The organism is Paractinoplanes maris (assembly GCF_023544465.1).
Taxonomy (GTDB): domain Bacteria; phylum Actinomycetota; class Actinomycetes; order Mycobacteriales; family Micromonosporaceae; genus Actinoplanes; species Actinoplanes maris.
This window is the reverse complement of the sequence record NZ_JALPVL010000003.1, coordinates 55943-277787: the sequence shown is the minus strand read 5'-3', so window position 1 is coordinate 277787 and position 221845 is coordinate 55943. Positions and strand designations below refer to the sequence as shown.

Genomic DNA, 221845 nt, shown 5'->3' with positions numbered 1-221845 from the left:
CCGGCGCCGGAAGACCGGATCGCCGGATGGCACGCATGAGCGCCCAGATGTCGGGCACGGAACCTCCTCGGGCAGATAGGGAAGGGGGAGTGTCAGAGGCGCGCAACGCTCGAGGCGGCGCCTGGAGGCTCAGGACCCCAGCGGGTACTTGTCGTTGCCGTAGATCGCGTCCAGCAGGTGCACAGGGCAGTGGAACCGGTACGACACGAAGGGCTCCATGTCGCCGCCGCCGTCGATCACCTCCCACCAGCGCTTGTCTGTGCGCGGGTCGAACCCGTACCTGGCGGCGATCTCAGCAGCGAAATCGTCCGGGCTGTCGCCCTCGTAGAAGATGTCCCGGCCGTTCGGGAACAGCTCGGCCCAGGTGACGGTGCCAGTGGATGACATGCGGTTCTCCTGCTCGATGTCGATAATGCGGGGGAGTGGTTCAGTCGGCGCACGTGTACTGCTTGACGGCGGCCAGCCGGGCGTCGAGGCGGTCACGGGTGAGGATGTGGCCGGAGGTGGTCACGGGGCACCCTCGTGCGACCAGTCCTCGCGCTCCTCGGTACTCCAGTTCCGAGCGAGCATCGTGCTCAGATATTCGGCGAAGCACTCGACGCAAGCGCCGCCGTCCGTCATCGCCTCGAGCTCGGCGGCGACAGTCATGACCTGGACCAGCCATGCCGGATCGCCCTCGCTGGCCACGTACTCCCGCCAGACCGGGACGTCGACGTCCGTCTCGCCGCCACGTCGGACGTACTCCAGGAAGGTCGCGGTCAGCATCGGGTTGCCGCCGATACCACCCGGCACCCATCCGCCGAACGCGTCCAGTCTCATGAACTGGTCGAGCCCGTACTCCGGGTCTGCGGGCTGGAACGTCACGACGCCACCTTCCGCACGGTGACCGGCGCCGACCGTGCCGCCACCTCAGCGAGCACCTGCCCGCCCACCTCTGTCAGCCGGTACGTGCCGCCCGCATCCGGCTGTTCGCCCACCCAGCCCTCCGCCACGGCTTTGGTGTGGAGGCCGTCGCGTCGTCCCGCGGACCACTGGCCACGCAGTACGGGCCTGCCGCTGTGGGATTGGGTGACCTGGCCGGCGTCGACCGCCCGTAGGTAGCGGCGGTCCTCAAGGGTCACGTAGGCGGTCATGCCGTTCCTCCCGGAAGCTGTCGCAGGTCTTGGCGGACAGCGCTGATGACCGCCCCGACGCCGGCGGCGTGCCCCAGCCCGTGGCGGCGCATCCAGTCCAGGTACTGGTCGTTGGCGGTCGGCAGCGTGTCGATGCCCTGCGCGAGGGTCAGCACCGCTCCCTCGTCGGCCGCAGGGTGGGCCTCGGCAAGGTGTGCTTCCGCAACCTGCGCGAGGATCCCGAGCGAGGGGTTGGAGGCGGCGATATCCCAGGACCAGTCGCACCGCGCGCAGTCGAGACCCCACTCCTGGGCTCCCCAGTGCAGATTGATGTTGACGCTAGCGATTGTGGGCGGCTTGCTCATCGCGTCATCTCCTCGAAAAGCGGCTCGCCGTCCCACTCGGCGGTGGAGAACTGGTCGAACGTCACGCCCTGATCCAGGGCTGCGTTGATCTCGGCGATCTGGTCGTCGGCGGGATGGGCGAGGGCTTGGCGGCCCGCTGTGGTCATCCGGAAACCGGCCTGCGCGGCGCGCTCGATCAGGTCCGATGCGGGGAACTCGCTCACCGTCACCACGACCCTTCGCCCGGCTCGAACCCCAGCACCCGCTCGGTGGCCACGCCGTCGCCGTTGTATTCGGTGATGACGATCCGGTCGGTGTTCTGCCACTTCCAGCTCGGCAGGCCGCCGATGAAGCCGATGTGGGTCATGTCCCGGCGGCGGGCCTGGCGGTCAGCGCCGCCGTCGGTGGATGTCTCGTAGCGCTTCCACGCGCCAGCTTCGGTCTCGTTGCCGCTGTACGGGTAGACGTCCACACCGAACCCGAACCAGCGGGTGCCGTCGTAGCCGCCACCGTTGGTCAGGGTCGCCTCGCAGCGGACCCGCTCACCGTGCCTGCCCGACCGGAACCCACCGCCGTGGGCGTCGGCGTCGAGGCGCATCCCGGCGTACAGGACGGGCGGCTCACCGAGGTAGGTGAACTCGCGGACGGCGAGGACCATCCCCCGCCCGGCGGTGACCATGCGCTGGATGCGTTCGACGATCGAGTCGAAGCTGTCCGCCGCGACCATCGCTTCGGCTTCATGCTCGCGGTCGACGGCGGTGATGCGGTAGCTCATCAGGCCACCTCTTCCTTGGTCAGCTTGCGGGTCCTGGCGAGCAGGGCGTTGGGTGCGCCATCCCTGCGGTGCTCCCGGTCGAGGTGGGCGCACATCCGGTCGATGCCGGCGCCCTGGTCGGCTTCGGGGAGTACGACGTGGTGGGGGCAGGACGGGCAGCCCAAGGCGAAGGGGAGGGTGATCATCGAGCACCACCGACATGCCGGCATTGCTCAAACTCGGCCATCGCGGCGGTCACCGCCGACATCCGGTTGCCGACTGCTGCTTTGGTCTCTTCCTGCCCGGTGAACTGCAGCGAAGCCCAATCGACGCCGGTGTTGGCCAGGTTGAGGGCTGTCATGCGAGCGCACGGCAGGCACGCATGACTTTGGGTGACCATGCGTCCGCTCGGGGCGTGGGTGACGCTGAACCCGCCCATCAGCACGGACGTGCCGGTCTCGTCCTCGCCGAACGCGGGCACGATGACCAGGCCGTCGGTGACGATCTCGCAGGGCATATCGCGAGACCCGTGAGTGGTGGCGATCTCGACGCTGGTGAAACCGTTCTCGGCGGCGGTCATCGGATGACCTGGACGTGGTAGTTCGCGAGGCCGGCGATCCGTGAGCCCCCCGAGAAGCGCGGCTCGTCACGCACAACCACCAGTTCCACGTCGTTCTCACGGCGCACGGTGATGCCGTAGATGTTGCCCGTGCCGTTCTCGTACGCCTCGTCGTACTGCTCGCCGACGTGACGGACGCGGGCGCCCACGGTCAGGTGTTTGCGCTGCCCTACCTGCTTGTAGCCCCGGTTGATCAGTTCGGCGAGCATGTTGTCGGCCTCGGCCTGGTCTTCGGCGGTCAGGGGGATGGTCATCAGCTCATTCCTCCGTGGGTGCACCGCTCGGTCATGTGCGGGTAGAAGTCACGCTCGTAGGTGGCGTGGTCGACGAACTCGACGCGGACTCCAACGGCACGCGCTTGACGCTCCTCGGCGCGGGTGTCGTAGATCGCATCCCAGGCGTCGTCTTCGCTCTTGTAGGACGTCGACTCTTCGACGAGGCCGAACGGGCAGCCGCACCGGTAGATGAAAATCCAGTGGCGTCGCTCGGATTGCGGACGGCGCGGGGGGAGGGTGCGGGGGCTCATGCGGCGATCTCCGCCCACTGGTCGACCTTCTCGGCCTTCTGCTGCTCAAGCTCGGCGGCGGCGCGGGGAAGGTCGTTCTTCAGTGCTTCGGCGACGACGCGGGACACGCTGGTGCCTGCCTTGTCGGCGACACGCTGTGCGGCGGCCCAGAGAGATTCGTCGCTCGGGGCGACGTAAAGGGTCTTGTGTGGCATGGGTGTCACATACCTCCTGTGCTGCGGAAAGTCGGACTCTGTGTCGGTACACAACCGTCATTGAGACTACCGATCGGTGTACGTACACACAATCCAAGAGTGTGCCAATCGTGTCCGTACACGCTTTACGGTGAAGGCATGAGCGAGTCGAACCCCAACCGGCGCCGGAAGACGACGCGACGGCAGATCGCGATCGACCAGCCCCAATGGGACCGGCTCGAAACCCTGGTGGGGGACCGGCGGCGGTCCGAGGTCATCCGGTCGCTCGTCGACTGGTATCTCCGCGAACCCGGCGCCAAGCTCCCCGAACGACCGGCCCGCCAAGACTGACCTCACCGCAGCTCCCCAGCCCGGAACCCCTGCGCCACAATGTGCGCCCGCCTGGTCGCGCCCAACTTCACACCCAGCAACTCCAAATGTGTCTTCACCGTCAACGGACTCACCCCCGTCCGCGCGGCGATCTCCGCGTTCGTGCAGCCCTCCGCCACCAGCCACAACACCTGCCGCTGGCGAGGCGACAACGGCTTCCACGCGGCCACGAACGTGATGTCACCCGACGGGCTCTGCTCCACCCGGGCCGGCTTCACGGCGCCTGTCCCAGCTCGCGGCGCAACCGCTCCAACTCGGTGCGTGCGCTCGCCAACTCAGCCCGGGTGATGGCCAAGTCCGCGTCCTCGGAATGGCGTAGGAGGTGCAGTTCGGCCCGCGCTTCGGCGAGCTCGCCCTCCACACGGGTCAGGTCAGCCTGCGACGCGGCAAGGTTGGCCAGGGCTTCACCCAGCTTCGCCGACGTGGCCATGTGGATCTGCCGGGTCACGACGGCTCCCGGAACGCGGGCACCACGGGACGCTCCGGGGCGGGCTGGCAGTCGTGCCGCTTCTCCGCCATCGCCTGCATCTGCCGGTACGTCATCGCAGGCTGAAGGTCGCCCTCATCGAGCTCCACGATGCAACGCCCTTGGCACACGAACGCGACGACGAACACGGCCTGCGACTTCACGGCTGCCCCGTCGCCGGGTCCAGCACCACGATCGCCCGGGACCGGCCCGGCGCCCGACTGATCCACCCCTTGGACTGCAACTGGCCCAACTGGTGATGCACCGACGACACCGACAGGCCAACCAGTTGCCCCAGGTCGCGGACCGACGGGGCGTAGCCGTGGGCGGTGTGGAAGTCGCGGATCTCTGACAGGATGCGCCGCTGCTGCCTGGTGAGCATCGAGACGACATCGGCCGGTTCCTGCTCGACCGGTGCGGGCTCTTCTGTGGCCGGCGCCTTCAACACCAGCTCGATCACGTCGAACATCAGGGCTCCTTCGTGTAGCTGGCCACACCGGCGTCGGCCAGCCCTGTCAGCAGAAAGTGGGCGAAGTTCTCGTGGACGCGGCGGTGCGGTGCCGAATACGCGGCGTACGGCTTCGTTGCGGTCTTGCAGTCGTAGGCGTGGTGCAGCATCGCCACGATGCCCACCACGTCGTCTTTCGGATCAGGCATCAGCCACCTCCGAGGGAAAGGAGCGCGGCCCCGGAGAGCCGCGCCCGGAACGTCAGGAGATGGGTCGCGTGGGTGTCGCCGGCGTCATGCACAGACCCGGCTCCTTGGCGAGCTTCTCGGCGATCTGCAGGCACCGGGCCACCTGATCCACCGAAGCGTCCGTGGCCGTGATCCGCGCCCGCGTCTTCGCGTTCGACTCGTCCACGGCCAGGTTGCGGGCCTCGAGAACCTTCTGCCCGTACGCGTTGATCGCCGCCGTGGTCGGCTCGTCATATCGGGGCGTTTGGAACGCGATCGACCGGATCTCGATGTCCTCACCCAGGTTCGCCTTCAAAGCGGCCAGCAACGGATCCTTGTGGGTCTTGTTCAGGTCCGGGGCGGGCGCGTCACCGGTCTTCGCATTCACCTGGCCCAGCGGGTCGAACGTCGAGAACACCGTCGTGATCGCCGCCCCGATCTGCGGTTCCACCCGGCGGGCCACGAACGTCCCGAACCGGCCGCCGTCGATCCCGTCGACCTCCTTGTACGCCGCCCAGTTCTCCGGGGCCCGCTCGGCCCGCGAGTTCCACTCGATCTGCACCGGGATGCACGCCCGCCGCTGGGCTGCGATAGCCACCCACAGGCACGCGTCGCCGAGGTGCGCGTACGTCTGACCGGAGGCGTCCCAGTCGTCGATGCCCTGCCATGGGGCGTGCCACTTTAGGCCGGCGCCGGTGGTGCGCCCGGTGGGCTTGTTGAACTCGGTGACGATGCCGACGTTGCGGGTCGGCACGGTGGACAGCGAGGCGATGACGAGGCTGACTACGGCGAGGGCGCCACCGCCGAGCATGACGAGGATGCCGGCGCCGCGGGCCTCGCTGGTCTTGGCCAGCACGACCAGTGCAAGGCCGAGCAGTGCGGCCGCGGCGAAGATGATACCGATGATGAACACAGTTATTTCTCCTGGTCGAGGTTGGCCGAGCGGTGGGCGGCGAGGAGCTTGGATGCCCGGTCACGCAGGTCGAGGGCGTCGGGCGTTTTCACGAGGTCGTCGGCCAGGGCGATGGCATCGGAGTAACGGGCCAGTTTGAGGGCGGCTTGGGTGCGGGTGGTGCCGATGCTGAAGCCGGTCAGCAGACCGACGACAGCACCGACAACCAAGACCGCAAAGGCGGCGATGGTGACCATGATCAGAAAGGGGGTTCCTGGTCGTTGGACTGTTGCTGACGCCCACCGAACCCGCGGTCCGGTTGAGCCGCCTGAGTCGCCCATGGGTCGCCGCCGCCGGACTGGCTTTGCGCCGGCTGGCTGCCGCCGTTGGAGCGGGTCATCTTCTGGATCTTCGCCGTGGCGTAGCGCAGCGACGGGCCGATCTCGTCGACCTCGAGAGCAAGCTTCGACCGCTTCTGCCCGGTCTGCTTGTCCTCCCAGTTCTCCTGCTTCAACCGGCCGGTGACGATCACCCGTGCCCCGCGCTGCAACGACTCAGCGACATGCTCAGCGGCGTCGCGCCAGACCTTGCAATCCAGGAACGTCGGAGTGCCGTCCTTCCACTCACCTGACTGTTTGTCGAGCTGGCGCGGGGTCGAGGCGATCGTGAACTGTGCGACGCCCGCACCGGATGGCGTAAACCGGAGTTCCGGATCCGCTACCAGATTGCCGACGACTGTGATGTTGATGTCTCCCTGGGCCATGTCAGGCCGCCTTTCGTTGAGGGGTCGATGGCTCGGTGTCTTCGCGGGGGATGAGCGCGAGGTCGAAGCCGAGCGCCCGCAGTGCTGGGATCAGGTAGGGCAGCGTGGGGATGGCCTTGCCGGTCTCCCACTCGGACAGCCGCGCCTGCTCCATGCCGCCGATCTCCTCGCACAGCTGGCGCTGACTGAGCAGGCACATCGAGCGCAGGTCAGCGACGAGAGCACCTACGGCGGCGGCGTCGGTGATGCGGATCGGGCGCAACGTCGGAGCGGTCACGCCGCTGCCCTCCGGATTGCCGGCGCCTCACAGACGAGCTGACCGCGGCTGGTGGTGAACACGGGAGGGCCGACGATGGTGGCCTGACACTCGTCGGCGATGTGCGGCAACTCGGCGCGGGCCACGGTGACCGACAACTCGCCGAACATGCCGGGCTGCTCGATCGGCCACACCACCCGCAGCTTCAGCGGGGTCACGCCGACACCCCGCTCAGGTCGGTGATGACCACCGTCAGGCCGCCGTACGGGGACGCCAGGGGGCGTTGCTCCCGCTCGGGGAGACCGGCCAGCACCTCACGCCACAGCGGGCCGATCGCCAGCGACGTCGACTCCAGGAACTGCGGGGTGTCGTCCGGGATCAAACCCCAGCCCGGCGCCGACGAGCCCTGCGGCTTCTTCGGGGTGGGTTTCTGCACGAACGGCGGACCCCACGAGTCGATCACCGGCTTCGCGGTTTCGGAGTAGTTCAGCGCGTCACGGTGCAGCCGGTCTTTGAAGTGGAACGTGATCGCGTACCGCACCCGCGACAAACCCTTGGGCAAGCCTGCCTTCTGCGCGGCGGTGAACCCAGCGGACCGCCACCGGACACGGCTCGCCGACGTGGCCCGCGGACCCTTCTTGTGCGAGTCGTTCGTCGACCACAGCGGGGCTGGCGCCGGGATCAGCAACGTCCACTGGCGGGTCACGGTCATCGTGCTCACGCCGCAACCTCGTACTCGTCCCAACCGCCGGCGTCGTCCCAGCCGGGCAGCTGGTCTGGGTAGCTGGGGGAGTCGTGGCCTTGCTCGAGGACCGCCTCGTGCAGGTCGCGGTCGGCGTCGTCCAGGGTGGGCAGCGGGTCAGTCATGGTCAGTCCTCCTTGGTCGTGGGGGTGTGGGTGCCGTCGTTCTCCAGCAGGACGAGGCCGTGGCGGGACAGCACCGGAACTGAAAGGGCGTCCTCGTGCTCGTGCAGCAGCCAGCCCGACTCGCGGGCCAGCGCCCGGTCGGCACCGACAGGCGATGTCACAAGTGAGTGGTGTCGGCGGCAGGCGTGCAGCAGCCATGCCGGCTGGTTGATGCGGACCGCGGCCTCACCGTGGCGCCCGCCGTTCTTGCGGTTCAGACGGTGGTGAACCTCAGCGGCGACCAGCCAGCAGTCATGCCACTCGCACCAGCCCTCCGACCGCACGGCGACCAGAGCTCGGACCGCCTTCGACGGGCCGGTGTCACGTGCGCGCTTCGGCTGGTTGGCGCGCTTGGCCTCACGGGCGTGAACGGCGCTGCGGGCCAGCGGGGAAGCGTTGAGAGCGGTCGCGCGCTTCAGCGGCGACTTCTGCTCGAGCGGCTTCGTCCTGGCCGGCATGGCGGAGCGCTTCATCAGCGACCCCCGTAGGTGTTCATCGCGTTGTTCGCCGACTTGCTTCGGGTCTGCAGGCCCGAGATGCGCCGGTCGACCGCGTTGGCCTTCCGCTCGGCGTACTTGAAGATCAGGAAAGCCTGGTCCCTCGCCGTGCGCTCCTTCTCCGTAGCCAGCTCCGCCGCATACCGCTTCTCCTGCTGCGGGCCCTGATGGTTTAGGTACGCCCGGGCGAACGCGCGATCCAGCTCCGCATCGGCGAACAGGAAAGTCCCCTGCAACTCGTCGATGATGTCCACCGAGTCCTCGAGCAGATCACCGGAGGCGGCGATCGCTTCCTCGATCTCCGCAGGGGACATCTTGTGAGTCATCGAGCGCCGCCGAATGTGCGCATCGGCCAGTCAAGGGTCACGCCATCGGCGCTGGCCCGGATCTGCTGCACGTCGGCGAGAAGCGTGTCCCGGTCCCCAGCGTCGGCGGTTCGCCGGGCCTCGAACTCGACCTGGTTGGCCTTCTTGCGGAAGAACTGCGCCAGCGACGCCGCCTGCTCCGCGTACCAACCCACCTGAGCGTCGTGCAGCTCGGCCAGCGACATGCCGGCCAGTAGCGGGTAGCGGCGCATCAGCGCCCACGCCACTCGGCCCGCCTGCAACGCGTCGTACTCGGCGGTGTGCGCCAGTTCGTCATCCCAGCCGATGCCGTGCACCTGGGCCAAGGTCTTCAGGCAGCGGGCACCCTGGGTCTCGGACACCCGTCGCCGGTACTTCTCGACTTTCTTGTCCAGCACGCCCGGGTCCACGATCGGACCCAGCGGGGCGCCTTCGAGTCGGTCACCGATCGTCGGGACACTGTTGCGGCGGCAGTCCCGGTCCAGCACAGTCAGGTCGTACGGGGCGTTCATGATGACCAGCGGGACACCGAGGGCCAGGGACGCGGCGAGCTCACCGCAGTACTCGTCCAGCACATCAGCGGACGGCTTACCCTCGGCCATCAGGTGCTCCGTGGTCAGCCCGTTCACCGCTGACGCACCCGCGGGCATGTCGATCGCCGCCAGGGCGTTGCTGACCTTCTTCGACTTCGCGGCCGGGTCGATCACCGCCGTGCAGATCGAGCCCACACGGGCCTCCTCGGGGTCAGCCGAAGAGGTTTCCGTGTCGAGCACCAGGAAGGGGCTCTCCCACCAGGCGGTCACTGGCCACCGTCCGCGGCTTGGCCGTCAGTGGCCGGCGTGTCAATGACCTCGCCCTCCACTACCTCCGGGTGATCGGTCACCTCGGCCACGTCCGCCTGCGGACGCAGGTCCACCCGCACGCCCTCGTCGGCAGCAATCGCCTGCGCCAACTCAGTCGACTTCGGCATCCATTTCGCCAACTGCCGGACGCAGGTCTTGTGGGCCATGCCCTCGAAGTTGTCCACCCACGGGCCGAACACCTTGCCCTCGCGAGTTTTCGCGGTCGCGTTGTCCTGCCGGTACCGGAGCATGTCGGCGTGCGACATAACAAAGAACGCGTAGCCGCCGCCGTCGTACTTCACGATGGCGTAGTAGGCGATCGGATCGCCGCGTTCCCCGAACAAGTTCGGCTTGTGGATGATCGTGTCGGCGATGCCGTAGTCCACGTCGAAGGCATCCCCGGCGTACGCGGTCCGGGCGATGATCGAGGCGACCTTCGGGGCGCGGTGGGCCAAGTCGATGTAACCCTGGTAGCCAATGACGAGTTGGGCTTTATGACCACCGACCCACCGGTCGTTCTCATCCTTGTGGTGCTTTGAGGTCCAGAACGGCAGCACCCAGGCGTGGCCGAGGACACCAGGGCGCAGTCCGAGCTGGGCGCAGGTCATCAGTGAACCGAGCACCGAATCGGCGTCGCACTTCTCCAGGTTCTTCGTCGTCCGCAACGCGGTCAGAGCATCCCGGATGAGTTGCGTCGCCTCCGCGCCCTTGGGCATGGCGAGCTGGAACTGCTTCTCCATCGACCGGATCTTGTCGGCGAGCGAGTTCTGGGACACCCCGCCGTTCTCGCGGCGAGTGGCCAGGGCGGTGGCAGCGTTGGTCGGGGCGGCAGTCATGGTCAAACCTCTTTCACGTAGAGGGTTCGGGACGAGGGCTTGCGGTAGGACTCGGGGTTCGGCGCCGGGAGGGAGTGCTTCTCGACCAGCTCAGCGACCAGGGCAGGCCAGTCGACCGAGCCCTTCTTCGCCGACCACTTCGCGATGGTCTTGTCCTCGACCTCGGCGGCCTCAGCAACACCGATCAGGTTCTTCAAGGCGGCGCCGGCGGCTTCCTTGTCAGCCTTCGCGCGGGACTCGCGGGCACGGGCGGACAGGTACGCCTGGTGCAGCTCGGCCGCATGGGTGCCGGACAGGTCCACGGTGGCACCGGTGGTGACCGGGTAACGCCGGAGCATGTCGTCGTTGTCGACCGCGCCCAGCGGCGGCTCAACGCCGCCGACGATGTGGCGGCGGTGCCACTCCGACACTTGGTCGACCAGGTCGGCTTCGATGGCCAGGTCGCGGTGGAAGGTGCGGTGCACGACTCCCATGCCGGCGACCAGCCCGATCAGGTCGATGCGGGCGGCGTCCATGACGTGCAGCGACCAGCGGCACTGGAATTCGTAGCCCAAGGGAGTGCCGCCGTCGGCCCAGCCGGGCGGGGAACCGAAACCTGAGGCGAGGCCGGCCGTCTTGAGCTCGATCAGGCCGAGTGGGCTGATGCCGTCGGGGGAGCAGGTGCGCCAGCGGTGAACAGGGTGGGCGTACGTGCGGAACTCCGGCTGGGTGACGTCCACACCGAGCAGGCGGGCCGCTTTGCCCAGCAGCCACGGCTCCAACTCGACACCCAGGTCCGCGGCGGCCGAGGAGATGTCGTCCTGCCACGAGCGGACACCGGTCTTCTCCGCCCACACCGCCCACGGCGACGTGTACCCGGAGAAGCCCAGGACGGCGGAGATGTCCGAGCCGCCCAGGCCGTGCTTGCGCTGCTCACGCCACGCGTCGTCGTCCAACTCCCAGCCGATGACGCCGACCGGGCCAGTCAGGGTCGCGCTAGACATCGGAAGCCCTCCGCATCGCGTCGTCGTGTTCGAGGTAGCAGGAGAGGCACGTCGGCTCGGCCGGGTCTTTAGGCTGACTGCACGGGCACACGTCAGCGGGCAGGACGTCGAGGCGCTGGGCCAGGTGGTAGGCAGAGGCCTCGCTGTGCCGGTCGAACACCTCGGCGATCAGACGGTCGGCTTGGGTGGCCTGGCCGTCGTCGAGGCGGGAGATCGCATCGGTGGCGCGGAGGATGACCTGGGTCGTGTTCATCGGGCACCAGCTCCTTCGGAAGTCGCCGTCTCGTCGCGGCGCCAGTAGTTCGGGGATGCCGGGCAGATCAGGCAGCGCGGCGTTGTTCCCGGCACGCGACACGGGTTCGGCTCGATGCCTGCACCGGTCGGGCCGGCGCACTTGGATGGGATGGGCTCGGGGGAAGTCACCCCGCCATTCCCTCGAACGGATCCGGCAGCTCAGCGCGACGGATCTCTGCGGCGGCGAGCGAAGCGCCTGCGGCCTTGAGCGCCTGCAATGCGAGCTCGTATCGGTAAGCGAGAAGCATGACGTCGGCGACGATGCCTGCGCCCGCCCCGTCCTCTTCCTGGGTGCCGAGCGCTTTGTCGAGGACTGCGTCGATCTCGAAGTACGCCTTGCGGTACATGTCGTCGGCGCTCATGCGGCACTCGCAGCGTTCAGCCCGGCCGCCATCGCCTGCGCCTGCGCCCAACGGGCAGGGCCGTCAGTGCTCGGGTCGCCGTCCTCGACGTACAGGCCTTCCCAAAGTTCGATGATGTCGCCGGACCGGTAGGACACCGGGAGGTTGCCGTCCACGTCCGGCAGTGCAGTGCCACGGCGGATCGAGATATCGACCTCGTCCGAGCCGGTCATGTAGTCGAAGTTCTCGACCTCGAAGCGGCCGTTTCCGTCTTCGTCTGCGACCAGCACAGCCCGCCAGGGGCCGCTCAGGTGATTGGTAGTCATGGTCGTGCTCCCTCGTTGAGGTCGGTTGAGGCGGTGAGCCATTCGGCGTACTGCCGGGCGACCGAGTAATCGCCGCGGAACTGCTCAAGCCCCCATGTCGGGGCACCGAAGGTCTCCAAGCAGAAGTCGATGAGGCGGGTCTCGTTCTCAAGCCAGTCCGCATGATCGGGGGAGTACCAGCCGCCGTTAATGCGTCGGCGGAACTGCCCCGCCGCGATGCGTAGTGAACGCAGCCGGGTGTGCATGTTCTGGCTTCTACCGACCTTGAACTCGTCGTTGTCGAACCGGACGACGTAGATGCAGCCATCGGTTCGGGACTCAAGTTCGGACAAGAAAGGCACGAGATCTCCTAGCGGTAAGTGCTACCCGCACACTTGCTCTGTAGCCACAACTGTAGCCACAATGGCGGCATGACTCAAGCCATCACACGAACCCGACACGGAAGTGACCCGTCGCCACAGTCGTTGCCCTCGATCAAGGTCGCCCCCTACGCTGGCGTCGTGCCTGACAGTGACCTCCGCCGGTTCCGACTCGACCAAGACACCTGGGACGAGTACGGCGAGCTCGTCGGTAACGGCGGCCGGTCCGCCGACCTGAAGGCGTACATCGAATGGCGGCTCGACAACCCCGATACGCCGCTGCCCGGAAAGCGCCGGGGACCACTGAAGAAGAGCCGAACCCCGCGCGCTAACGCGAGACTCGCAGCGAAGAAGGCCCAAGCCGCCGAGTCGGCCGACGACGAAGGCTGACCCGCTCACGGCTCGCTCCGCCGCTGCCCTGGCACCAGCTGCCCGACCTGCTCGCCCACAGCCCGCACCATCGCGGCCTCAACCCGGTCGACAGCCCGCTCGTGCCGGCCAGCCCGGAACCCCGCCCCGTAGCAGGCCGCACCGAACACTGCCGCCGTGAACACCGCACAGCCGAACAGGGCGGGCCCGTTCGTCAGAACCGCGCCCGCGTCCTCAAGCCACCTCACTGCGGCCCGCGGTTGCGGCGCATCGGCACAGCGTTCCCGCCCTTGAACCAGGCCCGCGTGTCCTCACCCATGAGGCGATGCGCCCCTCCCGGCACTTCGGCAGGTTCCTGCTCGGGCTCAGGTCGCCGCATCGGGACGGGTGCCTGAGCTGACGGGGCAGCCTCCACCTCCACCGCACCCTGCTCGAGCCCGTCGGTGAACCGGTCCAGATCCCCGACCGCGGCGAGGAGCCGCCCCCGCCACGGCTGGTTGTCGTCGCCCTTCAACTGCTGCACCAGCTGACCGAGGTGAGCACGCGCCAGCTGCGCGTTGTCCAACGCCTGCTGCTCGGGGGTCCGAGCCGGCGGCCACGCATGGTTGTCACTCACCCGGATCACCGCGCTCCCAGCCCTCAACTACCGCGTCGAACCGTGCCCGTGCCGCCCGCGCCTCACGGTCCTGCTGCGCTTTCAGCCACGCGTCCACCTCGCCGATCAGCTCCAGCGCCCGCAACTCCAGCGGGTCCGGCCGGTAACGGTCCGGGTGCGGCATGTTCACGACCTTCTTGCGGCGGTGACCGCGACCGTTGAACGCGGGGAAGTGAGTCGAGTCGTTCACCGGCTGCCGCCCTCCCCGCCGTCGAGGTCGAGGTCGATCGGGCGAGTGTCCGGCACCCGGACACCAGCGAGATCCGTGGCAGGGTGCGGCTCGAGCACGTGGCGTTCCATCCGGGCCTGACCCGGACCGTCCGCCGGCACCTTGAACCGCTCGCCCGGCCCACGCCCTGCGAGCTCGCACAGATAGCAGATGAGGAAGCCGCTCACCGCTCGTCCTCCTCACGCATCGCCCAGTCCTCGACAACCAGCTGGAACGCCCAGTCGTCCACGTCGACCTCGGCCATGACCCGGCGCGCATGCCACATCGCCCCGAGGCTGGAGCGGCGCCACCGCCGCAGCACCCGCAGGCGCAACCACGCCCGGGCGGCTCGAGCACGACGGAGCCAGTCCGCGCCGAACGCCTGCACCAGCAAGGCCAGCAACAACATGGCGGCAGCCATGTACAGCGCCCAGAAACCAACCTCGAACGCCCGGCTCACTGCGCGGCCCGCCGGATGGTCTGCAGCGCCTGCAGGAAGCCCTGCACCATGCGGTCCTTGCGCGACGGATGCTGCTCAGCGGCCAGCGCGGCGGCGGGGGCACGCGTCGGCAGCAGCAGCGACGGCAGAGGAGCGGGCAGCACCGGCGGGGAAGCGGGCAGCACGATGTGCTCCGTCGGCCCCTCACCGACCAGCGGCGGGAAGTCGAGCGCCCTGGCCGGCTCCACCACCTTCGCCAGCTCACCGGTGTCCGCCGCATACCGGCGCGGCTGATAGGCGGTCTTGTTCTGGTTGGCGCCGGGCGACCGGTGACGGCCCCGCTTCGGGCGGTCCAGCAGGTCAACGGTCAGCTCACCGGTTTCGGCGAGACGAGAATCAAAAGACACAGCGATACCTCACGGAAGAAGTCAGAACGGGAAAGAGGGGCTCAGTGGTGCGGCATGTCGTGCAGCACCCGCGGCACAGGCACGCGGTCGGTGTCCTGCCGGTCCGACGACCAGCGGCGGCGAGGCGCCGGGTTGACCAACCCCAGGCGGGCAGCCCGATCCACGGAAAGCTCGGCGCCCCGCTCACACGCCACCTGACGCACCAACGCGTGGGCGTGACGCAGACGGGCCACCTGCCGGGCGGAGGCCAGCGCAAACCAGGCGAGGACCACGAGGGCGGCGGCGGTCACGACTCGGCCGCCCGGCGCTCAGAGCGGACGACCATCCGCCAGCCCTTACGGCGCAGCAACGCCAACTCGTCCGCCGAATACGGGGGCTCATGCTTGCGGTTACGCCACTCCGACAGGCGCTCGCGGAGGGTGCGCTTCCGGGCGGTCATGCGGCCACCTGCTCGGAGTTGAGCGCCGCCCGCAGCCGAGCTCCGATCCACGCACCGACAGCCGGCGTGACAGCGTTCCCGAAGCCGTCGACCTGGTCCCGAGCGGAACCCCAAACAAGGAAGCTGCCCTGGTAGCCGGGGAAGTCCACATCAAAGCCGCAACCGCGGCCGACCTCGTGGGGGCCGAGCATGCGGAAGTAGCAGTCCTCGAGGTCCAGGTCGGCAAGTGCGGCATGCCATTCGGCCGTCAACAGCGCGGTGGTGTCCCGGGCGGTCAGTGTGCCCAGGGGGTCGCTCACCGGATGAGGGGCGGTCGCGTCCGACCCGCTGCCGTTCTGCTTGTACCAGCCGGAGAAGAGCAGACCCTGGTTGGCGCTCGACGCGACGATCGTGCCGAGCGGGTCACTGACCGGGTGGGCACGGTACTGCGCCTCGTCGATCGAGCCGTTGTTCTTGATGGTTCCCGCCGCGGTCAGCAGGCCGGGGATCTGCTCGGAGGTCACCGTCGGCATCGGCTCGCTGTGCACAGTCGGCGTTGTGTTCTTGCGGAACGGCACCACGCCGGCGGACACCAGGCTGAGTGTCTCGGTGGCGGTCTGAGTGGGCAGAGGCTCATCCACCCCGCGCGGAGCGCCCTGGTAGTTGTTGACCGCCAGCGCCACCGGCGGGGTCATCAGCCCGGTCGTGTTGGTCGCCGGCTGCGTCCAGAGCGGCTGATCCAGCCCACGGGACCGGCAGTCCGACCCAGGACGTTCGAAGGTGTCCCCCGCGGCGACCATGAGCGCGCCCGTGGACAGCAGTGCTGTCTCCTGCTGGCTGGTCTGGGTGGACATCGGCTGCCACGGGTGCTTCTCCGAGCCGTGCGCCGCCTTGGCCGGCATGAGGACGGCCGGGAACTCGGCGAACCGCTGGCGGCACCGGTCGGCACGAGCCATCGTCGCGGGCGCCAGCGGCTTGGTGCGGTCCCCGATGCGGGTACCGAGGTTGCTCAGGTCGAGCGCGTTCACCGACGGGCTCATCGGCGGGATGACTTCGTTGCGGCAGCGGGGGCAGCGGTAGTTGTACTGCTTGCCGTAGTTCACCGACCCGGTCGGCGGGATGCCGGTCTTCCACGTCCACACCGCCGGCACGATCTCCGAGCACCGGCCGCACCAGGACGCAGGCCTGTGGTCCAGGTCGGGCGCCGGGATGCTGCGGTCCCAGAACGCGATGAACAACCTGTTCCGTGACTGGGAAACGTCGAAGAACTGCGAGTTCAGGTAGAGCTCTTTGTACTGGTAGTTGAGGTTCTTGAACTGGCGCAGCCACCACTTGTACGTCGTGCCGTCGCCCACCTTGGGACGCCCGGGGATGGCCGGCCCCCACGAGTAGAGCTCGGTGGTGCACTCGACGAGGATCATCTTCGGGTGGTGACGCTCGGCGTAATGGAGCACGCAATTCGCTGTCGCCCGGTCGCGCTCGCTTTTGGTGACCCGGGCGTCGAAGTCCGGGTCGTCCAGGTCGAACAGGCTCATCCGCTGCTCGTAGGCCTTCTGCGTGTTGGCCTGCGAGTGGTTCACGCAGGACACGCCGGCAACGAGGAGGTCAGCCGCGGGTAGGTCCCGAGCGGAGTGGTAGTCGGCCGACTCCGGGTTGATGAGGTCGGCGATCCAGTGCTCGGCCTCCGGGTGGTTGGCCTCGTGGACCTCGACCTTGTAGCTGTTGTGGTTCGCCGCCATGATCGTGGTGAAGCCGGCCCGCTTGATGCCTTCGGTCAGCCCGCCGAAGCCGGAGAACAGGTCGACGGCGACCAAGTCGTCGTGACGGAAACGTCGCGTTCGCTTGGCCGGCCGGTGAGTTGCTGTACGGGTCGCCTGGCGCTTGGTCCGGGTGTTCGACATCAGGCGCTCACCGACTGCAGGTCCCACGCGACGCGGGCAGCGGTAACGGCGTCGCTTGGACCGCACGCACACTCGTCGCCCAGCAGGACCTCACCGCAGCACATCTTGAGCGGGATCTCGCACGTCGGGGTGATGGGTGTGCCATCAACGCGACAGAGGTTGCGCGGGGTCGCAGGTGTAGCCGTATCGTTCGTGGTAATCAAGGTCGTCACTCCCTTTGCGAGTGCGGCGTTGGGTAGGAAGTAGGAACGCCTGGCCGGTGGAAGCGGCTAGGCGTTTCTTGTGTCAGGAAGTCAGCGCTGGCGAAACAGCCAGCACGTCCGGCGACAGTGCCGGGAACGGCAGCAGGTCGAAGCGGATATCCCGCCTGCGCGCCTCAGCCATCGCGAGCTCGGTTGACGGGAACGTGTGATCGATACCGCGCCACGAGAACTCGGCACGGCCGCCGGGCAGCGGGGTGATCGTCGCGGGGCTCATGCGACGGCCTCTTGAAGCTGCCGGATCGCGAGGCGGCGGGATTTGGCAAAGAGCGGCAGCTCGGTGTCAATGATTCGATCCTCGGCAGCGAATGCCTCCGGCATTGACCCAAAGGTCTCGATCACATGGCGTCGCTGTACCGGCCACCACGCCAACGACGGGCTGAGCGGGCTGGAGTGCTGCATGAAGCGCCGGATGATATTGCTTGTGCAGCCGACATAGAGAAGGCGATCGGCGGCGTCGAAGAACCGGTACACCGAAGGCTGCTCCATCCCAGACAGAACGCAGTCGTCGCAGAGTTCGAGGTGTTCCGGCGGCTCCAGCACGGCAATTGCGGTTGTGATAAAGCCCCGGCAGGCCAACCAGACAACGCCTGTCCGTGCGCCGCCATCCACTGCGGGCAGGTGGAACTTCTTAGCCCGGCCGCCGGTCGGATAGACCCAGAGGGTTGCGGGCTGACGGTTGACGCTCATGCGGCGTCCTGCTGCTTGCGAGGCGTCGCTCGCTTGGCGCCGGACTGGCGAGTCATCTCGAGCGCCTGCGCCAGACCGCTCTCGGCGGCGGTGCGCTTCACCCGGTGGGCGAGGTCGCCACCTTCGGCGTGCCGGCCGACCAGGATGGCGATCTGGCGCGACGTCATGCCGCGGAAGCTGCCGCGCCGGGTGTGCTCGATGAGACCGGCTCGGCAGTCGAGGGTGAGTTGACGTTCGGCGAAGCCGGTGCGGGCGGCGACCTCGGTCAGGCTGTACACGCGGTCGTCGCCGTTGTCGCCGGTGCGGATCCCGTTGACGACGACCTGCAGCATCTGGGCGAGTTCGTCGATGGTGTAGGTCTCGGGCATCACGCTGCCGCCTTGGCGCGCTTCTGGGCGTCGGCGGTGAGCATGGTGTGCCGCTGGTTGCTCGGGATGTTGAGCGCGTCGCAGATCAGGGCGAACTTCTCCGGGCTGACCCGGCGAGGTTCCGGCTGTCGTTCGAGGTGGCTGATGTAGGAGACGTGGACGCCGCAGCGGGCCGCGAAGGCAGCCATGGACTGGCCGCTGAGTTTGCGCCGGATGCGCAGCTTCGGGCCGTCGATTTCCACGCCAGTCGGGTTGACTGCAGTGTTCTTCGGCATGCGACTGACGCTACCGAACTAGACCGAGTTAGACAACACACGTCACGAAAGTGGTCTAGTGTTGACGTAGATCTATGCCGATATAGATCAAACTAGACTGGTAATGACGGGGTGAGACTGCCATCATGAGTGCCGTGAGCGCCGCCGACACAACCGCCCAAGACGTCGAAAACCGCCGCCGCCTAGCCGAAGCCGTCCGGGCCAGACGGCTCGAACTACGCCTCAGCGTCCGAGCCGCCGCAACCCAAACCGGCGTCGCCCGCGACACCTGGATCGGCCTCGAAGAAGCCACGCGGCGCACCGCCGAGACCAACTACGCCGGCATCGAACGCACACTCCAATGGGAGCCAGGCAGCGTCCTGGCGATCCTCGAAAGCAGAGACCCCACCACGAAGGACGCCGGCGGGGAACGCCTGCTTCTCACGGGTAGCTACTCGCAGTCGACCCCGATCAGGGAAGTCCACCCCGCCGACGCCGCCATCATCCGGATCATGCACAACCCCGACATCACCGACGAGCAGAAAGCCAGAATCGTCCGCGCCGTCATCGCCGAGCAGCAACGCGTCGGCGAACGGTACGCCGATGAACTGATCGCGCAGGCTCGCTCCGAGAAGCCCTGACCGGCTTCTCCGGCAACAGCAACGTGTCCACCGCGTGCAGCTCACCCTCGTCGCCGGTGTTGAACAAATGCCCGTACGTGTTCATGGTCAACAGGTAGTTGCTGTGCCCCAGCCGCACCTGCACTTTCTTCGCCGACCAACCCGCCCCGATCAGATCCGAGGCATGACTGTGCCGCAGGTCGTGGAACCGCGGCGAACGATGCAACCGCGTGTCACACGCGCACGTTGACACCTCATCGACCCGCAAATGCCGGCGCACCCCCTTCGCCGGTTTCGGCGGCTCCGGCGGGGGATGCCCGGCGCACCGCTGCGCCGCCGCGATCGCCTGCAACCAGTAGTTGTTCCGCAACGTCGACGGGTCACAGATCCCACCCCGCGGTGCCGTGAACACGTGCTCAGCCGGATGTTTCCCGACCATCTGCTCCCGCAGCACCCGGGCCCCGGTGACCCCCACCGTGACGTCGCGGCGCCCGGCTGCGGACTTCGGCGGCCCGAACCGGCGCCCATCCTTACGCGGCCCCGACTTCAACGTCCGCCGGACCTTCACCACCCCACCACTGCCGTGCAGGTGAACGTCCTCGACACGTAAGGCAATGAGCTCACCGATACGCAGACCGGTCGCCAGGGCAACAACCATCATGCTGCGCATCGCCGGACGGCAGTTGTGCAGTATCAGCTCCCGCTCCTGATGGGTCAGGTAGACCGCGTCGTGTTTCTCCACCTTCGGCAGGCCCGCCGGGTTCCGCCTGGCCCCCGCCGGCCGGGCCGCCGGGTTCAGCGCGATCCAGCGGGGCACCGCCGCGCCCAGGCAATGGTGCAGGGTGTCGAAAATGTTGCGCACCGTCTGCGCCGAGATCGTCCGGTCGGTGAGGACTTTGTTCCGGCTGCCTTTGGTGGCCCGCTGCGACGACACCCACCCCACCCACTGCTTGATGGTGTCCGGGGTGACATCGGACAACCGCAGGTGCCCCATCCACGGGATCACCCGCAATGTCAGGTCCCGGCGGTAGCGGCGCACCGTCTCCGGGTCCAAGTCGGGGCGTTTGGCCAGTTCGGTCAGCCAGGTGCCGATCCACTGTTTCACCGTCGGGGTCGCCGGGCTTGCGTCTCCCGTGTCGCCGACCATGGCGGCGTACAGCTCGGGCCGGGTCATGTCGTGCCCGCGCGCCTTCAACAGTTCGTGGGCAAGCTCAGCCACCTCGAGCGCCAGTTCCGGGGTGGGGCCTTTGAACGTGCACGACTGGGCGGCGCCGGCCGATGTGCCACCGAGCCGCCACCACACACGGTAAGAATCGCCGCGCCGCTGGATCGTCGCCATGGGCGGACGCTACCGGAAACGCCTGCATCCCTGGATGCATCCACACGGTCATTCCTGGCATCCGTTCGGTCGTACACGGTCGAGTCGATGGCAGCTGACCTGCGAAGACGCAGGTCACAATGTTCGCCATGAAGATGTACGACATCTCCGGTTGGAGCCACCGCCTGCTCTGGGGCGCCCCGGTCGACATCAGCCGCTTCGCCGCACCGCGGGTGGCGACCGTGCCGGTGACCGCGGCCACGGCCACCGGCGCGGTCACCGCCGGCCGGGGCCAGGATCTCGCCCTCACTCTGCGCGACGGCTCCGACGTCCGGGCGGTCAACGCGCTGCTCGACCGCGAGGTCAAGGTGTCCCGGCTCGACGCGGCCACCGTCGTGGTCCCGGCCGCCGCGCGGCGTCAGGCCGAGGAGGTGGCCGGCCTCTTCGGCGTACGCTTCGAGGCCGCGCGCCGAGCTCCGACCGGCGCCCTTATGGCCAAGCCGGTGCTGGCCGGCGCGGTGGCCGCCGACGAGCTCTTCGTGCTGCGGGAGATGGGCTTCGAGGTGCGGCCCGTCTCGACCGCCCTGCTGAACGCGGGTGCGTCGCTGACCGGCGTGGACACGCTGGTCGTCTCGTCGGGTCTGAGCTACGCCCAGTTGAATGCCACCGGCCGGGCCACGGTCGACGCGTTCCTCGCCGGGGGCGGCGGAGTCGTCACCCGCGGCGCCACCGGCGCCGGCTTCAACGCCGCCACCGCCCTGCTCCCGGCCAGCGCGGTCACCGGCCGCGGCGACGCCAACGGGGTGGTGGCCGTCGACAACACCGGCCCGGTCGTCGGGGCCGGCTCCCAGCCGAACTCCTTCGTCTACTCCCCGCTCTGGTTCACCGGCACCGGTTTCACCGTCGAACAGCGCTACGCCGCCACCGACCCGCTGGTCGCCGGTCACTGGCTGCCGAGCGCACCCGGCGTCGGCGGCCCGGATCAGGCCGCCGGTCAGGCGGCCGTCATCTCCGGCACCACGACGGCCGGCGGCCGGGCCGTTCTGTTCGGCACCGAGCCCCTCTTCCGGGCCCACCCCAAGGGGCTTTACGCCCAGGTCGCCCGCGCCCTCTATTGGACGGCCGATTGAGGCGGGTCTCAGCCGGCCCGGCGATAGCGGATGTGGGTGCTCAGCGGTGAGTGCAGGACCTCGACGGGCTCGAAGCCGAAGGACTCCACGCCGTCGAAGATGCGCTCGCCCGAACCGAGCAGGACCGGGGCGATGTCGAGGGTGAGCTCGTCGATCACCCCGGCGATCAGCGCCTGCCGGACGGTCGACGCCCCGCCGGCGATGTCCACGCCCTGGTCACCGGCGGCCTCGCGCGCCGCGGCATAGGCGGCGTCGAAGCCCCCGGTGACGAAGTGGAAGGTCGTCCCGCCCTCCATCGGGATCGGGTCGTGGGCGTGATGGGTCAGCACGAACACCGGTGCGTGATACGGCGGCTCGGCGCCCCACCAGCCGCTCCACTCCTCGGCCCAGTCGCCGCGGATGGGGCCGAACATGTTGCGACCCATCACATAGGCACCCCGGGGGCGCATGAGCCACCCGGCCGCGACCCGGTCGGCGTCGGTGGTCCGCGGGTCGCCGATGTGCCAGCCGTGCAGCTCCCGCCCCCGCCGGCCCAGCGGGTTGTCGCGGCTCTGGTCCGGCCCGGCGACGAAGCCGTCCAGCGAGATCGACATGTGGCAAGTGGTGTCCGGCACGCGGACCTCCTGGTGATCGTGTCGGCTAGCGGTCCAGCGGACGCTAACAGCAGGGTCCGACAAGGTGCGGCCTCACGGCGCGTCGACCGTCACCGGCTGCACCGTGGCGAACGGGGCGCTCAGCAAACCGGCCGGGGTCTGCACCTGGTAGCGGCTGCGGCCCCGCTTCATGACGGTGCCGACCAGGCCGTGGTATTTGCCGGCGCCGGTCAGCCGCACCTGCTCGCCGACCCGCACCGGTCGCGTCGCGGGGGCCGACGGGGCCGGGCGCTCGAGCAGGCGGGCCAGTTCACTGCGGTAACGCGGGTGCATCACCGCCTCGCGACCCTGGTGGGTCCAGGTGTAACGGGCCGACACGTCGAAGCCGGTCGAGCAGCTCGGGCAGGAGCGGACCCGGATGGGGCGCCGGTGAGCCGTGACCCGGTGACCGGCCGGGCAGATGCCCTCCCAGGCGCCCTCGGCCCGGGGCGCGTCGGCCGGCACGCAGCGGGCCGCCGAGCAGCCGATCCGCCGCGCGGTGGCCCGCCACACCCGGTCGTGGGCGTGCCCCGGGCCGGCCAGGGCGTGCGCGATCTCGTGCAGGATCGTGTCGGTGACCTGCTCGACCGGGTGCAACGCGGTCAGGACGCGGGACAGGCCGATCGTCCGGCGGTCGAAGTGGCACACCCCGGCCCGGGTGCGGGCGTTGTCGAACACCAGGCGCCAGCCGGTCAGCCCGTGCTGGTTCATCAGGTCGGCGGCGAGCTCTCTCGCGTCGGCCACGTCCACGTTCGGTACTCCGGTTCGTCAGTGCAGCATTCCGGCCGCGTACAGCAGCTCACCCAGATCGGCCACGCACTCGCCGGTCCAGACCACCGAGCCCGCCGCGACCACGACCGGGACGGCGACCAGCGTGAGCAGGCGGGCGGCGTAGCGCGGGGCCAGCAGCGAAGCTACCCGCCGCGGGACCACACCGGCACCTCGCAGATCCTGCCGGCCGGGCGCCATCGACAGACCCAGGCGGGCGTGCGAGGCGCGCAACGCGGCCGCGCCGATGGCCCGGGCGACGACGCGCCGGTCGCCGAGCTGCTCGGCCGCGCGCTCGTCGGCGGCCCGCTCGACCAGGAAGTCGATCCGGCGGGTCAGCCACCAGAAGATCGGGTGCACGGCGGCGGCCATCCGGGCCAGCAGCACGAGCGCGTGGTGCCGGGAGTCGAGGTGCGCGCGCTCGTGGGCCAGCAGCGCGCTGTACTGCTGGTCGTCGAGCACCTCGCGCATGCCGGTGGTGACCACGACCCGGCCCGGCGGCCCGGGCACGGCGAACGCCTCGGCCCGGGTGTCGTCGATCATCGTGACCCGATCGTCGTCGACCGGGAGGCCGCGGAAGGCGTGGGCCACCGACAGCTCCCGGCGGTGCAACCACCAGATGCGGACCATGCCGCCCACCGACGCCAGCAGGAGCACCGCCGACAACGCGGACACCCAGGGCTCCCGCTCGGTGTCGGCCCGCACCACCGCGTCGGAGTAGCCCAGCGACACCCCCACGGCGGGGATCTCGGCCACGGCCTTGAGCGCGAACGCGGACAGGCTGATCAGACAGGCGGCCGACGCCGTGACGATCGACAGCACGAGCACGGTCACCGCGGCCTCGGGGCGCAGGCGGTCGGCCAGCCACCGCACGGCCAGGGCGACCAGCACGGGACAAACCACGACGGAGACCACGAAGTGGTCGAACATGTCGCCTCCTTCCGCCGGCACCACAATCTCACACCGGCGGCGGTGGACCTGAAGCGTGCTTCAGGTCATACGGTGTGGCCATGGGGGTCATCCACGGTCACGTACGGGTCTTCTACCAGCTCCTGGTCAACACGTTGCTCGTGTCGGTCACCAATTACACAGTCTGGTTCGCGATCACGTTCTACACCTACCTGGAGACCCGCTCGGTCTTCGCCACCGGGGTCATCTCCGGCATCTTCCTGGTGATGACCGCCCTGACCGGCATCTGGTTCGGCAGCCTTGTCGACAACCACCCCAAAAAGCTGATGATGCAGATCTCGTCCGGGGTGTCGCTGGCGCTCTACGCAGCGGCGCTGGTCCTCTATCAGGCCATGCCGCGGTCGTCGTTCCGCGACCCGGCCGGTGTGCCGTTGTGGGTCCTGGTCGTGCTGCTCATGGTCGGGGTGATCGCGGGCAACATCCGGACGATCGTCCTGCCGACCATGGTGACGGCGCTCATTTCGGCAGGGACGCGCGACCGGGCCAACGGTCTGTTGGGCACTGCCTCGGGCGTGTCGTTCCTGGTCACCTCGGTGATCAGCGGGCTGCTGGTGGCGCTGGGCGGGATGTTCTGGGTTCTGGTGGTCGCTTTGGTGGTGCTCGGCCTGTCGGTTGCGCATCTGAGTTTCGTACGGGTCCCGGCCGGACCGATCGAGGCGTCCACGTCGCCGGAACTCCCGGCCGGCATCACCGCGGCCGCCTCGCCGGCTGCTTCCCCCGCCGGTGCCTCCGCGGCCGGGGCGGGCAAGATCGATCTGCGGGGCACGATCCGGGTGATCAGCTCGGTGCCCGGATTGCCGGCGCTGATCGTCTTCTCGGCGTTCAACAACCTGCTCGGCGGCGTCTTCATGGCGCTGCTCGACGCGTACGGCCTCTCGATGATGTCGGTGCAGGGCTGGGGTCTGCTGTGGGGCGTGCTGAGCACCGGCTTCATCGTCGGTGGCCTGCTGGTCTCGCGCACGGGTCTGGGTCGCAACCCGGTCCGGGTCCTGCTCCTGGTCAACATCGTCTGCTGGGGCGTGACCCTGCTGTTCCCGCTGCGCGAGTCGGTCGTCTGGCTGGCCGCCGGTCTGTATCTCTACATGCTCGTCGTGCCCTACGCCGAGGCCGCCGAGCAGACGATCCTGCAGAAGGTCGTCCCCTACGAGCGCCAGGGCCGGGTCTTCGGCTTCGCCCAGAGCGTCGAACAGGCCGCCTCCCCGCTGACCGCCTTCCTCATCTCCCCGATAGCCCAGTTCGTCTTCGTCCCGTTCATGACCGACGGCGCCGGCGCGCGGCTGATCGGCTCCTGGTTCGGCACCGGCGCCGCCCGCGGCCTGGCCCTGGTCTTCGTCCTGACCGGGGTCGTCGGCCTGATCGCCACCGCGATCGCCCTGCGCAGCCGCCCCTACCGCCGCCTGAGCAACCGCTACACCACCGCCGAGCCGGCCGTTGCCGGGTAGCGCCACCGGATCCCTTGCGCAGCCGCCCTTACCGCCGTCTGAGCAGGCGCTGCATCACCCCGGGCGGCCGCCGGTGTGGCGGCTCGAGCCGGACTCGCCCCGTCGGAAGCTGGTCGCGGTGGCGAACTGGTCGTCACGCCGGTAGCCGGTCGCCGTCGCGTCACTGGCAGGCGGTTCAGGCGTCCGGGCGGATGCCGCGGAGCACGTTGCGGAGCAGGGCGTCGACGAAGTCGGTGGTCAGGGGCTCGGCGGGCATCAGCAGGCGGTGGTAGCAGGCCCCCCACAGTTGGTCGACGACCACCTGGGGGTCCACGTCGCGGGCTATCTGGCCGGCCTCCTGGGCGGTGCGGAGGCGCTCGACGGCCAGGGTCCGGCGGGGGCGGGTGTACTGCTCCTCCAGGACGGCGGCCAGATCCGGGTCGGACCGGGCGGCGCCGACCAGCGCGGCGATCACCGGGCCGCCACGGTCGGCGGTCAGGAGGCGTACGAAGGAACGCAGTTGACTCCGCAGGTCGCGCTCGATGTCGCCGGTGTCGTCGAAGGCCAGCCGGGTCTCGACGGCCGCGAAGTAGGCCTCGAAGGCGAGTGCGCCGGGGGAGGGCCACCACTTGTAGAGCGTCATCTTGCTGACGCCGGCCCGCTGCGCCACCTTGTCGAAGGTCACCCCGGCCAGGTTGCCGCTTTCGAAGAGCATCTCGCCGGCCGCGGCCAGGGCGGCACCACGCACCACCTCGGCGGGACGACGGCCGCGGCCACGACGGAGCCCGTTCTGCGTGTCACTCACGCTTGCAGTATATGGACAAGGCGTCTACATTCAAATGGACAGGTTGTCTACAAGACTGAAGGATGGTCACCATGAGCAGGGTTGCGATCGTCACCGGCGGCTCGGGCGGCATCGGCCGGGCGGTGGCCGAGCGTCTCGCCGCCGACGGCATGGCCGTGGTCGTGCACTACGCCGGCAACCGGGAGCGGGCCGAGGAGGTCGTCGCCAAGATCACGGCGGACGGTGGTCAGGCCGTCGCCTTGGGCGGGGACGTCGCCGACGAGGAGGCGATGACCGCGCTCTTCGACGAGACGGAGCGGCGCTTCGGCGGGGTGGACGTCGTGGCCAACCCGGCCGGCATCATGCTGCTGGCCCCGCTGGCCGAGATGAAGCTGGACGACTTCGATCGCATGCTTCGCATCAATGTCCGCGGCACCTTCATCATCTCGCAGCTGGCGGCCCGCCGGCTGCGCGCGGGTGGCGCGCTCATCAACTTCTCGACCTCGGTGATGCGGCTCCAGCAGCCGACGTATGCGGGCTACACCGCCACCAAGGGCGCGGTCGAGGCGATGACGCTGATCCTGGCCCGCGAGCTGGGCGGCCGCGACATCACGGTCAACACGGTGGGGCCCGGCCCGACCGCGACGCCGCTCTTCCTCGACGGCAAGCCGCAGGAGATCGTCGACCGGATCGCTTCGGCCAACCCGTTCGGGCGCATCGCGACCCCCGAGGACATCGCGGGCACCGTCGCCTTCCTGGCCGGCCCCGACGGCCGCTGGACCAACGGCCAGATCCTGTACGCCAACGGTGGCACCGCCTGAGCCGCCGGTTGCTCCTTGCGCGTCGTTCCTCGGCTGTTCCCTGCGCGGTCGTCCGCCGGCTGCTCTGGGCGTCGTCCCTCGGCTGGCCCTGCGCGTCGTCTCGGCTGCTCCTCAGACGCGGAACAGGCCGAGGTCCACGGCCGCGGCGAGCGCCTCCATCCCGGCGTCGTTGGGGTGGAGGTGGTCGCCGGTGTCGTAGCGGCTGTCGTACCGCGTCGGGTCGCTCTGGTCGTGGGTGGCGGTGTCGAAGTCGATGACCCCGTCGCAGCCGCTCCCGTCGCCCTTGATGAAGTCGTTCAGCGCGTCGCGCCCGGCCTCGCCCTCGTCGTTCCAGTAACCCGCACCCTTGTACGGCGTCAGGGTCGCGCAATAGATCTTGATGCCCGCGTCGTGGCTGCGCTGGATCAGCTGCTGCAGGGCGGCGATCAGCTCCTCGCCCCCGGGCGGGCGGTCGCCGCCGAGGTCGTTGATCGCGGCATCCGAGAAGATCACCCATTTGACGCCGGTCTGCTGCACGACATCCCGGTCGAAGCGGTTGAGGGCGCTCTGCCCCGCACCGTCCTGGGTCAGCATGTTGCCGCTGATGCCGGCGTTGAGCACGCCGACCGTACGGTTGGCGCCGACCAGCCGCCGGGCGAGCTGGTCGGGCCAGCGACGGTTCTCGTTGAAGGTCGAGTCGAAGCCGTCGGTGATCGAGGCGCCGAGCGTGACGACCGCACCCTCGGACTCGGCGTTGCGCACGTCGATGCCGGCCAGGAAGGCGTAGTTGTCGAAGGTGCGCACCCCCGACAGCGAGGCCTTCGTGCTCTGGTTGCCGGCGGCGACGTAGTTGTTGCGGTTGGCGAACGCGTGCTGCGTCACCGATCCGATCCGCCGGGGGACGTAGGCGCTGACCGCGATGTCGCCGCCCGCGGGCAGCACGAACTCGACCGGGTCGCTCACCGCGGTCTGGCCGGCCTCGATGGTCACCGAGTCGCCGCCGTCGAACGTCACGTGCGCGTTCGTGCTCGCGTCGACCGTGCTGGTGCGCTGGTGAGCGGCGAGGTAGACGGCGCTGACAGTGAGCGGATCACTGCCGAACTCGTTGGAGAGCTTTATCCGTACGGTGTCGCCGCCGATGCTGGTGCGCATCACCTGCCGGACGGTCTGGCGCTCGAAAGCGGGCCCGCCGTTCTGCAAGGCCACCGCCCAGGTGCCCGTCCACGGCGTCTCGGCCGAGCCGGCTGACGGGGTGGGCTGAGCGGCCGCCGGGCCCGGGTCCGCCGCCGTCTCGTTGCTGCGGGACGAGTCGCGCCGGACGAACACCACCGCCGCCACGACGAGGACCACGAGGGCTGCCGAAAGCGCGAGCGTCGTCTTCCTGGTCCATTTCACCGCGCCCACGGTACTGGAGGCGTTCATCCTCTCCCGGTGCGCGTGACCTGGGAGATTCCTGACAGTACGACCTCGGCGTGACGCGGATCTCAGGCGTTCACGACGGCGTCCCTCCCGGTGCGGCATGCTGACGGGGTGACCGATCTGCGCGTGCTGACCGGCGGCGAGTCGTCGCCCACCTACCTGTTGCTGCACGGCCTCGGGGCGACGGCCGAGGTGTGGGCCGGACTCGCCGCGCTGCTGGGGGAGTCGACCTGGGTGGCACCGGATCTGCCCGGCCACGGCGGCTCGTCCCCACTCCCGTCCTACTCCTTCGCCGGCGTGGCCGCGGCGGTCGCCGAGCTCGTCGACCCGGGCGGGACGGTGATCGTCGGGCACTCGTTCGGCGGCGTTGTCGGGCTGCACCTGGCCGGCCGCCCCGGTGTGCTGGCCGTCGTGGGCGTCGGGATCAAATCCGACTGGTCGGCCGGCGAGCTGGCCAAGGCGGCCGAGATGGCGGCCCGGCCGGCGCCCAGCTACCCGACCCGTGAGGAGGCGGCGCAGCGCCACCTGCGGGTGGCCGGGCTGGACGGGTTGCTGTTCGAGGTGCCGCCGTCGGCTCTGGTCGAGACCGGTGACGGCTGGCGGCCCACCTTCGACCAGCGCGCGTTCGCCGTCGGTGACCCGCAGGTCGAGGCGCTGGTGGCGGCGTCACCGGTGCCGGTCGTGCTGGCCCGCGGTGAACACGACCAGATGGTGGCACCCGGGAGTGCCCCGATCGCGCTGCCCGGCCTCGGCCACAACGCCCACGTCGAGGACCCCGGCGCCCTGCTGACACTGCTGAGCCCGCCCCCGCTGAGCCCACCGGTCTGAGGCCGGCTGTCGGACTCGCCTCCGGCTTTCCGGCGTTTCCCCGGCTTTCGGGCGCGCCTGCGGCTTTCGGGCGTGCCTGCGGTTTTCGGGCGTGCCTTCAGCTTTTCGGGCGTGCCTTCAGCTTTTCGGGCGTGCCTCAGCGCTTGATGCCGATGACCGCGCCGTTGGCGCCGGGGGCATCGAAGTGGACGGTTTCGATGTCGGTGAAGCCGGCGGTACGCAGCCACGCGGCGTATTCGGCGTCGGAGTAATTGCGCCCGGCGACCGTCTCGACGAGCATGTTCATGCCCATCAGGGCGGCCGCGGGCGGGCCGGTGCGGTCGGCGTTCAGCAGCAGCTCCGAGATCACGACGCGGCCGTCGCGCGGCAGGGCCTCGTACGCCTGGGTCAGAAGCCTTTGATTGGTCGCCTCGTCCCAGTCGTGCAGAATCATGCTGAAGAGCACGACGTCGTGGCCCGCCGGCAGGCCCTCGCCGGTGAGGAAGTCGCCGGGCGCGGTGGCGATGCGGTCGCCGAGGCCGGCCCGGGCGACGTTGCCGGCCGCGATCTCGCAGACGTGCGGCAGGTCGAAGACGGTGGCACTCAGGTCGGGCAGCAAACGGCAGAGCTCGATCGGGTACGCCCCCGAGCCGCCACCGACGTCGAGCAGCCGCCTGCCGCCGCCGAGGTCGACGTGCTGCGCGAGGGCCTTGGCGGTGAAGATGGAGGTCGAATACATGGCGCCCCAGAAGCTTTCGAGCATCCGCGGGTCGGCCGTGTCGAACATGGACTCCTGCGACGCCGGATCCCAGGTGAGCGGGCGATCGGTGCGCAACGCCTCGCCGATCCGGTGCCAAGGCAGATAAGTGCGCTGATCGCAGTAGGCGACCTGGCCACCGAAGTAGTACGGCTTGCCCTTGACCAGGAACTCCTCGGCCAGCGCGGAGTTGCGGTAGCCGTCCCCGTCGCGGGTCAGCAGCCCCAGTGAGGCGCAGGCGGCGAGCAGCAGATCGGCCGGCCGTTCCGGCAGGCCCAACTCGGCCTCCGCGTCGGCGACGGTGATCACCTGCCCGCCGGCGAGCCGGGTGAAGAGCTCCAGCTCCACCGCCGCCGCGAACGTCTTGAAACTCCAGAACCCCGTGACCAGCCCCATCAGAGGCGTCGGCGTCAGCATGTCCATGGATCGACGATCTTAGTTGGCCGATTAATCGCTGTCCCGGCGGGCGGGCGGCTGGCTAGTCTGGCCGACTTCCCAAAATCTGGAGGTAACGATGACTGAGTACCCGCCCGAGATCACGCAGCGGCTCCTCGGGACGCCGGAGCAGAACGCGTCGGGGCTCGTGGGGGAGTGGCCCCGGCGGTGGTCGTCGATCGTCATCGAGGACTACGACCCGGGGTGGGTGGAGCGTTATGCCGACGCCCGGGCCGCGATCGTGGCGGCGCTGGGCGAGCGGGTCGTCGGTCTCGAGCACGTGGGGTCCACGTCGGTGCCGGGTCTGGCGGCCAAGCCGGTCATCGACATCGACCTGTTGCTGGCCGACTCGGCGGAGGAGTCGGTCTATGTGCCCCCGCTGGCTCCCCTCGGCTACCGCCTGCTGCTCCGGGAGCCGTGGTGGTACGGCCATCGCATGCTGATCGGCGGCGACGACGACATCCATCTGCACGTGTGGCCCCGCGACGCCCCCGAGCCGATCCGCCACCGCCTCCTCCGCGACTGGCTCCGCACCCACCCGGAGGACCGCGACCTGTACGCCGACACCAAGCGCCGCCTGGCCCGCGAGCAGTCTTCCGACTACACGATGGCCAAGAGTGACGTGATCGACCAGATCTTCGCCCGCATCTTCGCCCAGCCGAACACGAGTCCGCTCAGCTAGAAAGCGCAACCGCCTGATCGAAGCGCGCGAACGCTCAGCGGGTTGAGCGTTCGTGGGGCGGGTTGCGCGCCCGCTCAGCGGGTTGTGCCTTCGCGCACGACAGGTCGCGCGTTCGCCTTGCGGGTTGAGCGTTCGTGCGGCCGGTTGAGCGTTCATGCGCCGGTGTGGCGCTGTTCCGCAGCGTCGGGGGCGGGCCGGTGGGACCCATCCGTCGCGGATTGGGAGGGCAAGCCCGGTGCTCTTGCTCAACGGGTTGAGCGTTCGTGGGGTGGGTGGGGTCGCGCATTTGCTCAGCGGGGTGAGCGTTCGTGGGGCGGGTTGCGCGTTCGCTCAGCGGGAGTGCGCGTCGGCTCGGTTGGATGCGTGTTCACTCAGCGGGCTGCGCACCTCTTCAGCGACTGCGTGTTCGAGGGGCGGGATGGATACTCGCTCAGCGGGGTGCGCGTTTGAGTAGCGGGTTGCGGAGGGATGGGTCAGGCCTCCGCGACTGCCAGGTAGAAGGTGAAGCTGGCGGTCACGGGGCCTGCCTTCAGGCGATGCAACCACGCTTCCGCGCGGGGCTGGGGGATGTCGCCGTTGGCTACGGCTCGGCTGGAGTTCCGGGTCAGGCCCAGGATGCGGTCGGCTGTCGGGAAGTCGTGGAAGACGATGGGGGTCGGCTCCACGGTGCGGATGTGGAAGCCGGCCCGGGTGCACAAGCCGGCCAGGTCGCGGCCCAGGGTGGGGTTGCGGACCTGGCCTGCGTTGAAGCGGGCGAAAGCCTGACTGGTGTCCTCGTCCGGGTCGGCGACGGTGAGGGTGTCCCAGTCGGGCTCGGCCAGACCGACGAGGCCACCAGGACGCAGCACTCGGCGTACTTCCGCGACCGCGGCCGGGGGCTCGGCGACATGTTGGAGTACCCGGTCGACTCGTGCGCGATCGACGCTGTCATCCGGGAGCGGCAACGCGAGCAGATCGGCCTGCCGGATGTCGGCCTGTGGATGGCGGCGCTTCGCCTCCTCGACCATCCGCGGATCGCGGTCGACTCCGATCACCCGTCCGTGGTTGTGCACAGCCTTGGCCAGCGACCGCAGATCGGTGCCCGGCCCGCAACCGATGTCCACAACGGTTTGGTCCGGGGTTATGCACAGCAGTTCCAGCAGCCGCCGCTTGTAGGCCGTTCCGGCGTCGGTGGCGGCAGCGGCATCCAGGTATGTGATCTGGTCGGTCATCCACATACCCCATCAAGGCTTTCGAGGGATTCGGTGTCGGACCTGTGGAGAACTCGCGAATTGTCAGCGCAGCCGGGATCGCGGTGTGGGGGTCAGCCGGAGGCGCTGGGTCCGCACGCCGGGGATCGGAACGAGCGGTCCGGCATGACGGGTGAAGGACACGAAGGCGTGCTCGCCGGTGCGCACCGGCAGCGCGGGGAAAGTGTTCTCGGCGTACTCGGTCCGGCTGTAACCGAAGCCGGCCGCGGTGACCAGGCGGCCGCGCTCGTCGTCGGCGAAAGTGGCGTGCTGGCCGAGGTGGATGGTCGCGGTGATCAGGCGCTCGAGTTCGTTGTCAGCGACAGTGGTGTGCTGGCCGAGATGGTTCGTCGCGTTCTGCAGGTGGTCGCGCTCGTTGCTGGTGAGAGTGGCGTGCTGGTCGGGATGGTTGGTGGCGTTCTGCAGGTGCTCATGCCCGTTGCTGGTGAGAGTGGCGTGCTGGTCGGGATGGTCGGTGGCGTTCTGCAGGCGGTCGCGCTCGTCGTCGGTGAGAGTGGTGGGTTCGCCCAGATGGTTGGTGGCGGTGATTGGGCGAGCGGGTTCTTCGTTGGCGGACGCGGCGTGGGGGAGGGCTGGGCCGGGGCGTTCGGGGGTCGTTTCTGTTGGGTCGGGGAAACCGGGGAGGCCGTCCACTGGGCGCAGCAGCAGGACGTCGTTGCTGTCGATCATGGTGGCGTTGGCGGCGTCGCGGTATTCTTTCCAGACTGGGCCGCCGTAGAAGGCGGCCAGCGACTCTCGGCGCGACTCCATGTCGGGGAAGCTGCGCAGCCAGACGAAGCGGTCGGGAGCATCGAGATCGCGGAACTGGCCGATCACCGTGATCCCCGTCGCCTCCTGGGTTTCGACGAACTCGCGGTCGAACAACTCGATCAGCTCGTCGCGGCGGCGGGGATGCAGGGTGTACTGGCGCAGTTCGATGATCCGGTGCGTCATCGCGCAACCTCCAAGGTCTGTCGCAGCACGTCGGCGATCGTGGTCTGTGCGAGCTGGAGCCGGACGGCCTGCTCGACACCGCCGTAGAGCTCGTCGAGGACCGGCCGGATCCCGTGGCCGACCGGGCATTGCAGGTTGGGCTCGGTGTGGTGCAGCGCGAACTGCCGTGGCTGCTCGACCGCGTCGTAGACGTCCAGCAGCGTGATGCCCGACGCCGGCCGGGCGAGATGCCAGCCGGCGCCGGCCCGGTGACGCACGCCGACCAGCCCGGCCCGTCGCAGCTCGCCCAGGCTGCGGCGGATGACCACCGGGTTGGTGTTCACGCTCGCCGCCACCTGGTCCGAGGTCATCGGATCATCCCCGCGTTGCTCGGCCAGAGCCATCCACGTCAGTGCGTGGACAGCGATGGTGAGCCGGCTGTTCGCTGCCATGCTGTAACAGCTTTGGTTACAGCACGTCCGGCGTCAAGCGTTGGTCAGGACGACTTTGCCCGCGACCCGGCCGGCGGCGAGCCGGTGCATGGCGGTGGCGGCGTCGGCCAGTGGATAGGAACGTTCCAGTGGGGACGGGATCGTCAGCAGGGCAGCCAGGTCGTCGCGTCCGGCGAGCACGATGGGGGCGCGCAGGGTGTGCCCGATGAACGGGGAGACGGCCAGCGCCTTAAGGTTGCGTTCCAGGCCACCGAAGAAGCGGCCGCCCTGTTCGCCGCCGGCTATGCACAGGGTGCCCCGGGGTTTGAGCAGGGAGCGCAGCACGGCGAGCGGACGGTTGCCGGCGATATCCACAACCAGGTCGTAGGAACCGGTGATCGGCTCGCGGGTGTAGTCGATGACGCGGTCGGCGCCGAAACCCCGGACCGCCGCGACCTTCGCTGTGCTGCAGACCGCGGTCACCGTGTCACCCCGGGATTTGGCCAGCAGGACAGTGAAGGAGCCGACCCCACCGCCGGCGCCGATCACCAGCACGTCGCGGCCCTTATCCGTGACGGGGCCGAGCATGCGCAGCGCGGTCGCGCCCGAGGTCGGGATGGCGGCGGCCTGCTCGAAACTCAGATGAGCGGGCTTGTGGATGAGCCGGGCCGGCTTGGCGCGGGCGTATTCGGCCCAGCTGGAACTGCCGGCGCCGAAGACCTCGTCGCCGGGCTTGAAGCCGGTGACCGCCGAGCCGGTGGCTTCGACCACGCCGGCCAGGTCCAGACCGGGAGTCTGCCGGCGCGGGCGCCGCGGCCCGAAGCCCAGGCGGGCGGCCAGCGGCAGGCCGGTCATCGCGTGCCAGGCGCCGCGGTCGACGCCGGCCGCCCGGACGCGTACGAGAAGCTCATCGGGTTTGATCGTGGGCGTGGGCACGTCGGCCAGACGCAGGACGTCGGCATCGCCGTAGGTGTTGTGGACAATGGCCTTCACGATGGCTCCTCCACAGGGTATTGAAATACGTCGTCGAGGCCGACTCCGAAGACCCGCGCGATGCGGAACGCCGTCTCCAGCGACGGTGAGTACCGGCCCTGCTCGATGGCGATCACGGTCTGCCGGGTGACGCCGATGCGCTCGCCCAGCTCGGCCTGCGTCATCTCGCCGGCGGCGAAGCGCAGCGCCCGGATCTCGTTGGTGATGCGGGTCGGCTTCACCACGGGTGGAAGCCGCGGCGGTAGGCGAAGATCTTGGCGGTGGAGCCGAGCACCGCGGAGAGCACGAACGCCAGATAGATGACGTTGGCGATCCAGAAGTAGCGAGCCTCGAGCAGGGCGAGCACCATCGCCGCGACGGCGCCCGCGACGACCAGCGACTGACCGATGTGGTCGCCGAAGCGGCCGATCTCGCGGTCGCGCTGGTCGGCCTTCTGCCCACCGCCGGAGACGATGTCCACCGCGATGTTCACGACGATCGCGCCGCCCACTGTCCACAGGAGCGCCGGCGCATAGGCCGCGCCGGCAACTATCGAGGCGAGATAGACCGCGTACGCAAGGAGTCCGACGACGGCCAGGCTCCAGGCCCGCCGTTCTTCCGTTGTCATGCGCTCAAGGTAAAGAATTACCGACAGCAGGTCAAAGTTTATTTACATGATTCTCAGCCGCCCCTCAGCTCTGGAAGCCGGCCGAGGCGGTCGCGCCGGACTTCTGGGCGGGATGTGCTGTGGACAGAGCGGCCGACCTGCAACGTTCCCGACGGTCCGGTGACGCAACGCACGAGGCCTTAATCCGGGCTTCACAAAGGGCCGGACTGTTATCGGGGCCGACACGTACCGTGATTGAAGGGGACATGTCGGGCGATGAGGATCGCTGAGCATGAAGCCCATCCGGGTGGCCCATTGGGCCGCCGACCTGATCGAAGTGGCCGCGGTGTTCTTCGCTGTGGGCGCGGCTCACCTGTTTGTCACGCTGCTCGGTGAGCGGGCGCACGGGCCGCTGATGCTGACCGCCAGCGGGGTCATCGTCATCGCCGGGGCCCTGTTGCGCCGCCGATGGAAGAAGCGCCGGACGCCGGTGCCGCTCCGGCACGCCGCGCTGCCCGACCTGCTCGGCATTCCGGCCGGGCGCAGCGAGCTGATGCGGGTGCGCACCACGCTTCCGGACCGGCCGGGTACGCTCGCCGCGCTCAGCACCCGGCTGGCCGGGCGGGGCATCAACATCCTGGCCATCCAGATACACCCGGACGAGCACGGCGCGGTCGACGAGCTGCTGGTGGCCGTGCCGCCGGACCTGACCGCGGACGAGGTCGTGGCCGCGGTGACGGCCGGCGGCGGCGAGTTCACCGAGGCGAACCGGGCCGACGCGCACGACCTGGTCGACCCGGCGACCCGGGCCCTGACCGTGGCCCGGCACGCCACCACCGGCGCCATCACGCTGGACGACGCTGTGCACAGCCTGTTCGGCGCCGACCTCACGTCGGCTCGCCCGGCCGCCCCGGCGCACGTCGCCGCCCTGCACGATGCCGGCGGTGACGAACGCTTCCTGGTGCGGCGGTCGCCGGCTTTCACACCGACGGAGATCTCGCGGGCGCAGGCCCTGCTCGACCTCTGCGCAGGCCGTCAGCGGCGCCGGTCGACCCAGCCAAAGCAGTGATCGGCCCGAGCCGGTCGGCCCGGCCAAAGGTAGTGATCGGCCCGAGCCGGTCGGCCCGGCCAAAGGTAGTGATCGGCCCGAGCCGGTTGACCCGCCCAAGGCAGTGACCGACCGGCGCCCGTCGACCCGGCCGAGGCAGTGGCCGACGACCATCCCGCTAGGGTCGACCCCCATGGAGATCGACCTCGAGTCCCTCGCCGAGCGCATCGGGAACGCCCGCGTTGTCGCCATCGGTGAGTCGGCCCACTTCGTGCGCGAGTACCACGTACTCCGGAAGGTTTTGATCGAGTTCCTGCATCAGCGGCTCGGTTTCACGACGGTGGCGTTCGAGTCGGGTTTCAGCGAAGGCCTGGCCGTGCGGGATTGGATGCGGGACGGCGCCGGCGAACCGCCCGAGGACGGCATGACCTATCGCTTCGCGCGCTGTGCCGAGATGCGCGATCTGCTATGGATGATGAAACAGCGGGGGCTCGGCTACTGGGGTCTCGATCTGCCCGGTGATCTGGGGTCGATGGGTCCCGCGCTCGACCACCTCGATCGGCTCCCCGGGGCGCCCCGGCAAACCCTTTCCGACGTACGGCGGCTGGTCGCGAAATTCGCGTCGGCCTATACGATTCCGGCCTTCTCCGCGTACCGGGAAATGGCCCTCGTCGACCGTGACGCGCTGACGCTGGCCCTCGCCGAGCTGAGCGCCCGTTTCGCGGCCACCCCGGGCAGCCTGACCGCCGTCGCCCGGCACGAGCTGCGCCTGATCACGCTGCTCGACCAGATGCTGCGGGCCCAGGCCGCCGCCGTCGACGGCTCACCCGAGCACGCGCGCCTCAACATCCGCGACGGCGCGATGGCCCGCACCGCCGAGTGGATTCTCGACCGCACCCCGGGCAAGGTGATCATCGCGGCCGCCAACTCGCACATCCAGCGCCGTCACCCCGCCTTCGACGTGCTCGGCACCCATCTGAGCGCGCTGCTCGGCGACGACTACGTGGCGATCGGCGTGACGTGCGAGGGCGGCCGCGTCGCGACCCGGCGGCTCGCGCCCGACGCTCCGGCGATGGCGAAAACCGTGGAGGTCGAGCTCGAGCCGCCGGTCGAGGGGAGCATCGAGGCGGCGATCGCGGGTGGTCGTCCCACGATCGCCGACCCCGGCCGCTTCGGCGCCGACCGGATCAGGCTGCTCGAGACGTACGCCGAGGGGCCGGTCGCCGAGGCGTTCGACCTGGTGGCGTGCGTGCCGGTGAGCACCCCGACCGAGCAGGCGGTCTGGTCGGGTTACTAGCTGAACCGGCCAGCGATCCAGTCGCCGACCAGCGTCGTGCTCTGGAAGACCGCGCCGTCGTGGGTGGCGCCGTCCAGCTCGACGAACTGCACCGGCTCGTTGTACGCGCTGAGCTGGGTCAGCAGCGGGCCGGCCGTGATCACGTACGGCACTGCCTCGTCCGCCGTGCCCTGAACGAGCAGGATCGGGGCGCTCGGGGCCTTCTGGGCCGGGTTGGCGGTGCGGGACAGCTTGGTGATCACCGAGGCCGGCAGGGCCCCGCCGACGAGCAGTTCCGAGGCGGTCAGATTCTCGTACGCGGTGAGGATCTGAGTGAGGCAGCCGGACTGCAGCACTCCGGTGCGCTGCCGGGCCGGCGCGGCCAGCAGGGTGTTCGGGTTGACCGTCGGGTCCACCGCCTGCAGCCCGAACAGCGCCATCACCAGGTAACCCTGGGCCGGTGTGCCCGGGATGAGCGGCGCGAACAGGTCGGCGTTGGAGACCGGGGCGATCGCCGAGACCCCGCGCAACGTCAGCGCGCCGTCGTAGGAGGGCGCCAGCTCATTGGCGAACAGTGCGCCCTGACCGCCCTGCGAGTGACCGTCGATGACGTACTGATTGCTGAGCGCGGCGTCAAGGTTCTTGGCCGCCTTGGCACTGTCGATCATCGAGCGGGCCGCGCTGGCCCCGACCAGATAGGGGTGGGCCAGCGGAGAGCCCAGCCCGGGGTAGTCGGGCGCGGCGACCGTCCAGCCCCGCCGCAGCAGCTCGGCGATGGCGGCCCGGGCCTCGGGCCAGAACACCGCCTGACTCGCCGACGGTGCGCACTGGTCGGCCAGGCCGGTGGTGCCGTGTCCCCACACGACGATGCGGTTCTTCTTGTTCGTCTTGGGAGTGAGGATCAGCCCGGTCGCGGTGATCGGCAGATTGCTGGTATTGGTCGACAGATACGACAGTCGCTTGCCGTTCGCGAGCGGTGCCAATTCCGCCGGAAGGGTCGCCGTGGCAGTGGTGAGAACGGTTCCCGACAGAACCGCGGCCCGGGCCGGGCGACCGGGGAGAAGCGCGGCGGAAAGGGCGAGAATCGTCACCAGGACCATGACGAAATGGCGCCTTATCAGGGCAGGGTTCATCGATGTTTCCTTTCGAAAGGAGCGCGAAAACGCGCAGCGTCGTGCGCGCCGCGGACAGGGGCCGTCCGCGGCGCGACGTGAGGTGTGGGGCGCGGCATCGGAACTCGGGCCTGGTCAGGGGGGCACCAGGCCCGAGTGTTCCGGGCGCGGGGTGTTACGGGCGGTGAAGGTGGAGCGGGGGAGCCGGCTAGCGCGTGGTGGCGAAGTGGTCGGCCACGCGACGGAGGGCGGCGACGGTCTCGGCGTCACGGCGCTCGTCGTCCTGGGTGGGCCACGCGCTGCACTTCACGATCACGACCTCGGCGGACGGATCGACGTAGAGATACTGGCCGTGCACACCGAGACCGGTGAAGGCGTTGAAGCTCTCGGGCCCGAGGGTCCACCACTGGTTGGCGTAACCGTAGTGGGCGTAGCCGCTGGGCCCGAGTGCGCCCACCGCCAGCTGGGGCCGATCGTTCCCGCGGCTGCGGCGCACCCACTCCTGGGGCACGATCTGCTCGCCGCCGGCCACCCCGTCGTTGGTCATGAGCAGGCCGATGCGGGCGACGTCACGGGCGGTCGCGTTGAACGAGCCGGCGCCGATCGCCGTGCGCGGCTTGCCGCGGGTGAGCCAGTAGTACGCGTCCCGGTCGCAGCCCAGCTTCTGCCAGAGGCGCTCCGACGCGTACGCCGCCAGGCTCTGTCCGGTGGCCGCCTCGAGCACCCAGCCGAGGATCTGGGTGTCGAAGGTCGAATAGTTGAAGCGCTCACCAGCCGGCGCGGTCCGCGTTGCCGCGCGGACCACGTCGGCGATGTCGCCACCTCCCATCACGGCCTGCTCGAAGCGTTTGATGCCGCTGTCGGAGACCTCCCAGGTCTCCAGGTCGCCGACGCCCGTGGTCATGTCGAGCAGCTCGGCGATCGTGTTCTCCTCGTACGCCGTGCCGAGGAAGTCCGGGCGGTAGTCGGTGATCCGGTCCTTCTCGCTCCCGATCACGCCGTCGTGGATCGCGACGCCGACCAGGATCGACATCACCGACTTGGACAGCGAGAACAGCTGCATGCGCGAGCGCGGGCCGGTGAAGGCGCCGGGGTAGGACTCGTGCACGATCGCGCCCCGGTGGAGCACCACGAACGCGGTGGTGTGGGTGCGCCGGTGCAGCTCGGCCAGGGTGTGGTCGTGCTCCTCGAAGCGGTAGGTCAGGGAAAGCGGCTGGTGGTCGACCGGCAGGGGAAGCTCGGTGGCACCGCGGGCGACCCGCTCGGTGGGCATCAGCCAATTCATGTGGGTGAAGGTCCACTCGTTGAACGGCCGGCGCATGATCAGATCGCCTTGCTTGTCCCACCAGGATGGTTCGCGGGAGGCGGCAGGCCTCTCCGTGGTGCTCGTCATCTTTGTCCCCCGTTATCGGCCGCTCGTTCGAATACTTCGCGCAAGGTCAGTCCGGATGGTGCGTCGATGGGCTCGAGGTACGCGGCCATCAGGCCGAGCACACCCTTGCCGACCAAGTTCTCCGTGGGGCCGTGATCGGCGATGTCCACGCTGGGATCGCCCAGGTGCCGCACGGCCAGCCCCTCGGTGACCGCGGCCAGCAGATTGCTGAACTCCTGGATGGTGATGCCGGGACGCAGCCGGTAGCCGCGGGCGGCGATCGTCTCCTCGTAGATCTTCATCCACGGCTCGAGCGCCCCCGCGTAGTTGTTGGCGATCGAGTTGCGGATGCCGTCGTTGCGGTGTGCCGTCGCGACCATGATCAGCTGCAACTTGAACAGCGGCATGCGGCACAGCGCCATCAGCTCGTGGTAACTCGACCGGTCGACCGCGTCGACGAAGCTCTCGTCGGTGGCCAGCCAGTCGCCGCGCGTCTCGACGTCGGCCCCGTACTGCGGGTCGTAGTTGATGGCGTGCAGCATGAACGCGAGCAGGTCGTTCAGGTAGTCGTCGTGACTCGCCCACGTCGACCGGTAGGGGCCGGCGCCCTTCTGCCGCAGGAAGGGCAGCTCGAGCTCCTCCACCTCGGCCGAGAGCGCGCGCTCGGTCAGGAAGCTCAGACCGGACCAGTACTGCTTGCGGCCGTCACCCGTGGCCGTCGCCGGCCTCTGGGCGCCGAGGTTACGCTCGATGAGGTTGGCGCCCGCCTTGAGGTACGACGCCACCTTGAGCGAATTGACCAGGGCCGCGCGGGTCGACTCGCGCACCCCTTTGACCCGGGTGACGATCCCCGAGAAATCCGCGCAGTACGGGTAGGGCAGATCCTTCTTGCCGTACGTCATGGGTTTGATTGTTGTTGGAATCCTCGGACCTTCAAGTGCGCACGTGCGTAGTACTCGTAGGCTAGAACTTCGGGCATTAAGCACGCACAGTGCGTGAGCGCTTGATTGCGCTCCGCGACTTTCTCCAGCTCATCAGGGGTGCAGGGCTCGGAGGTACGCGGTGGCGAGCGTACGCCGCGTAGGGGTACCTGACTGTCCAAGTTGCGTCATCCGCGTGTCGAGGCGCTCGCGTTCCTCTTCCGTGAGGGCCGTCTCCATCGCCTCGCCGTAGGTCGGCGCCAGCGGATTGGGCGAAGCGTTCCGGAGCGCCGTCCAGTCGCCGATCGGCTCCGCGGGCACGTCCAGCTGCGCCCGGTAGTCGACCTCGACGCCGTCGAAACCGGCCTCGGCGGCCCAGCGCAGGAGGTCGCGCTCGTCGAAGTCGGTCATCGGGTTCTCGCCGCGCTTCGCGCCGTCCCGGTAGACCGCGACCACCTTGGCCAGCAGATCGGCCACCTCGGGGTCCCGCAGGCCGAACAGGCTGTCGGGCCGGTGCTCGAGCAGGAAGCGGTTGATCGGCTCGAAGATGGACAGCCGGCCGCCGGGGCGCAGGACCCGGAAGAACTCGTGGAAGGCGTCGGCCTTGCGCTCGCAATAGATCAGGACGGACCGGGTCGTGACGACGTCGACCGAAGCGTCCGGGACGGCCGACAGGTCCTCGGCCGAGGCGTGCACAAAGGTGCAGCGCGGGTCATCGGCGGCGCGGCGGCGGCATTCCTCGAGTCCCGCGTCCGAGACGTCGCTGAAGATGACGTGCCCGTCCGGGCCGAGCCGCTCGAGGGCGCCGAACGCGATCAGTCCGGTCCCGGCGCCCACGTCGAGCACGGTGTCGGCGGGCGAGAGCGACGCCCGGTCGAGGACCTCTTCCCGGAAGACCTCCAGCGCGGTGGCGTGTTCCGCCCGCAGAGCGGCGTTGCCGCCGTCGCGGCGGGTCAGCAGCCACCGCGTCCACTCGTCCGATGCCATCGGATCACCGTAGGGCACGTCATCTCTCGATGGGTGAGACATCCATCGGAGGCAATGGAAACGTGATCAGTGATGGGGTTTCGATGATGTCCCGAGTGTGTTGCCGCCGTGATCGGTCAGGCATCGAGAACGGTGGGCCCGGCCCAGAACGGCGTGCCCACCCACCCGGCCGGGATGACGGTCGGCCCGGCCCAGTTGCCGGTGGCGGTGGGCTTGCCGCGCCCGACCTGGACGACGGTCGGGCCCGCCCACCCGGACATGTGCAACGTCAGCCCCGCCTCGGTGCGCAACCGGCGCAGCTCGGCCACGAGAAGGTGCATCTCACTCATATCCATCGCGATTCCTTCCCCCGGATGTCCGCGACGGCGTTCATTGTGGACGCCTCCTCCGAGAACCGGGCGCCGCCCGCCTCACGCTGTCAGATCCAGGACATGCCGGATGCAGGGCTGACCTCCGCGTTCGACATCGCCGACCGGGACGAAACCGGTGGCCTTCAGGACGGCCCGCGAGGCGCCGTTGCGCACGGCGGCGTCGGCGATCAGGCGGGTAAGGCCGTACTCGTCGCGGGCGAGCGCGGTCACCCGCCGTACGCCGTCCTTGGCCACCCCGCGGCCCGCCACCGCCGCACCCACCCGGAAGCCCAGTTCGGCCGCGCCGTCGACGACGTCGACCAGGTTGAACCGGCCCACCACCGTGCCCTGGTCGTCGACCAGCACGTGGAAGTGGCAGACACCGTCCCGCTGCTCGGCCAGCAGGGCCACGTGCCGCTCGGCGAACCGGGCGAAGTAGTCGTCGCCGCGATCGGGCGCGGTCAGCGCGAAATACGCCCTGTTCTCCCGCTCGAACCGCAGCACCTCCGCCGCATGCCGCTCCGCCAGCCGCTCCAGCTCCACCGCTACTTCTCCCAGCCCGCTCTGCGCATGCTCTTGAAGTGAACCCCGGTTGAGGTCTTAGCCTCGCTTCACCCGTTGCGATCGGAGGCAATCACGTGACGACGCTGCTGCTGCCGGACGTCGAACTCGCAGGCCAACCGGCTGCCTACTGGACCGGCGTGGCCTACGAGTCCCTCATCACCTTCACCCGCGCTCGACAAGCCGAACTCGGTATGACGCAACCCCAATTCTGGCTGCTCCGCAACCTTTCCAAGAATGATCTCTCGCCGGATGGTGGCGGGAGGACCGTTCCTGAGCTCCGGCACGCGATGGCCTCGTACCTGAGGGACGAGGACGATCTGGACGCCGAAGCGGATGTCCTGGTCGAGCGCGGCTGGCTGACCCGAGACGAGAACGAGAGGGTGCGGATCACCGAGGCGGGGGAAAGTGCGCGTGTCGACCTCAGCCGGCACGCGCCGGCGATCCGAGCCCTCATCCACCAGGGCATCGATGACGCCGACTATGTTACCGCTCTCAAGGTCCTCCGGCAGCTGATTCGCAATACCGGCGGCTCGGCGTAGTGACCCCTGTCAGCCTCCCTGGCGCAGGGCGACGGCGGCTCGGACCAGGTCGGCGTTGCTGAGGGCGATGCCGCCGTCGGGCAGGAAGATCGAATCCTCGAAACCGACCCGGGTGTCGTGGCCGCGGCGGAAGGCGTCGCGGACCAGCGGCCACGTCCAGTCGTTCATGCCGTGGGTCAGCCGGGGGCAGGTCGAGCCGGCCTCGTCCAGGGCATCGTTGACCCGCTGGGCCACGGCCTCGGGCGGCCCCTCGAGGAAATAGGGCTCGCCGTTGTCGAGCTCGATGCTGACCCGGCTCGCGTGCGGCAGGAGGCCCGACGCCAGCAGGGCGGACATCTCGGCCGGCGACCACAACCCCACGTCGACGCCGATGCCGACGTCCAGCATCGCCCGCATGACCTGCTCGAACCCGTCCTCCGACAGGTTCACCGTGGCCACGTCGACGCCCTCCCACTCGCGGATCAGGGCGACCCGGTCGGCCACCTCGGGCACGATCCACGCCCCGGTGGTGAGCCCCACCTCGACCGGCCCGTCCGCGGCCTCGCGCACCCGGCGGCACGTCTCGTTGACCACCGCCGGATCCAGCGTCTCGATGCCCGACTCGTCGCGGACGTGCAGGTGGACGCCCGTCGCCCCGGCCGCGAAGCACTCGCGCACCTCGTCGACGACCTCGTCCATCGTCACCGGCATCGCCGGGTGCACGTCCTTGCCCCATGGCCCGTTCGGCGTCACCTGCAGCATGGTCATGACCCCAGATTGCCCGACGACGACCGCTGCCCGCCCGCCCGGGCGGCAGAAGCGCCGGCGGCGGCCGTGGGGGAGGACCCGGCGCGGGTCGCGGGCGACGGGCCGGCGCCGGCCTGGTCCGACGGGACCTCGCCACCCGAAACCGCCGTGAACGCGGCCCACGGCATGCGATCCACCGCGTCGGCTGTGCCGTCGTCGGCGATCGCGCGATAGGCCTGCGAGGCGGCCCGGGCGGCGGCGAGCAGGGCGGCCATCGGGTGGAGGACCAGCCGTACGCCCAGGGCCGCCAGGTCTTCGTCGGACAGCGCGGGTGCCGCGCCGGCGGCTTCCGAGCGGGACAGGACCAGCGGTACGCCGGGGAGCGCGGCCCGCAGGCGGAAGAGCTCCTCCGGCGTACGGATGCCGCCCGGTAGCACCGCGTCTGCGCCCGCCGCCGCGTACGCCCGGCCGCGCTCGATCACGGCGTCGAGCCCGCTCACCGCGTACGCGTCGGTCCGGGCGATCACCGCGACCCCGGGCGCCTGGCGGGCCAGCGCGGTGAGCCGGGCGCCGTCCGGATCGGTCACGACCAGGGCCGAGATCCCCGCGCGCTCGTAGGACAACGCTGTCCAGCCCGCGTCCCGCGCACTGTCGAAGCCCGCACCGGCGTCGGCCATCAGCGGCACCCCGCCGAGTGCCGGGCCCAGGGTGGCCGCCCGATCCGAGATCTGGGTGGCCGGCACGTTGCCGACGTCGGGGCGTCCCATCATGACCGCGGCCACCGCCGCCTTCGCGAGGTAGACCGCCCGGTGGCCCGCGTGCACCGCGAGCGTGGCGCTCAGCGGATCGAAGACACCCGGCACATGGGTGACGCGGGCGGCGGACAGCAGCTCTCGGAAGGCGTTCATGAACGACTATTTAACGCGGCACCGCCAACGGGCTGTCGTCGCGTCCCACCAGCAGCGCGGGCAGGGCGCGGGGGTGACCGTGAGCGGCGGGGGTTCGACGACTGCCCGTCGGCAGGGACGCCCACCGTTTGCTTTGCACTTGCCAAAACCTGTCCCTGGCGCAAAACGGTTTGCTGTGGAAACCTATTGGCATGACTTCAGACGTGGTTCCGGCCGACGGTGATGCCCGGCGGCTGCTCGATGACGCGCGCGGGCTCGCCCGCCGGGTCCGGGTCGCCCAGCGGGTGACCTGGCTGCCGCTGCTGGCCCTGGGCGTGGTGATGTTCGGCGCGATCCTGGTCTACCGGTTCACCGACCCGATCGTCAGCGACTGCCGCCCCGATCCGCTGGGCGGCCAGGTCTGCCGGGCCTGGTTCCTGTCCGCGCAGATCTACTGGTGGGTGGGTCTGGTGCTGGCCTACGTGGTGATCGCCGCCGGGTACCTGCGGGTCGCCCGCGACAGGGGGCTGGGGACGAGGGTGCGGCCCTATGTGGTCACCGGCATCGCGCTCGTCGTGGCGTCGGCCCTCGTCGGCTTCGCCTGGCAGCTTCTCGACTACCCGTACTTCCCGGACACCCCGCCGCCCCTTGTGACCTTCCTGATCCGGCTGGTCGATGCCTCCGGCGCGACCGGGCTGGCCCTGCTCGTGCTGGCCTGGCTGGAACGGCACGTCGCGCTGGCCGTGTTCGCCCTCGGCTACCTGGTCGTGGCGCTGGTCCCGATCAACTTCGGGTGGGGCGAGAACTGGGGCAGCAACTGGGGGATGGGGCCGCAGCTCGTCATCAACGGCGGACTGCTCCTGCTCGGCAGTGCCGGCTTCGCCCTGGCCCAGCGATGGCGGCGGCCCCGATGACCGGCTCCGACCATCCGGCCAACGGCCTGGACGACCTCGTCCACCAGCGGATCCGGCTGGGCATCCTGACCATCGCGCACGAGGCCCGGCGGGTCGAGTTCGGCTTCCTGCGCACCCAGCTCGACCTGACCGGCGGCAACCTCTCCCAGCACCTGACGGTCCTGGAGACGGCCGGGCTGGTGGAGCTGGAGAAGGGGTACGCCGGCAAGCGCGCCCGCACGTGGATCACTCTCACCAAGCCCGGCCGGGCCGCCCTGGCCGACGAGATCGGGCGGCTCAAGCAGCTCGTCGCCCGGGTCGACACCACCACCACGGAGGAACGATGACCACTCGCCGCACCCTGCTCACCGCCGCGCTGGCCACCGGGGTGGCCGTGCCCCTCGGCGCCGGCCGGGCATCCGCCGCGGCCGGCCCGCCCCGGCTCACCCTGCCCCCGCCGACCGGGCCGCACCGGGTCGGCGTCGTGCCGCTGCACTTCGTCACCCGCACCCGCGAGCTCATGGCCAGCGTCTGGTATCCCGCCGCGCCCGACGGCCGGCGCCATCCGGTCGCGCCCTGGATGCCGGCCGCGTCGTGGCACGCTCTCATCGAGTCGGTGGGCTTCGAAGCCGACGCCGTCGGGGCACCGCTCACGGTCGGCCGCGAGGGAGCTCCGGCGAGGAAGGGCCGGCACCCGGTGGTCGTGTACTCGCACGGCAGTGGCAGCTGCCGCGCGGAGACCACCATCGTGGTGCAGGAGCTGGTCAGCCACGGATATGTGGTGGCCACGGTGGACCACACCGGTGACGGATACACCGAGTTCCCCGACGGCCGGCTCGGTCTCGACGACGTCGACAGCTTCAACCCGTGGGACTCCGCCGCCGACATGCGGATCCTCCTCGACAAGCTGGCGGACCTGGCCGCCGGCCGCAACCCGGACGCCGACCGCCGCCCGCTGCCGGCCGGGCTGGGCGCCGCGCTCGACCTCGGCGCCATCGGCATGTACGGATGGTCGAAGGGGGCCACCTCGACCGCCCTGGTCATGAACACGGACCGGCGGGTGAAGGCGGGCATCGGCTTCGACGGCGAGATGCAGTCACAGCCCGAGGTCGGCGCGGTCGACCGGCCGTTCATGATCATGAGCGCCGAGTTCCCGCGGCGCACCGAGGAGAGTGTCGAGCGGTTCTGGCGACTCCTGAGCGGGTGGCGGCTCAACATCCAGGCCAAGGGTGCGGCCCACGGGTCGTACAACGACCAGCAGTGGTTCATCCCCGAGATCGCGAGGATCACCGGGCTGGACGACGAGGAGCTGGAATCCTGGGTCGGCCGCCTCGACCCGGCCCGCGCGGTGCGCATCCAGCAGGCGTACCCGCTCGCGTTCTTCGACCAGCACCTGCGCCACCGGCGGCAACGCCTGCTCGAAGGCCCGAGCCGGGCCTTCACCGAGGTGAAGTTCATCCCCTGACGACCGACCCCTCAAGTCGGCTCCGCCGCATCCGATCTTCCGCAGGTCGGAGCGGCGGAGCAGTGAGGGATCATGAACATGCGGCAGTGGCGTTTCCGCCGGGCGACCCGCCGTGCGCTGGCCGGTGGCCACCACACCGCGCTGCTGACGATCGACGCCTTGTGCGAGGTGGCCCCGTTCGAGCGGGTGCTGCGAGCCGGCGTCCCCCCGTCCGGGCTGGTGAGCCGGACGGGCGAGTCCGAGTTCGTGGTCCTGCTCCCGCACCTCGCGTTCCCCGAGCAGGCGTACGACGTGGCGGGCGGCATCGCCTCCTCGTTGAGCCCGGTGATCGTCGAAGGACGCCTCGTCGCCCTGGCCGCGGCCATCGGCGTCGCCGTGTCCGCCCCCGGTGAGCTGAGCTACGACGAGCTCGCCGACCGCAGCCGCCAAGCCATGCACCGGGCCCGGCAGGTCGGGCCGGAGACCCGCTGGGCGGTGTGGCAGGACGTCAGTCGACGGAGCGCGGCATGACCCGGCCGACCTCGACCGGATCACCGGGAGTGCCACCGGGACGCGCCTTGTATTCGGGGACGCCGACGCACGTGAACAGCAGAGTGACCAGATCGCCGGACTCGTGCAGCAGGGCCGGGATCTCGGAGTCGAGGAACGTCATGCCGGTCGCGCTGGCGCCGACCGCGTAGGCGGCCAGATGCAGCCGGCCCTCGACCAGGCCGGCGGCCAGCTGCGCGGCCCGGTAGGCGCGATCGTCCAGGCCGTCGGCGGGGACGGCCGCGATGACCACGTACGCCGCCTCGGCCGACAAGGACTGGCCGAGCGACACCCGTTCCAGCTCGTCCCGCAGGTCGCCGGTGACGATCGGTGCGGCCAGATCGGGCCAGCGGTAGATACCGGGCTCGACACCGTCCACACCATGAACGGCCACCCAGTGCGGCACGTCGATCCCGCGCAGCGCCGCGGCCATCGGCCAGTCGAGAGCCTCCCGAGGCAGCGTCCTGGAACGATCCATCCGACGCTGCGAGCCGCGGCGGCGGACAACACCGTCGATCGTCTCGGCTGACGGGGGAGCGGTCACCTCGTCGCCGACGGGCCACGGGTCGCCGAGGACCGTGGTGTCGCCGGCCCGCTGGGCGGCGGTGACCAATGGGAACTCGACGGCCGGCAGCTCGCCGGGCACGGCGGGGCCGGTGGGCTCGACGGCGGGGGTGCCGGAGCCGAACGTGAGCAGAGCCAGTGGAAACTCGTGCACACCGTCGGCGCCGACCAGGTCGCGGACCGCTTCGTCGGGGAAATCGGTGCGCAGGCGCGGGTCGAGGCCGGCCGAGGCGGAGGCGGCCTCGAGCTGGGCCAGCAAAGTGCCGCAATCCCAGTAGAGATGGCGGAAGCCGCGCTCGAGGTAGCGCCAGCCGGTGCGCCACGGGACGCCGGTGATGACCAAGGTGGTGGCGTCGCCGTGAGCGGGCGGGCCGATCCGCACCAGGGCGTGATCGACCGGGTCGTACCAATGGACGCCGTCGTCGACCCCGGCCACGCCGCGAGTGACCGCGTAGACCTCCAGCGGGAAACGGGCGCCGGCGGAACCGGAGGCGCGGAAAAGGATCGTGCGGCCGTTGCGGTCGGACGTGCGGACGACGCCGGCGCCCAGGAAGAGGATGCGGCCGAGCTGGGCGGCGTCGAGCGGCTGCGGGGCGGTGGGGCTTCCGGAGAGTACGGCGGCGGCGGGTGCTCCGGGATCCGGGAGAACCCGGGGCAGGGGGACGGTCGGCAAGCCGTACGGGAAGGTCTTGACCTGGGGTGGGACGGTGTCCAAGTCATTGGACGTGAGGTCGTGCCGCAGACGCGGGTCGTCCTGGGGGACGTCCCACTCGCGGTCGGGTGAATACGAGGTCAGACGGTGCAGCAGGCCGGCGCCGGAGTCGAGGTCCACGTCCACACTCTGCCAGGGATCTCCAATTAAGGTGGGGTCCCACCTACTCGGACAAGGACGGACGATGGCCACCATCTTCTCGCAGATCATCAACGGCGATATCCCGGGACGTTTCATCTGGACCGATGATCGGGTGGCCGCGTTCCTGACCATCGCGCCGCTCACCGCCGGTCACACGCTGGTCGTTCCGCGCGAGGAGATCGATGACTGGACTCAGCTTCCCGCTGAGCTGCTCGGTCATGTGATGGCGGTCAGTCATCGGGTGGGGGCGGCACTCAAAGTGGCCTACTCGGCGCCTCGGGTGGGGCTGGTTGTTGCCGGGTTCGAGGTTCCACATGCTCATGTGCATGTCTTTCCGGCCTGGGAGATGGCTGATTTCGATTTCTCCCGGGTTGATTCCGACGTTCCCGGGGAGCGGCTTGACGAAGACCAGAAGCGGATTCTGGATGTGCTCGGGCGGTAGGTGTGCGGGGTGACTTGGTTGCGGTTGACATCGGTTTCAGCGGCGCCGCCGGCTCGTCGTTATACCCTCGCTTCCCCTCAAGCGGAAGAAAGGACGGAGCGCAGCTCTCTGCGAGAGGTGATGTCCAGCTTGGTGAACACTTTCTTCAGGTGGTACTGGACGGTTCGTGACGACAGGAACAGTTGCGCGGCAATCTCGAGATTGGTGTGACCATCGCGAGCCAGTCTAGCGATGAGTGCCTCTTGCGCGGTGAGCACTGTGGTGGTCTGAACGCTACGCTTGCCTACCCTCTCGCCCGCCGCCGCCAGCTCTTGGCGTGCGCGCTCGGCGTATCCCTCCGCCCCCATCTTGGACAGCATCTCGTGGGCAGTATGAAGATGTGCGCGCGCGTCGGATCGACGATTCTGCCGTCGCAGCCATTCCCCGAGGAGCAGGTGCGCGCGTGCATGCTGGGCGCCGAAGCCGGTGCGGCTGAAGAACTCGATCGACTCCCGGTAGAAGCCCTCCGAGGTATCACCTTCGCCGAGCAGTGCACGTGCGCGGGCCTCCATGCCCCGCGCCCAATCGGTGGGAGCGGCGTCGGCGCGCTCGAACAGCCACGCCGCTGCTGCGCCGGCCCGAACTGGTGTTTCCCGTCCGACACGCAGCCTCGAGCAACTCGGGCACCAACAGGGGTCCCACTACGAGGACGTCCAGCTCGAATCCTTGCCAGGCCTGTTCCTGGGCCACTTGGTAGCGGCCCAACCCGTTGTTCAGAACTGCGCCGGCTATGGACGCGTAGGCCACCAGGACCTCAGCGTCGATCTGCTCCGCCATCTCACTCATGCCGCGCATGAAATTGCCCGCCGTTGCCTCGTCCCCGCGCCAAGCGGCGATGAACATGTCCACGACTCCGCGGGTCATACGGCCGGTCATCGCTGCGAAGACATCGTTCTCCTCGAGCAGCCGCGCGGCTTTGTGCAGCTCACCTTGATTCAGGTGGAACAGCGCACGGCCATGCTGGTACAACTCGAGCGCAACCATGTCTCCCGCCTCCCGGGAGACCCGAACGGCTCGGGCGGAAAGCGCGTCCCAGACCGGGAAGTCGGACAGCTCGAGCGCGACCAGGATAGTGGCCCCGCCGCACGTGGATCTCAACAGACGAAGGACGTCCTCTGGGCTGTCATCCATGGCCACGAGGCCTTCGAGAGCTCGCGTCAGGTGGGGTGCCGCGGCCGCGAAGCAGTCGGTGAATCTCACCGCAAGCCCGTCGAGAAGGTCGTCGACCGCTCGAGCAGGATGGCCGGCATCGGGCGCGGACCGGGCGGCCAAGGCGGCGTCCCTTCTGAGCCCGTCACGTCCGCCGGGCCACTGGGAGATCTCCCAGAGTGCCTCCAAGTAGGTCTCGCGCGCCGTGTCAACACTGAGCGGCTCGAACATCCGCGCTGCCCCCAACAGAGTCTCCCCAGCACTCCGCTGTTGATTCATGTTCGCCATGATCTGGCCGCGCAAGCGCTCAAGGGCCGCTGCGTCCCATTCCCCGAGCGGCCCCCCGCCGGCCGCTTCCAGAAGGCGTGCGGCCACCTCGTAGGCGCCGGCTTCGTGCTTCGCTCGCGCGGCGTTCAGGAGTCGACTGGCCCGGCGAGTGGGATCCGGCGTCAGCAATGCGGCTCGCTCGTAGAAAGCGGCTGCCGCCGGTATCCCTCCGCGGCGCTGCGCCCGGCCGGCCGAGGACTCGAGGTCAACCGCAACCTCCTCATCGAGTCCGTCTGCCGCCAGCGCCCGGTGCCAAGCCCGACGGTCGGGATCGACGGTCGCATCGGTTGCCTCGCCCAGTGCCGCGTGGACGGCGCGTTGCTCGGACGGCGTAGCCGACCCGTAGACCGCTGAGCGGAGCAGTGGATGCCGGAACCGCACGCGCACACCTAACTCCGCCAGCCCTGCGTCAAGAGCTGGTCCCTGCGCATCCTTCGGTAGGCCCAGGAGGCGGGCCGCCCTCCACACCAACGAGGGGTCACCGGACGGGTCGGCCGAGGCAAGCACCATCAGGCGCCGCGTCGCCGCCGGCATGGCTTCGAGCTGCCGGACGAAGCTGTCCTGGATGCGGCTGCTGAGTGACCCGGCTCCGGGCAAGCCGAACCCGCCGGCAAGCTCATCGGCAGACAACCCCCGCGGGAGTTCCAGGAGCGCCAACGGGTTCCCCATTGACTCGGCCACGAGCAGCTCACGGACGCGTTCGTCCAGCGGAGCGCGTAAGGCCGACGCCAGCAGCGTCCGAGCCTCGTCGTCCAGCAGGCCGGCGACCTGCAGCTCAGGAAGCCCGAAGAGCTCGGCGCCAGGCTCCCGGGTCCCGAAGACGATGCCGACCGAATCGGCCAGCAATCGGCGTGCGACGAAGCCCAGAACCTGCGCGGAGCTCTCGTCCAACCACTGTTCATCATCGACAACACAGATGGCGGGGCGACGACCTCCAGCTGCTGACAGAAGGCTGAGTACGGCCAGGCCGACGTGCATCCTGTCCGGCGCCGGCCCCTCGGCCAGACCGAGCGCAGAGGCGAGCGCCGCATGCTGGAGCGGCGGTAGCTGATCGAATCGGTCCATCAGCGGCAGGCACAGGTGATGCAGGCCCGCGAACGCCAACTCCATCTCCGACTGCACTCCGGCAACCCGGAGCAGCTGGCATCCCATTCGGGTCGTACGCTCGGCGATGTGGTCGAGCAACTCCGTCTTGCCGACTCCGGGGTCGCCCCGAACGACGAGAGCACGACCCGTACCAGCGCGGACCTCGTCGACCAGCCGGTCCAGGGTGGCGCGTTCGACCCGGCGACCTACCAGCATGCTTGCCCCCAGGTCTGTGACTTGACCCTGATCGTTCCCCGCCGCTGCGTGCCGCCGTCGCGGCCCGGACTCGACCGAACCAGGGATTGCTGATCGCTGAGGGCGGCTGACCTCGTCGGCGCCCGTAATCTGATCTTAGTGCCCTGGAATGTTTCCCTCTGGAACACCCACTCAGGTGTCGCAGGCGGTGCCGTCGCCGTCTCGGTCGAGTTTGTAGATGTCGGAGCCGACTACGGTGACGGGGCCGTCCACGTAGGCGGGGCCGTTTCCGCTGCCGCCGGCGCAATCGACGTCGCTGGCTATGGGGACGCAGGGGGTGTAGTTCGGGTCGCACTTGTTGGTGGGGACGGATTTGGTGCCTACCGCGATCACCTTGGTGATGGGCTTCTTGGTGATTGTTGTGGTGAGTACGCGGCGGGCGGTCTGTTGGCCGTCGACGGTGGTTATCTCGTACGTGATGGTCTTGATGCCGTTGACGCCTCTGGTGCGCACCCGGGTTTTGCCCTCGGCCAGGCTGTCGTCGTCGACTCGCCTTGTCTTGTACGGGACCTTCGTCGTCGTGACCGTGGTCTTCTTGACGGCGGTGGGAGTGGACGGGGCGGTTGTCGGCGCTGTGGGCGCGGCTTCGGTGGGTTCTTGGCTGGGTGAGCCGGCCGGCGGCGTTGTTGTTATGGGCTGGATGTCGGCCAGGTTGTCGCTTGTTCCGGTGACCGTGTCGGGTTTGGTGTCTGTGAAGGTGGCTATCGCGGTGAGGCCGCCGCAGCAGGGCAGGATCAGGGCGGCGACGATGAGGCCGGCGCGTTGAAGTGGTGTTCTGCGGTGCCAAAAGCCCTGTTTACGGGGTGGCGGGCCGGGCCACATCGGACCCGGTTGGGGCGGTGTCTGATATGTCACCGCGCAAGTCTGGGCGTGTTCGGGTGCGGGGGGATCGGCGGTTCGGCCGACCGCCCATCGAACGAAAGAACCGAACGGGTTATGACTCTTGCATTGGTGGGAAACACATAGGACGGCGATCGGCGTCGGCAGCGGCTTTGGAGCGTTGTGGGGACGAGGGGCGGACTGAGCATGGCTGGGGAGCGGTTGCACGTGTCGGTCGCCGGGGATGGGGAGCCGGTGGTGTTTCTGCATGGGAATCCGACGTCGTCGTATCTCTGGCGGCAGGTGATCTCGTTGCTGTCGGCGCGGTTTCGGTGTGTGGCGGTCGACCTGGTCGGGATGGGGCGGTCGCCGAAGCCGGACGTTGCGTACGAGTGGGCGGATCATCGGCGGTATCTGACGGCGGTGCTTGATGGGCTGGACGCGCCGTTCTGGGTGGTGGGGCACGACTGGGGTGTCGGGCTGGGCGTCGAGTACGCGCGAGCGCGGGCGGAGCGGGTCAGGGGGGTGGCCCTGATGGAGGGGCATCTGCGGCCGCTCGGGTCCTGGGATGACTTCGACGAGGGTGGGCGGGAGCTGTTCCGGCGGCTGCGGGATCCGGTGGAGGGGCGGCGGAGGGTGGAGGAGGAGAACTTCTTTCTGTCCACGGTTCTGCCGGGGGGCATGCTGCGGTCGCTCAGCGGTGAGGAGCGGGACGCGTACGCATCGCCTTACCCGACAGCTCGGTCGCGGCACCCGATCTGGAAGTGGGTCACGCAGATCCCGATCGGCGGGGAGCCGGCCGAGACGGCCGCTGTGCTGGCGGCGAACTGGGAATGGCTGCGGACCACCGAGGTGCCGCGGCTGCTGCTGGTGGGACGGCCGGGGGCGGTCATCGGGGCGGAGCGGGTGGCCGAGGTGCGGCGGGTGGCGCCGGGGGTGCGGGTCCGGGACGTCGGGGAGGGGCTGCACTTCCTGCCCGAGGACCAGCCGGAGGCGATCGCCCGGGAGCTGGTGGAGTGGGTCGCTGTTTCCGCCCAATGACCGGTATTGACTCATCGCGGGGAAGGGGGCCCGTCGCCCGGGTGCGGGGATCACACTGACGGCACGTCGCGATCCACGGTGGACGAGGCGTACGGGGAAGGTGGTCCTCGATGTTGATGCGGAGTCTGCTGGCGGCTGTGCTGGCCGTGGGAGCGCTCGGGGTGCCGTCGGCGGCGCAGGCCGCGGAGGGTGCGGGGCGCGGGCCGGTGCTCGACCCGTCCTTCGGCGTGGGTGGCTGGGTCACCACCGATCACGGTGGCGGGGACTACGTGCGGGATCTCGCGCTGCAGCCGGACGGGAAGATCATCGCGGTCGGCAACGGCAATGAGGGGTACTTCCTGCTGGAGCGGCACCTGGCCAACGGCCTGCTGGACAACACGTTCGGCGCGGTGGTCACCGACGTCGACCCGGATTCGTTCTGGGACGACCCGAGCGCGGTGGTGTTGCAGCCCGGTGGCCGCATCCTGGTCGCGGGGACCGTGTCGCGGGCGGGCTTCTCGGAGCTGGTTCTCGTCCGGTATCTCATCGACGGAAGCATCGACACCTCGTTCGGCACCAACGGCCGGCTGTACCCGGAGTTGGGCGACGCCGCGTACGCGACCCGGCCGGCCGGGCTCATCCGGCAGCCGGACGGCAAGATCCTGGTGGGTATCTCGGGCGCGACCACCGACGGCAGCGTCCCGCCGGTGCTCCTGCGGCTGCTGCCGAGCGGGGCGCCGGATCCGGCGTTCGGCGTCGGCGGGGTGGTCCGGGCCGACCTGGGGCCGCGCGAGTTCGACTCGGTGAGCAATGTCGCGCTCGCGCCGGACGGGGACATCGTCGTGGCCGGCACCACCAGCTACTGGAGCACGCTGCCCGAGCCCACCTCGGACACCGTGCTGGCCCGTTTCACGCCGCGGGGAGCGCTGGACACGTCGTTCGGCTCGGGTGGGCGGGTGGTCCGGGACTACAGCGGGCCCCAGGGCATCGACCTCTCGTCCGGGCTCGCGGTCGGCCGCGACGGCCGCATCGTGCAGACCGTCGGGGTCATCCAGAACGACGTCACCCGCAGCGGGATCGCGCGTTACCGGCCGGACGGCCGGGCCGACCGGTCGTTCGGGCGCAACGGCTTCACGTACGTCTCGGGCCCGGTCGCCTCGCCGGTGATCCGCCCCGACGGGCGCATCACCACCACCGGTCAGATCGACGCCGACATCGCCCTGGCCCAGTATCGCGCCGACGGCCGCCCCGACCGCACGTTCGGCACCGGCGGCGTGGTCGTCACCGACCTGGGCGGATACGACCAGGGCAACGTCCTCAAGATCCAGCCCGACGGCCGCCTGCTCGTCGGCGGCACCGGTGGCGTCCAAGGTGGCGACGCCTTCGCGATCGTCCGCTACCGGCCCTGACGGCGCCGCCTTCGCGATCGTCCGCTACCGGCCCTGACGGCGCCGCCCGGAGCACTCCGGGCGGCGCCGTGCCACCATCGACGGGTGTCGACGAACCCGGACATCCGACTGTGGGACCAGGCCGCCGAACGCTACGCTCAGCAGTCGGGCGGTGCGGACGATTCGTTCTACCGGCGGCTGAGCCCGTTTCTGTGGAGCTCGCTGGGTGAGCTGAACGGGCGCCGGGTCCTCGACCTGGGCTGCGGTCACGGCTGGCTGGCCGAGCGGCTGCGTCTGGCCGGCGCGACGGTGGCGGGCGTCGACGGCAGCGAGGCGTTGCTGCGGCACGCCTCGACCGCATATCCCGACGTCCAGTTCACCGCCCATGACCTCACCGAGGGCCTTCCTCCGTCCGGGGTCCGCTTTCACGGCGTGGTCGCCCACATGGTCCTCATGGACCTGCCGGAGCTCGCGCCGCTGATCGCCGACGTGCGGGCGTGCCTGGAGCCCGGCGGGGTGTTCGTCTTCTCGATCCTGCATCCCAGTTTCTTCGCGCAGGCGCCGGTCGAGGACGCCGCCACCGGCGAGCGCTATCGCAAGGTCACCGGCTACCTGAACCATGAGCGACGGTGGATCACCACCTTCGGCGGGCATCACCACTACCACCGGCCGCTGTCGTGGTACGTCGACCTGCTGGCCCGCAACGGCTTGGCGGTGACGGGGTTGCACGAGCCGCCCACGCTGCCGCCGCACCTCGGCGCCGAGGCGGAGCGGACCGACTACGAGCGCTGGTTCGCCGGCATCCCGACGATGCTCGCCGTCGCCTGTCGTCCCGCCGCGACGTAGGGCTGCGGCCTGGGGCTGCGGCCTGGGGCTGCGGCCTGCGGCGTAGGGCTGCGCGCCGCGACGGGACGGGACGGCGGTCACGGCAGGGCGCGGGCCAGGGTCAGGGCGAAACGGGCCTCGGGGTCGGTCCACCAGTGGTCGAGGGTGAAGCCGGCCTCGGAGAGCTCTTTGGCCACGCCCTCGCGGCGGAACTTGGCGGAGATCTCGGTGCGGATCTCCTCGCCCGAGGCGAACTCGACGGCCAGGTCGACGGCGGGGATGGTGACCCGCATCGGCCTGCGGGCGCGCAGGCGCATCTCGATCCACTCGTGGTCGGCGTCCCACAGGGCCACGTGGGTGAAGCCGTCGACGTCGAAGTCAGCCTGCAGGTGGTGGTTGAGGACGCGTAGCACGTTCCGGTTGAACTCGGCGGTCACGCCGGCCGCGTCGTCGTAGGCCGGGACCAGCACGCGCGGGCTCTTGACCAGGTCGGTGCCGAGCAGCAGGTGCTCGCCGGGTCGCAGGACGCCGCGGACGCCGGCCAGGAAGCGGGCCCGCTCGTCCGGCGCCAGGTTGCCGATCGTGCCGCCGAGGAACGCGACCAGGCGGTCGTCGGCCACTGGCAGGAACCCGAGATGGCGGGTGAAGTCGCCGACGATGCTGCGCACCCGGAGCGACGGGTGGTCGACGGCGATCCGGGCGGCCGCGGCCTCGAGTGCGGTCGGCGACACGTCCATCGGGACGAACAGTTCCGGCCGCAGGGCGTCGAGCAGCAGACGGGTCTTGGTGGAGTAGCCCGAGCCGAGCTCGATGAGCGTGCGGGCCCCGGTGAGGCGGGCGATGTCGGTCGCGTGGGCGGTGAGGATGGCCCGCTCGGCGCGCGTGGGGTAATACTCGGGCAGCTCGGTGATCTGCTCGAACAGCTCGCTGCCGCGGGCGTCGTAGAACCATTTCGGCGGCAGCGATTTCGGCGTCGCCGTGAGACCGGCGACCACGTCGGCGCGCAGGGCGCGCTCCTGGTCGTCGGCGTCGAGATGGATTTCGAGCGGGACGGTCATGTTTCTCCCAGGGGGATCCGCCGCACGGCGCCCGGCGTGGCGACCAGGACCGTGCGGTCGGGAATCGGCTGCCAGGACGGGTTGTCGTCGAGGGGCTCGGAGCTGATCAGGACGGAATCCGGGGTGACGAGCGCCGACAGGGCGTGGCCGGCGGTGCTGGCCACGATCGTCGTGCCATCGGTGACCAGCAGGTTGAGGCGCGAGCCGGGAGCAGCCGCGGCCACCTCGGCGACCGTGCCGGCGGCCGCCTCGCCCAGGCCGGAGCCGCGGCGCAGCCGGTGGCGGACGAGCGCCCAGAGCAGCGCCGCGTCGGTGGGCGCGTCGAGCGTGAGCAGGTCGGTCGTGGGCAGATCGGCGGCGAGCTTCTCCACCGAGCCCGGCCAGCCGGCGACGACACCGTTGTGGCTGAACAACCACCGTCCCTCGGCGAACGGGGCGGCCGCCGGGGCGGTGACCGGCATGCCGGCCGTGGCGCTGCGGACGGCGGCCAGCACCCCGCCCGCGGTGACCGACGCGGCCAGGCCGGGCAGGTCGGGGTCGCTCCACAGCGGGGTGGCCCGGCGATAGCGCACGGGTCCGTCCGCCGCATACCAGCCCACGCCGAACCCGTCCGCGTTGATCGTGCCGCCGCCCCGCATGTCGCGCGGCGCCCAGGACTGGTGCGACAGCGAGTGCGCCGGCTCGAAGAGCAGCCGCGACAGCGGGACCGGCGGCCCGAGATAGGCCAGGTGACGGCACATCAGGCGTCCCGCGCGCAGCGGAAGCCGCTGAAGATCTGCCGCCGGATCGGATAGTCCCAGTTGCGGAATGTGCCTCTCACGGCTGTGCCGTCGGTGCCGAACGAGCCGCCGCGCAGCACCTTGTAGCCGGGGCCGAAGAAGACCTCCGAATACTCCCGGTAGGGGAACGCGGTGAACCCGGGATAACCGTGGAAGTCGGTCGACGTCCACTCCCACACGTCGCCCATCAGCTGGTGGACGCCGAGCGGCGAGGCGCCGTCGGGGAAGGCCCCGGCGGCCGCGGGTCGCAGGTGCCGCTGGTCGACGTTGGCGTGCCGCGGCGAGGGCGGCTCGTCGCCCCACGGGAAGCGGCGCGAGCGGCCGGTGGCGGGGTCGAACCGGGCCGCCTTTTCCCACTCGGCCTCGGTCGGCAGCCGCTTGCCGGCCCAGGACGCATACGCCGACGCCTCGTGGAAGCAGACGTGTACCACCGGCTCGTCGGGCACGACCGGAGCCGTCCGCCCGAAGGTCGTCGCCGCCCAGCCGTCGCCGTCCCGCTGCCAGTGCGCGGGCGCGACCAGCCCGGCCGCCTGCCGGTGATCCCACCCGGCCGCACTCCACCAGCGCGGGTCGTCGTAGCCGCCGGCGTCGATGAACGCGGCGTAGGACGCGTTCGTCACCGCCGCCCGGTCGATGTGGAAGGCCGGCACCTCGACCCGGTGCGCTGGGCGTTCGTTGTCGAGCGCCCACGCCTCGGTGTCGGTGCCCATGGTGAACGGCCCGCCGGGCACGAACACCTCACCCGTGACCGCAACCGGGGGAACGGGCGGCGGCGCCGCGGGCAGCACCGGTGGGCCGGCGCGGAGCTGGAGGGTGGCCAGCATGGTCTCGTCGTGCTGCTGCTCGTGCTGGACGATCATGCCGAACGCGAACCCGTCGGCGACCAGGCGGCGGCCCTGGTCGAGGCGGGCCCGGTCGAGCACGTCGAGCGCCTTGGCGCGCACCTGGGCCACGTAACGCCGGGCCTCGGCCGGGTTGAGCAGGGGCAGGGCCGTGCGGTCGCGGCGGGCGTGCTTGAAGGCGTCGTAGAGCTCGTCGATGTCCTGCCGCACCGGCTCGCGGCCGCCGACATCGCGCACCAGCCAGAGCTCCTCCTGGTTGCCGACGTGGGCCAGATCCCACACCAGGGGGGACATCAGCGGCGAGTGCTGGCGGGTGAGGTCGCCGTCGTCGACGGCCTCGGTGAGCAGGACGGTGCGGTCGCGGGCCCGGGTCAGCTCGGCGGCGACGCGATCCCGCAGCCGCTCGGTCTCGATGGTCATCGCAGTTTCCGTTCGATCGTCTCGGTGACCCCGGCCGGCAGGGCGGCGCGCCGCAGGGCCAGGTCGAGGACGGCTCCGGCGGTGCGGCGCAGGGCCGGGTCGCGCAGCCCGTCACGCCAGGCCGCCTCCCAGCGGTCGGCGGTGGGCAGCGCCAGATCGAGCGCGGCCGAGGTGGTGGCCGGGTCGGACAGCAGGGTGGCCAGCACGGCCACCGGTGCGAACCACTCGTCGCCGGCCTGCGCGTCGAGATAACGCACCTCGAGGTAGCCGCGCGGGCGGACCGGCGGGAACAGGGTGCTCAGGTGATAGTCGACGTCGGCCACCGTCAGCGGCAGGGGCAGCGCGCCCCGGATCCAGTCGTCCAGCGTGGCGCCGGTCGGAGCCACCCAGCAGTCGCCGTCACGGCGTACGCACGTGAGGGGCGCGGCGAGCGCGTAGCGGACCCAGTCACCGGCCGGGTCGGCCGAGACGCCGACCGGACGGGTGAGCCGCGGGTCCATCGCCCACCAGGCGGCCATGCGCGCGGAGGCCAGGCCGGTGTCGGCCCCCGCCCGCCGGCGGGAATTGGCGAACGCGGCCAGCAGCGGCGGGCCCAGCGCCGAGACGGCCGCCCATCGCGTCGGGAGATCGGTGCCGGCGTCGAGACAGACCTGGAGCCCGGCGGTGCTGCACATCATCACCCGGCCGTCGCCGCCGCGCTCGTCGAACGCCTGCTCCATGGCGTCGTATCGCGGGGTCTGCACCAGGCGCCTGGGTGCGCGGTGCGGATCGATGCCGTGCTCGCCGAGGGCCAGGCCGGCGGCCTCGAGCAGAACGGTGAGGCGGGCCAGGTCGGTGCCGACGGCCGCGTGCAGCTCGGCGAGCGAGGAGGCGGGCGCGGAGGAGATCTCGATCTGCCCGCCGGGCTCGACGCTGACCGTGCCGCCGGCCGGGAGGGGCTGCGGCGGGTGCGACGCGCCGAGCGTCGCGGGGGAGTGCCGGCCGAGCGCCTGCCGCAGCGTCTCGACGGCCAGCGGCGCCTCGGGCGCCGCGATGCTGTGCACGGTCCACTCCAGCTCCGCGCCGATCAGTGACGGGGGGCCGGTCTTGAAGCAGATGGCACGGATCCGTGCCTCCACCTCGGCCTGGGTGTGGAGGACGGCCACCGTGTCGGTGTCACCATCCGCCAGCAACCGGATGCTCTTGGTCATGGAGCCGAACCTACGGGCGGGGTCCGACAATTTCGCGGACCGGCGGCAGCCAGTCCTCGATGGACAGCCGTCACGCTGGAGCTTCCCGGCTGAGTGATCTGGGTCACTCGGAAAAGGGAAGCGTTTCACTCGGCGGTTAAGCGGCTCTTAAGGGCATCGAAACGCCTTCACCTGCGCAAACATCGAATTCGGCATTGTCACTGGGAAATACCTGAACCCTTTGGTGGCCGCTCTCGTACCTCTCGACGCGCGTCCCGGCGGAGCGGCGCGGCAGCCGGAGGAGTGAAGGAGTCTCGATGGCGGGGACCGGAATCGACACCTCGATCCTGCACAAGGGCGCGCACAGCGCTTCCTACTTCGACCTGGCTCGCAGCGCGGGTGAGGGCGTCGAGATCGTGGACTTCTGCATCCCCTGCAACCCGTACTTCCCCACCGCGGAGATGTTCGACGAGCTCAGCCGCGACCTCAAGAACATCCTGAAGTACTACCCGAGCGACTCCTCCAGCATCACCAAGAAGCTGTGCAGCGTCCTGGGCCTGCACCCGCAGACGGTGGCGATGGCCAACGGCTCGACGGAGCTCATCACGTGGATCGACCACCTGCTCATCAAGGAGAGCGTGGCCATCCCGATCCCGACGTTCGGCCGCTGGACCGACCAGCCGCTCGAGACCGGCAAGCGGGTCGACATGTTCCCGCTGCAGGAGCGCGACGGCTTCCGGTTGAACCTCGATGACTACGTACGCTTCATCCGCGACCGCGGCTCCCGGGTGGCCGTGGTCTGCAACGTGAACAACCCCGACGGCTGCTACCTGCCCCGGCGCGACGTCATCCGCTTCATGGACATGCTGGGCGACCTCGACCTGGTCGTCATCGACGAGTCGTTCATCGACTTCTCGGACCTCGAGCAGTACCCGTCGGTCGGCCCGGACGCGGTCATCCGCCCCAACACCGTGGTGCTCAAGAGCCTGGGCAAGAACTTCGGCCTGCACGGCATCCGCTTCGGCTACCTGATGGCCAACCCCGCCATCGCCGGCCAGATCGGCAAGGCGCTGCCCAAGTGGAACCTCAACTCGCTGGCCGAGAAGGTCGTGTTCATGATTCAGGACCACGAGGACGAGTACGAGGACAGCCTGCGCCTGCTGAGCCGGGACCGACGCTCGATGGCAGGCGAGCTGGCCCGCATCCCCGGGCTCACCGTCTTCCCGTCGCAGGGCAACTTCATTCTGGTCAAGCTGCCCACCGAGTGGTCCGGGGTGGCGCTGCGCGACTACCTGGTGGCCAACCACGGCGTCTACACCCGGGAGTGCGGCAACAAGCTGGGTATGACGAGCCAGTTCATGCGGCTGGTGGTGCGCCCGGCCCGCGACGTCGACCGGCTGATCGACGGCATGATGGATTACGGCCGTCAGTTCCGGGTGCGCTCCTACGAGGAGCCGGTCGACACCCGCCGGAACTGGGATGCCCCGCGCGAGGAGGCCCCGGACAACCTGATCCAGTACCCGTCGCGCCGCGGTGGCGAATACACGGCCCGCCGGGCCGCCAATGCTTAGACGCCGGGCGGCCTGCGTGGTGCGACGCTCACGCCGGTGGGCCGCGCCCACCGGAAAGGGTCCCCGCCGACGCCGCAAATGACCTCTGCCCGTCGACCGCCGTACATGTCCGCGTCCGGTTCGTAGCCGATCGTGAGCGCATGCCGCCCTACCTCGACGCGGTCGCCGCGAGCCCGTGGATCCTCGCTGTCGTCTTCGTCGTCGCCGGCCTCGACGCCCTGGTGCCGTTCATGCCGAGCGAGTCGACCGTGCTCGCCTGCGGGGTCGCCGCCGCCGGCACCGGCCGGCCCCACCTCGGGCTGCTCGTGCTGGTCGCCGCGGCCGGGGCCTGGGCCGGTGACGTGCTGTCGTACCGGGTCGGCCGGCGCAGCACCGCGGCCGTCACCGCCCGGCTGAGCCACCGCCGGGCCGTGGCCGTGCACGACTGGGTGCGGCGCCTGCTGCGCAGCCGCGGCGGCCTGGTCATCGTCTTCGCCCGTTACGTGCCCGGCGGCCGGTCGACGACCGCGCTCGCAGCCGGCCTGGTCGGCTATCCGCCGAAGCGTTTCGCCTGGTACACGGCGGCCGCCGTGGTGCTGTGGGCGAGCCAGGCCGCGCTGCTGGGTTATCTCGGCGGCACCCTCTTCGAGCATCATCCGCTGCTCGGCTTCCTCGTCGCCGGCAGTGCCGCGCTGGCCATCACCGGCCTGGCCGTGGGCATCCAGCGGATCGGCCGGCAGCCCCAGCGGGTGCGATAGACAGTCATCTTCACGTCACATGGGTGTCGCCACGCCGTCGTGCCCTTGCCACGGGCCGCGGCAAGGGTGACCGTCGACGAACGTCCACTCCGTCAGGAGGCACCGATGCCCGATCGCCGCCACGTCCTCGCCGGTGCCGCCCTGGCCGCCGGTGCCGCCGCGATCCCGGCCGGGACCGCGTACGCCGACGCGAGCGGCAGCCTCTTCCCCCTCGGCGTGGCCAGCGGCGACCCGCTGCCGCACGCGGTGATCCTGTGGACCCGGCTGGTGCGGGCCGGTCTGCGCCGCCCGGTCGAGGTCGAGTGGCAGGTCGCCCGGGACGAGCGGTTCCGCCGCGTGGTGCGGCACGGCCGGACGACCGCGCGGGCCGAGCTGGCCCACTCGGTGCACGTCGACGCGCGCGGGCTCGACGACGGCCACGACTACTTCTACCGGTTCCGCGCCCTCGGCCAGATCAGCCCGGTCGGCCGGACGAGGACCACGGGTCACGCGTCCCGGCTCCGGTTCGGCGTCGTGAACTGCCAGGACTTCCAGAACGGCTACTGGCCGGCCTACTGGGGGCTGGCCGCCGAGGACCTCGACGTGGTGGTGCACCTGGGCGACTACATCTACGAATACGACCCGAGCAGCCGCTTCGCCGACCGCCGCCACACCACGCCCGCCACTCCCGGGCTCGACCAGCTGGTCACCCTCGACGACTACCGGGCCCGGCACGCTCAGTACAAGACCGACCCGGCGCTGCAGGCCGCGCACGCCGCGTTCCCGTGGATCGTCACCTGGGACGACCACGAGACCGAGAACAACTACGCCGGCCTGATCGACGAGGTCGACGACACCGGTGCCAAGCTGCAGACCCGGGCCGAGTTCACCCGGCAGCGAGCGGCGGCCTATCAGGCCTACTACGAGCACATGCCGATCCGCGCCGACCTGCGCCCGGGCCGGGCCGACCTGCGCATCTTCCGCCGCTTCGACTTCGGCCGGCTGCTGCGCCTCAACGTGCTCGACACCCGGCAGTACCGCACCGACCAGCCGGGGGGTTTCCCCGGCGACTTCGGCCTGGCCGAGGCGGGCCTGGCCAACAACGGCACGCTCACCGGCGAGGACCAGGAGCGCTGGCTCAGGGCCGGGCTCGACCACTCGCCGGCCCGCTGGAACGTCGTCGCCCAGCAGGTGATGATGAGCCGGATCAAGTTCCCCAACCCCACCGGTGCCCCGGTCCCGCCCATCGTGGCCAACCTCGACCAGTGGGACGGCTACGCCCCGCAACGCACCCGTTTCCTCAACCACCTCGCCGAGAAGCGCGTCGAGAACCCGGTCATCCTGGCCGGCGACATCCATTCGACCTGGTTCTCGGAGCTGCGGCCCGACTTCGACCGGCCCGAGCAGAAGCCGGTCGCCGTCGAGTTCACCGCCACCTCGGTCAGCTCGGACTTCCCGATCGCCTTCGACGGGCCGCTCAAGCAGGTCAACCCGGTACTCAACCCGCACGTGCGCTATTTCGACGGTTCCCGGCGCGGCTATCTGCGGTGCCTGGTGACCCGCTCGGTCTGGCACACCGACGTCCGCACGGTCGAGACCATCGACGTACGGGACTCGCCGGTCACCACGAGCGCGGCCTGGGCCGTCGAGGCGGGGACCAGCGTGCTGACCCGATAGGGTCGGCAGGGTGCGCACGAAGGAGCAGTTGACCGAGGACATCCGCGACAACAGGCGCGCGGTGCTGGTGGTCAACACTCACTCGCGGCGCGGGCGGCTGCTCTATGAGACCGCCCGCGCACGGCTCGCCGGCGCCGGGTTCGCGCTGCTCGGCTCGTGTGCCGTCGACCGCCCCCGCGAGCTCCCGCGCATCCTGGCCGAGGGCCTGGCCAAGAAGCCCGATCTGCTCATCGCGGGCGGCGGCGACGGCACGATCAGCACGGCGGCCCGGTTGCTGGCCCACCAGGACGTCGCGCTCGGGCTGTTGCCGCTGGGCACCACCAACAACTTCGCCCGCACCGCGCACACCCCGCTCGACCTCGACCAGGCGGTCGAGGTGCTCGTCAAGGGCAAGGTGATCGACCTCGACCTGGGGCTGGCCGGCGACGAGCCGTTCACCAACCACGTGGGGGTGGGGTTGTCGGCCGAGGTCATGCTCCGGGCGCCGCGGCCGCTCAAGCGCCTGCTGGGCCGCTTCGCCTACCCGCTGACCGCGCTCGGCCTGCTGACCCGGCACGAGCCGCTGCGCATCACCGTGCGGGCGGCCGGGCGCAGCCACGACTATCACAGTCATCAGGTGTATGTGGCCAACGGCGGCCACCACGCCGGCCGGCCCATCGCCGGGGACGCCGACGCGGACGACCGGCTCCTGGTGGCGTACCCGGTCGGCGGACCCTCGCGGCGTCAGCTGCTTGTCGAAACGGCGCGCAACGCGGCCAAGGGTCCGTCCCGCACGCTGCGCGAGGAGCCGTTCCTGGCGGTGGACGAGCTGTGGCTGGAGACCGGCCGCCCGGCCCGGGTCGAGGTCGACGGCGAGCCCGCGGGCAGCACGCCGATGCGCATCGGCCTGGCGGCCAACGCCCTGCGCGTGATGGCGCCGGCCGACGCCCCGGACCGCTGACAAAAGTCCAGAAACATTCGGACGGGACTGCACAGACTCGGCACGAGGGGAGTCGTAGTGGTTGTGACCTTCGAGCAGTTCGCGATGGCCCGGCTTCCGAGTCTCCTGCGCTACGCGGTCGTCCTCACCGGCGACCGTGATCTGGCCCAGGACGTCGTTCAGGAGGTCCTGGCCCGGGCGCAAGTCCGATGGCGGCGGATCAGCGAGGCGGAATCGCCTGAGGCGTACGTGCGACGGATGGTGCTCAACGAGTACCTGTCGTGGCGGCGCAGCTGGGCGGTCCGCCACGTCCACGTGGTCGGAGAACGGCTGGTCGAGCTGGACGATGCCCGTGGTGGTGTGCGCGACCACGCCGAGGGTGTCGTCATGGCCGACGTCCTCTGGCGGCGCCTGTCCACCCTCGGGCGCAAACAGCGGGCCGTCCTCGTGCTGCGGTATTACGAGCAGCTGGAGGACAACCAGATCGCCGACCTGCTGGGGTGCTCCCCGGCCACCGTGCGCAGCCACGCATCGAGGGCGCTGAAAACCCTCCGGCTCTCACCGGAGCTCATGGAACGCATTCCCGCCGAGGAGAAGTCGTGACCGACCGCGATCAGCTGCGCGAGGCATTCGAGACGCACGAGTCCAACACCCCCGACCCGTCCGCGGTCTACGCCCGCGTTCAGGAGCTTTCCCAGAAATACAAGCGGCGCCGGCGGGGCGCGCAGATCGCCGCCGGTGGCGTCCTCGGTGCCGGCCTGATCGCCGGGGCCATCAACCTGCCCGCGTTCCTGCCCGCGAACGACACGGTCGGCACCACGTCGGCCGGCGTGCCGGCCGCGGCCCCCGCCGTGAGCGCGAGCGCCGACCCCGGCAAGGCCCGCGACACCCAGATCGAGGCCTACTACGACGCCGGGTTCGGCTACGACGACGCCGGTCGCCTGGCCAAGATCTGGAAGCTGAGCGACGACGACCGGGTCGCGGTCAAGGCCGAGGCCGGCCGCCGTCTGCTGCTCGGCGAGACGCTGCCGATCAATCCGACGCCCGACGCCCCGGTCGAGGAGCGCACGATCTCCCCGCAGGACGAGGCGCGGTTCAGGGCGTTCTTCAACGCGGGCTACACCTGGACCGAGGCCGAGAAACTGGCCAAGGTCTGGAAGATCGCCGACCCGTCGGACGCCAAGCTCGAGGCGGGCAAGCGCCTGCTGGCCGGTCAGGAGCTGCCGGTCAAGCCGACCAAGGAGAACGTGGCCGCCGCGCTCGAGTCGAAGCGGGCCGACAAGTTCTTCCAGGCCGGTTATGACGTCTCCGACGCGGTCAAGCTGGCTAAGATCTGGAAGCTCAAGGACGCCTGGGGGGCCAAGGTCGAGGGTGGCAAGCGGCTCCTGGCCGGTCAGACCCTTCCGATCCAGCCGTGACCGCGCGGTTGCGCCGGCGCATCGGCTTCGAGATCGAGCTGATGGCACCCGCGGGTGCCAGCCGGCGCAGCCTCGCCGACGACCTGGCCGCCCGCTGCGGCGGCCGGGTCCGCCCGGTCTGGCACCGCGACAGTGAGCCGTCGCTGGTGCCCGGCCTGGGCAAGTTCCTCAACCTCACGCTGGGCTTCGCGGTCGACCGGCCGGACGGAAGCCCGCTGTGCACCCTGGTCGACGACATCACCCTGCTCGACGGACTCGATCCGCGCACCCCGGCCCGGCCCGGCTGGTTCCGCGTGCTCAGCGACGAGCCGCGGCTGCTGAGCCTGCTCGCCGAGCAGTGCGATCCGGCCGGCCAGCTCGACACCCTGCTCGACACGGCGGCCTCGCTGTGGGGCACCAAGCCCACGCAGGTCGGCGACGTGTTCCGGCTCGACGACCCGGACGGGGGGACGATCGCGCTGGCCGCACCGGCGGGTTCGGAGCGGGAGCGGCCGTGCGAGATCGTGACGCCGCCGATCGCCGCCGGGCACGACGAGGCGATCGAGGAGCTGCTCGGCCCGGCCCGGGAGCTCGGTTTCACCGTGCCGTCCGAGGCCGCGGTGCACCTGCACTTCGACGGCGGCCCGTTCCGCGGGCCGCTGGCCCTGGCCAACGTGGTGCGCCTGTTCTCCGGGTGGCGTGAGCCGTTGCGGGCGCTGCTGCAGACCAACCCGGCCTGCCGCCGCCTCGCCCCGCTGCCCGGGCCGCTGGTGGCCGCCACCGCCGGTCGGCCCGGGTGGGACGAGTTGAGCCTCGCGGCCAAGGAAGGCGGGCTGACCAAGTTCCTGGACATCAACCTGACCCAGCTGTTCGCCGAGCGCCCGATCCGCGACACCGTCGAGATCCGCATCCTGCCCGGCTCGATCGACACCCGCGAGATCGTCGACCGGGCCGCACTGGTCGAGTTGCTGCTCGAGCGCTGCCTGGTCTCGTCGTCGATGCCCGAGCCGGAATCCGACCCGGCCCTGGCCGTGGAGCAGTTGATGCACTTCGCCGCCGAGGCCCTGGCCCGCCACTGAAAACCCCTCAACCCACGGTCACGGTCGTTTCGGCGTTCAGGCGCAGCGCGGCCGCCGCCGGTGGGCCCGGGCGGCCGAAGAGCCAGCCCTGGCCGCGGTCGCAGCCGAGCGTGCGCAGCAGCTCGGCGTGGTGGGCCGTCTCGACACCCTCGGCGACGGTCGTCAGCCCCAGGCTGCGGGCCAGGTCGACCACCGCGCGCACCATCGCCGCCTGCTGGGCGTCGGAGGTGTCGTTGGGCATGAACGACTTGTCGATCTTGAGGATGTCGATCGGCAGGTCGCGCAGGTAGGCCAGGGACGAGTAGCCGGTACCGAAATCGTCGATCGCCACCCGGACCCCGTCGGCGCGCAGCTCGGTCAGGTGAGCCAGCGCCAGCTCGGCGTGCGCCCCCGAGCGCACCAGCACACCCTCGGTGATCTCGATCGTCAGCGCATGGGGCGGCAGGTCGCTGTCGGCCAGGGCCTGCCGCACGCGGTCGGCGAAATAGGGCTCGGCCAGCTGCCGCGGGGACACGTTGACCGCGATCGTGGTGCCGTACCTGCGATGCCAGGGGCCGGCCTCGGCGCAGGCCCGGCGCAGCACCCACTCGCCCAGCTGCAGGATCAGCCCGCTGTCCTCGGCGGCCGGGATGAACCGGTCCGGTCCGATCGGCGGCTGCCCGGGCGGCGTCCACCGCACCAGCGCCTCGAACCCGATCGAGGCGCCCGAGCGCAGCGCGACGATCGGCTGGTAGTGCACGGTGAACTCGTCGGCCTCGAGCGCCTCGCGCAGCCGCTCCACCATCCGGATCCGGTCGGCCTGCTCCCGGCGCAACCGCGGGTCGAACAGCTCGTGGCGGTCCTTACCGGCGGCCTTGGCCGCGTAGAGCGCCAGGTCGGCGTCGCTCAGCAGCTCGTCAGCCCTGGCCCGGGACTCGAGCCGGCGAATGCCGATGCTGGCGGTGACGTGAAGCGTGTGCCCAGTGACGTCGAACGGGCGGCGCAGGGCGGTCAGGACGGCGTCGGCCCGGGCCTTCACCTCGGCGGCCCCGGCGGCCGGCAGCAGGATGGCGAACTCGTCGCCGCCCGGGCGGGCCAGCGTCTCGCCCGGGCCGAGCAGCGGGCGCAGCCGGTCGGCCACGGCGAGCAGCAGCTCGTCGCCGACCGTGTGGCCGAGCCGGTCGTTCACGTCCTTGAAGCCGTCCAGGTCGAGCAGCAGCAGCGCGCCACGGCACTCACTGGCCGCCGAGACCAGCGCGAGCTGCTCCTCGAGCAGACCGCGATGAGGAAGGCCGGTCAGACCGTCGTGCAGCGCCATCTGGCGCATCGACTCCTGCAGGGCCGCCTGCTCGGTCAGCGACCGGCCCACGGTGGCGGCCTGCTTCTCGGCCAGCCGGGTGGCCAGCGCCATCCGCACCACGAGCAGCACCGCGACCACGGCGGTCAGGGTCAGCGGCACGATCAGGTCGGCCGGGTCGAGCTCGTGCAGGGCAGCGTCGCGGCGCAGGGCGTATGCGGTGGCGATCGGGCCGACGAGGACGAGCACGATGTGCAGCGCGAGCGTCCGCCACGTGCTCACGGTCGCGGCCCGATCCTGGTGCGGGCCGGCCGGGTGCAGGGCGGCGATCGAGATGAGCACGTAGGCCCCGAGGTAGGCGCCGACGCTCAGCAGCAGGTTGCCCTCGATCGGCTCGTCCCGGGTGACCTGCAGGAAATACCGCACGTCGGAGGCGACCATCAGCAGCGTGGCGGCCAGCACGATCAGGTGCGGACGGGTCAGCCGGGCCTGCACGACGATCAGCCGGATGGCCAGCCCGGTCACGAGAGCGTCGAGGAACGGGTACGCCACCACGGCGGGGCTCGACAGCGGGTGGTCCCGGTCGACGACGTACGGGTCGTAGAGCATCACCCACGCGAGCACGACGCCGGTGCACAGGACGATGCCGGTCTCGGTGAGCCCGGCCCAGCGGGAGGTGCCCGAGCGCTCGGCCAGCAGCGCCAGGCCGGCCGCCAGCGTCGGATAGGAGGCCAGGAAGAGCGCGTCGTAGAGCGTGATGCCGGGCCGGATCAGCACGGCCGGGGCCAGTGCCCAGGCCACCGGGGCCGCCGCTCCGAGTCCGGCCGCGACAGCGAGCAAGCTCCAGGCGGCCGGGCGGGGCGGGCGGTTGACGCGGATTCCCACCAGCACGGCGGTCACCGCTCCGGTCCCGGCCAGGCCGTAGAGGATCAGCTCGCCGCGCGGGCCGGCCGCCGGTGCGGCCACGACGATCAGCAGGGTCGCGGCGATCAGCCACCACAGCCGGAGAGCAGGCAGACGCATCACGCCCTTCCTTTCTGCCTCCGAGCTGCCGATCCGGCGCGGAACCCGTCATAACCCCCATCGGCAGGATGAAGCCGCTCCCAAGCGATCCGGTAAGTTCTCGTCGCATGGCAGAAGCACGCGACGACGCGCATCCGCCGGCGGACACTGTCTCGCTGGATTACTTCACCGGGCTCTACCTGGCCAAGGACGACCCCTGGGATCTGGCCACCAAGTGGCACGACCAGCGCAAGTACGCGGTCACCATGGCCAGCCTGCCCCGCGAGCACTACCGCCGGTGCTACGAGCCGGGCGCCTCGATCGGGCTGCTCACCCGCCTGCTGGCCGCGCGCTGCGACGAGGTGCTGGCCGTCGACTCCGTCGACTCGGCCGTCGAGCAGGCCCGCGAGGCGCTGCGAGACCTTTCTCACGTACGGGTGGAGCGGGCCAACCTCCCGGCCGAGCTGCCCGCCGGGACGTTCGACCTGATCGTCGTGGGTGACCTGCTGTACTACTTCGACGAGGCCGATCTGCGGGCCACGCTCGACGGCCTGGTGCAGTGCCTGGAGCCCGGCGGCGACATCGTCGGGGTGCACTTCCGCGACCGGGCCACCGGCGGCAACTACGACGGACACCAGGTGCACGAGGCGCTGGCGGCGCGGCCCGGACTCGAGCGCGTCGTCCACCACGAGGACGAATGGTTCCTGCTCGACGTGTTCCGGCGCACAGTGCCACGGTAAGGACCGCGGAGTAGGTTCGATCCATGGTGATCGCGCTCTCTGTTCTGGACCTCGCCCCCATCAGCAGCGGGCAGACCGCGCGCGAGAGCTTCGAGGCCAGCGTCGCGCTGGCCCGGGCCGCCGAGCGCACGGGCTACGAGCGGGTCTGGTATGCCGAGCACCACAACATGCCGGTCATCGCCTCGTCGGCGACCAGCGTCGTGATCGGTTACGTGGCCGCCCACACCGAGCGCATCCGGCTCGGGTCGGGCGGCATCATGCTGCCCAACCACTCGCCGCTGGTGATCGCCGAGCAGTTCGGCACGCTGGCCACGCTCTATCCGGGCCGCATCGATCTGGGCCTGGGCCGCGCGCCGGGCACCGATCAGAACACGATGCTGGCCCTGCGCCGCGACAACAGCTCGGCCGACTCGTTCCCGCAGGATGTGCTCGAGCTCAACGGCTACCTCACCGGTCACACCCGGATCCCCGGCGTGCAGGCGGTGCCCCGGCCCGACGGGCCGGTGCCGCTCTACATCCTCGGCTCGTCCCTGTTCGGCGCCCAGCTCGCGGCGCAGCTGGGCCTGCCGTACGCGTTCGCCTCGCACTTCGCCCCCGACGCGCTGCACCAGGCCGTCACGGTCTATCGCGAGACCTTCAGCCCGTCCGAGCAGCTGGCCGAGCCCTATGTGATCGCCGGCGTCAACGTGTTCGCGGCCGGCGACACGGCGACCGCGGAGGACCAGCGCACCCGGGCCTACCGGGCCCGCACTCGAGCGATGATCACCCGAGGGGCGCGAGGCGCCAACTTCACCGACGCCGAGATCGACGCCTTCCTGGTCTCCCCGGCCGGCGCGGGCCTGGCCAACATGACCAAGTACACCGCCGTGGGCACGCCCGACGAGGTCCGGGAGTATCTGCTGAAGTTCGCCGAGGAGGCGGGGGCCGACGAGCTCATCACGGCCCACCACGCGTCCGACGTGGACGACCGTCTCCGGTCGGTCGAGCTCACCGGCGAAGTCATGCGGGCATCGAAATAGCTCGTTGCATCCGATAATTGCGTGGCGAGTCTCACTCGGGCCATTTTGTTTCATTCACCGAAACTCTGCGTAACCAGTATCTGAGAAATGTGATCGCGGTCGCCGTATAAATCGGTCAACTGCGCATTATCGGTACAGTGTCCCAGGCCACTGACCTGCCGGTCCGCACCGAGCGTGGCCGGGCGGGCCGCCACGCTGCGTTTTCTGCGCCTAAGATCCGTTGAATTCGGAGAATGCATCCGAGTGGACATGGCCGAGGGGTGAAGCGTAACTATGGTCGACCGACCGATCCGGGAGTGGAACGGCCTGACCATTCCCGAACCCGGTGTGTACAAATTGGACGACGCCCACAAACGGCTCGGATTCCTGGCCCAGCACATGATGGTCAGCCCGGTCCGCGGCGAGTTCTCCCGGGGCAACGCCACCATCGTCGTGGCCGAGGACCCGATGCGCTCGTCGGTGACGGCCACGATCGACACCACCAGCCTCACCACGCACAACGCCGACCGTGACACGCACCTGTCGAGCCCCGACTTCCTCGACGCGCAGCGCTATCCGGTGATCTCCTTCCGCAGCACCGGCGTCCAGTGGCAGCAGAGCAACGACGAGATCTTCCTGTGGGCCCGGCTGCGCAACAACCCGCTGTCGCGCCGGCCCAACGCGGCCGCCGTGCCCGCCGCCCGGCCCAGCGGCAAATTCGTCGTCAACGGGCTGCTGACGATCCGGGACGTGACCCGGCCGATCGACCTCAACGTCGAATACGGCGGGGCGCGCCGCGACCCCTACGATCGCGACATCTTCGGGTTCAGCGCCACGGCCGACTTCGAGCGCGAGGATTTCGGGCTGGTCTGGAACGTGCTGCTGGAGAGCGGCGGCTTCCTGGTCGGCAAGAGCGTGCGGATCGAGATCGCCGGCGAGGCCATCCTGGAGTCCGCGCCCTGACCGCCGGCCGGTAGTGCGGGCGGTCGCCGGTTTGCGCTCTGACTGCCGGCCGGTAGTGCGGGCGGTCGCTGGTCTGCGCTCTGACCGCCGGCCGGTCATGTGGGCGGTCGCTGGTCTGCGCTCTGACCGCCGGCCGGTAGTGCGGGCGGTCGCCGGTCTGCGCTTCAACTGGCGGCCGGTAGTGGTGATGGGTGCCGGTCGGTGCGGAAGCTGCGGCGGTAGCTGTGCGGGCTGGTGCCGACGATGCGCTTGAAGCGGTCGCGGAACGCGGTGGGGGAGCCGAAGCCGACCTGGGTGCCGATCCGGTCGACCGGTTGCGCCGTGGTCTCGAGCAGGTGCTGGGCGTGGCGGATCCGGGCCAGGTGCAGCCACTGCAGCGGAGTGGTGCCGGTCTGCTCGCGGAAGCGCCGGTTGAGCGTGCGGGTGCTCATGCCCGCACGTGCCGCGATGCCCTCCAGGGTGAGGTCGTCGCCCGCGTTGTCGTCGAGCCAGCGCAGCAGCGGCTCCAGCTCGGAACCGCGGGGCGCCGGCGGCTGCTCGGTCACGATGAACTGGGCCTGACCGCCCTGGCGTTCCAGCGGCATCACCGACAGGCGGGCGGCCTGCGCGGCCACCGCCGACCCGTGGTCGCGGCGCACCAGGTGCAGGCAGAGGTCGAGTCCGGCGGCGGCGCCGGCCGAGGTCAGGAACTGGCCCTCGTCGACGTAGAGCACGCCGGGGTCGAGCTCGACCGCCGGGAAGCGGGCGCGGAAGTCGTCGGCGGCGAGCCAATGGGTGGTGGCCCGGCGGCCGTCGAGCAGGCCGGTGGCGGCCAGGACGAACGCGCCGGCGCAGATCGAGGCGATCCGGGTGCCGCGAGTCGCGGCCGTCCGGAGTGCGGTCACCACGTCCGGCGGTACGGCGGTGGTGATGTCGTGGCAGCCGGGCACCATGATCGTGTCGGCGGTGTCCAGCGCCTCCAAGCCATGATCGGCCTGCACGGTGAAGGAGCGCGCGCTGATCTGCGGCTGAGGGGCACACACCCGTACGTCGTAGGGCCGGGAGCCGTCGGGCCGGCGCACCCGGTCGAACACCTCGAGCGGTGTGGCCAGGTCGAAGGCGACGACGTTGTCGAGGGCGAGCACGGCGACCTGATGCATGCCGGTGAGTCTATGGCGAGAATCCGTTGCACTGTGGCATTCGAGCCACTTCCGGATCATCGGGCCCGCCCATACGGTCGGTGACCGTGACAAAAGTGCTTCTCTCCCTGCATGTCCTGGCGGCGATCGTGGCCATCGGCCCGGTGACCGTCGCGGCCAGCATGTTCCCGGCCGCCGTCCGGCGCGGCGACCTCGACCAGATGCGGACCCTGCACCGGATCAGCCGGGTCTACGCGGTGGCCGGCCTGGCCGTTCCCGTGCTCGGGCTGGCCACCGGCGCGTCGCTGGGTGTGCTGACCGACGCCTGGCTGCTTGTCTCGATCGTGCTGACCGTCCTGGCCGGAGTGGTCCTGGCGTTCGCGATCCTGCCGGCGCAGGCCTCGGCGATGTGGTCGCGGGACACCGCGGACGCCGGACGGCTCGGCATGGTGTCGGGCGTGTTCAACCTGCTGTGGGCCACGGTCGTCGTGCTGATGATCGTCCGGCCGGGATCGACGACGGGGGCGTGAGCGCGATGCTGATGCTGCGGGTGGCGGCCCGGGTCGAGCTGATCTCGCTGCTGGTGCTGCTGGGGAATCTCGCCACCGTGCACGTGCCGTGGGTGGCCACACTGCTGGGGCCGCTGCACGGATGCGCCTATCTGGTGGTGATCGGGGCGGCCGTGGCGGCGACCGGGCGGGTGCGGCCGCGGCTGCTGGCGGTGGTGCCGGGGATCGGTGGGTTGCTGGCGCTGCGGGCCGTTCGACGCGGGTGAGGCAACGCGACCGGCGGGTGGAGTCGTTCGCGGCGGTAGGGCGCGGATCGGGGGCACCGCTTCGGTGCGGCGCGGTCATGGCTCGTACTCCATCCCGGGCCGACCCGGCGTGACCCGCGTCGCCGGCGCGGCCGATTCCTCAAGGCCGCGACCGCGCAGTCGATACGGAGCACCAGGGGCCGCCCTGGCCCGTATCGACCGGAGGGGAGGCCCGCGTGGCCGAACCCGTGACCGCCGGAGCCAGGCTGCGTCGCGACCCCCTCCTGCTCGCGTTCCTGGGCTGGACGGCCCTCGCGACGATCCTGTTCTTCGCGCTCGACGGGCACCCGGTCTGGCAGGTGAGGGTGTTCTGGGCGTTCCAGCCGCCGATGGACCTGATGCTGGCGATCTGCTCGTGGCGGGTGGCCCGGCTGGCGACCGGTCCGATCCGGCGGTTCTGGCTGGTCCTGATGGCGGTCGGCGGCCTGTTCGTGGTCGGCGACACCTGGCAGAGCATCGTGTCCTTCACCCCGGGGACCTGGACGACCACCGGCGGCGCGGTGCAGACGGTCTGCTTCGGCATCGGGCTGACCGCGGTGGTCGTGGCGATGCTGGCCCACCCGCACCCGACGAGATCGGGTCGCGAGCGCCTCGGCTTCTGGCTCGACTCGGCGACCGTCCTGGCCGCCGGCGGCGTGGTCGCGTGGTGCCTGCTGGCGACGCCCGGCACCTACTCCCGCCCGCACCTGTTGGCCGTCATCGCCGCGACCGGGGTGAGCATCACGGCCGCCTTCGCCGCGGTCAAGATGATCCTCAGCGGCAACGCGCCGATGCACAGGGCGGCCGCCATCCCGATGGTGTGCTCGGCCGTGGTGATGAGCATCGGCCTGGTGCTCGCACCCGGCTCGGCCGTCGCGGTGCCCGCGGTGGTCTACCTCGTCCGCTTCCTGCCGACCCTGCTGATCAATATCGGTCCGCGCATCCAGCTCTTCCTGGCCGGCCGGGACCGCACCACCGCCTTCGGCCAGCGCCGCCGCAAGCCCTACAGCCTTTTGCCGTACGGGGCCATGGTGGTCGCCTTCGGCGCGCTGATCGTGGTGCTGCCGGCCGGCGTGACCACCCGGCTGTGGGGGGTGGTGGCCGGGCTGGTGCTGATCTGCGCTCTCGTCGCCGTGCGGCAGCTGGTGGCGTTCCACGACAACAGCGCGCTCATCGATCGCCTGCGCGAGCACGAGATCCGGCTGCGGCACCAGGCCCACTTCGACGGCCTGACCGGCCTGGCCAACCGCACCCACTTCCACGACCAGGTCGCCCAGGCGCTGGCCGCGCCCGGCGCCCGGGTGTCGGTGCTGCTGGTCGACCTGGACGGCTTCAAGTCCGTCAACGACACGATGGGCCACGCGGCCGGCGACACGCTGCTGATGGCCGTGGCCGACCGCCTGCGAGGCGCCATCCGCGCCGCCGACGTCCCGGCCCGCCTGGGCGGCGACGAGTTCGCGGTGCTGCTGCCGGACTGCCCGGCCACCGAGGCCTCGCACACGGCCGAGCGCATCCTGGCCGCCCTGACCGTGCCCGAACTGATCGACGGCGTCCCGGTGCGGGCCGCGGCCAGCATCGGCGTGGCCACAGCCACCCCCGGCGCCGACGTGAGCACGCTGCTGCGAGACGCCGACCTGGCCATGTACACCGCGAAACGTCGGGGCAAGGGCACCTGGCTGCGCCACGCCCCCGAGATGACCCACGCGACCCGCTGACCGGGGCCCGCGTCCGTACGATGCCGGGGATGCGAATCGACTTGGTGGCGGTGATCGTCGAGGACTACGACCCGGCGATCGCCTTCTTCACCGACGTGCTCGGCTTCGACCTGGTGGAGGACTCGCCGTCGCTGACCAACGACGGACGGCCGAAGCGGTGGGTGGTGGTGCGCCCGCCCGGCGCGCAGACCGGCCTTCTCCTGGCCCGCGCCGACGGAGAACACCAGGAAGCGGCCATCGGCGATCAGGCCGCCGGCCGGGTCGGATTCTTCCTCCACGTCGACGACTTCGACGCCTCGTACCGGCGCATGACCGACGCCGGTGTCACGTTCGTCCGGGCCCCGCGTACCGAGCCCTACGGCCGGGTCGCGGTCTTCCTCGACATAGCCGGAAACCGCTGGGACCTCCTCGGCCGGTCGGGTGCGTGATCCAGGCATGAGCAAGACTGTTCCGGTCAGCTTCGGAGATCGCTTCCTCTGGGCTTACGACGTCAGCTTCGGCATTCTCATCCTGGAAGCGATCGACGGGGCCGCCGGGATGTCGCAGCCCGAGGGTGTCGGCGAAGTGCTCGAAAGTCTGCGCGCCCACGCTCAGGTCGGCGCGTCATGGACCCTGGCCCTCGACGACGACCGGTGGTCACCGCCGCAGCGCGACTTCGTCCATCGGATGATCGCCGAGGCCGGCCGCCGTCTGCGCGAGCGCGGCATCCTGACCCGGACCGAGGCCGAGACCAGGTATGTGGCCGGCAACGAGCCGTTCGCCCTGCGCTTCGAGGAGTACGTCGACGGCGCGGTGGTCGCCGACCTGGCCGAAGCGATGAACCACCTGATCCACGACGACCTGCCCCCTGTGCCGGACGCCGGCCACCACTGGTTCTACGGCGTCGAGGGCGGCCCCCTGACGATGTGAGACGCCGACGATCTCGGGTGGCTCGGATGTCGACGGCGTTTGTTGCCAGTCGCCTGGCGAGCTCATGTTGACCCTGTGGTGGGAACACATGTTTTCGTCGCCTGGCGGTTGCGCCTGCCGGCGTCGACCCTCCGGGCACTCAGCGACCTCAGGGTAAGGACACATGACGGCACCATCCGCACCTCGCTTCCGGCTCGTGCCCATGCGGCCCCGTGACCCGGGGGAGCCCGGTCGGACGGCGTCGAACCTCGAGCTGTTCTTCGACCTGGTGTTCGTCGTCGCGGTCAGCACCGCTTCGGTTCAGCTCCACCATCAGCTCACCGAGGCGCATGTCCTCAACGGCGTGCTCGTCTACGCCGTCGTGTTCTTCGGGATCTGGTGGGCCTGGGTGAACTTCACCTGGTTCGCCACCTCGTTCGACACCGGCGACTGGCTCTACCGGCTGATCACCTTCGTGCAGATGGGTGGCGTCCTCATCCTCGCGTCCGGCATCGAAGCCGCCTTCGAGGAGCACGACTTCTCCGTCATCGTCCTCGGGTACGTGCTCATGCGGCTGGCGGTCGTCGCGCAGTGGTTGCGCGCCGCACGGCCGCCCGGCAGCACCCGCCGCGTCGCCGTCACCTACGCGGCAGGCGTCACGGTCGTTCAGGCTCTCTGGCTGGCCGGCCTGGTGCTGCCGGCCGCCGCCCTGCCCTTCACGCTGATAGTCCTCATAGCCGCTGAGCTCGCCGTGCCGGTCGTCGCCGAGCGTCGTGGTGGCACCCGCTGGCACCCGCACCACCTGGCCGAGCGACACGGACTCTTCACCCTCATCGTGCTGGGCGAGAGCTTGCTCGCCTCCGCGAACGCCATCATCGAAGCCCTGCACGAAGCAGATTCCCTCGGTCCGCTCATCGCGATCGCCGCGCTCACCCTGACCGTCACCGCGGCGCTGTGGTGGATCTATTTCTGGATACCGCATCGGGCCGCGACCGACGGGCTGGGAAGAGCTCTCACCTACGGTTACGGTCACTATTTCGTCTTCGCCGCCGCCGGTGCCCTCTCCGCCGGAATCGAAGTCGAGATCGACGTCATCACCGGCCGGAGCGAACTGCACCCACCCGGCGCCTCCTTCGCCTACACCGTTCCCATCGCCGTCTTCATCCTCGGTGTGTGGTTGCTCGCCATCCGCCCGGAAGCCAATCGCATCGTCAATGTCGTGGTCCCGGCCGGAGCGGCGTTCGTCCTCATCGACCCGCTCTTTCCCGTTCCGGTCGCGCTCGCCACCGTCTTCCTGGCCGTTGTGGTCGTCGTCCTGGTCTGGCAGGAACCGAAGACCGATCAAGGGAAGAGAAGAGCACGTGATTCCAGCCCACTAAGGTGACCCGATGGCCGATCCGTGGGCGGTTGTCACCGAGGAGTCCGCACTCGCGCGGGCCGGCGCGGACGCCATCGTGGTGCGTACGCCCGCGGTCACGTACGCGGTGGGGTCCACCGATCTGGTCCTGGTGATCGAGCCCGGCGACCGGCCGGATGACACGGGGGTATCGGATTTCGAGACGGTGGCCCTGCACGCGCCGTTTCCCGAGGTCGTCGAAAACTGGTTCGATGCGGGGCCGGCCCAGGGGTTTGTCGTATGGGGGTTCGCCCGCCTCGCCCATGGGTGTGTGGCGCTCGGCCCGCTGCACGTGGGCATGCGGGGATCCACCCGCACGCACGCGACAGCCCCGGCCCGGCTGACCCGGGCCCGCCTGTCGCTGCGTGAGCGGATGCCGTTCCCGTTGCTGGACCAGGTCCGTCCGACTGCCGGCTCGCCCGCACCCAGCCTGACCTGGCTCGATCTGGTGCCGGCGGATCCGGCCGGGGCGCTGCGGGCATTCGTCGATACCTGGTTCGCCGATGTCCCGCAGATCACCACCGGCGTCGAGGCCGCGCCGGTTGCGGTGCCCGCGGCATTGAGGGAGCTGTACCGTGCGGCTGCGGGCCGGCCGGAGGTCCTCGGCCGCCAGAACCACATCCACCTTCCCGGTGCGCTGCGACCAGACCCGGAAACCGGCCTGGTGGAGTTCGGAACGGAGGGTCAGGGAGGGTTCTCGCTTCTCATGGACTCCGTCGGGGACGACCCCCGCGTCTGGTACTCCGGCCGTGCCGATGATCTGATCCCGGAACGGGAACGCCTGAGCGCCTTCCTGCTGCAGGTCGTCCTCACCGAGCAGGCTTACGCGGCCCCGTACGGCGGGTTCGCTCATCTGGACCGGGCCGGGGCGCGGAAGTTCGTCGGCCGGTTGCGCCGGGTGTCGTTGCGACCGGCCCGCTGGCCGACGGACCAGACCTTCCACTACGTCGGCGCTGACGGCTTTCTCGCCGTGGTCGCGGTCGACGGCGACGAGGTCGAGGTGCACGTCGGAGCCCGGCACCGGTCGGCACTTCGAGGATTACGCGGCCCCGGGTTCACCTGGTCCCGCTTCACCGGATAGCCCGGCTTCGATCAGATGGTGAAGCCGCCGTCGACGTTGACTGTGGCGCCGGTGATGTAACGGGCGCCGGGGCCGGCCAGGAACGTCACCGCGGCGGCTATGTCGGCTGGTGCCGCGAAATGGCCGAGCGCGGTGAACCCGGTGATCGGGGCGGCGTTCGGGCCGTCGGCCGGGTTCAACTCGGTGTCCGTGGGACCCGGGTTCACCAGATTCACGGTGATGGCCCGGGCGCCGAGCTCCCGTCCGAGCGCCTTGGTCAGGCCGGTCAGGGCGGTCTTGCTCAGCGCGTACAGGGAGAAGCCGGGGAAGACCGCTCGCTCGGCCACGTTGCTGCCGATATTGATGATCCGCCCACCGGCCGACATGTGGCGCACCGCGGCCTGTGAGGCGACGAACGGCGCCCGGATGTTGACCGCGACGGTGTGCTCGAAGTCCTGCGGGCTCAGGTCCTCGATCGGTCCGAGCAGGAAGGCGCCGGCATTGTTGACCAGGATGTCCAACCGGCCGAGTTCGCCGGCGGCCCGGTCGACCGCGGCGAGGACCGCGGCCGCGTCGGCGCTGTCCGCCTGAACGACGATCGCCCGCCGCCCGGCGGCCTTGATCTGATCCGCCGTCTCCTCGGCGCGCTGCTGATTCTGGTGGAACGTCAGCGCCACATCGGCGCCTTCCTCGGCCAGACGTAGGGCCACGGCGGCGCCGATGCCACGGCCTCCGCCGGTTACCAGCGCCACCTTGCCCTCGAGTGCGTTGTTCATGACAGAGAGCCTGCGCCAGGCCGGATCCCTTGTCTGGCGGGGATCGGACGTGATCTTCCGCGATCGGAGCACGGGCCGCTGCGCGCCGAGCCTGGCGCCGGGCCTACTTCTCGTCGAGGTCGGTCAGGGGCGTCGGCTGGCTGATGTTGGCCGGCGCGTTCCACTTCTGCAGCTCGGACGTGTTGCAGACCGAGACCTTGACCTTGCTGGTGCCGTCGCTGTGGAAGTCGTTGGCGACGCCGCTGGCCTGGTTGGTGGGGGCTAGGCAGTAGCCCTTGTAGTCCTTGATCCGGTAGCTCGTGCCGTAGTCGCCGGTGTCGTGGTAGACGGTCCACGTCAGGTTCTGCTGGGCCTGGACCGCGACGGTCGGGCAGCTCACGACCGTCACCCAGGACGTCGACGTGACGATGCCGGGCGACTTGAGGCAGTAGTTGCTGCCGGCCGCGCCGTTCTTGCTGTTGCTGGTGGGGGTGCTGTTGTTGACGATGATCGGCCCGGTCGCGGTGATGTTCGGGATGACCGGTGTCGGGTGGACCCACTGCTGGTTGAAGTCGACGACGCCACCGGGGTCCTGCTTGCAGAACCAGGCGATCATGTACAACGAGCCCATCGACTTGTTGGTGACGTCGAGGCACCGGCTGAACTGGGCGTAGTTGACCAGCTGGTTGGTGCTGTCGCCGGCCATGCCCGCGCCGACGCCGGTCGCCGAACGCCAGATGGTCGTGGTGTCCTTGCTGGAGCAGGTGCCGAGGACCACGCTGCGGTTCGTCGTCGAGCCGGGGGCCGCCACGTTGACGCAGGAACCGCTGTCCGACTTGCTGGCCGTGGTGGTGGAGTGGAACTGCGAGGTGCCGTCCAGAGCCCACTGGAAGGTGGTGGTTCGGACCGCCGGGCAGGCCCGGAAGACCAGGGCGGTGCCGGCCTTGCGGGCATCGCTGGCCCACAGGCACATGCCCGACGACGCGTCCGAGGACTCCGAGTTGATCAGCTTGAGATACAGGTCCGCCGTGTAGCCGAACTGCTGGCGGCTGCTGCCGTCGCAGGGGGCCATCTGGACCGGGCTGTCGGCCTTGGGAGCCTTGCTCGACCCGGAGTCCATGCACTGGTTGCCGAGGCTGGAACTGGCGATCCGGATCTGACCGCCGGGGATGTTGGTGTTGCTGGTGGAGAAGACGTAGGTGGCGGTCAGGGTCCGCTCGGTCGGGCCGCCGACCCCGACCGAGGTGACGATCGCGGTGGTCGGCACATCGGAGACCGGGCACGGGATGTCGAGGCCGTCCTGGTCGCGGTATGTGAGGGTCACCGTGTACGTCAGCCGGTCGTTGATCGAGCCGACCCCGGCGTCCCCGGTGAGTGTGCACGGCGGCAGGTTCTCCAGATAGCCGCTCTGGGTGTCCTGGTCGGCGGCGGCCCGGACGCGGGCCATCATCACGTCCATGCCGGCCTGGGCGGCATTGAGCGCGGTGTTGCGCTGGGCGAGGTTCTGGGTCGACTTGATCTGGCGCAGGACCAGCGGGACCATCAGCGCCGACAGTGACAGCACGACGGTGACCACGAGCATCGCCATCGGCATCGAGCCGCCCTCTTCACGGAGCCGCACGCGCATCATCAGGTTGGCCTCGCCTTGCTGCAGTCGTTCTCGGTCAGCTTGCCGTTGTCGGCGAACACGTTGCTGGCGTTGGTGTTCTGGGCGGTGAAGAGCACGTCGAGCGGCAGCTTGGTGGTGCCGACCTGGCCGGTGACCCGGAGCCGGACCTGGCTGTGCGCGAGCTGGTAATCGTTGCCCACGCCGGCGGTCCCCGGGCTGGCCGACGCGTACGGCAGCGAGTTGGCCAGGTAGACGGTGAAGGGTGCGATGGTGCCGGTCGGGGTCAGGTCGGTGCCGAGCGTCGTGGGCGTTCCCGGCGTGGTCCCCGGCAGGGTCCAGCTCGTCTCGGTCAGCACGCCGTTCTTGAGGACGAGCTGGCGGCAGCCCCCGGCGGTGGCGTACTCCATGTACCACGCGCCGCTCACCTGGCCCGGGACGGAGAGCCAGCTGGCGTACCGCAGCTCCTTGTCCAGCCGGCGGAAGCTGTTGCTCAGCTGGTCGCGGGCGACGCCGAGGGTGTCGGCCCGGTTGACGTTGGAGTAGACCTCGACCAGCCCGCTGAGCACGATGACCAGCACCACCGCCATCAGCCCCATGCCGACCAGCAGCTCGATCAGGGTGAAACCACTGTCATCGCGGCTCCGGCGGTCGTCCCCGGGGGTCATGTGACCGTCCAGACGAAGGTGAGGACGCTGGTGGAGGTGACAGCGGTTGCCGTGGCGGTGACCGAGTAGGTGCCGACGGTGGTCGGCGTACCGGTGAAGGCTTTGGCCAGGGCGTTGTAGGTGATGCCGGGCGGCAGTCCGGTGACGGTCACCACGGGGTTCAGGCCGAGCAGCGTGCCGTTGGTGGTCAGCGGCAGCGAAACGGCTGTGCTCGCGGCGGTCGTCTGATCGGGTGCGGCCAGCGCCGGTGCCGTGAAGATCAGCGAGCTGGTGGTGTTGACGATGAGCACGATCTGCTGGCTCGCGCTGCCCCCGGTGCCCCCGAGACCGTCGGTGACGGTGATCGTGGGCAGGAAACGACCCGACACTCGGACCTTGTCGTTGATGGCGCCGGTGTTCTTGTTGATCGACACGCCGGCCGGCAGTCCGGTGGCGCTGTAGGTGTAGTTGCCGTCGCCGCCCGCGCCGGCCGCGGTCAGCGTGAGCTTTGCATCCAGGTCGATCGCCTGGTCGGACAGCGGGGCCAGGGTGACGGCGGGGCGCACCACGTGGGTGTAGGTGCCGGTGCCCGCGACGCCGTTCTGATCGGTGGCGGTGACCGTGGAGACGAAGGTGCCGGGGGTGGTGACCGTGCCGGTGATCGCGCCGGTCGCCGGGTTCACGGTGAGGCCCGGGGCCAGGGTCGAGGCGCCCGTGGTGGTGACGGCGCTGTAGACGTACGGGCCGACGCCGTTGGCCGCCGTGGCCTGCAGGCTGACCGCTTCCCCGACGTGGTTGACAGCGTTGCCGGGCATCGTCAGCGTGGGCGGCAGCACCACGAAGAAAGTGATCGGCTCGGTGTCGGTGCGGTTCAGCTTGTCCGTGACCGTCGTCGTCGTCACGGTGGTTCCGGCCGTGGTCGGGGTTCCGTTGATCATGCCGCCCGGGGTCATCGAGAGGCCGGCCGGGAGCTTGCCGACGGTCCAGGTGTTGGGCAGCTGACCGCCGCGCGCCTCCAGCGGCTGAGCGGTCAGGACGTCCCGATAGAAGGTGAGCGACGTGGTGAGGACCGTCGGCGACGGCCGGTGCAGGTCGAAGTTGGGCTCCGGCGCCCGCGAGACCAGCGTCGAGGTGACGTAGAGGCAGGTGTTCGGGGGATTGCCGGCGGTCGTCTCGCAGGTCTTGTCGGGCCAGGTGACCAGCACGACGGCCCGGAAGAACTTGAGGATCTTGGTCTTGTCGGCCGGCTCCAGGACCTTGCCCAGCGGATAGACGCACTCGCCGGATCCGGTCAGGTAGACCTCGCACGCGCCGATGTAGATCATCCGGGTGTACGGGGTGCCCTCCACGGTCATCCGCTGGGCCGCGGTGGAGATGGGGGCGTCGACGCCGTCGGTGGGCGCCACCGCGCTGTCCTCGTCCTGGCCGACCTGCATCGTCGCCAGATAGGGCTGGACGACGGCCGGCGCGGCGGCGAACTGGTCCTTGCCGGCCTGCAGGCCGTGCCCGCTCAGCAGTGAGCTGCCCTTGAGCCCGCGCACCTGCTCCATCGCGGTGTTGGCGAGCTGGATCGCCGCCTGCCGGGTCCGCTGCTTGTTGACGTGGGCCAGGCTGCCGACGAAGAACGGCGTGCTGGCGGCCAGGGTGACAGACAGGATCGCCAGTGCGACCAGCACCTCGATGAGGGTGAAGCCCTCCTCGCCGGCGCCATCCCTGGCACTGTCTCGCATCCTGACCTTCCGGCACGCTCGCCCGACATCTGTCGTACGGATGATCGGCAGCCGGGGGTCAACCCTTAGCGGTCAGTGCCTGCCGTCGAGCCAGAGGTTGTCGTGCTTGGCGTAGAACTCGGCCCGTTCCTCCTCGCTCATCCGCGCGATCCCGACGAGCCCCTCGAAGTAGGCCTCACGCGGCGCCCCCGGCGAGAAGTGCAGCAGCATCGAGGCCGGCGCGCCGGACTCGTTCTTGAACCCGTGGATGCCGCCGATCGGGACGTGGACGTAGTCGCCGGGCTCGGTCGTGATCCATTCCTTGCCGTTGTGGATGCGCATGCTGCCGCTCAAGATATAGAACGACTCGGCGATCGAGCGGTGGAAATGCGGGTCGGGGCCGGTCACGCCGGGGCCGCACTCCCAGCGGTAGAGCCCGAAGAGCCCGCCGGTCGAGTCACCGGTCGACAGGTAGGAGACCTTCGTCCCGTTCGGATAGACGAACTCGGCCGGGGTGTCCTTCGGCCGGTAGGTGGCGCTGACTTCTCCGGTGATCCCGTGGTAGCGAGGCGGGGGATATGTCATGCGGCCAGGTTATCCACAGTTTCGCCTTCGGTTGGTTTTCGGTGCCGGTTGGTGTCATCAACGCATGACAGATGACGTTACGGACCGCCGGCTCGAGCGGACCCTGTTCGAGGTCAAGAAGGTGATCGTCGGACAGGACCGGCTCGTCGAGCGCCTGATGACCGCTCTGATCGCCGGCGGGCACTGCCTTCTCGAGGGTGTTCCCGGCGTCGCCAAGACGCTGGCCGCCGAGACCCTCGCCGTCGCGGTCGGCGGCTCCTTCAACCGCATCCAGTTCACCCCCGACCTGGTGCCGTCGGACATCCTCGGCACCCGCATCTACCGCGCCGGCAAGGAGAGCTTCGACGTCGAGCTCGGGCCGATCATGGCCAACATCGTGCTGGCCGACGAGATCAACCGGGCGCCGGCCAAGGTGCAGTCGGCCCTGCTCGAGGTGATGGCCGAGGGGCACGCCTCGCTCGGCGGGCGCAGCTATCCCGTACCCCGGCCGTTCCTGGTGCTGGCCACCCAGAACCCGATCGAGAGCGAAGGTGTCTACCAGCTGCCGGAGGCGCAGCGGGACCGCTTCCTCATGCGGGTCGTGGTCGGCTATCCCACCGAGCAGGAGGAGTTGGGCATCCTCTACCGGATGGGCGGCACACGGCCGGTCGCCCAGCGGGTCCTCGACCCGATGGTCCTGCACGAGTTGCAGGGCCGGGCCCGCGAGGTTTTCGTTCATCACGCGCTGGCCGAATACGTCGTGCGGCTGGTGCTGGCCACGCGGGAACCCGAGCGGTTCGGGCTCCCCGAGGTCGCGGCTCAGCTGTCGTACGGAGCCAGCCCGCGCGCCACGCTGGGCCTGGTCGCCGCCGGCCGGGCGCTCGCCCTGCTGCGCGGCCGCGATTACGTGCTGCCGGCCGACCTGCTGGAGATCGCCCCGGACGTGCTCGCGCATCGGCTGGTGCTCTCGTTCGACGCGGTGGCCGACGACGTGCGCGCCGAGGACATCGTCCGGCGCATCCTCGACGCCGTACCGCTGCCGTTGATCTCTCCCGCGCAGGAGGACCACGGGCCCGGCCTGGGGCTCGGGGTGGCCGCATGAACGAGGGCGGCTTCCTGGCCGAGCTGGTCCCGGAGCGGCGGCTGCGACGGCTCGAGCTGATGATCACGCGCCGGCTCGACGGGCTGCTCCACGGCTCGTACCTCGGCCTGTTGCCCGGCATCGGCAGCGAGCCGGCCGGCAGCCGGGAGTATCGCCCCGGCGAGGACGAGGTGCGCCGGATGGACTGGTCGGTCACCGCCCGCACCACCGTGCCGCACGTGCGGACCATGGACGCCGACCGCGAGCTCGGCACCCACGTGCTGGTCGACGCCAGCGCCAGCATGGATTTCGGCACGGCCGAGCTCGAGAAGCGCGAGCTGGCCATCGCCGCGGTGGCGGCGGTCGGTTTCCTCACCCTCGGCAACGGCAATCGGCTCGGCGCCCACCTGCTGACCGGCGAGGGGGTTCGGCGGTTCCCGGCCCGCGGTGGCCGGACCGCCCTGCTCTCGCTGCTGCGGGCGATGATGCTCGCGCCCCGCAACCAGCACGAGGCCGGCCTGGGCCCGGGCATCGAGGCGCTGCACCGGCAGACCCCGCGCTCCGGCCTGGTCGTGGTGGTCTCCGACTTCCTCGACGGGCTCGACGAGGACGGCCTCGGCCCGGCCGCACCCGCGTGGGAGGAGCCGCTGCGCCGGCTCGCCGCCCGCCACCAGGTGCTCGCCGTGCAGGTCGGCGACCCGCGCGAGCAGGAGCTGCCGGACGTCGGCCTGCTGACGCTGGTCGACCCCGAGACCGGTCGCCGCCGGGACGTGCCGACCGCGAGCCGGCGCCTGCGCGAACGGTATGCGGCCGCGGCCGCGCAGCAGCAGGCGACTATCGCGCAGGGCATCAAGCGGGCCGGCGCCGCCCACCTTCCCCTGCGGACCGACCGCGACTGGGTCGCCGACATCGTGCGCCACGTGCATTCCCGGCGGCGGCTCAGCCGGGCCGCGGCGAATCCCCGAAGGAATCAGACATGACCTGGCTTTCCCCGGAACGGCTGTGGCTGCTGCTCGGTGTGGTCGCGCTCGTCGTGGCCTACGTCGTCGCCCAGCGCCGCCGCAGCAAGTACGCCGTCCGTTTCACCAACCTCAAACTGCTCGACCGGGTGGCCCCGCGCCGTCCGGGCTGGCGCCGGCACCTGCCCGCCTCGCTGTTCCTGGCCATGCTCGGCCTGCTGGTTGTCGGGTTCGCCCAGCCCCAGGCCGAGGTCCGGGTGCCGCGCGAGCGGGCCACCGTCCTGGTGGCGGTCGACGTCTCGCGGTCGATGCTGGCCGACGACGTCGCGCCGGACCGGCTCAGCGCGGCCAAGGAGGCGGCCCGCGGCTTCGTCGAGGACCTGCCCGACAAGTTCAACGTCGGGCTGGTCGGCTTCGCCGGGCAGGCGTCGGTCTTCGTGCCCCCGGGCACCGACCGGGCGCAACTCGGCAGCGGCATCGACCGGCTCGCCGACGGCGCGGCCGGTCAGGCGGGCACGGCCATCGGCGACGCGATCGCCTCGGCCCTCGAGCAGATCCGCTCGGTCGACCCGGCGGCCGACGAGGACGTGCCACCGGCCCGCGTGATCGTGTTGTCGGACGGCGCCAACACCTCCGGTCAGGACCCGGCCGAGGCGGCCCGGATGGCGTCCGAGCTGGGCGTGCCCGTCGACACCATCTCGTTCGGCACCGCGAGCGGCACCATCGGCGACGGCCAGCAGGTGCCGGTCGACGGCGAGACGCTGCGGTCGGTGGCCGACGCCACCGGTGGGCGCTACTTCGAGGCCGCCAACACCGAGGAGCTGCGGACCGCGTACGCCGACATCGGTTCCTCGGTGGGCTACCAGACCGAGGTGCGGGACGTGTCCGCGCGCTTCATCGGCATCGGGCTCGGCCTGGCGCTGCTCGCGGCGCTGGCGTCGATGTTCTGGTTCGCCCGCCTTCCCTGACCTGCTCCCGCCCCCACCCCGCCTGCTCCCGCCCCAACCCCGGCCTGCTCAGCGGGCCGCGATCCGAAGGGAACGCCATGTCCGGACTTGGGACGCCTCGTGGCCCGCAGTTCCACTCGCCCGACTGGGCCTCCGCGCCGGAGCCGGGCCGGACCACCACCGCGGCGCCCGCCGCGGGTCACCGGGGCCGTCGTCTGCCGGCCGCCGCTCTCGCCGCTCTCGCCGTCATCGGCCTGTCGGCCGGTGCCGGGGGAGCGGCCGGCTACGCGGCCGGCCGGGACGACGACGGCACCGAGCCGGCCACCGCCGCGCCGCCGCCGCTCGGCGGGGTGCCGTCGGACCTGGTCGGCGCGGCCGCCCGGGTGCTGCCCGGCGTCGTGTCGGTGCAGGTGCGCACCGCCTCGGGCGGTGGCTCCGGCTCCGGGTTCGTCTTCGACGACCGCGGTCACATCGTCACCAACAACCATGTCGTCACGGCCGGTTCCTCCTCGGCCCGGGGGTCGATCACCGTGGTCGGCGCGGACGGCCGCCGCCTCAACGCCGAGGTGGTCGGCACCGACCCGAGCAACGACATCGCCGTCCTGCGGGTCGACGACGCGGCCGCCCTCGACCGGCTCGCGCTGGCCGACCCCCGCGCGACCCGGGTCGGCGAGCCGGTGCTGGCCGTGGGCTCGCCGCTCGGGCTGAGCGGCACCGTCACCGCCGGCATCGTCAGTGCGCTGGACCGGCCCGTACGTCTGGGTGGGTCCTCCCGTCAGACGGCGGTGCAGACGGATGCCTCGATCAACCCCGGCAACTCGGGCGGACCGCTCGTCAACGCCCGCGGCGAGGTCATCGGGGTGAACACCGCCATCGCGACCCTCGAGGGCGGCGGTTCGATCGGGATCGGCTTCGCGGTGCCGATCGAACGGGCCCGCCAGGTCGCCGATTCCCTCATCGCGCGTGGATAGTCGAAGGATGCGGCTGCTCGTGGTTGAGGACGAAGAGGATCTGGCGGAGGGCCTGCGCGTCGGGCTCGCCCGCACCGGGTATGCGGTCGACGTCGCGCTCGACGTCGCCCAGGCCTACGACCGGCTGACCGTCAACGAGTACGATCTGATGCTGCTCGACGTGAACCTGCCCGACGGCAGCGGGTTCGACCTGTGCCGCTCGCTGCGCACCGGCGAGCTGCCCACCCCCGGCGACGCCGACCCGCGGGTGCTCATGCTCACCGCGCGCGGCGGGCTCGACGACCGGGTGCGCGGGCTCGACGACGGGGCCGACGACTACCTGGTCAAGCCGTTCCACCTGGCCGAGTTGCTGGCCCGGGTGCGGGCGCTGCTGCGCCGTGACATCGGCGGCGGGTCGGCGAGACTCACCGTGGGCGACATCGTGCTCGACGCCGCCCGGCACACGGTCAGCGTGGCCGACCGGCCGCTGTCGCTCACCCCCAAGGAGTTCGGCGTCCTGGAGTATCTGATGACCAGGCCCGGGCATGTGGTCTCCAGCGAGGAGCTGCTCGAGCACGTCTGGGACGCGAACGCCGACCCGTTCACCCAGACCGTCCGGGTCACGGTCGGCACGCTGCGCCGCAAGCTCGGCGAGGGCTCGATCGAGACCGTCGTCGGGCGCGGCTACCGCCTGCGGGAGGTCACCCCGTGAATCGCCCCGAGGTGTTCCGGTCACTCCGGTTCCGGCTGACCGCCATCTATTCGATGGTGCTGTTCGGGCTGGCCGCCGTGACCCTCGGGGTGATCTATTTCGCGCTCGCCCGCACCACCTCGCCGACACCGGTGACCGCGCAACTGGCCAAGGTCTACGACCAGAATCGTCAGTTCCAGGGGTTCTCGAGCGTGGCCGAGCTCAGCCAGATCGAGGCGGCGGTCAACTACAACACGCTCACCACCCTCCGGTCGTACACGATCATCGCGTTGATCGTGCTGTTCGTGGCCAGCCTGGCGATCGGCTGGGTGCTGTCCGGGCGGGCCCTGCGGCCGGTCGGCGCGATCACCCAGGCGGCCCGCGAGATCCAGGCCACCGACCTGTCCCGGCGGATCCGGCTCGGCGGCCCCCAGGACGAGCTGCGCGACCTGGCCGACACCATCGACTCGATGCTCGACCGGCTGGACGACGCGTTCCAGGCGCAGCGCCAGCTCATCGACGACGCGTCGCACGAGCTGCGCAGTCCGCTGGCGATCATCCGCACCAACCTCGACGCGTCGCTGACCGTGGCCGAGGCGACCCCGGAGGAACGGCAGCGGGCCGTGGCGGTGGTCGACCGGGCCACGACGCGGATGTCCCGCCTGGTCGAGGACCTGCTGGCCACCGCCCGCCGGGACGCCGAGGCCACCGTCGACGCCGACGTCGACCTGTCGGTGGTGGCCCGCGAGGCCGGCGAGGAGGCGTTCGTGACCGACCGGCCGCTGCGGCTGCGCTACGAGACGGCGCCGGACCTGCACCTGATCGGTGACGCCGACGCGCTGCGCCGGGCCGCGGGCAACCTGCTGTCGAACGCGGTGCGGCTGGCCCCGGCGCCGTCGACCATCACGATCGCCACCGGCCGGTCGGGGTCGTGGCTGTGGCTCGCGGTGGCCGACGAAGGGCCCGGCATCGCGCCCGGCGACCTGCTCCGCGTCTTCGACCGCTTCTGGCGCAAGACCGGCAGCGAGACGACCCCCGGCGTACGGCGGGAGCGCCGCACCGGCCTCGGGCTGGCAATCGTCCGTCAGATCGTCGAATCGCACGGCGGCCGGGTCGCGGCCTACTCCACGCCCGGCAACGGCAGCACGTTCGTCCTCTGGCTGCCCGCGCCCGGCCGCACCGAGGCCGAACCGCCGCCCCACGGCAGTCCCTGGCCGTAGAGCCGGGCGACGCCCTTGCCCGCCGCCTTGGCCTCGTAGAGCGCCGTGTCCGCCTCGTGCACCAGGTCGTCGAGCACCCGGCCGGCCGCGCCGGTGTGACCCACGCCGACCGAGCCGCGAATGCCGTCGAGCAGCCGGCCCGCCACCGCCATCGCCTCCCCGGCCCCGGTGGCCGGCAGGACGACGGCGAACTCGTCGCCGCCGAGCCGCGCGGCCAGGTCGCCGGGGCGCAGGGCCGCCACGATCCGGGCCGCGACCTCGACCAGCAGCGCGTCCCCGGCGGCGTGCCCGTGGGTGTCGTTGACCTGCTTGAAGCCGTCGAGATCGAGCACCAGCACGGCCGCACCGCCGTGGGTCAGCACCGCCGTGGCATCACGCTGGAAGGCGGCCCGGTTGGGCAGGCCGGTCAACGGGTCGTGGAACGCCCGGTGGTCGAGCTCGGCGCGCAGCCGGCGCACGATCAGCAGGTTGAGGAACTGCCGCAGCAGCGCCAGCGCGGACGAGCCGAGCACCACCCAGAGCAGCACGGCGCTGGGCGAGCCGTTCACCCGGTACTCCAGGGCGACGCAGCCCAGGGTGACGACGGTCGGCAGATAGGACAGCGTGCTCCAGAAACTGGTGAAGGCCCGCCAGCCGGTCGGGTCGGCCGGGGCGATGACGTTGCGGCTGGCCACCGCCACGGTCAGACCCCCGACCAGGTACGCGGCCCCGAGTCCACCGGAATACCAGGGCAGAGCCTGGGCGTGGGTCCACACGCCCCCGACCGAGGCGACGGCGAACAGCGCCATCCCGGCCGCGAGCAGATGCAGGGAGTGCGGGCCGCTGGTCCGGGACATGAGCATGAGCGCGAGGGCGGCCGCCAGCACCTCGGGCAGCAGCGTGAAAACGAAGGCCGCCTGCCCACCCGGTGGCAGGTCGGCGGCCGCCGGCGCGAGCACAAAATGCCACGCGCTGGCGAAGATCGCGCCGGTCACGGTGACGACGTCGATGAGGTAGGTGCCGCGCGCGAGCCAGTCGGGGAAGGGCGGGGCGGCCAGCACGATCGCCGGGACGGTGGCCACGGCGGCGCCGACCGCGAGCAGAACGGCGGCGGTGCCGACCGGCAGACCCAGGGCCTCGGCGGAGTAGAGGCTGTAGGAGACACCGAGAAGGGCGCCCGAGACGCCGCCGAGAACGATGGCGGTCCGGATGCGGCCGGTCAGGGTCCGGGCCTGGCGGCGGAAACCGGCGGCCGCGAAGAAACCGGCGGCCGCGATGGGGACACACGCCACGACCAGGCCGGTTTTGCCGGGCAGGTGCGGCAGGAGCAGCTGCAGGAGAAGGCCGGCGCCGACGATGAGGGCCAGCTTTCGCACGCCTCACCATCGGCGGGAGTCGCGCCGACCTGAGATTCTTGCAGTCGTCGATCCCTGTCGTCCCTCAGGAGGCGTACGCATGATCACCGTCAACGGACTCGAAGAGCTCAAGACCCTGGCCGGACGGGACCTCGGGCACAGCTCGTGGCTCGAGATCACTCAGGACCGGGTGAACGCGTTCGCCGAGGCCACCGGCGACCACCAGTGGATCCACGTCGACGTGGAAAGGGCGGCGGCCGGGCCGTTCGGCGGGCCGATCGCCCACGGATATCTCACGTTGTCGCTGGTGATCCCGTTCTTCGGCGAGATCCTGCAGGTGCAGGGGGTCAAGATGGGGGTCAACTACGGGCTCGACAAGGTCCGCTTCGCCAGCCCGGTGCGGGTCGGCTCGAAGATCCGGCTGGCCGCCGGCCTGGACACGGTCGACGAGGTGGCCAAGCGCTGCGTCCAGGCGACGTACGACTTCACGGTCCAGATCGACGGTCTCGACAAGCCGGCCTGTGTGGCCCGGCCGATCTACCGGTATTACGCCTGACACGGCTGGCCTCTTCACCGCTCGGCTTCACCGCCGTGTGCGGTCCGGCTCTTCCACCGCCGTGTGCGGCCCGGTCGCCGGCCGCCGCCCGGGCCGCACGAAGCCGGCGGGTGCCCGGCGGTGGAAGGGGCCGGGCACCCGGGTCGGTGATCAGCCCACGCGCTCGATCACGGCGCGGCGGATGAGGAACTTGCCGGGCTCGCGGACCTGCTCGAAGGCGGCGTTGTTGAGCAGCACGCAGCTTCCCGAGGTGGTCTCCACCTTGACCGTGATGCTCTTGTTGTTGTCCAGGTTGGTGACCTTCAGGGTCGTGCCCAGCGGGAAGGTGCCGCTCGAGGCGAACGGGGCGCCGGCCTCGCCGGACAGCGTCACGGTGGAGCCCTTGCAGACGACCTCGCCCGTGGGGGTCCCGGCGTTGCCGGCCGGCGGGTTGGCCGCCGCCGGAGGCTTGGCGGCGGGCGGCTTCGGGGCACCGGCCTGGTTGTTGCCGCCGTTGCCCGCGTTGCCGTTGCCCGCGTTGCCGTTCCCGGCGTTGCCGTTGCCGTTTCCTGCGTTGCCGTTGCCGTTGCCGTTCGCGTTGCCGGCCGGGGCGGCGGCGCCGGGGACCTCGGCGGCGACGTCGGCGGTGCAGCCGGCGACCGCGCGGCGCTGGTTGATCAGGTCGACGACGGCCTGCCGGTTGGCGATGCGCGCCCCGGACTGGGCGTCGGGCGCGGACCGCTGACCGGCGATGAACTGAAGGTTCTGCCGGAGCGCCTGGTCGAGCCCGACGCAGTTCTCGCCCGCGCTGCTCAGACCGGTGCTGACGGCGAACGCGCCACCGGCCAGGGCGAGCGCGGACGCTCCCAGCACGACCTTGCGAGTCGTCGAGGACATCGTGCGCCGCCGGGTCCGATACATGGTCGCTCCTTCGCTGTCGGGTGCTGCTGGGTGCAGCACCGACAACTACGACCCCGGCTGTGCGGCCGGATGAGGGCTCAACCTTAAAGATCCTTAAATCAACGTCCGTGTCCGATCCCGATCGCCGCCGCTACGAGTCCGGGCCGGCCGTTGGGTGCTCCGGACGGTGCTGCCCGGGTATCGACGGCGGTCGGCGGCCGGGGGAGACCGGGCTGGGGCGGCGGTCGATGCGCAGGTCGCGTTCCAGCTCGGTGATCATCGTGCGCAGGTCGTCGAGGCGCTGGGTGATCAGGATGCGGTCGATGTCGTCGGGGACGCCGTCCTGGTCCTCGTCGGTGCCCAGGCTCTCGGTCATCTCCAGGCGGCGGGCCTCCTCCATGGAGTTGACGATGACCGCGATCAGGATGTTGAGCAGCAGGTTGACCGTGATGAGGACGTAGCTGACGTAGTAGACGAGGGTCCACGGCGACAACTCCAGGCCCTGCTCGATGAGGTCGGGCAGCGTCTCCAGGGACAGCAGCACAAAGAGCGTGATCACGGCGCGGCCGATGGTGCCGTACTGCTCCGGATAGGCCTCCGAGAAGATCAGCCAGCCGGTCATCCCGTACACGTAGAAGGTGACCAGGGCCAGCGCCAGGAACCCGCCGACGCCGGGCAGGCTGCGCAACAGCGCGGCCACGATGGTGCGCAGGCCGGGTGAGAACCGAACGAGCCGCACCACCCGGGCCAGGCGGATGACGCGCAGGGCAGCCGTGTCGCCGTGCAAGCCGGGGATGAAGACCGCCGCGATCACGATGCGCCGATCATGACGACGATGGTCACCTCGAACGCGCGCGAGTCGACGATCCGGGTACAACGGCGGGCCACCCGCGTCAGGTCGAACATCGAGACAGCGTACGAAGAGCCGGGACCCGCCCGCGTGGCGCGGCTAACGCCGGCTGTGGCTGGGCGGGTAGTCGTCGCGTACGGCTCGCATCACGACCGTGGCGTCGTTGCCGGGCGTGGGGTGCGGGTCGCGTACGACTCGCATCACGACCGTGGCGTCGTTGTCGCGGTTACGGTCCGGGGCGGGGCGGGTGTCGCGGATGACCGGAAGCACCATGGTGGCGTCGGTGTCGGGGGTGCCGAGGCGGCGGGAGCGCAGCCGCTGGTAGACGAAGTAGCCGATGCCGATCACGACGCCGGCGATCACGATCTTTTGGAAGACCCCGGCGTAACCCTCCACGCGGTGCCAGTTCTCGCCGAGCAGGAAGCCCGCGGTGACGAACAGCGTGTTCCAGATGAGGCTGCCGAGGGTGGTGAGGACGGTGAATTTCCAGAAGCTCATGCGCTCGACGCCGGCGGGCAGCGAGATGAAGCTGCGGAACAGCGGCACCATGCGGCCGAAGAAGACCGCCTTGGTGCCGTGCTTGGCGAACCACTCCTCGCAGCGGTCGAAGTCTTGCACCTTGACCAGCGGGATGAACGCCACCAGGCGCCGGGTGCGCTCGCGGCCCAGCAGAGCACCGGCCCAATAGACGATGATCGCGCCGACCACCGAGCCCAGCGTGGTCCAGAAAAGGGCCTCGGGCAGGCTGAACACGCCCCGGCTGGCCGAGAACCCGGCCAGCGGCAGCACCAGCTCGCTCGGGATGGGCGGGAAGAGGTTGTCGAGACCGACGATCAAGGCCGCGCCCACGCCACCCAGCTGCTCCATCAGGCCCACGGCCCACCCGGTCAGCCCTCCGGAACTCTCGGGGGCGGCTTCGGCGAGCACGGTCACAAAGACTCCTTGACGCTGATTCGACGGCATGACCCCGAGCAGTATCGACGGCCTCCCTGAGAATTCCCTGCCAGCCGTACGCTGGTCCGGGGACCCTGGGTCGAACGTTTCACCCCCGCTCTGCGTGAACAGGGGAGTGAGCGAGAAGCGGGTGGCCGGACTGGACGGCCTGCGGGGTTTGTGTGCCCTGTATGTGCTGTTGTTCCACTGCTGGGCGTACACGTTCCGGGGGTTCCCCCGCTATCGCGGCCCCGAGTGGCTGAGCTGGCTCGGGTTCGGCCGGCTGGCCGTGGTGATGTTCCTGGTCGTGTCCGGATTCTCGCTGGCGATGGCGGCGGCCCGGAACGGCTGGCGGTTGGGCAGCCTGGGCCGGTACGCCCGGAGGCGGGCCTGGCGGATCCTCCCGGCGTACTGGGCCGCGCTGGTGTTCAGCCTGATCATCGCCTGGACCGTGGTCCGCCAGCCGCACTCGGCCGAGCCCACCTCCGAGTCGGTGGTGGTCTACACGCTGCTGCTGCAGGACCTCGTCGCCGCACCCACGCCCAACGGCGCCTTCTGGTCGATCAGCGTCGAGGCACTGCTCTACGCCCTGCTCCCGCTGCTCGTGCTGCTGTGCCGGCGGATCGGCCCGGCGGCGATGCTGGCCATCGTCACGCTGCCGGTGGTGGTGATCGGGTTCGCCGTCTTCGACGGGTCGCCGCCGCAGGGCGACAACTGGCTGGCCCCGCACCTGGTGCCCGCCTTCGCGGCCGGCGTCGTGGCGGCCGGTGTGGTCGCGGCCGGTGATGCGTTCCGCCGGGTGCCCTGGGCCTGGCTGTCGGTGCTCGCCGCGGTCCCGGTCGGACTTCTGATCCTGTATCAGGGCACGCGCTGGATGATCGGCCACTACTACTGGGTCGACCTGGCGATCGCCCCCGCGATGACCATGCTCCTGCTGGCCGTCGTGAGCGGCCGGCCCGCCGCGTTGATCCGGCTGCTCGACTCGCGGCCACTCAAGCGGCTGGGATCGATGTCCTACAGCCTCTATCTGATCCACCTGCCGATCGTCGTCGTGGTCACCTTGAAGCTGGCCATCCCGCAGCTCGGCCGGGGGATGGCCTCGTTCACGGCCACGGTCCTGATCGCCGGTGGTCTCTCGCTGGCCGGCGCCTGGCTCTTCGCCCGGCTGTTCGAGGCACCGTTCCAGCGGCACCGCTCCTGGGCCGAGCTCAGGAACGCTGTCCGGCCGGTCGCGGATCATCGCCGCCGGCCCGAGCAGCCCGTGTTGATCGGCGCTGACACCGCTCCCGCGGATCACCGATGAGTTCGACAAGCCCGGCGAGTCTGACCACTGCTGAGCGAACAATCGGATAAGAGGTTGATCATGACGATGCCACCCGTTGCCGACCACGCGACCTGGCGCGCCGAACTGGACGCGCTGCGCGCCCGCGAGAAGGCGGCCACCCGGGAACTCGACGCGATCGCCGCGCAGAGGCGGCGGCTGCCCATGGTCCGCATGCCCGACTACACCCTGACCGGGGCCGAGGGACCGGTCCGGCTGGCCGACGTCTTCGCCGGCCGGTCACAGCTCATCGTCTACAACCACATGTGGCACCCGGGCGCTGAGTGGCAGTGCGGCGGCTGCACCAGCTTCACGTCGGTCTTCACCCGGCTGGGCTTCCTCGACAACTACGACGCCCGGTTCGTGATCGTCACGCAAGCCCCCATCGAGGCCGCCCTCGCCTACGCCGACCGCGTCGGCAACACGATGACCTGGTATTCCACCGCCGACAGCCCGTTCGGCGCCGACGTCGACGCCCCACCCGGCGGCGGCTTCGCCCTGAACGTCTTCCTGCGCGACGGCGACACGGTCTACCGCACCTGGCACACCACCGGTCGCGGCGTCGAGCAGCTCACCCACACGTTCGCCCTGGTCGACGTGCTGCCGTACGGCCGGCAGGAGGAGTGGCAGGACTCCCCGGCGGGCTGGCCGCAGGCGCCGGCCTACAGCGGCTGGCTCGACTCACCGGACGTCGCCCGCCTCTATGGCAAACCGCAGCCGGACGCGTCAACCGGCCCGACTGACGGTCGCGCGTAGCGAGAGCACCGAGTCTCCCCCGACCGGGTCCATCTTTGGAGTGCCGCCTACTGCGCGACCATGGCGGCGCGAAACGTGGTCACAACCGCGCGCTTGGAGTGCGGCCGTGACGGCCTCGGCGATTTGGTGAGCTCGCGCTCGGACATCCCAGGTCGGCGACGAGCCACCGCGGCCCGGCGATTCTCGAACAGCGTTTGGGCTGCCACGCCCATGGCGCGTACTCCTCGCCGCCCGCTACGCCACCGAACCATCGACCGAATTCGCCAAGTAACTGCCGACCGGCCGACCGGTATCGGCTCGTAAAGGCCCGCAGGTCAGGCACGACCCGCCCGAACTGCTCACGCCGACTCGGACCGGTCCGACAACATCCCAGCCCTCGGCATCACCTGTGAGTCGGCCCCGCACTCAATCGTTGTGCGGCGACCAAACTGAAAGCTCACCCGCAGGCCCACAGACCACCTTGAACCCGTGGGGACCGGCCACCGTCCATGCCTCGAAGCTGCTGTCCGGCCCCGCCGTCAACCGACCCCCGGCGGCGAAATCGATCCTCAAACCGCCGGAGTCGTCCGCAGAGGCCAGCGACACAACATGCCCGGTCAGCTGCGTGACAGCTGGAGCGTCACCATGGCGACCAGGCTCAACCTCACGGTCAAAGCCGTCGACACAGAGGGCGAACGGTGTCTCGACCCGCAACTCGAACCCACCACCGAACCGAATCGCAACGGTGAACCCGAACTCGGTCCCGACAACCGGCTGTCCAGCAAAACCAAGATCCATCATCAGGGCCTGCGTCTCTCCCATGAAATCTCGGCGAACCAGCGCTCAGGCCCAGACGCAGAGTCCTAGGAGCGCAGCTCCGCCAAGGTCACACCAGCGACGATGCGGGCGATGTTCCCGTCGTGGTCGCTGTCGGCCAGTCGCCGGGCGAGGTCGTCCAGGTCGGCGAAATCGCCATACTTCGCCCGCAGGAGCGCTCGCATTCCGTCGACGTGGCCTTGTTCCCGGTTTCGGCGGGCGATCTCGCGGCCGGACTCGGTTTGTTCCAGGACGTCGTTCATGCCTCTCCTTCGCCGAGCTTCGAGTACCTGGACCCGGGAGCGACACTCGCAGCCACCATCGTCCCAGGCGATGGTCGTTTGAGCAGTTCGCGGTGGGTTCGGAGGCGTTGGAACTCGCTGACGAAGTTCGGTCGTATCCCGCTGTAGTGGCGATACGGCAGGTTCCTGGCCGGTGACCATGTCGGTCGTTGCGGAACGGATGTGGGCGGCCACGCTAGAACTCACGGCAATGGTGACACCGAAGTTGCGCTCGAAGACCTCCACGAGGCGCTCACCGGCCTCATCGAGTAGTCATTGTGAGTGAAACTTCCGTCGCCGTCCGAGCGAAGGGGCGCACTCGGCGGTCCGGCGGCCCGCCCAGTCCTAGGAGCGCAGCTCGGCCAGGGTCGCACCGGCGACGATGCGGGCGATGTTCCCGTCGTGGTCGCTGTCCACCAGCCGCCGGGCGAGGTCGTCCAGGTCAGCGAGCTCGCCGTATCGCGCCCGCAGAACCGCACGCATCCCGTCGAGGCGGCCCTGCTCCAAGCCCTGTTCCAGCCCTTTTTCAAGGCCCTGCTCCAGGCCTTTTTCGAGGCCTTGTTCCCGGTTTCGGCGGGCGATCTCGCGGCCGGACTCGGTTTGTTCGAGGACGTCGTTCATGCCTCTCCTTCGCAGTGCTTCGAGTACTTGGACCGCGAGTGACCCTCCGACGAGCATACCGAGCTCGATCTGGACCAGTTGTTCCTCGAGGGCGCCGGTCGCGGCGATCCGGTCGGCGACGCGTTCGGCGAGGTCGCCCGGTGGTTTCTGGGTCCATAGGGCGAGTGGTGCCAGGGGGCTGGCGAGCAGGGTGGTGGGGTCGAGGTCGTCGGGTACGTTGACCGATCGGTAGTCGAGCCGGGCCTGGTCGCGTTCGAAGCGGCCCGGATATCCGCCGCCCAGGGGCCAGAGCACGACTTGGTGGATGCGGTGTTGTGCGCGGCGGTATTTGAGGGCCAGGGCGGCCCAGTAGGCCACCATGCGTTCTTGGAAGTCCTCGGTGCGCTGGACTTGGACTTCGAGGTGGTAGATATCGGCGGGCAGGTGGTCGTCGTGGCGGACCAGGAAGACCTTGTCGCGTTGGCGGCTGCGTTGGCGTGGCTGTTCGGTGGGGCCGTCGAGGATCACGGTTTGGCCGTCGAGTCGTGCGCCGCACAGCAGGTGCAGCGTGTCGCGCGGGTGGGCCTCGAGCAGCGCTTTGTACAGGCCGTCGAAGTCACGGGTCGGCGCCGCTCTCGGCGATACGACATCGGAGAGCTCGTTGTCGGTCATCGTCCTTCTTCCCCCGCTCGCTGGTGGCGGAAGACAGCTTCCCGTACGGCATGACAACTAGTCAAGAGACATGTTGTCGCACGCCTGAATCAGGGCACGAGCGGGCCGCGCAGCACCTCTCGCGCGGCGGCCTCATCGCCGGAGAGCGTGTCCCAGGGGACGGGCCGGCGGCCCCAGAGCATCAGCAGCAGTTCCGCGGCGGTCCCGGACAGCTCGGCCACCGGGTCGCCCGGCCCGACCAGCCAGCACGCCGGCAGATCGGTGGCGGTCAGCCGGACCGCGGCTCGGAAGGGGCTCATCCGGCCCAGCTTGATCTGCCTGGGGACGAAACCGTCGACCACCTCGGTGATGCCGTCGCCGCTCAGCTCGGGGTTCAGGGCGCCCGGTCGGCCGAGGGCCTGCTCGGCATCCCACCGGTGCACCAGGGTCTCGAGGCAGCGGCGGCGTCGCCAGAAGCCGACCGTGCGCGGCGGGAAGAAGGTCCACGCCTCGGTGGCGGGGTCCACAGCGAGGGTCGCGGTGAGCGTACGGGCCGTGTCGGCGAACCACGACACGACGTCCGCCGGTGGGGGCTCCGCGACGTAATCACCCCGGCGCTCACGGACCGCGGCGGCCGCCCACAGGTTCTCCTGACCCAGATGGACGACCAGATCGCGAAGTGTCCAATCGCCACAGTGCTCGACGGGTGCGGAAAGGTCGCCGGTCAGGCAGTCCTGGAAGGCGGCGAGTTCTTCGTGCAGGAGTGCCAGATGGTCGAGGGCCATACCGTCGATGATCTCGCGTCCGCGCTTCGGAACGCTAGAAAGTCTGGTGTCGGAAAGCCCGTCGTGACCCCCGCCGGCCGGGGGCGGCGCGCATGGCCGGCGGGGTTCACGAAGGGAGAGAGAGCTGCCGGTCAGCGGCGGCTGACCAGCGTCTTGGCGGCCGGCGCCGAACTGGTCGCCGCGGCGGACGACGGCGCCGGGGGCGGCGTCACGGTCCAGTCCGGGTGGCCGGGCATCGGCGGCGTCTTCGTGCCGTAGAGCCAGTCGTTCAGGAAGCCGCGCAGGTTCTGCCCGGAGACCCGGGACGCCAGGGCGATGAAGTCCTGGGTCGAGACCGACTTGCCGCGGTTCTGGGTCACCCAGGCCCGCTCCAGCGTCTCGAATTTCCGGACGCCGATCCGCTGCTGCAGGGCGTACAGGGCGAGCGCTCCGCCGTCGTACACGTTGGGGTTGAAAACGTCCCAGATCACGTCCGCCCGCAGGGGCCGGGCCACCGGGCCGTAGCGCGTGCGATAGATGTCGCCGCGCGCGTAGGCGGCTTTGAAGTACGCCTCCCGGTTCGGGGTGCCGGTGTACTGCTGGAAGATGCCGGTCTCCGCGGCGTAGAGCAGCTTGTACCAGGTCGCGTGGCCCTCGCTCTGCCACACGTCGCTCCACGGCCGCGGCGCCACGCTGTCGCCGAACCACATGTGCGCCAGCTCGTGCGATTTGTAGTCACTGACGGTGACCGAGAAGCGCTTGCCCCGTTTCAGGTAGTGCCGCGGTGTGATGACGAGTTCGTCGCCGTCGCGGGCGAAGGCAGCGGCGGACCCGTTCACCTTGACCCGGCCGATGGAGTCACCGCCGAAGTCGAGGTTGAAGCGGGAGAGGTTCTGAGTGGCGACGGCCGTGATGGTCACGGTGCCGGTCACCGTCTGCTTCGGATCCTTCCGGGGGTAGAGCACCCGGAGGTTGTAGTCCTGGACGTCGTACCCGCCGTTGCCGAGCAGGGGATACAGCCGGTCCCCGAGGCCGGCCGAGCCCGGTGCCGGTGCGCCGCCCGCGTATGCGGGAGCGACCACCCCGGCCGTCGCGACGAGCACCGCCGCGCTACCGGCGAGGAGGGCAGACAGACGACCGCCTACGAGTTTCCCATGGCCGGTGACGTTACGCGTCCAGTCGAATACCGCAACGCAGTTCCATCCGTCGATCAAGGCGCGACGGCGATGGCGTTCGTTCAGAGGTCGCGCACGGTTCGGTGGTCGGTGTCGTAGGTGCGGGCTGCGATGAAGGTCCCGGACAGGGGTGGCGTCGTGGCGAGCAGGTCGAGGGCGGCTGGGCGGGACTGCTCGGGCATGCGGAGCGCCAGGCTGAGGTGGGGTTCGAACTCCGGCGAAGGCGGCCACCCGCCGATCGACGACCACACCGCCGAGTGCAAGGCGCGCAGCGACGAGGAGGGCATGACGGCCCACACCAGCGCGCGGCCGAGCATGCGTACCTCGGTGAGCGTGAACTCGAGCGGGAGGCCCAACGGCGGCAACCCGGTCAGCGACTCGGCGGTCACCAGCGTGAGATGTGGGCGGTTCGTCGGGTGCTGATGCGTGGCCAGGCTGGGCAGGCCGGCCGCGGCCAAGCGGTCCCACAGGGCGCGTACGCGGGCCGACACCTCATCCGTGGGCAGGAGTTCGACGGTGTGCACGGTCAGAACGCGTATCGGACCCGGCAGTACGGGAGGCGCGCGCCGATCAGGTCGACCAGGGCGTTCACGTATCGGCCTTTCTCGCCGGTGCGGTAGCGCACGTTCAGCGACCCGTTCTCGGAGCGTTTCACCTGCTGCAGGTCGGGCCGCCAGAGCAGCTCCTCCGCCTTCGGGTGCCAGCCCAGGTTGACCTGGTGCAGGTCACGGTTGTGGGTCAGGAAGATGACCTCGGCCGCCAGTTGGGCGCGGGCCGCCGGGTCGAGCGCCGCGTCCAGCTCGTCCAGCAGGGTGGCCCAGTCCTCGAGCCAGCCGTCGCGGACCACCACGGGGCTGAAGTTGACGTGGACCTCGTAGCCGGCCGCGACGAAGTCGTTGATGGCGGCCATGCGGGCGGAGACCGGGGACGTACGGATGTCGAGCAGTTTCGCGTCGCGGGCCGGCATCAGCGAGAAGCGGATCCGGGTCCGGCCCTGGGGGTCCCAGGTGAGCAGGTCGCGGTTGACGTATTTGGTGGCGAACGACGCCTTCGCGTTGGGCATCCAGCGGAACTGCTCGACCAGGTCCCGCACGTTGTCGCTGATCAGCGCGTCGGCACTGCAGTCGGAGTTCTCGCCGATGTCGTAGACCCAGGCGTGCGGGTCGCACTCGTTCGGCGCCGGCTTCGGACCCTGGCGGGCGGCGTGCCGGCCCACGTACCCGAGGATCTTGTCGATGTTGGCGAAGACGGTGATCGGGTTGCTGTAGCCCTTGTGACGAGGCACGTAGCAGTAGGCGCAGGCCATCGCGCAGCCGTTGGCCGTGGACGGGGCGATGAAGTCGGCTGACCGCCCGTTGGGCCGGGCGGTCAGCGTCTTCTTCACGCCGAGGACGAGCGACTCGCGCTTGATGCGTACCCATCGGTTGACGTTGGTCTCGTCGCCGTAGACCTCGTCGATGCGGTTGTGGCTCTCGACCTCGACCACCTCGGCGGCCGGGAAGCGGGCGAGCACCTCCTTGCCGCGGGGGAGCGCGGCGGCGGCCGGCTCGGCGTAGATGCGGCGAATGTCCAGCAGGTCAGAAGTCATCTCCCGACCAGCCTAAGTCAGCGCCGGGGCTCCCACCGGAACAGACGCGCGGCCAGCGCGACCGCCACCACCACCCAGGCCAGCGTGGGTGCGAGCAGCACGACGGAGGCGCCGGTCCCGTTCCAGGTGCCGACGACCAGCTCGGTGGCCGCCCCGCCGGGCAGCAGCCGCTTGAGCAGGGTGAGCTCCTCGGTGCCGCTGATGCCGACCCAGCTCGCCACGGCGATCACCCCGAGGCTGACCGGCAGCGTGGTCACCTGGGCGTGCTCGGGCGAGTTGGTGACGCCGGCCGTGGCCAGGGCCAGCCCGACCATCATGGCCATGGTGGCCACGACGGCCACCGCCAGCAGGGCGATGTTGCCCGGCCGGCCGCTGACCACGCCGAACACGGTCAGGATGGCGGTGATCTGCAGCAGCGCGATCCCCGTGACCGGCAGCAGCAGCCCGGCCAGGATGCCGCTGTCACCGGCCGCGGTGGAGCGCAGCCGCTTGAGGAAGAGGTTCTGCCGCCGGGAGGCGAGCGTGGTCACCGCGGTCGTGTAGAGGCCGAACGCGCCGACGGTGAACATGATGACGGCGGCGATGTAGCCGAGGCTGCCGAGGGTGGCGAAGCCCTCGTGCCGGTAGATGAAGAACGCGCTCACCGCGACCGGCATGATCAGGCTGGTCACCAGGACCAGGCGGTTGCGGAAGATCTGGATGAGCTCACTGCGAGCGATGGCGAGCATGACGGGCACTCCTAGGCGTTGATGGCGCGGAAGACGTCGTCCAGCCGGGTCGGGCCGGCCGACAGGTCGCGAAGCTCGACGCCGTGGTCCTGCGCCCAGCCCAGCAGCACGTACAGGTCCTTCTGCAGGTCGAAGGTCTCGACGACGAAGGCCGGGCCGTCCTCGGTGACGGCCAGGGGCAGCGACCCGGGGACGGCGGCGAAGCGGATGTGCGAGGGCAGGGTCCGGGTCAGTTCGCCGACCGTGCCCTCCCGGCGCAGGACTCCCTCGTGCATGAGCCCGATGCGGTCGGCGCGCTGCTGCGCCTCCTCCAGGTAGTGCGTGGTCAGCACGATCGTCGAGCCGTTCTCGCGGAGCCGGTCGACCGATTCCCACAACGCGTCGCGGGACTGGATGTCGAGTCCCGTGGTGGGCTCGTCGAGGAAGATCAGCTCGGGCGTGCCGTACACCGCCGTGGCGAAGTCGAGGCGGCGCTTCTCGCCCCCGCTGAGCTGGGACACCTTGGTGCCGGCCCGGCGGGTCAGCCCGACGACGTCGAGGACCCGGCCGGGGTCGTCGGTGCGCCGGGTGAGCCGCCCGATCAGGCGGACCGACTCGCCCGCGGTCAGATCGGGGGAGAAGCCGCTCTCCTGCAGCATGATGCCCATCCGCGAGCGGACGGCGGCCCGGTCGCGCGGGCTGTGGCCGAGGACCCGTACGGTCCCCGAGGTCGCCTCCCGGTGCCCCTCGACCGTCTCCAGGGTCGAGGTCTTGCCCGCGCCGTTCGTGCCGAGCAGGGCGTAGAGCTCGCCCGGTCGCACCTCGAACGACAAGTCCTTCACGGCATGGAAGTCGCCGTATTTGAGGTTCAGACCTTCAACTTCGATGACTGGCGTTGACATGACTCGATGACACCAGCGGAGAAGCCGGCCGATCAGTGCCGCCGTGTCACGGCGACGTATGACGTGGTGTCACTGTCCGGCCGCGCGGAAGATCCGAATACTGGGGGAGTGAGGGCTCGAGCGCTGCGCATCACCGATGCCACCCAGGGACAGCTGCGCCGGCTGAACCTGGCCACCGCGCTGCCGCCGCTCCTGCTGGCCGCGGTGGTCGTGGTGGCGGTCGACATGCACGCCTGGTGGCACGCCTTCATCCTGGTGCCGGGCGTCGCGGCGGCCCTGGTCGCCTTCGAGCGCTGGACGGCCAACGACATCGGCCGGGTCGCGTTGCCGGCCGTGCTCGTCTCGGCCGTGGTGTGGCCGCTCGGGGTGCTCGTGACCGGCAGCCCCAACGCCTACTGGGGCATCGCGAGCGCGGCCTCGCTGGCCGTCCCGCGGCTGACCCGGCACCGGTACGCGGCGGCCGCCGCCCTCGTCGGCTACGTCGCCGTGATCGGCGCGACCCGGCTGCTGATCGAGCCGGACGGCGCCGTGACCCGGTTCGTCCTGGTCCCGACCGGCCTCACCACGCTGATCATCGTCGCGTCGTTCGTCGGGGAGCGGTTCTACGACATCGTCCAGGAGCTCGAGGTGTCCAAGGAGCGCGAGGCCGAGCTGGCCGTCACCCGCGAGCGGGTCCGGTTCGCCGGCGACCTGCACGACATCCAGGGGCACACGCTGCACGTCGTCAAGCTCAAGGCCGCGCTGGCCCAGAAGCTGGTGCGGGCCGACCCGGACCGGGCCGAGGACGAGCTGCGCGAGATCAACGCCCTGGTCACCGACACCATCAAACAGACCAAGGAGCTCGCGTACGGGCAACGCCGGCTCAACCTGGCGGCCGAGCTCGAGAACGCCAAGAACCTGTTCGAGGCGGCCGGGATCGCGGTGCGCATCACCCGGGAGGCCGAGGCCGGCGCCCGCACCAGCGAGCTGCTCGGCCAGGTGCTGCGCGAGACGACGACCAACATCCTGCGCCACGCCCAGGCCACCCGGGTGCGGATCACGCTGGCCGCGGCCGGCATCACGATCGTCAACGACGGGGCGCGGGGCGAGTCGGTGCCCGAGTTGCGGGGGCTGTCGACGCTGCGGCGCCGGGTGGCCGAGGACGGTGGCGAGCTGACGGTCTCGCTGGCGGAGGGAGAGTTCGTGACAGCGGCGGTGTTCGCCCGATGACGACCGTGGTGCTGGCCGACGACGAGGCCCTGCTGCGCAAGGCGCTGGCCGCCCTGCTGCCGCTGGAGGGCGACATCACCGTGCTCGCCGAGGCGTACGACGGCGCGAGTGCCGTACGGGAAACGCTGAGCCACCGGCCCGATGTGCTCGTCATCGACCTGGAGATGCCGGGCGTGGACGGGCTGGGTGCGGTGGCCGAGATCCGGCGGGCCCGGCCCGGGCAGGTGATCCTGATGCTGACCCGGCACGCGCGGCCCGGCGTGCTCCGCAAGGCGCTGAAGCTGGGGGTGCAGGGTTTCGTCAGCAAGGCGGCCGAGCCGTCGCACATCACGTCGGTGATCGCGACGCTGCACGAGGGACGCCGCTGGATCGATCCCGACGTGTCGGCGCTGGCCGTCATCGACGACTGCCCGCTCACCGACCGCGAACTCGACGTGCTGCGGGTGACCAGCCAGGGCTACTCGGTCGCCGATATCGCCGCTCAGCTTCATCTGGCCGCCGGCACCGTACGGAACTACTTGTCCAACGCCATGCAGAAGACCCAGACGCAGACCCGCCACGAGGCCGCCCGCTATGCCCGTGAGCACGACTGGCTCTGACACCCACCCGAGGAGAAGACATGCTGATCGTCGAAGACCTGATGCTGCTGTTGCTCGACGACGAGACCGGAACCCCGGCCGCGGCCGGCACGCTCTACTACACGCTCGGCGGCGCGGTGCTGGTCGAGCTGGCGCTGATGGGCCGCGTCGAGATCGACGGCTCGAAGGTGCGGGCGGTCGGCAGTGACCCGCTGCCGGATCCGTTGCTGCAGGACGCGTTCGACAAGGTGGCCGAGAAACCGCGCGGCGCCCAGACCCTGCTGATCACCATCGGGTCGGGGCTGTACGAGCCGGTCATCGAGCGCCTCCTCGAGCACGGCCTGATCCGCCGCGAGAAGAAGCGGGTGCTCGGGCTGTTCTCGATGAACCAGTTGCCCGCCGCCGACGCCGAACACGAGGCCGCGGTGCGCGCCCGGATCCGGGCTGTGCTGGTCGACGGCGAGCAGCCGGACACCCGTACCGCCGCGCTGGCCGCGCTGCTCTCGGCCAGCGGGGCGCTGCCGATGCTGCGGCCCCAGCTCGCCTGGTCGGGCCCGGTCCAGCAGAGGGCCAAGGAACTCGAGCAGGGCAACTGGGGCGCGGCCGCGGTGAACACCGCCGTCGCCCGCACCGCGGCGGCGCTGGCCGTCTCCACCGCCGCCGTCGCCGTCACGGTGGTGACCGTGCCGTCCTGATCAGCACCGGCCATTTCTAACCTCCGGGGGCCGATTGCCGATGCGCAAGGGGACGTGAACCGCGCCGGCCCGAGAGGTTATGGATGACCACCGATACTCACGCACGACCGGCGCCCCCACCCGCGGCGCCGCCGGCATCCGGCGGACGCTGGTGGGCGCTGGTCGTGCTGGCCATGGCCCAGCTGATGGTCGTGCTGGACGCCACGATCGTGAACATCGCGCTGCCCACGGCGCAGGCCGACCTGGCCTTCTCGGACGCCGACCGGCAGTGGGTCGTCACCGCCTACGCCCTCGCGTTCGGCAGCCTGCTGCTGCTCGGCGGCCGCCTGTCCGACTTCTTCGGCCGCAAGCGCATGTTCCTCATCGGCCTCGTCGGTTTCGCCCTCGCCTCGGCGCTGGGCGGCGCGGCCGACGGCCTGGAGATGCTGATCGCGGCCCGCGCGCTGCAGGGCGCCTTCGGTGCGGCTCTCGCCCCGGCCGCCCTCTCGCTGCTCTCCACGACGTTCACCCAGCCCGCCGAGCGGGGCAAGGCCTTCGGCATCTTCGGCGCCATCTCGGGCGCCGGCGGCGCCGTCGGCCTGCTGCTGGGTGGCGTGCTGACCGAGTACGCGTCCTGGCGCTGGTGCCTGTTCGTCAACCTGGTCATCGCGGCCATCGCGGTGGCCGGCGCGCTCCTCAAGCTGTCGGACGAGCCGGTCACCAACCGGGCCCGGATCGACATCCCGGGTGCGGTGGCGGCCGTCGCCGGCATGGTGGCGCTGGTGTTCGGCCTCGGCAAGGCGGAGACCGACGGCTGGTCCTCGGCGGTCACGCTGGTGCCGATCATCGCCGGCGTCGTCGTGCTGGTGGCCTTCGTGCTGATCGAGCTGCGCGTCACCAACCCGCTGCTGCCGATGCGCGTCATCCTCGACCGCAACCGCGGTGGTTCCTACGCCGCGATCGGCATCGCCGGAGCCGGCATGTTCGGCATCTTCCTCTTCCTGACCTACTACCTGGTCGGCAACCTCGGCTTCACCCCGGTGCAGACCGGCCTGGCGTTCCTGCCGATGCTCGGTGCCATCATGCTCTCGGCCACCACGGCCGGTTCCCTGCTCACGCCGCGCGTCGGGCCGCGCCCGCTGGTTCCGGTCGGTGCGCTGATCGCGGCGGCCGGCATGGCGTTCATGACCCGGCTGGACCTCGATTCGACGTACGCCTCGGGGGTGCTCCCCGGCCTGCTGGTCATCGGCCTCGGCCTGGGCCTGGTCTTCGCCCCCACGCAGAACGCCGCCACCAGCGGCGTCGAGCACCGCGACGCCGGGGTGGCCTCGGCGATGATCAACACGGTGCAGCAGATCGGTGGCTCGATCGGCACGGCCCTGCTGAGCTCGTTCGCCGCGACCGCCGCCACGAACTACGCGACGTCGCACGCCCCGTCGCCCCAGCTCGCCCTGGAGGCGTCGCTGGCCAGCTACCACACGGTGTTCTGGTGGTCGAGCGGGCTGTTCCTGGTCTGTGCGATCGTCTCGGCGCTGCTGTTCCGCACCGGTCCGCTCGACGTCGACCCGGACGCCCCGCGGGCCATGGCCCACTGACGCCACGACCGGTCACCCGATCCCGGCCACCGCCCTGGTGGCCGGGATCGTCCGTGTGCGTCGCAGATCACGATCGGGTGGCGGTATGAGTACTCTCAGCTAGGCGTGGTAATAATGTCCGTCGATGGACGGGGATGCGAAATGGCAGCGATGGCGGCAAGAGATCTTCGGCGATCCGTATCAGGTGTGGCATGAGGGGCCCGACTTCACGGCCCTGATCGAGGCCGCGCGGCGGGAGCCCCGGACGGTCGAGCGCATGCTGCGAGCCGGCCTGGCCGAGGGCGACACCGTGGCCGCGCAGGCGTTCACCGCGCTCGCCGCGGCCGGGCTGGCGCCGGCCGACGCGGTCAGCATTCTGCGCACGGCGCTGATCCGGGCTCAGGACGAGTTCCGCGTCCGGGTGGCCGAGGGGCTCTACGCGCTGACCCGCGATCCGGGCTGGGCCACGCCGCTGGCGGGCGTGCTGGCCGGTGCGCAGTCCGAGTTCGTCCGGCTGGACGCCGCCGTCGCCCTGGCCGGCTTCCCGCCGACGACCGCGCTGGTGCGGGCGATGGCCGCCGCCGTGCAGGACCCGGAATACCTGGTCCGCTATCACGCCACCAACGCGTTGCTGCGCTGGTCGGGTGACCGGCGGCGGGTCGACGACGTACCGGCCCTCTTCGAGAAGATCAGCGACCGGGCACAGGGGTCCTGGCGGGTCGCGGCCGAGGAGCTGACCGCCCGGCTCTGCCGCTGAGCAGCCGACCCCGTACGGGGGAACGCCCGTCGATATCGCGGGCGGTCGTCGTTGGGCACTCGTGGACGACGAGGACTACGAGCACAGCATCGGCCCGGGCACGACGATCGCGCTCATCGCGGGATTGATCGTCTTCTACGGCCTGTTCATCGCGATCGCGCTGTCGCGAGGCTGATTGCATCCACCTTTGTGGATGCGAGAAGCGGCTCCACGTGGTACTCCGAGAGGAGAGCTCAGCGAGGAGGCCGCCATGTCCGTGTCACCGCAGCGGTTCGGCCGGGGTTCCGGGATCTTCCGGCGCAAACCCGTCGAGGACGTCTCCGACGAGAGCGGCGGCGATCTCGACCGGTCGCTGGGGCTCTGGCAGCTCACCGCGATCGGGGTCGGCGGCATCATCGGCGCGGGCATCTTCGCGCTGGCCGGCGCGGTCGCCAACGAGACGGCCGGGCCTGCCGTGCTGTTCTCGTTCCTGATCGCGGGCATCGCCAGTGCGGCCGCCGCCCTGTCGTACGCCGAGTTCGCCGGAATGATCCCCCGGGCCGGATCGGCGTACACGTACGGCTATGTGGTGCTGGGCGAGGTGGTGGCCTGGTTCATCGGGTGGGACCTGCTGCTGGAATACACGGCGATCGTGTCGGTGGTGGCGATCGGCATCTCGGGCTACTTCTCGTTCCTGATGGCCGACCTCGGCGTGGACCTGCCGGTCTGGATGCTCGGCGCACCCGGATCCGGCGACGGGCACGTGGTCGACCTCTTCGCCGTGGTGTTGTGCCTGCTCATCGCGTACCTGTTGAACCGGGGCATCCGGGCCGCGGCACGGGCCGAGACCGCTGTGGTGATCCTCAAAGTGGTGATCGTCCTGCTCGTCGTGGTGGTCGGGGCCTTCCACATCACCCGGTCCAACTACGACCCGTTCTTCCCGTTCGGCTGGAGCGGCGCGATCACCGGTGCGGCCACGGTGTTCTTCGCGGTGTTCGGCTACGACGCGATGAGCACCGCCGCCGAGGAGTCCAAGGACGCCCGCCGGCATCTGCCCAAGGCGATCATCTATTCGCTGGTCATCTCGATGGTGCTCTACGTGCTGGCCACGCTGGTGCTGACCGGCATGCAGAACTACCGCGACATCGACCCGGAGAGCGGCTTCTCGTCCGCGTTCGCCTCGGTCGGGCTGTCCGGGCTGGCCGACGTCATCGCGGTCGGCGCGATCGTCGGCATCCTGACCGTGATGTTCACCTTCATGCTGGGCGTGACCCGGGTCTGGTATTCGATGAGCCGCGACGGCCTGCTGCCGGCCTGGTTCGGCAAACTGCACCCGACGCGCAAGGTCCCGTCCCGGGTCACCTGGATCGCCGGCGTCGCGTCGGCCGTCATCGCCGGCTTCCTGCCGATCCGGGAGGCGGCCGAGCTGACGAACATCGGCATCCTGCTGGCCTTCGTGGTGGTGTGCATCGCGGTCATCGTGCTGCGCTACCGCCGCCCGGACATCTCCCGCACGTTCCGGCTGCCGTGGATGCCGGTCATCCCCGCGGTCGGTGTGGTCTTCTCGATCTGGCTGATCACCTTCCTCGACCCGGTGACCTGGGTGCGCTTCGCGGTCTGGTTCCTGCTGGGCCTGATCCTGTACGCGGTCTACGGCCGCCACCACTCCAAGCTCAACCGGGAAAGTCCGGCCCGAGACTGAACCGGACCGGTGTGATCCCCGTGGTGGCTGTGTCTCAGCCGTACGAACAGGGGAAACGCCATGCGCAAGTCAGTCGCCGTCCTCTCCGTGGCCGCCGTGTCGCTGGCCGGGAGCCTGCTGGCCGCCGGTCCGGCCGCGGCCGCCACCCGGGCCGCGTGCCCGGTGCGGGCCACCATCTACGGCACGACCGGCAACGACCGGATCGACGGCACCGCCGGCCCCGACATCATCTGCGCCGGGGCCGGCGACGACCACATCGAGGGGCTCGGCGGCAACGACCGGGTCTATGGCGGCCCGGGCAACGACACCATCATCACGCTCGCCGGTCGCGACACCGTCAACGCCGGCTCGGGCTCCGACCTGGTCAACGCCGGCGCGGGCGACGACCTCATCTTCGGCGACAACCCGGTCACCTCGCTGCGGGACCGGACGGACACCGGGGCCGACGGCAACGACCGGATCCAGGGCGGGCTGGGCAGCGAGTCCATCGAGGGCGGGGGAGGTAACGACCTGATCCTCACCGGGGGCGTCGGCGGCCCGAACGCCGCGCTGGGCACGAACATCGTGCACGGCGGGCCCGGCAACGACGTCATCCTCTCGGACTTCCGCTTTCCGGGCGGCTTCGAGTGGTTCTACGGCGACGCGGGCTCCGATGTGTTGTGGCCCAATCCCGTACGCCTGAACCCGCTCGGCAATCTGGCCGTCGGAGGCGCCGGCAAGGACATCATCCTGCTGGCCAACCTGCAGCCGGACGGCGCTCACCTGGGGGACATCGCGACCAGCGTCACCGTCCCGGTGAGCGGTGCCTGCGGGTTCACCGTGCCGCTGCCGGACGACCCGAAGCCCGGCGACACCGGCAAGTTCTCGTGCAAGCTGCCGGTCGGTCTGCGGATCCCCGGGCTGATCGACGCGGTGAAGGTCAGCGTGAGCGTCAACGCCGCCGGCAAGTTCTCCAGCAAGGTCGACGTGAAGTACGACGCCGCCGTGCAGGCCGCTTTCGACTGGCACGACCTGGTGACCAAGGGGGCGCTGCCGGTGGAGGCCTGCCTGTGCGACCCGAAGCTTCCGGGCCGGCTGTCCGTCCTCGGGGACACGGTCAAGCAGTAAAGGTTGTGCTTGCGGTGCGGACCAGGTCGGCCACGGCGGGGTTGCGGCTGTGGGCGGGCCAGGCGAGGACGGTGGTGACGTCCCAGGCGTCGGTCAGCGGGACGGCGGCGTGCGCGCTCCACAGCCAGGAGCGGGACGAGGCGCAGAGCACGGCCATGGTGTGACCGAGGGCGATCAGCTGGGCCAGCTGGGACTGCTCGTGGACCTCGGGCCCCGGTCCGGGCTCGTAGCTGCCGTCCGGGCCGGGCCAGCGGGCCAGTGGCAGGCCAGGCACGTCGCGGATGTCGGCCATGCTGAGCGTGCGGCGTGCGGCCAGGGGGTGGGCGGCGGGCAGGATGGCGACCTGCTGCTCGGTCAGCAGGTCCTCGGTGTCGAAGCCGGCCAGGGCGTCGAACGGGCGCTGCATGAGAGCGACGTCGGCGCGGCCGTCGCGCAGCATCCGGGCCTGCTCGCCCATCCGGCAGAGCACCACGTCGATCGGGCCGGCGTGCGCGTCCAGCAGCGTCTGGAGCAGCTCATGACCGGCGCCCGCCTTGGTCACCAGGGTCAGGCGGCCGGAGCCGGCGGCGGCCCGCTGGGTGCGCCGGGCGGCCGCGGCGGCTCCGTCGAGCAGGACGCGGGCCTCGTCGAGCAGGACCTGGCCGGCGGCGGTCAGCGAGACGCCCCGGCGGTTACGGTCGAGCAGGGTGACGCCGAGGCGCCGCTCGAGCTGCTGGATGGCCCGGGACAGCGGTGGCTGGGCGATGCCGAGCCGGTCGGCCGCCCGGCTGAAGTGCAGCTCCTCGGCCACGGTGACGAAGTATCGGAGCTCGCGCGTCTCCAGGGTGTCCACCGCCCGACGGTACTCCGGTGATACCGCCACGGTATGACAGCGCACTCAAACGGTGTAAGGAACCGGCCGGCCGGCGAGCCACGATCGGCGGCATGAGCGACACGAAGACCGCGCTGATCACCGGCGCGAACAAGGGCCTGGGCTATGAGATCGCGGCGGGACTGGGCGCCCGGGGGCACCGGGTGGCGATCGGGGCCCGCGACCAGGCCCGCGGCGAGGCAGCGGCCAAGAAACTGCGGGCCGAGGGGATCGATGCCTTCGCCGTCCCGTTGGACGTCACCAGTGACCGCGGTGTCATCGAGGCGGTGGGCCGGCTGGACCGCCTCGACGTCCTCGTCAACAACGCCGGCATCTCGGGCGAGACGGGTCCCGGATGGGCGCAGGACCCGACGACCCTCGACCTGGATGTCGTCCGCGAAGTGGTGGACACCAACGTCTACGGCGTCATCCGGGTGACCAACGCGATGCTGCCCCTGCTGCGGCAGTCCCCGTCGCCGCGCATCGTCAACGTCTCCAGCAGCGTCGCCTCGCTGACCTGGCAATCGGATCCGGGCGTCGAGGTCGGCCCGATCATGGCCGCCTACTCGCCGACGAAGACCTACCTCAACGCGGTCACCGTGCACTACGCGCGGCAGCTGGCCGGCACCGGCATCCTGATCAACGCGGCCTGCCCCGGCCTGGTGGCGACCGACTTCACCGGCGGCGCCGGGCGCCCGGCGCGGGACGCCGCGGCCACCCCGATCCGCCTGGCCACCCTGCCCGACGGCGGCCCGACCGGCTCGTTCCTCAACGACGACGGTGTCATCCCCTGGTAGCCAGCCGCACGGCGACACTCCACAACTCCGGCGAGCGCCCGGACTCGACGACGCAGCGGGCCAGCAGCCACTGCCGGACCCGTTCGGCGTCGAGTCCGAGCAGGCCGGCCATCCGGTCGGCGAACGCCCCCGGGCCGGCCGCGAGGCGGTCGGGGAAGTTGAGCATGTGCTGGATCGGGTCGTAGGCCGGATCACCCACATACGGCTTGGGATCGACGATCAGCCACGGCTCGCGCTCGGCCCGCAGCACGTTGTCCGGATGCAGATCGGTGCAGAGAAGGACGTCCTGGTCGGCCGTGCCGGGCAGGCTCCGCCACAACTCCAGACCGGCTCGGGCCAATCCCGGGTCGGGCAGTTTCCCGGGCTCCACCGACTCGGCCCACGCGTCGACCATCGACTGCAGCGGCCGGAAGTCACTGCCCGGTGGGGGCGCGATCCACAGCCGGGGGAGCAGCTTCGCGACCACCTCGTCCCGCTCGGCCGGCGGCACCGACTCGGTGAGCGTCGTCCCGGGCCGGCACGCCTCCAGCAACAGGACGTCGGTCGGCCCGGTGCGCTCCGCGCGATGGACCCGTACGGTGCCCTGGCCGTCCCAGGCCCGCAGACCAGCCGCCTCGTCCCGCGCCTCGTAGTGCACCCACCCGACCTTGAGCACCCGCCCGTCGGCGGTCGGTGCCACCCACGACGCCGTCCCACCCGGCTGATAGGGCCGCCCCAGCTCGAGCCCCCACCGCTCGGCCACCCCGGCCACGGTCGCCGGCAGCTCGCGCACCCATCGGTCGAACGGCGGATGCCGGCCCGTGCTCGACATCAGGTTGGCCGGCATCGCCCCGTCGGTCATGACACGCATGGTGCCGACCGCGATCCCGGATGTCACCCGAATTCCGGCCGCTGCGAGCCCCCGGGAAAGCTCAGGCGCGTGCTCCGGGTGCCGATAGCGTCGGAGTGAGCCAGCACAGGTCGGTGTTCCGGACGGTGCGGCGTGATCCTGTCGTGATCGCGGCCGTGTTGTGGACGCTGGGCGGGTGTGTGGCGTTGTTCGCGCTGTCCGGGCACTCCAACGCGCAGGTGCGGGTGTTCTGGTTCTTCCAGCCGCCGCTGGACATGCTGATGGCGTACTCGTCCTGGCAGGTCAGCCGGATGACGACCGGCGCCCTGCGGCGGTTCTGGTCGGTGATGGCGGCCGCCGGCGCGTTGCTGACCATCGGCGACAGCGTCCAGGTGGTGACCGCGCTCGCCGGCCGGGGACAGTGGTCCACCAACGGCGGAGCCGTGCAGGCGATCTGCTTCACGGTCGGGCTGGCCGCCCTCATCGTCGCCATGCTGGTGCACCCGATGCCCGGGCAGACCCGCCGCGAGCGCACCGCGTTCTGGCTCGACTCGGTGACCGTGCTGGTCGGCGGGGCCGTCGTGGCCTGGTGCTTCGCGGTCGGCCCGGACGACGTGCTCGGCCAGCTGGTGTCCGGCGCGGTGATCCTCACCGCGGGCTTCGCGGCCGTGAAGCTCGTGCTCAGCGGCAACGCCCCGATGCACAAGGCCACCGCCATCACCTTGGTCATGTCGGCCGCCGTCAACGCGATCGGCTTCTTCCTGTCGCCCGGGGCCGACGGCGCGCTGCCCGCCTATGTCTACGCCGTCCGGCTCGCTCCCTCGCTGCTCATCGCGCTGGGCCCACGCCTCCAGGAGCTGGTCGCCCGCTTCGACGAGACGGCGGCCTTCGGTGCTCGCCGCCGCAAGCCCTACAGCCTTCTTCCGTACGGGTCGATCGCGGTCGCCTTCACCGCGATGCTCACGGTCATCCCGGAGGGTCCGCACGCCCGGCTGTGGGGCGCGGTCACCGGACTCGGGCTGATCTTCGCGCTGGTCGTGTGGCGCCAGCTCGCCGCCTTCCGCGACAACAAGCGCCTCATCGACAAGCTCGACGCGACCCTGGCCGACCTGCGCGAGCACGAGGTCCGGCTGCGGCAGCAGGCCCTGTCCGACGGCCTGACCGGACTGGCCAACCGCACCTGCTTCCACGAGCAGATCGCCGCCGAGCTGGCCTCGCCGCCCGAGTCGGGACTGACGGCGGTGCTGATCATCGATCTGGACGGCTTCAAGTCGGTGAACGACACGCTCGGCCACGCGGCCGGCGACGCGCTGCTGGCCGGGGTGGCCGACCGCCTGCGGGTATCGGTGCGGGCCGGCGACCTGGTGGCCCGCCTCGGCGGCGACGAGTTCGCCGTCCTGCTGCGCGACTGCGACGTCGAAGGAGCGACCCACACGGCCGATCGGATCCTGGAGGAGCTGTGCTCCCCGATCCCGTACGAGGACACGATGGTCCGGGCCAACGCGAGTATCGGCATCGCCTGCGCCGAGCCGGGCGACGACGCCGGCAGCCTGTTGCGCAGCGTCGACCTGGCCATGTACGCCGCCAAGCACGACGGCAAGGGCGCCTGGAAGTGCTACGTGCCGCCGACCTCGCCGATCAGCTCGTCACACTGACCGCGGGCCGTGACAGGCGCAGCCGCGATAGGCGATCGGGGCCGTGCCCGCGGGCTTCGGCTGCTCGGCCGCCGACTCGATGTCCGCCAGCATCGCGCGGCGCCGGGCCGGATCGATGAGCCGGCCGCGGACGAAGACGCTGTTGATACGGGTGGTGTTGCGGATGTCGCGCAACGGGTTCGCGTCCAGGAGCACCAGGTCGGCGAGCGCGCCGCGGGCGATCACCCCGGCGTCGCCGCGGCCGAGGTAGCGCGCCGGGTTCAGCGTCGCGGCGGCGATCGCCTGCAGCGGTTCGAGGCCCGCGCGGACAAGCATCGCCAGCTCGTCGTGGAGGCTGAAGCCCGGCATGAGGTAGGTGGTGCCCAGATCGGTGCCGGCCATCAGCGGCACGCCGGCCGCGGCCAGGTCGGCGGTGAGGGCGAGCCGGCGCCGGAACAGCTCCTGTGACCGGCCGATCTGGGCCGGGGTGCGGCCGGGCCGGTACAGGTTGTCCAGCGCCCAGTCCCAGTAGCCGATCAGGTCGGCGCTGAAGTAGCGGTAGCGCGGGTCGTGCCGGTCGATCCGCTCCGGCATGTCGTTGGTCTCGTGCAGCACGAGCGTCGGGGTGACGAAGGTGCCGTTGCGGGCCAGACGGCGGAACACCCGGTCCGCCTTGCGCCGGTCATGGCTGCGGGCCGCGGCGAACTCCAGCGGGTGCATCCGGTTGAACCAGCCGTTGTACTCACCGGGGCCGATCGGGACAGCGGCGACGGCGGCGCGCAGCCGGTCCTCGTCGGCCGAGGTGTCGTACCAGATCTCGAAGAGATGCTCGACGCTGCGCAGACCGCTGTCGCTCGCCTCGGTGAGCGGGACGAAGTCGGGGACGTGGCCGAGGAACGGCAGCCCGAGCCGGTCGGATTCGGCGGCCACGGCGAGGAACGACTCGCGGGTCAGTCGCGTGTACGTCTTGATGAAGGCCGCGCCCTCGGCCTGCTCCCGGCGTACGGCCGCCCGGGCCTGGTCCGGCGTCGCGACCGCCACGTGCACCGACCCGTCGCCGTCGAGCCCGTCCCACAGCGAGGGCGAGCCGTCGACGATCCGGCTGCCGATCGACCACCGCGGGCCGAGCCGGGCGCCCGAGGCGACCTGGTGCTGCCAGTCGCGGGCCAGGGGTCCGCCCGACATCTGCCGCGTCGTGGTGACGCCGTTGACCACGTACAGCTCGGGGTCGGTGTCGTCGATGCCGACGGCATGGGTGTGCATGTCGGCCAGGCCGGGAATGAGATAGCGGCCGGTGCCGTCGACGACCAGGGCGCCGTCGGGCACCGGCACCCGCCGGACCGGGCCGGCGTCGAGGATCCGGTCGCCCCGGATGAGCACGGTGTGATCGCGCCGCGCGCCACCGGACGCGTCGATCACGGTCACGCCGCGCACCGCGGTGAGGCCGCCGGTCGGCCGAGGCAGTTTCAGGGCCGCGCCGGCGCTCAGGGCCATACCGGTGAGAAGCGTCCGCCGGTGCATGAGCATCTCCCTGTCCTCGCGAGGTCGTCGAGAACAGCCTGCTCGCCCGGGCCTGCTCGGTCAGGAGTGCTGGACCCCGTGCCGTGGTGGGGCTAGCACCCGCTCATGACAGGCCCGCGATGATGTCGGCGACTGCTTGCGGCTGGGACAGGAACGGGTGGTGGCCGGCGTTCACCTCGACGACCTGGTCGGCGCGGCGGGCGAACTCACGCTGCGCCGCGGCCGGGGTGCCCCGGTCCTCGGTGCAGACCACGTAGGTTGTGGGAAGACCGGGCCAGGCCACTTCCCGTACGGGCTGCTGGGTGACCGCCAGCGTCTGCCGGACCAGCCGATTCACCGCTTCGCGGCCGATCTCGGGCGAGCAGTCCTGGGCGAACGTCTCGACCGCCAGCTCCGGCCGGGCGCCGAACGTGCCGCCGTCGGGGTCGAAGTCGAGGAACGGGGGCGGCGTGTCGGCGCCGAAGGTCGACAGCGACTCGCCCGGCTCGGGCAGATAGCTCGACACGAAGACCATGTGCCGCACGGATCCGACACCCACCGCGGCTGCTGAGGCGACGATGCCGCCATAGCTGTGCCCGACGAGCACGGTCGGCTGGTCGCTGTCGGTCAGCGCGGCCCGCACCGACGCGATGTCCTCGGCCAGCCCCGGACCGTCCGGCCCGGCCGCCCGGTCGCCCTCTCCACAGCTCGGCAGGGCGGGCGCGGCACTCTTGATGCCACGGTCCTCCAGAGCCGCCGCGGCGGGATGCCACCACCAGGATCCGTCCCGCACGCACGCTCCATGGACAAACACAACACGCATGTCTACCTCCTGCTCCCCACGGTAGACGTAGTCCGCGTTACGTGAAAAAGTGCGGTGGTGGGACGGCACAAGCAACCGGCGATCCGCGACCGGATCCTGGAAGCGTGTGTCGACCACGCGCTCGCCCACGGGCTACCCGACCGCCTCGAACCGTTCGCGGTGGCGGCCGGCACGTCGACCCGCATGCTGATCTACCACTTCGGGACCCGGGACGTGCTGCTGCGCGAAACCCTGGGCCGGGCGCGGCAGCGGCAGCGCGACTTCTTCGGCGACCTGCTCGCCGTACGGCCGGGCGAGCCCTACCCAGCCACCCTGCGCCGAGCCTGGCAGGCGATGACCGGGCCGGCCGGGCGGCCCTATCTCACCGTTTTCGGCAAGCTTCGCGAGGATGCCGAACAGCAGTTGTGGCCGGGTTTCCGGCGGGAGTCGACCACCGACTGGTTGCAGCCGCTGGAGGACGGCATGCGCAGCCTCGGGCGGCCTGAGCTCGGCACGCTGGTGCTGGCGGTGGTCCGCGGGCTGCTGATGGACCTCGAGTCGACGGGGGACGCGGCTCGAGCTGATCAGGCCTTCGACGATTTCCTGGGCATGCTCGGCGGGTAGGTGGCCGTTCAGGGGCGTTGCCTCGCGGGCCCGGTGTTGTGGTCGCGCTGGGGCTTCCCGGTGCGTTCCGCAGTCACATCGCTGCCGCCGCCCGGTTGGTCTTCTTCTCGCCGCCGCTCGGTTGGTCTTCTTCTCGCCGCTGCCGGGGCCGCAGTCGTGCCGGCGCGTGTGCGGCTCGTTCTTGCGGGCGTTGTCTGCGCCATCTCGCGGGCGTTGTCTGCGCCGTTGTTCTGCGGTCGCGTGTCGGGCCGGGTCTTGCGGGCGTTGTCTGCGCCGTCGTTTTGGGGGCGTGTGCCGGGCGGGGTCCTGCGGGCGTTGTCTACGCCACCGTCTTGCCGGTGAGGAAGGCTTCTGCCTGGCGGTGCAGGCGGACCGCGCCGATCGCGGCCGACCAGCGGGAGATCTCGCGAGCCAAGGTGTCGGCGGCGTCGTCGTCGCCGGTGTCGCGGGCCAGCACGGCGAGCAGCATCTGCTGGGCGAGCGTGGCCGCGATCGCTCCACTGGCGGCGGCGAGAGTGGTGGCTCTCTCCCAGCTTCGGCGGGCCGAGTGGAGGTCGCCGTCGTCGCGGTGGTGGTCGCCGAGATGCCGTAGCGCCTCCCAGGTGAGCGGGTCGTCGCCGGCCTCCTCGGCGGCTCGCAGCGCGATCGCATAGTGCTCGGGCGCGGCGGCGCGGTCGGCGAACAAGTTGTCGAGAATCAGGCCGTGATACATGTGCGCCCAGCCCGCCCGGACCGGGTCGGGCGCCTCGTCGGCCAGAGCGTCGGCCCGCTTGCGAAGGTCGGCCAGGACGGCCGGATCCTTGCCCTCTGGCCCGAAGGTGAAGTCACCGCTGCCGCTGCCGCTGCCGCTGCCGCTGCCGCTGGCGCTGTCGCTGTCGCTGGCGCTGTCGCTGTCGCTGGCGCTGTCGCTGTCGCTGTCGCTGGCGCTGCCGCTGGGGAAGAGCTGAGCGAAGTAGTCCATACGCAGGCGCAGGAAGGCGCCGTCCCACGTGGACCCGATGATGCTCTCAGCGGTGGAGAGTCTCTCGCCGGCCCCCGCGGAACCGGTGCGCAGGTCTCGTTCCAAGGCGACCTCGGCGGCCGCCAGGACAAGCCGAGGGTCGGTCGGGCCGGCGGCTTCGATGAGGCGCAACGCCCGGTCCCAGTGTCCGGCGCGGGCGAGATCGATTGCGGCGCCGGGGATTTCGTCGATGAGGGTCATGGCCGCGACGGTAGTTATACGAAAAACTATCCACAAGAAAACTAGTTCGGTACCGTGCGTTTCTCGATGCTGTGGACACGCGCGTTCTGGAGTGGGGCGGCACCGGATGGCCAGTTCGTGTTCACACCGGGAGGCTCGTAGCCAGCCGCCCGCACAAGTCCCGTCCGGGCTGCGAGGTACCGCAGTGGGCGGAAATTGTTCCGGGACCTACTCGGTTCGGCGCGGCCCGGATCCAAGAGCAGGCTGCCTTGCGGTGACGGGAGCGATGACGGTTTCGACTCGCGTTGCCGGGACTGGAGGGGACGGGTCCCTTTCGTGATCGATCAGCTGACGGTGGGCGTCCTGTGGTTTTGAGGCGCAGGAAAGAAGGTGCGGATATGCGGGCCAATGACAAAAGCGTCCGGGACACCGCGGATGAGCATGTGGACGTCTGGGGAGATGAACTGCCGTGGATGGATCCGGTCCAGGAGGCGATCATCGTCCGGCTGGCCGTTCTCGGACGGCATCTCACACAGGCCCGCCGGGCGGCGCTGACAGACGGCGGGTTGGAGCACGGCCAGTTCAAGATCCTGCTGGCACTGAGGCGCGGCGGTCCGCCCTACACGGCGAGCCCGTCCGAGCTGGCCGACCGGCTCGGCTTGACGCGCGGCGCGTTGTCGGCCCGGCTCGGCCCGCTGGAGGAGGCCCGCCTGATCGAACGCGGCACCGAGCCGGGCACCGACCGCCGCCGCGTCCGGGTCCGGCTCACCGAGGCCGGCGACGCGGCTTTCGAACGGCACGCGACCACCGAGAACCGCGGGGAGGCCGCCTTGCTGGCCACACTGACTCCCGACGAATGCGCAATCCTGGCCGACCTGTTGCGCAAGCTGGTTCTGCAGGCCGACCAGGCGCTGTGAGCACGCCTGTCAACTGGCCGACCGACGCCACTCGCCCGGGCGAACGCGAAAACCTCGCCAAGCTGGTCCTGCCGGCGGACCGGGCGCTGTGAGCACGCCCGGCAGCTGGTGGACCGACGGGGCTCATGCCCGTTGCCCAACCCGACAACGATGGCGCGGCGCCATGGGTAGGAAATGCGTACCGAGAAGGACACGGCTGTGGACAACCTGTCTCCGGGGTTTGACGAAGGCGTAGGTCCACGGCGCCCTATCAGTTTGAAACGTCACGAGCGGTCGCAGGGGCTGCCGTTCACCGTGAACGTTGCCGGTGCGGCATTGCTGGTGGTCCAGCGGCCGATGAGGCCGGCCGTGACGCTGCTGCCGGGCGCGATCCGGGCGTTCCAACGGGCGGCGCTCAGAGTGACGTCACTGCCGGTCTGCGCGAACGTGGCGTTCCAGGCCGAGGTGACGCGCTGGTCGCCGCCGGTCGAGAAGGTGAGCGTCCAGCCGTCGACGGCGGTCGCCCCGGTGTTCGTGATCGTCACCTCGGCCACGAACCCGCCGGTCCACTCGGCGGTGGTCCGATAGGCGACCTCGCAGGTGCGTGCCGGCGGTAGGGTGGGCGTAGTGGTGTTGGGCACCGAAACCAGGTTCGTGGCGATCGAGAGGTTCCCGGCCGCGTCTTTGGCGCGCACGTAGAAGTAGCGCAACCCGAGCCCGCTGGTGCCGAACGGCGCGACGATCTCGGTGCCGGTCGTCGTGCCGACCAGCGTCGAGGTGTACCAGCCGTCGAAGAAGTAGACGTTGTAGCCGGCCACCGCGGTGTTGTCGGTGGCCGGCTCCCAGGCCAGCGCGGCGCCGGTCGGCGTGACGGCGGTGACCCGCAGGTTGCCCGGCGTGGCGGGCGGAGTGGTGTCGCCGGTCGTTCCGGCCGGGGTGACGACGACGAGTGGCGGCGGCGAGAGCGAGAGGCGGCCGGCGGTGTCCCGCGCCGACACGGAGAACGAGTACTGGGTGGTCGGCCGGATGTTCGAGTTGAGGGTGACCGTGGTGACGTTGCCGACCGGCTGCGACCAGTAGATGTCGTTGAACGCCTGCGTGTAGTTGATCCTATAGCTGTCGATCGGGTTCGATCCCGGGCTGGCCGCCGTCCAGGAGAGGGTGATCGACGCCGGCGTGACGGCGGTGACGCGGAAGTTGGTCGGCGCGCTCGGCGGTTGACCGGTCGGCCCGGGCGGAGCGGGGGTCGAGGTCGTCGGCGGGGCCGGAGTCGTGGTCGGCGGCGTGGCCGGAGTCGTTCCGGGCGGCGAGGTGGTCGCCGGATGCGCGGGGTTAGCCAGGCCGGGCGCCGCGATGCCGGGCGCCGCGATGCCGGGTGCTGCGATGCCGGGTGTTGCGATGCCGGGTGCCGCGAGGCCGTGTGTCGCGAGACCGGGCGCCGCGAGACCGGGCACCGCGGGGCCTGGTGCCGCGGGGCCTGGTGCCGCGGGACTGGGAGCTGCGAAGCCGGGTGCCGCGTGGCCGGGTGCTGTGGGCGGCGAGTTCGTGTCGGCAGCGGCGGCGGGGGCGGTTAGCGTGGCGGCGGCGGCCGCGGTGGTGAGCGTGATCGCTAGCAGCGCACGAATCGGGGTCCCCATGCACCCGACCGTCCAGTATGCATAGATGAATGTCAACGGCTACTCGTGGGTCACCGGCATCCTGTCGCGGTGAGTAGGCTGCGGCTCATGATCAGAGCCCGTCGTCTGGTGGAGGGCGACCTGGTGGCGCTCGTCTCGCCGTCGGGGGCGAGCGAGCCGGGCCGGGTCGCCGCCACCGTGTCCGCGCTGGAGGGGTGGGGTCTGCGCGTGCGGCTCGGTGACCATGCGGGCGGGCGGCACGCGTTCTTCGCCGGCACCGACGACGAGCGGCTGGCCGATCTCGACGACGCGTTCCGCGACCCTGCCGTACGCGGCGTGTTCTGCATGCGTGGTGGCTACGGCATGCAGCGGATCGTCGATCGCGTCGACTTCGCCGCCGTTCGCGCCGACCCCAAGGTGGTCATGGGCTTCTCGGACGTCACGGCCCTGCACGCGGCGCTGTGGCGAGAGGCCGGCCTGGTGACCGTGCACGGTCCGACCGCGGGCCAGTTCGAGCGTGGCCCCGAGTCGCTGACCGTGCGGGCGGCCCGGCGGGCGGTCACCCTGAGCGATCCCGTGACGGTCACCGCGGTGACGGCCGAGCCCACGTACGCCGTACGGGTCGAAGGGGTGGCCTCGGGAACCCTGCTCGGCGGCAACCTGGCCATGCTCGCGAGCACGATCGGCACGCCGCACGCCCCGGATCTGACCGGCGCGATCCTGTTGCTCGAGGATGTCGAGGAGGAGCCCTATCGCGTCGACCGCATGCTCGTGCACCTGCGGCGCGCGGGTTGGCTCGCCGGCGTGCGGGGAATCGCCCTGGGCCAGTTCACGAACTGCGTCGGCACCAACCCGGACTACCCCCCGATCGCCGACGTCCTGCGCGAGCAGTTGGCCGCGCTGGGCGTGCCGGTGCTCGGCGGCCTCCCCATCGGCCACGGCGCCGAACAGGTCTCCGTAGGCCTCGGCGTCCCCGCCCGCATCGACACGACGGCCGGCACGCTGGTCGTCGATCCCGCCGTACGCTGACCCGCCCATCGCATCCGCCAGCCGCCATCGGCGTTCACCCGGCTGACGTGTCGGCCTGTCGCGTCCGCCTGACGTGTCGGCGTGGCGTGTTCGCCTGACGTGTCGGCGTGGCGTGTTCGCCTGACGTGTCGGCGTGGCGTCTCCGCCGGACGAGTGGGCTTGTGGCATCCGCCTGTCGCGTCCGGCGATGAAGCTATTCCGCCTGACGTGTCGGCCTGGCGTCTCCGCCTGACGTGTCGGCGTGGCGTGTCCGCCGGACGTGTCGGCCTGTGACATCCGCCGGTGGCGTCTGGAGAAAAGGCTATTTCTCGGCCCAGACCCCCAGCTCGTTGCCACTCGGGTCGGTGAAGTGGAAACGCCGGCCACCGGGAAACTCGTAGGGACCCTCGACGACCCGGCCGCCGGCCGAGCGCACCGCCTCGACCGAAGCGTCCAGCTCGGCCGAGAACAACAGCACGAGCGGGCCACCCACGCCGACCGGCTCGCCCGCGCGGAGCCCACCCACCTCGCCGGCATCGTCGCCGGGCCGGCGGATGCCCGCATAGTCGGGCCCGTAGTCGTTGAACTGCCACCCGAAGGCCTCGCCGTAGAAGCGCTTGGCCTCGGCGAGATCCCCCACCGTGATCTCGACGTAGTCGATCGAGTGATGCTGGTGCGTCGTCTGATCAGTCATGCCCGCATTCTGCGCGCGGGGTACGACACTTTCCGGCGACCGGCACGCATCCCCTGGTCAGCGCGAAGGCACGACCCGTCGGTACGACCGGCACGCACCTCCTCGGTCAGCCGCCAGGAGGCACGACCCATCGGTACGACTGGCACACACCTCCTCGGTCAGCCGCCAGGAGGCACGACCCGTCGGTACGACTGGCACACACCTCCCCGGTCAGCCGTCAGGAGGCACGACCCGTCGGTACGACTGGCACACACCTCGCTGGTCAGCCGCCAGGAGATACGACCCGCCGGTACGACCGGGGAAAGGCACTCTCGAAGCGGCGGCCGGATTGGCGGCCACGTGGTCCGCGGGTTGAGCAGGTGGAGCCCGCCGAATAGCACTGCCGCGGCGACCAGCGCGTCAGGCTCGGGGGAGCCGGAACCACCGACGGCGTGCCGGTTGCGGCGTCGGGGACCACCAGGGCGGCCACCGTGGGCACGTCAGGTTCGGGGGAGCGGGACCACCAACGGGGTGCCGGTCGCGGGGTCGGGGACCACCAGGGCGGCCAGGTTGAAGACGTCAGCCAGGAGGTCCACGGTGAAGACCTCGGCCGGTGTGCCCTGGGCGACGATCCGCCCGCCGCGCATGGCCACCACGTGGTCGGCGTAGCGGGCGGCCAGGTTCAGGTCGTGCAGGACCATCACGATGGTGCGGTCGCGTTCGCGGTGGAGGCGGGAGACCAGGTCCAGCACGTCGATCTGGTGGCTCAGATCCAGGTAGGTCGTGGGCTCGTCGAGCAGGAGCACCTCAGTGCCCTGGGCGACGGCCATCGAGATCCAGGCACGCTGGCGCTGGCCGCCGGACAGCGCCTCCACCGGGCGGTGGGCCAGGTCGCGCATGTCGGTCCACTCGAGGGCTTCGGTGACGATCTGCTGGTCGGCCGGCGACCATTGGCGGAACCAGTTCTGGTGCGGGTGGCGGCCCCGCATGACCAGGTCAGCGACGGTGAGGCCGTCGGGGGCGACCGGGCTCTGCGGGAGCACCCCGATGATGCGGGCGACCTCGCGGGTGGGGATCCGGTCGATCCGGCGGCCGTCGAGGAGCACCTCGCCCGCGCGGGGCTTGAGCAGGCGGCCCAGCGCCCGCAGCAGCGTCGACTTCCCACAGCCGTTGGGGCCGACCACGGCGGTGACGGCGCCGTCGGGCAGGTCCAGGTCGAGCCCGTCCACCACCACGTCGTCGCCGTAGGCCAGCCGCAGCCCGCGCGCCCGCAACCGTGATGCCGGCTCGGCTGTCGGAGACCCTGTCATGCGGAGACCCTTCGGTTGGTGCGGATCAGGAGCCAGAGGAGATAGGGCGCGCCGACCATGGCGGTCACCAGGCCGACCGGGAGCTCGCGGTCGGGCAGGACCAGCCGGGCGGCCAGGTCGGCCGCGGAGACCAGCAGGGCGCCCAGAATCGCCGAGACGATCAACGGTGGGCGCGAGCCGCCGCACAGTCGCAGGGCGATCTGCGGGACCACGAACGCGACGAATTCGATCGGGCCGGCGGCGGCCACGGCACCGGCGGCCAGGGCCACGGCGGTGAGGACGACGGCCAGGCGGGCGGCCTGCAGGCGTACGCCCAGGGACTTCGACACGTCGTCGTCGAACTGCAGTGCCTGCAGGGTGAAGCTCGTGGCCACGGCCAGCGGGAGGAGCACGGCGAGGCCCAGCGAGAGCGGGCGGACCTGGGACCAGTCGGCGCCGGCGACCGAGCCGTTGAGCCAGATCGTGGCGCGGGCGGCGTCGACGATCTCGGCCCGCACGAGGAACCAGGAGACGCCGGCCGTCACCACCTCGCCGATGCCGATGCCGACCAGCACCAGGCGGAAGCCGTCGACGCCCTGCCGCCACGCCAGCAGGTAGACCAGCGTGGCCGTGATCAGCCCACCGGCCAGGGCGGCCAGAGGGACCGCGCCGATCGCCGCGCCGCCGCCGAGGACGATGACGGCCACCGCCCCGAGCGACGCGCCGTGCGTGACACCGAGGACATCGGGGCTGGCCAACGGATTGCGGGCGAATGTCTGGGTCAGCGCGCCGGAGACCGCCAGTGCCGCTCCCACGAGCAGAGCGGTCAGGATGCGGGGCAGCCTCAGGTCCAGGACGATCAGCTTCTGGGCCGCGGTGCCGCCACCCAGCAGCGTGCTCACGACGTCGCCGGGGGCGATGGTGAAACTGCCGTGGCCGATGCTGTGGACGACGATCGCGGCGGTGAGGGCCAGCCCGGCCACGCCGACGGCAACCGACCGCACAGCGAGCGTGCCCGTCATCGGTCCGATGTGGAGGACCCGGCGGCCGGGCGGCTGAACCAGGGCGGACGGGCCGGTGGGATTCACAGCTTCACGGCTCCGCGGCGGCTCCGGACCAGGGCCACGAAGAAGGGGGCGCCCACGGCGGCCAGGACGATGCCCGTCTGCAGCTCGCCGGGGCTCACCACGACCCGGCCCAGGACATCGGCCAGCAGCAGCACCACGGCGCCGGCCAGGGCTGAGGCCGGGATCAGCCAGCGGTGGTCGGGACCGACGAGATAGCGGGCCACGTGCGGCACGATCAGGCCGAGGAAGCCGATCGGCCCACAGGCCGCCGTCGCGGCGCCGGCCAGCAGGACGATCGCGGCCACGCCGACCGCCCGGGCCGGCAGCACCCGCTGGCCCAGGGCCCGCGCCACCTCCTCGCCGAGGCCCAGCGCGTTGAGCGCCGGCGCGTTCACCATCGCCAGCAGCAATCCGGCGGCGATGAACGGTGCCACCTGGGCCGCCACCGTCGCGTCCCGGCCCGACAGCGAGCCGACCACCCAGAAGCGGAACACGTTGAGGCTGGCGTCGTCGGCCAGCAGGATCGACTGAGTGAACGACGCCAGCAGCGCGCTGATCGCCATGCCGGCCAGCGCCAGCGTCACCGGTGTCGGCCCGCCGCGGCGCCCCGACGCGATGCCGAAGACCGCCACGCTCGCCAGCAACGCCCCGGCGAAGGCGAACCAGATGTACCCCGTCAGCCCGCCCGTCCCGAGCTGGATCCCCAGGACGACGGCGAACGAGGCGCCCGCCGCGATGCCCAGCAGCCCGGGGTCGGCCAGTGGATTGCGGGTGTGCCCCTGCATCAACGCGCCCGCCGCGCCCAGAGCCGATCCGACGAGGACCCCGAGCACCGTACGGGGAAGTCGCAGTTCCCGGACGATCGCGGTGGCCGGCGCGGCCGGGTCGGGATCGGTCACCGCCTGCCACACCTCGGCCGGGCGCAGCCACTGCGCGCCGATCGCCAGGGACAGAGCGACGGCCACCACGACCGCGGCGGCGAGCCCGAGAAGGATGAGCGGCCGCCGGTCGGTCAGCACGGGCCGCGCGGTCGCCGTCATCCACCCTCCAAGAATTTCCGGGACCCGCGCCGAGAACAAAATGGCACGTCGGCAACACTCGTGCGGCCGGTCGATGGAAGGTTAGCCTTACCAATTATCGGGCCCCGCCTTGCCCCGTTGCCCGGGCGTCGCTTAGCTTAGCCTCACCTAACTTCGAGCGTGAGGCCTGACATGCCCTTTTCGATCCGATCCGTCCGCCGCCTCACCGCGGCCGGAGCCTCGCTGGTGGTGGGCCTGGCCCTCCTCAGCGGGTGCGGCGGCGACACCGACTCCGCGGCCGGCGAGCAGGGCGCGTCCACGAGTGCCGCGGCCTACCCGGTCACGCTGACCCACAAGCTGGGCACGGCCGAGGTCAAGGCCGCGCCGCAGCGCATCGTCGCGCTGTCCGACGCCGACCTCGACGCCCTGCTGACGCTCGGCGTGCAGCCGGTGGGCATCGCCGAGTCCTCGGGCGAGGGTGGCATCACCGCCTGGGCCAAGCCGCTGGTCACCGGCAAGCCGACCGTGCTGACCGCCGGCGACACCGGATTCGACATCGAGAAGATCGCGGCCCTCGCCCCCGACCTGATCCTGGCCGGCGGCGATTACTACATCGACGACGAGTACGCCAAGCTCAGCAAGCTGGCCCCCACCACCGCCTACGAGACCACCGGCGCCTTCGAGGACCCGTGGCAGACCACGCTCAAGCAGGTGGCCAAGGCGATCGGCCGGACCGCCGAGGCGGAACAGGTCATCACCGAGGTCGAGGGCAAGGTGGCCAAGGCCAAGACCGACAACCCGGAGCTGGCCAGCAAGCAGTTCACGCTCAGCCAGATGTGGGAGGCCGGCTCGATCGGCGTGCTGCGCTCCGACAAGGACGCCGGTGTGAAGATGCTCAACGACTTCGGCATGAAGCTCGCCCCCGGCGTCGCCGCGCTCAAGGGTGACGATTTCGCCGTGCAGCTCAGCCTGGAGAAGGTGGGTGTGCTCGACGCCGACACCACGCTCATCTACTACGCCGACAAGACGCTGCAGCCGACGCTCGAGGGCAACACGCTCTTCAAGAACCTCGGCTCGGTCAAGCGCGGCTCCTACAAGGCGCTGGCCGACGCCCAGTTCTCCGCGCTGCGCACGCCGACACCGCTGTCGGTGCAGTACATCATCGAGAACGTCCTGCCGACGATCTCGGAAGCCGCCAAGGCCGGAAGCTGACGGTGTCCACCCGCGAGGTGACGGACGGTCTCGCCGCGGCGGTGGTCGCGGCGGGGCCCCCACCGGCACCGATCCTGGAGCGCCCGTGGAGCGTTCGCGGGCTCACCGCCGACGATGCCGCACTGGTGAGCCGTTGGATGAGTGAACCGCACGTCGAGCGATTCTGGGAGCAGGCGTGGCCGGCGCGGCGGTGGGCCCAGGAGATCACCGGACAGCTGGGCGGCGACTTCTCCAGACCCTTCCTCATCTCGTACGAGGAGGAGCCGTTCGCCTACGTCGAGATCTACCGCACGCCGCGCGACGTGGTGGGGCTGCACTACGACGCCGATCCCTACGATCTGGGGCTGCACCTGGCGATCGGGGATGTCACCCGTACCGGAAAGGGTCTGGGGCGGGCGATGGTGCGCGCGATCGCGCACGGCCTGGCCCGCGCCGACCGGCGGACCCGCCGGCTGCTGGCCGATCCCGACGAACGGCACGCCATGGCTCGGCGGATGTTCGTGGGCGCCGGTTTCCGATTGATGAGCGTCAGCGATCTCGGTCACAAGCGGGCTGCGCTGCACGTTTACGAATTATCGCCTGACACGGAATAAAACATCTTTACTCGGTCGAAATCATAAGGTAAGCCTTACCTAACAAACGACCGGAGGACGCAGACAGATGACCGCACCCCTGAGCCTCGACCGCCTCCGCGGCGATGTGGCCGAGGTCCTCGCCGAGGAGCCCGGCAGCTTCGCCGACGATGACAACCTCCTCGATCGTGGCCTCGACTCCATCCGCCTCATGAGCCTCGCGACCCGGTGGCGTGAGGCCGGCAGTCAGGCCGGTTATCTCGAACTCGCCCAGGAGCCCACCATCAAGGCGTGGTGGACCCTGCTGGCCCCGGAGGAGAGCAAGTGAGCCCGACCGTGGAGAGCGCCGACGTCGTCGTCATCGGCGGCGGCCCGGGCGGTTCGACCGTCTCGACGCTGCTCGCCAAGCGCGGCCACCGCGTGGTGCTGCTGGAGAAGGAGACCTTCCCCCGCTACCAGATCGGTGAGTCGCTGCTGCCGTCCACTGTGCACGGCATCGGCCGGCTCCTCGGCGTGACCGAGGAGCTCGAGGCGGCCCAGTTCATGGTCAAGCGGGGCGGCAGCTTCCGCTGGGGATCCAACCCCGTGCCGTGGAACTTCCTGTTCGCGGTCGCTCCCGAGCTGAGCGGCCCCACGTCGTACGCGTATCAGGTCGAGCGCCTGAAGTTCGACGAGATCCTGCTGCGCAACGCCGCCCGCAACGGCGTCGACGTCCGCGAGAACGCCCCGGTCACCGAGGTCGTCGCGGACGACGACCGGGTTCGCGGGGTGCGCTACACCGACGAGGACGGCGGGCAACGCGAGATCCGGGCGACGTTCGTGGTCGACGCGTCGGGCAACCGCAGTCGCGTGCACCAGAACGTGCGGGGCGAGCGCATCTACTCCGACTTCTTCAAGAACATCGCGCTCTTCGGCTATTTCGAGGGCGGCAAACGCCTGCCCGCGCCGGACACCGGAAACATCCTGTGCGCCGCCTTCGACGAGGGCTGGATCTGGTACATCCCCCTCTCCGACACGCTCACCAGCGTCGGCGCGGTCATCTCGCGTGAGCACGCGGCCAAGCTGCAGGGTGACCAGGAGCAGGCGCTGCTCGGGTTCATCGACCGCTGCGCGATCGTCAAGGACTTCCTGGCCGGCGCGACCCGGGTCACCGAGGGCACGTACGGCGAGATCCGGACCCGCAAGGACTACTCCTACACCAACAGCACGTTCCACCGGCCCGGCATGGTGCTGGTCGGCGACGCCGCCTGCTTCATCGACCCGGTCTTCTCCACCGGCGTGCACCTGGCCACCTACTCCGGTCTGCTCGCCGCGCGCTCCATCAACAGCGTGCTCGCCGGTGATGTCACCGAGGACCGCGCGTTCGCGGAGTTCGAGGGCCGTTACCGCCGCGAGTACCGGGTGTTCTACGAGTTCCTCAGCGCCTTCTACGACATGCAGAGCGACGAGAGCTCGTATTTCTGGCGGGCCCGCAAGGTGACCAACTTCAACACCACCGACCTGGAAGCGTTCGTCAGCCTCGTCGGCGGCGTCCACTCGGGCGAGCAGGCGCTGACCCAGGCCCGGAAGTCGTCCGGTGCGCTCGCCGACGCCGTCGAGCGCACCGGCGACATGCAGACCGAGTCCGGCGAGCGGATGCACCACCTGTTCGGCACGCCGGTCGTGCGCGAGGTCATGCAGGAGATGAACAACATCCAGGTACGCGGCATCCGCGGCGCCGACGCCAAGGAACTGCCGCTGCTCGACAACGGCTTGGTGCCGGGGCCGGACGGACTGTCCTGGATGGATCCGTCGGTGACTGCGGCACCGGTTCTCGAGGAGGCCAAGTGAGCACGAACCCGTTCGAGGACGAGGACGGCCGCTATCTGGTGCTGGTCAACGACGAGGGCCAGCACTCGCTCTGGCCGGCCTTCGCCGACGTCCCGGCCGGCTGGACGGTCGCGTTCGGCGAGGACTCCCGGGCCGCCTGCCTGGAGTACGTCGAGAAGAACTGGACCGATCTGCGGCCCAAGAGCCTGATCGAGCAGATGAACGGCTGACCCAGCCTCTCCGAGCACCAACCGTGGACCGCCGCGCCGTGACCCGGCGCGGCGCGATCCGCCCTGCGCGCCACCAGGAGCAGCACGTGCCCGACCGACTCGAACTCTCCGCGGCTCAGGCCGGGGTCTGGTATGCCCAGCACCTCGACCCGGGACCGGCATACACCACGGCGGCCTGCGTGGACCTCGACGGCGAGGTCGACCCGGAGCTGTTCGAGCGGGCCCTGCGACAGGTAATCAACGAGGCGGCGCCACTGCGGGCCCGGTTCGGCGGCCACGACGGGTCGCCGTACCAGGAGATCGCCGACGATCCCGGGTGGCGGCTGGAAAGGCTGGAACTCGACGACGACGCGGCCGAGCGGTGGATGCACGACGAGCTCGCCCGGCCGATCGACCTGACGACCGGGCCGGTCTTCGCCGAGGCCCTGATCCGGCGCGGGCCGGGACGCTGGACGTGGTACCAGCGCTGTCATCACATCGTCATGGACGCCTACACGTCGGCGCTGGTGGCGCAGCGGCTCGCGACCGTCTACAGCGCTCTGGCCGCCGGGGCGGAACCGAAGGCGAACCCGTTCGGCACCCTCGACGACGTGGTGGCCGAGGACGCGGCCTACCGGACCTCGGCCGGCTACGAGGCGGATCGGGAGTTCTGGCGGGCTCGGCTGGCCGGGGCCGAAGTGGCCGACCTGGCCACCGGCCCGACCCGGCCCAGCGCCTCGTTCCTGCGGCACCGCGTGACTCTGCCGGCCGAGGTCGGGCGCGGGCTGACCGCGACCGGCCAGGAAGCGGCGGCCACCCGGGTCGAGGCTGTGCTCGCGGCGACGGCCCTGTATCTGCACCGGATCACCGGCACCGACGAGGTCGTGCTGGGCCTGCCGATGATGGGACGGCTGGGCTCGGTGGCCGCGCGGGTGCCAGTCACCGCGGTCAACGTGCTGCCGCTGCGCATCGCGGTGTCGCCTGTGGACACGGTGGCGGCACTGATCCAGCGGGTCGCCCGGGAGGTTCGCTCGATCCGGCCGCACCAGCGGTATCGCGGCGAGGACATCCGGCGCGACCTAGGACTGATCGGCGGCGACCGGCGTCTCGTGGGGGCGTGGGTCAACATCAAGCCGTTCGGCGCGACGCTCGGCTTCGGGCCGGTGGTGGGAACGCCGCGTTACATCTCGGCCGGGCCGGTCGACGACCTGTCCATCACGCTCGACGACCGCGGCGGCGACGTCCTGGAGCTCGTGCTCGACGCGAATCCGGCCCGCTACGACGAATCCGCGCTCGCCGGGCACGCCCAGCGCCTGGCCGGGCTGCTCGGCACGGTGGCCGGCACCGACGTCGCCACACCGACCGGGCGGCTCGGACTGCGGGACAAGCCCTTCCCGTACGACACCACGCGCGCCCTGCCCCAGCGGGGGTTCACCGACTTGTGGCTGGCGCAGGCCCGCCGTACGCCGGAAGCTCTTGCCCTGGCCGTGCCGGGCGGCGTGACCCTGACGTATGCGGAGCTGGCCGGACGGGTCGAGGAGCTGGCGGGTGTGCTCACCGTGCGCGGCGTGCGGCCGGGACAGATCGTGGCCGTGCGGTTGCCGCGCACGGCCGAGCTGCTCGTCGCTCTGCTGGCGGTGCAACGGATCGGCGCCACCTATCTGCCGCTCGACCCCGACTTCCCGGCCGACCGACTGGCCTGGATGCTCGCCGACAGCGCACCGGCCCTGCTTCTCACCAACTCGCCAACGGACGGAGAGATGCCGGTCCTCCGGCTCGACGAGCCGCTGCCCGCCGCTTCGGCGCCGGTTCCGGTTCCGGTTCACCACGGGGATGCGGCGGCCTACGTGCTCTACACGAGCGGATCGACCGGCCGGCCGAAGGGCGTCGTGGTCACCCGCCGGAACCTCGTCAACTTTCTGCTCGCCCTGCGCGAGGAGGTGCCGCTGGGACCCGACGACCGGCTTCTGGCCGTCACCACGGTCAGTTTCGACATCTCGGGGCTGGAGCTCTATCTGCCGCTGCTCTGCGGGGCGGCAGTGGTGCTCGCGGCGAAAGAGGCGGTGCAGGATCCGGAGGTGCTGGCCGGACTCGTACGGGAAACCGGCGCGACCGTCGTGCAGGCCACGCCGACGCTGTGGCAGGCGCTGCTCGAGGCGCCGGGCGGTGACCTGGCGCTGACCGGGCTGCGGGTGCTCGTCGGAGGGGAGGCGTTGCCGCCGGATCTGGCGCTCTCGCTGCGACGGTCGGCGACGTCGGTGACCAACCTCTATGGACCGACCGAGACGACGATCTGGTCGACCGTGTCCGAGGTCGGGACCGGCGCGGTCACGGTGGGGCAGCCGATCTGGAACACGCGGGCCTACGTTCTCGACGCGGCGCTGCGACCGGTGCCGGACGGGTTCGCGGGCGAGCTCTATCTGGGCGGAGCCGGAGTCGCGCGGGGCTATCTGAACCGGGCCGGGCTGACCGCGACCCGGTTCGTCGCCGACCCGTTCCAGCCCGGCGAGCGCATGTATCGCACGGGTGACCTCGCGCGCCGGTTGCCGGACGGGGATTTCGACGTGCTCGGCCGGGTCGACCAGCAGGTGAAGCTGCGCGGCTTCCGGATCGAGCTCGGTGAGGTCGAGGCCGTGCTGGCCGCCGCGCCGGGAGTCGTGCGGGCGGTCGCCGTCGTGCGGGAGGACCGCCCGGGGGACCGGCGCCTGGTGGCGTACGTCGTGGGGACGACCGACGGACTGCGCGAGCGGGCCGCGGCCGAACTGCCGGACTACATGGTGCCGGCCGCGATCGTCGCGCTGGACGAGTTGCCGGCGACGCCGAACGGCAAGCTCGACCGGAACGCCCTGCCCGAGCCCGCGTACGCCGCCGTGGCCCCGGAAACGGCCCGGAGCCTGCCCGAGGAGCTGCTCGCCGGCGTCTTCGCGGAGGTGCTCGGGGTGCCGTCGGTGGGGCGGCGGGAGGACTTCTTCGCGCTCGGCGGGCATTCGCTGCTGGCGGCCCGCGTCGCGGCGCGCGTGCGCACGATTCTCGGCGTCGACCTGACGCTGCGGGACGTCTTCGACGCGCCCACCGTGGCGAGCCTGGCGGAGCGCCTGTCCTCCGCGCGGGGGCATGCGCGCCCGAGGATCTCGCCGTCGAGTGGCGACGCGCTCTCCCACGCGCAGCGGCGGCTGTGGTTCCTGTCCCGGCTCGACGGGCCGGATGCGACGTACAACCTGCCGCTGGCCCTGGACCTGCGCGGGTCGCTCGACGTGGACGCCTTGCGGGCGGCGCTGAACGACCTGGTGGCCCGGCACGAGCCGCTGCGCACGATCCTCGCCTCCCGGGACGGGACGCCGTATGCGGTGCTGCGGCCGGCTTCCGTTGCGCTGTCGGTCGGCGGGGACCTCGAGACGGCCGTCCGGCAGCCCTTCGACCTCGCTTCCGAGGCGCCGCTGCGGGCGCACCTGTTCAGCGACGGGTCCGACCGGCATGTGCTGCTGCTGGTGGTGCACCACATCGCGGGGGACGAGTGGTCGCTCACGCCGATGCTCGGCGACCTCGCCACGGCTTACGCGGCGCGGATCGAGGGCTCGGCGCCGGCCTGGCCGCCGCTTCCCGTGCGCTACACCGATTACGCCGCCTGGCACAACGCCCTGCCGGTGGGGGAGGACGTCGCGTTCTGGCGGGAGGCGCTCGACGGCGCGCCGGCGGTGTTGCCGCTCCCGGCCGATCGCCCGCGGCCCGCGGTGGCCTCGTCGGCCGGTGGGGTGGTCCGCTTCCCGCTTCCGGCCGGTCTCGCCGAGGGGCTGCGGGCGGTCGCCCGGTCGTACGGGGTCACGGTCTTCATGACGGTGCAGGCCGCCGTGGCCGCGTTGCTGAGCCGGCTCGGGGCGGGCGACGACATCCCGCTCGGGACCCCGGTCGCGGGCCGGGGCGAGGACGTGCTCGACCGGCTCGTCGGCTTCTTCGTCAACACGGTGGTGCTCCGGACCGACGTGTCGGGTGATCCGACGTTCGGTGAGCTGCTGAGCCGGGTGCGGGCCACGGATCTGGCCGCGCTCGCGCATCAGGAGCTGCCGTTCGAGCGGCTCGTGGAGGAGCTGAACCCCGAGCGGTCGCTGGCTCATTCGCCGCTGTTCCAGGTGATGGTGTCGTATCAGGCCGAGCTGCCCGCGGTGGCCGGGTTCCCGGGCCTGGAAGCCACGCCGCGGCTGGTGGACACCGGGACCGCCAAGTTCGACCTCACCTTCGACGTCGCCGAGCGTGACGGCGGGCTGGTCGGCAGCCTCGAATACCGCGCCGATCTGTTCGACGCGAGCACCGCCTCGGCGCTGGCCGCGCGTTTTGTGCGCTTGCTGGAGGCGGTCACGGCTGCGCCGGACCGCCCGATCGGCTCGGTCGATCTGCTTACTCCGGCCGAACATGCGGCTTCCCACGGCGTACGGCGTGAGGTGCCACCCCGCGCACTCGGAGCGCTCTTCGCCGAGCAGGTGGCGGCGCGCCCCGCTGCGGTGGCGGTCGAGGACGGCGACCGCTGCCTGACGTACGCCGAACTGGACGCCCTCGCCAACCGGCTGGCCCATCGCCTCATCGACGCCGGCGCTGCCCCGTCACGGGTGGTCGGTGTGCATCTGCCGCGCTCGGCCGACCTGGTCGTCGCGTTGCTGGCCGTCGCCAAGGCCGGCGCGACCTATCTGCCGCTCGACGTGCACCACCCGGCCGACCGGATCAGCCACCAGCTCGCCGACGCCGGTGCAGAAGTCATGATCGTCGGGGGTGTCCACCGCCTCCCCCGCCCGCCCTGGGGTCTCGACCCTACGCTTCCGCAAGAGGCGGCGGAGGAGCCTGTGGACAACGTGCGGGCTGTCCACATCTCGGATCTCGGGGACGATGCCACCGACCCCGGCGTGGTAGTGGATCCGGCATCGGCGGCCTACATCATCTACACGTCGGGGTCGACCGGGCGTCCCAAGGGTGTCGTGGTGCCGCACACCGGGCTGGCCGGGCTGGTCGAAAGTGTGCGACTTGTCGTGGGGGCGGGTCCGGAGACGCGCGCCGCGCAGTTCGTGTCACCGGCGGTGGATGTGGCGTTCAGCGAGCTGGCCACGACGATCCTCTCCGGGGGGACGCTCGTGATCGTGCCCGAGGAGGCCCGGCTCGGCCCAGCCCTCGGCGAGTTCGTCACCACTGCGCGGCTCACTCACGTCGACCTGCCGCCGGCGTTGCTCGCGGCTCTGCCCACATCAGCCATCCCCGCCGGCGTAACGATCACGATCGGCGGCGAGGCGACCAGCGCCGGCGAGGTAGCCCGCTGGCGGCAGGGCCGCCGTCTCGTCAACGCCTACGGGCCGACCGAGGCCACTGTGACCGCAACGAGCTGGATCGTTCCAGCCGACCCCGCTGGCAGCTGGATCGTTCCAGCCGACCCGGCTGAGCCCACGGCCGGCGGAATCGTTCCAGAGGATCTGACTGAGCCCACGGGTGGCGGGATCGCTCCAGCCGGTCCTGCGGACGGCCAGCCGCTCGACTTGGGCGTCCTCATCGGGCGTCCGGAGCTGAACCGCACCGCGTATGTTCTCGACCAGCGCCTCCGACCGCTTCCGCCCGGTGTGCCCGGCGAGCTCTATCTGGGTGGCGGCCTCGCCCACGGTTACCTCGGGCGACCGGCTCTGACCGCCGAGAGATTCGTCGCCGATCCGTTCGGCACGGCGGGCGCTCGCCTTTATCGCACCGGTGACCTGGTCCGTCGCACTTCCACGGGCGAGATCGAGTTCCTCGGCCGCACCGACGACCAGGTGCAGATCCGCGGTTTCCGCGTGGAGCCGGCTGAGATCGAAGCCGTCTTCGCCGCACACCCGGCCGTCGCCCAGGCGGCGGTGGTCGCCCGGACCAACCCGGTCGATCCGGTCGGGAGCCAGGCGAGCCAGGTCTGCGGCGATGGTGGCGCCCAGGGAATGCCTCGTGCGGCATTTGTGGGCAGCGCACCTGTGGACAGTGCACCTGTGGACAGTGCACCTGTGGACAGTGCACCCGTGAACAGCGCACCTGTGGACAGCGCGCCTGTGGGCAGTGCGTCTCTGGATGGACGTGTGCGGCTGGTTGCTTATGTGGTTACCCGCAGCCGCGTGACTGTTGAGGTGCTCCGGGCGCACGCGGCGGCTGCTCTGCCGGGGGCGTTGGTGCCGGCGGCGATTGTGCTGGTGGATGAGCTTCCGCTGACGGCTGGTGGAAAAGTTGATCGGCTGGCGTTGCCTGAGCCGCCGGCCGCTACGTCGATCGGGGCGGTGGATCGGCCCGCCACGGCTGTTGAGGCGTCTTTGGCTGAGCTGGTCGCGCGGCTGTTGGGGATCGAGCCGGCTGCGGTGGGGCGGCACGACGGGTTCTTCGCGCTTGGCGGGGACAGCATTCTCTCCATCCAGTTGGTTTCCCGGGCTCGGGCCGCGGGGCTGCGGATCACTCCGCGGCAGGTGTTCGAGCACCAGAGCGTGGCCGAGCTCGCGCTGGTCGCCGAGACCGCCGGTGAGCCGGTCGTCGAGGGTGAGGACGCAACCGGGATCGTGCCGGAGACGCCGATCGTTGCCTGGCTGCGGGAGCTCGACGCACCGATCGACCGGTATTCGCAGGCACTTCTCCTCCGTACGCCGGAAGGGCTTGACCTGCCCGAACTGAACCGGGTGCTCCGGGAAGCGGTGGCGCCTCACCCTCTCCTGCGCGCCCGGCTGGTTCCGTCGGGCGGTCGCTGGACCCTTGACGTGCCGCCGGTTCCGAGCGCCACCTCGGCGAACTTGGCGCCCCACCGGGAACCGGCGGATCTGCCGCCCCACCGGGAACCGGCGGATTTGCCGCCCCACCCGGAAGCTGCCCCGAGCGGGCTGGCGGCTTCGGTGGAGGTGCCGTTGCGGGTGGTGGATGCCCATGGGCGTGACCTGGTCGAACTTGTCGCGGCTGAGCGGGAAGCGGCGGCCGACCGGCTGGACCCGGCCAAAGGCGTGATGCTTCAGGCGGTTTGGTTCGACTGTGGTGATGCCTGTGGACGACTCTTGCTCGTCGCTCATCACCTGGTTGTGGATGGTGTGTCCTGGCGCATTCTGGCCGAGGACGTGGCCGCGGCGGCGCGCGGGGAACAACCGCAGCGGGAAGGGACATCGTTCCGGTCTTGGGCCCGGGGGCTGTGGACGGCCGTGCCGGTTGTGGACAGCGAGCTGTGGACGAACACGCCGGCTGGGCCGGTCACCCGGCTCGGCGGGCCGGAGCTCGACCCCGCGCGGGACACGGCAGGCACGCTTGAGCGGCTCACGGTCACGGTGGATGCCTCGATCACCGTGCCGCTTCTCACTACTGTTCCGGAAACGTTCCGGGCGGGTGTGCAGGAGGTTCTCGTCGCGGGGCTGGCCCTTGCTCTGGCGCGGCGGGCGGGGGAGCCGCTCATCGCGCTCGAAGGGCACGGACGCGAGGAGCAACTCGTTGCGGGCGCCGACCTGGTGCGCACGCTTGGTTGGTTCACCAGCGAATATCCGGTGCGGTTGCCGGCCGCTGATGGTGGGCCGGCGGCGGTATTACGCGGAGTCAAGCAACGGCTGCGGGCCATCCCGGACGGGGGCGTCGGGTACGGGTTGCTGCGGTATCTCGGTGAGCCGGGAACCCTGGCCGACGCCGAGCCGGACGTGCTCTTCAACTACCTCGGGCGATTCACCGGGGCGGACGGCAGCGATTGGGGTATCGCGCCGGAGCTTCCGGCCGCACACGCCGTGGCTGAGCCGGCCATGCCTGTCCGGCATCGCGTCGCTATCGACGTGGCGGCTGTGGACAGCGCGGACGGGACAGTTCTGCGCGCGACCTTCGGCTACCCGGCCGGGGCGATCGGCGAGTCCGACGTACGGCGTCTGGCCGACGACTGGCTGGCCGCGCTGGTCGCCCTGCGCGCCGCCGCCCTCGATCCCGGCGCCGGCGCGCTGACGGCCGCCGATGTCCCACTCGCCGGTCTCACAGACGGCGAGCTGGCCGAACTGAACGCCGTTTTCGCCGACGGCGAGTCTGCGGGATCGGGCGGTGGACTGGTCGACGTGCTGCCGCTGTCGCCTTTGCAGGAAGGGCTTTTCTATCTCGCCGGGCTTGATGAGGGCACCGACGTCTACACCGTTCAGCAGGTCTTCACGCTGACCGGGCCGGTCGACCCCGACCGTTTGCGGGCCGCGGCGACCAGCCTGCTCGACCGCTATCCCAACCTGCGCGGCGGTTTCGCCCGCACCAGCACTGGCCGCGCCGTTCAAGCCATCCCGGCCTCCGTCCGCATTCCCTTCGCCGAGGCCGAGCCGGTCGCTGACGACGACGCCTTCGCGCGGCTGCTCGACGAAGAGCGGACCCGCCGCTTCGACCTGACCGCGCCGCCGCTGCTGCGGTTCGTGCTGGCCGAGCTGGGCGACGAGCACCGCCTCGTCCTCACCCAGCATCACCTCTTGATGGACGGCTGGTCGGGGCCGCTCGCAATGCGCGACCTGTTCGGCTTCTACGCCGGTTCGGCCGGCGTCGCCCCGCGCCCCTACCGTGACCATCTGGCCTGGCTCGCCACCCAGGACCGCGATGCGAGCGAGCGGGTCTGGCGTGACGCCCTCGCCGGCCTGGAGGAGCCCACCCTGGTCAACCCGGGCGCGCCCGGCACCGCCGTGCTGCCGCGAGTTGTCGAAAGAGTTCTCGACGAGCCGGCGACCGATCGGCTCACCCGGGCCGCCCGGAGCCACGGCCTCACGCTCAACACCGTCGTTCAGGGCGCCTGGGCCCTGCTGCTGGCCGAGCTCACCGGCCGCGACGACGTGGTTTTCGGGGCGACCGTGAGTGGCCGCCCGGCCGCGCTGCCCGGCGTCGAGGACATGGTCGGCCTGTTCATCAACACCGTGCCGGTTCGTGTCCGCCTCGACCCGGCCGAGAGCTGGGTCGCCCTGCTGCACCGGGTGCAGCGGGAGCAGGCCGCCCTGCTGGATCACCAGTACGTCGGGCTGGCCGACATCCAGCGGCTGGCCGGGCTGGGCGATCTGTTCGACACGCTCACCGTCTTCGAGAGCTATCCGACCGGTACGGCGGTGCCGGCCGCCGGGGAGCTGTCGGTCAGCGGCGGCATCCCGGTCGACGCCACGCACTACCCGCTCAGCCTGGTCGTCGTGCCGCACGCGACGCTCCGGCTGCGTCTGGAGCACCGGCCTGACCTGTACGACGCCGAAGCGGCCGCCAAGCTGCTGTCGAGACTGCACGCCCTCCTGGATGCCTTCACCGCGACACCGTCGCTCACCCTCGCGGGTCTCCCGGTGGACGGGGCACAGCTTGCGGCCGAGACGGCCGGCCCGGTCGCGACCGGGACACTGCTCGACGAGTTCGACGCCACCGTGGCGCGCATGCCGGATGCGGTGGCCCTGCGGTTCGGCGCCGAGGCGTTGACCTACGCCGAGCTGGATGCCCGCGTGGACCGGCTGGCCCGGACGCTCGTGAGTCGGGGCGCCGGCCCGGAGAAGGTCGTCGCCGTGCTGGTTCCGCGCTCGACCGAGGCGGTGGTGGCGTGGTTGGCCGTGCTCCGGTCGGGTGCCATCTATCTGCCGATCGACGCCGGATATCCGCGGGAGCGCATCGACTACCTGCTCGAGGACGCCGCACCGGTCGTCGTGGTCACCCCCGGCCTGATCGGTGAGGAGACCGCGCTGCCGGACCGGTCGATCGATCCCCGCTCGGGCGCCTACCTCATCTACACGTCGGGGTCGACCGGGCGCCCCAAGGGTGTGGTCATCGAGCACCGCAGCCTGGCCAACCTGTTCGCCCACCACCGCGAGACGTTGATGGCGCCGATAGGCCGGCGGATCAGCGCCGCCCTCTCGGCCTCGCTCGTCTTCGACACCTCCTGGGAGGGCCTGCTCTGGCTCGTCGCCGGCCACGAGTTGCACCTGCTCGACGACGAGACCCGCCGCGACCCGCAGCTGTTCGCCGCCTATGTCGACGCCCACCGCATCGACTTCCTCGACGTCACCCCCTCCCTGGCCGCCCCGCTCGTCGCGGCCGGCCTGCTCGACGACGACGGCCGCCACCGCCCGGCGATGGTCGCGCTCGGCGGCGAGGCGGCCGACCCCCGCATCTGGACGGCCCTCCGCCGGGCGACCGGCACCGCCGGCCTCAACCTGTACGGCCCGACCGAGTGCACCGTCGACACGCTCCTGGCCCGGGTGGCCGACAGCGACACCCCGCTCGTCGGCCGTCCGATCGGCAACACCCGGGCGTACGTCCTGGACGGCTGGCTCCGGCCGGTGCTGCCCGGTGTCCCCGGCGAGCTCTATCTGGCCGGCGCCCAGGTGGGCCGCGGATACCAGGACCGGGCCGCGCTCACCTCGACCCGGTTCGTGGCCGACCCCTTCCGGAGCGGCGAGCGGATGTACCGCACCGGCGACGTCGTGCGGTGGACCGCCGACGACCGGCTCGAGTTCGTCGGGCGGTCCGACGACCAGGTGAAGATCCGTGGCTTCCGGGTCGAGCCGGGCGAGGTGGCGGCCGTTCTGGCCGAGCATCCCGGCGTCACCCGGGCGGTGGTCGTCGCCCACGAGGGGCGCCTGGTGGCGTACGTGGTCGGCCGCACCGACGGCCTGCGCGAGTGGGCCGCCGAGCGGCTTCCCGATCACCTCGTCCCGGCCGTGGTCATCACCCTCGACACGATCCCGACCACGGTGGCCGGCAAGACCGACCGCCGGGCCCTGCCCCAGCCCGATTTCAGCGAGCTCGCCGGCGCCGGCCTTCCCCGCACGCCCACCGAGGAGATCCTGGCCGGCCTGTTCGCCGAGGTGCTGCGGCTGGACACTGTCGGCAGCACGGACGACTTCTTCGCGCTGGGCGGTCATTCGCTGACCGTGACCGCCCTGGCCGCCCGGGTGCGCGCGGTCTTCGGCGTCCCCCTCGCCGTACGTACCGTCTTCGACGCGCCGACCGTGACCGCTCTCGCGTCGTATCTGGACGCCGGACCGCGGGCGAGCGGTCCCGAGCTGAGCGTGCGCGAGCGTCCCGATCCGCTGCCGTTGTCGCCCGCGCAGCACCGGCTCTGGCTGCACCACCAGCTCAACGGCCCCGGCCCGGAATACAACGTGGCGTTCGCCCTGCGGCTCACCGGCCGCCTGGACGTGCCCGCCCTGCGCGCGGCGCTCGACGACGTTCTCGAACGTCACGAGGGCTTGCGCACGGTCTTCCCGACCGTCGACGGCCGCCCGGTCCAGCGCATCCTGCCGGAGGTGCGCCCGCAGTGGCACGAGGGCGATCTCACCGAGGCCTCCCGTTACTGCTTCGATCTCGCCTCGGAGCTTCTGGTCCGGCCGCATCTGATCCGGTCCGGCGACGACGAGCACCTTCTGCTGCTGGTGCTGCACCACATCGTCACCGACGAGTGGTCGGAGGGCCGGCTCCTCGCCGACCTCGGCCTCGCCTACGGCGCGCGCAGCCGGGGCGCCGCTTCCGGGTGGGAGCCGTTGCCGGTCCAGTACGCCGATTACGCCCTGTGGCAGCACGAGCTCCTGGCCACGACACAGGACCGCCAGCTCGCGTTCTGGCGCGAGGCCCTCGCCGGTGCCCCGGCCGAGCTGGCCCTGCCCACCGATCGCCCGCGCCCGCCGGTCGCCTCGCACCGGGGCGGCATCGTCGGGTTCGAGCTGGACGGCGTCAGCCACCGCCGGCTGCGGGAACTGGCCCGGCGCACCGGAACCACGCCGTTCATGGTGGTCCAGGCGGCCCTGGCCGCGCTGCTCAGCCGGCTCGGCGCGGGCGACGACATCCCGCTCGGCAGCCCGGTCTCGGGCCGCCCCGACCAGCGCCTCGACCGGCTCGCCGGGTTCTTCGTCAACACTCTCGTGCTCCGGGTCGACGTCAGTGGTGACCCGGCGTTCGCCGACCTGCTGGCCCGGGTCCGCGCGACCGACCTGGCCGCCTTCGGTCACGCCGACGTGCCGTTCGACCGGGTCGTCGAGGCGGTCAACCCGGAGCGCTCGCTGGGCCGCAACCCGCTGTTCCAGGTGATGGTCGCGTTCCAGCACGTGCCGGCCGAGCACCCGGGACTGCCCGGGCTGACCACCGAGCCGCTGCCGATCGACACCGGTGTCGCCCAGTTCGACCTGGGCGTGGTGCTCACCGAGCAGGACGGCGTGGACGGGTTGCGCGGGGTCATCGAGTACGCCGCCGACCTCTTCGACGCGAGCAGCGCCGCCACCCTCGCCGAGCGGCTGACCCGGCTGCTGGCCGACGCGGTGACCACGCCCGAGCGGCGGGTGTCCGATCTGGACCTGTTCTCGGCGGCGGAGCGCAGTGGGCTGGCCGAGGGCTGGCAGGGCGTCCGGGCTCCCGGTGCGCCGAAGACCTTGCCCGAGCTCTTCGGCGAGCAGGTAGCCCGTACGCCGCAAGCAGTTGCCCTGGAGGACGGGACCCGCACGCTCACCTTCACGGAGCTGGACCGGCTGACCAACCGCCTCGCCCGCACCCTGATCGCCCGGGGCGCCGGACCCGACCGCCTCGTGATGGTGCTGCTGCCTCGCTCGGCCGACCTGTTCATCGCCGAGCTGGCCGTCAGCAAGGCCGGCGCCGCCTATCTGCCGGTCGACCCGGCCTACCCACCCGGGCGGATCGCGGCCCTCGCCGAGGACGCCACTCCGGCGCTGGTCGTCGCGCGGACGGGCGCCCCGGCCGGGATCCCGCTCGTGCGGCCGGACGAGCTCGCCGGCGACGACGCGCCCGTGGTTGTGGCCCTGCGGCCGGCCAACGCGGCGTACGTCATCTACACCTCCGGGTCGACCGGAAAGCCCAAAGGCGTCGTCGTTCCGCACGCGGGCCTGGCCGACCTGGCCGACACGTTCGCCGAGACCTGGCGGGCCGGTCCGGGCAGCCGGGTCGCCCAGTTCGCGTCGCCGAGCTTCGACGTCACGGTGGCCGAGCTGGCGGTGACTCTGCTGCGCGGCGCGACGCTGGTTGTCACGCCCGAGGAACGGCGCCTCGGGGAGCCCTTCGCCGACTTCGTCCGGGAGCAGGGGATCACGCACTTCGCGTTGCCGCCGGCGGCTCTCGGGGCGGTGCCGTCGGTGCCGGATGGCGTGACTGTGGTGGTCGGCGCGGACCGGTTGCCGCCCGCTCTGGTCGAGCGCTGGGCACCGACCCATCGCCTCCTGAACGCGTACGGGCCGACCGAGGCCACGGTCAACTCGACCTACTGGGAGTGCGTGGCCGGCGCGCCGGTGCTGATCGGCCGGCCGGACCGCAACAAGCGGGCCTACGTCCTCGACGCCCGTCTGCGTCCGGTGCCCCCCGGCGTTGCCGGCGAGCTGTATCTGGCCGGGGCCGGGGTCGCCCGCGGCTATCTGGGCCGGCCGGCGCTGACCGCCGACCGGTTCGTCGCCGACCCGTACGGTCCCTCGGGCGCCACCATGTACCGGACCGGCGACGTCGTGCGCCGCGCCGGCGACGGCCGGCTCGAGTTCCTCGGGCGGTCCGACGACCAGGTGAAGATCCGCGGTTTCCGGATCGAGCCGGGTGAGGTCGCCGCCATTCTGGCCGAGCACCCGCGGGTGCGCCACGCCTACGTCGTCGCCCGGGACGGCCGGCTCCTCGGCTACGTCGAGGGTGAGGTGGACGGCGCCGCCCTGACCGCGTTCGCCGCCGCGAGGGTGCCCGGCTACCTCGTCCCGGCCGCGGTCGTGGTGCTGGAGGCGTTGCCGCGCAACGCGAGCGGCAAGGTGGATCGGGCCGCCCTGCCGGACCCGGTGGTGGAGCGGACGACCGAGCGCCCGGCCACCGCGGTGCAGGAGCTGCTCGCCGGGTTGTTCGGCGAGGTGCTCGGCCTCGACCAGGTCGGCGTGGACGAGGGCTTCTTCGCGCTCGGCGGCGACAGCATCGTGGCACTGCAACTGGTGTCCCGGGCCCGGGCCGCCGGCCTCGAGCTGTCGGCCCGCCAGGTCTTCGAGCACCAGACGGTGGCCGCCCTCGCCGCGGCAGCCGGAACAGCGGCGGCGACCAGGAGCGGGCCGGTGGACGATGCGGTCGGCGCGGTGCCGATCACGCCGATCGTGGGCTGGCTGCGGTCGCTGAACGCGCCGATCGAGACCTTCAACCTGTCGTTGCTGCTGCGCACCCCGGCCGGCCTGCGGCACGAAGTCCTGACCGCGGCCCTGCAGGCGGTGCTGGACCGGCACGACGCGCTGCGCGCCCGCTGGACCGCCGACGGGTTGGTCGTCCCGGCGCCGGGTGCGGTCACCGCGGCCGTCCGGCGCGGTGACGGCGACCTGCACGAGGAACACGCAGCCGCCGTCCGCCGCCTCGACCCCGCCGGTGGCGTGATGCTGCAGGCGGTCTGGTTCCCGGCGCGGCGTGAGCTGCTGCTGGTCGGTCACCATCTGGTGGTCGACGGCGTCTCGTGGCGCATCCTGGCCGGCGACCTGGCCCTGGCCACCGACCGGATCGCGCGCGGGCTCCCGGCCGGCTTGCCGCCGGTGGGGACGTCGTTGCGGGGCTGGGCCCGGGCGCTGGCCGCGGTGGACCGGTCGGCCGAGTTGCCCTACTGGCTCTCGGTGGTCGGCGGGCCCGCCCCGCGAGCGGGGAATCACACCGTGGCGAACCTCCGGAAGCACACGTTCACTCTCGACGCCGAGCGCACCCGGCCGCTGCTCACCACGGTTCCCGAGGCGTTCCACGCGGGCGTCCAGGACGTGCTGCTGACCGGGCTGGCACTGGCCCTGCGGGCCTGGCGGCCCACGCAGGACGTGCTGGTGCGCCTGGAGGGCCACGGACGGGCGGAGCACCTGGTGCCCGGGGCGGACCTGACCCGTACGGTCGGCTGGTTCACCACCGAGTATCCGGTGCGCCTGGACCCGGGTGGCGACGACCCGGCGACCGCCCTCAAGCGGGTCAAGGAGCAGCTGCGAGCGGTGCCGGACAACGGCATCGGGTACGGCGTGCTGCGCTACCTGCGCGGTGAGGACCGCCTCGCGGCCGCGCCGGAGATCCTGTTCAACTATCTCGGGCGGCTGGCCGGCGGCGGTGAGGCGGACTGGACCGCCGCACCGGGCAACGACTCGCTCGGCGACGGGCTCGACCCCTCGTTCCCGGCCGGGCAGGCGCTGGAGATCAACGCCGCCACCACCGACCGGTCGGCCGGGCCGTCGCTGAGCGTCGAGATGTCCTACGTGGACGGCCTGCTGACCGCCGCCGACGTGGTCTCGCTCGGTGAGAGCTGGGCCGCCGCGCTCGACCGGCTGCGCACGGCGAGCGGCGGCCACACCCCATCCGACCTTCTGGTGACCCTCGGCCAGGACGAGATCGACGAGTTCGAGGACGAGTGGAGGCTTCTGTGACCAGCCCGGGCGGACTGCAGGACATCCTGCCCCTGTCGCCGTTGCAGGAGGGTCTCTACTTCCTCTCCGCGTATGCCGGCGACGCCGACGTCTACGTCGTGCAGCAGGTGCTGACCCTGGACGGCGACCTCGACGCGATCCGGTTGCGGGCCGCGGCGCAGGCCGTGCTCGACGCGCACGCCAACCTCCGGGCCGCGTTCCGGCCCCGCAAGGCCGGGCAACCCGTGCAGCTCGTCCCGGCCGCGCTGCCGGTCTCGTTCACCGAGGTCGACCTGGCCGACCGGCCGGCCGACGCCGACGCCGACGCCGACGCCGACGCCGACGCCGACGCCGTGGCCGAGGCCGAGCGCCGCCGCCCGTTCGACCTCGCGAAGCCGCCGCTGCTGCGCTGGACGCTGCTGCGTCTCGGCCCGTCCCGGCACCGCCTGGTGCTGACCGCCCATCACATCCTGCTCGACGGGTGGTCGGCGCCCCTGCTCGTCCGGGATCTGCTGACCCGCTACGCCGGGATCGAGCCACCGCGATCGCGTCCCTACAAGGACTATCTGACCTGGCTGGCCGGGCAGGACCGGGAAGCGTCCCGGCGGGCCTGGCGGGAAGCGCTCGCCGGGCTCGAGGAGGCGACCCTGCTGGGCGGGACGGCCACCGCTGTCCCCGGAACCGTCGAGCGGACAGTCGACGGTGCCCGGCTGCTGGAGACAGCGCGCGCCCGCGGGGTCACCGTCAACACGGTCGTGCAGGGCGCGTTCGCGCTCGTGCTGGCCGAGCTGACCGGTCGCGACGACATCGTCTTCGGCGCCACGGTCAGCGGTCGCCCGGCCGCGCTGCCCGGCGTCGAGGACATGATCGGCCTCTTCATCAACACCCTTCCCGTACGGGTGCGGCCGCGCCCCACCGACACCTGGGCCGCCTATCTGGCCCGGATCCAGGCCGAACAGGCCGCGCTGCTGGACCATCAGCACCTCGGGCTGGCCGCCGTCCAGCGCGAGGCCGGGATCGGGCCGCTCTTCGACGCCCTGCTGGTCTTCGAGAGCTACCCGCTCGACAGCGACGGCCTGCGGGCGCTGGAGGACGCGGCCGGGCTGCGGCTGGCCGAGGTGACCGGCAGCGACGCCACGCACTACCCGCTCACCGTGACCGTCGTGCCGGGTGACGATCTGGTGCTGGGCGCCGAGTTCCGGGCCGATGTGCTGGACCGCGACGCCGCCGTCGGGGTGCTGAACCGGATCGCCGCGCTCCTCGACGCCTTCACGGCCGATCCGGACGGACGGCTGGCCCGGATTCCCGGGGCTGAGCTGCCCGCGGCGAGCGAGACCGTCCTGCCCGTGCCGCCCGGTCTGCTGCTCGACGAGTTCGACGCCACCGTGCGGCGGATGCCGCTTGCGGTCGCCCTCCGGTTCGGCGACAGCGTCCTGACGTACGCCGAACTGGCCGCCCGCGCCGACCGCCTGGCCCGGGTCCTGGTCGACCGCGGTGCCGGCCCCGAGAAGGTCGTCGCCGTGCTGATGCCGCGCACCGGGGCGGCCGTGGTGGCGTGGCTGGCCGCCCTGCGGTCCGGCGCCATCTATCTGCCGATCGACGCCGGCTATCCACGGGAGCGCATCGACTACCTGCTGGCCGACGCCACCCCGGTCGTGGTGGTCACGCCCGAGCTCCTCGACGAGCAGGCCGAGGCTGTCCCGGCCGGCCCGGGGATCGATCCCCGGTCGGGTGCCTACCTGATCTACACGTCCGGCTCGACCGGGCGTCCCAAGGGTGTGGTCATCGAGCACCGCAGCCTGGCCAACCTGTTCCACCACCACCGCGAGCGGGTGATCCGCCCGGCCGCGGCCGGCCGCCGGACCCGGGTGGCACTGTCCGCGGCGACCGTCTTCGACACGTCGTGGGAGGGCGTGCTCTGGATGGTCGCCGGGCACGAGCTGCACCTGCTCGACGACGAGACCCGCCGCGACGCCGACCTGTTCGTCGCCTACGTCCGCGAGCACGGCATCGACGCCCTCGACGTCACCCCGTCGCTGGGCCAGGAACTGGTCGGCGCCGGGCTCCTCGACGGACCGTCCGCGCCGGCCCTGGTCATGCTGGGCGGCGAGGCGACCGGACCGGCCCTGTGGTCGGCGCTGCGCGCCGCGCCCCGGTCGGCCGGCGTCAACCTCTACGGCCCCACCGAATGCGCCGTCGACACCCTGATGGCGTGGGTCCGCGACAGCGAAGGCCCGCTGGTCGGGCGTCCGATCGGCAACACCCGGGCCTACGTCCTGGACGGCTGGCTGCGGCCGGTGGCGCCCGGCGTCCCGGGCGAGCTCTATCTCGCCGGTGCCCAGCTCGGCCGCGGTTACCGGGACCGGGCCGGGCTGACCGCCACCCGGTTCGTGGCCGACCCGTGGCAGCACGGCGAGCGCATGTACCGCACCGGCGACGTCGTGCGCTGGACCGCCGGCGACCAGCTGGAATTTGTCGGACGGTCCGACGATCAGGTGAAGATCCGCGGTTTTCGGGTGGAGCCGGGCGAGGTCGCCGCCGCGCTGGCCGAGCATCCGGAGGTCCGCCGGGCGGTGGTCGTGCCCCGGGACGGGCGCCTGGTCGCGTACGTCGTGGGCGGCGCCGGCGACCTGCGGGAGTGGGCCGCCGAGCGGCTGCCCGACCACCTCGTCCCGGCCGCGGTCGTGACGCTCGACCGCATCCCGGTCACCGTGGCCGGCAAGGTGGACCACCGCGCCCTGCCCGCACCGGATTTCGGCTCGCTCACCGGGACCGGCGCGCCGCGGACACCGGCCGAGCAGACCCTGGCCGCGCTCTTCGCCGAGGTGCTCGGTCTGCCCGCCGTCGGCGTCGAGGACAGCTTCTTCACGCTGGGCGGCGACAGCATCGTCTCGCTGCAGCTGGTGGCCCGCGCCCGCACGGCCGGGCTGCGGGTCACCCCGAGGCAGATCTTCGAGCTGCGTACGGTGTCCGCGCTCGCCGCCGTGGCGGTGCCCGCCGAGACCGCCCGCCCGGCGGCGGCCGGCGCCGGGATCGGCGACGTGCCGCTGACCCCGGCGCTGGCCTGGCTGCGCGACACCGGTCCCGCGACCGGCTACCGCCAATCCATGGAGCTGCGCGCGCCGGCCGACCTGACCCCCGAGCGCCTCGACGCCGTCGTCCGGGCCCTGCTCGACCGGCACGATCTGCTCCGGGCCACCTGGAACCCGGACCGGGGCCTGACCGTGCCGCCGGCCGGAACCGTCGAAGCCCGGTCGGCCGGTCCGCTGCGGGTGACGTGGGACGGCGACCGGGTACGGTTCGACATCCACCACAGCGTCGTCGACGGTGTGTCCTGGCGGATCCTGCTCGCCGACCTCGCCACCGCCTGGTCGGGGCAGCCGCTGCCGCCGGTCGGCACCTCCTTCCGCGAGTGGGCCCGGGCGCTCCCGATCGCCGACGAGACGGAACTGCCGTACTGGCGGGAAGTCCTGAGCGGCGAGCCCGAGCCGCCTCTCGGCGCCCGCCCGGTCGACCCCGGCCGGGACACGGTGGCCACCGCCCGTACGGTGACCGTGGAACTCGACGCCGAGCGGACCGCACCCCTGATCGGCCTGATCCCGGAGGCGTTCCACACCGGCGTCGCCGAGGTGCTGCTGACCGGGCTCGCGCAGGCCGTCACGGCTCGCACCGGCCGCGACAGCGTGCTCGTCGAGCTGGAGGGCCACGGCCGCGAGGAGCACCTCGTGCCCGGGGCCGACGTCTCGCGGACGGTCGGCTGGTTCACCACCGAATACCCGGTGCGCCTCGCCCCGGCCGGCGGGCTCAAGGCCGTCAAGGAACAGCTCCGGGCCGTCCCGGGTAACGGCGCCGGTTTCGGTCTGCTGCGCCGCCTCAACCCGGCCGGCATCGCGGCGCTGGCCCCCCTGACCGAGCCGCAGATCCTCGTCAACTACCTCGGCCGCTTCAGCACCGGCGACGACACCGCGGATCCGTGGAGCCCGATCGGCGGCCTCGGCGGGGAAGCCGATCCGGGGATGCCGCTGGCCCGCGCCCTCGAAGTCAACGCGTCGGTTCTGGACGGCCGTCTCGTGGCCGCCCTCACCTACCCCGAAGGTGTGCTCACCGAGGACGAGGTCCGCTCGCTGGCCGCCGACTGGTTCGCGGCCCTGGCCGATCTGCCCGTGACCGGTGGGCACACCCCGTCCGATCTGCTCCGGCCCGGCCTGACCCAGCACGAGATCGACGCCCTGGAACAGCGCCCGGGTGGCCTCGAGGACGTGTGGCCGCTGTCGCCGCTGCAGGAGGGCCTGGTGTTCCTGGCCGCGCTGGCCGACACCGTGGATCCCTATGTGGTGCAACAGGTTCTCGACCTCCGGGGCCCGATCGACGCCGCCCGGCTGCGCGCCGCCGGCCAAGCCCTGCTCGACCGCCATCCTGCCCTGCGGGCCGCCTTCGAGCCCGGTCCGGACGGCTCACCGCGCCAGGTTGTCGCCGCGCACGCCGAGCTGCCGTGGGCCGAGCTCGACCTGACCCCGGAAGCGTTCGAGGAGTTCGCCGCGGCCGACCGGGCCCGCCCGTTCGACCTCGCGGTGCCGCCCCTGCTGCGTCTCACCCTGGTCAAGCTGGGGGAGGAGCGGCACCGGCTGGTGCTCACCAACCATCACGTGCTGCTGGACGGCTGGTCGACGCCGCTGGCCGTGCGGGAGCTGGTCGACCTCTACGCCGGGCGGACCCTGCCCGCGCCCCGGCCGTATCAGGACTATCTGCGCTGGCTGGCCCGGGCCGACCGGGACGCCGCCGAGACGGCCTGGCAGGCGGCGCTGGCCGATCTCGACCAGCCGACCCTGGTCGCGCCGGGTGCGGGTGCGGTCCTCGACGCCCGGCCGGGCCGGGTCGAGCGGGACCTGCCGCGGGAGGTCACCGAACGGCTCACCGCGCTCGCCCGGGAACGGCAGGTCACGCTCAACACCGTCGTCCAGGCGGCCTGGGCCGTGCTGCTCGTGCAGCTCACCGGTCGTACCGATGTCGTCTTCGGCACGACCGTGTCGGGCCGGCCGGCTCAGGTGCCGGGCGTCGAGGACATGATCGGGTTCTTCATCAACACGCTGCCGGTGCGGGTGGTCCTCGACCCGGCCGAGAGCTGGGCGGCGCTGCTCGACCGGCTGCGCGACAGCCAGGCCGCCCTCCTGGACCACCAGCACCTGCCGCTCACCGACGTGCAGCGCCGGGCCGGCCTCGGCGAACTCTTCGACACGCTGACCATCTTCGAGAGCTACCCGCTCGACAGCGACGGCCTGCACGCGGCCACCGGCGAGGCGGGTCTGCGCATCGCCGACGTCACCGGCGACGACGCCCCGCACTACCCGCTCACCCTGGCCGTCGCGCCGGGCGAGCACCTGCGCCTCGGCCTGGCCTACCGCGCCGACGTCTTCGATCCGGCCGTGGCCGGGGACATCCTCGACCGGTACGGCGCGCTGCTCGCCGAACTGGCCGCCGCGCCCGGCGGAGCCGTGGGCCGCACCCTCGGAACGGCCGAGCCCACCGGGCCGGCCACCGAGGTACCCGCGACGACCCTGCCCGAGCTGCTCGGCGCGGCTGTGCGCGCCCACCCGCAGCGGACCGCACTCGTCTTCGAGGGCCGGAGCCTGACCTACGCCGAGCTGGACGCCCGGGTGGCGGCCCTGGCCGGATGGCTCCGCCGGCAGGGCGCCGGGCCCGAGACCGTGGTCGCGGTGGCGCTGCCGCGCGGCCTCGACCTGGTCGTCGCCCTGCATGCCGTGCACCGGACCGGCGCCGCCTACCTGCCGCTCGACCCCTCCCATCCGCGGGAGCGCACCAACTTCCTGCTCGCCGACTCCGGTGCCACCCTGGTCGTCGACGCCGAAACCGTGCACCACACGGACGACCCGCTCACCGAAGCGCCGGCTGTCACCGGAAGCACGGCCGCGTACGTCATCTACACCTCGGGCTCGACCGGTCGGCCCAAGGGTGTCGTGGTGCAGCACCGGTCGATCGTCAACCGGCTGCTGTGGATGCAGTCGGCCTTCCCGCTCGCCCCCGGGGAGCGGGTCCTGCAGAAGACACCGGCCGGCTTCGACGTGTCGGTCTGGGAGTTCTTCTGGCCGCTTCTCACCGGGGCCACGCTCGTCGTGGCCCGCCCCGACGGGCATCGCGATCCCGGCTACCTCAGCGAGGTCATCGAGGCCGAGCGAGTCACCACCGTCCATTTCGTACCGTCGATGCTCCGCGCGTTCCTGGCCGCGCCCGAGGCCGCCACGGTCACCACGCTGCGCCGGGTGATCTGCAGCGGCGAGGCGCTCCCGGGCGACCTGGCTCAGCGCTTCGGTGTGGTGCTGCCCGGCGTCGAGCTGCACAACCTGTACGGCCCGACCGAGGCGGCCGTGGACGTCACGTATCACCCGGTCGACGTGGCCGGTGACGGCCCGGTGCCGATCGGCCGGCCGGTCTGGAACACCGAGGTCCACGTGCTCGACCCGTGGCTGCGCCCGGTCCCGGCCGGGATCGTCGGCGAGCTGTATCTGGGCGGTGTCCAGCTGGCCCGCGGCTATCTGGGCCGGCCCGGCCTGACCGCCCAGCGCTTCGTCGCCCACCCGTTCGGGGCTCCCGGGGAGCGTCTCTATCGCACCGGCGACCTCGCCCGGTTCACGGCCGGCGGCCTGGAATACGCCGGGCGCACCGACGACCAGGTGAAGATCCGGGGCCAGCGCGTGGAACCGGGCGAGATCGAGGCCGCCCTGACCGCCCGGCCCGGGATCGAGGCGGCCGCCGTGGTCGCCCGCGACGACGGACCGGCCCGCCGGCTGGTCGCCTACGTCGTCGGCGACGGCTCGGTCGACCTCACCGGGACGCTGCCCGAGCACCTCATCCCGGCCGCCTTCGTACGCCTGGCCGAGCTGCCGCTGAGCCCCAACGGCAAACTCGACCGCCGCCGCCTGCCCGCCCCCGACTTCGCCGCGACCGTCGGCGGTGACGAGCCCCGCAGCCCGGCCGAACACGAGTTCGCCGCTCTGGTGGCGGGCGTCCTCGGGCTGGACCGGGTCGGCGTCCGGGACGGGTTCTTCACGCTCGGCGGCGACAGCATCCTCGCCCTGCAGCTCACCGCCCGCGCCCGCGCGGCCGGGTGGCGGCTCTCGGCCCGCGATGTCTTCGCCCGCCCGACGGTCGAGGGCCTGGCCGCGATCGCCACCCCGCTCGGCGGTGAGCCGGTGGCAGCCGGGGACGGCTGGGGCGAGGTGCCCGCGACCGCCTTCATGCGCGGGGTGGACGCCGCCGATCCGGCCCTGAGCCAGTCGATGCTGATCGACCGGCCGGCCGGGCTCGAAGCGAGGCTCCAGGCGCTGCTGGACCACCACGACATGCTCCGCGCCCGGTGGACCGGCGACGGTTTGCACGTCCCGCCGCCGGGCGCTGTCCGGGCCGCCGACGTCATCGGCGGACGCCTGGACCCGGCGGCCGGCCGGATGGTCGCGGTGGAGCTCCGCGGCGACCAGGTGCTCCTCATGATCCACCACCTGGCCGTCGACGCCGTCTCCTGGCCGGTCCTGCTCGAGGACCTGGCCACCGAGGGGCCGCTGCCCGCCGTCGGCACGTCCTTCCGGGCCTGGGCGCGGGCCGTCGCGGCTCTCGACCGCCCGGCCGAGCACCCGTACTGGGACTCGGTCTTCGACGGACCGGCTGCCCTTCTGGGTGACGTGGCGCTGGACCCGGCCGTGGACACGCTCGGGACGCTCGGCCACGTGACGGTGCGCGTGAAGGCCGACCCGGTGGTCACCGCGCTGCCGGCCCGGTTCCGGGCCAACCCGCAGGACATCCTGCTGACCGGGCTGGCGCTGGCCGCGGGCGGGGACGTGCTGGTCGAGCTGGAGGGGCACGGCCGGGCCGAGCAACTGGTGCCCGGGGCCGACCTGTCGCGCACGGTCGGCTGGTTCACGACCTCGCATCCCGTACGGCTGACGGCCACCGCGAAGGCGCCGATCAAGCACGTCAAGGAGGTGCTGCGCGCGGCCCCGGACGGCGGCATCGGATACGGCCTGCTGCGGCGGGACGACCCGCGACCGCCGATCCTGTTCAACTACCTCGGGCGCACCGGCGACGGTGACGACGGCCTGCGTGGCGATGCCGGCGATGGAGTGCCCGCCCGGCACGCCCTCACCGTCGAGGCCACTGTGGCCGGTGACGAGGTGGTGCTCTCCGCGGCGTACCCGCGCCGGGTCCTGACCGAAGGGGCGGTGCGTGGGCTGCTCGAAGCCTGGACCGCCGCGTTGGCCACGCTGGCCGATGAGCCGGGCGGCCTCACGCCGTCGGACGTGCTGGCCGGCGTCGACCAGGCCGCCCTCGACGACCTCGAGAGCCGGCACTCGGGCCTGACCGACGTGCTACCGCTGACGCCGCTGCAGGAGGGGCTGTTCTTCCTGCACACGCTGGACGGGGCGGGCGACGTCTACACGGTTCAGCAGCAACTCGACCTCGACGGTGAGCTCGACGCCGACCGGCTTCAGGCGGCGGCCGCGCGGCTGCTCGACCGGCATCCCAACCTGCGCGCCGTTTTCACCACCACCCCGTCCGGTACGCCGGTGCAGGTGATCCCGGCGGCCGGGGCCGCGCCGTTCCGCCTCGAACAGGTCGCCGGGAAGGAGGAGGCCGACCGGCGGGCCGACGAGGAGCGGGTCCGGCCGTTCGAGCTGGAAACCGCGCCACTGCTGCGATTCCTGCTGCTGCGCCTGGCCGACGACCGGCACCGGCTCGTGCTCACCCAGCACCACCTGCTGGTCGACGGCTGGTCGGGGCCCCTGGTCGCCCGGGAGCTGCTCACCGCGTACGCGGGAACCGCACCCGCCCCGGCCCGCCCCTACCGCGACTTCCTGGCCTGGTTGGCCACCGCCGACACCGAGGCCGCCCGCGAAGCGTGGCGAGGCGCCCTCGACGGCCTGGCCGAGCCGACCCTGGTCGCCCCCGGCGTCAGCGGCCGCCCGGCCCGGCTGCCCGGCGAGGTGACCGATCAGCTGCCACCGGCCGTCGTCGAGCTGGCCCGGGCCCACGGCATCACGCCCAACACGCTCGTGCAGGCGCTGTGGGCGGTGCTGCTGGGCCGGCTCACCGGCCGCGACGACGTGGTCTTCGGCGCCACCGTGAGCGGGCGGCCGCCCGAGCTGACCGGCGCCGACGAGACGATCGGCCTGTTCATCAACACCGTTCCGGTGCGGACCCGGCTGCCGGCCGGGGAGAGCTGGACGGCGTTCCTGGCCCGGCTCCAGCAGGAGCAGGCGGCGCTGCTCGCCCACCAGCACCTCGGCCTCGCGCCGATCCAGCGACTGGCCGGGGTCGGCGAGCTGTTCGACACGCTGGTCGTCTTCGAGAGCTACCCGGTCGACGGGGACCGGCTCGACGACAGCCAGCGCGCGGCCGGCCTCAAGCTGTCCGGGGTCACCGGGCGCGACGCCACGCACTACCCGCTCACGCTGGTCGCGGCGGAGGACGAGGGCCTGCACCTGGCCCTCGAATACCGGCCCGACGTGTTCGACGCCGCGACCGCGCGGCTGCTGCTCGACCGGCTCGTGGCGCTGGCGGCCGAGGTGGTGGCCGACCCCGCTCGGGCGGTGGACCGGGCCGACGCGCTCACCGCCGCCGAACGCCGCCGGGTGCTCGTGGACTGGAACGAGGGCTCGGTGCCGGTCGCCCCGGCGACCCTGCCGGAACTCGTGGCGGGCTGGGCCGCGCGCACACCGGACGCGACGGCGCTAGTCGTAGGAACGCGCCGGTGGACCTACGCCGAGCTGGTGGCCGAAGCGTCCTCGCTGGCCGGGACGCTGGCCGGGCTCGGTGCCGGCCCCGGCGGGATCGTCGCGCTGCTCCTTCCCCGGGGGGAGCACATCGTGCCGGCGATCCTGGGCGCGATGGGGTCGGGCGCGGCCTACCTGCCGATCGATCCCTCGTATCCGGCCGCCCGGATCGCGGCCATGCTGGCCGACGCGCGGCCGGTGGTGACGCTCGCGGTGGCGTCCACGGCGGACCGGCTGCCGGCCGGCGCGCCCCGGGTCCTGCTCGACGAGACCCTGCCACCGGTGCGGGCCGTGCCACCGGAGATCGGCCCGGACCACCCGGCGTACGTCATCTACACCTCCGGATCGACCGGGCGGCCCAAGGGCGTGCTGGTTCCGCACCGCACGGTGGTGAACCTGCTCGCCAGCCACACCGACCGGATCCTCGGTCCGGCCTCGGAACGGCTAGGCCGGCCGTTGCGGGTCGCGCACAACTGGTCGTTCGCATTCGACGCCTCCTGGCAGCCGCTGCTCGCGGTGCTCGGCGGGCACGAGCTGCACCTGGTGACCGAGGAGCCGCAGCACGACCCGGCGCTGCTGGCCGCCCTCTTGCGGGACAACGGGATCGACGTCGTCGAGGTCGCCCCCTCGCACCTCGACCAGTTGCTGGCGGCCGGGTTCGACGCGGCCGGGCTGGCGGTGCTCGGCGTGGGCGGCGAGGCGGTGCCCGACCAGCTGTGGGCGGCCATGGCAGCGTTGCCGGACACGGAGTCGTACAACTTCTACGGCCCGACCGAGTGCACGGTCGACGCCGTGGTGCAGCGGGTCAAGGAGGTGCCGCGCGCGCTGATCGGGCGGCCGGTGGCCAACCTGACGCTCTATGTGCTCGACGCCCGGCTGCGGCCGGTGCCGCCGGGGGTGGCGGGGGAGCTGTACATCGGTGGCGCGCAGGTCGCGCTGGGCTATCTCCACCGGCCGGGGCTGACCGCGGAGCGCTTCGTGGCGGACCCGTTCGGGCCGGCGGGCGCGCGCCTGTATCGCACCGGCGACGTGGCGCGGTGGACGCCGGACGGGCGGATCGACTATCTGGGCCGCTCCGACGACCAGGTGAAGATCCGCGGTCACCGGGTGGAGCCGGCTGAGGTGGCCACGGTGCTCGGCGACCATCCGGCCGTCGCGCAGGCGGTGGTGGTGACCGACGGCGGGCGTCTGGTGGCCTACGTCGTCGGGCCGGTCGATCCGGCCGAGCTGCGCGCTTGGGCCGGCGACCGGCTGCCGTCCTATCTGGTGCCGGCGGCGGTCGTCGGTCTCGAGGCGCTGCCGCTCACGGTCAACGGCAAGCTCGACCGGGCCCGGCTGCCCAGGCCCTCGTACGCCGTGACCGGCCGGCCGCCGTCCGGCGCTCAGGAGGAGCGGATCGCCGCGCTCTTCGCCGAGGTGCTCGGCCTGCCCGCCGTGGGCGCCGACGACAGCTTCTTCGACCTGGGCGGCGACAGCATCTCGGCCATGCGCCTGGCCGGCCTCGCCCGCACCCACGGGATGGCCCTGAGGCTGCGCGACCTGGTCGCCCTCCGGACGGTCGCCGCCCTCGCGGCCGGCGCACCCATCCCCGGCAACGCGTCATCCACCGGTCCCGCCGTGCCTGCGGGGACCGGGTCGATCGGCCGGGAGACGTCATGAGGCCGGTTGAGCTGCTGCGCTGGGCGGTGCGGGACTCCGCTCGCGGGCTGACCGCCTCGGGGATCGGCGGGCTGGGATATCAGGCCGGGCTGATCCTGCTGCCCTGGTGTCTGGGCCGGGCACTCGATGACGGCATCACCACCGGGGACACGCCCGCCCTGCTGGGGTGGGCGGGGGCGACCTTCGCGGTGGCGGTCGCGCTGACCGGCGCCGAGTTCGCGATGCGGTGGTGGGCCACGCTGGCCGGCCTCCGCACCGGCAACCGGCTGCTGCTGCGCCTCGCCGAGCGCGTGCTGGGCTGGGACTCGGCCACCGCGCACCGGTTCGGCGCGGGGGATCTGGTCACCCGGGGCACCCGGGACGTCGAACAGGTCGCCGGGTGGCTGGCCACCGTGCCGTCGCTGCTCAGCGGGATCCTCGGCTTCGTGGCCGTGCTGGTCGTGGTGGCCACGCTCGACCCGATGCTGGCGATCGTCGGTCTCGGCACGGTGCCGCTGCTGCTCGCGGTCAACCTCTGGTATCCGCGGCGCTACGAGAACGCCAACTCCGCGCTCTCGGCCGCACACGGGGCTCGGGCCGACGCGGTCGAGGACCTGCTCTCGGCCGGCACCGCCGTCCGGGGGCTGGGCGGTGAGACCGTCCTGGTCGAGCGCCATCACCGGGCGAGCGCCGTCGTCCGCGACCGCACACTGGCGCTGGCCCGGGTCGCGGCCGGCTGGGCGGCCGGCGCGCCGTTCGTGCCGTGGCTGGCCACCGCGATCGGCCTGGCCGTCGGGGGCCTGGCGGTGCTCGACGGCCGGTTCTCGGTCGGCGGCCTGGTGTCGTTCGCGAGCTGGATGGCGCTGCTCGGGCGCCAGGTGATGATGCTGACGTTCCGGTTCAACCAGCTGGGCGACGCCTGGACCGCGGCCGGCCGTATCGGCACCGTGCTGACCGCCGAGCCGGCCCGGCGCGACCCGGCCAAGCCGGTCCCACTGCCGCACAGCCCCGCCGATGTCGCTTCGCTCCCCGCGGATGAGCGAATGTGCAGGAATGGCAGCCATCCGAGCGCAGACGGCAAGGGTGCACCGAGTGTTACGTCAGTCCAGGACGGGACGCTGAGCGTTTCATCAGTCCGGGGCGGGACGCTGAGCACCCAGGGCCTGAGCGTCGAGCGGGACGGCCGGGAACCGCTGCGGCTGCCGGATCTCCAGGTCGCGCCCGGGGACTTCGTGGCGGTCGTCGGTCCGGTCGGCTCCGGGAAGTCCACACTGCTGAGGTTCCTGGCCCGGATCGAGGACCCCGCTGCTGGAACGATCCAGTACGGCGGAGTCGATCTGCGGGAGGCCTCCCTGGCCGAGGTGCGCGACACCATCACCCTGGTCGGGCAGCGGCCGCTTCTGCTGAGCGGCACGATCGCCGAGAACCTCCGCCTCGGCCGCGCCGCGATCACCGGCGAGCAGCTGCGGGACGCCTGCCGCACGGCCGGGATCCTCGAGCACATCGAGTCACTGCCGGACGGCTTCGGCACGGTGGTCGGCGAGCGCGGCAGCACCCTCTCGGGTGGCCAGCTCCAACGGCTCGCCCTCGCCCGCGGCCTGCTGCGCGGGGCCCGGGTGCTGCTGCTCGACGACGTCACCTCGGCCGTCGACGCCGGCACCGAGCAGCGCATCCTCGACGGCCTCCTCCGCGAGAACGTCACCGTCGTCTTCGCCACCTCGCGCCCGGCCGTCGCCGGCCGCGCCACCCGGGTCATCGACCTGGGCGCCCCGGACGACCACCTCGACGCCGAGCTGGTGCGTCATGGGTGACATCCGGCTGCTCACCGACGAGCCCGACCAGCGGCACGTGCTGCGCCGGGCCTGGCCCCAGCTGCGCGAGCATCGCCGGGCCATGGCCGGTGCGGTGGCGGTGAACCTGCTGGCCACGCTCTCGCTCACGCTGGTGCCGGTGGTCATCGGCCGGGCGGTGGACGAGTTGCTGGCCGGCGACCGCCGGGGGCTGCTGGTCAGTGCCGCGGTCGTGCTCAGTCTGGTGGTCGCGCGCACGGTCCTGCTGCGATGGTCGGAACTTCTGCTCACCCGGGTCGGCGAGCGGGTCGTGCACAGCCTGCGCGACCTGGTCGTCGAGCGGCTGGGGACGACCTCGCTGCGCTTCCTGGAAGCGCACCGGGGCGGCGACCTGCTCCAGCGGGCCACCGTCGAGGTCGCCGAGCTGGCCACCTTCGTGCGCAGTCAGCTGCCCGACCTCATCTCGCTCAGCGGATACCTGCTCTTCAGCGTCGTGGTGCTGCTCTCGTCGTCGTGGTCGCTCTTCACCCTGCTCGTGCTGGTCTTCGCGCCGCCGATGTGGTGGCTCGGCCGCCGCTTCCGGCGGGCCGCCCAGCAGGCCTACCCGGCCGAGGCGGCCGCGCAGGCGGCAGTCACCGCCACCTTCGCCGAGAGCCTGCTGGCCCGCGAGCAGCTGCAGCTCGACAACGCCACCGGCACCTGGCTCGACCGCCTGCGCGCCGACGCCGACACCTATCTGGACCGGGCCCGGACAGCCCAGCGCGGCGCCAACTGGATCGACGCCACCTGGATCGTGCAGGGCCTGACCACGGCGGCGCTTCTCGTGGCCGGCGGGATGCTGGCCGCCGAGGACGTCGTCACCGTCGGCGTGGTGGTCACCTTCGTGCTGGCCAGCCGTGACCTGTTCGCCTCGGTCGACGACTTCACGCTGGTCGCCGGCGAGATGCTCGAGTCCCGCGTGGGCCTGGCCAGGCTCCTCGACCTCCTCGACGCCACCGCACCTCGCACCGCGGCGGCGGGCCGGCTGACGGCCGGCCGGGCGGAGATCGTCCGAGGCCGGGCGGACGAGGAAGCGGCTGGCGAAGTCAAGCCACGGCCGGCGGAGGGGACAGCTGGGTCGGCTCGGCGAGGGCGGGCCGCCGCTGGGCTGACGGTGTCCGGGGGAGAGGTGCGGCGCGGGCCGGACGCCGCCGGGCTGACGGCTGAGGCCGTCACCTACAGCTATCGGCCCGGGGAGGCCGTTCTGCACGGGATCAGCGTGGGCTTCGCGCCCGGGGAGCACGCCGGAATCGTCGGGGAGACCGGCTCGGGCAAGACCACGCTGGCCAAGCTGCTCTGTGGGCTCTATCTGCCCGACGGCGGCACTGTCCGCCTCGGTGGTCGGGACCTGTCGGCCCTGGACGCGACCGAGCTGCGGCGGCGGCTCGTCCTGGTGCCGCAGCAGGTGCACATGATCGCCGGGACCCTGGCCGACAACCTGGCGCTCGCACCGGGACGGCCCGGCCCGGCGGACTTCGCCCGCGCCGCCGGGCAGCTCGGGCTGGACGCCTGGGTCGCCGGCCTGCCCGACGGCTTCGACACCGCCCTGGGCCGGCGCGGGGAGCGCTTCTCGGCCGGGGAACGGCAGCTCGCCGGCCTGATCCGGGCCGCGCTGACCGACCCCGAGGTGCTGATCCTCGACGAGGCCACCGCCGACCTCGACCCGGCCACCGCGCACCGCATCGAACAGGCCCTGGCCCGCCTGCGGGCCGGCCGCACGGTGCTCGTCATCGCCCACCGCCCGTCAACCATCGACCGCCTGCCCCGCGTCGTGCGCCTGCACGCCGGCCGGCTCACCCCGGAGGACTGATGACCGTCATCGACGTCGGCGGGTGCCGGCTGCATTACCAGGAGACCGGCGACGGGCCCGGCGTGCTGCTGCTGGCCGGCACGGGTGCCCGCGGCCGCACCTGGCACCTGCATCAGGTGCCGGCACTGGTCGCCGCCGGCTATCGCGTCGTCACCTTCGACGCCCGCGGCCTCACCCCCAGCGACACCCCGCCGGTGGTCACCATGCCCGACCTGGTGGCCGACGCCGCCGGGCTCATCGAGAAGCTGGGCCTCGGCCCGTGCCGGATCGCCGGCTCCTCGATGGGTGCGCGGGTCGCCGCCGAGCTGTGCCTGCACCGGCCCGATCTGGTCGACCGGGCGGTGCTGATGGCCACCTTCGACCGGCCCAGCGCCTTCCTGAGCGCGATGTCGCGGGCCGAGCGCGCGGTGACCGGCCTGCCGGGCGAGTATCTGGCGGTCGTCCGGGCCGCCGTCAACCTGTCGCCGCGCACGCTGGCCGACGACCGGCAGACCCAGGACTGGCTGGACGTCTTCCAGATGCCGCTCGGCGGTGACCCCGGCGGCACCCCGAGCCGGCTGGAGGCCGGCCAGGACGACGACCGCCTCCAGGCGTACGCCGAGATCGGAAAACCGTGCCTGGTGCTGAGCTTCGCCGACGACCTGATCGCCCCGCCGCCGGGCGGGCGCCGGATCGCCGGCGGGATCCGGGGCGCCCGCTACGCCGAGATCCCCGACGCGGGCCACTACGGCTATCTCGAACAGCCCGACCGGGTCAACACCGCCCTGGTCGCTTTCTTCAAGGAGCAGCTATGACCACCGCTCGCGAGGTCGAACTCGTCTGGCACGACCTCACCCCGCGACTGCTCGAAGTCGTGCGGGTGAACCACCTCGGCCCGCGCATGGTCCGGATCACGCTCGGCGGTGAGCAGCTCGACGGGTTCAGCTACGCCGCTCCCGACGACCACGTGAAGGTCTTCTTTCCCGAGCCCGGCGCGGGCCTGCCGGTGATGCCGACGCTCGGCGAGGAGGGGCTCGAACCGCCGCCGCCCGGCTCGCCCCTTCCGACGTTCCGCGACTACACGATCCGGTTCCTGCGGCCGGAGGCGCGCGAGCTCGACATCGACTTCGTGCTGCACGGGCACGGGCCCGGCGGCAGCTGGGCGGCCGCCGCCCGGCCCGGCGACAAGGTGGGCATCCTCGGCCCGCGCGGCTCCACCATGGTCCCGTTCACCTTCGACTGGTATCTGCTCGGGGCCGACGAGACCGCGTTGCCGGCCCTCGCCGCCTGGCTCGAGCAGCTGCCCGCGGGGGCACGCATCCAGGCGTACGCCGAAGTGGCCGACGCCGACGACGAGCAGAAGCTCGCCGGTGAGGTCCGTTGGTTGCATCGCAGCCGCGGGGAGTCGCTCGAGAAGGCCGTGACCGCGCTGGAGTTGCCGCCCGGCGACGGGTACATCTGGATCGCCGGCGAGGCGACCGGGCTCAAGCCGATCCGCCGCCACGTGCGCGCCCTCGGGCACCCGCGTGACCGGGCCGAGATCGACGGCTACTGGAAGCGCGGCACCGTCAACCTCGACCATCACGACGACGATGAGTAGCCCACTGCCCAGCCTGGCGCCGCACACCCTGCTGGTGTTCCTGCTGCAGGTGTCGCTGCTGCTGTTGGTGGCGCTGGCCCTGGGCCGCATCGCCGTGCGGCTCGGCCTGCCCGCGCTCGTGGGCGAGCTGCTGACCGGCGTCGTCCTAGGTCCGTCGCTGCTCGGCGCGCTCGCCCCGGGCGCGTTCGGCTGGGTCCTGCCGGCCGACGCCGCGCAGCTGCACCTGCTCGACGCGGTCGGTCAGTTCGGGGTGCTGCTGCTCGTCGGCGTCACCGGCGTCCAGCTCGACGCGGCCATGCTGCGCAAGCGCGGCGCCACCGGGGTGCGGGTCAGCCTGGCCGGGCTGCTGCTGCCGCTCGGGCTCGGCATCGCCGCCGGTTCCCTCGTGCCGGCCGCCCTGCTCACCGAGGGCACCGGACGCGGCACCTTCGCGCTGTTCCTGGGCGTCGCGATGTGCGTGACGGCCATCCCGGTCATCGCCAAGACGCTGTCCGACATGGGACTGCTGCACCGCGACATCGGCCAGCTGACGCTGGCCGCCGGGATGGTGGACGACGCCGTCGGCTGGTTCCTGCTCTCGGTGGTCTCGGCGGCGGCCACCACCGGCGTACGGGCCGGGGCGGTGTCGCTGTCGCTGGTCTCCCTGATCGGCTTCGTCATCGCGGCACTCGTGATCGGCCGTCCGCTCGTGAGGTGGGCGCTCGAGCGGGCCGGCCGGGCCTCCGACGGCGGCCCCCGGATCACCACCTCGGTGGTCATCATCCTGCTCGGCGCGGCCGCCACCCACGCGATGGGCCTGGAGGCACTGTTCGGCGCGTTCGTGGCCGGCGTCCTCATCGGTCAGGCCCGGGCGGCCGAAGAGCCCGACCCACGCCCGGACCGCTCGATCTGGCGGGACCTCGCCCCGCTGCGCACGGTCGTGCTCTCGGTCCTGGCACCCCTCTTCATGGCCACCGCCGGGCTGCGGATGGACCTGACCGCACTGGCCGACCCGCCGGTGCTGCTGGCCGCGGTCGCCCTGCTCCTCGTGGCGGTGATCGGCAAGTTCGCCGGTGCCTACCTCGGTGCGCGGGCCAGCCGGCTCTCGCACTGGGAGGGCATCGCGCTCGGCGCCGGCATGAACGCCCGCGGTGTGGTCGAGGTGGTCGTGGCCGCCACCGGGCTGCGGCTGGGAGTGCTGTCCATCGCCACCTACACCGTCATCGTGCTCATCGCCGTTGTCACGTCGGTGATGGGCCCGCCGATCCTGCGCTGGTCGATGGCCCGCGTGCAGCCGAACGAGGACGAGGCGGAGCGTGGCCGCGCGCTCGCCCTGGTCACCACCGGAGGGACATCATGACGGGGATCGCGCTGGTCACCGGGGCCGGGCAGGGCATCGGCCGGGCCGTCGCGCTCGCCTTCGCCCGGACCGGGATGCGGGTGGCCGCCGTCGACCTGAAGGCGAACGACGCCGGGCACGACGGCATCACCGCCTACGCCGCCGATGTGGCGTCACCGGCTCAGGTCGACGAGGTCGTCGGCGAGGTCGAGTCGAGCCTCGGCCCGATCACCGTCCTGGCCAACGTGGCCGGGATCCTGCGCGCCGGCCCGGTCGTCGAGATGTCCGATCTGGACTGGCAGGACGTGTTCGCGGTCAACGCGGGTGGCGTCTTCCACGCCAGCCGGGCGGTCGCCCGGCGGATGGTCGCGCGGCGGGCGGGCGTGATCGTCACGGTCTCGTCCAACGCGGCCGGCGTGCCCCGGGCGGGCCTGGCCGCGTACGCCGCCTCGAAGGCCGCCGCCACCGCCTTCACCAAGAGCCTGGGTCTCGAACTGGCGCCGTACGGGATCCGGTGCAACGTGGTCGCCCCCGGGTCGACCGACACCCCCATGCAGCGGGCCCTGTGGACCGAGGCCGGCCCGGATCCGGTCATCGCCGGCGATCTGGCCACCTACCGCACCGGTATCCCGCTGGGCCGCATCGCCGAGCCGGAGGACGTGGCCGATGCCGTCCTGTTCCTCGCCTCCGACCGGGCCCGGCACATCACCATGCACGACCTGTACGTCGACGGCGGAGCCACGCTCCGGGCCTGAGACACCCGGCCCGAAAGGAGAACCGAACAAGTGACCACCGTCAGCGCCGCGACCACCGCGGCCGAGCTGCTGGCCGGCTACCGCCCCGGCAGCTCGAGTTTGTTCGCCTCGCCGAGCGGCACCCTGCTCGCCGAGGGAACCTATTTCGCGGTGCCGCCGTCCGGGCGCCGCGACGGCCTGGCCGACCTGTCCCGCCGCGTCGACGCGGTGCTGGGCGTGGCCGAGGCAGCCGGCCACGAGGTGCGGACGGTCGTGGGCGCGATCCCGTTCGCCCCCGACGCCCCGGACCGCCTGGTCGTCCCGATGCGGCTGCGGCGCGGCAGTTCGCCGGTCACCACGGCGGTCGAGCGCACCGCGATCCGCGTCGACAAGGTGCGCCCGGTGCCCGAGCCCGAGCTGTACGCCGGGGCAGTCGCCGAGGCGCTCCGGCAGATCGACGCCGGGCACTTCACCAAGGTGGTGCTGGCCCGTTCGCTGCGGGTCGACGCCCCCGGCTTCGACCCCGCCCCGGTCGTCCGGGCCCTGGCCGGGCGGGAACCGGGGGCCTACACGTTCGGCGTCGACCTCGGTGGCGGCCGTACGCTTTTCGGGGCCAGCCCCGAGCTGCTGGTGGCCCGCCGTGGCCGGCGGGTCACCGCGCACCCGCTGGCGGGTTCGGCGGCCCGCGGCGCCGACCCGGCCGAGGACGCCCGGCGGGCGGCCACGCTGATGCGCTCGGCGAAGGACCGCCACGAGCATGCCGTGGTGGTCGAGGCGGTGGCGAGCGCGCTGCGGCCGTACTGCGACGAACTGGTGGTGCCGGCGACGCCGTCGCTGGTGGCCACGGCCGGCATGTGGCACCTCGGCACGATGGTCACCGGCACCGTGGCCGACCCGGCGGTCTCCTCGCTCACCCTGGCCGCCGCCCTGCACCCGACCCCGGCCGTCTGCGGCACGCCGACCGTGCCCGCCCGGCGGGCCATCGCCGAGCTGGAACCGTTCGACCGCGGGTTCTACACCGGCGCGGTCGGCTGGGTCGACGCGTCGGGCGACGGCGAATGGGCGGTCACCATCCGCTGCGCCACCTCGGACGAGGACGGCCTCGACCTGTTCGCCGGAGCCGGAGTGGTGGCCGGTTCCGATCCCCGGGCCGAGCTGGCCGAGACCACGGCCAAGCTCGGCACCATGCTCTCCGCACTCGGGTTGGAGCTCGACGATGTGGCCTGACGATGTCGCCGACCGCTACCGCAAGCTCGGCTACTGGACCGGGCAGACCATCGGCACCCTGCTGCGCCCCGGCGACGACCGGATCGCCGTGGTCGACGGCGATCGCGAGGTCAGCTACGGGCGGCTCCACGACCGGGCGCTGAGCCTGGCCGCGGGCTTCGCCGGTCTGGGCATCACCAAGGGCGACCGGGTCGTCGTCCAGCTGCCCAACCTCGCCGAGTACTTCGAGGTGATCTTCGCTCTGTTCCGGCTCGGCGCGCTGCCGGTCTTCGCGCTGCCCGCCCACCGGTCGGCCGAGATCGGTTACTTCTGCGCACACACCGAAGCCGTCGCCTTCGTGACCACCGACGTCCACGAAGGCTTCGACCATCGCACCCTGGCCGCGGTGGCCGCGGATGCCCGCGTCATCGTCGCGGGTGATCCGGGGGAGCACACCGCCCTGAGCGACCTGCACGGCGACCCGGCCGGGCTGCCGCCGGGCCCGGCACCCGGCGACCTCGCGTTCCTCCAGCTCTCGGGAGGCAGCACCGGGCTGCCCAAGCTGATCCCGAGGACCCATGACGACTACCTCTACAGCGCGCGGGCCAGCGCCGAGATCTGCGAGCTGACCGCGGACAGCGTCTATCTGGCCGCCCTGCCGGTCGCGCACAACTTCACGATGAGCTCGCCCGGTATCCTCGGTGTGCTGCACGCGGGCGGCCGGATCGTGCTGGCCCGCCGCCCCGACCCGGCCACCGTGCTGCCGCTCATCGCCACCGAGCGGGTCACCATCACCGCGGTCGTCCCGCCCCTGGCCCTGCTCTGGCTCGACGCCGTGGCCGGGACGACCCCGCGGCTCGACCTGTCGAGCCTGCGGGTGCTGCAGGTCGGCGGGGCCAAGCTGGGCAGCACGGTCGCGGCCCGGGTGCAGCCGGTGCTCGGCTGCCAGGTCCAGCAGGTCTTCGGGATGGCCGAGGGCCTGGTCAACTACACCCGGCTCGGCGACCCGGAGGAGGTCGTGCTGAACACCCAGGGCCGGCCCATCTCACCCGACGACGAGATCCTGGTCGTGGACGACGAGGACCGGCCGGTGCCGCCGGGTGAGGTCGGCCATCTGCTGACCCGCGGCCCGTACACGATCCGGGGTTACTGGCGGGCCGAGGAGCACAACCGCGAGGCGTTCACGCCGGACGGCTTCTATCGCACCGGTGACCTCGTGCGGGTCCGGCCGGACGGCTACCTCGTCGTCGAGGGCCGGGCCAAGGACCAGATCAACCGCGGGGGCGAGAAGATCGCCGCCGAGGAGGTGGAGAACCACCTGCTCACCCATCCCGGTGTGCACGACGCCGCGGTGGTCGCGGTGCCCGATGAGTACCTCGGCGAGCGCACCCACGTCTTCGTCGTGCCGCGGGCCGGCGCCGAACCGCTGACCCTGCCGCGGTTGCGCGGTTATCTGCGCGAGCGCGGCCTGGCCGCCTACAAGATCCCCGACCGGCTCACCGTCGTCGGCGCGTTCCCGATCACCGGCGTCGGCAAGACCAGCCGGCGCGAGCTGCGCGCGGCACTGCGCGCCATCCAGGAAGGCTGACCCGTGCCGCTGCCCCGCATCACCCCGTACCCCTTGCCCACCGAGTTCGGCCTGGCCCGGGCCAAGGTCGCCTGGCGGCCCGATCCGGCCCGCGCGGTCCTGCTCGTGCACGACATGCAGAACTACTTCCTGGCCCCGTTCGGCACCGCCGACAACGCGCTGCTGGCCCGGGTCGTCGACAACATCGCGACGCTGCGCAAGCACGCCGCCGAGGTGGGGATCCCGGTCGTCTTCTCGGCCCAGCCGGGCGGCCAGAGCCTCGCCGAGCGCGGCCTGCTGCAGGATTTCTGGGGCGACGGCCCACCGCCCGACGCGCACGCGCTGGCCATCGCCGACGCGCTCACGCCGGGCCCGGAGGACGTGCGCCTCACCAAGCGCCGCTACAGCGCCTTCGCCGGCACGTCGCTGGCCGGCGTGCTCGGCGCACGGGATCAGTTGATCGTCACCGGGGTCTACGCGCACATCGGCGTGCTCGCGACCGCGCTCGACGCGTTCATGCGCGACATCCAGCCGTTCGTGGTCGCGGACGCGGTCGCCGACTTCAGCCCCGCTCACCACCGCGACGCGCTGCGGCACGTCGCCGACCGTTGCGGTGTCGTCGCCACTACCGCCGAACTGGCCGACCTCCTGTGAAAGGCACCCCGATGGAATCTGAGCAGCAGCCGGTGTACGACCTCGTCGGCATCGGCTTCGGCCCGTCCAACCTGGCCCTGGCCATCGCCGTCGAGGAGCACAACGCCGCGTGCGAGCGCCCGGCCGACCGCATCGAGGCGGTTTTCCTGGAGAAGCAGGCGACGTTCGGCTGGCACCGGGGCATGCTCCTGGACGACGCCACCATGCAGGTGTCGTTCCTCAAGGACCTGGTCACCATGCGCAACCCGGCCAGCGACTTCAGCTTCGTGTCCTATCTGCACGCGCACGGCCGGCTGGCCGAGTTCATCAACTACAAGACGATGTATCCGCTGCGCGTCGAGTTCCACGCCTACTTCAGCTGGGCGGCCGAGCGGGTCCGTGACCGGGTCCGCTACGGCCACACGGTCACCGACGTGGTGCCGGTGGCCGGTGCGGGCGACGAGTTCCCCGCCGTCGACGTCCAGGTCGAGGTCCAGGGCGTCTCCCGTACGCTGCGGGCGCGCAACGTCGTGGTCGCCGTCGGCCTCGAGTCGAATCTGCCGCCCGGTGTCGAACCCGGCCGGCGCGTCTGGCACAACCTCGACCTGCTGCACCGGGTGGCCGGCTTCGAGGAGCCGCAGCCGCGGCGCTTCATCATCGTGGGGGCCGGGCAGAGCGCCGCCGAGTCGGTGGCCTTCCTGCACGAGCACTACCCGAGCGCCGACGTGCACTCGGTGTTCTTCCGGTACGGCTACAGCCCGGCCGACGACAGCAACTTCGCCAACCAGATCTTCGACCCGGCGGCCGTCGACCTGTATTTCGACGCCCCGGCCGACGTGAAGCGGATGCTGTTCGACTACCACCGCAACACCAACTACTCGGTGGTCGACGGCGAGCTCATCGAGGATCTGTACCGGCGCGCCTACCGCGAGAAGGTGCTCGGACGGCCGAGGCTGCACATGATGAACGCGTCCCGGATCGCCGAGCTGCGCCCCGGCGACGACAGTGTCACCGCGGTCGTCGAGCACCTGCCCACCGGCAAGCGCACCGAGCTGGCGGCCGACGCCATCGTGTACGCCACCGGGTACCGCCCGGTCGACGCGACCCGGCTGCTCGGCGTGGCCGGCACGCACTGCCGCCGCGACGAGGAGGACCTGCTGCGGGCCGAGCGTGACTACCGCCTGGTCACCGACCCGCGCCTGCGGGCCGGCCTCTATCTGCAGGGCGGCACCGAGCACGCGCACGGAATAACCTCCACGCTGCTCTCGGCGGGAGCCGTGCGGGCCGGTGAGATCGTCGCCTCGGTCGCGGCCCGGCTCGGCGAGCGTCCCCCGGTGCCGCCCGTCCCACCGAGGAGCCTGGCGATGATCGGTGATCGCTGAGCTGCTGCCGGCCGGCCTGGTCGGCTGGGCCGAGCGGTTCGACGACGTCGAGCCGGACGACCTCTACCCGCAGGAGGCGGCCACGGTCGCGCGGGCCGTGCCCAAGCGCCGCCGGGAATTCGCCACCGGGCGCCGGCTGGCCCGGCGCGCGCTGGCCGAGCTCGGGGTGCCGCCGGCGCCGATCCTGCCGGGCGACCGGGGCGCGCCCGGCTGGCCCGCGGGCGTCGTCGGGTCGATCACGCACTGTCCCGGATACCGGGCCGCGGTGGTGGGGCTCAGCGATCGGGTGACGACCATCGGGCTGGACGCCGAGCCGGACGAGCCGCTGCCTCCCGGCGTACTGGACGAGGTCTCGCTGCCCGCCGAGCGGGACCGGATCGCTCAGCTCGGGCCGGGCGGGGTGTCCTGGGACAGGCTGCTGTTCTGCGCCAAGGAGGCCGTCTACAAGGCGTGGTTCCCGCTGACCCGGCGGTGGCTCGGCTTCACCGAGGCCCACGTCGACCTGGGCCCGGACGGCACCTTCACCGCGCGGCCGCTCGTCAGCACCCCGGTCGAGCAGTTCTCCGGGGTCTGGCGCTCAGAAAAGAATTTGCTCCTCGCCGTGATCGTCCTGCCCTCAGATGGCGCCCGGAGCGGCCGATAGGACGATCGTGCCGGAACAGGTCTATCTGCTGGGCAACCTGGTGATCATGGTTGCCTACGCCGCGATCATGGTGGCGATCATCGTGCCGGTTGCCCGCGCCCGCCAGCTGTGGACCAACAAGCTCGGCGTGGCCACCGCGATGATCTTCTTCACCTGCTCGGTGGGGCACGGGTTGCACGCCTTCATGGCGATCCGCGGCCTCGACCATCCCGGCGGGCACTTCGGCGGCGTCTGGACGTGGCCGTCGGCGATCTGGGACGCGCTGACCGGGTTGGTCGGCATCTACTACTGGACGCTGCGCCGCAGCTACAAGGTGCTGCTCGAGGGTGGCACGATCTACAGCTCGCCGGGGGAGCAGACCCGGCTGGCCGAGGCCGACGCCCGCGAGCTCGAGGCCCGCAACGCCGCCGAGAAGCACCGCGGCTTCCTGGCCGCGGTGGTCGAGCACACCGACGACGCGATCATCGGGGTGAACCTGGACGGCCGGGTGACCGCGTGGAACCGCGGCGCCGAGCGGCTCTTCGGCTTCAACGCGGGCGCGGTGATCGGGCAGCCGATGTCGATCCTCTCCGGGGACGCCGGCGCCGCCGCCGACCAGATGTCGGTGATCGCCCGCATCCGGCACGGTGAGCGCCGCATCCACTACGAGGCCCGGCGCGTGCACCGCAACGGCTCGCCGCTCGAGCTGTCGATCAACGTGACCCCGATCAAGGACTCCGCGGGCAGGGTCATCGGCGCTTCGGTCACCGCCCGCGAGATCAGCGCGCTCAAGGAGGCGGCCGACCAGCGCCGTACGGACGACGAGCGCACCCACCAGGCGCAGCGCATGGAGAGCCTGGGCCAGCTGGCCGGCGGCATGGCCCACGACTTCAACAACATCCTGGCCATCATCGTGAACTACACCGAGTTCGCGATCGAGGAGACCGAGGACAAGCCGGCCGTCCGCGAGGACCTCGAACACGTGCGGTCGGCCGCCGCCCGGGCCATGGGTCTGACCCGGCAGCTGCTCACCTTCACCCGCGGGGACGGCGCCCGGCCACAGGACATCGACCTCAACGCCGCGCTCGACGAGGCCCGGCAGGCGCTCGCACCGGTGGTCGGAGACAGCATCACCATTGTCGGCCGGCCCTCTCCGGTGCCGCTCACCGTGCGGGCCGACCCCACCCAACTCCAGCAGGTGCTGACCAACCTGGCCGTCAACGCGCGCGAGGCCATGCCCGGCGGCGGCACCCTCGTGCTCGAGGCGAACACGGCCGTGATCTCGGCCGAGGCGCGCGGCGCCCAGCCCGCGCTGCCGGACGGCACCTATGCCCGGCTGCTGGTCAGCGACACCGGTGAGGGGATGACGCCGGAGGTCGCCGAGCGGGTCTTCGAACCGTTCTTCACCACCCGGCCCGGTCAGGGCACCGGTCTGGGGCTGTCGACGGCGTACGGGATCGTGACCGAGGCCGGCGGCTCGATGGCCGTCTACACCGAGCCCGGCGTCGGCACCACCTTCCGCGTCTACCTGCCGCTGGTGGCCGCTCCGCAGCCCCGGGCCGACCGGACCGGCCTGCCCGGCGGGGACGGCCGCACGGTCCTGCTCGTCGAGCACGAGCAGGCCCTGATGCGCGCGGCCACCCGCATCCTGACCGCGGCCGGCTACCAGGTCATCACGGCCGCGACGGGACCCGAGGCCCTGGTGGTGCTGGGCGACCGCGACATCGACGCGCTGGTGACCGACGTGGTGATGCCCGACATGACCGGGCCGCGGCTGACCGAGCTGGTGCACGAGCGCCGGCCCGGGCTGCCGGTGGTCTACATGTCCGGCTACAGCAGCGGGATGCTCGACGTGACCGGGGTGCTCCACCCGGGTGCGCCGTTCGTGGAGAAGCCGTTCACCGCCGCCGATCTGCTGGCCGAGGTGCACGACGCGCTGGCCGGGCGTACCCGCTCGCCGGTCTGAGCCCGCGGTGGTGTAGACCGTCAGGCATGGCGGACGAGGTCGTCGGGGTGGTCGGGGCGGGCATCGTCGGGCTGGCGATCGCGCGGGAGGTGACCCGGCGCCGGCCCGGCGCGCGGGTGGTCGTGCTCGAGAAGGAGGACCGGGTCGCGGCCCACCAGACCGGGCACAACTCGGGGGTCGTGCACGCGGGTCTCTACTACCCGCCGGGCAGCCTCAAGGCGCGGTTGTGCACCCGGGGCGGGGCGATGCTGCGCGACTACTGTGCGGAGCGCGGGATCGCGTACGAGGCCTGTGGGAAGCTGGTTGTCGCGGTGAGCCCGGACGAGGTCACCCGGCTCGAGGCGCTGGCCGGGCGGGCGTTCGCCAATCAGGTGCCGGGTCTGCGCCGGGTCGGTCCGGTCGGGATCCGCGAGATCGAGCCGCACGCCGCCGGGCTGGCCGCCCTGCACTCGCCGCGGACCGCGATCACCGACTTCCCGGGGGTGGCCCGGGCGTTCGCCGACGATGTCGTCGCGGCCGGGGGCGAGGTGCGATTCGGCTTCCGGGTCACCGGCATCGCCGACGGCCGCCGTCTCGTCGTGTCGTCCTCGACCGGCAGCGTCACGGTGGACCGTTTGATCATCTGCGCCGGCCTGCACAGCGATCTGGTGTCCGGCCTGGCCGGCGACGCGGCCGCCCCGCGCATCGTGCCGTTCCGCGGTGAGTACATGAAGGTGCGGCCGGCCAAGGCGGCGCTGGTGCGGGGGATGATCTATCCGGTGCCCGATCCGCGTTACCCGTTCCTGGGCGTGCACTTCACCCGGCGGGTGACCGGGGAGCTCGAGGTGGGGCCGAACGCGGTGCTGGCCACCGCGCGCGAGGGTTACGGCTGGGGGCAGGTGTCGGTGCGGGATCTGGCCGGCATCGCGGGCTGGCCCGGGATGTGGCGGATGGCCGCGAAGCACTGGCGCACCGGGATCACCGAGATGTACGGGTCGGTCTCCAAGAGCGCGTACATGAAGGCGGCCCGCCGCTATGTGCCGGAGATCGCCGCGGCCGACGTGGTCCGCGCGGGTTCGGGCGTCCGCGCCCAGGCCCTCGACCGCGACGGCAGCCTGGTCGACGACTTCCGCATCCACCGGCTCGGTGCGGTGACGGCCGTGCGCAACGCACCCTCACCGGCCGCCACCTCGAGCATGGCCATCGCCGAGTACGTCGCCGACGAATCAGGCTTCTGACAACCAGATGCGCAGCGGGCCGACCGGGCGGAAGCCGGCTGCCCGCGCCTGGTCGAGGTCGTCGCCGCTCTCATAGCCGACCAGCGGGATCCCGTGCGGGATCGACGCCCACACCACGGGGCGATCGGCGGGGTCGGTGGCGAAGAGGTTGGAGACGCCGGCCACCGCGCCGGTGCGGTTGAGGATGTAGCCGCCGGCGATCCGGTCGCCGTCGCGGACCGCGTGGACCGACACCGAACGGTCGTCGAGCAGGGCCGGGCGGAAGACGTCGGGCGGCTCGTCGTCGCCGCCGTGCCAGGCCTGGTGCCACTCGGCCAGGGCGGCGGCGGTGGTGACCTCTTCGGCCCCGGTGCCCTCGGTCCGGCTCGCCGGGCGGTGGATCCACTCGGCGCTGAACAACTCGGTGTAGCCGTGCCGAGCGAGATCCAGCGTGGCGAAGCTGTCCTTGACCGCGCGCTTGCCGAGCACGTCGGCCGCAGTCGCGTCGGGCCGCAGGGTGATCGCCTCGGGATAGTAGGGCGGCGTGGGCCCGGCGCTGCGCCACACGCGCGGGCTGAAGGTGTAGCCGAGTCCGTGCGAGCGGAGGACCGCGGCGCACCAGTCGGCGTTGTTCCGCACGGCGGCGTTCGTCTCGACGTCGATCACGGGAGCAGTGTGGCATTCTTCCGGTGTTCCCGGGTCCCTCCACTTTGGGCAGAGGCTGCTGGTCGGCCCGGTGGGAGGGGAGCACGATGACCGAATCGTATGGTTGAGTGCCGGAAGGCGTCGGGCGCGCCTCGTCGCCCGGGCCAACCGGGCCTTCCTCGGACGAGCCGTGCGCCGGCTGACCGCTCAGGGCGTGCGCCAGTTCCTCGACATCGGGTCGGGCATTCCCACCCTCGGCAACGGCCGAGGGCATCGAGACCGCCGAGCAGGAGGACCTGCTGCGCGAGCCCGGCTGCGACCACGGTCAGGGCTATCACCTCGGCCGTCCCGGCCCGGTGGAATGAATGATCGACCGTCACGCGGCCGGTTGCCGATAGGGTCGAGCTCCCGACAGAGGAGGACAACCGGTGGCGAACGAGCTTCTGCGCCTGCAGGCCGACGACGGCAGTGCCGTGCTGGTCGAGATCGACGGTCCCGACTCGTCCTCGGGCGAGGTGGCGTTCGACGGGTCGGCGTTCATCGCGCGCGAGTCGCTCGAGCAGTCCCTGGTCGACGTGCGGACGGCCGCGCTCAAGACCCTGGACGCGTTCCGGCAGGCGAGCGACGTGCCCGAGAAGATCGAGCTCGAGTTCGGCGTGACCTTCCGGGCCGAGTCGGCGGCCGCCGTCCTCGCCCGGACGGCGTCGGAGGGCCATGTCGTGGTGCGCCTGACCTGGTCGGGTGGCGGGCATCCGGTCGGCCGTCCGTGGCTCGAGGGCGAGGACGACGCGGAGTAGCTACAACGGCCGGCGGATCACGAAGGCCGTGGCGTCCTCGCGGGACAGGCGGACGCCGCGGTCACCGGCCGACAGGAAGCGGCCGGGGTAATTCACCGATTCGAGCACCACGGCACCCTCGCCGGCCGGGCGCGGGCAGAACGTGGCGTCCTGCTCGAACAACCGCGACCGGTCCCGCCGGTCCAGCCGCAGCACGAAGTCGCGGTGGCGCAGGAAGTAGCCGGGGAAGTTCTCCGCCTCGAGCGACACACACGCGTCCGAGGCCAGCCCGGCCCGGACGGTGAAGCGCGAGTCCTGGCGGTCGCCGCGGTCGCTGCCGTCGCCGATCGGGTCGAAGCGGGCCAGGAAATCGCGGTGCCGCAGCCGATAGCCGGCGCGGTCGGCCCGTTCCAGGCCGACCGTCGCGCCCGGACGCAGGGCGGGCGCCGGGGCGGTCGACGGCGGACGGCTCGCCGGCCTCGTCGCCGGTTTCGTCCCGGGTGAACTGGACGGGCGGGTCGTGACCTGGTTGCGGGTGGGCGAGCGGATCACTGAGCCGGGGCTGCTGGTCGCCGGCGACGGCAGGACCGAGACCGGATCGGACGGCACATACGGAGGCAGCACCACCCGCTGGGCCAGCGTGGTCTGCCCGGCCTCGTCGCCACGCAGGGCCAGGGCGGTGAGCCCGGCCATCGCGATGAGCGCGCCGGTGGCCAGCGCCACGACCGCCCGGCGGCCACCGCTGCCGGCCCCGTGGCGCGCGGACGGCGCCGGCCACAGGGCGGCCGGCAGGCTGCGGCGGACGACGGATCCGAGACTGCGGGGTGGGACGGGAGGGCGGAGCGGACCGTTGGCATCGCGGTAGGGCGGAACCCAGCCGCCGATGCGAAGTCTGTCGTGGCTGTCCTCATCGGGCATTGATTTGTGATCCCCGCGCCATCGGCTAAGACACTTTTAAGCTGACGGAAAGGCATTCTTACGGTGAAATCGGCTAAGGGCAAGAGCCTTGGCCCGATCGCGCAGACCTTCGACAGCCGTCCGGGGATCGAACCCTGGCGTGATCTCGCCCGTACTTCCCGGTGACGGCGCCCGGGTCCGCGGGCCGCCGCGGCCGCACCGAGGAGGCGCGCGATGGACGGCTCCGCCCTCCCTCCGCCCAGTGACGACCACCAGCCCGCCACCGGCTCCGACACCAAGACCGCCGACGACTACGACACCGGGACGTACGCCGGCCTGGCCGACGAGACGGTCCAGCCCACCGCCGTGACGTTCCCCCGGATCGCCGACTACTGGCCCGATCCGGCCCGGATCCCGGACACCCCCGAAAAGCCCGGCCCGTCCCGGCGCCGGACGCGTCTGATCGCCGGCGCGGCCGGTGCCCTGCTCGTGCTCGGCGTGGGGGCCTTCGCGCTGACCCGCCTCACCGGCGACGAGGACCCCGCGCCCACCCCGACCGCCGCCGCCGACCCGGGCATCATCGTCGGCGTGACGCCGAACCCGCCGGTCTCGATCGCCCCCGCACCGACCTCGGCCGCCCCCACCACCCCCTCGCCGGCGCCGTCGTCCTCGCCGCCGGCCGCCCCGCCCGGCCCGCCGTTCGCGGCCGGCACCTTTGTGCTGGCCTCCGACCTGACCGAGCTCAACGTGACGCTGGGCCGTCCGGCCCGCAACGGCGTCGCCCGGGTCGCCTCGCCCGACGGCAGCGGCGTGATCCCTGACGCCCGGCTGGACGGCACCTCGCTCGAGCTGACCGCGAAGCCGGACGACGACGAGGACGGATCGGGCCGGGTCGACGTCGTGCTCGACGACCGGATCACCTGGACCGTGCGGATGGAGGGCGGCGTCAAGCGGGGCATGTTCGCGATGGCCGGGGGCCGGGTGCGCGACTTCTACTTCGAGGGCGGCGCCGACCGCCTCGAGCTGACGCTGCCGCGCCAGCAGCGCCAGATCGAGATCCGGATGGCCGGCGGGGTGCGCCGCTGGCACATCGGCACCGAGGGTGAGTTCCGGATCAAAGTGAAGCTGCGCAAGGGTGCCGGGGAGGTCGACCTCAACGGCGACCGCGACAAGGGTGTCGACCGCGGTGAGACGCTGCGCGCCCGGGGGTCGGACGACGATTCGGGCGGTCTGCGGATCGAGGCGGTGGCGGGCATCGGCTCGCTGTCGGTCTCGCCCATCGAGTCGTAATGCGGCTTTTCCTCCGGGCGGGGTTGCCGGGCGTCCGTCCGCTTGGGAGAGTCCAGGCAGTTGCGCCGAGGCGCCATTGACTCAGCGGGGGCGGTCCGATGACCGACGATCGACTCGAGCACCTGCGCGTGCTGGCCGAGCGGGGTGAGACCCTCGCCGCCCAGGCCCGTGCGGCCGGGCAGCGCGCGTCCGGAGCCACCGGGGCCGACCCGGCCGGCGCGGTCACCGTCACGCTCGACGAGCAGGGACGGGTCGGCGAGGTCACGGTCGTCCCGGGCTGGCGGCGGCGGCTCGGGTCGCTCGCCCTCGACGAGGCGGTGATCGAGGCGGTCCGGGTGGCGACCCGGCGCCGCTTCGAGGCCTGGGGCGACGCGTGGGCGGGCGACGCCCCGGCCACGGCGCCCGCGCTCGACCGCGACGACTTCACCCGCCGCCTGCAGGCCGCGGCCGGGGGCAGCGGTCCCCTGTCGGCCGAGGACAGCCGGGCCGCCCTGCGCGAGTTGCTGACCCTGGCCGAGTCGATCGAGCAGGGGCTCGATCAGGTGTCGGGCGCCCTCAGCGGGGCGCTGGCGGCCACCCACACCGGCCGCAGCCCCGACCGCAAGGTGCGGGTCACGGTCACCGGCGGCGGCGACGTCACCGCCATCGCGTACGACCGGCAGTGGCTCCTGCAGGCCCACGAGATCAATGTCGCCCGGCAGACCACCGCGGCGTTCCGCGCCGCCTATGCCGAGGCCGACCGTCACGGCGTACGGGAATTGATCGCCGAGAGCCGCCTGAGCGAGGCCCAGCAGCTCGCGCAGGACCCGCTCGGACTGGCCCGGCGACTGCGGCTCACCGACTGAGACGGGGTAACGATGACGCTCAAGGCAGCCCTCAACGCGCTGCACACCGACGCGGTGACCTGGGACGAGACCTCCGGCGTGCTGAGTCGCGCGGCCGAGGAGGCGACCGGCCTGAGCCTCACCGAGGGCCAGCTGTCCTGGGCCAGTGCGTCCACGGGGCTGCTCGACACGTACGCCGAGATCCAGGCCAAGGCAGGCCGGCTGCTGCTCCAGGGGGCCCGGATCCACGCCGACCTGGCCCGCACGCTCGACCAGGTCGCGGCGGCCTACGAGCGCGACGACGAGGAGGCCGCGGCGCGGCTCGGAGGAGTGTGGGACGTCCGTGAGTGACTCGACGGCCCAGGAACAGGATCTCATCGACAAGATCATGTCCCTGCTCGACCGCATCGAGCAGAAGTCGAACGACCTGCAGAGCGCGATCAACTCCAAGATCGGCTTCCTGCCCGGCTTCCTGCGCGACAAGGTGGTCTCGGGCTGGAACGCGTTCTGCGACTTCATGCGGCAGGCGTGGGACGCGCTGCGCGAGATCGTGTCGAACATGGGCTCGCCCAGCGCCCTGTCGTCCACCGCGAACGCCTGGAGCAACGAGATCGGCGGCCCGGTCAGCGGCCGGGTGCAGTTCGCCGAGGCCGGGCTGCTCGAGGTGGACACCAACTGGGACGGTGACGCCGCCGAGGCCTACCGGCAGATGCTGCCGCTGCAGAAGGCCGCCCTCGAGAAGATGAAGACCGTCTACAGCGACGGCATCGCCACCATGCTGGGCGACATGGTCAAGGCGATCTACCTCTTCTGGGGCGCCCTGGTCGTCGCGCTCGGGGCGCTGGTCATCGGCATCGTCGGGGCGCTCTCGTCGTCGGCGACGATCGTCGGGCTGCCCGCCGCGCCGTTCATCGCGGCCGGCGCGGCCGGGGGCGCCGTCGCCGCCTTCGCGGCGGGCGGGCTCAACCTGAAGTCCACGGCGTCCGCCGCGAACAGCGCGCTGCGGCAGAAGCTGAACGACAACGCCGGCTACCACGACGGTGCCTGGCCGCCCGCGGTCACCGGCTGAGCCCGATGCCCGTCCTCCTGATCGCCTTCCTGCTCTGCGAGGCGGGGCTGGCCGCGATCGGCGGCCTGGCCTGGTCGGCCCTGCGCGACGACGGCGGTATCGCGGCGTTCGTGCTGATGGGGGCGTCGGGCGCGGCCGGCGTCGGCCTGGTGCTGGTCCTGCTGCTGTCGCGGGCCGACCTCGGCTTCGGTCTGGCCCTGCTGCGGCTGGTCGGCGTCTTCGTGGCGGGCGCGGTGCTGGTGGCGGCGGGCGAGCTGACGCCGGGCTTCGCCGCGGTCATCGCGCTGTTCGACTCGCTGCTCGGGCTGTACGCCGCCTCGGCCGTCCGCCGGCGCCGATGATCGGCGTCGACCCGCTCACCGGGACGGTCGCCTTCCTGTGCGTGGCCTCGCTGGCCCTGGTGGTCGTGGTGGCCCTGCTGGCCGCCCGGCAGCGCCGCCGGCGGGACACCCGGATCGCCGAGTGGGCCGCCCGGCACGGCTGGCAGCTCATCCCGCAGCCGGCGGTCGACTGGGGGAGTCGCCTGCCCGGGGCCAACCCCGCCGGCGTCCGCGTGATGTTGTCGGGCCAGGTCGGCGGCCGGCCGATCCTGGTGGGGGAATACGAGGTGACCGACGTGCAGGTGGTCACCGGGGCCGACGGCAGCGCCACCACCACCCCGCACACCCGGCACTGGGTGGTGAGCGTGGCCATCCTGCGCCGGGCGTGGGCGCCGGCCACCGTCACCGCCCGCGGCCGGCTGTCCCGGCGGGAGAGCGTCACCGGCGACCCCGGGTTCGACAAGGCGTTCCGGATCACCGGGGCACCCGGGCCATGGTGCACGCCGCCGCTGTTCGCCGCGCACCTCGCCGGTCAGGTGCCGGTGCCGTGGAGTGTGTCCGGCGCCGAGCTGATGACGTGGACCGAGGGCCGTCTCGTTCCGTCCCACCCGGTCGGGGACCTCCGGCCCCTGGTGCACCTGGCTTCCCTGTTGGACGGCTTGACCTAGAGCGCGCTCGAAGACCTAGCGTCGGGGCATGCAGACGATCGAACTGGGTCAGACCGGGCAGCACGTCAGCCGGATGGCGCTCGGGGCCATGCAGATGGGCGGCGCCACCGACGAGCGGGACTCGGTGCACATCCTCGACCGCTACCTCGAGATCGGCGGGTCCTTCGTCGACACCGCCGACTGCTACGAGTGGTGGCGGCACCCGGGCACCCTGGGCGGGCAGAGCGAGGAGCTGCTGGGCCGCTGGATGCGCGCCGGCGATCGGCGTGAGCAGGTCTTTCTCGCCACCAAGGGCTCGGCCGGGCCGGTCTTCTCGCCGCAGCTGTGGGACGACGAGGGGCAGCCGGACTGGGATCTGGCCCGGCGCACCTTCGAGGGGGCGGGGGCGGACACGCTGCGGCACGCGCTCGACGGCAGCCTGCGGCGGCTGGGTACCGACCATGTGGACCTCTATTACGTGCACGTCGACGACCGGAACACTCCGCTCGAGGAGACGCTGGAGGCGCTGGACGGCTTCGTGCGGGCGGGCAAGGTGCGCTACCTCGGGTGGTCGAACGTCCGGACCTGGCGGCTGGAGCGGATCCGGCAGCTCTGCGAGCGCCACGGGTGGACGCTGCCGGTGGCGGTGCAGCAGCAGCACTCGTACCTGCGGCCGGGAGCCTCGACCGGCTCCGCCTCCATCGCCGGCTACGAGCAGCTCGACTATCTGCGCGAGCACCGGGACCAGACGCTGGTGGCCTACTCGCCGATCCTCAAGGGTGTCTATGACAGCGCGGCCAAGCGGGACGGGCACTGGATGATGGGCAGCTACTCCGGACCCGACGCGGACGCCCGGCTGGCCGTGCTGGCCGAGGTGGCTTCGGAGGCCGGCGTGACGCCCAACCAGCTCGTGCCGGCGTGGCTGATGGACCAGGAGTCGCCGCGGGTGCTGCCGCTGATCGGGCCGCGGACGCGCGCGCAGTTCGAGGACGCGCTGCCGGCGCTGGACGTCAAGCTGAGCGACGAGCAGCTCCGCCGCCTGGACGCGGCGGGCGTCTGAGCGTGACCGCCGGGCGGGTCTCAACTCTCGACCTCAACGTGAGGTCGAGAGTGAGGTCGAGAGTTGAGGGTTGCCCTGTTTATGCAGTTCAGAGCCGTTGGGCGAGCCAGTTGGCGACCCGGTCGGCCGAAGCCGTGACCGCGGTGTCGTGGTCCTGGCCGGGCAGCAGGTCGTAGCGGACCGTCGCGTCCTGACCGCGCAGACGCCGCACCAGGTCGTCGGTCAGGGCGGCCGGGACCGTCGCGTCGTCGGCGCCCTGGACGATGAGGACCGGCGCGGTCGGCGGGGTCTGCGCCGGCTCGACGTACTGATAGAGCTTGTCCACCCAGCGCTGGGGGAGGGCGCCGTTCTCGAGCAGCTGGCTGGGCATCAGATTCGCGTACGCGGCGAGGATCTCGTAAAGGCAGCCGGTGCGCAGCACCTCGAGCTTGCGCTCGGCCGGCGCGGCCAGCACGTCGGCCGGCCGGAACGACGGCTCCACCGCGTTCAGCCCGAACAGCGCCATCACCAGATAGCCCTTGCCCTCGGTCTGCGGGATCGCCTCGGCCAGCGTGCGCACCCCGCTGGTCGGCGCGATGCTCACCGTGCCGCGCAGCTGGAGGTCGCCGTCGTACGAGCCGGCCAGCTGGTTGGCGAACAGCGCACCCTGACCGCCCTGCGAATGGCCGTCCACGGCGTACTGCGGGGACAGGTCGTCATCGAGGTGACGCGCGGCCCGGACGCTGTCGATGATCGAGCGCCCTTCGCTCCCGCCGATCAGGTACGGGTGCTGCTGCGAGGTGCCGATGCCGGGGTAGTCCGGGGCGGCCACGGTCCAGCCGCGCCGCAGCAGCGCGGCGACCGCGGTGCGCGCTTCGGGATAGAAGGTCTCCTGGTTGGTCGAGGGCGCGCACTGGTCGGCGAGGCCGGTCGTGCCGTGGGCCCAGGCGACGGTTTTGTTCCGCTTGTTGTCGCGCGGGGTCAGCACGAGACCGGTCGCCGGGATCGACTCGCCCCGGACGTCGGTGGTCAGGTAGCGCACCCGGACGGCCTGGGCCAGCTGGCGCAGGCCGTCCGGCAGGGTGGCGGGCGCCTTGCTGAGCACAGTTCCGGGGCGGGCCGGGTCCCACCGGAAGACGTGGCTCGGCACCGGACGGTCGGCGCCGGTCGAGGCGAGAGCCGGTGCCGGGGCGACGGCCGCGCCGCTCACCATCGTCGCGGTCAGGAGGCGAACGATCATCTGTCTACGCACACCGGTCATGGTCAACCGGTCAAAAGCCACTTCCCGTACGCCGCCCCGAGCCCGATCGGGTGATCATGGGCCGCATGATGCATCGCCACCCCGAACGCGATCAGGGAAGTGGCAGGACGATCCGGTCGGTGGTGTTCGCCTCGATGAACCCCAGGTCAGGTTCGCGGCCCAGCCCGGCCGTCGTGGACACCTCGACCAGGCCGTCGACCGACACGATGGGCTCGGTGGTGACGTCGCGCGCGTAGTACTTGTCCGACCCCGACACGTCCGACGGCAGGGTGAAGCCGGGCAGCGCACTCAACGCCACGTTGGCCGCCCGCCCGAGGCCGAACTCGTGCATGCCGCCGCACCACACCGGCAGGCCGTGCTCGACGGCGAGGTCATGCGCCCGGACGGCCGCGGTCAGCCCGCCCATCCGCGACACCTTGATGTTGAGGATCCGCCCCGAGCCCAGCCGCAGCGCCGTGACCAGGTCGTCCAGCTCCTCGACCGACTCGTCGAGGCAGATCGGCGTGGCCAGCTGCTGCTGCAGGTCGGCCAGCTCGGCCAGGGCCCGGGGAGCGTACGGCTGCTCGATCATCAGCAGGCCGAGCGTGTCGAGCTCCCGGAGCAGCGGCAGGTGGGCCGGTGTGTAGACCCCGTTGGCGTCGACGTGCAACGGCACCGAGGGGTAGGCGGACCGGACGGCCCGCACCGGTTCCACGTCCCAGCCCGGGGCGATCTTGAGCTTGACCCGGCGGTAGCCCTCGGCGACCCGCAGCTCGACCTGGGCCAGCAGGTCGTCGATGGCCGGCTCGATGCCCAGCGAGACGCCGGCCTCGACCTCGGCCCGGGTGCCGCCCAGGGCCTGGGCCAACGGGACGCCGCGGCCGGCCGACCACAGCGACCAGGCGGCCATGTCGAAGCCGGCCCGCGCGAACTGGTTGCCGCGGACCCGGCCCAGCGGCAGGTCGCGCGGATGCTGCCAGTCCGCGCCCAGGACCAGTGGCGCCAGATGGTCGCGGGCGACGGCCCAGCACGTCTCGACGGTCTCGGCCGAATAGAACGGGCCGCTCGGCGAGGCGATCTCACCCCAGCCGGCGTCGCCGTCGGTGGTGGTGAGGGTGACCAGGATGTGCTCGAGGGCGCGTTTGGCGTGCGAGCTCGTCCGGAACTGGTGCACGAGCGGCAGGCGCACGCGGCGCAGCTCGACGGTGCTGATGCGAGTCATCGGGGGTCCACATAGAGGTCGAGTTCGGCGGCGAGGGCGTCGCGGTCGTGCAGGCGGCGGCCCGCACCCTTGGAGCTGGCGATGGTGAGCGTGGCCAGCAGGTGCAGCGCGAGCACGACCGAGGTGGGCGAGCTCGCATACGAGGCGGTGTCGGTGCCGAGCACGATGCGGGTGCTCGCCAGGCCGGTCAGCGGCGCGTCCTCGGCGTCGGTGATCAGCACCAGCTCGCCGCCGTGGGCGACGTAGGCCTCGGCCACCGAGACGGTGTCGCGCCGGTATCGGGACATGGCGACCGCCACCAGCAGGTCACCCTGCCGGATGTCGCCGAGCACGTCGAGCGGCCGCACGGTCGCCCCGTCGACCAGGTGCACACCGGACAGGCCGGCGCTCAGGTCGGCCGCGAGCAGCGACGCGTAACCCAGCGATTTGCCGTTCCCGAGCAGATAACGACGCCGAGCCGAGACGATGCGGGCGGCGGCCTGCTCGATCGCGTCGTGCTCGGCCGCCCAGGCCAGCGCCTTGCCGAACTCGGCGCGCTGCTGATCGAGGACCCGCTGTTTGAGCACCTGCGCGGAACGTCGTTGCACGTTGCGCTCGAAACGCTCAGCGGGCGAGGGACGGTCCCGCTGGTCTCCCGGTTGTTCCGGCGTCATGCGGTGCCCTGCTCGAAGGTGTAGATCGCCTGGTCCTCCCGGATGGCGACACGGACGAGCCGGCCGGTCTCGAACTGCTCGATCAACTCGTCCCGGAGGACCGCGCGGTCGGCCGGGCCGGGCGCCGCGATACCGTGGGCGGCCGGGGCGGTCACCGACGTGCAGCCCAGCCGCACGACGTGCGGGCCCGACAGGTCCCACGAGACCAGCAGCCGATCCGAGATGCCGTCGTCGTAGTAGTCGGGCAGGAACCGGATCGCCGTCGCGCCGAGCACGCCGAAGTTGAAATGAGCGTTCCGCAAGGCGTACGGGTCGAAGGTCCACCGCATCGTGCGCGCCCCCGTCGCCCGGGCCGTCTCGGCCTGCGCCTGCTTGAGCCGCCGGCCGACCCCGCTGCCCTGAGCGCTCGGCGCGACCACCGCGGCCTGCGAATAGTGGTAGAGCTCGCCCCGGTCGACCGCGCTGAACCCGTAGCAGAAACCGACCAGCTCACCGCTCGCGTCGAACGCCCCCAGCACCGAGCCCGAATTCTCACCCAGCGCGGCCAGCAGGCGCGGACTGATGCCGAACTCGGGCTGGTCGTAGCCGAAGACGTGCCGGTAGAGCGCCGACGCGGCCGACCACTCGGCGAGCCCGGCGAGGTCACGCACCACGATGCTCATCCGCGCCTCCTCCCCGGCAACTTACGAAACGTATAACCGTCATCCTGCACCCAGTCATGCGCGTTGACAACGCCCGATGGCAAACATAGCGTTCGCATATGCTGGAGACGCTGCGCACCTACACCCTGCTGGAGTCGCCCACCGGGGATTCCCGGGCGCTGGCCGCCCTGGCCGAGGTGCTCGAAGCCGACGCCGCCCGGGCCGGCTTCTCGACCGCGCGCGAGGGCGACCACCTGCTGTGGACACTGCCCGCGCGCGACGTCACCGGCGGCGACTTGCTGCTGCTCAGCCACTACGACACCGTCTGGCCGGTCGGCACGCTGACGGACATGCCGTGGTCGGTCGACGGTGACACGGTGCGCGGCCCCGGCGTCTACGACACCAAAGCCGGTCTCGTGGCACTGTTCCAAGCCGTGCGGAGGGTGGTCGCCTCCGGCCGGCCCCACCCCGGCGTACGCGTCATCGTGGTCGCCGACGAGGAGATCGGCTCACCCACCGCGGGCGACCTGGTGCGGGCCGAGGCCGGTCGGGCCACCGCCGTGCTGGGGATGGAACCCCCGCACCCCGGCGGCGACCTCAAGACCGCCCGCCGGGGCAGCACCCGCGCCCGCATCGAGGTGACCGGCATCGAGTCGCACGCGGCGCTGGACCCGGAGGCCGGCGTCAACGCGATCGACGAGCTCATCGACCAGCTGGTCGCCTTCCGTACGGTCGTGGCCGGCCGCCCCGTGCTGCTGAACACCGGCACGATCGCCGGCGGCGGCCGCACCAACGTGGTGGCCGGCCGGGCCCACGCCGACCTGGGGTTGCGCTTCCTGGACGCGGAGAACGAAGAAGCCGTGCTGGGCGCGTTGCGCACCCTGACCCCGATCCGGGAGCGGGCCGCCCTGACGACGACGTTGCTGGCCCACCGCCCGACGTGGAGCTCCACCGAAGCCACCACGACGCTGCTCGACCACATCATCGGGGTGGCCGCCGGCATCGGCCAGACCCTCGACGGCCACCCGGCCGACGGCGCGGCCGACACCAACACGACGGGCGCCCTGGGCATCCCCACCGTCGACGGCCTCGCCCCACCCGGAGGCGGCGCCCACGCCCGTCACGAGTGGGTCTCGCTCGACGGCATGCACGCGCGCGCCGCCCTCCTCGAAGCCCTCATCCTGGCGACCGGCTGACGCCTCGTCACGGCTCGACCGGCCCCTATCGGCCGAGCAGGCGGAAGAGCGTCAGCCACTGCTCGGGCCACACCTCTCCGACCGCGACGTCAGGGGTCAGACGGACCGCACGGCAGGCGGCCGCGGCCTGGCGACTTCCGTAGCGGCGGGCCAGTGAGGCCTGCACCGAGCCGCCCACGCCGGTGAAGCCGCACTCGACGAGGGCCCGATAGCGGGGGAGCAGCTCGGGCCGCACGAGCGCGACCGGCCGGCGTCGCAAGCGGAGGATGCCGCCGTCGACGCGCGGCACCGGTCGGAACGCCGTCCGCGGCACCCGCCCGGCCAGGTCCCAGGCGATCTCGGGCCAGGTCAGCACGGTCAGCCGCGACCAACGGCCGTAGTCCCCGGTTCGTTTGCGCGCGTACTCCCACTGGGTGAGCAGGGTGGCCTGCTGAAGCGTGCGCGCCCGCAGGCACCAGTCGACGACGGCCGACGTCAGCGCATACGGGATGTTGCCGACCACCGCGAACGGCTCGCGCGGCGGTGACGCGGTGAGGAAATCGTCGGTGCGCACGCTCAGACCGTCGGCTGCGGGCAGGTCGGCGGCCAGGTCCGGGTCGATCTCGTACGCGATGACGTGCGCCCGCCGCCGCAGCAACTCAGCGGTGAGGCGGCCGCGTCCCGCCCCCATTTCGAGGATGAGCTCGCCCGGCGCGGGCGCCGCCGCGTCCGCTATCGCGCGCACCGCCGCCGGGTCGACGAGCAGGTTCTGACCGAGGATCCGCCGGACGCGCGCATGCTCGCGCCGGCGATAGGAAGATGACGCCACAACCGGGTTCCCGTCTGCCACCCGCAACTCGGGCGGCGAAACGTGGACAGCCTCGATCGTTCGGGCTGTCCACTGAGAAGAGCAGGACTCAGCGGGCCCCGGCGGCGAACCGCGGAAGAAGTCAGGCGGTGCGGCGCGGGGCGGGACGCCCGGCGCGCTGACGGATGGCGTACTGCATCCCTCGCGCGGGCATCCACCCGCCGGCGAGGAGAGCATGCGTCGTATGCATCCGGCGACCTTATTGCCCGCGCCCGCCGGAGTCATCCGATTTAAGCACCACCGATACGAGCACCGTCGTCTGCGCGCGTCAGGGGTCCACAGCCGGGTTGTGCGGGAAGTCGCGACGGTTTGCCGACAATTGGTGGCGCGGGCCGGGGGTTGATCGCGAAGCTGTCTCGCATGACGACGGCGTTTGATCGGTCGCTCGCGCGGGACAGCGCGGAGCTGTTGCGCGTCAAGCGGCTCGAGTTGTCGAGTCTGGCGATTCCGGCCGGGCGTGGGTGGAGCCCGCTGCACGAAAAGGTCACCGAAGCGCTGCAGGGGCATCCGGGCGGCATCGGGGACGTCATCTCGCGGCTGGTGACGGTGCAGGACATCATGGACGAGCTGCCGCCCAGCCGGGCCGCCAACCGGGTGTCCGCCTTCAACCAGCTCTATCTCAACATCACCCGGCGGGTGGACACCGCGCTGGTCACGGGGGTCAACTCGCCGGACTTCCTCGAGCTGCTCGACGTCGAGTTCGCCAAGCGCTACTTCGACGCGCTGACCCGGTGGAACAACGACGACGAGGACACCCCGGACGTCTGGGAGGTCCTCTTCAAGCGGGCCGGCGACGTGCGGATGAGCCGGCTGACCGCCGCCATGCTCGGCGTCAACGCCCACATCAACCACGACCTGGCGCTCGCCCTGATCGGCACCTGGAACGAGCTGGGCGCCCCTGAGCCCGGCGACGACGTGATCCACCCCGACTACCTGCTGGTCAACGAGATCTTCTACCAGGAGATCCCGCCTCTGCGCCGCGGCTTCTCGACCCGGTGGCAGCTGGAGCTCGACGAGTTCGTCGGGCCGCTCGACGACTGGAGCCAGCGCATCCTGGTCACCGTCACCCGGGCCCGCGCCTGGGACCAGGCTCGCCGCCTCTGGCTGCTGCGCCACGACCTGGAGGACTTCGAACAGGCCCGCCGCACCATGGACCGCGCCGCCTCGCTCCTGGCCGAGTGGGCCATCATCGGCGACCGCCTGGTCTCGCACACGGGCACCGGTGTCACCGGCGGCTGGCGTTTCCTGCGCCGCCACGTCAACCGCCGCCGGCCCCCGGCCGGCTCGGCCACCTGACCAGGGAACCTTCTTCCCTGTGGTGCTGCGGGTCAGTCCTCGATGAGGGCCTGCGTGCCGGGCGTCCAGCCGGAGACGTCGGCCAGCCGGCCACGCCACAGGGAGCCGGTCTCGCCGGTGTGCATGCCGGGGCTGTGGATGCGGGTGTTGCGCAGGTGGATGTAGCGGGTCGGGGCGACCAGGGCGGTGAACTGCCGGTGAGAGATCTCGCCGCCGATGTCGCGGATCTTGATGGCGGCGTGGGCCAGGTCGGACTGTTCCTTCACGTGTTCGGCGGTGCCGACGTAGAAGGCGTCCTCGTGGTCGTTGAGCTCGCTCACCTCGGCGAACCACTGCCACTGGGGGATCAGCTCGCCGCTGACCAGCAGCCCGTGCACGCTCAGGCTGAGCGGCACCCCGGGATCCACCGGCTCGGTGAGACGGTCCATCTGGGCTACGTACGTGCCCAGCACACTGTCCGGCTCGGACCAGTCGATCGCGACCGCGGCCGCGCTGAGCATCGGATCCAGCATCGTCGGCACACCCCCGCAGCCGACTCTAGGGTCAGCGCCGGGCCGAGCGGGCCCGAACGGCCGAGTTGATGGCGTCCGCGAGGTAGGACGCCTTCGTCGTGGGATTGAGCACGCCGCGTTTGCGCCGCAGACCGCGCCACACCACGGCCTGCCGGTCCCGGAACGTGAGCGTCACCCGGTTGCGCGGCCCGGCCGTGGCCGACTCGAGCGCCTCCCACGGCACGACCATCGACCCGTGGGGCAGGCGTTCGACAAGACCATCAGGCCCGAGCCGTACGTCGTTGGGGCCGAGCGCCGCATACCAGGCGAACCCGGCCCACGCCGTCCACACCGCGTCGATCACCACATCGCCCGTCCACAGCCCGCCGGCGAGCGCGTCGGCGATGTCGTTGGCGACAAATCCGGTGACCATGAGCGTGAAGGCCGCCGCCAGCAGCGTCAGACCCGGTGTGGCAACCGTTACCCGGTCGCCGTCCTGCTCGACCAGCTCGGCCGGGTGCTTGCTCTGCGCCACCAAGGCCCCGACGACCAAGCCGACATAGAGCGCGAGCGTCAGGAAGAACAGCACACCCCGGACCCACGTGCCGGCGACGGTGAGGCCCACCATGAGCAGCACCCCGACCACCAGCGTCCCGATCAGGAACGGGGCCCGCCACCGCGCCACCGCGGCCAGGCTCATCCTCGGGCGGCTCGCCACGCGGCTGCCTTTCGCTTGGGGGCCCGGGCCAGCCAGGCGTCCTGCACGACCTCACGCAGCTCGGCGCGGGTGATCCGGCCGATGTCGCGGGCCAGCAGCAGGACGCCGAGATAGCCGTTCCAGTGCGGCGTGGTGAAGAACGGCGTGCTCTCGTCCCGCACGAGCGCCTGCTTCTCGGCCTCCGACTCGACGTAGAAGACGACCACATCGGTGTACAGCTCACCGGTCTCCGGGTCGAAGGCGTCCTTGCGAGGCGTACGGAAGAAGACGAACGTCTTGCGGCCGGCCTCATAACTCGGGTGGTTATCGCCGTTCACGACGACGTCGGGCATGGCCATGGCCAGCTCGTGGACGTCCTCGATCCGCGCCGGGCGGTCGTCTTCATCGGACACAGTCTCAGCGTAGTGAAGACTCGCATCCTCCGGGGAGGCAGGACGCCGGTCAGCCGGCGAACCAGGTCATCTCCTGGCCGTGGCCCTCGGTCCAGGCCAGCGGCTTGCCGTCGAGGGCCAGGACGTTCTGGTGCCGGCCGTCGTCCGGTGCCGGTGGCAGCTCCGGGAAGCTGACGACGTCCGAGCCCTCGATCGAGATCCAGTGCACCGGCAGCGAGCCGACGAGCGTGCGGAACGCCGCCCGCCGCTCGGCCGGCACCTGATAGAGCACCGACGTGTGGAAGACGACCCGGGTGGCGTCCGGTGGCGCCGCGGCGACCAGGGCCGGCAGCTCGTCGACGAGGTCGCCGCGGATCAGCCGGGGCGGGTCGGCGGTGGCGATCGCCGCCGCGGCCCGCAGACGCTCGCGGCGGTGCTCGTGCTCGGGCCAGATCAGCGCCTCGAGCCAGGAACGGTCGGCCGCCGAGGTGATGTCGAGCGGGTTCAGGTCCAGGCCGGCTCGCCACACCACCTGCGGGAGCGCGGTGGGTGGGGTCAGGCCGGTGGTGGCGCAGCGGAGCATCGGCCCCGAGGAGCCGACCTCGACATCCCCGTACCGGTAGCGGTATCGGTCGGGGTAGAGGTTGAGCCCGGCCGAGGCGCCCACCTCGATCAGCGCCAGCGGCTGGGGGAGCGCGGCCAGCACCGGCAGCACCAGCGCGGACCGGCCGATCTCGTTGGTCTGCGTGGCCCGGGAGCGCAGCTCGGTCGCGACGGCCGGCCAGTGCGCCGTGACGAACGTACGGAAAAGGTCGTGATCCGCGACCGGTCCGCCCAGCCATTGGACGACGGCGAAGAGCAGGTTGGGTTGCCGCTTGGGCGGTGGCACCGAGTCGAGCAGGGCGAGCAACTCGTCGTCGCGGGCGACCGCCCGGGCCAGGCGCTCGTAAGTGGGCGAGGTGCCGCGCGCCTGGCGCTCGGCGAAGTCCAGGTACCACTCGGCGGTGCTCATGGCGGCATGATGCCATGCGCAAAAACTGCCCGACGTGCAAACTTGCCCATTGCGCAGATTTGATGAATGCTTGATGCACGCAACGGCCGACAAGGGCAGGACGAGATGAAAGACGTGCTGGCGACGCAGCTGCTCGAGCTGTCCCAGCTCATCCGCAAGGCGCGACAGCAGTGGCTGCGCGAGAGACCGGACGTGCCGATCGGCACGGTCGGCGTCCTCAAGCTGATCGACGAAATCGGTACGGGGACCGGCAGTGGCTGCCACGCCAAGGATCTGGCCGAGCGGTCCGGGCTGGACCCGTCGACGGTCAGCCGGGCGGTCGCCGCCGCGGTCGGGCAGGGGCTGGTCGAACGCCGTATCGACAGTGCCGACCGCCGGGCGTCGGCGCTGGCGCTGACCGCGGCCGGCCACGAGCTGCTGGGCGCGGCCCAGGAGTGGTTCGGCGATCTGCTGCAGCACGCCCTGGCCGACTGGCCGGCGGCCGAGACCGAACGGGTCAGCGCTGATCTCGGCCGTTTCCTCGCCGCGTTCTCCGGCGTACTCGATAAGAACCACCATCAGGAGGCCGCGCGATGAGCGCACCCACCACCCGGCCGGCGGCGACGCCGGCGGCGGAGGACATGACCCACCGGCAGATCCTCGAGGCCTTGAGCGGCCTGCTGCTGGTGCTTTTCGTGGCGCTGCTCAGCAGTACGGTCGTCTCCACCGCCCTTCCCAAGATCATCGGGGCGCTGGAGGGCAGTCAGACCCAGTACACCTGGGTGGTCACGGCGACCCTGCTCACCGCCACGGCAACCACCCCGATCTGGGGCAAGCTGGCCGACCTGTTCAGCAAGAAGCTGCTTGTGCAGATCGCCATCGTGATCTTCGTGCTGGGCTCGGTGATCGCCGGCTTCAGCCAGTCCGCCGGGCAGCTCATCTCCGCCCGCGCGTTCCAGGGCATCGGTGTCGGCGGTCTGCAGGCGCTGGTGCAGGTCGTGATCGCGGCGATGATCCCGCCGCGGGAGCGCGGTCGTTACAACGGCTATCTCGGCGGCGTGATGGCGCTGGCCACGGTGGGTGGGCCGCTGCTCGGTGGCCTGATCGTGGACACGTCGTGGCTGGGCTGGCGGTGGTGCTTCTTCGTGGGGGTGCCGTTCGCCGTCGTCGCGCTGATCCTGCTGCAGCTCACCCTGCACGTGCACACCGAGCGCCGGGAGAACGTGAAGATCGACTACCTCGGGGCCGGTCTGATCGCCGCCGGGGTGAGCATCCTGCTCATCTGGGTGTCGTTCGTCGACGGCACGTTCGCCTGGGCGTCGTGGCAGACCTACACGATGGTCGGTGGAGCGCTCTTGCTGCTCGTTCTCGCGGTCGTGGTCGAGAAGCGCGCAGCGGAACCGGTCGTGCCGCTCGAAATCGTGCGCGAGCGCACCACCGCGCTGTCGATCGTGGCCAGCCTCGCGGTCGGCATGGCCATGTTCGGGGGTGCGGTCTTCCTGGGTCAGTACTTCCAGATCGGCCGCGGCTACAGCCCGACCGAGGCCGGCCTGCTGACCATCCCGCTGATGGCCGGCGTGCTGATCTCGTCGATCATCGTCGGGCGCATCATCACCCGCACCGGCACGATCAAGCCGTACATCATCGCGGGTCTGGTCGTGCTCTTCGCGGGCTTCGCCCTGCTGAGCACGATCGACCACGAGACGTCGCTGGTCTTCGTCGGCCTCGGCATGCTGCTGGTCGGCCTCGGGGTCGGCGCGAGCATGCAGAACCTGGTGCTGGCCGTCCAGAACACGGTGCCGCTGCGCAACATCGGTGCCGCTTCCTCCACCGTCGCGTTCTTCCGCTCGATGGGCGGCGCGATCGGCGTGTCCGTGCTGGGTGCCGTGCTGGCCCGCCGCGTCACCGACCAGATCACCCGCGATCTGGCCTCGGCCGGCATCCCGGTGTCGGGCGGTGACGGTGGCAGCCTCAACGTGGCCGCCCTGCCGGAGGCGGTGCAGCACATCGTGCGGGCCGCCTACGGCGACGCCACCGGGCACATCTTCCTGATCTCGGCCGCCATCGCGGTGGTCGGCCTGGTCGCGGCGATCTTCCTGCCCCGCGCCACCCTGCGGACGAGCCTGGACCTGCCCGCCCGCGACAAAGAGCCGGCCGACCTGGAGGGCTGACTCACGCGCCGAACCCAGCCCCGAGTCGCCCGCGCCGAGCTGTCCGCGCCACCCCGCGCCGAGCTGTCTACGTCGGGCTGCCCGCACCATCCGGAGCCGAGCTGTCCGCGCCGGGCTGTCCGCGCTACCCCGCCCCGAGCTGTCCGCGCTACCCCGCCCCGAGCTGTCCGCGCTACCCCGCCCCGAGCTGCCCGCGCTACCCCGCCCCGAGCTGCCCGCGCTACCCCGCGCCGGTGCGGCTCGGGGCTCAGCGCGTCGGCGCGGAGGTGGGGGCTGGGGCCGAGCGCAGTTCCAGCACGACAAAAGCGACATCCGCCTGGCGCACGGTCTCGACCGCGGTGAAGCCGCAGCGCTCGAGGAGGCGGATGGACGCGGTGTTGCCGACATCGGCGGTGGCGGTCAACGGCCGGACCGGCTCCACGTCGAGATAGAGCGTCACCGCCCGCGTCCCGACACCGCGACCCCAGAACGCCTGGCCGAGCCAGTAGCCGACCTCGCGGTGCTCACCCTGCCACCAGGAGACGACGTTGCCCGCGATCTCCCCGCCGGCCAGAACGGTCCGGGCGCTCACGTCGGGGTCGCCCAGAATCCGCTGGGTCCAGTGCTCGGTGAAGGCCGGCCGGTCGCGCGCCCGGAAGTTGGCCCGCCGCTGCGCTTCCAGCTCCTGCTGCTGGAGGAAGAAGACGTCGACGTCGGCCGGCTGGACAGACCGCAGATGGACATCGGCACTCATCGTCCGAGCCTAGGGCGTTTTGTCGGAGGTGGAGCCGGGCGCGGGCGGGGCTCAGGCGCCGCCCGGCCGCACGGCGGAAGCACCGGTATTCGACTTCTCCGGCGCACCCAGCCGACGCCGGGACTCACCGCCGCTCGACCGCACTTCCCAAACACGCTTGAAAAGAGGCGCTCCTCACGGTGCGCCGGGAACGTCGGGCGGGCCGGCATCGGAGCGTGCGCGTCGGACACGGAGCGCAGCTCAGCCACCGCCGCCAGGACTGCTGCGACGCGGACCGCGGCAACCGCGAAAGTGTGATAACGCCGGGCGTTGAGTCAGCTCACACCGCTGATCCGATTGGTCCGCCGGTGCGTGGGTAGCTCGCCTGGAATCTGGGGGGAGCTGAGTCGGGTGACGATCTACGAGACGATGCCGGCGGCTCGGGGTGGGCTGCCGGTCGGGAACGTCGTCTGTGCGGACAGCCTGTGCCGGGTGTTGCTGTCGACCGTGTCGGGCGAGGCCGGGGCCTGGGTGGCGCGCACGCCGTTGCTCGGGCGGCGGGGGCAACTGCCGCCGGCTCGCCGGCAGTTCGAGCTCGCGCGGGACGCGTACGCCGAGGCTGTGCCGCACGACCTGGCCGGCGCGATCGACGCCGAGGCGATCGCCGAGTGGATCGTCGGGCATTACCGGGAGGCCGAGTATCCGGCGGTGCTGCTCGGGTCGCCGCACGGCTCGGCCGCACATCTGGCGGTCGGTCTCGGGGCGGCCTGGCTGCCGACCACGGTGCCGGTCACGGTGACCTGGCCGGGCGGCTCGGCCGGGGACTGGCCCGGTGCGCTGCGGTGGGGGGCCGAACTCGCCCGAATGATCACCACGCGGAACCCGTCGGTGACCGTGCGGCAGGTGCACGACCCGCTTCGCGGTGGGCCGCTCTGCGGCTCGACGGTCCGGTTCCACTTGCGGTGGGTCACCCTTCCCCCCGCGTACGAGCATTTCCTGCGCACCCGGCTCGCGCCCGGCGGCAGCACGTTGCTGATGCGCGACCTGCGCACCTGGCCGGTGACGGCGGTGTCCGCCCGGCACGGGTTCCAGGTCGGCAGCCCGGTCGGCGGCAGCAGCCCCGAGGATTACTCGCCGGCCAACCCGGAGTTCCGGCGGATCCTGGAGTCGCTCGGGGCCGGCGCGTGGCCCGAGCTCGACCCGGACACCGCGCCGCGTTACGCCGAACGGTCGGGCGAACCCTCGCTGGGCGTCGATCTCGGCCGGCTCGGCCAGTCGTCGCACCGCCTGCTCTACGCCGGCCCCGAGACCCTCAGCGCCTGCGTCGCCGACCTGGTGCGACAGTGGCGCGCAGACTCCCGGTCGTGGTTCGGGGAGCGGCCGGACGACAGCGCCGTGATCGAATCCGGCCGGCTGCTCGACCCGTGGCTGGCGCGGGCGAGCGGGCGGACCCCGTACTGGTGCGAGTCAGCCGGCCGGGCCTCGGCCGAGGCGGCCGAGATGTGGCTGGCGGGCAGCGAACGCTTCGACGGGGTCACCGTCCTGCCGGAGCCGCCGGGACACGCGGGCGATCAGGTGGCCACCCTCGCGCAGTGGCGCTCACTGGCCTCGTTCGCACGCCACCGCGAGCCGATCGATCGCTTCGCGGCGAGCCGCTACCCGATGCTGCCCATCGCCACCGGTCACGCGACCCGCATGCTGGGCGGCCCGGTGCGGCGCCCGCTGCCGCCGCCGATGCCCGTCCCGTACGCGCTGGACCGCCTCCGGCAGGCGGGATCCTCGCTCGGGTTGCTCTTCGCCTAGCGGGACGCGCAGCGGGGGGTGCGGCGGGACGCGCAGCGAGGGTGCGGCGGCAGGCGCAGCGGGGGTGCGGCGGGCTGCGCGGACCGGGCCGGAACGGGTCAGGGCATCGCGCGGCGTTCGGCGTGCGAGCCGTCCAGGCCGGAGCGCCACGGCAGCTCCAGCGTGTCGCCGCGGGTGATCGGTGTCACGCCGCTCAGCCCCTGCTCGCCGGCCCGGTTCAGGAAGTCGGACAGTGGCGACTTCATCACTTTGTAGTCGTCGTAGTGGATCGGCACGGTCAGCCCGGGCCGGATCAGGTGGGCCAGCTCGACACCTTGGCGCCCGTCCATCGTGAGCAGCATGCCGAGCAGCCGGGTGCCGCCGAGGTGGATCAGCATCGCGTCGATGTCGCCGAACCGCCGGGGAATCTGCTCCAGTGCGTCGTGCACCAGCGTGTCACCGGTGATGTAGAGCCGCAGGGCCAGGCGTCCGTCGATCTCGAGCTCGACCACCGATCCCATCACGTCGGGCAGGAGGCGATCCACCGCTCCGGGGCCGTGCTTACCCGGCACCGCGGTGATGCGCAGCCGCTGGCGCTCCCGTGTCCACTCGTAACATTCCCAGGTCGGCAGTCCGCGCACGGCGAGATGACGCTTGCGCCGCAGTTTGCGGCACGCCGCCGGCGTGGTCAGGATCGGCAGCGTCGGCTCGACCCAGGCCCGGGCGGCCGCGTCGAAGTGGTCGCCGTGCAGGTGCGACAGCAGGATCCCGTCGACCTTGGTCCCCTGCAGGGCATCCAGCACCGGGTCCCGCAGGCGCTTGGTCCAGGCCCCGTAGCCGAGGTAGACCCGGCTGCCGGCCGGGCCGAACGCCGGATCGGTGAGCAGGGTGAAGTTCCCGAGCCGGAGCAGGGTCGTGGCGTTGCCGACGAAGGTGACGCTGGCTTGCATGGGTGTCCTCCGTCCTTGGTACGAGGGCGGTCGACTACCCGGCCAGCACTGGTTGAATCGTGTAATCGCGCAGGGACGACCCGCCGTTTCTCCAGGTGTCGAGAATGCTGCCCGCCCAGAGCGAGTCGACCGCCAGCGCACAGCGCGCCCCGAACAGCACGTCGCCGGCCAGGGCGGGCTCGGCGGCGGCGAAGGAGCCGCACAGGTCGTACGCGGCGATCTGCTCGTGCACGGCGTCGGCCTCGACGTGTTCGTCGTAGAACGCGGTCGCGTCGGCGTCCCCGCCGAGCCGGCGCAGACCGTTGGCGTACGACCGGTTGGGCAGCGACGACGTCATCTCGTAGGCGGCCAGGTGACCGAGGATCATGCCGCGCCGCCGGCGGTGCAGCCCGAACAGCGACATCAGGTTGTTGACCGCGAGCGTCGGCGCGCCGACCGCGTCCACGTACGCCCCGTACGTGAGGTCGAGGTCGAACCAGCTCATCGTCCGTTTGAACAGTTCCTGGTGCATGCGGCGCTCGACCCCGCCGCCGTACTCGTCGGTCTGGATCTCGACCAGGGCCGCCTTGGCCCGCCCGCCCAGCCGGGGGAGCGCCCAGGAGTGCGGGTCGGCCTCGCGCAGGTGATAGATCGACCGGTGCGTGACGAACTCCTTGAACTGCTCGTGCGTGGCCCGGCCGCGCAGGTATCCGGACAACCCGGGCCCGTCGTCGGCCGCCACGACCTCGGCCAGACCGGCCGGTACGGCAGCCGGGTCCACGTCCCGCGCCGGCTCACCGACCAAATCGTGCAGTGTCCCCAGGAAGCGGTTCTCGGCGGCGGTGCGCAGACGCAGCATGCCGGGATCCCACTCCCAGCAGTCGTCGACGCCGTCCCAGCCACGGTAGGCGAGCTCATAACAGACAAAAAGGGTGAGGTGCAGGTCTTCCTCGCCGTCGAACCGCGCGAAGGCCGGCAGTTTGGCGGCACGGCCGCTGAGCACGTCGATGAGCGCGGCGGAGACCCGGCCGCGGGCCGCGGGTAGTTGCATGATCGCAAGCTTCCCGAATCCAGGGCACGTAAACGATTCGTTTCGGCCGCAGCTCACCGGGCATACGACCGGCCATGTCCTCGTCGATCGTTCCCTATCCGGATGGGCCGCTCATCGTGCGCGGCGATTTCGAGCTCCTCACACCCGACGGCGAGCCGATCGACCCGGGCCGGGGCACCATCGCGCTGTGCCGCTGCGGAAAGTCGGCGACCAAGCCGTTCTGCGACGGCACCCACAAGGTCATCAAGTTCCGCGCCGAGGCCGGCCGGGAGACGCCGGTCCCGCGCCAGGAGTGACGCCGGTCCCGCGCCAGGAGTGACGCCGGTCCGGCGCCAGGAGTGACGCCGGTCCGGCGCCAGGAGTGACGCCGGTCCGGCGCCAGGACTGACGCCGGTCCGGCGCCAGGACTGACCCGGCGCCGCGCCAGGTGATGCGGCGCCGGCGGTCAGCGGATCTGACGCCCGGTGATCGCCCGCGAGATGACCAGGCGCTGGATCTCGGACGTCCCCTCGAAGATCGTGTAGATCTTGGCGTCGCGGTACATCCGCTCGACCGGGTGGTCACGCAGGTAGCCGGCTCCGCCCAGGATCTGCACGGCCTGACCGGTCACCGCGACCGCCACCTCACCCGCCTTGAGCTTCGACATCGAGCCCTCGCCGGCGGTGAACGGGCGTTCGTTGCGGCCCATCCAGGCGGCCCGCCACACCAGCAGCCGGGCGGCGTCGATCTCGGTGCGCATGTCGGCCAGGGCGAACGCGACCGCCTGGTTGTCCACGATCGGCCGGCCGAACTGCACACGGTTCTGCGCGTATTCGAGCGAGTACTCGTACGCGGCTCGCGCGATCCCGAGCGCCTGCGCGCCCACGGCGGGCCGGGTCAGCTCGAACGTGCGCATCGACGCCTGCCCGGAGGGACGTTTCCCGGTCGGGCGCGTCGTCTGCTCGGTGGCGCGCTGGGCCTCCCGGGCGCGGGCGAGGCGCGCGTCGAGAGCCTCCTTGCCGCCGAGCAGGCAGCGGCCGGGAACCCGCACGTCGTCCAGGAAGACGTCGGCCGTGTGCGAGGCGCGCAACCCGAGCTTGCGCAGTTTCTTGGTGCCGACCAGGCCGGGCGTGCCGGGCGGGACGACGAACGCGGCCTGGCCCCGTGAGCCCAGCGACGGGTCGATCGAGGCGGTCACGACGTGCACGTTGGCGATGCCGCCGTTGGTCGCGTAGGCCTTCTGCCCGGTGAGCACCCACTCGTCGGACGCCTCGTCGTAGACCGCGCGGGTGCGCATGGCGGCCACGTCGGAGCCGGCCTCGGGTTCGGTCGAGCAGAACGCGCCCACCTGGGGGTCGGCCGGGTCGCCGAAGCACTGCGGCACCCACTCGACCAGTTGCTCGGGCGTGCCCGAACCGTAGATCGCGGCAACCGCCAGGGACGTGCCGGACAGCGCCATGCCGATGCCGCCGTCGCCCCAGAACAGTTCCTCGTTCACCAGTGGCAGCGACAGGCCGCTCATGTCGGACCAGGTGTTCATGAGGAACTCGAAACCGTAGAGCCCGATCTTGGCCGCCTCCTGCAGGACCGGCCACGGAGTCTCCTCGCGCTCGTCCCACTCGGCCGCGGCCGGGCGGATCACACTCTCGGCGAATCCGTGCACCCACTCCCGCAGGTCGTTCTGTTCTTCGTTCAGGTCGAGCCAGAACTCCACGCGACGTCCCTCCGCAGATCTACCGACCGGTAACGCTACGCAGGCGTAACTTGCCCGGCAAGATGCGGCTTCCGGCCGAAGAGCTGGAAAGCGCCGCCGGCGTGGGCGAACGACACCGTGGCGGGCAGCAGGATCGGCTGCCGGAAGCGGACGTCCACGGTGTACCGCTCGGGCAGGCGGCCCTCCAGCGAGGCCAGGCAGCGGGCGGCACTCCACATACCATGCGCGATCGGCCGCGGAAATCCGAACAGTCGTGCACCGATCCGCGACGTGTGGATGGGGTTCCGGTCACCGCTGACGGCCGCGTAGTCAATGCCGGCGCGGGCCGGCACCCGCCACACCGCAGTCGCAGCCGGCGGCGCGTCCGCGGTGGGGCCGGAGACGGCGGGGCCGGAGACGGTGGCGCCGGAGACGGTCGGGCCGGAGACGGTCGCGCCGGGCGTGGGGGAGCGGGACAGATACGTCGAGACGCTTGTCCACACCGGCTCGCCGCCCACCGAGGCGGTGGCGACCAGGTCCACCTGACGCCCGCGCGGGTGCGGGCGCAGAGCCTCGGCGTGCACGACCAGGTCGTACGTCATCGCCGCCGTCAGGGGCCGGTGCACGGTGACCCGGTTGGCGATGTGGACCAGCCCGATCGCCGGGAACGGGAAGTCCGTCGCGGTCATCAGCCGCATCGCCAGCGGGAAGGCCAGCACATGCGGGTAGGTGGCCGGGAGCTCGTCGCTCAGCCGGAACCCGCAGATCCGGTCGTACGCCGCCAGGTGACCACGATCGACGGTCACCCCGGCCTGTCTGAGCTCGGTCGACGGCACCCGGTCGGGACGGCGGCGCGGGATCAGCCCCAGCGCCGCCCGCAGCGTGGTGCCCGGCACGGAGGTCACGCCCCCAGCAGGCTCTGCCCGCAGACCCGCACCACGTTCCCGGTGATCGTGCCCGACCCCGGCGAAGCGAGCCAGGCGATCGTCTCGGCCACGTCGACCGGCAACCCGCCCTGCGCCAGGCTGTTCATCCGCCGCCCGGCCTCGCGCAACGTCACCGGCATCCGCGCCGTCATGGCCGTCTCGATGAAGCCCGGCGCCACGGCGTTGATCGTGATGTCCCGCTCCCGCAGGCCGGGCGCGCTCGACTGCACCAGCCCGATCACCCCGGCCTTGCTCGTGGCGTAATTGGTCTGCCCGCGGTTGCCGGCTATCCCGGCGATGGACGCCACCCCCACGATCCGGCCCCCGGCGGCGATCAGACCCGCGTCGAGCAGCGCGTCGTTGATCCTCGTCGGTGCGACCAGGTTGACCGCGAGCACCGAGTCCCACCCGGCCGCGTCCATCTTGGCGATCGTCCGGTCGCGGGTGATGCCCGCGTTGTGCACCACGATGTCGAGCGGCCGTGAGAGGTGCGACGCCAGCCGCTGCCCCGCGCCCTCGGCGGTCAGGTCGAGCTGGATCGCCCGCCCGCGTACGTCGTTGGCCACCCCGGCCAGAGCCTCCCCGGCCGCCGGGACGTCGAGCGCGATCACGTCGGCCCCGTCCCGCGCCAGCACCCGCGCGATGGCCGCTCCGATTCCCCGAGCCGCCCCGGTGACCAGCGCACTCTTCCCGGCCAGGGGCTGCTGCCAGTCGGCCGGCGCCGGCGGCGTGCCGGCCCCGATCCGGATGACCTGACCCGAGACGTACGCCGATCGCCCGCTCAGCAGGAAGCGGAGTGTCGACTCGAGCGCGCCCTCGCCGCCCGGCTCGACATAGACCAGCTGCGAGGTGATGCCCCGCCCGAACTCCTTGCCGATGCTGCGCGTCAGCCCCTCGAGGGCGCGCTGCGCCGTGGCCTCGTGCGGGTGGCCGGCTGCCTCGGGCGGCGTCCCCAGCACGATCACCCGGCCGGAGGGGCGCACCGATCGTGCGTACGGGTGGAAGAACTCGTACAGCTCGCCGAGCGCCGGCACGTCGGTGATGCCCGAGGCGTCGAAGATCAGCGCGCCGTGCGTCCCGTCGGTCACCGCCTCGTCCAGCGTCTCCACGCCCGCGCCGGCCAGCACCTTGCGCACCTGGTCACCGAGCCGCCCACCGGGCGCCGCGCCGATCAGCACCGGCCCCTCGGTCAGCGCGTCGCCCGGCCGGTGACGCCGCAGCCGGGGCGGATCGGGCAGGCCCAACCGCTTGACCAGGCCGCGCCCGGGACCGGAGTTCGCGAAGCTCGCGTACCTGTCGCCCATGCGCCGCAGCCTACTCGGCGCCGGCGTTGGTAGCCTACTGATGAGTAGCTCCCGTCGTTGTCAGGAGACCACCATGCGTCGTGTCGCCGTTCTCGGCGGGAACCGGATCCCGTTCGCCCGCTCGAACGGCCGGTACGCCCAGGCCTCGAACCAGGACATGCTGACCGCCGCCCTCGACGGCCTGATCGCCCGGTACGGCCTGGCCGGTCGCCGCCTGGGCGAGGTGGCCGCCGGGGCGGTCCTCAAGCACTCGCGCGACTTCAACCTGACCCGCGAGACTGTGCTGGGCTCCCGGCTCGACCCGCGGACCCCGGCCTACGACGTCCAGCAGGCCTGCGGCACCGGCCTGGAGACCGCCATCCTGGTCGGCAACAAGATCGCCCTGGGTCAGATCGACGTCGGCATCGCCGGTGGTGTCGACACCACCTCGGACGCCCCGCTGCAGCTCAACGACGACATGCGCCGGGCCCTGCTGGCCCTCAACCGGGCCCGCTCACTGCCCGCCAAGATCAAGGCCGCGGCCAAGCTCAACCCGCTGCTGGCCTTCAAACCCGACATCCCGCGCAACGCCGAGCCCCGCACGGGTCTGTCCATGGGCGACCACGCGGCGATCACCGCCCTGCGCTGGAGCATCACCCGCGACGCCCAGGACGAGCTGGCCCTGGCCTCGCACCAGCGGCTGGCCGCCGCCTACGAGCGCGGGTTCTTCGACGACCTGATCACCCCTTACCTGGGTCTGACCCGCGATCAGAACCTGCGCGCCGACACCAGCCTGGACAAGCTGGCCAAGCTGCGCCCGGTCTTCGGCTCGACCGACGCCACGATGACCGCCGGCAACTCGTCCCCGCTCACCGACGGCGCCTCGACGGTCCTGCTGTCCTCGGAGGAGTGGGCCGCCGAGCAGGGGCTGACGGCCCAGGCGTTCCTGGTCGACAGCGAGACGGCCGCCGTCGACTACGTCCACGGTGACGAGGGCCTGCTGATGGCCCCGGCCTACGCCGTCCCCCGCCTGCTGGCCCGCAACGGCCTCGCCCTGCAGGACTTCGACTACTACGAGATCCACGAGGCCTTCGCCAGCCAGGTGCTCAGCACCCTCGCGGCCTGGGAGTCCACCGAGTTCAGCAAGGAGAAGCTCGGCCTGGCGGGTCCGCTCGGGCCGATCGACCGGGCCAAGCTCAACGTCACCGGCTCCTCGCTGGCCGCCGGTCACCCCTTCGCCGCCACCGGCGGCCGCATCGTCGCCACCCTGGCCAAGCTTCTGGCCGAGAAGGGCTCGGGCCGTGGCCTGATCTCGATCTGCGCGGCCGGCGGTCAGGGCGTCGTGGCGATCCTCGAGCGCTAGACGGTCAGCCGTCAGACCTTCAGCAGCGACCGCTGGAGCAGGGCGGTGAACTCGTCGGCCGGCGCCGGCTTGCCGAACAGGTAGCCCTGGCAGGACGGGCAGTCCAGGTCACGCAGGGCGTGCCAGTCGGCCGGGTCCTCGACGCCCTCGGCGACCACCGACATGTTCAGCGAGCGGGCCAGCCACAGCACGGCCTGGATGATCGAGGCCTTGCGCGGGTCGGCGGCCAGCCCGGCCACGAACGAGCGGTCGAGCTTGACCACGTCGGCCGGCACCGACTGCAACCAGGTCAGGCTGCTGTATCCGGTGCCGAAGTCGTCCAGCGCGATGCGGACGCCCAGATTCTTGATCGTCTCAAGGCGCTCGCGGACGTCGACCGACGAGCCCAGCAGGGCGGTCTCGGTGATCTCGACGACCAGGCGGGACGGGTCCAGGGCCGGGTGGGTGGCCAGCAGGTGGGCCAGCAGCGGCACGAAGTCGGGCTCGGCCAGCTGGCGCGGGCTGACGTTGACCGACACGTAGTCCAGGTCGCTCCACTCGATCAGGTGCTGCACGGCGCGGCGCAGCACGTGCTCGCCGAGAGGCACGATCATGCCGGTCTCCTCGGCCGCCGGGATGAAGTGGAACGGGCTGAGCAGCTCACCCTGCGGGGTGCGCAGGCGGACCAGCGCCTCGGCGCCGACGATGCGGCCGGTGTCGGTGGCCACGATCGGCTGGAACCAGATCGGCAGCGTCTCGGTCAGGTCGCCACTCAGGGCCTCGCGCAGACGCGACTCGGCGGCGATCTTCTCGCGCACCTTGACCCGCATGTCGTCGCTGAAGGTCTGCAGGCGGTTGCCGCCGGCGCGCTTGGCCGCATACATCGCGGTGTCGGCGGCCAGCACCGTCTCGTCGCCGTGCTCGGGGCCGTGCCCGGCGGCCAGGCCGATGCTGACCGACACCTGCAGGTGCCCGTCGCCGACCTCGAGCGGCTCGGCGAAGGCGGCGAGGATGGCGTGGCCGACCCGGGCGCCGGTCCGCGGGGGGCCGGCCAGCGCGACCACGAACTCGTCGCCGCCGAGACGGGCCACCAGCGCGCCGGCCGGGACCGTGGCCGACAGGCGGGTGGCCAGCCCCCGCAGCAGCTCGTCGCCGGCCGCGTGCCCGGCGCCGTCGTTGATCGACTTGAAGCGGTCGACGTCGAGGTAGAGGACGCTGACCGGCTCGTCGGCGGCCAGCAGGGTGAGCAGGTCGTGCTCGAAGGCCGAGCGGGACAGCAGGCCGGTGAGCGCGTCGTGGCGCACCTGGTTCTGCAGTTCCTCCTGGTGGCGGTGGTTCTCGGTGACGTCGAGGCAGTGCACGAAGATCAACCGCAGCCGGCCCGAGCGGTCGTGCACGTTGGTGCCGTGCACCTCGACCCACAGCGTCTCGCCGGTGTCCTTGCGACGGTACTGGCGCGTGGTGATCGACGAGCCGTTCTGCTTCACCAGCTCGTCCAGCATCGGCGCCTTGCTCAGGTCGACCGGTTCGATGGGCAGGTCGGAGGTCAGGAAGCCGGCCGGCAGCTCGTCGGGCAGGCGCAGCCAGGACCGGTACGCCGAGTTGGTGCGCAGGATCCGGCCGTCCGGCGCCAGCATCGCCATCGGCACCGGCGTCTCGTCGAACGCCACGGTCAGCTGGGCCTGGCTCTCGTCCAGGTTCTCCTGGGCGCGCTGCTCCTCGGCCTCGGTCAGCCGCCACTGGACGACCTGGAACGTGGCCGCCAGCAGCACCGCCACGCCGTGGATCAACGCCCAGAACAGCGGGTGCTTCTGGGCCGAGTGGTGCCCGTAGGTCAGCTCGGCGTCGAGGATCCCGAAGATCCCGTGGTGGGCCGTGGTGGCGACCAGGAACACGCCGAACGGCGCCCAGTCCCGATACAGGGCGAGCGCGCCGACGACGATGAAGAAGGTGAAGTGGGCCTCGGTCCGGCCGTGCGTCATCGCCACGAAGGCGGCGCAGACCATCGTGAAGCCGAGCGCGACGAAGACCGACGGCAGCCGGTGGCCCCGCAGCGTGGCCGCGGCCACGACACAGGGCAGCGTGAGCAGGATCAACCAGGTGGTCAGGTTGCCGCCGCCGAGCTCGTCGCGCAGGGCGCCATAGGCGACCAGCGCCGCCAGGCCGGCGGCGAGCAGCCGGGTCATCAGGCGATGCCGCCCGGCCCAGTCCTCGTCGCGCAACCCGCCACCGGTGGGCAGCCAGCGGTGCAGCGCATTCCTCCCAGTCACCATGCGCTCACCTTCGACGGATCGGGGTGCGACCTTCGGGGCCCGCCAGGAGTCAACCGGTTGCTTCCGGCGTGATCGTCGGCACATTCCGATACGGATACGTTCCGTTTCTCATTGCCCTGGCGTTAGGCTGCTGATCGATACGGAACGGTTCCGTTTCGTAAGGTAAGTCTCTATGGGGGAACATCCATGGACGCATCCGCGGCCGCCCCTGCCGGGCATCCCCGGCGGTGGGTCATTCTCGGCGTACTGGTCATCAGCCTGCTGGTGGTCGTGCTCGACAACACCATCCTGAACGTCGCCCTGCGCACGATCGCCGACCCGCAGCACGGGCTCGGGGCCACCCAGAGCGAGCTCGAGTGGGCGATCAACTCGTACACCCTGGTCTTCGCCGGCCTGCTGTTCACCGCGGGCATCCTGGCCGACCGCCTGGGCCGCCGGATCACCCTGGTCACCGGGCTGGCCATCTTCGCCCTGGCCTCGCTGATCTCGAGCTACGCCGACACGGCGAACCAGCTGATCGCGGCCCGCGCGCTGATGGGCCTGGGCGCGGCGGCGGTCATGCCGGCGACGCTCTCGATCATCGCGAACGTCTTCACGCCGCAGGAGCGGCCGCGTGCCATCGGCATCTGGGCCGGCGCCGTCGGCCTGGGCGTGGCCATCGGCCCGATCGTCGGCGGTCTGCTGCTCGAGCACTTCTGGTGGGGCTCGGTCTTCCTGATCAACGTGCCGGTGGCCATCGCCGGGGTGATCCTCGTGCTCGTCCTGGTGCCCGAGTCCAAGGACCCGCGGCCGAACCGCATCGACATCCCGGGCGTCCTGCTCTCGATCGTCGGTCTGACCCTGCTCACCTACGGCGTGATCGAGGGCGGCGAGGCCGGCTTCGGTGACCCGAGGGCGTGGGGCACGCTGGCCGGTGCCGTGGTCGTGCTGACCTCGTTCGTCATCTGGGAGCTGCGCACCGAGTTCCCGTCGCTCGACGTCCGGCTGTTCCGCAACCGGACGTTCGCGGCGTCCACCGGCATGATCGGCCTGGTCTTCTTCGCCGCGATGGGCGCGATGTTCTTCGGCGCGTTCTACCTGCAGCTGGTCCGGGGCTACGGCCCGCTCGCGTCCGGCGCACTGTTCGTCCCGTTCGCCGTCGGTCAGCTGTTCTTCGCGCCGCGCAGCGCCGCGATGGTCAAGCGCTTCGGCCCCAAGGTGGTCAGCACGGTCGGCCTGCTCCTGGTGGCCCTCGGTCTGGCGGTCTGGCTGTTCATCGGCCAGGACACCCCGATCTGGCTGGTCGGCGCGGCGTTCTTCATCATGGGCGCCGGCATGGCCAACGTGATGCCGCCCGCCACCGAGTCGATCATGGCGGCGCTGCCGCGGGAGAAGGCCGGTGTCGGTTCGGCGGTCAGCAACACGATCCGCCAGCTCGGCGGCGCGCTCGGCGTGGCCGTGCTCGGCGCGGTGCTCTCCTCGGTCTACCGGGACAACCTGGGCACCGCGACCGACGGACTGCCGGCCGGAGCGGCCGACGCCGCCCGGGAGTCGATCTCCGGGGCGTACGGCGTCGCGGAGCAGGCCGGGGCGGCCGCTCCGGCGCTGATCTCGCAGGCCAACGCCGCGTTCCTCGACGCCATGCACTACGCGTCGATCGGCTCGATGGTGTTCGCGCTGCTCGGCGCGCTGGTGGCCCTGATCTGGCTGCCCGGCAAGCGGCCCGCCTCCGCCCCGAAGCCCACCAACTCGGAGGGTCTCGCGGAGGAGCAGGGCGTGGAACTGGTCGAAGCGTGACTCGTCGGTAACAATGAACCCCATGACCACGGCTCCACCGGCCGGTCAGGAGCGCAAAGCTCCTGGCCGGCCCCGCAACGCCCTCGCCGACTCCGCGATCCTGAACGCGGTTCTCGACCTGCTCAGCGAGGGGCAGACCGTCGCGGCCATCTCGATCGAGGCGGTCGCGGCCCGTGCCGGGGTCGGCAAGGCGACCATCTATCGGCGCTGGGCCAACAAGGAAGCGCTGATCATCGACGCGGTGGCCGCGCTCAAGGGCCCGGTGCCCGAGCTGGCCGGCGAGTCGGTCCGCGACGACCTGGTCACGCTGATCAAGTCGAACCGCAGCAGTCACCAGCACAGCTACGGCAAGATCACCGCCTGCCTGATGCCCGAGCTGATGCGCGACGACTCGATCATGGAGGGCTACCAGGCGGTCATCGAGCCGCGGCGTGAGGTGATGCGCGGCGTGCTGCGGCGCGGCATCGCCGAGGGCGTCCTGCGCCCCGACCTCGATGTCGAGCTCACGCTGCTCATGCTGGTCGGGCCCAACATGTTGAACGGGCTCTTCCAGAGCAGTCCGCGCGTACCCCGCGAGGGCTTCGCCGAGGCCCTGGTCGACGCGGTCCTGCGCGGCGCCGCCGCCTAGGGGACAACGAGCGAACCGGGCGTGGGCCTCGAAGGCACCACGCCCGGCACGCGCCTGCGGGTCCGCGTCGCTCCCACCCCCGTTACGGGAACGACCCCCCGTTTCGGATCCCTTGGCACGACCCACTCTGCCGCCCGGGTGACCTCCGCACGCGGAATCCGAACGAATTCGGATGAGCGGTGTGGCCGGCGGGGACTACCGTCGATGCTTCCTCGCCCGACGACCCCGGGGAGCAGGCCGTGTCGCAGTTCGCCGTGCTGCCCGACCCCGGTCGGGCCCAGTCGCTCGACGAGGTCGCCGGCTGTCTGCGCCTGCTCAAGACCTGGGCCGGCAATCCGTCCTACGAGACCATCACCGCCCGCGTCAACACCCGTCGGCCGCCGGCCGGGCAGGTCGGCAAGACCACGGTCGTCGACTGCTTCCGCGCCGGTCGCCGCCGGCTCGACCCCGACCTGGTGGTGGCCGTGGTCGAGGCCCTGCACGCCGACGCCGGCTACACCAACCAGTGGCGTCAGGCGCTGCGCGTGGCCAGTGGCGAGACCCCGGGCGCGGGCGCGCAGGTGCGGGTGCTGGGCAGTCTGCCCGCCGTCCCGGCGGGTTTCGTCCCCCGTACGCCGGAGATCGCGCCCGCCGGCGTGCCGGTGTTGTCGGGCATGGCCGGCGCCGGTAAGACCACGCTGGCCGTGCACGCCGCCCACCAGATGACCGCGGCCCGCCGGTTCGACCGGGTGCTCGTGGTCAACCTGCGCGGCAGTCACGCCGACCAGCCCCCGGCCGTCCCCGACGCGGTGCTCGACGGCTTCCTGCGCCTGCTCGGCGTGCCCGGCCAGCACCTGCCGCACGGCTCGGCGGCGCGGTCCCGGGCGTTGCGCACCCGGTTGTCCGGCACTCGCGTCCTCATGCTGCTCGACGACGCGGCCGACGAGGCCCAGGTCGCCCCGTTGCTCGTGCCCGGCCCCGGCAGCCTCACCCTGATCACCAGCCGGCGCCGCCTCGACGGCCTGCCCGGCGCGCGGCCCCTGGAGGTCGGCGTGTTCCGGCCGGCCGAGGCTCGCGAATACCTGCTGGCCGCGCTGCCACCCACCGCCGACCCGGCGGCCGCCGACCGGATCGCCGCCACCTGCGGATACCTCCCGCTCGCGCTGGCCCGGGTGGTCGCCCACATGCGCGAGCGTCCGGGGTGGACGCCGGCCGACCATGCCGACTGGCTGGCCGAGCGCCGCCGGGCGGGCCGCCTCGACCCGCTGGTCCGCCAGGCCCTCGACGTCTCGTACCGGAATCTGACCGCCCCCGGCCGGGATCTGCTCCGCCTGCTGGCCCATCATCCCGGCCGGTCGTTCGACGGGCCCGCCGCCGAGGCGCTGGCCGGCGTCCCGGCCGGCGAGGCCCTGCACGAGCTGGCCACCCACCATCTGCTGATGCCGGCCGGCCCCGGCCGCTGGGCGCTGCACGACCTGGTGCGGGTGCACGCGGCCGGCCGCTCGGCCGACGAGGACCGGCGGGCCGACCGCCGGGCCGCGCTGACCAGGCTCTTCGACCACCTGCTGACCTCCGGCGCCGATCCCGCCGACCTGGCCGCGGCGGCCGGTTACGCCGAGGCCGAGGGCTGGCCCCAGCATGCGGCTCTGCTGAGTAGTTTCCAAAACGGAAAGTAGTGGGGTTCGCGGTGCTGAACCCCGGTGGCCGCCTGCTGATCGCCTGAGGCGGTCGCGCCGGATCGCGCGACCGCCCCGGGCTCCGCGGTTACGAGCGCCAGCTGTCGTTCACGGTCAGCGTGCAGGCCGAGCCGGTGTTGAGCGTGCGGTTGGAACCGGACTCCCAGGCCACCGACGAACCGTTCTTCTTGACGTACTTGTAGTCGATCGCGGTGTTGGCGGGCAGGCTGACCGTGCCGCGCCAGACCGGGTAGGCCGCCGACGACAGCGCCACGCCTCCGCCGGTGTTCCAGGCGCCCAGCTCGGCGCGGTTGCCCAGCAGGAAGACGTTCTCGCCCCAGGCGGTCGTCGCGGTGGCGGCGAAGGTCACGGCCACCGTGGAGCAGCCGCTCGGCGGCGGGGTGGTCGGGGTGCCGCCGCCGGTGGTGCGGGCGTTGACGTGCAGCGCGAGCACGCCGTTGCCGGGGACGGTCGCGGTGAACTGGCCGGAGGCGTTGACCGTGTACGCCGTACCGGTGCAGCTGCCGTTGCTGAAGTCGCCGTTGGCGACGTCGCAGTAGGTGCCGGCGGGCAGCGACGTGGTGAACGTGCGGTTCAGCGAGCCGCCGCGGTTGAAGACGGCGTACGCGTTGGCGCCGCGGCCGAAGCCGATCTGGTTGCCGCCGTTGGACCACCAGTTGGTCAGACCCGTGCCGGCGGCCGCGTTGTGGAAGGCGACCAGGTTGGCCGTCGTGCGCCACCGGTGCTCACAGGCCCAGCCGGACGAGCAGTTCACCGCGGTCGTCGTGCCGTTCGACGTGGCCGGCGGGCCGGCCTCCGGGTTGCTGAAGGTGAACGACGACATCACCGACGGCGTCCCGTACGGGTAGGCCAGCATGAACGCCTCGGCCAGCGCGTAGTTCGTGCCGTCCTTGTAGGTCAGTTTGGCCCGGCCGTTGCGCTGCGTGTCGTGGTTGTCGATGAACGCCACCGCGTCGCCACTGGACAGCAGCATCTGCGACGGCAGGTTCTGCAGCCCGGCCAGGTTGCCGTCGCGGAACGCGTTGCCGACCACGTCGCCGTAGCGGAACTCGGTCACGTCGCCGATGCCGGCGTACTCCGACGGGGTGGGCTCGCCCGCCCCGCCCTCGATGGTCTCCTGGAAGAAGTACGGGTTGCCGTTGAGCTGACCGTAGACGGCCTGCAGGTCGGCCACCGGCACATGCTTCGCCGCGTCCACCCGGAAGCCGTCCACGCCCAGGCCGATCAGGTCGTTCAGGTAGGCCACCAGCTTGCCGCGGACGTACGAGTCCTCGGTCTTGAGATCCGAGAGGTCGACCAGCTCGCAGTTCTGGATCTCCCAGCGGTCACCCCAGTTGGCGATGTCGTCGTTGCCGTTGCGGCCGCAGTGGTGGAAGTCGTTCGTCCCGAACGGCACCGCGGGGTACGCATAGTGGCTGTACGACGAGCCGGCCGAGCCCGTGCCGGTCGACGACCCGCCCGCCATGTGGTTGAGGACCGCGTCGACATAGATCTTCACGCCGGCCGCGTGGCAGGTGCTGACCATGGCGGCGAAGGCCGCCCGGTCGCCGCGGCGGGTCTGCAGCTTGTAGCTGACCGGCTGATAGTCCTGCCACCACGGATAGCCCGCGCCGGGCAGCACCACGTGCTCCTGCGGCGGCGACACTTGCACGCCGCCGAACCCCTTCGGGCCGAGCACATTTGTGCACTCCGAGGCGATGGAGGCCCACGGCCATTCGAAGAGGTGCACGATCGCGTCGCGGGCGCCGGGGTTCGCGTCCGGTTTCGCGTCGGCCTGCTGCGGCCGTCCGGTCACCACCACGACCGCGACGACGGCGGCCAGCAGAGCGGTTATGACAGGGGCGAGCTTTCTCATCGGTTCTCCTTACTTCAGGTACGGGCGGGGGCGGCCCGCACCTGGCCGGGGTGGCGACCGGGACGGCTTCTTACAACGACAGACTTCGCTGCGTGGGAACCGCAGGACCTCTACCACCAGGGACGAATCTGGTGACACGGACGTAATCCCGCGTTCACATTGGAACGGACCCTAGCAAGCGCTTGCAGAGGGTGGAAGAGTTTGCAAGCACTTACCTCGATGAATCCCCGGGGTGGCCGGGCCCAGCTGTCCCAGATCCGACCAGGCCGAGGAGGCCAAGGGCTCGTAGCGTGTCTGTGGCAGCACTGGAGGTGGCCGCCATGGATGATCGTTCCCGGTCCGGCCTGCTCACGGAGGAAAAGCCCTGGCCGGCGCCCCCGCTCCTCGCCGTTCACGTGCTCGGCCCGTTCGTCGCCGCGCTCGACGGCGTCTCGGCCGGGCCCTGGCACGGCGGGCGCAACGAGTCGTTGTTCGCCTATCTGCTCACCCACCGGCACCCGTGGCCGTCCCGGGAGAAACTGATGCACGTCTTCTGGCCGGGGTCCACCCAGGAGGCGGCCCGCAACAGCCTGAATGTCGCCCTGCACGGGGTGCGGCGGGTCCTGCGGACGGTCACCGGCCACCCGATCGTCGTCTTCCGGGCCAACCGGTACGGCCTCGACCCGGCCGTCCAGCTGTGGCTCGACGTCGACGAGTTCGACCGGCACCGGCAGCTGGCCCGCCGCCTGCACCAGGCCGGGCAGTGCGAGTCCGCGATCCGGGAGTACGAGATGGCCGACGGTCTCTATCGCGGCGAGCTGCTGGCCGACAACCCGTACGAGGACTGGCCGGTCCTCGATCGGGAGCAGTTGCGCCTGGAACACGTCGACGTTCTGGACCACCTCAGTGGCCTGTCCTTCGACACCGGGCGCTACGCCGCGGCCGCGAGCCTCTGCGCACGCGTCCTGGCCGGTGACGCCTGCCGGGAGGCCACGCATCGACGGCTGATGTTCTGTCACAGCCGGTTGGGGCAGCCGCATCTCGCCTTGTTGCAGCACCGGGTCTGCGCCACCGCGCTGTGGCGGGACCTCGGCGTGCTGCCCAGCCCGGATACGCAGGACCTCTACGAGCGGATCCGGCGCCATGAACCGGTGTGACTACTCCCAGGCGATGCCGTGCTCGCTCAGCCAGGCCTTCTCCGGCTCGGTGAGCATGTCCACCGGCGCTGCCCGGCGACCGCCCACGTGCAGCGCCCGCTCGTCGCCGGGGTGCAGGACGATCCGGGAGAAACGGGGCGGCCAGCGCAGCAGCAGCCGGCGGCCGCAACTCGGGCAGTCCCACTCCTCGGTGTCGGCCTCGCTCGACTTGATCACCCTCATCTCGTGTGGAACCACTGTCGTCTCCTGGTCACTCGGAGCGGCCCCCCAACGCGGGAGATGGTGGATTTCCCAGCGGAAACGGCTCCAAACCACTGCCGCTTAACGATGGCCGCCGTCGGTGCTAAGTCACCGGACCACGCCGCTTAAGCGCCCGCTGCGACAGTCGGCACCGTCCGAAGCGCGGGCAGCAAGGCCAGGAGGAGGCTCCCCGATGACGACCACCACCAAAGACGAGATCACCGTGAGCGCCGGCACGTCCGCACCCGCGGCGCCGGCCGCACCCAGCGCGCCCGCTCCACCCGACGAGATCCGCGACCGAGCCGCCAAGACCCGCGACGACCTGAAGGAGCGGTTCCAGTCGAGCATCCAGCGGCGCCTCGACGACCGGCAGGGCGCCATGAGGGCCAAGGCACAGGGTCTGGCCGAGGCCGGCATCGGCCAGCCCGTCGTCGGGCCGTACGTGGCGTTCGACCTCTACGCGTTCACGCCGATCCAGTTCGGCGGCCCGCCGCCCTATCAGCCCAGCAAGATCATTGCGGGCGGGGAATGGGCGGTCATCTTCGCGACGCTGTTCGTCAACCCGACGATCGACATCGCCAACGGGTTCGCCGTGCCGCCGACCGTGCAACTCGGCGGCCGCCGCTACCGGGTCGGCCTGGAGCAGATCAACCTGACCGACGTGACGGACGGCCCGGACGACTTCCGGGCGGACCGCTTCACGTCACCGGCGCCGGTCTTCACCGACCTCGAGTTCTGGTTCCAGGCCCCGATGCCCGGGCGCAAGCCCCTGCTGTTCGAGGCCAACCTGTCGGCCGACATCGTCAACGCCGGCCAGCCGTACGCGGCCTTCGCCAGCACGATCATCGACGTGGACTCGGGTCAGTTCCAGGAGAACATCCCGCTGCGCTACCTCGTGTATCCCGAGTAGAGCCCATCGAGACCGCCCGGCGCCGGCGATGACCGGTGCCGGGCGACCACAGCAAGTCGAGACCGCCCGGCGCCGGCGATGACCGGTGCCGGGCGACCACAGGAAGGGAACGGATCCATGAGCCGGGAAGTCGATCTCCGCCGCCCGATCGCGGAGCCGGACGAACAGCGACTGTCGGCACTGGCCGCCACGGTGTCGGACCGGCTGCCGGGCCCGCAGACCGCGCGGGTCGCCGCCCTCGATCGGCTGACCGGCAACGCCGCCCGGGTGGAGCTCGCGAGCGGCGAGGCCCAGCGCGGGGACTACGCCGCTCGCGCGCTCGCCCACCTGCGGGCGGTCGGGCCTCTTCTCGGGCTGACCGCGGCCCAACCGGCCGAGTTCGTGCCCGACCCGGTCGTGCAGACCACCGGCGCCGGCGCCCACACCGTCCACCTGCGGCAGCAGCACCAGGGAATCCAGGTCTTCCAGGCCGCCCAGGCGGTGGTGTTCGACCCGTCCGGCGCGCTGGCCTCGACCGCCGGCAGCACCGTGACGATCGCCGAGCCACTCGACGCCGGGCCCGGGGTGCGGGTGACCGACGCCGTCCTGGTCGCCGCTCGCCACGTGGCCCGGCCCGATCCCGACGAGCTCGGCAAGTACGACCAGTTCCAGCAGCGTTTCGTGCCGCCGGCGATCGACGTGGACTCCTTCGTCCCCCGCGTGACCACCCTCGTCGAGGGCGCCCAGGACCGCGCCGCCGTCCTCGATCCCGGCCCGTTCGCCGAGCCGATCACCGCCGCGCTGATCTGGTTCCCGTTGAGTCCCGGCGACACCCGGCTCGCCTGGCGGGTCACCCTGACCATGCCCGGCCACGCCCAGCGGTACGTGGTCGTGGTCGACGCACAGCAAGCGGAAGTGCTTTACGCCCACCAGACGGTGCTGTCCGTCGCGGCGTCGGCCGATGTGTTCCTGATCGACGGTGGCCGGGACCGGGAGCGGATCACCTTCCCCCGCGATCTGAGCGACTACCGGCTCGAGTCACCGCCCGGTCTGCCCGGCGGCTTCCCCGACCCGTGGCTGTCGGCCGACGTCACGACCGGGAACAACGTCGCCGCCCACCCGGAGGACGGCGGGGCGCCGGCCCGGGGCGGCCGGGAGGGCGACGAGGTGACCTTCTCCTTCGACCCCGGCAGCGTCGACCAGCAGGTCCTCAACGCCTTCGCGCTGATCTCGTCGGCCCACGACTTCTTCTACCTGCTCGGCTTCACCGAGGCCGAGGGCAACTTCCAGCGCGACGCGCTGGGCCGGGGCGGCGCCGGCACCGATCCGGTCGACGCCCGGGTGTACGCCCGGAGTGTGCCCGGCACGGCCACGATGGCCACCCCGGCCGAGGGCACCAGCCCAGTGCTCCGGCTCGGCGTGGTCGGCACGACCGGCCGGCACACCGCGCTCGACGCGACGATCGTCTTCCACGAGTTCTGCCACGGCGTGACCAACCGGCTCGTCGGCGGCGGCCTGGACACGCACGCGCTCGACGAGCCGCAGAGCGCCGGGATGGGCGAGGGCTGGGGAGACTTCTTCGCCTGTGTCCACGCGGGCACGGACGTCGTCGCCCGCTGGGCGGTGGACCGGCCGGTCGGCATCCGCGGTCACCGCTACGACGACCGGCACCCCGGCCACTTCGGCCGGCTCGGCCGCGAATACAGCGAGGTGCACGAGGTCGGCGAGGTCTGGTGCGCCACGCTGATGGAGATGACCCGCCGGCTCGAGTCCGAGCAGTTGGCGCTGCGGGTGGTGATGGACGCGCTGAAGCTGTCCCGGGCCAACCCGAGTTTCCTCGACATGCGCGACTCGATCCTGAGCGCCCTGGCCGGCCTGCGGGCGGCGGGCCAGTTGCCGGGCGATCGGTTCGCGGAAGCCGAACGGGCCGTCTGGGGCGCCTTCGCCAAGTTCGGCATGGGTCCAGGCGCCCGCTCCCTCGGCGCCCGGCTCCAGGGGATCGTGGCCGATTTCCGTACGCCGGAACCGGTGACCGCCGCCGCGGCTCCGATCTATCTGGTCACCGTGGTGCTCGGCGCCGACGGAGAAGTGCGGGAACGGCACGTGGCACCGGCCGCCGGCCCGGACGACGAGCCGCCACCGGAGGACGGGGGCCGCCGGGTGCAGTACTTCGTGGAGACGACCGCCCAGGTGGCCGAGGTGAGGGGTCCACGGCCGGCGGACCCGCGGCTCGAGATCGCGGGCATGACGTTCGCCTCGACCGGACAGGACCGGCTGACCGCGACGTTCAGTTTCTCGCTGACCGGCGCCGCCCATTACATCGCGCATGTCGTGGCCACGTCGGCCGATCCCGCGGAGACCCGCGTCGTGGCGACGTCGGCCGGGTCGCTGCCGCCCGGATCGCCGGGGGGCGAGGTGACGCTGGAGTTCGCCGCGCCCCCGCCGGGGCGGTATCAGCTGCTCGGCGGCATCATCGTCCCGCCCTACGACGTGCTGGGCGTCGAGGCCGGCCCGCCGCTGCGCGTGGTGCCGTGAGGACCGTTCAGGCGTCGCCCATGACCAGGCCCTCGATGGTGTGCTTCTGGGTGATCGGGGTCAGGGTGTCGACGACCGGGCAGTGCAGGTGGTCCTTGACCAGCTGGGGGAGCGTCTCCCAGTAGCCGCGGGTCACGGCCATGGCGTGCTTGTCACCGTTGGTGGCGTCGGGCGCGTCGACGCCGAGCACCAGGACGGGGCGCGACAGCTCGGACCGGTTGGCCGTGCCGCGGTGGATGGTCAGCGCCGACCGGGCCGACATGTCGCCACGCTGCGGATATTTACGCACGGCGAGCTCGTTGTAGCGGGCGTAGTGGGTCTTCGGCGGGAACATGTCGTGGCCGAACTCGGGGGAGTCGTCGAACTGGGTGCCGGGGGCGATCTCGAACGGGCCCATGTCGTCGGTGGTGTCGACGCCGGTCAGGTTGAAGGCGAGCGAGTCGAGCCGGCCCTGCTCGCGGGTGACCGCGGGCATCGGGAAGTCACGGTGCCACGGCTGGTTGACCGCGCCGGCGAACGGGATGTCGAAGCCGAGCTCGACGATCTCGTATCGCGGGCCGAGCACCGCCGTGCACACGGCGACCAGCCACGGGTGGGTCACCAGGTCGGTGAAGCCGCGCAGCTGCTCGGGGTGGATCTCGACGTAGTAGCGCTTGGGGCCGCGGCCGACCGCGCCGCCCGGCCGGTCGATGGCCTCGGCGAACGCGACCTCGATGTCCTCGCGCATCGCGTCGGCCCACTCGGGGCTGAAAGCGCCCTTCAGCGCGGTGATGCCGTCGGTGTAGATGGCGGAACGGGCAGTCTCGGCGTCCGGGAGGAAGGTCGTCATGAACTTCATGTTGCAACGTTGCATGCAACGTCGCAACCCCTAGGATGGGGGTCGTGAGTGCCAATCTCCGCCAGGTCGCCGAGCGTGCCGGCGTCTCCGTGCGCACGGTGTCCAACGTGGTGTCCGGCTTCGCGCTGGTCGCGCCCGAGACCCGCGAGCGGGTGCAGCGGGTCATCGACGAGCTGGGTTACCGGCCCAACGCCGCCGCCCGGCATCTGCGCGGCGGCCGCTCCGGCCTGGTCGCGCTGGTGCTGCCCGAGATCTCCTCGCCCTACTTCGGTGAGCTGGCCGGTCATCTGGCCGACCAGGCCGAGGCGTACGCGTGGACCCTGCTCGTCCAGCAGACCGGCGGCGACGCGGCTCGCGAGCGGGAGCTTCTCGACGGCGTACGGGCCCAGACCGTCGACGGCCTGATCATGAGCCCCTGGGGCCTGTCGCCGGCCGACCTGACCCGCCGCCCCGACAGCGCCCCCCTGGTCCTGCTGGGCGAACAGGACGCCGGCGGCCTGCTCGACCACGTGGCCCTGGACAACGAGACGGCCGCCGCCGACCTGACCCACCACCTGATCAAAACCGGCCGCCGTCACATAGCGGCCATCGGGCTCCAGCCTCACCTGGTCAACGGCACCGCCGCCCGCCGCGCCGCGGGCTACCGCCGGGCGCTCGCCGAGTCCGGCCTGCCCGCCCGCGAAATTCCGGTGGACCGCTTGCACCGAGCCGACGGCGCCGCCGCGATGACCCACCTGCTCGACAACGGTGCCGAGGTCGACGCCGTCTTCTGCTTCAGTGACCAGTTGGCGCTGGGCGCTCTGCACGTGGCTCTCGACCGTGGCCTGCGGGTTCCCGGTGACCTGGCGGTGGCCGGCTTCGACGACATCGAGGACGGCCGGTACGCCAACCCGGCCCTGACCACCATCGCCCCCGACAAGCCCGCCATCGCCCGAGCCGCCCTGACCTGCCTCGCCGACCGCCTCGCCGACCGCAACGCCCACCCCCGCCGCGTGGTCGTCCCGCACCGCCTCGAGGTCCGAGCCAGCACGGGCCGCCGCTAGGGTGCTCGAAACGTTCAGCCGCCGACTACCCTGCCGGGATGCAGAAGTCCGCGTCGCTGGCCATCGCTGAGGTCCTGGCCCATTGCGGCGGCGCGCCGGGTGAGGCCGTCGCCTACCTGACGCAGGCGATCCGCGAAGATCCCGCCGCCCCCGAGCCGTATGACCGGCTCGCCGAGTTGCGCCGCCGGTCGCCGTCCGAGGTGGCGGAGGCGGTCGCGGACCCCTCGGACCTCTGGCAGTTCGTGGCCGGCGCCTACTTCTGCTTTCTGGACGGCGACATGGACGGAGCCGCGCGGCTCCTCGGCTCGGTGATCGGGTACCGCCCGACGATCTCGTGGGCGGCCGCACCGTGGTTCGCCGACCAGCGCTTTCTCGGCGCGCTGACGGCTGAAGGGCTGGCCGACGCGTCGCTGAACATCACTGATCACGGTCCCGACATCGACGGCGAGGCGGCCCGGGAGCGGCTGCGGCCATGGCTGAGAGCAGTCGCCCTGGTGTGCGAGCGGGAACCGGCCGCCGAAGCCCTGGCGCGCATGGCGATTCTCCTGCGTGTCTGCGGACTGACGGACCAGTCGCTCGCCCTGTGCGACCAAGCCGACCTCGTTGAGCGGGTCATGATGACCGAGGTGGTCCGCGCCGGAACCTGGCGACGCCTCGGCGACCGAGGCCAGACGGTCGCGGCGTTTCGCCGGGCGCTCGCGTTGGACCCGGCGAACTGGTCTCTTTACCTCGACCTTGCGGACCTGGCGGCCGAGGAGGGCGACTACAGCGCCGCGGCTGACCTGGTGGGCCAGGGGCTCGAGCGCGACCCGGACGACATCACGCTCCGGGCCGCCGGCGCCGCTTTCCGGGTGCGCGCGACCGGCTCGGTCACCGACCTCGACCTGTTGATCGCACTGGCACCCGCACTTCCGCACGCTGGGTATCGAGACGGGTTGATCGACCAGGCGCTGGCCGCCGAGGGTCTTCCGGCTGACCGGGTGGCGGCAGCACGCCGCGTCCGCGCCCAAGCCTGACGCACTCCATCCGCCGAGGCCATCACTTGGTGGTAGGCCCCAGCTGGCATGTATCGATGTGTGTCTATTCACGGTTACGGTGTGGCCGGGCCGCCGGCCTATCGTCATCCCACTACCGGCAGACAGGACGTTCCCCCATGCGCCTCCTCGCCCGGACCCTGCTCACCGCCGCGAGCGTGCTCGCCGCGGGCCTGCTCTCCCCGGCCGCCGCCGCGGCGGCGGCCGCCGATCCCGGACCCTCGGTCGTCGGCGGTCAGCAGGCCACCGAGAACTACTCGTTCATGGTCTACACCTCGGGCTGCACCGGCTCGCTGATCAAGGCGAACTGGGTGGTCACCGCCAAGCACTGCCCGACGCCGGCCTCGGTGCGGGTCGGCAGCGTCAACCGCACCAGCGGCGGGACCGTCGTCTCGGTGCGGCGGGCGGTCAGCCACCCACGCATCGACGTGAAGCTGTTCGAGCTGGCCTCGTCGGTCAGCTACGCCCCGGCGCCGATTCCGACCGCCTCGGGGGCGGTCGGCACCGCCACCCGCATCATCGGGTGGGGCCAGACCTGTGCGCCGCGCGGGTGCGGCTCGTCGCCGACGATCGCTCACCAGCTCGACACGTCGATCGTGACCGACAGCCGCTGCGGCGGCATCGACGCGGCGTACGAGATCTGCACGAACAACACCGGCGGCAACGCCGGCGCCTGCTACGGCGACTCGGGCGGCCCGCAGGTGCGCTCGGTCAGCGGCCGCTGGAACCTGATCGGCGTCACCAGCCGGGCCGGCAACAACAGCTCGACCTGCGCCACCGCCCCCTCCATCTACGGCGACCTCCCGTCCATCCGCGCCTGGGTCAACACCCAGGTCGGCGGCCTGCCCGCCTGACGCACACCCGCCTCGCGGCCCGGCGACCACCCGTCGCCGGGCCGCCATGCTGCGCTAGCTGTGCTCCTGCGTTGGTCCGTCACCCGTCCGCCCGTCCATTCGCCGCTCGCGCGTGTGTGCGCCCGTCCGTTTTGCCGCTCGCGCGTGTGCGCCCGTCCGTTTTGCCGCTCGCGGGTTTGTGCGCCCGTCCGTTTACCGCTCCCGTGTGTGTCTGCTTGCCCGCCCGCTCTTGCGCTTGCCCGCTCCCGCGCGCGTCCACGTGTCCGCGTGTCGGCCCGCTCGCTCCCTCGTTCATTCGCTCGCTCGTTCGTTCGTTCGGGATGAGCTCAACCGCAACGAGGAAGCGCGCGAACGCGCTTGGCGGATGAGCAGACGAGCTCGTGCGGGCTCTCGAACGCGCTGACGTGGGATTGCCTGACGTGGCAGACCCGGGGATCAGCAGAGGGATCGGGCGGCCAGGCGGGCGGCTCCGGCGGCGGGGTCGGCGCCCGTGGTTGTTTTGATGTGGCGGGCTTGCAGGATCGTGTGCACCTCGTCGCGTACGGGTGTGTCCTGGGACAGCAGACTGCCGGCCAGCACGATCGGGCCGTCGGTGTGAAGCTCGTCGAGCGAGTGGACTAATGCTGCCGCGGCGGCCGAGATGATCGGGCGGGCCACGGGGTCGGCGTCTCGGGCG

General features: G+C 71.4%; 226 protein-coding genes and 3 pseudogenes (1 of these 229 only partly in view). 104 read left to right on the top strand and 125 right to left on the bottom strand.

What is annotated here, in order from left to right; all coding sequences use genetic code 11:
- Window positions 1-129: 129 nt before the first annotated feature.
- From NAG42_RS10170 to NAG42_RS10120, 11 genes are all read right to left on the bottom strand, one after another.
- Window positions 130-387 carry a hypothetical protein gene (locus NAG42_RS10170; RefSeq protein WP_250029750.1) on the bottom strand — a complete coding sequence of 86 codons (258 nt, stop codon included), beginning with the start codon at window positions 385-387 and terminating at the stop codon, window positions 130-132.
- 120 nt (window positions 388-507) lie between these two features.
- Window positions 508-864, bottom strand: a complete 357-nt coding sequence (locus tag NAG42_RS10165; protein ID WP_250029748.1) for a hypothetical protein — start codon at window positions 862-864, stop codon at window positions 508-510.
- On the bottom strand, window positions 861-1133 hold the full coding sequence (locus NAG42_RS10160) for a hypothetical protein (protein WP_250029747.1): 273 nt from the start codon (window positions 1131-1133) through the stop codon (window positions 861-863). The genes NAG42_RS10165 and NAG42_RS10160 overlap by 4 nt, the downstream gene beginning before the upstream one ends.
- Window positions 1130-1477, bottom strand: coding sequence for a hypothetical protein (locus NAG42_RS10155; RefSeq protein ID WP_250029745.1), 348 nt, complete (start codon window positions 1475-1477; stop codon window positions 1130-1132). The genes NAG42_RS10160 and NAG42_RS10155 overlap by 4 nt, the downstream gene beginning before the upstream one ends.
- Window positions 1474-1680: a hypothetical protein gene (locus NAG42_RS10150; protein ID WP_250029743.1), complete on the bottom strand. Its 207-nt coding sequence runs from the start codon at window positions 1678-1680 to the stop codon at window positions 1474-1476. The genes NAG42_RS10155 and NAG42_RS10150 overlap by 4 nt, the downstream gene beginning before the upstream one ends.
- 2 nt (window positions 1681-1682) lie before the next feature.
- Window positions 1683-2231 carry a hypothetical protein gene (locus NAG42_RS10145; protein ID WP_250029742.1) on the bottom strand — a complete coding sequence of 183 codons (549 nt, stop codon included), beginning with the start codon at window positions 2229-2231 and terminating at the stop codon, window positions 1683-1685.
- On the bottom strand, window positions 2231-2416 hold the full coding sequence (locus tag NAG42_RS10140) for a hypothetical protein (protein ID WP_250029740.1): 186 nt from the start codon (window positions 2414-2416) through the stop codon (window positions 2231-2233). The genes NAG42_RS10145 and NAG42_RS10140 overlap by 1 nt, the downstream gene beginning before the upstream one ends.
- Window positions 2413-2790: a hypothetical protein gene (locus tag NAG42_RS10135; protein WP_250029738.1), complete on the bottom strand. Its 378-nt coding sequence runs from the start codon at window positions 2788-2790 to the stop codon at window positions 2413-2415. Before NAG42_RS10135 ends, NAG42_RS10140 begins: the two co-directional genes overlap by 4 nt.
- On the bottom strand, window positions 2787-3083 hold the full coding sequence (locus NAG42_RS10130) for a hypothetical protein (RefSeq protein ID WP_250029737.1): 297 nt from the start codon (window positions 3081-3083) through the stop codon (window positions 2787-2789). The genes NAG42_RS10135 and NAG42_RS10130 overlap by 4 nt, the downstream gene beginning before the upstream one ends.
- Window positions 3083-3355: a hypothetical protein gene (locus NAG42_RS10125; RefSeq protein WP_250029735.1), complete on the bottom strand. Its 273-nt coding sequence runs from the start codon at window positions 3353-3355 to the stop codon at window positions 3083-3085. The genes NAG42_RS10130 and NAG42_RS10125 overlap by 1 nt, the downstream gene beginning before the upstream one ends.
- Window positions 3352-3549 carry a hypothetical protein gene (locus NAG42_RS10120; protein WP_250029733.1) on the bottom strand — a complete coding sequence of 66 codons (198 nt, stop codon included), beginning with the start codon at window positions 3547-3549 and terminating at the stop codon, window positions 3352-3354. The genes NAG42_RS10125 and NAG42_RS10120 overlap by 4 nt, the downstream gene beginning before the upstream one ends.
- 138 nt (window positions 3550-3687) lie before the next feature.
- Between NAG42_RS10120 and NAG42_RS10115 the strand changes: the two genes are divergently transcribed.
- Entirely contained in the window at window positions 3688-3879 is a 192-nt protein-coding gene (locus tag NAG42_RS10115; RefSeq protein WP_250029731.1) for a hypothetical protein, read from the top strand.
- 2 nt (window positions 3880-3881) lie between these two features.
- Here the strand turns inward: NAG42_RS10115 and NAG42_RS10110 are convergent, their stop codons facing one another.
- From NAG42_RS10110 to NAG42_RS10010, 21 genes are all read right to left on the bottom strand, one after another.
- Window positions 3882-4088, bottom strand: coding sequence for a response regulator transcription factor (locus NAG42_RS10110; protein WP_308201141.1), 207 nt, complete (start codon window positions 4086-4088; stop codon window positions 3882-3884).
- A 44-nt stretch (window positions 4089-4132) separates the two neighbouring features.
- Entirely contained in the window at window positions 4133-4366 is a 234-nt protein-coding gene (locus NAG42_RS10105) for a hypothetical protein (protein WP_250029729.1), read from the bottom strand.
- The gene (locus tag NAG42_RS10100; protein WP_250029727.1) at window positions 4363-4548 is read right to left on the bottom strand and encodes a hypothetical protein; all 186 of its coding nucleotides are present in this window, start codon (window positions 4546-4548) and stop codon (window positions 4363-4365) included. Before NAG42_RS10100 ends, NAG42_RS10105 begins: the two co-directional genes overlap by 4 nt.
- On the bottom strand, window positions 4545-4853 hold the full coding sequence (locus tag NAG42_RS10095; RefSeq protein WP_250029725.1) for a LexA family protein: 309 nt from the start codon (window positions 4851-4853) through the stop codon (window positions 4545-4547). The genes NAG42_RS10100 and NAG42_RS10095 overlap by 4 nt, the downstream gene beginning before the upstream one ends.
- Complete coding sequence (locus NAG42_RS10090) at window positions 4853-5041, bottom strand: hypothetical protein (protein ID WP_250029723.1); 189 nt, start codon at window positions 5039-5041, stop codon at window positions 4853-4855. Before NAG42_RS10090 ends, NAG42_RS10095 begins: the two co-directional genes overlap by 1 nt.
- A 52-nt stretch (window positions 5042-5093) precedes the next feature.
- The gene (locus NAG42_RS10085; protein ID WP_250029721.1) at window positions 5094-5972 is read right to left on the bottom strand and encodes a hypothetical protein; all 879 of its coding nucleotides are present in this window, start codon (window positions 5970-5972) and stop codon (window positions 5094-5096) included.
- Window positions 5973-5974: 2 nt separating this feature from the next.
- Window positions 5975-6208, bottom strand: a complete 234-nt coding sequence (locus NAG42_RS10080; RefSeq protein ID WP_250029719.1) for a hypothetical protein — start codon at window positions 6206-6208, stop codon at window positions 5975-5977.
- 2 nt (window positions 6209-6210) lie between these two features.
- Window positions 6211-6714, bottom strand: coding sequence for a single-stranded DNA-binding protein (locus tag NAG42_RS10075; protein ID WP_250029717.1), 504 nt, complete (start codon window positions 6712-6714; stop codon window positions 6211-6213).
- A gap of 1 nt (window position 6715) precedes the next feature.
- A complete protein-coding gene (locus tag NAG42_RS10070; RefSeq protein WP_250029716.1) occupies window positions 6716-6991 on the bottom strand; it encodes a helix-turn-helix domain-containing protein in 276 nt (91 codons plus the stop codon).
- Window positions 6988-7188, bottom strand: coding sequence for a hypothetical protein (locus tag NAG42_RS10065; protein ID WP_250029714.1), 201 nt, complete (start codon window positions 7186-7188; stop codon window positions 6988-6990). Before NAG42_RS10065 ends, NAG42_RS10070 begins: the two co-directional genes overlap by 4 nt.
- Window positions 7185-7691 (bottom strand): hypothetical protein, encoded by a 507-nt coding sequence (locus NAG42_RS10060; RefSeq protein WP_250029713.1) that lies wholly within the window; start codon window positions 7689-7691, stop codon window positions 7185-7187. Before NAG42_RS10060 ends, NAG42_RS10065 begins: the two co-directional genes overlap by 4 nt.
- Entirely contained in the window at window positions 7688-7837 is a 150-nt protein-coding gene (locus NAG42_RS10055; protein ID WP_250029711.1) for a hypothetical protein, read from the bottom strand. The genes NAG42_RS10060 and NAG42_RS10055 overlap by 4 nt, the downstream gene beginning before the upstream one ends.
- A gap of 2 nt (window positions 7838-7839) precedes the next feature.
- The gene (locus tag NAG42_RS10050) at window positions 7840-8349 is read right to left on the bottom strand and encodes a hypothetical protein (RefSeq protein ID WP_250029709.1); all 510 of its coding nucleotides are present in this window, start codon (window positions 8347-8349) and stop codon (window positions 7840-7842) included.
- Window positions 8349-8687, bottom strand: coding sequence for a hypothetical protein (locus NAG42_RS10045; RefSeq protein ID WP_250029707.1), 339 nt, complete (start codon window positions 8685-8687; stop codon window positions 8349-8351). Before NAG42_RS10045 ends, NAG42_RS10050 begins: the two co-directional genes overlap by 1 nt.
- Window positions 8688-8695: 8 nt before the next feature.
- The gene (locus NAG42_RS10040; RefSeq protein ID WP_250029706.1) at window positions 8696-9520 is read right to left on the bottom strand and encodes a 3'-5' exonuclease family protein; all 825 of its coding nucleotides are present in this window, start codon (window positions 9518-9520) and stop codon (window positions 8696-8698) included.
- Window positions 9517-10395, bottom strand: coding sequence for a recombination protein RecT (recT, locus tag NAG42_RS10035; protein ID WP_250029704.1), 879 nt, complete (start codon window positions 10393-10395; stop codon window positions 9517-9519). The genes NAG42_RS10040 and recT overlap by 4 nt, the downstream gene beginning before the upstream one ends.
- Window positions 10396-10397: 2 nt before the next feature.
- Complete coding sequence (locus NAG42_RS10030) at window positions 10398-11378, bottom strand: YqaJ viral recombinase family protein (RefSeq protein ID WP_250029702.1); 981 nt, start codon at window positions 11376-11378, stop codon at window positions 10398-10400.
- Window positions 11371-11631 carry a hypothetical protein gene (locus NAG42_RS10025; RefSeq protein ID WP_250029700.1) on the bottom strand — a complete coding sequence of 87 codons (261 nt, stop codon included), beginning with the start codon at window positions 11629-11631 and terminating at the stop codon, window positions 11371-11373. Before NAG42_RS10025 ends, NAG42_RS10030 begins: the two co-directional genes overlap by 8 nt.
- A gap of 166 nt (window positions 11632-11797) precedes the next feature.
- A complete protein-coding gene (locus tag NAG42_RS10020) occupies window positions 11798-12034 on the bottom strand; it encodes a hypothetical protein (RefSeq protein WP_250029699.1) in 237 nt (78 codons plus the stop codon).
- On the bottom strand, window positions 12031-12339 hold the full coding sequence (locus NAG42_RS10015; protein ID WP_250029697.1) for a hypothetical protein: 309 nt from the start codon (window positions 12337-12339) through the stop codon (window positions 12031-12033). Before NAG42_RS10015 ends, NAG42_RS10020 begins: the two co-directional genes overlap by 4 nt.
- A complete protein-coding gene (locus tag NAG42_RS10010; RefSeq protein WP_250029695.1) occupies window positions 12336-12680 on the bottom strand; it encodes a GIY-YIG nuclease family protein in 345 nt (114 codons plus the stop codon). Before NAG42_RS10010 ends, NAG42_RS10015 begins: the two co-directional genes overlap by 4 nt.
- 159 nt (window positions 12681-12839) lie before the next feature.
- On the opposite strand from NAG42_RS10010, the gene NAG42_RS10005 reads away from it, so the two are divergent.
- Window positions 12840-13088, top strand: a complete 249-nt coding sequence (locus NAG42_RS10005) for a hypothetical protein (protein ID WP_250029694.1) — start codon at window positions 12840-12842, stop codon at window positions 13086-13088.
- Between the two features lie 223 nt (window positions 13089-13311).
- Here NAG42_RS10005 and NAG42_RS10000 read toward each other — a convergent pair whose 3' ends face one another.
- The 12 genes from NAG42_RS10000 to NAG42_RS09945 form a co-directional block, all read right to left on the bottom strand.
- Window positions 13312-13683, bottom strand: a complete 372-nt coding sequence (locus tag NAG42_RS10000; protein ID WP_250029692.1) for a hypothetical protein — start codon at window positions 13681-13683, stop codon at window positions 13312-13314.
- The gene (locus NAG42_RS09995) at window positions 13676-13912 is read right to left on the bottom strand and encodes a hypothetical protein (RefSeq protein ID WP_250029690.1); all 237 of its coding nucleotides are present in this window, start codon (window positions 13910-13912) and stop codon (window positions 13676-13678) included. The genes NAG42_RS10000 and NAG42_RS09995 overlap by 8 nt, the downstream gene beginning before the upstream one ends.
- Window positions 13909-14118: a hypothetical protein gene (locus tag NAG42_RS09990; RefSeq protein WP_250029689.1), complete on the bottom strand. Its 210-nt coding sequence runs from the start codon at window positions 14116-14118 to the stop codon at window positions 13909-13911. Before NAG42_RS09990 ends, NAG42_RS09995 begins: the two co-directional genes overlap by 4 nt.
- On the bottom strand, window positions 14115-14339 hold the full coding sequence (locus NAG42_RS09985; protein ID WP_250029687.1) for a hypothetical protein: 225 nt from the start codon (window positions 14337-14339) through the stop codon (window positions 14115-14117). Before NAG42_RS09985 ends, NAG42_RS09990 begins: the two co-directional genes overlap by 4 nt.
- A 47-nt stretch (window positions 14340-14386) precedes the next feature.
- Window positions 14387-14776, bottom strand: a complete 390-nt coding sequence (locus NAG42_RS09980; protein WP_250029686.1) for a hypothetical protein — start codon at window positions 14774-14776, stop codon at window positions 14387-14389.
- A gap of 41 nt (window positions 14777-14817) precedes the next feature.
- A complete protein-coding gene (locus NAG42_RS09975) occupies window positions 14818-15066 on the bottom strand; it encodes a hypothetical protein (protein ID WP_250029684.1) in 249 nt (82 codons plus the stop codon).
- A complete protein-coding gene (locus tag NAG42_RS09970; protein WP_250029682.1) occupies window positions 15063-15215 on the bottom strand; it encodes a hypothetical protein in 153 nt (50 codons plus the stop codon). Before NAG42_RS09970 ends, NAG42_RS09975 begins: the two co-directional genes overlap by 4 nt.
- Window positions 15212-17095 (bottom strand): DNA cytosine methyltransferase, encoded by a 1884-nt coding sequence (locus NAG42_RS09965; RefSeq protein ID WP_250029681.1) that lies wholly within the window; start codon window positions 17093-17095, stop codon window positions 15212-15214. The genes NAG42_RS09970 and NAG42_RS09965 overlap by 4 nt, the downstream gene beginning before the upstream one ends.
- A gap of 285 nt (window positions 17096-17380) precedes the next feature.
- Complete coding sequence (locus NAG42_RS09960) at window positions 17381-17572, bottom strand: hypothetical protein (protein ID WP_250029679.1); 192 nt, start codon at window positions 17570-17572, stop codon at window positions 17381-17383.
- The gene (locus NAG42_RS09955; RefSeq protein ID WP_250029677.1) at window positions 17569-18045 is read right to left on the bottom strand and encodes a GIY-YIG nuclease family protein; all 477 of its coding nucleotides are present in this window, start codon (window positions 18043-18045) and stop codon (window positions 17569-17571) included. Before NAG42_RS09955 ends, NAG42_RS09960 begins: the two co-directional genes overlap by 4 nt.
- Window positions 18042-18413 (bottom strand): hypothetical protein, encoded by a 372-nt coding sequence (locus NAG42_RS09950; RefSeq protein WP_250029676.1) that lies wholly within the window; start codon window positions 18411-18413, stop codon window positions 18042-18044. The genes NAG42_RS09955 and NAG42_RS09950 overlap by 4 nt, the downstream gene beginning before the upstream one ends.
- Window positions 18413-18688 (bottom strand): helix-turn-helix domain-containing protein, encoded by a 276-nt coding sequence (locus NAG42_RS09945; RefSeq protein ID WP_250029674.1) that lies wholly within the window; start codon window positions 18686-18688, stop codon window positions 18413-18415. The genes NAG42_RS09950 and NAG42_RS09945 overlap by 1 nt, the downstream gene beginning before the upstream one ends.
- A gap of 134 nt (window positions 18689-18822) precedes the next feature.
- Between NAG42_RS09945 and NAG42_RS09940 the strand changes: the two genes are divergently transcribed.
- On the top strand, window positions 18823-19308 hold the full coding sequence (locus NAG42_RS09940; protein WP_250029673.1) for a hypothetical protein: 486 nt from the start codon (window positions 18823-18825) through the stop codon (window positions 19306-19308).
- Here the strand turns inward: NAG42_RS09940 and NAG42_RS09935 are convergent.
- Window positions 19232-20626, bottom strand: coding sequence for a tyrosine-type recombinase/integrase (locus NAG42_RS09935; protein ID WP_250029671.1), 1395 nt, complete (start codon window positions 20624-20626; stop codon window positions 19232-19234). The two genes, NAG42_RS09940 and NAG42_RS09935, sit on opposite strands and share 77 nt — an antisense overlap.
- A gap of 128 nt (window positions 20627-20754) precedes the next feature.
- Here NAG42_RS09935 and NAG42_RS09930 point away from each other — a divergent pair, with 128 nt between their 5' ends.
- A complete protein-coding gene (locus NAG42_RS09930) occupies window positions 20755-21735 on the top strand; it encodes a hypothetical protein (RefSeq protein WP_250029669.1) in 981 nt (326 codons plus the stop codon).
- 8 nt (window positions 21736-21743) lie between these two features.
- On the opposite strand, the gene NAG42_RS09925 is transcribed toward NAG42_RS09930, so the two are convergent.
- The 3 genes from NAG42_RS09925 to NAG42_RS09915 all read right to left on the bottom strand — a co-directional run bounded on the left by NAG42_RS09925 (window position 21744) and on the right by NAG42_RS09915 (window position 24065).
- Window positions 21744-22349, bottom strand: coding sequence for a dihydrofolate reductase family protein (locus NAG42_RS09925; RefSeq protein ID WP_250029667.1), 606 nt, complete (start codon window positions 22347-22349; stop codon window positions 21744-21746).
- A gap of 72 nt (window positions 22350-22421) precedes the next feature.
- On the bottom strand, window positions 22422-23111 hold the full coding sequence (locus NAG42_RS09920; RefSeq protein WP_250029665.1) for a SprT-like domain-containing protein: 690 nt from the start codon (window positions 23109-23111) through the stop codon (window positions 22422-22424).
- 24 nt (window positions 23112-23135) lie between these two features.
- Entirely contained in the window at window positions 23136-24065 is a 930-nt protein-coding gene (locus NAG42_RS09915; protein WP_250029664.1) for a M56 family metallopeptidase, read from the bottom strand.
- A gap of 80 nt (window positions 24066-24145) precedes the next feature.
- Between NAG42_RS09915 and NAG42_RS09910 the strand changes: the two genes are divergently transcribed.
- Window positions 24146-25546 (top strand): MFS transporter, encoded by a 1401-nt coding sequence (locus tag NAG42_RS09910; RefSeq protein WP_250029662.1) that lies wholly within the window; start codon window positions 24146-24148, stop codon window positions 25544-25546.
- Window positions 25547-25721: 175 nt separating this feature from the next.
- Here NAG42_RS09910 and NAG42_RS09905 read toward each other — a convergent pair whose 3' ends face one another.
- Window positions 25722-26330 (bottom strand): TetR/AcrR family transcriptional regulator, encoded by a 609-nt coding sequence (locus NAG42_RS09905; protein ID WP_250029661.1) that lies wholly within the window; start codon window positions 26328-26330, stop codon window positions 25722-25724.
- Window positions 26331-26392: 62 nt separating this feature from the next.
- Between NAG42_RS09905 and NAG42_RS09900 the strand changes: the two genes are divergently transcribed.
- Window positions 26393-27130 carry an SDR family oxidoreductase gene (locus tag NAG42_RS09900; RefSeq protein WP_438872386.1) on the top strand — a complete coding sequence of 246 codons (738 nt, stop codon included), beginning with the start codon at window positions 26393-26395 and terminating at the stop codon, window positions 27128-27130.
- Window positions 27131-27241: 111 nt separating this feature from the next.
- Here the strand turns inward: NAG42_RS09900 and NAG42_RS09895 are convergent, their stop codons facing one another.
- Complete coding sequence (locus NAG42_RS09895) at window positions 27242-28504, bottom strand: SGNH/GDSL hydrolase family protein (protein ID WP_250029658.1); 1263 nt, start codon at window positions 28502-28504, stop codon at window positions 27242-27244.
- Window positions 28505-28639: 135 nt separating this feature from the next.
- Between NAG42_RS09895 and NAG42_RS09890 the strand changes: the two genes are divergently transcribed.
- Window positions 28640-29356: an alpha/beta fold hydrolase gene (locus NAG42_RS09890; protein ID WP_250029656.1), complete on the top strand. Its 717-nt coding sequence runs from the start codon at window positions 28640-28642 to the stop codon at window positions 29354-29356.
- A 136-nt stretch (window positions 29357-29492) separates the two neighbouring features.
- On the opposite strand, the gene NAG42_RS09885 is transcribed toward NAG42_RS09890, so the two are convergent.
- On the bottom strand, window positions 29493-30509 hold the full coding sequence (locus NAG42_RS09885) for a methyltransferase (protein WP_250030324.1): 1017 nt from the start codon (window positions 30507-30509) through the stop codon (window positions 29493-29495).
- Window positions 30510-30606: 97 nt separating this feature from the next.
- Between NAG42_RS09885 and NAG42_RS09880 the strand changes: the two genes are divergently transcribed.
- The gene (locus NAG42_RS09880; RefSeq protein ID WP_250029654.1) at window positions 30607-31209 is read left to right on the top strand and encodes a GrpB family protein; all 603 of its coding nucleotides are present in this window, start codon (window positions 30607-30609) and stop codon (window positions 31207-31209) included.
- Window positions 31210-31682: 473 nt separating this feature from the next.
- On the opposite strand, the gene NAG42_RS09875 is transcribed toward NAG42_RS09880, so the two are convergent.
- The 6 genes from NAG42_RS09875 to NAG42_RS09850 all read right to left on the bottom strand — a co-directional run bounded on the left by NAG42_RS09875 (window position 31683) and on the right by NAG42_RS09850 (window position 35402).
- The gene (locus NAG42_RS09875) at window positions 31683-32420 is read right to left on the bottom strand and encodes a methyltransferase domain-containing protein (RefSeq protein ID WP_250029652.1); all 738 of its coding nucleotides are present in this window, start codon (window positions 32418-32420) and stop codon (window positions 31683-31685) included.
- Window positions 32421-32483: 63 nt separating this feature from the next.
- Entirely contained in the window at window positions 32484-33392 is a 909-nt protein-coding gene (locus NAG42_RS09870) for an NIPSNAP family protein (RefSeq protein ID WP_250029650.1), read from the bottom strand.
- Window positions 33389-33823, bottom strand: a complete 435-nt coding sequence (locus NAG42_RS09865) for an Rrf2 family transcriptional regulator (protein ID WP_250029649.1) — start codon at window positions 33821-33823, stop codon at window positions 33389-33391. Before NAG42_RS09865 ends, NAG42_RS09870 begins: the two co-directional genes overlap by 4 nt.
- 33 nt (window positions 33824-33856) lie before the next feature.
- Entirely contained in the window at window positions 33857-34795 is a 939-nt protein-coding gene (locus tag NAG42_RS09860; RefSeq protein ID WP_250029647.1) for an NAD(P)-dependent alcohol dehydrogenase, read from the bottom strand.
- Window positions 34792-35019 carry a helix-turn-helix transcriptional regulator gene (locus NAG42_RS09855; RefSeq protein WP_369077096.1) on the bottom strand — a complete coding sequence of 76 codons (228 nt, stop codon included), beginning with the start codon at window positions 35017-35019 and terminating at the stop codon, window positions 34792-34794. The genes NAG42_RS09860 and NAG42_RS09855 overlap by 4 nt, the downstream gene beginning before the upstream one ends.
- Window positions 35013-35402, bottom strand: a complete 390-nt coding sequence (locus tag NAG42_RS09850) for a hypothetical protein (RefSeq protein ID WP_250029645.1) — start codon at window positions 35400-35402, stop codon at window positions 35013-35015. Before NAG42_RS09850 ends, NAG42_RS09855 begins: the two co-directional genes overlap by 7 nt.
- A 271-nt stretch (window positions 35403-35673) precedes the next feature.
- Between NAG42_RS09850 and NAG42_RS09845 the strand changes: the two genes are divergently transcribed.
- Both NAG42_RS09845 and NAG42_RS09840 read left to right on the top strand, forming a co-directional pair.
- On the top strand, window positions 35674-36450 hold the full coding sequence (locus NAG42_RS09845; protein WP_250029643.1) for an ACT domain-containing protein: 777 nt from the start codon (window positions 35674-35676) through the stop codon (window positions 36448-36450).
- 172 nt (window positions 36451-36622) lie between these two features.
- Window positions 36623-37726: an erythromycin esterase family protein gene (locus NAG42_RS09840; RefSeq protein ID WP_250029641.1), complete on the top strand. Its 1104-nt coding sequence runs from the start codon at window positions 36623-36625 to the stop codon at window positions 37724-37726.
- On the opposite strand, the gene NAG42_RS09835 is transcribed toward NAG42_RS09840, so the two are convergent.
- The 6 genes from NAG42_RS09835 to NAG42_RS09810 form a co-directional block, all read right to left on the bottom strand.
- On the bottom strand, window positions 37723-38838 hold the full coding sequence (locus tag NAG42_RS09835; protein ID WP_250029639.1) for an alpha/beta fold hydrolase: 1116 nt from the start codon (window positions 38836-38838) through the stop codon (window positions 37723-37725). The genes NAG42_RS09840 and NAG42_RS09835 overlap by 4 nt on opposite strands.
- Before the next feature lie 187 nt (window positions 38839-39025).
- Window positions 39026-40210, bottom strand: coding sequence for a serine hydrolase domain-containing protein (locus NAG42_RS09830; protein WP_250029638.1), 1185 nt, complete (start codon window positions 40208-40210; stop codon window positions 39026-39028).
- Window positions 40207-41091, bottom strand: coding sequence for a hypothetical protein (locus tag NAG42_RS09825; RefSeq protein ID WP_250029636.1), 885 nt, complete (start codon window positions 41089-41091; stop codon window positions 40207-40209). Before NAG42_RS09825 ends, NAG42_RS09830 begins: the two co-directional genes overlap by 4 nt.
- A 132-nt stretch (window positions 41092-41223) precedes the next feature.
- A complete protein-coding gene (locus tag NAG42_RS09820) occupies window positions 41224-42096 on the bottom strand; it encodes a class I SAM-dependent methyltransferase (RefSeq protein WP_250029634.1) in 873 nt (290 codons plus the stop codon).
- A gap of 116 nt (window positions 42097-42212) precedes the next feature.
- Window positions 42213-42431, bottom strand: coding sequence for a hypothetical protein (locus NAG42_RS09815; RefSeq protein WP_250029633.1), 219 nt, complete (start codon window positions 42429-42431; stop codon window positions 42213-42215).
- Between the two features lie 75 nt (window positions 42432-42506).
- On the bottom strand, window positions 42507-42989 hold the full coding sequence (locus tag NAG42_RS09810; RefSeq protein ID WP_250029631.1) for a GNAT family N-acetyltransferase: 483 nt from the start codon (window positions 42987-42989) through the stop codon (window positions 42507-42509).
- A 95-nt stretch (window positions 42990-43084) separates the two neighbouring features.
- On the opposite strand from NAG42_RS09810, the gene NAG42_RS09805 reads away from it, so the two are divergent.
- Window positions 43085-43549 (top strand): winged helix DNA-binding protein, encoded by a 465-nt coding sequence (locus tag NAG42_RS09805; RefSeq protein WP_250029629.1) that lies wholly within the window; start codon window positions 43085-43087, stop codon window positions 43547-43549.
- A 9-nt stretch (window positions 43550-43558) separates the two neighbouring features.
- On the opposite strand, the gene NAG42_RS09800 is transcribed toward NAG42_RS09805, so the two are convergent.
- Window positions 43559-44296, bottom strand: a complete 738-nt coding sequence (locus NAG42_RS09800) for a 3-keto-5-aminohexanoate cleavage protein (protein ID WP_250029628.1) — start codon at window positions 44294-44296, stop codon at window positions 43559-43561.
- A complete protein-coding gene (locus NAG42_RS09795) occupies window positions 44293-45183 on the bottom strand; it encodes an isocitrate lyase/phosphoenolpyruvate mutase family protein (RefSeq protein ID WP_250029626.1) in 891 nt (296 codons plus the stop codon). Before NAG42_RS09795 ends, NAG42_RS09800 begins: the two co-directional genes overlap by 4 nt.
- A gap of 191 nt (window positions 45184-45374) precedes the next feature.
- Here NAG42_RS09795 and NAG42_RS09790 point away from each other — a divergent pair, with 191 nt between their 5' ends.
- The 4 genes from NAG42_RS09790 (at window position 45375) to NAG42_RS09775 (ending at window position 48030) form a co-directional block, all read left to right on the top strand.
- Window positions 45375-46076 (top strand): hypothetical protein, encoded by a 702-nt coding sequence (locus NAG42_RS09790; RefSeq protein WP_250029624.1) that lies wholly within the window; start codon window positions 45375-45377, stop codon window positions 46074-46076.
- Window positions 46073-46402, top strand: a complete 330-nt coding sequence (locus NAG42_RS09785; RefSeq protein WP_250029622.1) for a transcriptional regulator — start codon at window positions 46073-46075, stop codon at window positions 46400-46402. Before NAG42_RS09790 ends, NAG42_RS09785 begins: the two co-directional genes overlap by 4 nt.
- Window positions 46399-47520: an alpha/beta hydrolase family protein gene (locus NAG42_RS09780; protein WP_250029621.1), complete on the top strand. Its 1122-nt coding sequence runs from the start codon at window positions 46399-46401 to the stop codon at window positions 47518-47520. The genes NAG42_RS09785 and NAG42_RS09780 overlap by 4 nt, the downstream gene beginning before the upstream one ends.
- Window positions 47521-47592: 72 nt before the next feature.
- On the top strand, window positions 47593-48030 hold the full coding sequence (locus NAG42_RS09775) for a diguanylate cyclase domain-containing protein (RefSeq protein ID WP_250029619.1): 438 nt from the start codon (window positions 47593-47595) through the stop codon (window positions 48028-48030).
- Here the strand turns inward: NAG42_RS09775 and NAG42_RS09770 are convergent.
- The gene (locus NAG42_RS09770) at window positions 48008-49444 is read right to left on the bottom strand and encodes a nitroreductase family protein (RefSeq protein WP_250029617.1); all 1437 of its coding nucleotides are present in this window, start codon (window positions 49442-49444) and stop codon (window positions 48008-48010) included. The genes NAG42_RS09775 and NAG42_RS09770 overlap by 23 nt on opposite strands.
- A gap of 64 nt (window positions 49445-49508) precedes the next feature.
- Here NAG42_RS09770 and NAG42_RS09765 point away from each other — a divergent pair, with 64 nt between their 5' ends.
- Window positions 49509-49907, top strand: coding sequence for an HIT family protein (locus tag NAG42_RS09765; RefSeq protein ID WP_250029615.1), 399 nt, complete (start codon window positions 49509-49511; stop codon window positions 49905-49907).
- Window positions 49908-49984: 77 nt separating this feature from the next.
- Here the strand turns inward: NAG42_RS09765 and NAG42_RS09760 are convergent, their stop codons facing one another.
- The 3 genes from NAG42_RS09760 to NAG42_RS09750 form a co-directional block, all read right to left on the bottom strand.
- Window positions 49985-50458 carry a helix-turn-helix transcriptional regulator gene (locus NAG42_RS09760; protein WP_250029613.1) on the bottom strand — a complete coding sequence of 158 codons (474 nt, stop codon included), beginning with the start codon at window positions 50456-50458 and terminating at the stop codon, window positions 49985-49987.
- The gene (locus tag NAG42_RS09755; protein WP_250029612.1) at window positions 50421-52724 is read right to left on the bottom strand and encodes an AAA family ATPase; all 2304 of its coding nucleotides are present in this window, start codon (window positions 52722-52724) and stop codon (window positions 50421-50423) included. Before NAG42_RS09755 ends, NAG42_RS09760 begins: the two co-directional genes overlap by 38 nt.
- Window positions 52725-52895: 171 nt before the next feature.
- Entirely contained in the window at window positions 52896-53585 is a 690-nt protein-coding gene (locus NAG42_RS09750; protein WP_250029610.1) for a G5 domain-containing protein, read from the bottom strand.
- Window positions 53586-53789: 204 nt separating this feature from the next.
- Here NAG42_RS09750 and NAG42_RS09745 point away from each other — a divergent pair, with 204 nt between their 5' ends.
- From NAG42_RS09745 to NAG42_RS09735, 3 genes are all read left to right on the top strand, one after another.
- Complete coding sequence (locus NAG42_RS09745) at window positions 53790-54623, top strand: haloalkane dehalogenase (RefSeq protein WP_250029609.1); 834 nt, start codon at window positions 53790-53792, stop codon at window positions 54621-54623.
- Between the two features lie 110 nt (window positions 54624-54733).
- Window positions 54734-56011 (top strand): hypothetical protein, encoded by a 1278-nt coding sequence (locus NAG42_RS09740; RefSeq protein ID WP_250029607.1) that lies wholly within the window; start codon window positions 54734-54736, stop codon window positions 56009-56011.
- An 84-nt stretch (window positions 56012-56095) separates the two neighbouring features.
- Window positions 56096-56836: a class I SAM-dependent DNA methyltransferase gene (locus NAG42_RS09735; RefSeq protein WP_250029605.1), complete on the top strand. Its 741-nt coding sequence runs from the start codon at window positions 56096-56098 to the stop codon at window positions 56834-56836.
- A gap of 77 nt (window positions 56837-56913) precedes the next feature.
- Here NAG42_RS09735 and egtD read toward each other — a convergent pair whose 3' ends face one another.
- From egtD to NAG42_RS09715, 4 genes are read right to left on the bottom strand one after another with little or no spacing between them, the layout of a single operon-like run.
- On the bottom strand, window positions 56914-57873 hold the full coding sequence (egtD, locus tag NAG42_RS09730; RefSeq protein WP_250029603.1) for an L-histidine N(alpha)-methyltransferase: 960 nt from the start codon (window positions 57871-57873) through the stop codon (window positions 56914-56916).
- On the bottom strand, window positions 57870-58613 hold the full coding sequence (gene egtC, locus NAG42_RS09725; RefSeq protein ID WP_250029601.1) for an ergothioneine biosynthesis protein EgtC: 744 nt from the start codon (window positions 58611-58613) through the stop codon (window positions 57870-57872). The genes egtD and egtC overlap by 4 nt, the downstream gene beginning before the upstream one ends.
- Complete coding sequence (gene egtB, locus NAG42_RS09720; RefSeq protein ID WP_250029599.1) at window positions 58613-59914, bottom strand: ergothioneine biosynthesis protein EgtB; 1302 nt, start codon at window positions 59912-59914, stop codon at window positions 58613-58615. Before egtB ends, egtC begins: the two co-directional genes overlap by 1 nt.
- Window positions 59911-61086, bottom strand: a complete 1176-nt coding sequence (locus NAG42_RS09715; RefSeq protein WP_438872394.1) for a glutamate-cysteine ligase family protein — start codon at window positions 61084-61086, stop codon at window positions 59911-59913. Before NAG42_RS09715 ends, egtB begins: the two co-directional genes overlap by 4 nt.
- 314 nt (window positions 61087-61400) lie before the next feature.
- Between NAG42_RS09715 and NAG42_RS09710 the strand changes: the two genes are divergently transcribed.
- The 7 genes from NAG42_RS09710 to NAG42_RS09680 all read left to right on the top strand — a co-directional run bounded on the left by NAG42_RS09710 (window position 61401) and on the right by NAG42_RS09680 (window position 68442).
- Window positions 61401-62654 carry a pyridoxal phosphate-dependent aminotransferase gene (locus NAG42_RS09710; protein WP_250029595.1) on the top strand — a complete coding sequence of 418 codons (1254 nt, stop codon included), beginning with the start codon at window positions 61401-61403 and terminating at the stop codon, window positions 62652-62654.
- Window positions 62655-62794: 140 nt separating this feature from the next.
- Window positions 62795-63391: a DedA family protein gene (locus NAG42_RS09705; protein ID WP_250029593.1), complete on the top strand. Its 597-nt coding sequence runs from the start codon at window positions 62795-62797 to the stop codon at window positions 63389-63391.
- Window positions 63392-63496: 105 nt separating this feature from the next.
- Complete coding sequence (locus NAG42_RS09700; RefSeq protein ID WP_250029592.1) at window positions 63497-65047, top strand: alkaline phosphatase D family protein; 1551 nt, start codon at window positions 63497-63499, stop codon at window positions 65045-65047.
- A gap of 10 nt (window positions 65048-65057) precedes the next feature.
- Window positions 65058-65987: a diacylglycerol/lipid kinase family protein gene (locus tag NAG42_RS09695; RefSeq protein ID WP_250029590.1), complete on the top strand. Its 930-nt coding sequence runs from the start codon at window positions 65058-65060 to the stop codon at window positions 65985-65987.
- Window positions 65988-66050: 63 nt separating this feature from the next.
- The gene (locus NAG42_RS09690) at window positions 66051-66569 is read left to right on the top strand and encodes a SigE family RNA polymerase sigma factor (RefSeq protein WP_250030322.1); all 519 of its coding nucleotides are present in this window, start codon (window positions 66051-66053) and stop codon (window positions 66567-66569) included.
- Entirely contained in the window at window positions 66566-67384 is an 819-nt protein-coding gene (locus NAG42_RS09685; RefSeq protein WP_250029588.1) for a hypothetical protein, read from the top strand. Before NAG42_RS09690 ends, NAG42_RS09685 begins: the two co-directional genes overlap by 4 nt.
- Complete coding sequence (locus tag NAG42_RS09680) at window positions 67381-68442, top strand: amidoligase family protein (RefSeq protein ID WP_250029587.1); 1062 nt, start codon at window positions 67381-67383, stop codon at window positions 68440-68442. The genes NAG42_RS09685 and NAG42_RS09680 overlap by 4 nt, the downstream gene beginning before the upstream one ends.
- 7 nt (window positions 68443-68449) lie before the next feature.
- On the opposite strand, the gene NAG42_RS09675 is transcribed toward NAG42_RS09680, so the two are convergent.
- A complete protein-coding gene (locus NAG42_RS09675; RefSeq protein WP_250029585.1) occupies window positions 68450-70741 on the bottom strand; it encodes a putative bifunctional diguanylate cyclase/phosphodiesterase in 2292 nt (763 codons plus the stop codon).
- Between the two features lie 107 nt (window positions 70742-70848).
- On the opposite strand from NAG42_RS09675, the gene NAG42_RS09670 reads away from it, so the two are divergent.
- The 3 genes from NAG42_RS09670 to NAG42_RS09660 all read left to right on the top strand — a co-directional run bounded on the left by NAG42_RS09670 (window position 70849) and on the right by NAG42_RS09660 (window position 73421).
- Entirely contained in the window at window positions 70849-71460 is a 612-nt protein-coding gene (locus NAG42_RS09670; protein ID WP_250029583.1) for a class I SAM-dependent methyltransferase, read from the top strand.
- 23 nt (window positions 71461-71483) lie between these two features.
- Entirely contained in the window at window positions 71484-72479 is a 996-nt protein-coding gene (locus NAG42_RS09665) for an LLM class flavin-dependent oxidoreductase (RefSeq protein ID WP_250029581.1), read from the top strand.
- Between the two features lie 273 nt (window positions 72480-72752).
- The gene (locus NAG42_RS09660; protein ID WP_250029579.1) at window positions 72753-73421 is read left to right on the top strand and encodes a YceI family protein; all 669 of its coding nucleotides are present in this window, start codon (window positions 72753-72755) and stop codon (window positions 73419-73421) included.
- Window positions 73422-73585: 164 nt separating this feature from the next.
- On the opposite strand, the gene NAG42_RS09655 is transcribed toward NAG42_RS09660, so the two are convergent.
- Complete coding sequence (locus tag NAG42_RS09655; RefSeq protein ID WP_250029577.1) at window positions 73586-74560, bottom strand: GlxA family transcriptional regulator; 975 nt, start codon at window positions 74558-74560, stop codon at window positions 73586-73588.
- A gap of 86 nt (window positions 74561-74646) precedes the next feature.
- On the opposite strand from NAG42_RS09655, the gene NAG42_RS09650 reads away from it, so the two are divergent.
- The 7 genes from NAG42_RS09650 (at window position 74647) to NAG42_RS09620 (ending at window position 80412) form a co-directional block, all read left to right on the top strand.
- A complete protein-coding gene (locus NAG42_RS09650) occupies window positions 74647-75069 on the top strand; it encodes a hypothetical protein (protein ID WP_250029575.1) in 423 nt (140 codons plus the stop codon).
- A 5-nt stretch (window positions 75070-75074) separates the two neighbouring features.
- Window positions 75075-75314, top strand: a complete 240-nt coding sequence (locus NAG42_RS09645; RefSeq protein WP_250030321.1) for a DUF3817 domain-containing protein — start codon at window positions 75075-75077, stop codon at window positions 75312-75314.
- Between the two features lie 215 nt (window positions 75315-75529).
- Window positions 75530-77047: a diguanylate cyclase domain-containing protein gene (locus tag NAG42_RS09640; RefSeq protein ID WP_250029573.1), complete on the top strand. Its 1518-nt coding sequence runs from the start codon at window positions 75530-75532 to the stop codon at window positions 77045-77047.
- A 29-nt stretch (window positions 77048-77076) separates the two neighbouring features.
- Window positions 77077-77475 (top strand): VOC family protein, encoded by a 399-nt coding sequence (locus NAG42_RS09635; RefSeq protein ID WP_250029572.1) that lies wholly within the window; start codon window positions 77077-77079, stop codon window positions 77473-77475.
- 7 nt (window positions 77476-77482) lie between these two features.
- A complete protein-coding gene (locus NAG42_RS09630; RefSeq protein WP_250029570.1) occupies window positions 77483-77956 on the top strand; it encodes a hypothetical protein in 474 nt (157 codons plus the stop codon).
- A 163-nt stretch (window positions 77957-78119) separates the two neighbouring features.
- Window positions 78120-79319: a low temperature requirement protein A gene (locus NAG42_RS09625; RefSeq protein ID WP_250029568.1), complete on the top strand. Its 1200-nt coding sequence runs from the start codon at window positions 78120-78122 to the stop codon at window positions 79317-79319.
- Between the two features lie 4 nt (window positions 79320-79323).
- Entirely contained in the window at window positions 79324-80412 is a 1089-nt protein-coding gene (locus NAG42_RS09620) for a hypothetical protein (protein WP_250029566.1), read from the top strand.
- An 11-nt stretch (window positions 80413-80423) separates the two neighbouring features.
- On the opposite strand, the gene NAG42_RS09615 is transcribed toward NAG42_RS09620, so the two are convergent.
- The 5 genes from NAG42_RS09615 to NAG42_RS09595 form a co-directional block, all read right to left on the bottom strand.
- Entirely contained in the window at window positions 80424-81167 is a 744-nt protein-coding gene (locus NAG42_RS09615) for an SDR family NAD(P)-dependent oxidoreductase (protein ID WP_250029564.1), read from the bottom strand.
- A gap of 103 nt (window positions 81168-81270) precedes the next feature.
- On the bottom strand, window positions 81271-82767 hold the full coding sequence (locus NAG42_RS09610; RefSeq protein WP_250029562.1) for an RICIN domain-containing protein: 1497 nt from the start codon (window positions 82765-82767) through the stop codon (window positions 81271-81273).
- 8 nt (window positions 82768-82775) lie between these two features.
- Window positions 82776-83420 carry a PulJ/GspJ family protein gene (locus tag NAG42_RS09605; protein ID WP_250029561.1) on the bottom strand — a complete coding sequence of 215 codons (645 nt, stop codon included), beginning with the start codon at window positions 83418-83420 and terminating at the stop codon, window positions 82776-82778.
- Complete coding sequence (locus tag NAG42_RS09600) at window positions 83417-85129, bottom strand: putative Ig domain-containing protein (RefSeq protein WP_250029560.1); 1713 nt, start codon at window positions 85127-85129, stop codon at window positions 83417-83419. Before NAG42_RS09600 ends, NAG42_RS09605 begins: the two co-directional genes overlap by 4 nt.
- A 72-nt stretch (window positions 85130-85201) precedes the next feature.
- Complete coding sequence (locus tag NAG42_RS09595; protein ID WP_250029558.1) at window positions 85202-85693, bottom strand: cupin domain-containing protein; 492 nt, start codon at window positions 85691-85693, stop codon at window positions 85202-85204.
- A gap of 64 nt (window positions 85694-85757) precedes the next feature.
- Between NAG42_RS09595 and NAG42_RS09590 the strand changes: the two genes are divergently transcribed.
- From NAG42_RS09590 to NAG42_RS09565, 6 genes are all read left to right on the top strand, one after another.
- The gene (locus NAG42_RS09590; RefSeq protein ID WP_308201133.1) at window positions 85758-86774 is read left to right on the top strand and encodes an AAA family ATPase; all 1017 of its coding nucleotides are present in this window, start codon (window positions 85758-85760) and stop codon (window positions 86772-86774) included.
- The gene (locus NAG42_RS09585) at window positions 86771-87733 is read left to right on the top strand and encodes a DUF58 domain-containing protein (protein WP_250029556.1); all 963 of its coding nucleotides are present in this window, start codon (window positions 86771-86773) and stop codon (window positions 87731-87733) included. Before NAG42_RS09590 ends, NAG42_RS09585 begins: the two co-directional genes overlap by 4 nt.
- Window positions 87730-88680 carry a VWA domain-containing protein gene (locus NAG42_RS09580; RefSeq protein WP_250029555.1) on the top strand — a complete coding sequence of 317 codons (951 nt, stop codon included), beginning with the start codon at window positions 87730-87732 and terminating at the stop codon, window positions 88678-88680. Before NAG42_RS09585 ends, NAG42_RS09580 begins: the two co-directional genes overlap by 4 nt.
- Before the next feature lie 77 nt (window positions 88681-88757).
- Window positions 88758-89630, top strand: coding sequence for a S1C family serine protease (locus NAG42_RS09575; protein ID WP_250029553.1), 873 nt, complete (start codon window positions 88758-88760; stop codon window positions 89628-89630).
- A gap of 7 nt (window positions 89631-89637) precedes the next feature.
- Window positions 89638-90321 carry a response regulator transcription factor gene (locus tag NAG42_RS09570; protein WP_250029551.1) on the top strand — a complete coding sequence of 228 codons (684 nt, stop codon included), beginning with the start codon at window positions 89638-89640 and terminating at the stop codon, window positions 90319-90321.
- Window positions 90318-91520: a sensor histidine kinase gene (locus tag NAG42_RS09565; protein WP_250029550.1), complete on the top strand. Its 1203-nt coding sequence runs from the start codon at window positions 90318-90320 to the stop codon at window positions 91518-91520. Before NAG42_RS09570 ends, NAG42_RS09565 begins: the two co-directional genes overlap by 4 nt.
- On the opposite strand, the gene NAG42_RS09560 is transcribed toward NAG42_RS09565, so the two are convergent.
- Window positions 91421-92875 carry a GGDEF domain-containing protein gene (locus NAG42_RS09560; RefSeq protein ID WP_250029548.1) on the bottom strand — a complete coding sequence of 485 codons (1455 nt, stop codon included), beginning with the start codon at window positions 92873-92875 and terminating at the stop codon, window positions 91421-91423. The genes NAG42_RS09565 and NAG42_RS09560 overlap by 100 nt on opposite strands.
- A gap of 79 nt (window positions 92876-92954) precedes the next feature.
- Between NAG42_RS09560 and NAG42_RS09555 the strand changes: the two genes are divergently transcribed.
- Entirely contained in the window at window positions 92955-93410 is a 456-nt protein-coding gene (locus NAG42_RS09555) for a MaoC family dehydratase (RefSeq protein WP_250029547.1), read from the top strand.
- 150 nt (window positions 93411-93560) lie between these two features.
- On the opposite strand, the gene NAG42_RS09550 is transcribed toward NAG42_RS09555, so the two are convergent.
- The 3 genes from NAG42_RS09550 to NAG42_RS09540 form a co-directional block, all read right to left on the bottom strand.
- The gene (locus NAG42_RS09550) at window positions 93561-94310 is read right to left on the bottom strand and encodes an RlpA-like double-psi beta-barrel domain-containing protein (protein WP_250029545.1); all 750 of its coding nucleotides are present in this window, start codon (window positions 94308-94310) and stop codon (window positions 93561-93563) included.
- A 130-nt stretch (window positions 94311-94440) separates the two neighbouring features.
- Window positions 94441-95103 carry an ion transporter gene (locus tag NAG42_RS09545; protein WP_250029543.1) on the bottom strand — a complete coding sequence of 221 codons (663 nt, stop codon included), beginning with the start codon at window positions 95101-95103 and terminating at the stop codon, window positions 94441-94443.
- A 135-nt stretch (window positions 95104-95238) separates the two neighbouring features.
- A complete protein-coding gene (locus NAG42_RS09540) occupies window positions 95239-96072 on the bottom strand; it encodes a DedA family protein (RefSeq protein WP_250029541.1) in 834 nt (277 codons plus the stop codon).
- Window positions 96073-96208: 136 nt separating this feature from the next.
- On the opposite strand from NAG42_RS09540, the gene NAG42_RS09535 reads away from it, so the two are divergent.
- Window positions 96209-97375, top strand: coding sequence for an acyltransferase family protein (locus NAG42_RS09535; protein ID WP_250029540.1), 1167 nt, complete (start codon window positions 96209-96211; stop codon window positions 97373-97375).
- A 60-nt stretch (window positions 97376-97435) separates the two neighbouring features.
- Window positions 97436-98149 carry a DUF899 domain-containing protein gene (locus NAG42_RS09530; protein ID WP_250029538.1) on the top strand — a complete coding sequence of 238 codons (714 nt, stop codon included), beginning with the start codon at window positions 97436-97438 and terminating at the stop codon, window positions 98147-98149.
- Between the two features lie 405 nt (window positions 98150-98554).
- Here NAG42_RS09530 and NAG42_RS09525 read toward each other — a convergent pair whose 3' ends face one another.
- The 9 genes from NAG42_RS09525 to NAG42_RS09485 form a co-directional block, all read right to left on the bottom strand.
- Window positions 98555-98950: a DUF6188 family protein gene (locus tag NAG42_RS09525; RefSeq protein ID WP_250029537.1), complete on the bottom strand. Its 396-nt coding sequence runs from the start codon at window positions 98948-98950 to the stop codon at window positions 98555-98557.
- 41 nt (window positions 98951-98991) lie between these two features.
- Window positions 98992-99207, bottom strand: a complete 216-nt coding sequence (locus NAG42_RS09520; RefSeq protein ID WP_250029535.1) for a hypothetical protein — start codon at window positions 99205-99207, stop codon at window positions 98992-98994.
- Window positions 99208-99570: 363 nt separating this feature from the next.
- Window positions 99571-100497, bottom strand: a complete 927-nt coding sequence (locus NAG42_RS09515) for an RpnC/YadD family protein (protein WP_250029533.1) — start codon at window positions 100495-100497, stop codon at window positions 99571-99573.
- An 89-nt stretch (window positions 100498-100586) separates the two neighbouring features.
- Complete coding sequence (locus NAG42_RS09510; protein ID WP_250029531.1) at window positions 100587-101261, bottom strand: maleylpyruvate isomerase family mycothiol-dependent enzyme; 675 nt, start codon at window positions 101259-101261, stop codon at window positions 100587-100589.
- Between the two features lie 131 nt (window positions 101262-101392).
- Entirely contained in the window at window positions 101393-102343 is a 951-nt protein-coding gene (locus NAG42_RS09505) for a M1 family aminopeptidase (RefSeq protein WP_250029529.1), read from the bottom strand.
- A gap of 134 nt (window positions 102344-102477) precedes the next feature.
- On the bottom strand, window positions 102478-102939 hold the full coding sequence (locus NAG42_RS09500) for a 2'-5' RNA ligase family protein (RefSeq protein WP_250029527.1): 462 nt from the start codon (window positions 102937-102939) through the stop codon (window positions 102478-102480).
- A gap of 2 nt (window positions 102940-102941) precedes the next feature.
- The gene (locus tag NAG42_RS09495) at window positions 102942-104003 is read right to left on the bottom strand and encodes a spore photoproduct lyase family protein (RefSeq protein ID WP_250029525.1); all 1062 of its coding nucleotides are present in this window, start codon (window positions 104001-104003) and stop codon (window positions 102942-102944) included.
- A gap of 17 nt (window positions 104004-104020) precedes the next feature.
- On the bottom strand, window positions 104021-104731 hold the full coding sequence (locus NAG42_RS09490; protein ID WP_250029524.1) for a hypothetical protein: 711 nt from the start codon (window positions 104729-104731) through the stop codon (window positions 104021-104023).
- An 11-nt stretch (window positions 104732-104742) separates the two neighbouring features.
- Window positions 104743-105612, bottom strand: coding sequence for an ABC transporter ATP-binding protein (locus tag NAG42_RS09485; RefSeq protein WP_250029522.1), 870 nt, complete (start codon window positions 105610-105612; stop codon window positions 104743-104745).
- A 108-nt stretch (window positions 105613-105720) separates the two neighbouring features.
- Here NAG42_RS09485 and NAG42_RS09480 point away from each other — a divergent pair, with 108 nt between their 5' ends.
- The 7 genes from NAG42_RS09480 to NAG42_RS09450 all read left to right on the top strand — a co-directional run bounded on the left by NAG42_RS09480 (window position 105721) and on the right by NAG42_RS09450 (window position 113192).
- A complete protein-coding gene (locus tag NAG42_RS09480) occupies window positions 105721-106821 on the top strand; it encodes a sensor histidine kinase (protein WP_250029520.1) in 1101 nt (366 codons plus the stop codon).
- Window positions 106818-107420 carry a response regulator transcription factor gene (locus NAG42_RS09475; RefSeq protein ID WP_250029519.1) on the top strand — a complete coding sequence of 201 codons (603 nt, stop codon included), beginning with the start codon at window positions 106818-106820 and terminating at the stop codon, window positions 107418-107420. Before NAG42_RS09480 ends, NAG42_RS09475 begins: the two co-directional genes overlap by 4 nt.
- A gap of 20 nt (window positions 107421-107440) precedes the next feature.
- Window positions 107441-108094 (top strand): GOLPH3/VPS74 family protein, encoded by a 654-nt coding sequence (locus NAG42_RS09470; RefSeq protein ID WP_250029517.1) that lies wholly within the window; start codon window positions 107441-107443, stop codon window positions 108092-108094.
- Between the two features lie 83 nt (window positions 108095-108177).
- Entirely contained in the window at window positions 108178-109668 is a 1491-nt protein-coding gene (locus NAG42_RS09465; protein WP_250029516.1) for an MFS transporter, read from the top strand.
- 124 nt (window positions 109669-109792) lie between these two features.
- Entirely contained in the window at window positions 109793-110404 is a 612-nt protein-coding gene (locus NAG42_RS09460) for a hypothetical protein (RefSeq protein WP_250029514.1), read from the top strand.
- A 250-nt stretch (window positions 110405-110654) separates the two neighbouring features.
- Window positions 110655-112085, top strand: a complete 1431-nt coding sequence (locus NAG42_RS09455; protein WP_250029513.1) for an amino acid permease — start codon at window positions 110655-110657, stop codon at window positions 112083-112085.
- 60 nt (window positions 112086-112145) lie between these two features.
- On the top strand, window positions 112146-113192 hold the full coding sequence (locus NAG42_RS09450) for a calcium-binding protein (RefSeq protein ID WP_250029511.1): 1047 nt from the start codon (window positions 112146-112148) through the stop codon (window positions 113190-113192).
- Here NAG42_RS09450 and NAG42_RS09445 read toward each other — a convergent pair.
- The gene (locus tag NAG42_RS09445; RefSeq protein ID WP_250030320.1) at window positions 113182-114015 is read right to left on the bottom strand and encodes a LysR family transcriptional regulator; all 834 of its coding nucleotides are present in this window, start codon (window positions 114013-114015) and stop codon (window positions 113182-113184) included. The two genes, NAG42_RS09450 and NAG42_RS09445, sit on opposite strands and share 11 nt — an antisense overlap.
- A 101-nt stretch (window positions 114016-114116) precedes the next feature.
- Here NAG42_RS09445 and NAG42_RS09440 point away from each other — a divergent pair, with 101 nt between their 5' ends.
- Complete coding sequence (locus tag NAG42_RS09440; protein WP_250029509.1) at window positions 114117-114839, top strand: SDR family oxidoreductase; 723 nt, start codon at window positions 114117-114119, stop codon at window positions 114837-114839.
- Here the strand turns inward: NAG42_RS09440 and NAG42_RS09435 are convergent.
- Window positions 114826-115680 (bottom strand): aminoglycoside phosphotransferase family protein, encoded by an 855-nt coding sequence (locus NAG42_RS09435; protein WP_250029507.1) that lies wholly within the window; start codon window positions 115678-115680, stop codon window positions 114826-114828. The two genes, NAG42_RS09440 and NAG42_RS09435, sit on opposite strands and share 14 nt — an antisense overlap.
- Window positions 115681-115814: 134 nt before the next feature.
- Between NAG42_RS09435 and NAG42_RS44000 the strand changes: the two genes are divergently transcribed.
- On the top strand, window positions 115815-117323 hold the full coding sequence (locus NAG42_RS44000; RefSeq protein WP_308201132.1) for a diguanylate cyclase domain-containing protein: 1509 nt from the start codon (window positions 115815-115817) through the stop codon (window positions 117321-117323).
- Here the strand turns inward: NAG42_RS44000 and NAG42_RS09425 are convergent.
- Together NAG42_RS09425 and NAG42_RS09420 are read right to left on the bottom strand one after the other, a co-directional pair.
- Window positions 117315-118823 carry an amidohydrolase family protein gene (locus NAG42_RS09425; protein WP_250029505.1) on the bottom strand — a complete coding sequence of 503 codons (1509 nt, stop codon included), beginning with the start codon at window positions 118821-118823 and terminating at the stop codon, window positions 117315-117317. The genes NAG42_RS44000 and NAG42_RS09425 overlap by 9 nt on opposite strands.
- Before the next feature lie 103 nt (window positions 118824-118926).
- Window positions 118927-119625: an alpha/beta fold hydrolase gene (locus NAG42_RS09420; protein ID WP_284045136.1), complete on the bottom strand. Its 699-nt coding sequence runs from the start codon at window positions 119623-119625 to the stop codon at window positions 118927-118929.
- Window positions 119626-119682: 57 nt separating this feature from the next.
- Between NAG42_RS09420 and NAG42_RS09415 the strand changes: the two genes are divergently transcribed.
- Entirely contained in the window at window positions 119683-120228 is a 546-nt protein-coding gene (locus NAG42_RS09415) for a TetR/AcrR family transcriptional regulator (RefSeq protein WP_250029502.1), read from the top strand.
- Between the two features lie 319 nt (window positions 120229-120547).
- Here NAG42_RS09415 and NAG42_RS09410 read toward each other — a convergent pair whose 3' ends face one another.
- Entirely contained in the window at window positions 120548-121429 is an 882-nt protein-coding gene (locus NAG42_RS09410) for a hypothetical protein (protein WP_250029501.1), read from the bottom strand.
- Window positions 121430-121806: 377 nt separating this feature from the next.
- On the opposite strand from NAG42_RS09410, the gene NAG42_RS09405 reads away from it, so the two are divergent.
- The gene (locus tag NAG42_RS09405) at window positions 121807-122325 is read left to right on the top strand and encodes a MarR family winged helix-turn-helix transcriptional regulator (RefSeq protein ID WP_250029499.1); all 519 of its coding nucleotides are present in this window, start codon (window positions 121807-121809) and stop codon (window positions 122323-122325) included.
- Between the two features lie 263 nt (window positions 122326-122588).
- On the opposite strand, the gene NAG42_RS09400 is transcribed toward NAG42_RS09405, so the two are convergent.
- Complete coding sequence (locus NAG42_RS09400; RefSeq protein ID WP_250029497.1) at window positions 122589-123758, bottom strand: cellulose binding domain-containing protein; 1170 nt, start codon at window positions 123756-123758, stop codon at window positions 122589-122591.
- 270 nt (window positions 123759-124028) lie between these two features.
- On the opposite strand from NAG42_RS09400, the gene NAG42_RS09395 reads away from it, so the two are divergent.
- Complete coding sequence (locus tag NAG42_RS09395; protein ID WP_250029496.1) at window positions 124029-124949, top strand: S66 peptidase family protein; 921 nt, start codon at window positions 124029-124031, stop codon at window positions 124947-124949.
- Between the two features lie 301 nt (window positions 124950-125250).
- Here the strand turns inward: NAG42_RS09395 and NAG42_RS09390 are convergent, their stop codons facing one another.
- The 4 genes from NAG42_RS09390 to NAG42_RS09375 all read right to left on the bottom strand — a co-directional run bounded on the left by NAG42_RS09390 (window position 125251) and on the right by NAG42_RS09375 (window position 128997).
- A complete protein-coding gene (locus tag NAG42_RS09390; protein WP_250029493.1) occupies window positions 125251-125622 on the bottom strand; it encodes a VOC family protein in 372 nt (123 codons plus the stop codon).
- 479 nt (window positions 125623-126101) lie between these two features.
- Window positions 126102-126911: an ABC transporter ATP-binding protein gene (locus NAG42_RS09385; RefSeq protein ID WP_250029492.1), complete on the bottom strand. Its 810-nt coding sequence runs from the start codon at window positions 126909-126911 to the stop codon at window positions 126102-126104.
- On the bottom strand, window positions 126908-127912 hold the full coding sequence (locus tag NAG42_RS09380) for a FecCD family ABC transporter permease (protein WP_250029490.1): 1005 nt from the start codon (window positions 127910-127912) through the stop codon (window positions 126908-126910). Before NAG42_RS09380 ends, NAG42_RS09385 begins: the two co-directional genes overlap by 4 nt.
- 62 nt (window positions 127913-127974) lie before the next feature.
- A complete protein-coding gene (locus NAG42_RS09375; protein WP_250029488.1) occupies window positions 127975-128997 on the bottom strand; it encodes a FecCD family ABC transporter permease in 1023 nt (340 codons plus the stop codon).
- 171 nt (window positions 128998-129168) lie between these two features.
- Between NAG42_RS09375 and NAG42_RS09370 the strand changes: the two genes are divergently transcribed.
- The 22 genes and pseudogenes from NAG42_RS09370 to lhgD all read left to right on the top strand — a co-directional run bounded on the left by NAG42_RS09370 (window position 129169) and on the right by lhgD (window position 175372).
- On the top strand, window positions 129169-130188 hold the full coding sequence (locus NAG42_RS09370) for an ABC transporter substrate-binding protein (RefSeq protein ID WP_250029486.1): 1020 nt from the start codon (window positions 129169-129171) through the stop codon (window positions 130186-130188).
- A gap of 2 nt (window positions 130189-130190) precedes the next feature.
- The gene (locus tag NAG42_RS09365) at window positions 130191-130781 is read left to right on the top strand and encodes a GNAT family N-acetyltransferase (RefSeq protein WP_250029484.1); all 591 of its coding nucleotides are present in this window, start codon (window positions 130191-130193) and stop codon (window positions 130779-130781) included.
- A 67-nt stretch (window positions 130782-130848) separates the two neighbouring features.
- Window positions 130849-131088: a phosphopantetheine-binding protein gene (locus tag NAG42_RS09360; protein WP_250029482.1), complete on the top strand. Its 240-nt coding sequence runs from the start codon at window positions 130849-130851 to the stop codon at window positions 131086-131088.
- On the top strand, window positions 131085-132590 hold the full coding sequence (locus tag NAG42_RS09355) for a tryptophan 7-halogenase (protein ID WP_250029480.1): 1506 nt from the start codon (window positions 131085-131087) through the stop codon (window positions 132588-132590). Before NAG42_RS09360 ends, NAG42_RS09355 begins: the two co-directional genes overlap by 4 nt.
- On the top strand, window positions 132587-132799 hold the full coding sequence (locus NAG42_RS09350) for an MbtH family protein (protein ID WP_250029478.1): 213 nt from the start codon (window positions 132587-132589) through the stop codon (window positions 132797-132799). The genes NAG42_RS09355 and NAG42_RS09350 overlap by 4 nt, the downstream gene beginning before the upstream one ends.
- Window positions 132800-132885: 86 nt before the next feature.
- Complete coding sequence (locus tag NAG42_RS09345) at window positions 132886-148110, top strand: non-ribosomal peptide synthetase (protein WP_250029477.1); 15225 nt, start codon at window positions 132886-132888, stop codon at window positions 148108-148110.
- Window positions 148095-153572 (top strand): annotated as a pseudogene (locus NAG42_RS45480) (amino acid adenylation domain-containing protein); the annotation flags it as partial. The gene NAG42_RS09345 and the pseudogene NAG42_RS45480, both read left to right, overlap by 16 nt.
- 48 nt (window positions 153573-153620) lie before the next feature.
- Window positions 153621-155015, top strand: a pseudogene (locus NAG42_RS45475) (amino acid adenylation domain-containing protein); the annotation flags it as partial.
- An 87-nt stretch (window positions 155016-155102) separates the two neighbouring features.
- Complete coding sequence (locus NAG42_RS45470) at window positions 155103-159530, top strand: non-ribosomal peptide synthetase (protein WP_438872393.1); 4428 nt, start codon at window positions 155103-155105, stop codon at window positions 159528-159530.
- Window positions 159527-161320: an ABC transporter ATP-binding protein gene (locus NAG42_RS09335; protein WP_250029473.1), complete on the top strand. Its 1794-nt coding sequence runs from the start codon at window positions 159527-159529 to the stop codon at window positions 161318-161320. Before NAG42_RS45470 ends, NAG42_RS09335 begins: the two co-directional genes overlap by 4 nt.
- A complete protein-coding gene (locus NAG42_RS09330) occupies window positions 161313-163148 on the top strand; it encodes an ABC transporter ATP-binding protein (RefSeq protein ID WP_250029472.1) in 1836 nt (611 codons plus the stop codon). Before NAG42_RS09335 ends, NAG42_RS09330 begins: the two co-directional genes overlap by 8 nt.
- Complete coding sequence (locus NAG42_RS09325; protein ID WP_250029470.1) at window positions 163148-163942, top strand: alpha/beta fold hydrolase; 795 nt, start codon at window positions 163148-163150, stop codon at window positions 163940-163942. Before NAG42_RS09330 ends, NAG42_RS09325 begins: the two co-directional genes overlap by 1 nt.
- Window positions 163939-164727, top strand: coding sequence for a siderophore-interacting protein (locus NAG42_RS09320; protein WP_250029469.1), 789 nt, complete (start codon window positions 163939-163941; stop codon window positions 164725-164727). The genes NAG42_RS09325 and NAG42_RS09320 overlap by 4 nt, the downstream gene beginning before the upstream one ends.
- On the top strand, window positions 164720-166066 hold the full coding sequence (locus tag NAG42_RS09315; RefSeq protein WP_250029467.1) for a cation:proton antiporter: 1347 nt from the start codon (window positions 164720-164722) through the stop codon (window positions 166064-166066). The genes NAG42_RS09320 and NAG42_RS09315 overlap by 8 nt, the downstream gene beginning before the upstream one ends.
- Window positions 166063-166800 (top strand): 2,3-dihydro-2,3-dihydroxybenzoate dehydrogenase, encoded by a 738-nt coding sequence (locus NAG42_RS09310; protein WP_250029465.1) that lies wholly within the window; start codon window positions 166063-166065, stop codon window positions 166798-166800. The genes NAG42_RS09315 and NAG42_RS09310 overlap by 4 nt, the downstream gene beginning before the upstream one ends.
- A 30-nt stretch (window positions 166801-166830) precedes the next feature.
- Entirely contained in the window at window positions 166831-168006 is a 1176-nt protein-coding gene (locus NAG42_RS09305; protein WP_250029464.1) for an isochorismate synthase, read from the top strand.
- Window positions 167996-169573, top strand: a complete 1578-nt coding sequence (locus NAG42_RS09300; RefSeq protein WP_250029462.1) for a (2,3-dihydroxybenzoyl)adenylate synthase — start codon at window positions 167996-167998, stop codon at window positions 169571-169573. Before NAG42_RS09305 ends, NAG42_RS09300 begins: the two co-directional genes overlap by 11 nt.
- A 3-nt stretch (window positions 169574-169576) precedes the next feature.
- The gene (locus NAG42_RS09295) at window positions 169577-170206 is read left to right on the top strand and encodes an isochorismatase family protein (protein WP_250029461.1); all 630 of its coding nucleotides are present in this window, start codon (window positions 169577-169579) and stop codon (window positions 170204-170206) included.
- An 11-nt stretch (window positions 170207-170217) separates the two neighbouring features.
- On the top strand, window positions 170218-171567 hold the full coding sequence (locus tag NAG42_RS09290; RefSeq protein ID WP_250029459.1) for a lysine N(6)-hydroxylase/L-ornithine N(5)-oxygenase family protein: 1350 nt from the start codon (window positions 170218-170220) through the stop codon (window positions 171565-171567).
- Window positions 171557-172210 (top strand): 4'-phosphopantetheinyl transferase family protein, encoded by a 654-nt coding sequence (locus NAG42_RS09285; protein WP_250029458.1) that lies wholly within the window; start codon window positions 171557-171559, stop codon window positions 172208-172210. Before NAG42_RS09290 ends, NAG42_RS09285 begins: the two co-directional genes overlap by 11 nt.
- Window positions 172211-172217: 7 nt before the next feature.
- The gene (locus NAG42_RS09280; RefSeq protein ID WP_250029456.1) at window positions 172218-174155 is read left to right on the top strand and encodes a hybrid sensor histidine kinase/response regulator; all 1938 of its coding nucleotides are present in this window, start codon (window positions 172218-172220) and stop codon (window positions 174153-174155) included.
- Between the two features lie 26 nt (window positions 174156-174181).
- Window positions 174182-175372 (top strand): L-2-hydroxyglutarate dehydrogenase, encoded by a 1191-nt coding sequence (lhgD, locus tag NAG42_RS09275; RefSeq protein WP_250029454.1) that lies wholly within the window; start codon window positions 174182-174184, stop codon window positions 175370-175372.
- Here lhgD and NAG42_RS09270 read toward each other — a convergent pair.
- Entirely contained in the window at window positions 175361-176017 is a 657-nt protein-coding gene (locus tag NAG42_RS09270) for a hypothetical protein (protein ID WP_250029452.1), read from the bottom strand. The genes lhgD and NAG42_RS09270 overlap by 12 nt on opposite strands.
- A gap of 7 nt (window positions 176018-176024) precedes the next feature.
- Between NAG42_RS09270 and NAG42_RS45465 the strand changes: the two are divergent.
- Window positions 176025-176204, top strand: a pseudogene (locus NAG42_RS45465) (SAM-dependent methyltransferase); the annotation flags it as partial.
- A 220-nt stretch (window positions 176205-176424) separates the two neighbouring features.
- Window positions 176425-176793: a CU044_2847 family protein gene (locus NAG42_RS09260; RefSeq protein WP_250029450.1), complete on the top strand. Its 369-nt coding sequence runs from the start codon at window positions 176425-176427 to the stop codon at window positions 176791-176793.
- Here NAG42_RS09260 and NAG42_RS09255 read toward each other — a convergent pair whose 3' ends face one another.
- Window positions 176794-177690, bottom strand: coding sequence for an AbfB domain-containing protein (locus NAG42_RS09255; RefSeq protein ID WP_250029449.1), 897 nt, complete (start codon window positions 177688-177690; stop codon window positions 176794-176796).
- A 213-nt stretch (window positions 177691-177903) separates the two neighbouring features.
- Between NAG42_RS09255 and NAG42_RS09250 the strand changes: the two genes are divergently transcribed.
- The 7 genes from NAG42_RS09250 (at window position 177904) to NAG42_RS09220 (ending at window position 182879) form a co-directional block, all read left to right on the top strand.
- Window positions 177904-178959 (top strand): hypothetical protein, encoded by a 1056-nt coding sequence (locus NAG42_RS09250; protein ID WP_250029447.1) that lies wholly within the window; start codon window positions 177904-177906, stop codon window positions 178957-178959.
- A gap of 98 nt (window positions 178960-179057) precedes the next feature.
- Complete coding sequence (locus tag NAG42_RS09245) at window positions 179058-179804, top strand: energy transducer TonB (RefSeq protein ID WP_250029446.1); 747 nt, start codon at window positions 179058-179060, stop codon at window positions 179802-179804.
- Between the two features lie 12 nt (window positions 179805-179816).
- A complete protein-coding gene (locus NAG42_RS09240) occupies window positions 179817-180134 on the top strand; it encodes a type VII secretion target (protein WP_250029444.1) in 318 nt (105 codons plus the stop codon).
- The gene (locus NAG42_RS09235) at window positions 180127-180852 is read left to right on the top strand and encodes a hypothetical protein (RefSeq protein ID WP_250029442.1); all 726 of its coding nucleotides are present in this window, start codon (window positions 180127-180129) and stop codon (window positions 180850-180852) included. The genes NAG42_RS09240 and NAG42_RS09235 overlap by 8 nt, the downstream gene beginning before the upstream one ends.
- Window positions 180853-180857: 5 nt before the next feature.
- Window positions 180858-181193, top strand: coding sequence for a hypothetical protein (locus tag NAG42_RS09230; RefSeq protein ID WP_250029441.1), 336 nt, complete (start codon window positions 180858-180860; stop codon window positions 181191-181193).
- On the top strand, window positions 181190-181840 hold the full coding sequence (locus NAG42_RS09225; protein WP_250029439.1) for a hypothetical protein: 651 nt from the start codon (window positions 181190-181192) through the stop codon (window positions 181838-181840). Before NAG42_RS09230 ends, NAG42_RS09225 begins: the two co-directional genes overlap by 4 nt.
- A gap of 28 nt (window positions 181841-181868) precedes the next feature.
- Window positions 181869-182879 (top strand): aldo/keto reductase, encoded by a 1011-nt coding sequence (locus tag NAG42_RS09220; protein WP_250029438.1) that lies wholly within the window; start codon window positions 181869-181871, stop codon window positions 182877-182879.
- An 88-nt stretch (window positions 182880-182967) separates the two neighbouring features.
- Here the strand turns inward: NAG42_RS09220 and NAG42_RS09215 are convergent, their stop codons facing one another.
- From NAG42_RS09215 to NAG42_RS09200, 4 genes are all read right to left on the bottom strand, one after another.
- Complete coding sequence (locus NAG42_RS09215; RefSeq protein ID WP_250029436.1) at window positions 182968-184098, bottom strand: alpha/beta hydrolase family protein; 1131 nt, start codon at window positions 184096-184098, stop codon at window positions 182968-182970.
- Between the two features lie 112 nt (window positions 184099-184210).
- A complete protein-coding gene (menC, locus tag NAG42_RS09210; RefSeq protein ID WP_250029435.1) occupies window positions 184211-185320 on the bottom strand; it encodes an o-succinylbenzoate synthase in 1110 nt (369 codons plus the stop codon).
- Window positions 185317-185973 carry a MurR/RpiR family transcriptional regulator gene (locus NAG42_RS09205; protein ID WP_250029433.1) on the bottom strand — a complete coding sequence of 219 codons (657 nt, stop codon included), beginning with the start codon at window positions 185971-185973 and terminating at the stop codon, window positions 185317-185319. The genes menC and NAG42_RS09205 overlap by 4 nt, the downstream gene beginning before the upstream one ends.
- Window positions 185970-186635, bottom strand: coding sequence for a GNAT family N-acetyltransferase (locus NAG42_RS09200; RefSeq protein ID WP_250029432.1), 666 nt, complete (start codon window positions 186633-186635; stop codon window positions 185970-185972). Before NAG42_RS09200 ends, NAG42_RS09205 begins: the two co-directional genes overlap by 4 nt.
- Before the next feature lie 98 nt (window positions 186636-186733).
- On the opposite strand from NAG42_RS09200, the gene NAG42_RS09195 reads away from it, so the two are divergent.
- On the top strand, window positions 186734-187810 hold the full coding sequence (locus tag NAG42_RS09195; RefSeq protein WP_250029430.1) for a M20/M25/M40 family metallo-hydrolase: 1077 nt from the start codon (window positions 186734-186736) through the stop codon (window positions 187808-187810).
- 25 nt (window positions 187811-187835) lie between these two features.
- On the opposite strand, the gene erm is transcribed toward NAG42_RS09195, so the two are convergent.
- Window positions 187836-188618: an ErmE/ErmH/ErmO/ErmR family 23S rRNA (adenine(2058)-N(6))-methyltransferase gene (erm, locus tag NAG42_RS09190; RefSeq protein ID WP_250029429.1), complete on the bottom strand. Its 783-nt coding sequence runs from the start codon at window positions 188616-188618 to the stop codon at window positions 187836-187838.
- A 399-nt stretch (window positions 188619-189017) separates the two neighbouring features.
- On the opposite strand from erm, the gene NAG42_RS09185 reads away from it, so the two are divergent.
- Window positions 189018-189953, top strand: a complete 936-nt coding sequence (locus NAG42_RS09185; protein WP_250029428.1) for a DUF5995 family protein — start codon at window positions 189018-189020, stop codon at window positions 189951-189953.
- Between the two features lie 32 nt (window positions 189954-189985).
- Here the strand turns inward: NAG42_RS09185 and NAG42_RS09180 are convergent, their stop codons facing one another.
- Genes NAG42_RS09180 through NAG42_RS09165 form a run of 4 tightly spaced genes read right to left on the bottom strand, consistent with a single transcriptional unit; the run spans window position 189986 to window position 192545 of the window.
- Window positions 189986-190465 (bottom strand): GvpU-like protein, encoded by a 480-nt coding sequence (locus tag NAG42_RS09180; RefSeq protein WP_250029427.1) that lies wholly within the window; start codon window positions 190463-190465, stop codon window positions 189986-189988.
- A gap of 31 nt (window positions 190466-190496) precedes the next feature.
- The gene (locus NAG42_RS09175) at window positions 190497-191162 is read right to left on the bottom strand and encodes a hypothetical protein (RefSeq protein WP_250029426.1); all 666 of its coding nucleotides are present in this window, start codon (window positions 191160-191162) and stop codon (window positions 190497-190499) included.
- Window positions 191141-191554 carry an MmcQ/YjbR family DNA-binding protein gene (locus tag NAG42_RS09170; RefSeq protein ID WP_250029425.1) on the bottom strand — a complete coding sequence of 138 codons (414 nt, stop codon included), beginning with the start codon at window positions 191552-191554 and terminating at the stop codon, window positions 191141-191143. Before NAG42_RS09170 ends, NAG42_RS09175 begins: the two co-directional genes overlap by 22 nt.
- Window positions 191555-191603: 49 nt before the next feature.
- Window positions 191604-192545, bottom strand: coding sequence for a DUF2332 domain-containing protein (locus tag NAG42_RS09165; protein WP_250029424.1), 942 nt, complete (start codon window positions 192543-192545; stop codon window positions 191604-191606).
- Window positions 192546-192611: 66 nt separating this feature from the next.
- Between NAG42_RS09165 and NAG42_RS09160 the strand changes: the two genes are divergently transcribed.
- On the top strand, window positions 192612-193121 hold the full coding sequence (locus NAG42_RS09160; RefSeq protein ID WP_250029423.1) for a MarR family winged helix-turn-helix transcriptional regulator: 510 nt from the start codon (window positions 192612-192614) through the stop codon (window positions 193119-193121).
- A complete protein-coding gene (locus tag NAG42_RS09155) occupies window positions 193118-194695 on the top strand; it encodes an MFS transporter (RefSeq protein WP_250029422.1) in 1578 nt (525 codons plus the stop codon). Before NAG42_RS09160 ends, NAG42_RS09155 begins: the two co-directional genes overlap by 4 nt.
- Before the next feature lie 247 nt (window positions 194696-194942).
- Here NAG42_RS09155 and NAG42_RS09150 read toward each other — a convergent pair whose 3' ends face one another.
- Window positions 194943-195428, bottom strand: a complete 486-nt coding sequence (locus tag NAG42_RS09150) for a GNAT family N-acetyltransferase (protein ID WP_250029421.1) — start codon at window positions 195426-195428, stop codon at window positions 194943-194945.
- A gap of 390 nt (window positions 195429-195818) precedes the next feature.
- On the opposite strand from NAG42_RS09150, the gene NAG42_RS09145 reads away from it, so the two are divergent.
- Window positions 195819-197210 (top strand): hypothetical protein, encoded by a 1392-nt coding sequence (locus NAG42_RS09145; RefSeq protein ID WP_250029420.1) that lies wholly within the window; start codon window positions 195819-195821, stop codon window positions 197208-197210.
- Between the two features lie 98 nt (window positions 197211-197308).
- Here the strand turns inward: NAG42_RS09145 and NAG42_RS09140 are convergent, their stop codons facing one another.
- Entirely contained in the window at window positions 197309-198139 is an 831-nt protein-coding gene (locus NAG42_RS09140; protein WP_250029419.1) for an MBL fold metallo-hydrolase, read from the bottom strand.
- Window positions 198140-198173: 34 nt separating this feature from the next.
- Window positions 198174-199169 carry an iron-containing redox enzyme family protein gene (locus NAG42_RS09135; RefSeq protein ID WP_250029418.1) on the bottom strand — a complete coding sequence of 332 codons (996 nt, stop codon included), beginning with the start codon at window positions 199167-199169 and terminating at the stop codon, window positions 198174-198176.
- A gap of 74 nt (window positions 199170-199243) precedes the next feature.
- Between NAG42_RS09135 and NAG42_RS09130 the strand changes: the two genes are divergently transcribed.
- Window positions 199244-199465, top strand: a complete 222-nt coding sequence (locus NAG42_RS09130; protein ID WP_250029417.1) for a CDGSH iron-sulfur domain-containing protein — start codon at window positions 199244-199246, stop codon at window positions 199463-199465.
- 149 nt (window positions 199466-199614) lie between these two features.
- On the opposite strand, the gene NAG42_RS09125 is transcribed toward NAG42_RS09130, so the two are convergent.
- From NAG42_RS09125 to NAG42_RS09115, 3 genes are read right to left on the bottom strand one after another with little or no spacing between them, the layout of a single operon-like run.
- Window positions 199615-200862, bottom strand: coding sequence for an acyl-CoA dehydrogenase family protein (locus NAG42_RS09125; protein WP_250029416.1), 1248 nt, complete (start codon window positions 200860-200862; stop codon window positions 199615-199617).
- Between the two features lie 35 nt (window positions 200863-200897).
- The gene (locus NAG42_RS09120) at window positions 200898-201746 is read right to left on the bottom strand and encodes a MaoC/PaaZ C-terminal domain-containing protein (protein WP_250029415.1); all 849 of its coding nucleotides are present in this window, start codon (window positions 201744-201746) and stop codon (window positions 200898-200900) included.
- The gene (locus NAG42_RS09115) at window positions 201743-203071 is read right to left on the bottom strand and encodes a 3-oxoacyl-ACP reductase (RefSeq protein ID WP_250029414.1); all 1329 of its coding nucleotides are present in this window, start codon (window positions 203069-203071) and stop codon (window positions 201743-201745) included. Before NAG42_RS09115 ends, NAG42_RS09120 begins: the two co-directional genes overlap by 4 nt.
- Before the next feature lie 40 nt (window positions 203072-203111).
- Between NAG42_RS09115 and NAG42_RS09110 the strand changes: the two genes are divergently transcribed.
- Window positions 203112-204413 carry an acetyl-CoA C-acetyltransferase gene (locus NAG42_RS09110; RefSeq protein ID WP_284045134.1) on the top strand — a complete coding sequence of 434 codons (1302 nt, stop codon included), beginning with the start codon at window positions 203112-203114 and terminating at the stop codon, window positions 204411-204413.
- An 11-nt stretch (window positions 204414-204424) separates the two neighbouring features.
- Here the strand turns inward: NAG42_RS09110 and NAG42_RS09105 are convergent, their stop codons facing one another.
- Window positions 204425-206665: a putative bifunctional diguanylate cyclase/phosphodiesterase gene (locus tag NAG42_RS09105; protein ID WP_250029412.1), complete on the bottom strand. Its 2241-nt coding sequence runs from the start codon at window positions 206663-206665 to the stop codon at window positions 204425-204427.
- A gap of 186 nt (window positions 206666-206851) precedes the next feature.
- Between NAG42_RS09105 and NAG42_RS09100 the strand changes: the two genes are divergently transcribed.
- The 3 genes from NAG42_RS09100 (at window position 206852) to NAG42_RS09090 (ending at window position 210724) form a co-directional block, all read left to right on the top strand.
- On the top strand, window positions 206852-208441 hold the full coding sequence (locus NAG42_RS09100; RefSeq protein WP_250029411.1) for an MFS transporter: 1590 nt from the start codon (window positions 206852-206854) through the stop codon (window positions 208439-208441).
- A 22-nt stretch (window positions 208442-208463) separates the two neighbouring features.
- Window positions 208464-209069 carry a TetR/AcrR family transcriptional regulator gene (locus tag NAG42_RS09095; protein ID WP_250029410.1) on the top strand — a complete coding sequence of 202 codons (606 nt, stop codon included), beginning with the start codon at window positions 208464-208466 and terminating at the stop codon, window positions 209067-209069.
- A gap of 239 nt (window positions 209070-209308) precedes the next feature.
- A complete protein-coding gene (locus NAG42_RS09090) occupies window positions 209309-210724 on the top strand; it encodes an NB-ARC domain-containing protein (protein ID WP_250029409.1) in 1416 nt (471 codons plus the stop codon).
- Between the two features lie 88 nt (window positions 210725-210812).
- Here the strand turns inward: NAG42_RS09090 and NAG42_RS09085 are convergent, their stop codons facing one another.
- The gene (locus NAG42_RS09085; RefSeq protein ID WP_250029408.1) at window positions 210813-212600 is read right to left on the bottom strand and encodes a carbohydrate-binding module family 20 domain-containing protein; all 1788 of its coding nucleotides are present in this window, start codon (window positions 212598-212600) and stop codon (window positions 210813-210815) included.
- 320 nt (window positions 212601-212920) lie between these two features.
- On the opposite strand from NAG42_RS09085, the gene NAG42_RS09080 reads away from it, so the two are divergent.
- Window positions 212921-213736, top strand: a complete 816-nt coding sequence (locus NAG42_RS09080) for an AfsR/SARP family transcriptional regulator (RefSeq protein ID WP_250029407.1) — start codon at window positions 212921-212923, stop codon at window positions 213734-213736.
- Here NAG42_RS09080 and NAG42_RS09075 read toward each other — a convergent pair whose 3' ends face one another.
- Window positions 213737-213952 carry a hypothetical protein gene (locus tag NAG42_RS09075; protein WP_250029406.1) on the bottom strand — a complete coding sequence of 72 codons (216 nt, stop codon included), beginning with the start codon at window positions 213950-213952 and terminating at the stop codon, window positions 213737-213739.
- Between the two features lie 217 nt (window positions 213953-214169).
- Between NAG42_RS09075 and NAG42_RS09070 the strand changes: the two genes are divergently transcribed.
- Window positions 214170-214886 (top strand): hypothetical protein, encoded by a 717-nt coding sequence (locus NAG42_RS09070; RefSeq protein WP_250029405.1) that lies wholly within the window; start codon window positions 214170-214172, stop codon window positions 214884-214886.
- 117 nt (window positions 214887-215003) lie between these two features.
- Entirely contained in the window at window positions 215004-217400 is a 2397-nt protein-coding gene (locus NAG42_RS09065; protein WP_250029404.1) for a M36 family metallopeptidase, read from the top strand.
- A gap of 7 nt (window positions 217401-217407) precedes the next feature.
- Here NAG42_RS09065 and NAG42_RS09060 read toward each other — a convergent pair whose 3' ends face one another.
- Window positions 217408-218229, bottom strand: a complete 822-nt coding sequence (locus tag NAG42_RS09060; RefSeq protein ID WP_250029403.1) for a phytanoyl-CoA dioxygenase family protein — start codon at window positions 218227-218229, stop codon at window positions 217408-217410.
- 53 nt (window positions 218230-218282) lie between these two features.
- Between NAG42_RS09060 and NAG42_RS09055 the strand changes: the two genes are divergently transcribed.
- The 3 genes from NAG42_RS09055 (at window position 218283) to NAG42_RS09045 (ending at window position 221169) form a co-directional block, all read left to right on the top strand.
- On the top strand, window positions 218283-219281 hold the full coding sequence (locus NAG42_RS09055) for a LacI family DNA-binding transcriptional regulator (RefSeq protein WP_250029402.1): 999 nt from the start codon (window positions 218283-218285) through the stop codon (window positions 219279-219281).
- Between the two features lie 38 nt (window positions 219282-219319).
- Entirely contained in the window at window positions 219320-220297 is a 978-nt protein-coding gene (locus NAG42_RS09050) for a tetratricopeptide repeat protein (RefSeq protein ID WP_250029401.1), read from the top strand.
- 137 nt (window positions 220298-220434) lie between these two features.
- The gene (locus NAG42_RS09045; protein WP_250029400.1) at window positions 220435-221169 is read left to right on the top strand and encodes a S1 family peptidase; all 735 of its coding nucleotides are present in this window, start codon (window positions 220435-220437) and stop codon (window positions 221167-221169) included.
- 435 nt (window positions 221170-221604) lie between these two features.
- Here NAG42_RS09045 and NAG42_RS09040 read toward each other — a convergent pair whose 3' ends face one another.
- On the bottom strand, window positions 221605-221845 hold the 3' end of the coding sequence (locus NAG42_RS09040; protein ID WP_250029399.1) for an N-acetylglucosamine kinase. It continues 629 nt past the right edge of the window; the window shows 241 of its 870 coding nt (coding positions 630-870); its start codon lies beyond the right edge, outside the window — the gene reads right to left on this strand; it ends in the stop codon at window positions 221605-221607.

What these genes read in the sequence shown, in the direction of transcription:
- NAG42_RS09630 (WP_250029570.1), top strand. Translation starts at nt 77,483, where the DNA reads ATGAGCAAGACTGTTCCGGTCAGCTTCGGAGATCGCTTCCTCTGGGCT.
- NAG42_RS09200 (WP_250029432.1), bottom strand. Translation starts at nt 186,635, where the DNA reads ATGAGCATCGTGGTGCGTGACCTCGCCGGGCTCGCCGAGTGGTCGGCC.
- NAG42_RS09205 (WP_250029433.1), bottom strand. Translation starts at nt 185,973, where the DNA reads ATGACGCCGGAACAACCGGGAGACCAGCGGGACCGTCCCTCGCCCGCT.
- NAG42_RS09525 (WP_250029537.1), bottom strand. Translation starts at nt 98,950, where the DNA reads ATGGGAGAGACGCAGGCCCTGATGATGGATCTTGGTTTTGCTGGACAG.
- NAG42_RS09775 (WP_250029619.1), top strand. Translation starts at nt 47,593, where the DNA reads ATGAACATGCGGCAGTGGCGTTTCCGCCGGGCGACCCGCCGTGCGCTG.
- NAG42_RS09620 (WP_250029566.1), top strand. Translation starts at nt 79,324, where the DNA reads ATGGCCGATCCGTGGGCGGTTGTCACCGAGGAGTCCGCACTCGCGCGG.
- NAG42_RS09510 (WP_250029531.1), bottom strand. Translation starts at nt 101,261, where the DNA reads ATGGCCCTCGACCATCTGGCACTCCTGCACGAAGAACTCGCCGCCTTC.
- NAG42_RS09370 (WP_250029486.1), top strand. Translation starts at nt 129,169, where the DNA reads ATGCCCTTTTCGATCCGATCCGTCCGCCGCCTCACCGCGGCCGGAGCC.
- NAG42_RS09245 (WP_250029446.1), top strand. Translation starts at nt 179,058, where the DNA reads ATGACCGACGATCGACTCGAGCACCTGCGCGTGCTGGCCGAGCGGGGT.
- NAG42_RS09460 (WP_250029514.1), top strand. Translation starts at nt 109,793, where the DNA reads ATGGACGGGGATGCGAAATGGCAGCGATGGCGGCAAGAGATCTTCGGC.
- NAG42_RS09385 (WP_250029492.1), bottom strand. Translation starts at nt 126,911, where the DNA reads ATGACAGGGTCTCCGACAGCCGAGCCGGCATCACGGTTGCGGGCGCGC.
- NAG42_RS09095 (WP_250029410.1), top strand. Translation starts at nt 208,464, where the DNA reads ATGACCACGGCTCCACCGGCCGGTCAGGAGCGCAAAGCTCCTGGCCGG.
- egtB (WP_250029599.1), bottom strand. Translation starts at nt 59,914, where the DNA reads ATGACCATCGAGACCGAGCGGCTGCGGGATCGCGTCGCCGCCGAGCTG.
- NAG42_RS09740 (WP_250029607.1), top strand. Translation starts at nt 54,734, where the DNA reads ATGTTGATGCGGAGTCTGCTGGCGGCTGTGCTGGCCGTGGGAGCGCTC.
- NAG42_RS10030 (WP_250029702.1), bottom strand. Translation starts at nt 11,378, where the DNA reads ATGTCTAGCGCGACCCTGACTGGCCCGGTCGGCGTCATCGGCTGGGAG.
- NAG42_RS09100 (WP_250029411.1), top strand. Translation starts at nt 206,852, where the DNA reads ATGGACGCATCCGCGGCCGCCCCTGCCGGGCATCCCCGGCGGTGGGTC.
- NAG42_RS09380 (WP_250029490.1), bottom strand. Translation starts at nt 127,912, where the DNA reads ATGACGGGCACGCTCGCTGTGCGGTCGGTTGCCGTCGGCGTGGCCGGG.
- NAG42_RS09760 (WP_250029613.1), bottom strand. Translation starts at nt 50,458, where the DNA reads ATGGAGGCCCGCGCACGTGCACTGCTCGGCGAAGGTGATACCTCGGAG.
- egtC (WP_250029601.1), bottom strand. Translation starts at nt 58,613, where the DNA reads ATGTGCCGTCACCTGGCCTATCTCGGGCCGCCGGTCCCGCTGTCGCGG.
- NAG42_RS10130 (WP_250029737.1), bottom strand. Translation starts at nt 3,083, where the DNA reads ATGACCATCCCCCTGACCGCCGAAGACCAGGCCGAGGCCGACAACATG.
- NAG42_RS10075 (WP_250029717.1), bottom strand. Translation starts at nt 6,714, where the DNA reads ATGGCCCAGGGAGACATCAACATCACAGTCGTCGGCAATCTGGTAGCG.
- NAG42_RS09750 (WP_250029610.1), bottom strand. Translation starts at nt 53,585, where the DNA reads ATGTGGCCCGGCCCGCCACCCCGTAAACAGGGCTTTTGGCACCGCAGA.
- NAG42_RS09800 (WP_250029628.1), bottom strand. Translation starts at nt 44,296, where the DNA reads ATGACCATGCTGCAGGTGACGCCGAACGGGCCATGGGGCAAGGACGTG.
- NAG42_RS09360 (WP_250029482.1), top strand. Translation starts at nt 130,849, where the DNA reads ATGACCGCACCCCTGAGCCTCGACCGCCTCCGCGGCGATGTGGCCGAG.
- NAG42_RS09250 (WP_250029447.1), top strand. Translation starts at nt 177,904, where the DNA reads ATGGACGGCTCCGCCCTCCCTCCGCCCAGTGACGACCACCAGCCCGCC.
- NAG42_RS09150 (WP_250029421.1), bottom strand. Translation starts at nt 195,428, where the DNA reads ATGAGTGCCGATGTCCATCTGCGGTCTGTCCAGCCGGCCGACGTCGAC.
- NAG42_RS09320 (WP_250029469.1), top strand. Translation starts at nt 163,939, where the DNA reads ATGACCACCGCTCGCGAGGTCGAACTCGTCTGGCACGACCTCACCCCG.
- NAG42_RS09180 (WP_250029427.1), bottom strand. Translation starts at nt 190,465, where the DNA reads ATGCTGGATCCGATGCTCAGCGCGGCCGCGGTCGCGATCGACTGGTCC.
- NAG42_RS10015 (WP_250029697.1), bottom strand. Translation starts at nt 12,339, where the DNA reads ATGACTACCAATCACCTGAGCGGCCCCTGGCGGGCTGTGCTGGTCGCA.
- NAG42_RS09060 (WP_250029403.1), bottom strand. Translation starts at nt 218,229, where the DNA reads ATGACGACCTTCCTCCCGGACGCCGAGACTGCCCGTTCCGCCATCTAC.
- NAG42_RS09670 (WP_250029583.1), top strand. Translation starts at nt 70,849, where the DNA reads ATGGCAGAAGCACGCGACGACGCGCATCCGCCGGCGGACACTGTCTCG.
- NAG42_RS09450 (WP_250029511.1), top strand. Translation starts at nt 112,146, where the DNA reads ATGCGCAAGTCAGTCGCCGTCCTCTCCGTGGCCGCCGTGTCGCTGGCC.
- NAG42_RS09515 (WP_250029533.1), bottom strand. Translation starts at nt 100,497, where the DNA reads ATGACCGACAACGAGCTCTCCGATGTCGTATCGCCGAGAGCGGCGCCG.
- NAG42_RS09455 (WP_250029513.1), top strand. Translation starts at nt 110,655, where the DNA reads ATGTCCGTGTCACCGCAGCGGTTCGGCCGGGGTTCCGGGATCTTCCGG.
- NAG42_RS09705 (WP_250029593.1), top strand. Translation starts at nt 62,795, where the DNA reads ATGCCGCCCTACCTCGACGCGGTCGCCGCGAGCCCGTGGATCCTCGCT.
- NAG42_RS10115 (WP_250029731.1), top strand. Translation starts at nt 3,688, where the DNA reads ATGAGCGAGTCGAACCCCAACCGGCGCCGGAAGACGACGCGACGGCAG.
- NAG42_RS09325 (WP_250029470.1), top strand. Translation starts at nt 163,148, where the DNA reads ATGACCGTCATCGACGTCGGCGGGTGCCGGCTGCATTACCAGGAGACC.
- NAG42_RS09215 (WP_250029436.1), bottom strand. Translation starts at nt 184,098, where the DNA reads ATGATCGTTCGCCTCCTGACCGCGACGATGGTGAGCGGCGCGGCCGTC.
- NAG42_RS09615 (WP_250029564.1), bottom strand. Translation starts at nt 81,167, where the DNA reads ATGAACAACGCACTCGAGGGCAAGGTGGCGCTGGTAACCGGCGGAGGC.
- NAG42_RS09550 (WP_250029545.1), bottom strand. Translation starts at nt 94,310, where the DNA reads ATGTATCGGACCCGGCGGCGCACGATGTCCTCGACGACTCGCAAGGTC.
- NAG42_RS09835 (WP_250029639.1), bottom strand. Translation starts at nt 38,838, where the DNA reads ATGAACCCTGCCCTGATAAGGCGCCATTTCGTCATGGTCCTGGTGACG.
- NAG42_RS09970 (WP_250029682.1), bottom strand. Translation starts at nt 15,215, where the DNA reads ATGACCGCCCGGAAGCGCACCCTCCGCGAGCGCCTGTCGGAGTGGCGT.
- NAG42_RS10045 (WP_250029707.1), bottom strand. Translation starts at nt 8,687, where the DNA reads ATGTCCCCTGCGGAGATCGAGGAAGCGATCGCCGCCTCCGGTGATCTG.
- NAG42_RS10055 (WP_250029711.1), bottom strand. Translation starts at nt 7,837, where the DNA reads ATGACTGACCCGCTGCCCACCCTGGACGACGCCGACCGCGACCTGCAC.
- NAG42_RS09845 (WP_250029643.1), top strand. Translation starts at nt 35,674, where the DNA reads ATGAAGCCCATCCGGGTGGCCCATTGGGCCGCCGACCTGATCGAAGTG.
- NAG42_RS09590 (WP_308201133.1), top strand. Translation starts at nt 85,758, where the DNA reads ATGACAGATGACGTTACGGACCGCCGGCTCGAGCGGACCCTGTTCGAG.
- NAG42_RS09915 (WP_250029664.1), bottom strand. Translation starts at nt 24,065, where the DNA reads ATGTTCGACCACTTCGTGGTCTCCGTCGTGGTTTGTCCCGTGCTGGTC.
- NAG42_RS09575 (WP_250029553.1), top strand. Translation starts at nt 88,758, where the DNA reads ATGTCCGGACTTGGGACGCCTCGTGGCCCGCAGTTCCACTCGCCCGAC.
- NAG42_RS09300 (WP_250029462.1), top strand. Translation starts at nt 167,996, where the DNA reads ATGTGGCCTGACGATGTCGCCGACCGCTACCGCAAGCTCGGCTACTGG.
- NAG42_RS09600 (WP_250029560.1), bottom strand. Translation starts at nt 85,129, where the DNA reads ATGCGAGACAGTGCCAGGGATGGCGCCGGCGAGGAGGGCTTCACCCTC.
- NAG42_RS09935 (WP_250029671.1), bottom strand. Translation starts at nt 20,626, where the DNA reads ATGGCGACGATCCAGCGGCGCGGCGATTCTTACCGTGTGTGGTGGCGG.
- NAG42_RS09230 (WP_250029441.1), top strand. Translation starts at nt 180,858, where the DNA reads ATGCCCGTCCTCCTGATCGCCTTCCTGCTCTGCGAGGCGGGGCTGGCC.
- NAG42_RS09255 (WP_250029449.1), bottom strand. Translation starts at nt 177,690, where the DNA reads ATGCCCGATGAGGACAGCCACGACAGACTTCGCATCGGCGGCTGGGTT.
- NAG42_RS09790 (WP_250029624.1), top strand. Translation starts at nt 45,375, where the DNA reads ATGACTTCAGACGTGGTTCCGGCCGACGGTGATGCCCGGCGGCTGCTC.
- NAG42_RS09115 (WP_250029414.1), bottom strand. Translation starts at nt 203,071, where the DNA reads ATGGGCGACAGGTACGCGAGCTTCGCGAACTCCGGTCCCGGGCGCGGC.
- NAG42_RS09420 (WP_284045136.1), bottom strand. Translation starts at nt 119,625, where the DNA reads ATGCGTGTTGTGTTTGTCCATGGAGCGTGCGTGCGGGACGGATCCTGG.
- NAG42_RS10170 (WP_250029750.1), bottom strand. Translation starts at nt 387, where the DNA reads ATGTCATCCACTGGCACCGTCACCTGGGCCGAGCTGTTCCCGAACGGC.
- NAG42_RS10160 (WP_250029747.1), bottom strand. Translation starts at nt 1,133, where the DNA reads ATGACCGCCTACGTGACCCTTGAGGACCGCCGCTACCTACGGGCGGTC.
- NAG42_RS09065 (WP_250029404.1), top strand. Translation starts at nt 215,004, where the DNA reads ATGAGCCGGGAAGTCGATCTCCGCCGCCCGATCGCGGAGCCGGACGAA.
- NAG42_RS09485 (WP_250029522.1), bottom strand. Translation starts at nt 105,612, where the DNA reads ATGTCAACGCCAGTCATCGAAGTTGAAGGTCTGAACCTCAAATACGGC.
- NAG42_RS09465 (WP_250029516.1), top strand. Translation starts at nt 108,178, where the DNA reads ATGACCACCGATACTCACGCACGACCGGCGCCCCCACCCGCGGCGCCG.
- NAG42_RS10020 (WP_250029699.1), bottom strand. Translation starts at nt 12,034, where the DNA reads ATGAGCGCCGACGACATGTACCGCAAGGCGTACTTCGAGATCGACGCA.
- NAG42_RS09155 (WP_250029422.1), top strand. Translation starts at nt 193,118, where the DNA reads ATGAGCGCACCCACCACCCGGCCGGCGGCGACGCCGGCGGCGGAGGAC.
- NAG42_RS09070 (WP_250029405.1), top strand. Translation starts at nt 214,170, where the DNA reads ATGACGACCACCACCAAAGACGAGATCACCGTGAGCGCCGGCACGTCC.
- NAG42_RS09080 (WP_250029407.1), top strand. Translation starts at nt 212,921, where the DNA reads ATGGATGATCGTTCCCGGTCCGGCCTGCTCACGGAGGAAAAGCCCTGG.
- NAG42_RS09795 (WP_250029626.1), bottom strand. Translation starts at nt 45,183, where the DNA reads ATGAACGCCTTCCGAGAGCTGCTGTCCGCCGCCCGCGTCACCCATGTG.
- NAG42_RS09495 (WP_250029525.1), bottom strand. Translation starts at nt 104,003, where the DNA reads ATGACTTCTGACCTGCTGGACATTCGCCGCATCTACGCCGAGCCGGCC.
- NAG42_RS09820 (WP_250029634.1), bottom strand. Translation starts at nt 42,096, where the DNA reads ATGGCATCGGACGAGTGGACGCGGTGGCTGCTGACCCGCCGCGACGGC.
- NAG42_RS09470 (WP_250029517.1), top strand. Translation starts at nt 107,441, where the DNA reads ATGCTGATCGTCGAAGACCTGATGCTGCTGTTGCTCGACGACGAGACC.
- NAG42_RS09240 (WP_250029444.1), top strand. Translation starts at nt 179,817, where the DNA reads ATGACGCTCAAGGCAGCCCTCAACGCGCTGCACACCGACGCGGTGACC.
- NAG42_RS09290 (WP_250029459.1), top strand. Translation starts at nt 170,218, where the DNA reads ATGGAATCTGAGCAGCAGCCGGTGTACGACCTCGTCGGCATCGGCTTC.
- NAG42_RS09785 (WP_250029622.1), top strand. Translation starts at nt 46,073, where the DNA reads ATGACCGGCTCCGACCATCCGGCCAACGGCCTGGACGACCTCGTCCAC.
- NAG42_RS09645 (WP_250030321.1), top strand. Translation starts at nt 75,075, where the DNA reads ATGCTGATGCTGCGGGTGGCGGCCCGGGTCGAGCTGATCTCGCTGCTG.
- NAG42_RS10050 (WP_250029709.1), bottom strand. Translation starts at nt 8,349, where the DNA reads ATGAAGCGCTCCGCCATGCCGGCCAGGACGAAGCCGCTCGAGCAGAAG.
- NAG42_RS10140 (WP_250029740.1), bottom strand. Translation starts at nt 2,416, where the DNA reads ATGATCACCCTCCCCTTCGCCTTGGGCTGCCCGTCCTGCCCCCACCAC.
- NAG42_RS09765 (WP_250029615.1), top strand. Translation starts at nt 49,509, where the DNA reads ATGGCCACCATCTTCTCGCAGATCATCAACGGCGATATCCCGGGACGT.
- NAG42_RS09960 (WP_250029679.1), bottom strand. Translation starts at nt 17,572, where the DNA reads ATGAGCCCCGCGACGATCACCCCGCTGCCCGGCGGCCGTGCCGAGTTC.
- NAG42_RS10155 (WP_250029745.1), bottom strand. Translation starts at nt 1,477, where the DNA reads ATGAGCAAGCCGCCCACAATCGCTAGCGTCAACATCAATCTGCACTGG.
- NAG42_RS09655 (WP_250029577.1), bottom strand. Translation starts at nt 74,560, where the DNA reads ATGCATCAGGTCGCCGTGCTCGCCCTCGACAACGTCGTCGCCTTCGAC.
- NAG42_RS09660 (WP_250029579.1), top strand. Translation starts at nt 72,753, where the DNA reads ATGGTCGACCGACCGATCCGGGAGTGGAACGGCCTGACCATTCCCGAA.
- NAG42_RS09140 (WP_250029419.1), bottom strand. Translation starts at nt 198,139, where the DNA reads ATGCAAGCCAGCGTCACCTTCGTCGGCAACGCCACGACCCTGCTCCGG.
- NAG42_RS09625 (WP_250029568.1), top strand. Translation starts at nt 78,120, where the DNA reads ATGACGGCACCATCCGCACCTCGCTTCCGGCTCGTGCCCATGCGGCCC.
- NAG42_RS09375 (WP_250029488.1), bottom strand. Translation starts at nt 128,997, where the DNA reads ATGACGGCGACCGCGCGGCCCGTGCTGACCGACCGGCGGCCGCTCATC.
- NAG42_RS09900 (WP_438872386.1), top strand. Translation starts at nt 26,393, where the DNA reads ATGGTCACCATGAGCAGGGTTGCGATCGTCACCGGCGGCTCGGGCGGC.
- NAG42_RS09675 (WP_250029585.1), bottom strand. Translation starts at nt 70,741, where the DNA reads ATGCGTCTGCCTGCTCTCCGGCTGTGGTGGCTGATCGCCGCGACCCTG.
- NAG42_RS09335 (WP_250029473.1), top strand. Translation starts at nt 159,527, where the DNA reads ATGAGGCCGGTTGAGCTGCTGCGCTGGGCGGTGCGGGACTCCGCTCGC.
- NAG42_RS09885 (WP_250030324.1), bottom strand. Translation starts at nt 30,509, where the DNA reads ATGCTGACGCCGACGCCTCTGATGGGGCTGGTCACGGGGTTCTGGAGT.
- NAG42_RS09930 (WP_250029669.1), top strand. Translation starts at nt 20,755, where the DNA reads ATGAAGATGTACGACATCTCCGGTTGGAGCCACCGCCTGCTCTGGGGC.
- NAG42_RS09745 (WP_250029609.1), top strand. Translation starts at nt 53,790, where the DNA reads ATGGCTGGGGAGCGGTTGCACGTGTCGGTCGCCGGGGATGGGGAGCCG.
- NAG42_RS10080 (WP_250029719.1), bottom strand. Translation starts at nt 6,208, where the DNA reads ATGGTCACCATCGCCGCCTTTGCGGTCTTGGTTGTCGGTGCTGTCGTC.
- NAG42_RS10145 (WP_250029742.1), bottom strand. Translation starts at nt 2,231, where the DNA reads ATGAGCTACCGCATCACCGCCGTCGACCGCGAGCATGAAGCCGAAGCG.
- NAG42_RS09330 (WP_250029472.1), top strand. Translation starts at nt 161,313, where the DNA reads ATGGGTGACATCCGGCTGCTCACCGACGAGCCCGACCAGCGGCACGTG.
- NAG42_RS09780 (WP_250029621.1), top strand. Translation starts at nt 46,399, where the DNA reads ATGACCACTCGCCGCACCCTGCTCACCGCCGCGCTGGCCACCGGGGTG.
- NAG42_RS09965 (WP_250029681.1), bottom strand. Translation starts at nt 17,095, where the DNA reads ATGTCGAACACCCGGACCAAGCGCCAGGCGACCCGTACAGCAACTCAC.
- NAG42_RS09050 (WP_250029401.1), top strand. Translation starts at nt 219,320, where the DNA reads ATGCAGAAGTCCGCGTCGCTGGCCATCGCTGAGGTCCTGGCCCATTGC.
- NAG42_RS09595 (WP_250029558.1), bottom strand. Translation starts at nt 85,693, where the DNA reads ATGACATATCCCCCGCCTCGCTACCACGGGATCACCGGAGAAGTCAGC.
- NAG42_RS09755 (WP_250029612.1), bottom strand. Translation starts at nt 52,724, where the DNA reads ATGCTGGTAGGTCGCCGGGTCGAACGCGCCACCCTGGACCGGCTGGTC.
- menC (WP_250029435.1), bottom strand. Translation starts at nt 185,320, where the DNA reads ATGACTCGCATCAGCACCGTCGAGCTGCGCCGCGTGCGCCTGCCGCTC.
- NAG42_RS09520 (WP_250029535.1), bottom strand. Translation starts at nt 99,207, where the DNA reads ATGAACGACGTCCTGGAACAAACCGAGTCCGGCCGCGAGATCGCCCGC.
- NAG42_RS09490 (WP_250029524.1), bottom strand. Translation starts at nt 104,731, where the DNA reads ATGCTCGCCATCGCTCGCAGTGAGCTCATCCAGATCTTCCGCAACCGC.
- NAG42_RS10025 (WP_250029700.1), bottom strand. Translation starts at nt 11,631, where the DNA reads ATGAACACGACCCAGGTCATCCTCCGCGCCACCGATGCGATCTCCCGC.
- NAG42_RS09165 (WP_250029424.1), bottom strand. Translation starts at nt 192,545, where the DNA reads ATGAGCACCGCCGAGTGGTACCTGGACTTCGCCGAGCGCCAGGCGCGC.
- NAG42_RS09110 (WP_284045134.1), top strand. Translation starts at nt 203,112, where the DNA reads ATGAGTAGCTCCCGTCGTTGTCAGGAGACCACCATGCGTCGTGTCGCC.
- NAG42_RS09310 (WP_250029465.1), top strand. Translation starts at nt 166,063, where the DNA reads ATGACGGGGATCGCGCTGGTCACCGGGGCCGGGCAGGGCATCGGCCGG.
- NAG42_RS09910 (WP_250029662.1), top strand. Translation starts at nt 24,146, where the DNA reads ATGGGGGTCATCCACGGTCACGTACGGGTCTTCTACCAGCTCCTGGTC.
- lhgD (WP_250029454.1), top strand. Translation starts at nt 174,182, where the DNA reads ATGGCGGACGAGGTCGTCGGGGTGGTCGGGGCGGGCATCGTCGGGCTG.
- NAG42_RS09105 (WP_250029412.1), bottom strand. Translation starts at nt 206,665, where the DNA reads ATGGTGACTGGGAGGAATGCGCTGCACCGCTGGCTGCCCACCGGTGGC.
- NAG42_RS09870 (WP_250029650.1), bottom strand. Translation starts at nt 33,392, where the DNA reads ATGACGCACCGGATCATCGAACTGCGCCAGTACACCCTGCATCCCCGC.
- NAG42_RS09985 (WP_250029687.1), bottom strand. Translation starts at nt 14,339, where the DNA reads ATGTTGTTGCTGGCCTTGCTGGTGCAGGCGTTCGGCGCGGACTGGCTC.
- NAG42_RS09665 (WP_250029581.1), top strand. Translation starts at nt 71,484, where the DNA reads ATGGTGATCGCGCTCTCTGTTCTGGACCTCGCCCCCATCAGCAGCGGG.
- NAG42_RS09825 (WP_250029636.1), bottom strand. Translation starts at nt 41,091, where the DNA reads ATGACGTACGGCAAGAAGGATCTGCCCTACCCGTACTGCGCGGATTTC.
- NAG42_RS09440 (WP_250029509.1), top strand. Translation starts at nt 114,117, where the DNA reads ATGAGCGACACGAAGACCGCGCTGATCACCGGCGCGAACAAGGGCCTG.
- NAG42_RS09955 (WP_250029677.1), bottom strand. Translation starts at nt 18,045, where the DNA reads ATGAGCGTCAACCGTCAGCCCGCAACCCTCTGGGTCTATCCGACCGGC.
- NAG42_RS09710 (WP_250029595.1), top strand. Translation starts at nt 61,401, where the DNA reads ATGGCGGGGACCGGAATCGACACCTCGATCCTGCACAAGGGCGCGCAC.
- NAG42_RS09585 (WP_250029556.1), top strand. Translation starts at nt 86,771, where the DNA reads ATGAACGAGGGCGGCTTCCTGGCCGAGCTGGTCCCGGAGCGGCGGCTG.
- NAG42_RS09605 (WP_250029561.1), bottom strand. Translation starts at nt 83,420, where the DNA reads ATGACCCCCGGGGACGACCGCCGGAGCCGCGATGACAGTGGTTTCACC.
- NAG42_RS09315 (WP_250029467.1), top strand. Translation starts at nt 164,720, where the DNA reads ATGAGTAGCCCACTGCCCAGCCTGGCGCCGCACACCCTGCTGGTGTTC.
- NAG42_RS09220 (WP_250029438.1), top strand. Translation starts at nt 181,869, where the DNA reads ATGCAGACGATCGAACTGGGTCAGACCGGGCAGCACGTCAGCCGGATG.
- NAG42_RS09225 (WP_250029439.1), top strand. Translation starts at nt 181,190, where the DNA reads ATGATCGGCGTCGACCCGCTCACCGGGACGGTCGCCTTCCTGTGCGTG.
- NAG42_RS09700 (WP_250029592.1), top strand. Translation starts at nt 63,497, where the DNA reads ATGCCCGATCGCCGCCACGTCCTCGCCGGTGCCGCCCTGGCCGCCGGT.
- NAG42_RS09185 (WP_250029428.1), top strand. Translation starts at nt 189,018, where the DNA reads ATGACGACGGCGTTTGATCGGTCGCTCGCGCGGGACAGCGCGGAGCTG.
- NAG42_RS09475 (WP_250029519.1), top strand. Translation starts at nt 106,818, where the DNA reads ATGACGACCGTGGTGCTGGCCGACGACGAGGCCCTGCTGCGCAAGGCG.
- NAG42_RS09945 (WP_250029674.1), bottom strand. Translation starts at nt 18,688, where the DNA reads ATGCCGAAGAACACTGCAGTCAACCCGACTGGCGTGGAAATCGACGGC.
- NAG42_RS09390 (WP_250029493.1), bottom strand. Translation starts at nt 125,622, where the DNA reads ATGACTGATCAGACGACGCACCAGCATCACTCGATCGACTACGTCGAG.
- NAG42_RS09405 (WP_250029499.1), top strand. Translation starts at nt 121,807, where the DNA reads ATGCGGGCCAATGACAAAAGCGTCCGGGACACCGCGGATGAGCATGTG.
- NAG42_RS10095 (WP_250029725.1), bottom strand. Translation starts at nt 4,853, where the DNA reads ATGTTCGACGTGATCGAGCTGGTGTTGAAGGCGCCGGCCACAGAAGAG.
- NAG42_RS09815 (WP_250029633.1), bottom strand. Translation starts at nt 42,431, where the DNA reads ATGGATATGAGTGAGATGCACCTTCTCGTGGCCGAGCTGCGCCGGTTG.
- NAG42_RS09160 (WP_250029423.1), top strand. Translation starts at nt 192,612, where the DNA reads ATGCTTGATGCACGCAACGGCCGACAAGGGCAGGACGAGATGAAAGAC.
- NAG42_RS09195 (WP_250029430.1), top strand. Translation starts at nt 186,734, where the DNA reads ATGCTGGAGACGCTGCGCACCTACACCCTGCTGGAGTCGCCCACCGGG.
- NAG42_RS09410 (WP_250029501.1), bottom strand. Translation starts at nt 121,429, where the DNA reads ATGACCCTCATCGACGAAATCCCCGGCGCCGCAATCGATCTCGCCCGC.
- NAG42_RS09875 (WP_250029652.1), bottom strand. Translation starts at nt 32,420, where the DNA reads ATGACCGACCAGATCACATACCTGGATGCCGCTGCCGCCACCGACGCC.
- NAG42_RS09865 (WP_250029649.1), bottom strand. Translation starts at nt 33,823, where the DNA reads ATGGCAGCGAACAGCCGGCTCACCATCGCTGTCCACGCACTGACGTGG.
- NAG42_RS09530 (WP_250029538.1), top strand. Translation starts at nt 97,436, where the DNA reads ATGACGATGCCACCCGTTGCCGACCACGCGACCTGGCGCGCCGAACTG.
- NAG42_RS09395 (WP_250029496.1), top strand. Translation starts at nt 124,029, where the DNA reads ATGATCAGAGCCCGTCGTCTGGTGGAGGGCGACCTGGTGGCGCTCGTC.
- NAG42_RS09130 (WP_250029417.1), top strand. Translation starts at nt 199,244, where the DNA reads ATGTCCTCGTCGATCGTTCCCTATCCGGATGGGCCGCTCATCGTGCGC.
- egtD (WP_250029603.1), bottom strand. Translation starts at nt 57,873, where the DNA reads ATGACCGTCCCGCTCGAAATCCATCTCGACGCCGACGACCAGGAGCGC.
- NAG42_RS10120 (WP_250029733.1), bottom strand. Translation starts at nt 3,549, where the DNA reads ATGCCACACAAGACCCTTTACGTCGCCCCGAGCGACGAATCTCTCTGG.
- NAG42_RS09850 (WP_250029645.1), bottom strand. Translation starts at nt 35,402, where the DNA reads ATGACAACGGAAGAACGGCGGGCCTGGAGCCTGGCCGTCGTCGGACTC.
- NAG42_RS09570 (WP_250029551.1), top strand. Translation starts at nt 89,638, where the DNA reads ATGCGGCTGCTCGTGGTTGAGGACGAAGAGGATCTGGCGGAGGGCCTG.
- NAG42_RS09830 (WP_250029638.1), bottom strand. Translation starts at nt 40,210, where the DNA reads ATGACGAGCACCACGGAGAGGCCTGCCGCCTCCCGCGAACCATCCTGG.
- NAG42_RS09950 (WP_250029676.1), bottom strand. Translation starts at nt 18,413, where the DNA reads ATGCCCGAGACCTACACCATCGACGAACTCGCCCAGATGCTGCAGGTC.
- NAG42_RS09135 (WP_250029418.1), bottom strand. Translation starts at nt 199,169, where the DNA reads ATGCAACTACCCGCGGCCCGCGGCCGGGTCTCCGCCGCGCTCATCGAC.
- NAG42_RS09435 (WP_250029507.1), bottom strand. Translation starts at nt 115,680, where the DNA reads ATGACCGACGGGGCGATGCCGGCCAACCTGATGTCGAGCACGGGCCGG.
- NAG42_RS10125 (WP_250029735.1), bottom strand. Translation starts at nt 3,355, where the DNA reads ATGAGCCCCCGCACCCTCCCCCCGCGCCGTCCGCAATCCGAGCGACGC.
- NAG42_RS09555 (WP_250029547.1), top strand. Translation starts at nt 92,955, where the DNA reads ATGATCACCGTCAACGGACTCGAAGAGCTCAAGACCCTGGCCGGACGG.
- NAG42_RS09425 (WP_250029505.1), bottom strand. Translation starts at nt 118,823, where the DNA reads ATGCACCGGCGGACGCTTCTCACCGGTATGGCCCTGAGCGCCGGCGCG.
- recT (WP_250029704.1), bottom strand. Translation starts at nt 10,395, where the DNA reads ATGACTGCCGCCCCGACCAACGCTGCCACCGCCCTGGCCACTCGCCGC.
- NAG42_RS09880 (WP_250029654.1), top strand. Translation starts at nt 30,607, where the DNA reads ATGACTGAGTACCCGCCCGAGATCACGCAGCGGCTCCTCGGGACGCCG.
- NAG42_RS09085 (WP_250029408.1), bottom strand. Translation starts at nt 212,600, where the DNA reads ATGAGAAAGCTCGCCCCTGTCATAACCGCTCTGCTGGCCGCCGTCGTC.
- NAG42_RS09840 (WP_250029641.1), top strand. Translation starts at nt 36,623, where the DNA reads ATGGAGATCGACCTCGAGTCCCTCGCCGAGCGCATCGGGAACGCCCGC.
- NAG42_RS10090 (WP_250029723.1), bottom strand. Translation starts at nt 5,041, where the DNA reads ATGCCTGATCCGAAAGACGACGTGGTGGGCATCGTGGCGATGCTGCAC.
- NAG42_RS09635 (WP_250029572.1), top strand. Translation starts at nt 77,077, where the DNA reads ATGCGAATCGACTTGGTGGCGGTGATCGTCGAGGACTACGACCCGGCG.
- NAG42_RS09580 (WP_250029555.1), top strand. Translation starts at nt 87,730, where the DNA reads ATGACCTGGCTTTCCCCGGAACGGCTGTGGCTGCTGCTCGGTGTGGTC.
- NAG42_RS09045 (WP_250029400.1), top strand. Translation starts at nt 220,435, where the DNA reads ATGCGCCTCCTCGCCCGGACCCTGCTCACCGCCGCGAGCGTGCTCGCC.
- NAG42_RS10135 (WP_250029738.1), bottom strand. Translation starts at nt 2,790, where the DNA reads ATGACCGCCGCCGAGAACGGTTTCACCAGCGTCGAGATCGCCACCACT.